203 protein-coding genes, 2 pseudogenes and 2 riboswitches (1 of these 207 cut by a window edge) are annotated in these 227,818 nt (G+C 71.8%); of the genes and pseudogenes, 87 read left to right on the plus strand and 118 right to left on the minus strand.

Translation table 11 applies throughout. The features are described 5' to 3' along the window. Positions 1 to 325: 325 nt before the first annotated feature. Complete coding sequence (locus ABH926_RS19375) at positions 326 to 1,969, minus strand: thiamine pyrophosphate-binding protein (RefSeq protein ID WP_370367078.1); 1,644 nt, start codon at positions 1,967 to 1,969, stop codon at positions 326 to 328. Between the two features lie 155 nt (positions 1,970 to 2,124). Further along, on the minus strand, positions 2,125 to 2,904 hold the full coding sequence (locus ABH926_RS19380) for a cyclase family protein (protein WP_370367079.1): 780 nt from the start codon (positions 2,902 to 2,904) through the stop codon (positions 2,125 to 2,127). A 94-nt stretch (positions 2,905 to 2,998) separates the two neighbouring features. Here ABH926_RS19380 and ABH926_RS19385 point away from each other — a divergent pair, with 94 nt between their 5' ends. The 4 genes from ABH926_RS19385 (at position 2,999) to ABH926_RS19400 (ending at position 7,089) form a co-directional block, all read left to right on the plus strand. After that, a complete protein-coding gene (locus ABH926_RS19385) occupies positions 2,999 to 3,970 on the plus strand; it encodes a hypothetical protein (RefSeq protein WP_370367080.1) in 972 nt (323 codons plus the stop codon). Further along, entirely contained in the window at positions 3,967 to 4,773 is an 807-nt protein-coding gene (locus tag ABH926_RS19390; protein ID WP_370367081.1) for a CHAD domain-containing protein, read from the plus strand. The genes ABH926_RS19385 and ABH926_RS19390 overlap by 4 nt, the downstream gene beginning before the upstream one ends. 180 nt (positions 4,774 to 4,953) lie before the next feature. After that, the gene (locus tag ABH926_RS19395) at positions 4,954 to 5,382 is read left to right on the plus strand and encodes a ribonuclease domain-containing protein (RefSeq protein WP_370367082.1); all 429 of its coding nucleotides are present in this window, start codon (positions 4,954 to 4,956) and stop codon (positions 5,380 to 5,382) included. Positions 5,383 to 5,493: 111 nt separating this feature from the next. Further along, a complete protein-coding gene (locus ABH926_RS19400; RefSeq protein ID WP_370367083.1) occupies positions 5,494 to 7,089 on the plus strand; it encodes a PQQ-binding-like beta-propeller repeat protein in 1,596 nt (531 codons plus the stop codon). Between the two features lie 31 nt (positions 7,090 to 7,120). On the opposite strand, the gene ABH926_RS19405 is transcribed toward ABH926_RS19400, so the two are convergent. Further along, positions 7,121 to 7,573: a flavodoxin family protein gene (locus ABH926_RS19405; RefSeq protein ID WP_370367084.1), complete on the minus strand. Its 453-nt coding sequence runs from the start codon at positions 7,571 to 7,573 to the stop codon at positions 7,121 to 7,123. A gap of 209 nt (positions 7,574 to 7,782) precedes the next feature. On the opposite strand from ABH926_RS19405, the gene ABH926_RS19410 reads away from it, so the two are divergent. Then, positions 7,783 to 9,249, plus strand: a complete 1,467-nt coding sequence (locus ABH926_RS19410) for a protein kinase (protein WP_370367085.1) — start codon at positions 7,783 to 7,785, stop codon at positions 9,247 to 9,249. Positions 9,250 to 9,768: 519 nt separating this feature from the next. Here the strand turns inward: ABH926_RS19410 and ABH926_RS19415 are convergent. After that, positions 9,769 to 10,392 (minus strand): hypothetical protein, encoded by a 624-nt coding sequence (locus ABH926_RS19415; protein WP_370367086.1) that lies wholly within the window; start codon positions 10,390 to 10,392, stop codon positions 9,769 to 9,771. 179 nt (positions 10,393 to 10,571) lie between these two features. Continuing rightward, entirely contained in the window at positions 10,572 to 11,051 is a 480-nt protein-coding gene (locus ABH926_RS19420) for a hypothetical protein (protein WP_370367087.1), read from the minus strand. Positions 11,052 to 11,186: 135 nt separating this feature from the next. Between ABH926_RS19420 and ABH926_RS19425 the strand changes: the two genes are divergently transcribed. Next, positions 11,187 to 11,582, plus strand: coding sequence for a response regulator (locus ABH926_RS19425; RefSeq protein ID WP_370367088.1), 396 nt, complete (start codon positions 11,187 to 11,189; stop codon positions 11,580 to 11,582). A 67-nt stretch (positions 11,583 to 11,649) separates the two neighbouring features. Here ABH926_RS19425 and ABH926_RS19430 read toward each other — a convergent pair whose 3' ends face one another. The 3 genes from ABH926_RS19430 to ABH926_RS19440 are packed head-to-tail and all read right to left on the minus strand — an operon-like array spanning position 11,650 to position 13,756. Continuing rightward, positions 11,650 to 12,822: a SigB/SigF/SigG family RNA polymerase sigma factor gene (locus ABH926_RS19430; protein ID WP_370367089.1), complete on the minus strand. Its 1,173-nt coding sequence runs from the start codon at positions 12,820 to 12,822 to the stop codon at positions 11,650 to 11,652. After that, positions 12,819 to 13,316, minus strand: a complete 498-nt coding sequence (locus tag ABH926_RS19435) for an ATP-binding protein (RefSeq protein ID WP_370367090.1) — start codon at positions 13,314 to 13,316, stop codon at positions 12,819 to 12,821. The genes ABH926_RS19430 and ABH926_RS19435 overlap by 4 nt, the downstream gene beginning before the upstream one ends. Then, positions 13,304 to 13,756, minus strand: coding sequence for an ATP-binding protein (locus ABH926_RS19440; RefSeq protein ID WP_370367091.1), 453 nt, complete (start codon positions 13,754 to 13,756; stop codon positions 13,304 to 13,306). Before ABH926_RS19440 ends, ABH926_RS19435 begins: the two co-directional genes overlap by 13 nt. An 87-nt stretch (positions 13,757 to 13,843) precedes the next feature. Here ABH926_RS19440 and ABH926_RS19445 point away from each other — a divergent pair, with 87 nt between their 5' ends. Continuing rightward, positions 13,844 to 14,239 (plus strand): STAS domain-containing protein, encoded by a 396-nt coding sequence (locus ABH926_RS19445; protein WP_370367092.1) that lies wholly within the window; start codon positions 13,844 to 13,846, stop codon positions 14,237 to 14,239. Between the two features lie 245 nt (positions 14,240 to 14,484). Here ABH926_RS19445 and ABH926_RS19450 read toward each other — a convergent pair whose 3' ends face one another. The 4 genes from ABH926_RS19450 to ABH926_RS19465 are packed head-to-tail and all read right to left on the minus strand — an operon-like array spanning position 14,485 to position 18,583. Then, a complete protein-coding gene (locus ABH926_RS19450) occupies positions 14,485 to 15,132 on the minus strand; it encodes a response regulator (protein WP_370367093.1) in 648 nt (215 codons plus the stop codon). Between the two features lie 10 nt (positions 15,133 to 15,142). Continuing rightward, entirely contained in the window at positions 15,143 to 16,363 is a 1,221-nt protein-coding gene (locus tag ABH926_RS19455; RefSeq protein ID WP_370367094.1) for a sensor domain-containing protein, read from the minus strand. Between the two features lie 35 nt (positions 16,364 to 16,398). Continuing rightward, positions 16,399 to 17,739: an FtsX-like permease family protein gene (locus tag ABH926_RS19460; RefSeq protein WP_370367095.1), complete on the minus strand. Its 1,341-nt coding sequence runs from the start codon at positions 17,737 to 17,739 to the stop codon at positions 16,399 to 16,401. Between the two features lie 10 nt (positions 17,740 to 17,749). Next, positions 17,750 to 18,583: an ABC transporter ATP-binding protein gene (locus ABH926_RS19465; protein WP_370367389.1), complete on the minus strand. Its 834-nt coding sequence runs from the start codon at positions 18,581 to 18,583 to the stop codon at positions 17,750 to 17,752. A 180-nt stretch (positions 18,584 to 18,763) separates the two neighbouring features. Between ABH926_RS19465 and ABH926_RS19470 the strand changes: the two genes are divergently transcribed. The 3 genes from ABH926_RS19470 (at position 18,764) to ABH926_RS19480 (ending at position 21,939) form a co-directional block, all read left to right on the plus strand. Beyond that, a complete protein-coding gene (locus ABH926_RS19470) occupies positions 18,764 to 19,186 on the plus strand; it encodes a DUF6542 domain-containing protein (RefSeq protein WP_370367096.1) in 423 nt (140 codons plus the stop codon). After that, a complete protein-coding gene (locus tag ABH926_RS19475; RefSeq protein ID WP_370367097.1) occupies positions 19,179 to 21,176 on the plus strand; it encodes an LCP family protein in 1,998 nt (665 codons plus the stop codon). Before ABH926_RS19470 ends, ABH926_RS19475 begins: the two co-directional genes overlap by 8 nt. A 76-nt stretch (positions 21,177 to 21,252) precedes the next feature. Then, positions 21,253 to 21,939 (plus strand): hypothetical protein, encoded by a 687-nt coding sequence (locus tag ABH926_RS19480; protein ID WP_370367098.1) that lies wholly within the window; start codon positions 21,253 to 21,255, stop codon positions 21,937 to 21,939. A gap of 52 nt (positions 21,940 to 21,991) precedes the next feature. Here the strand turns inward: ABH926_RS19480 and ABH926_RS19485 are convergent, their stop codons facing one another. Together ABH926_RS19485 and ABH926_RS19490 are read right to left on the minus strand one after the other, a co-directional pair. Continuing rightward, positions 21,992 to 24,532 carry an FtsX-like permease family protein gene (locus ABH926_RS19485; protein ID WP_370367099.1) on the minus strand — a complete coding sequence of 847 codons (2,541 nt, stop codon included), beginning with the start codon at positions 24,530 to 24,532 and terminating at the stop codon, positions 21,992 to 21,994. Continuing rightward, positions 24,532 to 25,305, minus strand: coding sequence for an ABC transporter ATP-binding protein (locus ABH926_RS19490; protein WP_370367100.1), 774 nt, complete (start codon positions 25,303 to 25,305; stop codon positions 24,532 to 24,534). Before ABH926_RS19490 ends, ABH926_RS19485 begins: the two co-directional genes overlap by 1 nt. A 115-nt stretch (positions 25,306 to 25,420) precedes the next feature. Between ABH926_RS19490 and ABH926_RS19495 the strand changes: the two genes are divergently transcribed. Continuing rightward, positions 25,421 to 25,621: a hypothetical protein gene (locus ABH926_RS19495; RefSeq protein WP_370367101.1), complete on the plus strand. Its 201-nt coding sequence runs from the start codon at positions 25,421 to 25,423 to the stop codon at positions 25,619 to 25,621. Positions 25,622 to 25,629: 8 nt separating this feature from the next. On the opposite strand, the gene ABH926_RS19500 is transcribed toward ABH926_RS19495, so the two are convergent. Next, the gene (locus ABH926_RS19500) at positions 25,630 to 26,988 is read right to left on the minus strand and encodes a recombinase family protein (protein WP_370367390.1); all 1,359 of its coding nucleotides are present in this window, start codon (positions 26,986 to 26,988) and stop codon (positions 25,630 to 25,632) included. A gap of 308 nt (positions 26,989 to 27,296) precedes the next feature. Continuing rightward, entirely contained in the window at positions 27,297 to 28,613 is a 1,317-nt protein-coding gene (locus ABH926_RS19505; protein ID WP_370367102.1) for a hypothetical protein, read from the minus strand. 168 nt (positions 28,614 to 28,781) lie between these two features. Between ABH926_RS19505 and ABH926_RS19510 the strand changes: the two genes are divergently transcribed. The 4 genes from ABH926_RS19510 to ABH926_RS19525 all read left to right on the plus strand — a co-directional run bounded on the left by ABH926_RS19510 (position 28,782) and on the right by ABH926_RS19525 (position 31,966). After that, positions 28,782 to 29,312, plus strand: coding sequence for a helix-turn-helix domain-containing protein (locus ABH926_RS19510; protein ID WP_370367103.1), 531 nt, complete (start codon positions 28,782 to 28,784; stop codon positions 29,310 to 29,312). Between the two features lie 172 nt (positions 29,313 to 29,484). Beyond that, the gene (locus tag ABH926_RS19515) at positions 29,485 to 30,687 is read left to right on the plus strand and encodes a cytochrome P450 (protein WP_370367104.1); all 1,203 of its coding nucleotides are present in this window, start codon (positions 29,485 to 29,487) and stop codon (positions 30,685 to 30,687) included. 20 nt (positions 30,688 to 30,707) lie between these two features. After that, positions 30,708 to 30,911, plus strand: a complete 204-nt coding sequence (locus tag ABH926_RS19520) for a ferredoxin (protein WP_370367105.1) — start codon at positions 30,708 to 30,710, stop codon at positions 30,909 to 30,911. A gap of 185 nt (positions 30,912 to 31,096) precedes the next feature. Continuing rightward, complete coding sequence (locus ABH926_RS19525; protein WP_370367106.1) at positions 31,097 to 31,966, plus strand: serine protease; 870 nt, start codon at positions 31,097 to 31,099, stop codon at positions 31,964 to 31,966. A 90-nt stretch (positions 31,967 to 32,056) separates the two neighbouring features. Here ABH926_RS19525 and ABH926_RS19530 read toward each other — a convergent pair whose 3' ends face one another. The 6 genes from ABH926_RS19530 to ABH926_RS19555 form a co-directional block, all read right to left on the minus strand. Then, entirely contained in the window at positions 32,057 to 32,392 is a 336-nt protein-coding gene (locus ABH926_RS19530; protein WP_370367107.1) for an RNA polymerase-binding protein RbpA, read from the minus strand. A gap of 153 nt (positions 32,393 to 32,545) precedes the next feature. Then, positions 32,546 to 32,749, minus strand: coding sequence for a cold-shock protein (locus ABH926_RS19535; RefSeq protein WP_012786113.1), 204 nt, complete (start codon positions 32,747 to 32,749; stop codon positions 32,546 to 32,548). Between the two features lie 162 nt (positions 32,750 to 32,911). Then, on the minus strand, positions 32,912 to 33,343 hold the full coding sequence (locus tag ABH926_RS19540; RefSeq protein ID WP_370367108.1) for a winged helix-turn-helix transcriptional regulator: 432 nt from the start codon (positions 33,341 to 33,343) through the stop codon (positions 32,912 to 32,914). Between the two features lie 10 nt (positions 33,344 to 33,353). After that, on the minus strand, positions 33,354 to 34,250 hold the full coding sequence (locus tag ABH926_RS19545; RefSeq protein WP_370367109.1) for an MBL fold metallo-hydrolase: 897 nt from the start codon (positions 34,248 to 34,250) through the stop codon (positions 33,354 to 33,356). An 84-nt stretch (positions 34,251 to 34,334) separates the two neighbouring features. Continuing rightward, positions 34,335 to 35,039, minus strand: coding sequence for an ABC transporter permease (locus tag ABH926_RS19550; RefSeq protein WP_370367110.1), 705 nt, complete (start codon positions 35,037 to 35,039; stop codon positions 34,335 to 34,337). Beyond that, positions 35,036 to 35,974: an ABC transporter ATP-binding protein gene (locus ABH926_RS19555; protein ID WP_370367111.1), complete on the minus strand. Its 939-nt coding sequence runs from the start codon at positions 35,972 to 35,974 to the stop codon at positions 35,036 to 35,038. The genes ABH926_RS19550 and ABH926_RS19555 overlap by 4 nt, the downstream gene beginning before the upstream one ends. 132 nt (positions 35,975 to 36,106) lie before the next feature. Between ABH926_RS19555 and ABH926_RS19560 the strand changes: the two genes are divergently transcribed. Together ABH926_RS19560 and ABH926_RS19565 are read left to right on the plus strand one after the other, a co-directional pair. Beyond that, positions 36,107 to 37,252, plus strand: coding sequence for a sensor histidine kinase (locus ABH926_RS19560; RefSeq protein WP_370367112.1), 1,146 nt, complete (start codon positions 36,107 to 36,109; stop codon positions 37,250 to 37,252). Beyond that, positions 37,249 to 37,851 carry a response regulator gene (locus ABH926_RS19565; RefSeq protein ID WP_370367113.1) on the plus strand — a complete coding sequence of 201 codons (603 nt, stop codon included), beginning with the start codon at positions 37,249 to 37,251 and terminating at the stop codon, positions 37,849 to 37,851. Before ABH926_RS19560 ends, ABH926_RS19565 begins: the two co-directional genes overlap by 4 nt. Before the next feature lie 48 nt (positions 37,852 to 37,899). Here the strand turns inward: ABH926_RS19565 and ABH926_RS19570 are convergent, their stop codons facing one another. Then, positions 37,900 to 40,509: a M4 family metallopeptidase gene (locus ABH926_RS19570; RefSeq protein WP_370367391.1), complete on the minus strand. Its 2,610-nt coding sequence runs from the start codon at positions 40,507 to 40,509 to the stop codon at positions 37,900 to 37,902. A 420-nt stretch (positions 40,510 to 40,929) separates the two neighbouring features. On the opposite strand from ABH926_RS19570, the gene ABH926_RS19575 reads away from it, so the two are divergent. Further along, positions 40,930 to 42,357: a S8 family serine peptidase gene (locus ABH926_RS19575; RefSeq protein ID WP_370367114.1), complete on the plus strand. Its 1,428-nt coding sequence runs from the start codon at positions 40,930 to 40,932 to the stop codon at positions 42,355 to 42,357. A gap of 145 nt (positions 42,358 to 42,502) precedes the next feature. Here ABH926_RS19575 and ABH926_RS19580 read toward each other — a convergent pair whose 3' ends face one another. Further along, a complete protein-coding gene (locus tag ABH926_RS19580) occupies positions 42,503 to 43,216 on the minus strand; it encodes a DsbA family oxidoreductase (RefSeq protein WP_370367115.1) in 714 nt (237 codons plus the stop codon). A 117-nt stretch (positions 43,217 to 43,333) separates the two neighbouring features. After that, entirely contained in the window at positions 43,334 to 46,261 is a 2,928-nt protein-coding gene (locus ABH926_RS19585; RefSeq protein WP_370367116.1) for an AAA family ATPase, read from the minus strand. Between the two features lie 263 nt (positions 46,262 to 46,524). After that, positions 46,525 to 46,676, plus strand: a riboswitch (cyclic di-AMP (ydaO/yuaA leader). Positions 46,677 to 46,687: 11 nt separating this feature from the next. Between ABH926_RS19585 and ABH926_RS19590 the strand changes: the two genes are divergently transcribed. Then, positions 46,688 to 47,653, plus strand: coding sequence for a transglycosylase SLT domain-containing protein (locus ABH926_RS19590; protein ID WP_370367117.1), 966 nt, complete (start codon positions 46,688 to 46,690; stop codon positions 47,651 to 47,653). A gap of 101 nt (positions 47,654 to 47,754) precedes the next feature. Here ABH926_RS19590 and ABH926_RS19595 read toward each other — a convergent pair whose 3' ends face one another. Beyond that, positions 47,755 to 48,225, minus strand: a complete 471-nt coding sequence (locus ABH926_RS19595; RefSeq protein WP_370367118.1) for a type II toxin-antitoxin system PemK/MazF family toxin — start codon at positions 48,223 to 48,225, stop codon at positions 47,755 to 47,757. A gap of 221 nt (positions 48,226 to 48,446) precedes the next feature. On the opposite strand from ABH926_RS19595, the gene ABH926_RS19600 reads away from it, so the two are divergent. Together ABH926_RS19600 and ABH926_RS19605 are read left to right on the plus strand one after the other, a co-directional pair. Then, positions 48,447 to 51,032, plus strand: coding sequence for an ABC transporter permease (locus ABH926_RS19600; protein ID WP_370367119.1), 2,586 nt, complete (start codon positions 48,447 to 48,449; stop codon positions 51,030 to 51,032). Next, a complete protein-coding gene (locus tag ABH926_RS19605; RefSeq protein ID WP_370367120.1) occupies positions 51,032 to 51,676 on the plus strand; it encodes a uridine kinase in 645 nt (214 codons plus the stop codon). The genes ABH926_RS19600 and ABH926_RS19605 overlap by 1 nt, the downstream gene beginning before the upstream one ends. A 61-nt stretch (positions 51,677 to 51,737) precedes the next feature. Here the strand turns inward: ABH926_RS19605 and ABH926_RS19610 are convergent, their stop codons facing one another. Both ABH926_RS19610 and ABH926_RS19615 read right to left on the minus strand, forming a co-directional pair. Next, complete coding sequence (locus ABH926_RS19610) at positions 51,738 to 52,163, minus strand: SHOCT domain-containing protein (RefSeq protein ID WP_370367121.1); 426 nt, start codon at positions 52,161 to 52,163, stop codon at positions 51,738 to 51,740. Between the two features lie 80 nt (positions 52,164 to 52,243). Then, entirely contained in the window at positions 52,244 to 53,428 is a 1,185-nt protein-coding gene (locus ABH926_RS19615) for a M48 family metallopeptidase (protein ID WP_370367122.1), read from the minus strand. Positions 53,429 to 53,463: 35 nt separating this feature from the next. Here ABH926_RS19615 and ABH926_RS19620 point away from each other — a divergent pair, with 35 nt between their 5' ends. The 3 genes from ABH926_RS19620 (at position 53,464) to ABH926_RS19630 (ending at position 56,494) form a co-directional block, all read left to right on the plus strand. Then, the gene (locus tag ABH926_RS19620; protein ID WP_370367123.1) at positions 53,464 to 54,390 is read left to right on the plus strand and encodes an ADP-ribosylglycohydrolase family protein; all 927 of its coding nucleotides are present in this window, start codon (positions 53,464 to 53,466) and stop codon (positions 54,388 to 54,390) included. 198 nt (positions 54,391 to 54,588) lie between these two features. Further along, complete coding sequence (locus ABH926_RS19625) at positions 54,589 to 55,788, plus strand: alpha/beta hydrolase family protein (RefSeq protein ID WP_370367124.1); 1,200 nt, start codon at positions 54,589 to 54,591, stop codon at positions 55,786 to 55,788. Positions 55,789 to 55,846: 58 nt separating this feature from the next. Next, positions 55,847 to 56,494, plus strand: a complete 648-nt coding sequence (locus tag ABH926_RS19630; RefSeq protein WP_370367125.1) for a DUF1707 domain-containing protein — start codon at positions 55,847 to 55,849, stop codon at positions 56,492 to 56,494. Here the strand turns inward: ABH926_RS19630 and ABH926_RS19635 are convergent. The 13 genes from ABH926_RS19635 to ABH926_RS19695 form a co-directional block, all read right to left on the minus strand. Continuing rightward, positions 56,484 to 57,113, minus strand: coding sequence for an NTP transferase domain-containing protein (locus ABH926_RS19635; RefSeq protein WP_370367126.1), 630 nt, complete (start codon positions 57,111 to 57,113; stop codon positions 56,484 to 56,486). The genes ABH926_RS19630 and ABH926_RS19635 overlap by 11 nt on opposite strands. Next, positions 57,110 to 58,228: an XdhC family protein gene (locus ABH926_RS19640; protein WP_370367127.1), complete on the minus strand. Its 1,119-nt coding sequence runs from the start codon at positions 58,226 to 58,228 to the stop codon at positions 57,110 to 57,112. The genes ABH926_RS19635 and ABH926_RS19640 overlap by 4 nt, the downstream gene beginning before the upstream one ends. A gap of 2 nt (positions 58,229 to 58,230) precedes the next feature. After that, a complete protein-coding gene (locus ABH926_RS19645; RefSeq protein ID WP_370367128.1) occupies positions 58,231 to 59,337 on the minus strand; it encodes a ring-opening amidohydrolase in 1,107 nt (368 codons plus the stop codon). Between the two features lie 3 nt (positions 59,338 to 59,340). Then, complete coding sequence (locus ABH926_RS19650) at positions 59,341 to 60,330, minus strand: carbamate kinase (protein WP_370367129.1); 990 nt, start codon at positions 60,328 to 60,330, stop codon at positions 59,341 to 59,343. A 4-nt stretch (positions 60,331 to 60,334) separates the two neighbouring features. Continuing rightward, on the minus strand, positions 60,335 to 62,176 hold the full coding sequence (locus ABH926_RS19655; protein WP_370367130.1) for a hydantoinase B/oxoprolinase family protein: 1,842 nt from the start codon (positions 62,174 to 62,176) through the stop codon (positions 60,335 to 60,337). Next, positions 62,170 to 64,254, minus strand: coding sequence for a hydantoinase/oxoprolinase family protein (locus ABH926_RS19660; protein WP_370367131.1), 2,085 nt, complete (start codon positions 64,252 to 64,254; stop codon positions 62,170 to 62,172). The genes ABH926_RS19655 and ABH926_RS19660 overlap by 7 nt, the downstream gene beginning before the upstream one ends. After that, complete coding sequence (locus ABH926_RS19665) at positions 64,251 to 65,147, minus strand: carbon-nitrogen hydrolase family protein (RefSeq protein ID WP_370367132.1); 897 nt, start codon at positions 65,145 to 65,147, stop codon at positions 64,251 to 64,253. The genes ABH926_RS19660 and ABH926_RS19665 overlap by 4 nt, the downstream gene beginning before the upstream one ends. Before the next feature lie 100 nt (positions 65,148 to 65,247). Then, on the minus strand, positions 65,248 to 65,934 hold the full coding sequence (locus ABH926_RS19670) for a carbon monoxide dehydrogenase subunit G (protein ID WP_370367133.1): 687 nt from the start codon (positions 65,932 to 65,934) through the stop codon (positions 65,248 to 65,250). Continuing rightward, positions 65,931 to 68,327, minus strand: a complete 2,397-nt coding sequence (gene cutA, locus ABH926_RS19675; protein WP_370367134.1) for an aerobic carbon-monoxide dehydrogenase large subunit — start codon at positions 68,325 to 68,327, stop codon at positions 65,931 to 65,933. The genes ABH926_RS19670 and cutA overlap by 4 nt, the downstream gene beginning before the upstream one ends. Then, a complete protein-coding gene (locus tag ABH926_RS19680; RefSeq protein WP_370367135.1) occupies positions 68,324 to 68,842 on the minus strand; it encodes a (2Fe-2S)-binding protein in 519 nt (172 codons plus the stop codon). Before ABH926_RS19680 ends, cutA begins: the two co-directional genes overlap by 4 nt. Beyond that, positions 68,839 to 69,687, minus strand: coding sequence for a xanthine dehydrogenase family protein subunit M (locus ABH926_RS19685; protein WP_370367136.1), 849 nt, complete (start codon positions 69,685 to 69,687; stop codon positions 68,839 to 68,841). Before ABH926_RS19685 ends, ABH926_RS19680 begins: the two co-directional genes overlap by 4 nt. Before the next feature lie 135 nt (positions 69,688 to 69,822). Beyond that, positions 69,823 to 71,262 (minus strand): uracil-xanthine permease family protein, encoded by a 1,440-nt coding sequence (locus ABH926_RS19690; RefSeq protein WP_370367137.1) that lies wholly within the window; start codon positions 71,260 to 71,262, stop codon positions 69,823 to 69,825. A gap of 72 nt (positions 71,263 to 71,334) precedes the next feature. Then, positions 71,335 to 73,374: a PucR family transcriptional regulator gene (locus ABH926_RS19695; RefSeq protein ID WP_370367138.1), complete on the minus strand. Its 2,040-nt coding sequence runs from the start codon at positions 73,372 to 73,374 to the stop codon at positions 71,335 to 71,337. Positions 73,375 to 73,522: 148 nt separating this feature from the next. Here ABH926_RS19695 and ABH926_RS19700 point away from each other — a divergent pair, with 148 nt between their 5' ends. The 5 genes from ABH926_RS19700 to ABH926_RS19720 all read left to right on the plus strand — a co-directional run bounded on the left by ABH926_RS19700 (position 73,523) and on the right by ABH926_RS19720 (position 80,019). Then, the gene (locus ABH926_RS19700; RefSeq protein WP_370367139.1) at positions 73,523 to 75,556 is read left to right on the plus strand and encodes a hypothetical protein; all 2,034 of its coding nucleotides are present in this window, start codon (positions 73,523 to 73,525) and stop codon (positions 75,554 to 75,556) included. Positions 75,557 to 75,580: 24 nt separating this feature from the next. Continuing rightward, the gene (locus ABH926_RS19705; protein WP_370367140.1) at positions 75,581 to 77,101 is read left to right on the plus strand and encodes a DUF1116 domain-containing protein; all 1,521 of its coding nucleotides are present in this window, start codon (positions 75,581 to 75,583) and stop codon (positions 77,099 to 77,101) included. 249 nt (positions 77,102 to 77,350) lie between these two features. Further along, positions 77,351 to 78,307 (plus strand): AEC family transporter, encoded by a 957-nt coding sequence (locus ABH926_RS19710; protein WP_370367141.1) that lies wholly within the window; start codon positions 77,351 to 77,353, stop codon positions 78,305 to 78,307. A 615-nt stretch (positions 78,308 to 78,922) separates the two neighbouring features. Further along, complete coding sequence (gene mihF, locus ABH926_RS19715; protein WP_370340771.1) at positions 78,923 to 79,237, plus strand: integration host factor, actinobacterial type; 315 nt, start codon at positions 78,923 to 78,925, stop codon at positions 79,235 to 79,237. 158 nt (positions 79,238 to 79,395) lie between these two features. Beyond that, the gene (locus ABH926_RS19720; RefSeq protein ID WP_370367142.1) at positions 79,396 to 80,019 is read left to right on the plus strand and encodes a DUF1707 domain-containing protein; all 624 of its coding nucleotides are present in this window, start codon (positions 79,396 to 79,398) and stop codon (positions 80,017 to 80,019) included. A 99-nt stretch (positions 80,020 to 80,118) separates the two neighbouring features. On the opposite strand, the gene ABH926_RS19725 is transcribed toward ABH926_RS19720, so the two are convergent. The 5 genes from ABH926_RS19725 to ABH926_RS19745 form a co-directional block, all read right to left on the minus strand. Beyond that, positions 80,119 to 81,831, minus strand: coding sequence for an endonuclease/exonuclease/phosphatase family protein (locus ABH926_RS19725; protein ID WP_370367143.1), 1,713 nt, complete (start codon positions 81,829 to 81,831; stop codon positions 80,119 to 80,121). A gap of 254 nt (positions 81,832 to 82,085) precedes the next feature. Next, positions 82,086 to 82,655, minus strand: a complete 570-nt coding sequence (locus ABH926_RS19730; RefSeq protein ID WP_370367144.1) for a hypothetical protein — start codon at positions 82,653 to 82,655, stop codon at positions 82,086 to 82,088. A 241-nt stretch (positions 82,656 to 82,896) separates the two neighbouring features. Beyond that, on the minus strand, positions 82,897 to 83,829 hold the full coding sequence (htpX, locus tag ABH926_RS19735) for a zinc metalloprotease HtpX (protein ID WP_370367145.1): 933 nt from the start codon (positions 83,827 to 83,829) through the stop codon (positions 82,897 to 82,899). A 229-nt stretch (positions 83,830 to 84,058) separates the two neighbouring features. After that, the gene (locus ABH926_RS19740; RefSeq protein ID WP_370367146.1) at positions 84,059 to 84,337 is read right to left on the minus strand and encodes a hypothetical protein; all 279 of its coding nucleotides are present in this window, start codon (positions 84,335 to 84,337) and stop codon (positions 84,059 to 84,061) included. Next, positions 84,334 to 85,140 (minus strand): PspA/IM30 family protein, encoded by an 807-nt coding sequence (locus ABH926_RS19745; RefSeq protein WP_370367147.1) that lies wholly within the window; start codon positions 85,138 to 85,140, stop codon positions 84,334 to 84,336. Before ABH926_RS19745 ends, ABH926_RS19740 begins: the two co-directional genes overlap by 4 nt. Positions 85,141 to 85,358: 218 nt before the next feature. Between ABH926_RS19745 and ABH926_RS19750 the strand changes: the two genes are divergently transcribed. Beyond that, entirely contained in the window at positions 85,359 to 85,910 is a 552-nt protein-coding gene (locus ABH926_RS19750) for a DUF3043 domain-containing protein (RefSeq protein ID WP_370367148.1), read from the plus strand. Here the strand turns inward: ABH926_RS19750 and ABH926_RS19755 are convergent. Together ABH926_RS19755 and ABH926_RS19760 are read right to left on the minus strand one after the other, a co-directional pair. After that, positions 85,840 to 86,592, minus strand: a complete 753-nt coding sequence (locus ABH926_RS19755; RefSeq protein ID WP_370367149.1) for an ABC transporter ATP-binding protein — start codon at positions 86,590 to 86,592, stop codon at positions 85,840 to 85,842. The genes ABH926_RS19750 and ABH926_RS19755 overlap by 71 nt on opposite strands. Further along, the gene (locus tag ABH926_RS19760) at positions 86,589 to 87,650 is read right to left on the minus strand and encodes an FtsX-like permease family protein (protein ID WP_370367150.1); all 1,062 of its coding nucleotides are present in this window, start codon (positions 87,648 to 87,650) and stop codon (positions 86,589 to 86,591) included. The genes ABH926_RS19755 and ABH926_RS19760 overlap by 4 nt, the downstream gene beginning before the upstream one ends. Positions 87,651 to 87,801: 151 nt before the next feature. Between ABH926_RS19760 and ABH926_RS19765 the strand changes: the two genes are divergently transcribed. The 7 genes from ABH926_RS19765 (at position 87,802) to ABH926_RS19795 (ending at position 96,579) form a co-directional block, all read left to right on the plus strand. Then, positions 87,802 to 89,082: a sensor histidine kinase gene (locus tag ABH926_RS19765; protein ID WP_370367151.1), complete on the plus strand. Its 1,281-nt coding sequence runs from the start codon at positions 87,802 to 87,804 to the stop codon at positions 89,080 to 89,082. Continuing rightward, the gene (locus ABH926_RS19770; protein WP_370367152.1) at positions 89,079 to 89,720 is read left to right on the plus strand and encodes a response regulator; all 642 of its coding nucleotides are present in this window, start codon (positions 89,079 to 89,081) and stop codon (positions 89,718 to 89,720) included. The genes ABH926_RS19765 and ABH926_RS19770 overlap by 4 nt, the downstream gene beginning before the upstream one ends. 52 nt (positions 89,721 to 89,772) lie before the next feature. After that, positions 89,773 to 90,774, plus strand: a complete 1,002-nt coding sequence (locus ABH926_RS19775; RefSeq protein WP_370367153.1) for an aldo/keto reductase family protein — start codon at positions 89,773 to 89,775, stop codon at positions 90,772 to 90,774. Between the two features lie 92 nt (positions 90,775 to 90,866). Next, entirely contained in the window at positions 90,867 to 92,225 is a 1,359-nt protein-coding gene (locus ABH926_RS19780; RefSeq protein WP_370367154.1) for a peptidase, read from the plus strand. An 85-nt stretch (positions 92,226 to 92,310) separates the two neighbouring features. Then, entirely contained in the window at positions 92,311 to 92,958 is a 648-nt protein-coding gene (locus tag ABH926_RS19785) for a 4'-phosphopantetheinyl transferase (protein WP_370367155.1), read from the plus strand. A 39-nt stretch (positions 92,959 to 92,997) separates the two neighbouring features. Then, positions 92,998 to 93,510 carry a pyridoxamine 5'-phosphate oxidase family protein gene (locus ABH926_RS19790; RefSeq protein ID WP_370367156.1) on the plus strand — a complete coding sequence of 171 codons (513 nt, stop codon included), beginning with the start codon at positions 92,998 to 93,000 and terminating at the stop codon, positions 93,508 to 93,510. Between the two features lie 132 nt (positions 93,511 to 93,642). Continuing rightward, positions 93,643 to 96,579: a hypothetical protein gene (locus tag ABH926_RS19795; protein WP_370367157.1), complete on the plus strand. Its 2,937-nt coding sequence runs from the start codon at positions 93,643 to 93,645 to the stop codon at positions 96,577 to 96,579. Positions 96,580 to 96,647: 68 nt separating this feature from the next. On the opposite strand, the gene ABH926_RS19800 is transcribed toward ABH926_RS19795, so the two are convergent. Continuing rightward, a complete protein-coding gene (locus tag ABH926_RS19800) occupies positions 96,648 to 97,316 on the minus strand; it encodes a rhomboid-like protein (protein ID WP_370367158.1) in 669 nt (222 codons plus the stop codon). Between the two features lie 86 nt (positions 97,317 to 97,402). On the opposite strand from ABH926_RS19800, the gene ABH926_RS19805 reads away from it, so the two are divergent. Next, positions 97,403 to 98,116, plus strand: a complete 714-nt coding sequence (locus ABH926_RS19805) for a M50 family metallopeptidase (RefSeq protein WP_370367392.1) — start codon at positions 97,403 to 97,405, stop codon at positions 98,114 to 98,116. 53 nt (positions 98,117 to 98,169) lie between these two features. Here the strand turns inward: ABH926_RS19805 and ABH926_RS19810 are convergent. Beyond that, positions 98,170 to 99,111: pseudogene (locus ABH926_RS19810) on the minus strand (hypothetical protein). A gap of 158 nt (positions 99,112 to 99,269) precedes the next feature. On the opposite strand from ABH926_RS19810, the gene ABH926_RS19815 reads away from it, so the two are divergent. Beyond that, entirely contained in the window at positions 99,270 to 100,898 is a 1,629-nt protein-coding gene (locus ABH926_RS19815) for a threonine/serine exporter ThrE family protein (RefSeq protein WP_370367159.1), read from the plus strand. 11 nt (positions 100,899 to 100,909) lie between these two features. Here ABH926_RS19815 and ABH926_RS19820 read toward each other — a convergent pair whose 3' ends face one another. Next, positions 100,910 to 101,599, minus strand: coding sequence for a hypothetical protein (locus tag ABH926_RS19820; protein WP_370367160.1), 690 nt, complete (start codon positions 101,597 to 101,599; stop codon positions 100,910 to 100,912). A 44-nt stretch (positions 101,600 to 101,643) separates the two neighbouring features. Between ABH926_RS19820 and ABH926_RS19825 the strand changes: the two genes are divergently transcribed. Together ABH926_RS19825 and ABH926_RS19830 are read left to right on the plus strand one after the other, a co-directional pair. Next, positions 101,644 to 101,775 carry a hypothetical protein gene (locus tag ABH926_RS19825; RefSeq protein WP_370367161.1) on the plus strand — a complete coding sequence of 44 codons (132 nt, stop codon included), beginning with the start codon at positions 101,644 to 101,646 and terminating at the stop codon, positions 101,773 to 101,775. Positions 101,776 to 101,804: 29 nt separating this feature from the next. Next, entirely contained in the window at positions 101,805 to 102,407 is a 603-nt protein-coding gene (locus tag ABH926_RS19830; RefSeq protein WP_370367162.1) for a rhomboid-like protein, read from the plus strand. A 59-nt stretch (positions 102,408 to 102,466) separates the two neighbouring features. On the opposite strand, the gene ABH926_RS19835 is transcribed toward ABH926_RS19830, so the two are convergent. Beyond that, entirely contained in the window at positions 102,467 to 102,748 is a 282-nt protein-coding gene (locus tag ABH926_RS19835) for a hypothetical protein (protein ID WP_370367163.1), read from the minus strand. Positions 102,749 to 102,879: 131 nt separating this feature from the next. On the opposite strand from ABH926_RS19835, the gene ABH926_RS19840 reads away from it, so the two are divergent. Next, positions 102,880 to 103,368 (plus strand): 8-oxo-dGTP diphosphatase, encoded by a 489-nt coding sequence (locus ABH926_RS19840; protein WP_370367164.1) that lies wholly within the window; start codon positions 102,880 to 102,882, stop codon positions 103,366 to 103,368. 2 nt (positions 103,369 to 103,370) lie between these two features. On the opposite strand, the gene ABH926_RS19845 is transcribed toward ABH926_RS19840, so the two are convergent. Next, on the minus strand, positions 103,371 to 103,580 hold the full coding sequence (locus ABH926_RS19845; protein WP_370367165.1) for a hypothetical protein: 210 nt from the start codon (positions 103,578 to 103,580) through the stop codon (positions 103,371 to 103,373). Positions 103,581 to 103,632: 52 nt separating this feature from the next. Here ABH926_RS19845 and ABH926_RS19850 point away from each other — a divergent pair, with 52 nt between their 5' ends. The 4 genes from ABH926_RS19850 (at position 103,633) to ABH926_RS19865 (ending at position 108,948) form a co-directional block, all read left to right on the plus strand. Continuing rightward, positions 103,633 to 104,160, plus strand: a complete 528-nt coding sequence (locus tag ABH926_RS19850; RefSeq protein ID WP_370367166.1) for a bifunctional adenosylcobinamide kinase/adenosylcobinamide-phosphate guanylyltransferase — start codon at positions 103,633 to 103,635, stop codon at positions 104,158 to 104,160. Between the two features lie 49 nt (positions 104,161 to 104,209). Then, complete coding sequence (locus ABH926_RS19855) at positions 104,210 to 105,484, plus strand: nicotinate-nucleotide--dimethylbenzimidazole phosphoribosyltransferase (protein ID WP_370367167.1); 1,275 nt, start codon at positions 104,210 to 104,212, stop codon at positions 105,482 to 105,484. 146 nt (positions 105,485 to 105,630) lie between these two features. Then, on the plus strand, positions 105,631 to 106,401 hold the full coding sequence (locus ABH926_RS19860) for an adenosylcobinamide-GDP ribazoletransferase (RefSeq protein WP_370367393.1): 771 nt from the start codon (positions 105,631 to 105,633) through the stop codon (positions 106,399 to 106,401). A 264-nt stretch (positions 106,402 to 106,665) separates the two neighbouring features. Further along, positions 106,666 to 108,948, plus strand: a complete 2,283-nt coding sequence (locus ABH926_RS19865; protein ID WP_370367168.1) for an Ig-like domain-containing protein — start codon at positions 106,666 to 106,668, stop codon at positions 108,946 to 108,948. Between the two features lie 118 nt (positions 108,949 to 109,066). Here ABH926_RS19865 and ABH926_RS19870 read toward each other — a convergent pair whose 3' ends face one another. The 3 genes from ABH926_RS19870 to gcvT form a co-directional block, all read right to left on the minus strand. After that, positions 109,067 to 109,972 carry an MBL fold metallo-hydrolase gene (locus ABH926_RS19870; protein ID WP_370367169.1) on the minus strand — a complete coding sequence of 302 codons (906 nt, stop codon included), beginning with the start codon at positions 109,970 to 109,972 and terminating at the stop codon, positions 109,067 to 109,069. Between the two features lie 4 nt (positions 109,973 to 109,976). Beyond that, positions 109,977 to 110,924: an aldose 1-epimerase family protein gene (locus ABH926_RS19875; protein WP_370367170.1), complete on the minus strand. Its 948-nt coding sequence runs from the start codon at positions 110,922 to 110,924 to the stop codon at positions 109,977 to 109,979. Between the two features lie 65 nt (positions 110,925 to 110,989). Next, positions 110,990 to 112,099: a glycine cleavage system aminomethyltransferase GcvT gene (gene gcvT, locus ABH926_RS19880; protein ID WP_370367171.1), complete on the minus strand. Its 1,110-nt coding sequence runs from the start codon at positions 112,097 to 112,099 to the stop codon at positions 110,990 to 110,992. A 258-nt stretch (positions 112,100 to 112,357) separates the two neighbouring features. On the opposite strand from gcvT, the gene ABH926_RS19885 reads away from it, so the two are divergent. From ABH926_RS19885 to ABH926_RS19895, 3 genes are all read left to right on the plus strand, one after another. Further along, entirely contained in the window at positions 112,358 to 113,878 is a 1,521-nt protein-coding gene (locus ABH926_RS19885) for a leucyl aminopeptidase (RefSeq protein ID WP_370367172.1), read from the plus strand. A gap of 80 nt (positions 113,879 to 113,958) precedes the next feature. After that, positions 113,959 to 114,687 carry a VIT family protein gene (locus tag ABH926_RS19890; RefSeq protein ID WP_370367173.1) on the plus strand — a complete coding sequence of 243 codons (729 nt, stop codon included), beginning with the start codon at positions 113,959 to 113,961 and terminating at the stop codon, positions 114,685 to 114,687. Positions 114,688 to 114,698: 11 nt separating this feature from the next. Further along, entirely contained in the window at positions 114,699 to 115,052 is a 354-nt protein-coding gene (locus tag ABH926_RS19895; protein ID WP_370367174.1) for a hypothetical protein, read from the plus strand. A gap of 16 nt (positions 115,053 to 115,068) precedes the next feature. Here the strand turns inward: ABH926_RS19895 and ABH926_RS19900 are convergent, their stop codons facing one another. Beyond that, a complete protein-coding gene (locus ABH926_RS19900; RefSeq protein ID WP_370367175.1) occupies positions 115,069 to 115,443 on the minus strand; it encodes a hypothetical protein in 375 nt (124 codons plus the stop codon). Positions 115,444 to 115,654: 211 nt separating this feature from the next. Between ABH926_RS19900 and lpdA the strand changes: the two genes are divergently transcribed. From lpdA to ABH926_RS19920, 4 genes are all read left to right on the plus strand, one after another. Beyond that, on the plus strand, positions 115,655 to 117,055 hold the full coding sequence (gene lpdA, locus ABH926_RS19905) for a dihydrolipoyl dehydrogenase (RefSeq protein ID WP_370367176.1): 1,401 nt from the start codon (positions 115,655 to 115,657) through the stop codon (positions 117,053 to 117,055). A gap of 91 nt (positions 117,056 to 117,146) precedes the next feature. Continuing rightward, entirely contained in the window at positions 117,147 to 119,036 is a 1,890-nt protein-coding gene (gene sucB / locus ABH926_RS19910) for a 2-oxoglutarate dehydrogenase, E2 component, dihydrolipoamide succinyltransferase (RefSeq protein WP_370367177.1), read from the plus strand. 258 nt (positions 119,037 to 119,294) lie between these two features. Then, on the plus strand, positions 119,295 to 120,197 hold the full coding sequence (locus tag ABH926_RS19915) for a TIGR01777 family oxidoreductase (RefSeq protein ID WP_370367178.1): 903 nt from the start codon (positions 119,295 to 119,297) through the stop codon (positions 120,195 to 120,197). Between the two features lie 220 nt (positions 120,198 to 120,417). Continuing rightward, entirely contained in the window at positions 120,418 to 121,719 is a 1,302-nt protein-coding gene (locus tag ABH926_RS19920; protein ID WP_370367179.1) for an NAD(P)/FAD-dependent oxidoreductase, read from the plus strand. 12 nt (positions 121,720 to 121,731) lie between these two features. Here the strand turns inward: ABH926_RS19920 and ABH926_RS19925 are convergent, their stop codons facing one another. Further along, positions 121,732 to 122,376, minus strand: a complete 645-nt coding sequence (locus ABH926_RS19925) for an NAD(P)-dependent oxidoreductase (RefSeq protein ID WP_370367180.1) — start codon at positions 122,374 to 122,376, stop codon at positions 121,732 to 121,734. Positions 122,377 to 122,453: 77 nt separating this feature from the next. On the opposite strand from ABH926_RS19925, the gene ABH926_RS19930 reads away from it, so the two are divergent. Next, complete coding sequence (locus ABH926_RS19930) at positions 122,454 to 122,798, plus strand: winged helix-turn-helix transcriptional regulator (protein WP_370367395.1); 345 nt, start codon at positions 122,454 to 122,456, stop codon at positions 122,796 to 122,798. A 32-nt stretch (positions 122,799 to 122,830) separates the two neighbouring features. Here the strand turns inward: ABH926_RS19930 and ABH926_RS19935 are convergent, their stop codons facing one another. Continuing rightward, positions 122,831 to 124,150, minus strand: a complete 1,320-nt coding sequence (locus tag ABH926_RS19935; protein WP_370367181.1) for an FAD-binding oxidoreductase — start codon at positions 124,148 to 124,150, stop codon at positions 122,831 to 122,833. Positions 124,151 to 124,225: 75 nt separating this feature from the next. Then, positions 124,226 to 125,134 carry an NAD-dependent epimerase/dehydratase family protein gene (locus ABH926_RS19940; protein ID WP_370367182.1) on the minus strand — a complete coding sequence of 303 codons (909 nt, stop codon included), beginning with the start codon at positions 125,132 to 125,134 and terminating at the stop codon, positions 124,226 to 124,228. Between the two features lie 140 nt (positions 125,135 to 125,274). Between ABH926_RS19940 and ABH926_RS19945 the strand changes: the two genes are divergently transcribed. The 5 genes from ABH926_RS19945 to ABH926_RS19965 all read left to right on the plus strand — a co-directional run bounded on the left by ABH926_RS19945 (position 125,275) and on the right by ABH926_RS19965 (position 128,793). Next, complete coding sequence (locus ABH926_RS19945) at positions 125,275 to 126,003, plus strand: TetR/AcrR family transcriptional regulator (protein WP_370367183.1); 729 nt, start codon at positions 125,275 to 125,277, stop codon at positions 126,001 to 126,003. A 23-nt stretch (positions 126,004 to 126,026) separates the two neighbouring features. After that, complete coding sequence (locus ABH926_RS19950) at positions 126,027 to 126,485, plus strand: MarR family winged helix-turn-helix transcriptional regulator (protein ID WP_370367184.1); 459 nt, start codon at positions 126,027 to 126,029, stop codon at positions 126,483 to 126,485. A gap of 113 nt (positions 126,486 to 126,598) precedes the next feature. Then, positions 126,599 to 127,240, plus strand: coding sequence for a GTP cyclohydrolase II (gene ribA / locus ABH926_RS19955; RefSeq protein ID WP_370367185.1), 642 nt, complete (start codon positions 126,599 to 126,601; stop codon positions 127,238 to 127,240). Between the two features lie 26 nt (positions 127,241 to 127,266). After that, positions 127,267 to 128,055 (plus strand): dioxygenase, encoded by a 789-nt coding sequence (locus tag ABH926_RS19960; RefSeq protein WP_370367186.1) that lies wholly within the window; start codon positions 127,267 to 127,269, stop codon positions 128,053 to 128,055. Positions 128,056 to 128,139: 84 nt separating this feature from the next. Beyond that, on the plus strand, positions 128,140 to 128,793 hold the full coding sequence (locus ABH926_RS19965; protein WP_370367187.1) for a maleylpyruvate isomerase family mycothiol-dependent enzyme: 654 nt from the start codon (positions 128,140 to 128,142) through the stop codon (positions 128,791 to 128,793). Positions 128,794 to 128,855: 62 nt separating this feature from the next. Here ABH926_RS19965 and ABH926_RS19970 read toward each other — a convergent pair whose 3' ends face one another. The 3 genes from ABH926_RS19970 to nrdR form a co-directional block, all read right to left on the minus strand. Continuing rightward, positions 128,856 to 129,869, minus strand: a complete 1,014-nt coding sequence (locus ABH926_RS19970; RefSeq protein ID WP_370367188.1) for a Fic family protein — start codon at positions 129,867 to 129,869, stop codon at positions 128,856 to 128,858. A 276-nt stretch (positions 129,870 to 130,145) separates the two neighbouring features. Beyond that, the gene (locus tag ABH926_RS19975; RefSeq protein ID WP_370367189.1) at positions 130,146 to 133,118 is read right to left on the minus strand and encodes a vitamin B12-dependent ribonucleotide reductase; all 2,973 of its coding nucleotides are present in this window, start codon (positions 133,116 to 133,118) and stop codon (positions 130,146 to 130,148) included. A gap of 152 nt (positions 133,119 to 133,270) precedes the next feature. Beyond that, a complete protein-coding gene (nrdR, locus tag ABH926_RS19980; protein ID WP_370340699.1) occupies positions 133,271 to 133,726 on the minus strand; it encodes a transcriptional regulator NrdR in 456 nt (151 codons plus the stop codon). Positions 133,727 to 134,242: 516 nt separating this feature from the next. Here nrdR and lexA point away from each other — a divergent pair. Both lexA and ABH926_RS19990 read left to right on the plus strand, forming a co-directional pair. After that, positions 134,243 to 134,932, plus strand: coding sequence for a transcriptional repressor LexA (gene lexA, locus ABH926_RS19985; protein WP_370367190.1), 690 nt, complete (start codon positions 134,243 to 134,245; stop codon positions 134,930 to 134,932). Between the two features lie 140 nt (positions 134,933 to 135,072). Then, positions 135,073 to 135,864, plus strand: a complete 792-nt coding sequence (locus tag ABH926_RS19990) for a hypothetical protein (protein ID WP_370367191.1) — start codon at positions 135,073 to 135,075, stop codon at positions 135,862 to 135,864. A 137-nt stretch (positions 135,865 to 136,001) separates the two neighbouring features. Here the strand turns inward: ABH926_RS19990 and ABH926_RS19995 are convergent, their stop codons facing one another. The 19 genes and pseudogenes from ABH926_RS19995 to ABH926_RS20085 all read right to left on the minus strand — a co-directional run bounded on the left by ABH926_RS19995 (position 136,002) and on the right by ABH926_RS20085 (position 157,942). Beyond that, on the minus strand, positions 136,002 to 138,143 hold the full coding sequence (locus ABH926_RS19995) for an ATP-dependent DNA helicase (protein ID WP_370367192.1): 2,142 nt from the start codon (positions 138,141 to 138,143) through the stop codon (positions 136,002 to 136,004). Positions 138,144 to 138,204: 61 nt separating this feature from the next. Continuing rightward, positions 138,205 to 139,230 (minus strand): hypothetical protein, encoded by a 1,026-nt coding sequence (locus ABH926_RS20000; protein ID WP_370367193.1) that lies wholly within the window; start codon positions 139,228 to 139,230, stop codon positions 138,205 to 138,207. A gap of 142 nt (positions 139,231 to 139,372) precedes the next feature. Beyond that, a complete protein-coding gene (locus tag ABH926_RS20005) occupies positions 139,373 to 141,172 on the minus strand; it encodes an IucA/IucC family siderophore biosynthesis protein (protein ID WP_370367194.1) in 1,800 nt (599 codons plus the stop codon). A 2-nt stretch (positions 141,173 to 141,174) separates the two neighbouring features. Then, positions 141,175 to 142,515: a lysine N(6)-hydroxylase/L-ornithine N(5)-oxygenase family protein gene (locus tag ABH926_RS20010; protein ID WP_370367195.1), complete on the minus strand. Its 1,341-nt coding sequence runs from the start codon at positions 142,513 to 142,515 to the stop codon at positions 141,175 to 141,177. Then, positions 142,515 to 143,099 carry a GNAT family N-acetyltransferase gene (locus ABH926_RS20015; RefSeq protein ID WP_370367196.1) on the minus strand — a complete coding sequence of 195 codons (585 nt, stop codon included), beginning with the start codon at positions 143,097 to 143,099 and terminating at the stop codon, positions 142,515 to 142,517. Before ABH926_RS20015 ends, ABH926_RS20010 begins: the two co-directional genes overlap by 1 nt. 2 nt (positions 143,100 to 143,101) lie before the next feature. Next, positions 143,102 to 144,907, minus strand: a complete 1,806-nt coding sequence (locus tag ABH926_RS20020) for an IucA/IucC family siderophore biosynthesis protein (protein WP_370367197.1) — start codon at positions 144,905 to 144,907, stop codon at positions 143,102 to 143,104. After that, positions 144,904 to 146,913 carry an aspartate aminotransferase family protein gene (locus tag ABH926_RS20025; RefSeq protein WP_370367198.1) on the minus strand — a complete coding sequence of 670 codons (2,010 nt, stop codon included), beginning with the start codon at positions 146,911 to 146,913 and terminating at the stop codon, positions 144,904 to 144,906. Before ABH926_RS20025 ends, ABH926_RS20020 begins: the two co-directional genes overlap by 4 nt. A 7-nt stretch (positions 146,914 to 146,920) precedes the next feature. Further along, positions 146,921 to 148,444 carry a diaminobutyrate--2-oxoglutarate transaminase family protein gene (locus ABH926_RS20030; protein WP_370367199.1) on the minus strand — a complete coding sequence of 508 codons (1,524 nt, stop codon included), beginning with the start codon at positions 148,442 to 148,444 and terminating at the stop codon, positions 146,921 to 146,923. 220 nt (positions 148,445 to 148,664) lie between these two features. Next, complete coding sequence (locus ABH926_RS20035; protein WP_370367200.1) at positions 148,665 to 149,030, minus strand: cell wall-binding repeat-containing protein; 366 nt, start codon at positions 149,028 to 149,030, stop codon at positions 148,665 to 148,667. Positions 149,031 to 149,116: 86 nt separating this feature from the next. Continuing rightward, a pseudogene (locus ABH926_RS20040) lies at positions 149,117 to 149,428 on the minus strand (cell wall-binding repeat-containing protein); the annotation flags it as partial. A gap of 153 nt (positions 149,429 to 149,581) precedes the next feature. Further along, positions 149,582 to 150,052 (minus strand): hypothetical protein, encoded by a 471-nt coding sequence (locus ABH926_RS20045; protein ID WP_370367201.1) that lies wholly within the window; start codon positions 150,050 to 150,052, stop codon positions 149,582 to 149,584. A 76-nt stretch (positions 150,053 to 150,128) separates the two neighbouring features. Then, positions 150,129 to 150,959 carry an ABC transporter permease gene (locus tag ABH926_RS20050; protein WP_370367202.1) on the minus strand — a complete coding sequence of 277 codons (831 nt, stop codon included), beginning with the start codon at positions 150,957 to 150,959 and terminating at the stop codon, positions 150,129 to 150,131. A gap of 13 nt (positions 150,960 to 150,972) precedes the next feature. Continuing rightward, positions 150,973 to 151,800, minus strand: a complete 828-nt coding sequence (locus tag ABH926_RS20055) for an ABC transporter permease (RefSeq protein WP_370367203.1) — start codon at positions 151,798 to 151,800, stop codon at positions 150,973 to 150,975. Next, entirely contained in the window at positions 151,800 to 152,825 is a 1,026-nt protein-coding gene (locus tag ABH926_RS20060) for an ABC transporter ATP-binding protein (RefSeq protein WP_370367204.1), read from the minus strand. Before ABH926_RS20060 ends, ABH926_RS20055 begins: the two co-directional genes overlap by 1 nt. An 84-nt stretch (positions 152,826 to 152,909) precedes the next feature. Then, positions 152,910 to 153,599 carry a DUF1707 domain-containing protein gene (locus ABH926_RS20065; protein ID WP_370367205.1) on the minus strand — a complete coding sequence of 230 codons (690 nt, stop codon included), beginning with the start codon at positions 153,597 to 153,599 and terminating at the stop codon, positions 152,910 to 152,912. A gap of 37 nt (positions 153,600 to 153,636) precedes the next feature. Further along, entirely contained in the window at positions 153,637 to 154,419 is a 783-nt protein-coding gene (locus tag ABH926_RS20070) for a 3-oxoacyl-ACP reductase (RefSeq protein WP_370367206.1), read from the minus strand. A gap of 45 nt (positions 154,420 to 154,464) precedes the next feature. Beyond that, positions 154,465 to 155,823, minus strand: a complete 1,359-nt coding sequence (locus ABH926_RS20075) for an aldehyde dehydrogenase (protein WP_370367207.1) — start codon at positions 155,821 to 155,823, stop codon at positions 154,465 to 154,467. Positions 155,824 to 155,826: 3 nt separating this feature from the next. Continuing rightward, positions 155,827 to 156,567, minus strand: a complete 741-nt coding sequence (locus ABH926_RS20080) for a gamma-glutamyl-gamma-aminobutyrate hydrolase family protein (protein WP_370367208.1) — start codon at positions 156,565 to 156,567, stop codon at positions 155,827 to 155,829. 7 nt (positions 156,568 to 156,574) lie between these two features. Further along, positions 156,575 to 157,942 (minus strand): glutamine synthetase family protein, encoded by a 1,368-nt coding sequence (locus tag ABH926_RS20085; RefSeq protein ID WP_370367209.1) that lies wholly within the window; start codon positions 157,940 to 157,942, stop codon positions 156,575 to 156,577. A 273-nt stretch (positions 157,943 to 158,215) separates the two neighbouring features. Here ABH926_RS20085 and ABH926_RS20090 point away from each other — a divergent pair, with 273 nt between their 5' ends. The 4 genes from ABH926_RS20090 (at position 158,216) to ABH926_RS20105 (ending at position 160,932) form a co-directional block, all read left to right on the plus strand. After that, positions 158,216 to 159,052, plus strand: a complete 837-nt coding sequence (locus ABH926_RS20090) for a phosphatase PAP2 family protein (protein WP_370367396.1) — start codon at positions 158,216 to 158,218, stop codon at positions 159,050 to 159,052. Next, the gene (locus ABH926_RS20095) at positions 159,052 to 159,291 is read left to right on the plus strand and encodes a heavy-metal-associated domain-containing protein (RefSeq protein WP_370359382.1); all 240 of its coding nucleotides are present in this window, start codon (positions 159,052 to 159,054) and stop codon (positions 159,289 to 159,291) included. The genes ABH926_RS20090 and ABH926_RS20095 overlap by 1 nt, the downstream gene beginning before the upstream one ends. A gap of 115 nt (positions 159,292 to 159,406) precedes the next feature. Further along, entirely contained in the window at positions 159,407 to 160,141 is a 735-nt protein-coding gene (locus ABH926_RS20100; protein ID WP_370367210.1) for an alanyl-tRNA editing protein, read from the plus strand. Positions 160,142 to 160,185: 44 nt separating this feature from the next. Next, positions 160,186 to 160,932: a DUF427 domain-containing protein gene (locus ABH926_RS20105; RefSeq protein WP_370367211.1), complete on the plus strand. Its 747-nt coding sequence runs from the start codon at positions 160,186 to 160,188 to the stop codon at positions 160,930 to 160,932. 36 nt (positions 160,933 to 160,968) lie between these two features. Here the strand turns inward: ABH926_RS20105 and ABH926_RS20110 are convergent, their stop codons facing one another. From ABH926_RS20110 to ABH926_RS20130, 5 genes are all read right to left on the minus strand, one after another. After that, positions 160,969 to 162,102, minus strand: a complete 1,134-nt coding sequence (locus ABH926_RS20110; RefSeq protein WP_370367212.1) for a winged helix DNA-binding domain-containing protein — start codon at positions 162,100 to 162,102, stop codon at positions 160,969 to 160,971. Between the two features lie 20 nt (positions 162,103 to 162,122). Further along, on the minus strand, positions 162,123 to 163,808 hold the full coding sequence (locus ABH926_RS20115; RefSeq protein WP_370367213.1) for an ArnT family glycosyltransferase: 1,686 nt from the start codon (positions 163,806 to 163,808) through the stop codon (positions 162,123 to 162,125). Positions 163,809 to 163,916: 108 nt separating this feature from the next. After that, positions 163,917 to 165,884, minus strand: a complete 1,968-nt coding sequence (gene dxs / locus ABH926_RS20120; RefSeq protein ID WP_370367214.1) for a 1-deoxy-D-xylulose-5-phosphate synthase — start codon at positions 165,882 to 165,884, stop codon at positions 163,917 to 163,919. 277 nt (positions 165,885 to 166,161) lie between these two features. Continuing rightward, a complete protein-coding gene (locus ABH926_RS20125; protein WP_370367215.1) occupies positions 166,162 to 167,490 on the minus strand; it encodes a DUF1501 domain-containing protein in 1,329 nt (442 codons plus the stop codon). Positions 167,491 to 167,517: 27 nt separating this feature from the next. Beyond that, a complete protein-coding gene (locus tag ABH926_RS20130) occupies positions 167,518 to 168,804 on the minus strand; it encodes a DUF1800 family protein (protein WP_370367216.1) in 1,287 nt (428 codons plus the stop codon). 47 nt (positions 168,805 to 168,851) lie between these two features. Here ABH926_RS20130 and ABH926_RS20135 point away from each other — a divergent pair, with 47 nt between their 5' ends. Next, positions 168,852 to 169,262, plus strand: a complete 411-nt coding sequence (locus ABH926_RS20135; protein ID WP_370367217.1) for a hypothetical protein — start codon at positions 168,852 to 168,854, stop codon at positions 169,260 to 169,262. Positions 169,263 to 169,334: 72 nt separating this feature from the next. On the opposite strand, the gene acnA is transcribed toward ABH926_RS20135, so the two are convergent. Then, positions 169,335 to 171,992: an aconitate hydratase AcnA gene (gene acnA, locus ABH926_RS20140; protein WP_370367397.1), complete on the minus strand. Its 2,658-nt coding sequence runs from the start codon at positions 171,990 to 171,992 to the stop codon at positions 169,335 to 169,337. A gap of 158 nt (positions 171,993 to 172,150) precedes the next feature. Between acnA and ABH926_RS20145 the strand changes: the two genes are divergently transcribed. The 3 genes from ABH926_RS20145 to ABH926_RS20155 all read left to right on the plus strand — a co-directional run bounded on the left by ABH926_RS20145 (position 172,151) and on the right by ABH926_RS20155 (position 174,823). After that, positions 172,151 to 172,918: a hypothetical protein gene (locus tag ABH926_RS20145; protein WP_370367218.1), complete on the plus strand. Its 768-nt coding sequence runs from the start codon at positions 172,151 to 172,153 to the stop codon at positions 172,916 to 172,918. A 265-nt stretch (positions 172,919 to 173,183) separates the two neighbouring features. Continuing rightward, complete coding sequence (locus ABH926_RS20150; RefSeq protein ID WP_370367219.1) at positions 173,184 to 173,723, plus strand: SigE family RNA polymerase sigma factor; 540 nt, start codon at positions 173,184 to 173,186, stop codon at positions 173,721 to 173,723. Beyond that, positions 173,723 to 174,823: a hypothetical protein gene (locus ABH926_RS20155; protein ID WP_370367220.1), complete on the plus strand. Its 1,101-nt coding sequence runs from the start codon at positions 173,723 to 173,725 to the stop codon at positions 174,821 to 174,823. The genes ABH926_RS20150 and ABH926_RS20155 overlap by 1 nt, the downstream gene beginning before the upstream one ends. Before the next feature lie 83 nt (positions 174,824 to 174,906). Here ABH926_RS20155 and ABH926_RS20160 read toward each other — a convergent pair whose 3' ends face one another. Continuing rightward, positions 174,907 to 175,587, minus strand: a complete 681-nt coding sequence (locus ABH926_RS20160; RefSeq protein WP_370367221.1) for a trimeric intracellular cation channel family protein — start codon at positions 175,585 to 175,587, stop codon at positions 174,907 to 174,909. Between the two features lie 202 nt (positions 175,588 to 175,789). Here ABH926_RS20160 and sepH point away from each other — a divergent pair, with 202 nt between their 5' ends. Both sepH and ABH926_RS20170 read left to right on the plus strand, forming a co-directional pair. Then, the gene (sepH, locus tag ABH926_RS20165) at positions 175,790 to 176,998 is read left to right on the plus strand and encodes a septation protein SepH (protein ID WP_370367222.1); all 1,209 of its coding nucleotides are present in this window, start codon (positions 175,790 to 175,792) and stop codon (positions 176,996 to 176,998) included. A gap of 120 nt (positions 176,999 to 177,118) precedes the next feature. Next, on the plus strand, positions 177,119 to 177,571 hold the full coding sequence (locus ABH926_RS20170) for a GNAT family N-acetyltransferase (protein WP_370367223.1): 453 nt from the start codon (positions 177,119 to 177,121) through the stop codon (positions 177,569 to 177,571). A 10-nt stretch (positions 177,572 to 177,581) separates the two neighbouring features. Here the strand turns inward: ABH926_RS20170 and ABH926_RS20175 are convergent, their stop codons facing one another. From ABH926_RS20175 to ABH926_RS20200, 6 genes are all read right to left on the minus strand, one after another. Next, the gene (locus ABH926_RS20175; RefSeq protein WP_370367224.1) at positions 177,582 to 178,814 is read right to left on the minus strand and encodes a GNAT family N-acetyltransferase; all 1,233 of its coding nucleotides are present in this window, start codon (positions 178,812 to 178,814) and stop codon (positions 177,582 to 177,584) included. A 61-nt stretch (positions 178,815 to 178,875) separates the two neighbouring features. Beyond that, positions 178,876 to 180,231: an iron uptake transporter deferrochelatase/peroxidase subunit gene (gene efeB / locus ABH926_RS20180; RefSeq protein ID WP_370367225.1), complete on the minus strand. Its 1,356-nt coding sequence runs from the start codon at positions 180,229 to 180,231 to the stop codon at positions 178,876 to 178,878. A gap of 54 nt (positions 180,232 to 180,285) precedes the next feature. Then, on the minus strand, positions 180,286 to 182,466 hold the full coding sequence (efeU, locus tag ABH926_RS20185; RefSeq protein ID WP_370367226.1) for an iron uptake transporter permease EfeU: 2,181 nt from the start codon (positions 182,464 to 182,466) through the stop codon (positions 180,286 to 180,288). A gap of 179 nt (positions 182,467 to 182,645) precedes the next feature. Then, complete coding sequence (locus ABH926_RS20190; protein WP_370367227.1) at positions 182,646 to 183,533, minus strand: sulfurtransferase; 888 nt, start codon at positions 183,531 to 183,533, stop codon at positions 182,646 to 182,648. A 33-nt stretch (positions 183,534 to 183,566) separates the two neighbouring features. Next, positions 183,567 to 184,757: an alkaline phosphatase family protein gene (locus ABH926_RS20195; RefSeq protein ID WP_370367228.1), complete on the minus strand. Its 1,191-nt coding sequence runs from the start codon at positions 184,755 to 184,757 to the stop codon at positions 183,567 to 183,569. A gap of 14 nt (positions 184,758 to 184,771) precedes the next feature. Continuing rightward, positions 184,772 to 185,413 (minus strand): DUF5998 family protein, encoded by a 642-nt coding sequence (locus tag ABH926_RS20200; protein WP_370367229.1) that lies wholly within the window; start codon positions 185,411 to 185,413, stop codon positions 184,772 to 184,774. 529 nt (positions 185,414 to 185,942) lie between these two features. Between ABH926_RS20200 and ABH926_RS20205 the strand changes: the two genes are divergently transcribed. Beyond that, positions 185,943 to 188,405 (plus strand): DNA topoisomerase (ATP-hydrolyzing) subunit A, encoded by a 2,463-nt coding sequence (locus tag ABH926_RS20205; RefSeq protein ID WP_370367230.1) that lies wholly within the window; start codon positions 185,943 to 185,945, stop codon positions 188,403 to 188,405. A 94-nt stretch (positions 188,406 to 188,499) separates the two neighbouring features. On the opposite strand, the gene ABH926_RS20210 is transcribed toward ABH926_RS20205, so the two are convergent. Continuing rightward, complete coding sequence (locus tag ABH926_RS20210) at positions 188,500 to 188,970, minus strand: nuclear transport factor 2 family protein (RefSeq protein ID WP_370367231.1); 471 nt, start codon at positions 188,968 to 188,970, stop codon at positions 188,500 to 188,502. Between the two features lie 89 nt (positions 188,971 to 189,059). On the opposite strand from ABH926_RS20210, the gene ABH926_RS20215 reads away from it, so the two are divergent. After that, positions 189,060 to 189,863 carry a LysR family transcriptional regulator gene (locus ABH926_RS20215; protein WP_370367232.1) on the plus strand — a complete coding sequence of 268 codons (804 nt, stop codon included), beginning with the start codon at positions 189,060 to 189,062 and terminating at the stop codon, positions 189,861 to 189,863. Between the two features lie 242 nt (positions 189,864 to 190,105). Here ABH926_RS20215 and ABH926_RS20220 read toward each other — a convergent pair whose 3' ends face one another. Genes ABH926_RS20220 through ABH926_RS20230 form a run of 3 tightly spaced genes read right to left on the minus strand, consistent with a single transcriptional unit; the run spans position 190,106 to position 192,513 of the window. Then, positions 190,106 to 190,846 (minus strand): ABC transporter ATP-binding protein, encoded by a 741-nt coding sequence (locus ABH926_RS20220; protein WP_370367233.1) that lies wholly within the window; start codon positions 190,844 to 190,846, stop codon positions 190,106 to 190,108. Positions 190,847 to 190,859: 13 nt separating this feature from the next. After that, positions 190,860 to 191,807, minus strand: a complete 948-nt coding sequence (locus ABH926_RS20225) for an ABC transporter ATP-binding protein (protein WP_370367234.1) — start codon at positions 191,805 to 191,807, stop codon at positions 190,860 to 190,862. After that, on the minus strand, positions 191,785 to 192,513 hold the full coding sequence (locus ABH926_RS20230; RefSeq protein WP_370367235.1) for a hypothetical protein: 729 nt from the start codon (positions 192,511 to 192,513) through the stop codon (positions 191,785 to 191,787). Before ABH926_RS20230 ends, ABH926_RS20225 begins: the two co-directional genes overlap by 23 nt. Before the next feature lie 118 nt (positions 192,514 to 192,631). On the opposite strand from ABH926_RS20230, the gene ABH926_RS20235 reads away from it, so the two are divergent. Together ABH926_RS20235 and ABH926_RS20240 are read left to right on the plus strand one after the other, a co-directional pair. Then, positions 192,632 to 193,615, plus strand: a complete 984-nt coding sequence (locus ABH926_RS20235; RefSeq protein ID WP_370367236.1) for a sucrase ferredoxin — start codon at positions 192,632 to 192,634, stop codon at positions 193,613 to 193,615. Position 193,616: 1 nt separating this feature from the next. After that, on the plus strand, positions 193,617 to 194,276 hold the full coding sequence (locus ABH926_RS20240; RefSeq protein ID WP_370367237.1) for a tyrosine-protein phosphatase: 660 nt from the start codon (positions 193,617 to 193,619) through the stop codon (positions 194,274 to 194,276). A gap of 107 nt (positions 194,277 to 194,383) precedes the next feature. Here ABH926_RS20240 and ABH926_RS20245 read toward each other — a convergent pair whose 3' ends face one another. Beyond that, positions 194,384 to 197,044, minus strand: coding sequence for a WD40 repeat domain-containing protein (locus ABH926_RS20245; RefSeq protein WP_370367238.1), 2,661 nt, complete (start codon positions 197,042 to 197,044; stop codon positions 194,384 to 194,386). A gap of 3 nt (positions 197,045 to 197,047) precedes the next feature. Beyond that, positions 197,048 to 199,153, minus strand: a complete 2,106-nt coding sequence (locus ABH926_RS20250) for a type IIA DNA topoisomerase subunit B (RefSeq protein WP_370367239.1) — start codon at positions 199,151 to 199,153, stop codon at positions 197,048 to 197,050. Between the two features lie 323 nt (positions 199,154 to 199,476). Between ABH926_RS20250 and ABH926_RS20255 the strand changes: the two genes are divergently transcribed. Then, positions 199,477 to 199,710, plus strand: coding sequence for a hypothetical protein (locus ABH926_RS20255; protein ID WP_370367240.1), 234 nt, complete (start codon positions 199,477 to 199,479; stop codon positions 199,708 to 199,710). Positions 199,711 to 199,876: 166 nt separating this feature from the next. Here the strand turns inward: ABH926_RS20255 and ABH926_RS20260 are convergent, their stop codons facing one another. The 3 genes from ABH926_RS20260 to ABH926_RS20270 form a co-directional block, all read right to left on the minus strand. Next, on the minus strand, positions 199,877 to 200,224 hold the full coding sequence (locus tag ABH926_RS20260; RefSeq protein ID WP_370367241.1) for a helix-turn-helix domain-containing protein: 348 nt from the start codon (positions 200,222 to 200,224) through the stop codon (positions 199,877 to 199,879). 427 nt (positions 200,225 to 200,651) lie between these two features. Next, a complete protein-coding gene (locus ABH926_RS20265; RefSeq protein ID WP_370367242.1) occupies positions 200,652 to 202,343 on the minus strand; it encodes an RNA polymerase sigma factor in 1,692 nt (563 codons plus the stop codon). Positions 202,344 to 202,681: 338 nt separating this feature from the next. Continuing rightward, on the minus strand, positions 202,682 to 203,536 hold the full coding sequence (locus ABH926_RS20270) for a FadR/GntR family transcriptional regulator (protein WP_370367243.1): 855 nt from the start codon (positions 203,534 to 203,536) through the stop codon (positions 202,682 to 202,684). Positions 203,537 to 203,777: 241 nt separating this feature from the next. Between ABH926_RS20270 and ABH926_RS20275 the strand changes: the two genes are divergently transcribed. The 5 genes from ABH926_RS20275 to ABH926_RS20295 all read left to right on the plus strand — a co-directional run bounded on the left by ABH926_RS20275 (position 203,778) and on the right by ABH926_RS20295 (position 207,742). Next, positions 203,778 to 204,911 carry an SPFH domain-containing protein gene (locus ABH926_RS20275; RefSeq protein ID WP_370367244.1) on the plus strand — a complete coding sequence of 378 codons (1,134 nt, stop codon included), beginning with the start codon at positions 203,778 to 203,780 and terminating at the stop codon, positions 204,909 to 204,911. Positions 204,912 to 204,914: 3 nt separating this feature from the next. Then, on the plus strand, positions 204,915 to 205,808 hold the full coding sequence (locus ABH926_RS20280; protein ID WP_370367245.1) for a hypothetical protein: 894 nt from the start codon (positions 204,915 to 204,917) through the stop codon (positions 205,806 to 205,808). Positions 205,809 to 205,896: 88 nt separating this feature from the next. Then, on the plus strand, positions 205,897 to 206,730 hold the full coding sequence (locus tag ABH926_RS20285) for an ATP-binding cassette domain-containing protein (protein WP_370367246.1): 834 nt from the start codon (positions 205,897 to 205,899) through the stop codon (positions 206,728 to 206,730). After that, complete coding sequence (locus ABH926_RS20290) at positions 206,730 to 207,389, plus strand: ABC transporter (protein WP_370367247.1); 660 nt, start codon at positions 206,730 to 206,732, stop codon at positions 207,387 to 207,389. The genes ABH926_RS20285 and ABH926_RS20290 overlap by 1 nt, the downstream gene beginning before the upstream one ends. A 26-nt stretch (positions 207,390 to 207,415) precedes the next feature. Then, entirely contained in the window at positions 207,416 to 207,742 is a 327-nt protein-coding gene (locus ABH926_RS20295) for an NIPSNAP family protein (RefSeq protein ID WP_370367248.1), read from the plus strand. On the opposite strand, the gene ABH926_RS20300 is transcribed toward ABH926_RS20295, so the two are convergent. The 3 genes from ABH926_RS20300 to ABH926_RS20310 are packed head-to-tail and all read right to left on the minus strand — an operon-like array spanning position 207,734 to position 209,919. Beyond that, positions 207,734 to 208,030, minus strand: a complete 297-nt coding sequence (locus ABH926_RS20300; RefSeq protein ID WP_370367249.1) for a VOC family protein — start codon at positions 208,028 to 208,030, stop codon at positions 207,734 to 207,736. The two genes, ABH926_RS20295 and ABH926_RS20300, sit on opposite strands and share 9 nt — an antisense overlap. Positions 208,031 to 208,051: 21 nt before the next feature. After that, positions 208,052 to 208,969 carry a carbohydrate kinase family protein gene (locus ABH926_RS20305; RefSeq protein ID WP_370367250.1) on the minus strand — a complete coding sequence of 306 codons (918 nt, stop codon included), beginning with the start codon at positions 208,967 to 208,969 and terminating at the stop codon, positions 208,052 to 208,054. Between the two features lie 8 nt (positions 208,970 to 208,977). Further along, a complete protein-coding gene (locus ABH926_RS20310) occupies positions 208,978 to 209,919 on the minus strand; it encodes a pseudouridine-5'-phosphate glycosidase (protein ID WP_370367251.1) in 942 nt (313 codons plus the stop codon). A 106-nt stretch (positions 209,920 to 210,025) separates the two neighbouring features. On the opposite strand from ABH926_RS20310, the gene ABH926_RS20315 reads away from it, so the two are divergent. Next, positions 210,026 to 210,316: a GNAT family N-acetyltransferase gene (locus tag ABH926_RS20315; protein ID WP_370367252.1), complete on the plus strand. Its 291-nt coding sequence runs from the start codon at positions 210,026 to 210,028 to the stop codon at positions 210,314 to 210,316. Positions 210,317 to 210,350: 34 nt separating this feature from the next. Here ABH926_RS20315 and ABH926_RS20320 read toward each other — a convergent pair whose 3' ends face one another. Further along, positions 210,351 to 212,003, minus strand: a complete 1,653-nt coding sequence (locus ABH926_RS20320; RefSeq protein WP_370367253.1) for an acyl-CoA dehydrogenase family protein — start codon at positions 212,001 to 212,003, stop codon at positions 210,351 to 210,353. 143 nt (positions 212,004 to 212,146) lie between these two features. On the opposite strand from ABH926_RS20320, the gene ABH926_RS20325 reads away from it, so the two are divergent. The 3 genes from ABH926_RS20325 (at position 212,147) to ABH926_RS20335 (ending at position 215,350) form a co-directional block, all read left to right on the plus strand. Further along, positions 212,147 to 213,205, plus strand: a complete 1,059-nt coding sequence (locus ABH926_RS20325; protein ID WP_370367254.1) for a YihY/virulence factor BrkB family protein — start codon at positions 212,147 to 212,149, stop codon at positions 213,203 to 213,205. A gap of 149 nt (positions 213,206 to 213,354) precedes the next feature. Beyond that, positions 213,355 to 213,696 carry a hypothetical protein gene (locus ABH926_RS20330; protein WP_370367255.1) on the plus strand — a complete coding sequence of 114 codons (342 nt, stop codon included), beginning with the start codon at positions 213,355 to 213,357 and terminating at the stop codon, positions 213,694 to 213,696. Positions 213,697 to 213,910: 214 nt separating this feature from the next. Next, complete coding sequence (locus tag ABH926_RS20335; protein ID WP_370367256.1) at positions 213,911 to 215,350, plus strand: globin domain-containing protein; 1,440 nt, start codon at positions 213,911 to 213,913, stop codon at positions 215,348 to 215,350. A 24-nt stretch (positions 215,351 to 215,374) separates the two neighbouring features. On the opposite strand, the gene ABH926_RS20340 is transcribed toward ABH926_RS20335, so the two are convergent. The 5 genes from ABH926_RS20340 to paaA are packed head-to-tail and all read right to left on the minus strand — an operon-like array spanning position 215,375 to position 219,081. Continuing rightward, positions 215,375 to 216,421, minus strand: a complete 1,047-nt coding sequence (locus ABH926_RS20340; RefSeq protein WP_370367398.1) for a 2Fe-2S iron-sulfur cluster-binding protein — start codon at positions 216,419 to 216,421, stop codon at positions 215,375 to 215,377. A gap of 40 nt (positions 216,422 to 216,461) precedes the next feature. Further along, positions 216,462 to 216,986: a 1,2-phenylacetyl-CoA epoxidase subunit PaaD gene (paaD, locus tag ABH926_RS20345; protein ID WP_370367399.1), complete on the minus strand. Its 525-nt coding sequence runs from the start codon at positions 216,984 to 216,986 to the stop codon at positions 216,462 to 216,464. Between the two features lie 48 nt (positions 216,987 to 217,034). Beyond that, positions 217,035 to 217,820 carry a 1,2-phenylacetyl-CoA epoxidase subunit PaaC gene (paaC, locus tag ABH926_RS20350; RefSeq protein WP_370367257.1) on the minus strand — a complete coding sequence of 262 codons (786 nt, stop codon included), beginning with the start codon at positions 217,818 to 217,820 and terminating at the stop codon, positions 217,035 to 217,037. Next, positions 217,817 to 218,101 carry a 1,2-phenylacetyl-CoA epoxidase subunit PaaB gene (gene paaB, locus ABH926_RS20355; protein WP_370340586.1) on the minus strand — a complete coding sequence of 95 codons (285 nt, stop codon included), beginning with the start codon at positions 218,099 to 218,101 and terminating at the stop codon, positions 217,817 to 217,819. Before paaB ends, paaC begins: the two co-directional genes overlap by 4 nt. Beyond that, positions 218,098 to 219,081 (minus strand): 1,2-phenylacetyl-CoA epoxidase subunit PaaA, encoded by a 984-nt coding sequence (gene paaA / locus ABH926_RS20360; protein WP_370367258.1) that lies wholly within the window; start codon positions 219,079 to 219,081, stop codon positions 218,098 to 218,100. Before paaA ends, paaB begins: the two co-directional genes overlap by 4 nt. Positions 219,082 to 219,235: 154 nt before the next feature. Between paaA and ABH926_RS20365 the strand changes: the two genes are divergently transcribed. Beyond that, positions 219,236 to 220,516 carry an alpha/beta hydrolase family protein gene (locus tag ABH926_RS20365; protein WP_370367259.1) on the plus strand — a complete coding sequence of 427 codons (1,281 nt, stop codon included), beginning with the start codon at positions 219,236 to 219,238 and terminating at the stop codon, positions 220,514 to 220,516. Between the two features lie 61 nt (positions 220,517 to 220,577). On the opposite strand, the gene map is transcribed toward ABH926_RS20365, so the two are convergent. Further along, positions 220,578 to 221,345 carry a type I methionyl aminopeptidase gene (map, locus tag ABH926_RS20370; RefSeq protein WP_370367260.1) on the minus strand — a complete coding sequence of 256 codons (768 nt, stop codon included), beginning with the start codon at positions 221,343 to 221,345 and terminating at the stop codon, positions 220,578 to 220,580. Next, the gene (locus ABH926_RS20375; protein ID WP_370367261.1) at positions 221,342 to 221,863 is read right to left on the minus strand and encodes a GNAT family N-acetyltransferase; all 522 of its coding nucleotides are present in this window, start codon (positions 221,861 to 221,863) and stop codon (positions 221,342 to 221,344) included. Before ABH926_RS20375 ends, map begins: the two co-directional genes overlap by 4 nt. Before the next feature lie 269 nt (positions 221,864 to 222,132). Continuing rightward, positions 222,133 to 222,301: riboswitch (M-box (ykoK) riboswitch) on the plus strand. Positions 222,302 to 222,660: 359 nt separating this feature from the next. On the opposite strand from ABH926_RS20375, the gene ABH926_RS20380 reads away from it, so the two are divergent. Next, positions 222,661 to 224,307 carry an NRAMP family divalent metal transporter gene (locus tag ABH926_RS20380; RefSeq protein ID WP_370367262.1) on the plus strand — a complete coding sequence of 549 codons (1,647 nt, stop codon included), beginning with the start codon at positions 222,661 to 222,663 and terminating at the stop codon, positions 224,305 to 224,307. A gap of 67 nt (positions 224,308 to 224,374) precedes the next feature. Here the strand turns inward: ABH926_RS20380 and ABH926_RS20385 are convergent, their stop codons facing one another. The 3 genes from ABH926_RS20385 to ABH926_RS20395 form a co-directional block, all read right to left on the minus strand. Then, complete coding sequence (locus tag ABH926_RS20385; RefSeq protein ID WP_370367263.1) at positions 224,375 to 225,985, minus strand: Na+/H+ antiporter; 1,611 nt, start codon at positions 225,983 to 225,985, stop codon at positions 224,375 to 224,377. Positions 225,986 to 226,037: 52 nt separating this feature from the next. After that, positions 226,038 to 226,706, minus strand: coding sequence for a hypothetical protein (locus tag ABH926_RS20390; RefSeq protein ID WP_370367264.1), 669 nt, complete (start codon positions 226,704 to 226,706; stop codon positions 226,038 to 226,040). A gap of 108 nt (positions 226,707 to 226,814) precedes the next feature. After that, positions 226,815 to 227,818: the 3' portion of a peptidoglycan-binding protein gene (locus ABH926_RS20395; RefSeq protein WP_370367265.1), read on the minus strand. 94 nt of this gene lie beyond the right edge of the window; the window shows 1,004 of its 1,098 coding nt (coding positions 95-1,098); its start codon lies beyond the right edge, outside the window; it ends in the stop codon at positions 226,815 to 226,817.

Below are 227,818 nucleotides of genomic sequence, written 5' to 3' on the forward strand. Positions count from 1 at the left end.
CACCACACAACCCGGGCAGCCGGGACACTGCACCCTGCCCCCGCGAACCATCATTTTCCGGCCAGGCCGCTCGCCGCGCAGGCGCCGCCGGAGGCGCTTTTGACCTTGACTGTGGCTTTTGACTGCGGCTTTTGACTGTCGCAGTAGACGAAACCACCTACCCACACCACCGCCACCCACACGACGCGACACACCACCGACCCGCGCCACCAACGAATCCCGCAAACCATGCGCGAAGCCGTAAAAAGCTTCTAAACCCACCACCCGACCGCATGCTCCCGCGAAACCCGCAGGTACCTCACAGGCAGCACCGAAACAAAGCAGGTCAGTGGCCGCGGAAAGCCTCCTCCAACCACCAGGAGGCCTCGTCCGCAGCCACTTTCGCGTCCAGCAGCAGCGGTCGGTCCCGCGGCCCGGCCAGCCACGGCGCGACCACCTTGAGGTCCTCCGGCGTGCGGACGGTGGCGGCCTCGCAGCCGAAGCCGCGCGCGATGGCGGCGATGTCGGTGTCCGGGAACGTGACCGTCGCCAGGTCGTCGCCGTGCGGCCCGAAGTGGTGCACCTCCGCGCCGTACGCCGCGTCGTTGTACACGACGATGAACAGGCCCAGCCGCTCCCGGACCGCCGTCTCCAACTCCGTGACCGACATCAGCGCGCCGCCGTCGCCCAGGGCCGCGACGGTCAGCCGGTCGGGACGGGCCAGCGCGGCGCCGATCGCGGTGGCCAGGCCCAGCCCGATGGACTGGTAGGCCTGGGTGAAGACCAGGCCCTCGGCGTCGGGGACGTCCAGGTACATGACCGGGTAGCCCATGAAGTTGCCGGAGTCGACGGCGACGGTGCGCTCGGCGGGAAGCAGGGTGTTGAGTTCGGCCGAGAGGGTGCGCGGGTCGATGCGGTCGGCGGTGGAGCGGTCGGCGAAGGGGATCTGCGGCCAGCGGCCCTCGGTCCGGACCAGGCCGGCGATCTCCCGGGAACGGTAGCCGTGCCTGGTGCGGATCCGGTCGGCGACCTGCCGCGCGGTGTCCGCGGCGTCGCCGACCACCCCGAGGTCCACCCGCCGGTGCCGGCCCAGCGCGTCCTGCTCGGTGTCGACCTGCGCCACCTTCGCGTCGGGCGCGATGAGCGTGCCGTGGCGCAGCGTCCACATGTTCAGGCCGCAGCCCCAGCCGACGATCAGGTCCGCGGCCCGGATCAGCTCGGCGGCCAGCGGCGTGGCGAACCCGCCGCTGACGTCGAGGTCGAACGGATCGCCGCGGAACAGCCCGCGCGCGGCGGCGGACGTGGCGAGCAGCGCGCCGGCCCGCTCGGCCAGCACAGCGATCGCCTCGCCGGCGTCGGCCAGCCGCGCGCCGCGCCCGGCGATGAAGACCGGACGCTCGGCCTCCTCCAGGAGCGCGGCCAGCGCGGAGATGTCGTCCTCGCGCGGGTGCACCGTCGAGCCGCCGGACAGCAGCCCGAAGCGGTTCCCGCCCTCGACCCGCTGCTGCTGCACGTCCAGCGGCAGGTTGAGGATGACGGTCCGGCGCTCGGACTGCGCGGTGGCCACGGCGGTCAGCGTGTCGGCGCGCGCCGACCTGGCGCTGTTGACCCGGCGTGGCAGGGCGCCGACGGCTCGGGCCAGGGCGTTCTGGTCCACCCAGAAGTTGGACAGCCGGGAGGTGGCCTCGGCGGCCAGGACGACCAGCGGCGTGCGGCTCTTGGCGGCCTCGGCGATGCCGGTCATGGCGTTGGTCAGGCCCGGGCCCTGGTGCACGGACAGCACCCCGAGCCCGCCGCTGGCCCGCGCGTAGGCGTCGGCCATGGTGGCCGCGCCGCCCTCGTGCCGCGCGGCGACGAACCGCGCCCCGGCGTCGACCAGGGCGTTGGTGACGTGGAAGTTGCCGCTGCCGACCACGCCGAAGACCACGTCGGCGCCGGCTTCGCGCAGGGTCTGGCCGACTTCGGAGGCGACGGTCTCTTGTGCGGGCATGGGTCCTCCGATCGCTCGGGACGCGGCGGCATTCACCTACCCGCCACTGTGTGCTTCACAACGCCGCCCCGGGGGCGCACGGAATTTCGCTCACTACGGGAGAACGCGTGCCGACCGGCAGGCCGAAGCCGGGAAAGGTGCCGCCGGCTGCGCCATCATCCCTCCCGCTCGACCAGCGCCAGCACCCGCGCCGGACTCCCCGATCCGCGCACGATCGGCAGCGGCGCGGCGATCAGCACCGCGCCGCGCGCCGGCAGCAGGTCCAGGTTGCGCAGCTGCGTCAGTCCGTACTTGCCGGCGCCGAGCATGAAGGAGTGGCAGGGGAAGGGCGGGTCGAAGCCGTGGGCGGCGCCGGCGTCGGTGCCGACCGTCTCCACCCCGATGCCGCGCAGCGCTGTCTCCTGCGCGAGCCATTTCGCGCATTCGACGGAGAAGCCGGGGCTGTGCGGCCCGGTCTCGTTCGCGTTCAGGAACGCGGCCTGGTCGCCGGCGCGGGCGTCCCAGCCGGTGCGGTACAGCAGCCAGCCGCCTTCCGGCAGCGGGCCGTGCTTGGCCTCCCACTCGCGGACGTCCTCGATCTGCAGCAGGTGGTCGGGGTCGTCCGCGGCGCGGTCGGAGGCGTCCAGGACCACCGCGGGGCCGATCAGCCGGCGCGGCGCGACCTGCGAGACGTCCTCGCCGTCGCGGCCGGTGATCCAGTGCACCGGGGCGTCGAAGTGGGTGCCGACGTGTTCGCCGGTGACGATGTCGTTCCAGTACCAGGCGGGGCCGCGCTCGTCGTAGTGGCTGATCTCGCGGAGCGAGAACTCGACCGTGTTGGTGAAGGGCTCGGGCAGGTGCAGGATCGGCGTCTCGTGCGACAGCGGCGCGGTGAGGTCGACCACCTCGATCGTCCCGGCGGCGACCGCCTCGGCCAGCTGGGCCAGCAGCGTCATATCTGGCACGGTACTCCCGGCACGACCGCTCGTCAGCCGCGCGGCGGCGCGCTCTTTCGCCGCCGGACGCGGATTCTGACGGATACTGAAGCGTATGAGTACAAGGCGGACGATTCTCCGGGGCGGCATCGCGGCGCTCGGCGCGGCGATGGTGACGGCGGCGTGCGACTCCTCGCACGGCAACGTCGGGGGCGCGGCGACGAGTTCGGCGACGACCGGGACGACGTCACCGGCGTCACCCACATCGCCGACTTCGCCGACCTCGCCGACCTCGCCGGCGACCGGGTCAGGCTCCGCATCCCCCGCACCGTCCCCGACCGGCACGTCGACCGCGCCGTCGCCGACGGTCACCCCGGGCGGCCCGTCGTCCCCGGCCGCGTCCCCGACCGTGCCGACGCCGGCCGCCCTGTGGACGCCGGGCCCCGGCGAGCTGAACCCCGACGTCAAGGCGGTGGCCGTCCAGCACATCGTGGCCGAGCTGAACCGCCCCGACCTCCTGGTGTACGACGCGCAGTACGGCGGCCTGCTCGACACCTCGGCCAGCGTCCTGGTGGTCACCAGCGTCGCCACCTACGACGTGCGGCTGGTGCAGGCCAGCCCGCGCTGGACGGTGACGCAGGTGAACCCCTCGCAGCCGGGACCGCCGACCACGACCCCCACCGCCGCCGCGAAGACCCTGCTCGCCAACCCCCGCGTGAGCCTGCCGCCGGCCGGGCTGGCCGACGTGCGCAGCGGCCAGGTGCACGACAGCGTCCTGACCGTGCTGCAGGAGCTGTCGCAGGAGCACGAGCTGATGGTGAGCGTGGTGCGCTCCGGCCACCCGATCTACGTCTTCGGCACCAACCGGCTCTCCGACCATCCGCGCGGCCGGGCGGTTGACGTCTGGCGGATTGACGGCCACGCTGTCGTGGACCCCGCGACGCCGACCGCCCTCGTTGACAACCTCATGCGCAGGGCCGCGGCGCTCGGCTCGTACAACGTCGGCGGGCCCCGGCAGCTGTCGGGCCCGCAGTTCTTCAGCGACCCGACCCATCACGACCACGTGCATATGGGATTCACCACATGAGCCTCCTGAAATCGCTGCGGGCCCAGTCCGCCAAGCTGGCCGACCTGGCACCGGACGTCCGCGAGGACAAGCACGACGCCGTTCACCAGATGCGGGTCGCGGCCCGGACGCTGCGCGCGAACCTGCGGACTTTCAAAGACGTGCTGCCCGGTGACGAGAAACGCGTGGCGCTGGTCGAGGAGCTGGGCTGGCTCGGCGACGCGCTCGGGCCCGCGCGCGAGGCCGAGGTGCTGGCCGGGCAGGTGCTGGACCTGCTGGAACGGACGCCGCCGGAGTACGTCCTGGGCCCGGTGCGCGAGCGGGTCGAGCGGGTCTTCGCGCTGGAGCGGGAATCAGCACTCGGACGCGTCACCGACGCCCTGGACTCGCCGCGCTATCGCAGACTTCTGAAGAACCTCGACACGTATTTCGCGTCGGCGAAGCCCGGCAAGGACGCCGACCTGTCGCGCCTGCACCGGCGCGTCCGCAAGCGGATGCGCGCGGCGCTGCCGATGGAACACGGCGCCGAACGGGACGTCGCGATGCACGACGCGCGCAAGGCCGCGCGCCGGGCCCGCTACGCCGCCGACGCGCTGGGGCTGCCGGACGCCAAGCCCATCAAGGCGCTGCAGGACGTGCTCGGCGAGGAGCACGACCGGGTGGTCGCCGCCTCGGCGCTCGTCGATCTAGCCGCCGGCGCGCACCAGGCCGGGGAGGACTCGTTCACGTACGGGGTGCTGCTCGGGCTGGTGCGGTGCGATTCGCGGGACTTCGACAAGCGGGTGCGCAAGGCCTGGAAGGCTGCGAAGCCGAGCCTGAAGTAGCGCTCTGTATCCGATCGAAGACCTCCGGCAAACACCGGGCTACGTGCATGGAACGTATCCGGTCCCTGATGGGTGAATCTTTGCATCAGGGCCCGATGTTCAGGGATTGCCCTGTAGCGAAGACCCTGGATCAGCGTCATGGTGACCGGTGACCACCTTCCCCCACGACCTGGAGGTTCCATGCCGACCCAGCGCCGTCTAGGCCTGTCCTGGACGAAACGCCTCGCCGTGGCCGTCGCCGCCACCGCGTCCGCCGTCACCGTCACCGTCATCGCCAGCCCCGCCGCCAACGCGACCGTGTACGGATCCTGCAACATCAGCGGCTGTGCCGCCGCGGCCTCGGCGAACTCGACCTGGCAGTCCATGAACTACCCGAGCTCGCGCGGCTGGTACGACTGGCCGGACGGCGAGTGCAACTACGCCGGCGGCACCTACTACAACGACGACGGCCAGCTGCCCGCCGGCGACAGCTTCCAGGAGTTCGACGTCAACCCGCGCGCGTGCGGCGCGCACCGCGACGCGGTACGGATCGTCGTGGACATGGACACCGGGGAGGTGTGGTACTCGCCGGACCACTACAGCGACTTCTACCAGCTGTCGGGCTCGTAGGGATCGCTCTTCAGGGCTGCGCCGCCGTCGGCCTCGACGGCGGCGCGGTCTACTCTGAGCTGCGTCAGCACTCGAAGGATCCGGGGGGACGTGCTCACTGTGGCAAAACAAGTGCGAGACGAGACATCGGACGGGGACCTCGCGACGCACCCCGCGGCGACGCGCTACCGCAGGAGGGCGGCCGGTGCCGCCCTCATCCTGGTTCTCGGCCTGACAGTCGGCTTCGCCGTGGCGATGAACATCCTCGGCTGGCATGCCGCGTTCTTCGGGCCGCACGTCGGCGCGTGCCACGCCGTGGGCGCGAAGTCCGGTTGCGCCGCGTCGCCGGGCTTCCCGTCGATCATCTTCCTGGCCGTCGGCCCGTTCTTCGTGATCGGCGGCCTCTGCTCGGCCGCCGTGAAGTGGTGGCCGACGAGCTTGCGCAAGAAGCTCCCGCGCGCGATCCTCGCCGTCGGTGTCATCATCGGCCTGTTCCCCGGTGTGTTCATCTATCACTGGCGGCGGACCAGCGAGGCCAGCCTTTCGATCGGCGGCCTGCACGTGCCGCAAGCCCGGTGGGTCGCCGCGACGGACCGGCCGTCGACGGTCCGCGAGGTGGGCTCCTGGGCTGACGGCTCGACGGTCGTGCGCGTGCGGACCGATGCGGTCATCGCCTATGCGGCCGGCGACGGGCATGTCGAATGGACCTTCCCGATCCCCGGCCAGGACACCGTCTGCACCGTCAGCCACACCGTGTCCGAGCACATCGGCCTGGTCGCCTATCGGGCCGACGGGCAGCCGTGCACGGAAGTCGGGGCCATTGATCTGCGGAGCGGGAAGCAGTTGTGGACCGTCGAGCGTGAAGCCTCGGCGCTCTCCGCCATCATCGAGACTTCCTCCTCCAACTCCGTAGCCGTCGGCGCGGACACCGCTCTCCTGAAGGAGGACGGCGGGATCCGGGCGGTCTCACTCCGCGACGGGACGCCGCGGTGGCGGAGCCAGGTCACGGATTCCTGTACCGAGGACGCGGTCGCGGGGGACGCGGGTCAGGTGCTGGCCATCGAAGGCTGCGGCTCCGGCGGGGAGACGGTCGCCCTCGACGCGAGTACCGGGGCCGTCCGCTGGAAGGCGAAGCTCCCGGTCCCGGGCTCCTTCGACGTGCGGCAGGTCCTGTCGGTCGATCCCGCCGTCGTGCACGTCTCCGAACAGGCGTCGCGGCCCGTGGACGTCGTCGTCTCCTACGACGCGCAGGGCCGCCAGCGCGCTGCGATCCCCACCGCCCAGCCGGACGAGGACATCGCGATCAGCGACCCCGTCGCCGATCTGCTTCAGGACGCACCGGTCCCGCACGCCGTGATCACGGACGACCTCCTGGTCTCCCCGGTGACGCTGCCCGACGGGACCGACCAGATGGCCGCGTTCTCGCTGGCCGACGGACACCGCCTCTGGCAGAACACGGCGGACAGTGATTCCGACTGGTGGACGTCCAACCGCACCGCCGCGCTGGACCTCCAGCCGGACGGACTATATGTCGCCACACCGGGCTGGAGCCGTCCGCGGATCGTGCGGCTCGACCCGGGCACCGGACGCGTGACGATGGCGTACGTCATCTCCGGCGACAAGAGGTTCGACTGGGACGGGGGCGAGCTGTTCGTCGTCGACGGTGGCTATGTGCGGGTCGCCGAAGACGGCACGGGAGACAACCGGCCCATTGCGATGTGGCGCTAGCGGCGTCGGCGATCTCGCCGGTCTCCCCCGCTCACTCCATAAGCCCCGCCGCCACCGTCGCCCCCAACTCCCAACACGCCTCCAGATCAGCCTTCGCAGCCTCCCCGGTCACCGTCACCGGCCGGAACACCCGCTCCCAGCCCATGCCGCCGGCGATCGACTCGATCGCCCGCAGCGCGCCGGCGGTGTCGTTGTTGCCGTGGACGTAGGCGGCGTACGGGAGCTTCTTCGTGGCGTCCAGGCAGGGGTAGTAGACCTGGTCGAAGAAGTGCTTCAGGGCGCCGGACATGTAACCGATGTTCGCCGGCGTCCCCACGATCACCGCGTCGGCGGCCAGAACGTCCACCGCCGTCGCGGCCAGGGCCGGGCGTCGCACCACCGTCACGCCCTCGATCTGGTCGTCGGTCGCGCCGGCGAGGACGGCCTCGAACATCGACTGCAGGGTCGGCGACGGCGTGTGGTGGACGATCAGCAGGGTGGGCATGTCGTGATCCTGCCATTCGCGGCCAGTCTCAACGACCGGCACCGGCCCGACGGTGCGCCGAACCGCCCGATCGGGTGGAGCGCCGGCGGTCGGGGGCTTTGTGCGCGCCCGGCGCTTCTGTTCACTGCGATGCTGGACTACTACTGGTAGAAACGACCGATCGGGGAGGTCCGCTAGTGGAACCGCTGAGAGCAGAGGATCCGCGTACTGTGGGCCCTTATGTGCTGATCGCGCGGCTGGGTACCGGGGGAATGGGGCAGGTGTTCCTGGGCCGGACGCGCGGTGGGCGGACCGTCGCGGTGAAGGTGGTCAAGGCCGAGTTGGCGCAGGACCGGGAGTTCCGGCGGCGGTTCCGGCAGGAGGTCGCGGCGGCGCGGCTGGTGTCGGGGCGGTTCACCGCTCCGGTCGTGGATGCCGATCCCGAGGCGGCGACGCCGTGGCTGGCCACCGCTTATGTGTCCGGGCTGACGCTGCGCGCCGTGGTGGGCGCCGGTTCGCTGCTGCCGGAGACCTCGCTGCGGGTGCTGGCCTACGGGCTGGCGCGGGCGCTGGCCGAGATCCACGCGGCCGGGGTGGTGCACCGGGACATGAAGCCGTCGAACGTGATGCTGGCCGTGGACGGCCCGCACGTCATCGACTTCGGCATCTCCCGGGTCATCGCCGCCGCGGATCTCACGCGCACCGACGTCGGCACCATCATCGGCTCCCCGGGGTTCATGTCGCCGGAGCAGACGCAGGGGCAGGAGCTCACCGGCGCCACCGACGTCTTCTCGCTCGGCACCGTCCTGGCCTACGCCGCCACCGGTCGCAACCCGTTCGGCGGCGGACCGGAGCACGCGCTCCTCTACCGCATCGCGCACGGCGACCCGGACCTGTCCGGCGTGCCGGACTCGCTGGCGCCGCTGATCGCCATGTGCCTGGCCAAGGAACCGGCCCACCGTCCCAGCACCGCGCAGATCATCGGGCGGATGGCCGACAGCGTGCCGGAGGGCGCGTGGCTGCCGGCGGACCTGACGGCGGCGATAGCGCAAAGCGCGGCCGAGATCCTGGACTACGAGGGGATCGCGGTCTTCCCGCAGCCCGACGACGATCCGCTCACCACCCCCGGCCCGGCGCCCGATCCGACGCTGGTCCTCCACGCGTCGGCGGACCGGCCCACGGCGCGGCTCGAGCCCGTCGGCGAACGGACGGCCGAACGCATCGGCCTCGGCGAGCCACCGCGGGGCGCGCGCAACGGAGGCGCGGGCGGTGCCGGGCTGGTGGCCGGACTGCTGTCGGTCGCGGTAATCGCGGCCTTGGCGACAGCGCTGGTGTTGGTGCTGCGCAACGGGAACCACAGCCCGGGCACACCCCCGGCGGCCTCGGTGGGAACGAGTACCAGCCAGTCGCCGCTGACCCGCTCGGTCGGGAGCACGACCACGTCGCAGACCTCGGCGACCACCCCGACCCCGACGACCAGCTCCCCGCCGATGCCGACGACCCCGGTCTCGACCTCGTCCACCACGAGCGTCCCGACCACGACCGCGAGCACCAGCGTGTCCACGACGCAGAGCACCTCGGCGCCGAGCACGCCGAGCAGCAGTTCGAGCTCGTCGGCGGCGCCGCCGTCGTCGAGCCCCTCGACGCCGCACACCTCGGCGGCGGCTACTACGGCGGCTAGTTCAAGCCACAGCTGAGCGTCCCGGCTACCGGACAGCACGTCATCGCCGGGTCGGCGGTCGGATCCCTCATGACCGCCGATCCGGGGCATCGTCGCAGACCCCGTACCTACCGCATCCCGCAGCGGACGGCGGCCCACCGGGCAAGCCGTCCCCAGTGCACCCGCATCCTCACGCCACGCCCACGTCTCCACCGGCGATCGCCGTCGCCGCCTCCGGCCAGTCCGTGCGAGACCGGAACCGGACTTCGAACGGACATGTCAAGCGCCATCCGCCGCCAACCCTCTCGAATCGACTGCGCGCCAGGCCGCGCCGCCTCCACACTTGGCGCAGCGGACCCGGGGCCGCACCCGCCTGCGGTCCCGGGTCCGCTCTGGTCCGGTCCGGCTGCCCGCCGGCCGGCCGTCCGGTGCGGCGTGCGCCTTCGCACGCCGCCGTCCTTGCGTGTGCCCGGCTCCCCGTCTGGCGCCGCACTACGCGCCAGCACCTCATCCCGGACGATCCGGCGGCCGACGGTCGGGCCGGCCGCCGGGGTCCTCACCCGGCCCGCGTCAGATCGATCGCGGGCAGGTCCTTCAGCTCCTCGCGGGTCAGGTCCACCTGGACGCCGAAGGTGGCGTCGACCACGTTGCGGATCGGGACCGCGACTTCCTTGCGGCTCCACAGATGTCCCTCGCTGAGCAGGATGTGTGTGACGTGGTGGTCCGGTGCCGCCATCAGGCCCTTGATGTGCCCGATGTCGCCGTCGGCGGCGTGCAGGCGCTCGTTGCGGCACAGCTGGACCTCGCCGGCCGGGACGCGGTCGTAGGTGACCATGTCCGGCTTGGACGGGGCCCGGTAGCCGCCGCCGAGCGCGCCCCCGCCGGTGACCGGTCCCCCGGACGGGGCCGCGGGCGCCACCATCTCGGTGGCCTCGGCGGGCTCCAGCAGGTCGAAGCCGGAGGCGGTACAGGTCAGGACGATCGAGCCGGTCCCGGCACTGGCCACCAGGGTGGCCGGCACCAGCCGGGCGGCATGGGCATCGCGCCCGACCACGAGATGGGTCAGAGCCCTGGTGGCCGGGTCCATGATGATCCGGTGCAGCCGGCCGCAGTCGCCGTCGGCGCAGGAGACGTCCGCGCCGATCGCGTACGGGCTTTCCTTTTCGGTCATGGTGCTCATAGCAGCCTCCTCACTGCTTACGCGGTTGAGTTCAGCGGCGCCGCGCCCCTGCCAGGTACCCGGTCACAGGTTTTGAAACGGTCGCAGTTTCCGAAACAGGCGCAGTTTTCGAAACATTCGATGCGCTCACGCGGAAAAGCGGCGCGGCTGCCGGGTACGGCGACGGCAGCCGCGCCGGCTCAGCGGGCGGCCTCCCGGTCCGACCACGTCTTGATGGCGAGCAGCCGCTGCCGCAGCGCCTCGGTGTCCTCGACGGCGGCCTCGTCCCCGGCGGCCTCGTCCCCGGCGGCGTCCGGCGCCTCGGGCAGCCCGTCGGTCGGGACGCCGTGCGCCATGAAGAAGCCCTCGGCGGTACTGCGCGCCAAGGTCACGGCGACTCGCGGATCACTCACGAAGGTGCTCTGCACATGCCTCCACACGCCGTCCAGGTAGGCGCGGTCCGCGTCGTTGAAGCGCGGTGCCTGGGGCATGGGGGCGGCGCCGCCGATCCGGCCGGCGCTGCGCGGGTCGGCGCGCCCGCTCTCGATGAACTTGCCGACACGCGTCGACAGCCCGCCGAAGGTGCCGGCGGCCGAGGTGCGCCAGCCGGCGGGACCGAGGAACAACAGCGCCGCCGCGGCGGCGAGGACGACCAGGACGATGATCACAGTGACGGCCACGACGACCCCTCCCGAGCCCGGCCCGTTGCCGGAACACCCGCCGTTACCCCGTTCCGCATCCACCAATCCGCGCTCCTCACGAGCAGGATTCGAATCAGAGTTCTCAAAAGGCTGGCGACAGCGGAGTATGGAGGGATGGCGCACCCTGCCGAACCGCGCTTCACCGGCGAGAAGATCCTGATCGTGGACGACGACCGGCGCGGCGCCTTCGCGCTCGGCAGCGCGCTCAGTGCCCGCGGCCTGACGATCGTGCAGGCCGCGAGCGGTACCGACGGCCTGCGGGCGGTCGAGCACGACCCGACGATCCGCGCGGTCCTGATGGACGTCGCGATGCCCGGCCTGGACGGCTACGCCACCGCCGCGCGGATGCGTGAGCTCGACCACGTCGCGGCCACCCCGATCATCGCGGTGACGTTCGAGGCCACGGCCGCCGACCAGGCCAAGGCGCGAGCCGCCGGGATGGACGCGCACGTGCCCAAGCCGGTGGACGTCACGCGGCTGCTGCGGGTGCTGGCGGAGCTGATGGACTAGCGGCCCGGGCCGGGGCGGGCTCGGCCAGGGCGAGCCGGGCCGGAGCGCCGGGCGGCGGCCCCGCCCCTCACTTCCTGCCCTCGGCCTTGCCGGGCTCCTCGTCGTCCTCGACGAACACCGCGTCGCGCAGTGTGCTGAGGATCCGCGTGAGGTAGCGCGAGACCTGCATCTGCGACACGCCGAGCTCGGTCCCGATCTGGCTCTGCGTCATGCCCCGGAAGAAGCGCATGAGCAGGATCCGCTTGTCCTTCTCCGGTAACGCGGCCAGCAACGGCTTGAGCGCTTCACGGTCGACGACCCACTCGTAGGCGTCGTCGTCCACGCCGAGCGTCTCGCCCAGGCTCGCGCCCTGTTCGTCGCCGGGCACCAGCGGCCGCTCCAGGGAGGTGGCGCTGTACGCGGCCGAGGCGTCGAAGGCCTCGACGATCTCCTCCGGCTGCGCGCCGAGGTGCTCGGCCAGCTCGGCGATCGTCGGGGAGCGGCCCAGACGGCGCTCCAGCTGCTCGGCCGGGGCGCCGTGCAGGGCCAGGCTCAGCTCCTGCATGCGGCGCGGGACGTGGACGTCCCAGGTGGAGTCGCGGAAGTAGCGCTTGATCTCGCCGGCCACCATCGGGGTGAGGTAGCCCAGGAACGCCGTGCCGCGCGCCGGGTCGAAGTTGTCGACCGCCTTGATCAGCGCCAGGTACGCGACCTGCTCCAGGTCCTCGGCGGTGTCGGCCGGGACGCTGAAGCGCGAGGCGACGTAGCGCGCGTAGTTCATGTGCTCGGCGATCAGCTCGTCGCGCTGGGTCCGATAGGCCGCGCTGTCGGGCTCGCACTCCGCCAGCAGCTCGAAACGGCGGTGGATCTCCGCGCGGTGCTCGGCGCGGTCCCGCGGCGCGCCGCCGAGCCGCGGGGAGGGGATGCTCGGCAGGGGGATGTCGGTGTCCTGGTCGGGCAGCCGGCGGTCGGCCCGGACCGCGCGCGGCGAGACCGGCGCGCTCGGGGTACTCGGCGCACTCTGGGCACTCGGCGCACCCTGGGCACTCGGCGCACTCGGCGCGCTCGGCGCGACCGGCGCGACCGGCACCGGCTGAGCCGCCGGGGCCGGAGCCGGAGCCGGGGCGGGAGCCGGGCTCGGGACGCCCTGCGCCGCCGGCCCCGACTCGGCCGCTGCCGCCGGGCGCACCGCATCGCCGTCGCGCCCGGGCCCGCCGCGGCCGGACGAAGCCGGACCGGGACCGTTCCCCCGAGTGCTCACCGCACCCCCGCCCGGGTCGTGCCGTCCCGTCCTGGTCCGTCGTTGCCCGCCGCCCGCTTGACGATGTCCACCCGCACGCGGCCCTCCTCCTCGGCCCACTGCAGGTCGTCGACCAGGGCCGCCAGCAGCGACCAGCCGAACCCGCCGACCTGCGGCTTGGAGCCGGGCCTGGCCTCGGCGGACACGGTGAGCGCCAGCCCGGCCGGGCCCAGCCGGAACACGCAGTCCAGCTCCTCGCCGATGGCGTCCACCTCGTCCGGGAGCAGCAGCAGGCCGCACGCCTCGTCCACGGCCAGCCGCCAGTCCCCCATCTCGGCCATCGAGAACCCGGCGCGCACGCCCAGGTGCCCGGCCGCCGAGCGGACCAGCACCACGTAGTCGCGTTCGGCGGGGATGCTCAGCGTCACCGGGACACGGCCGTCCGTGCCCGCTCGGCCGCCGTCGGCACCCGCGCCCACGCCGGCCTCACCACCCACACCGCTCACGCGCTCCATACGTCCTGCTCCCCTTTCCACAGCGACCCCTGCGAGCCCGCGCCGGCCGTCACCGCCGCTCGTGGCCCGAGTCGGCACCATACGGCCTTTCCCCCGCCGTCCTCGACCGCGACCCCCCAGGCCTGCGCCAATCGCACCACGATGGCCAGGCCCTGGCCGCCGAATCCGCGCTCGGCCGGCGGGATGAGCCGCGGCAGGCCCGGGCCGTGGTCGTGGACCCGGATGCTCAGCGTCCCGTCCTGCAGCTCCAGCCCCAGGCGCATCTCGGTCCCGGCGTGCCGGACCGCGTTCGTGACCAGCTCGCTGACCACCAGCGCGGCGTCGGTGACGAAGTCCTCGGCCCGCCAGCGCCGGCAGGTGTCGGTCAGGAAGGCCCGGGCGCGGGCCGGGGCCGAGGGTCCGGGGTCCAGGTGCGTGTGGGCCGTCCGACGCGAGGTCATCGCGCCAGATTCCCAGCCGTGAGCCGACCCGATATCGTCGGTAGCGATTCGGGATCACGCGGGCTGGGTGGGAAAACAGGAGGCATCATGGCGGTCGAGGGCTTCTCGGTCGAGGTCGACAACGACCCGGACCGGGGCGGAGCCGCCGCGGTGTCCGGGGACGGCAAGGACGGCGGCAAGGTCGGCGGGGCCGTCACGGTCACCGTGGCCGGCGACGTGGACCTGGCGGCGGCGGACACCCTGTGGAGCGTGCTGGACGAGTACGTGCGCCCCGGGGCGCAGGTCGTCGTGGACTGCTCGCGCGTGGCGTTCCTGGACTCCATGGGCCTGCGGACGCTGATCCGGGCCCAGCACAAGGCCGGCGCCTCGGACGCGCGGCTGACGCTGGCCGCGCCCTCGGAGGCGGTGCTGCGGGTGCTCCAGCTGGCCGGCGTCGCCGACCTGTTCGTGCTCGACATCAACGGGAGCGGCAGCGGACGCTGACCATCGGTCATCGCCACCCCTTCCTCGCGTCCGATCCGTCGGCCACCGCGAACACCGCTACCCGTTCCACCGGATCCAAACTCGATCTGCGGCGCCGGGCCCATTGTCATGCATTCGACGTGCCCAAACATAGCCCAGGGAGAGGAAGAACCCGCGGCCTGCCGACCGGCCGGGAGCACGGTGGCCGGTAAGAGTCCCGTTCCGCCTGCACATGAAGCTGCACGGGAAGCCCGCCAGCGGGGCCGTCAGGCCGTGTCGAGGAAGGCCAGCACGGCCAGCACCCGGCGGTTGCCGTCCAGATCCGGCAGCAGCCCGAGCTTGGCGAAAATGGTGTTGATGTGGTTGCTGACCGCCTTCTCGGTGATCACCAGCCGCGCCGCGATACCGGCGTTGGCGTGCCCTTCGGCCATGGCGGCGAGCACCTCGCGCTCGCGCGGGGTCAGCGCGCCGAGCCGCTCGTCCCGGGACCGGCGGGCCAGCATCTTGGCCACGACCTCGGGGTCCATGGTGGTACCGCCGCCGGCGACGGTGCGCACCGCCTCCAGGAACGAACGAACGTTCGAAACGCGGTCCTTCAGCAGATAGCCGATGGCGCCGGCGCTGTCGGACAGGAGCTCGCGCGCATACAGCGGCTCGACGTGCTGCGACAGGATCAACACCGGCAGGCCCGGCAGCCGGCGGCGGGCCTCCAGGGCGGCGGCCAGGCCCTCGTTCCGATACGTCGGCGGCAGGCGGATATCGGCGACCGCCACGTCCGGCCGCTCCGCGAGCAGAGCCTGGACCAGGTCCGGGCCGGTCTCCACGGCCGCGACGACCTCGAAGCCGTGCGCGGTCAGCAAGCGGACCAAGCCGTCCCGCAGGAGAGCCTGGTCCTCGGCCAGCACTACACGCATCGGGTTTCCCTCACTCGCACGGCACCTCCAGCGTCACCGTGGTCGGCCCGCCGACCGGGCTGTCCACAGTCAGGCTCCCGTCGAACGCCGCCAGGCGCCGCCGCACGCCGGCCAGCCCCTGCCCGCCGTCGACCTCCGCGCCTCCGGAGCCCTCGTCCCACACCTCGGCGACCACCCGGTCCTCGCGCCGGAACACCTCGATGCGGGCGCGCGCCGCACCGCTGTGCTTCAACACGTTCGCCAGCGCCTCGGCGATCCCGAAGTACAGTGCCGACTCGCGAGGGGCCGGCAGCCGCTGTGTCGGATACAGGTCGCTGCGCACCTCCACCGGGATCGGCGAGGCGTACGCCAGGGCCCGCAGCGCGTCCCCCAGGCCGCGCTCGGCCAGCACCGGAGGCAGGATCCCGCGGACCAGGGAGCGCAGCTCGGCCAGCGCGGCGCCGCTGTGCTCGCGGGCCTCGGCCAGCAGCGCGATCGCCTCGTCGGGGTTCTCGCGGATCAGGTCCTCGGCCATGCCCAGGCTGAGCCCGACCGCCGCCATGCGGGCCTGGGCCCCGTCGTGCAGGTCCCGCTCGATGCGGCGCATCTCGGCCTCGGCGTCGTCACTGACCCGCTCGCGAGTCACGGTCAGGGTGCTGATCCGCTCGCCGACGTCGGTCGGCGCCAGCAGCCGGCGGGCCCACAGCGCCTGCGCCCGGATCAGGGCCGGGCCGACGAACGGCGCCAGCACCAGGGCCGGCAGCCCGAACGCCAGGCCGAACCACCAGAACACGTCAGCGCTCAGCGCCAGCCCGGGGATCGAGCACAGGCCGACCACGCCCCAGCCGGCCAGCGTCAGCGGCAGCAGCCCGAGCGCCAGTCCGACCGGGATGTTCGTGGCCGTCCACAGCAGGTCCCGCCAGGTCGCCGGGTCGCCGAGCAGCCACCGCAGCCGGCCCCGGCCGGCCCGGGGCAGGTAGGGCGGCTCGATCTCGACGCCGCTCCAGCGCGCCCCGATCCCCCGCTGCCAGTTCGCCAGGCCCCGCACCGCGCGGATCACCGGCGGCACCAGCACGCCGCCGCCGATCGGCATCAGGCCCAGCGTCAGGGCGGCCGCCACCAGCAGGGGGATCCCCGCCAGCAGTGACACCAGGGCCAGCACCAGGCCCCGGCCGGCCGCCGGCGCGGTCGCGGAGGCACGCTCGCGCCACGCGTCGGCCCCACCTCCGACCACCTGTGACAGCCCGGCCATCCCACTCGTCCCTTCGTGCGTCGCCATTATCCTGACTACCCGCCGATCGCGGCCAGCGCGGGCACGCTCAGCGCCCGGCGCGCCGCGCCCAGGCACGCGGCCAGGGTCAGGGCCGTGACACCCGCCCCCACCGCGAAGAACACCCACAGGCTCTGCTGCGGCATCAGGTGGCCGGTCTTGGCGTAGCTGAACGGGACGACCCCGGCCAGCGCCGCCAGCGTGCCGAAGACCAGGCCGGCGATCAGGATCGCGCACGCCTCCCAGCCCAGCGAGCGCCGCACCTCGCCGGGCGTGTCGCCGATCAGCCGCCGCTGTCCGAACTCGCGGCGGCGGTGCAGCGTGGCGGCCACCGCGATGTTCGCCACGACCACCGCCGCGAACAGCGCGATCATGCCGACCACCAGGAAGCTGAGAGTCTGCACGCCCTTGTCGTCGGCGGACATGGCGAGGTGCTGCGCGCGGTTGGCGTCGTCCTGGATGAACTGCTGGTACAGCGCGCCGTTGGCCAGCGCGACGAACAGGATCACCGGCATCAGGATGCCGGCCGCCTGCCGGGAGTGCCGCCGCAGTTCGGCCTCGGCCAGGTAGCCGCCGCCGCGGCGCATCAGCGGGCCCAGGACCGCGACGGTGACCCGGATCAGCGCCGGGGCCAGCAGTGCCAGCCCGATGCCGGTGAGGATGCAGGCCTGGCCGGCGGTCGACATGGTGGCGTAGCCCTGGTTCTTCATCAGGGTCGCGCTCATCACCCCGGCGTCCAGACCGACCAGGATCAGCACGACCGCCGCGATCCCGCGCTTGCGCGACATCCCGGCGTCCTGGGTCGCGGCGGAGACCAGCGCGGTCGCGGTGCTCTGATTCGCCGCGCGGCGCCCGGCCACGATCGCGGCCACCAGGGCGGCCAGCGTGATGTCGCCGAGGCCGATCGCCAGCGTCGTAGCGCCGAATTTCAAGGCGACGCCGTTCGAGACCTGATGGGTGGACTTCAGCGTGGCCAGGACGGTGCGGCCCACGGCCATGCCGGCCGGCGTCGCCGGGATCGCCGCGGCCGCCAGCAGGGCCGCGGTCTCGATCATGATCATGCGGCGGATCTGCCCGGGCAGCGCGCCGGCCGCCTTCAGCAGCGCGATCTCCTTCTCCCGCTGCTGTACCGCCAGGCTCAGCGTGGCCGCGGTGCCGAAGGCGATGATCAGGGCGCCCCACCCGCCGATGACCAGGGCCATCGTCTGCAGCGCCGAGCGGTCGGCCTTGGCCAGGCCGGGCGTGCTGCCGGTCTCGTAGAGGGAGGCGAACCCGGTGAGGATCGCGCCGCCGAGGAACAGGTTCAGGAACGAGGCGAGGTAGGCCCCGCGGCGGTGCCGCAGGTTGCTCAGGCTCACGGTGCGCATGTCAGGCCGCCGATCCGGTGTAGCGGAGCGCGGAGCCCATGTCATGGCCCGCACCCTGCCCTGCGCTCTGCCCCGCGCTCTGCCCCGCTCCCCGGCCGGCGCCGGACGGACGGAACGCGGCCATCCGCGCCGCCACCCCGGCGGCCCGCGGTGCCCGCATCTCGTCCACGATCCGGCCGTCGGCCAGGAACAGGACGCGGTCGGCGTAGGCGGCGGCGACCGGGTCGTGCGTCACCATCACCACGGTCTGCCCGAACTCCCGCACCGACTCGCCGAGCAGCATCAGCACCTCGGCGGCCCGGGCCGAGTCCAGCGCGCCGGTGGGCTCGTCGGCGAACAGCAGCGCGGGCCGGTTCACGATGGCCCGGGCGATCGCGACCCGCTGCTGCTGGCCGCCGGACAGCTCGGCCGGGCGGTGGTTCAGCCGGTCGCCGAGGCCGACGCGCTCCAGCAGGACGCGGGCCCGTTCCTTGTCGGCCCTGCTCAACGGGGTCCCGGCGATCCGCGCCGGCAGCAGCACGTTCTGCCAGACCGTGAGCGTGGGCAGCAGGTTGAAGGCCTGGAACACGAAGCCGATGCGGCCGCGGCGGAAGCGCGTCGCGGCGGTCTCGTCGGAGGTGTCCAGCTCCTGGCCGCCGATCAGGATCCGGCCGGAGTCCGGGCGCTCCAGGCCCGAGGCGCAGTTCAGCAGGGTGCTCTTGCCCGAGCCGGAAGGCCCCATGACGGCGGTGAAGGTGCCATAGGGCAGGCTCAGGCTGACCTGGTCCAATGCGGCGACCACCAGCTGGCCGCCGAACGTCTTGCTCACCGATTCCAGACGCAGCGCGTCTTCCATGGCTGTCATGTGATCCAGGTTCGCGCGGCACGCCCGAGGAATCAGGGGTGCTATCACCTGTCTTCGCAGGGGACCTAAGTCGACCCCGGGGACCGATCAGCGCATCACCTGATAAGTGCGGCATCAGACACTTCTCGGTCTTATCCCGCCACCGCCGCCCAAGATGTGAGGATGTGCCACATGCCTCACAGCCCCGGCACCCGCAACACCCCCGGAACCGGCCACCGGGCGCCCGCCAGACGCGGCCGGCCGCAGCAGATCACGGCCGGTCGCGTCACGGCTCTGCTCGTGCTCGCGCCGGCCGTCGGGATGTTCTTCGGCGGCATGGTCTTCGCGGTCCTGTGCGCGGGGGGCGCCTCGCTGGCGGCGGTGCGGGTCCGGCCGGCCGGGCTGTGGTGGGTGCTGCCGCTGGCGCCGGTGGCGATCTGGACGGTGTGCGTGGGGCGCGAGCTCTTCGACGCGTCCGGATCGCGGAGCGGGCAGGCGGTCGCGGTGGCCCGCGGCATGATCGAGGCGTTCCCGGCGATGGCGGTGACGCTGGCGGCCACGGCGGCCGTCGCGCTGTTACGCCGGGTCGCCCGCCGGAGGTCGGCCCGTGCCTGATCGCACTCCGCCACGGCAGCCGCGACCGCAGCCACCGTACGACCTGTCCCCGCGCTCGGCGGGCCGGCGCACACAGGACGACCTGCGCTACTGTAGCCCGCGGCCGCAGCAGCCGCCGAAGCCGCCCGGCCCGCCGCGCCCCGAGCGTCCCGAACGGCGCCAGCCCCCCTCGCCGCGCCGGCGCCGCTTCACAGCCGCCGCCCGCGCCGCGGCCTGCACCGCCTCCGCCGCGATCGTCCTGGCCAGCGCCGCGACCTGGGCCGCGTACCACAATCTGACCTCCGGCCTGTACACCTCCGACGCGATCAACGAGATCCGCTCCGGCGAGAAGGGCTACGTCGCCCCGCACCTGGACGGCTCGGTCAACCTCCTGCTGATCGGCCTGGACTCGCGCAAGGACATGAACGGCAACGACCTGCCGACCGACTTCGTCGAGCAGGAACTGCACGCCGGCTCCTCCGACATCGGCGGCTACAACGCCAACGTCCTGATCTTCATGCACATCCCGGCGGACGGCGGCCGGGTCACCGCGTTCTCCATCGCCCGGGACGACTACGTCGAGGAGCCCGGCGGCTCCTCGGCCGTCGGCGACATCCCCGACTTGGGCATGCACAAGATCAAGGAGGCGTACGGCCGGGCCAAGGCGATCGCGGTGGACCGGCTGAAGGCCTCGGGCATGACCGACCAGGCGCAGATCGAGAAGGTCAGCCGCGAGGTGGGCCGGGAGTCCACCATCCGGGCCGTGCAGCTGCTCACCGGCGAGCACGTGGACCACCTGGCCGAGATCAACCTGCTGGGCTTCTACGACGTGGCCAAGGCCGTGGGCCCGATCGAGGTCTGCCTGAACCACCCGGTGGACGACCCGATCGAGGACGGCGCCGGCACCGGGCTGAAGCTGCCGGCCGGCCACTCGATGCTGGACGCGGCCACCGCGCTGCAGTTCGTGCGCCAGCGCTTCCACCTGCTGCGCGGCGACTTCGACCGCAACCGCCGGCAGCAGGCCTTCCTGGCCTCGGTGCTGTACAAGCTCAAGAACGACGGCGTGATCGGCGACCTGGGCAAGATGCGGGCGCTGTTCGACGTGGTGAAGAAGGACGTGGTCATCGACGACTCCTGGGACGTGCTGGACTTCGCCGACCGGGCGCAGAACCTGACCGGCGGCGACGCCGACTTCCGGGAGCTGCCGATCACCGGGCAGCCGGTGCTGCCGGACGACGGCTCGGTCAACACGGTGAACCCGTTGCAGATCCGGCAGATCGTGATGACCGGGTTCGGCGACGCCAAGCAGTTCGCCGACGAGTTGGCCCAGGACTACGAGAGCAGTGGGGACCCGGCCGCCGGGCTCGGGCCGCAGCCGCTCACCGATCCGAGCGCCGGGCTCGGGCTCGGGCCGGACCGCCCGGGGCTGCCGGAGCAGCAGGGCGGGGCGGACCAGCCGGCCGCGCCGGCCGCGCCGGCCGCCTCGGCCACCTCGGCCGCCCCACCGCAGCTCGCCGCCGGCGCCCCGGCCCTGCCCCCGCTGCCGGACGCCCGCAGCGCGGGGACCGGCATGCGCCCGGCCGCGATCGCGCCGACCGGCACCCACACCGTCGTCGACCTCTACAACGCCACCGCCAGGACCGGACTGGCCACCACGGTCGGGGACTGGCTGGCCGCCTCCGGCTGGGCGGTGGACAAGACCGGCAGCGCGGCCGCGCAGACCCACACCACGATCCTGTACGGCAAGGGCGCGGCGAAGGCCGCCGGACAACTCGCGGCCACCCTGGGCCTGCAGGCCGCACCGGTCCCCTCGGCCCGCGCCGCGGCCGGACATGTGCTGATCAGACTCGGGGCCGACTACACTCCGCCCGGTGGCCCCCAGCCTCCGGCGCCGAGCGGCCCGGCCGGATCGGGCCCGGCGGATCCTGCGAACCCTGATCCGGCCGGCACCCAGGATCCGGCGGATTCTCCCGGTATCGCGATGGACAACGGGATCACCTGCGTGAACTGACCCCGCTCGGCGGTGCGCGGCACCCGGCGGACGGTGCCGCCGCCATCGGGCACCGCTGAAGCCAGGGAGAGCCCCGATGAGCCCGACGAGCCCGACGAATCCGCTGGACCGCGCCAAACACCTGCACTACGAGCACATCCCGCACCCGCACATCACCGCGCGGCACGCGGTCGGCCCGGTGAAGGTCGCCGACCAGCACCGCACCGACAACCCGGTCACCCGGTTCAACACCAAGGCCGCGCTCATCATCACCAAGGTCGTGGGCTCGATGTGGTGCGCGTACGCGTTCGCCCTCTTCGACCTGATCAGCCTGCCGGACGCGATCCGCGGCGGCGCCTCGACGATCGTGGCGTGGGTCGCGCAGACCTTCCTGCAGCTGGTGCTGCTGTCGGTGATCATGGTGGGGCAGAACGTGCAGGCCGCGGCCGCCGACGCGCGCAGCGAGGCGACGTACCACGACGCCAGCGCCACGCTGCACGAGACCGCGCAGCTGCAGGAGCACCTGGCGGCGCAGGACGCGCTGCTGACGCGGATAGCCGCGCATCTCGGGCTGGACCCGGTGCCGGTGATCGACATGGGGGCGGAGGGGCACGGGTGCCCGGCGCCGACCGGCGGGACCGAGGGCGGCGCGGCCGGCGACACCGCGGCAGCGGGCACGGCGGGCGGCAGCACGATCGAGGGCGCGGCCGGCGACAGCGCAGCCCAGGACGCAGCCGGCGGCAGCACGGATCAGGACGCGGCCGGCGGCGACCCGCAGGCGTAGCCAACTGCGGCTATCAGTGGCCGGTTGCCAGTGGCCGGTGACCGGCGGCCGCTCATTCGGCCCGCAGCGCCCGCAGGACTCCGATCCGCACGGCGCGGCGGGCCGGCGCGACCGCCGCCAGCAGGCCGGTGGCGAACGTCGCCGGCACCACCACCGCGAGCAGCGGCACCGGGACCGAGGGCGGGCCCGGCAGGTGGCCGTCCATCACGGCCCGCGCCAGGATCCAGCCGATCGGCAGGCCGAGCACGACGCCGGTGGCCGTCCCGGTGGCGACGGTGGCCAAAGCCTCGCCGCGGATCAGGGTCCGGATATGCCCCGCCTCGGCCCCGACCGCGCGCAGCAGGCCGATCTCCCGGGTCCGTTCCAGAACGCTCAGAGCCAGGCTGGTGATGACGGCCAGGATGCCGATCAGCAGGCTCAGCGCGAGCAGCGCGGTCATGATGGTCGCCAGCAGCTGGAAGCCCTGCGCCGCGTGGACCGCGAAGCCCGCACGATCGTCGAGGGTGGCTTGCGGGTACGCGGCGAGCGCCGTCGCGACCGCCTGACGTGCTTGCGCGGTCCGGCCCGGATCCGTGCGGATCAGGATCTCCTCGAAGCCCTGATCCTGCGCCGGATACGCCTTGAGGTAATCGGATTCGGGGATCAGGAAGGCGCCCAGAACCTGCTCGTTGTCGTAGAGCGCTGCGATACGGACCGAGCGGGTCCCCCCGACCGGGAAGGTGATCGGGATGCTCTGCCCGAGGTGCCAGCCATCACGTTGAGCGGCGAGGGCGCTGACCGCCATGGTGCCGGGCGTGACGAGATCGGCGAGGCGGCCCGCGGTCACGCCGGGGTCCACGTCGGCGGGCAGGGTGGCGGCGTCGATGCCGCAGGCCTTCTCCGAATCGCCGGGCGTCTTGAAGATGCCGCAGGACAGGCCGGTCACGTGCGCCACTGCGGGCAGCGCCGCGATCCTGGCCGCCGCGCCCGGGTCGAGGGTGGCGCCGGAGCCGGCGGTGGTCGAGGCGACGAGGTCGGCGTGCAGCGAGCGGCGGACGTCGGCCTCGCTCTCGGAGACCAGGGACGCCGCCATCGCCGCGACGACGGAGACGGTGGCCACGGCGACGGCGAGGGTGCCGGCGGTTCCGGCCACACGGCGCGGCTCGCGCGTCATCTGCCGCCCGGCGAGACGGCCACAGAACCCTGATACCGCAGCGACGATGGCGCGGGGCACGGCGGTCAGCGGCTGCACCAGCGCCGGGCCGGCCAGCCCGACGCCGAGGAGAATCAGGATGCTGCCGAGCCCGGCCGGCGCGATGCCCTGCGCTCCCGCTCCGGCTTCCAGGGCGGCGCCGCCGAGGAACGCGGCCACCGCCGCCGCGCCTCGCCACCAGGACAGGCGCCCGGCGTGATCGGCAGAGGTCACGGCGCTGAGGGCGGCCAGGGGACGGGAGCGCGAAGCACGGCGTGCGGCTGACGCGGCGGCGAGGACCGAGATACCGGGGCCGACGACGAAGCACAGGATGACCGTGCGCGCCGCGACGACGGTCGGGCCGGCCGGCAGCGGCAGCCCGAAGTGGTCGAAGCCCCAGCGCAGGCCGGTGGTCACGGCGAGCCCCAGGGGCAGGCCGACGGCCGCGCCGGCCAGGCCGATCAGGGAGGCTTCGGCGAGCACGAGCCGTGCCAGTTGGCAGCGTCCGGCGCCGACGCAGCGCAGGAGGGCGAGTTCGCGGGTGCGCTGCGCGACGGTGACGGCGAAGATGTTCGCGATCAGCAGGGCCGCCACCACGACGGACACGACGGCGAAGACCTGGAGCACCGCACCGATCGTGGCGGTCACGGTCCCGACCTGGCTGACCAACTGCGCCGCCTGCTGCGCGCCGGTGCGCACGGTGTAGTCGCCGCCGACGGCCTTGGTGATGCGCGCTCGCAGCACCGCCGGATCGACGCCGGCGGCGCCGACCGCTTCGACCGCGGCGACGGTGTTCCCACTGCCGAGCAGCGCGGACGCGGCGGCCGGATCGAAGCCGACGACGCTGAGCCCGGCGACGTTCTGCGCGCCGCCGAAGCCGACGGTGCCGGCCACGGTGAAGGACCGGACGCCGCTGGACAGCGCGACGCGCAGGGTCGCGCCGGAGGCGACGTGCAGGCTGCCGGCGGTGTCGGCGTCGACGACGACCTCGTCAGGGCCCTGAGGCCAGCGGCCGGTCAGCAGCGTCACCAGGCGCAGGCGCGGATCGGCGGGAATCGACAGGCCGATACCGCCGAGCGAGGAGGTGGTGTGGCCTTCGCGGTCCAGGGGCATCGCGTAACCCTCGACGACGCCGTCGGCCGCCACGACACCGGGCACGGCGCGAACCCGGTCCACGAGCGACGCGGGCAGGGTCGGCGCGCCGGTCAGGACCGAGCCGCCGAAGCCGCGTGCGTCGGTGACGACCGCGGATACGCCGGCGGTCGCCGAATCAGCCTGCTGTTTCATGCCGGCGTCGATGGTGTCGGTGAGGATGTAGCTCGACGCGAGGAAGGCGGCGGCCGCCGCGACGGCTCCGGCGGTGGCCAGTCCGCGGGCCTTGCGGGCGGCGATTCCGCGGCCCAGGACGGTGAGGATGCGCATCAGCGGCTCGCTTCGGGCTCGGGGTGCACCTCAGTACCGTCCAGCTCATCCAGCTCATCCAGCTCATCCAGCCGGCGCAGGATCTCAGCCCCCGAAGGTTCTACGAGGTCGTCCACCATGCGTCCGTCGGCGAGCAGGAGCACCCGGTCGGTGCGCGCGGCGGCGGCCGGGTCGTGCGTCACCATCACCACCGTCTGGCCGAGGTCGCTCACGCTGCGGCGCAGCAGGTCCAGGAGTTCGCGGCCGGTGCGGCGGTCGAGGTTGCCGGTGGGCTCGTCGGCGAAGACCACGTCGGGGCGGGTGATCAGGGCGCGGGCCATCGCCACCCGCTGCGCCTGGCCGCCGGACAGTTCCGAGGGCCGGTGCGCCAGGCGGTCGGCCAGGCCCAGGAGCTCGACCACCGCGTCGAAGTGCCCTGATTCGGGGCGGCGGCCGGTGAGTTCCAGCGGCAGCACGATGTTCTCCCGCGCCGTCAGCGTCGGCAGCAGGTTGAAGGCCTGGAACACGAAGCCGACGCGCTCGCGGCGCAGCCGGGTCAGGGCGCGCTCCGACAGGGCCGTGATCTCGGCGGCACCGATGCGGACCGTGCCGGCGTCCACGGTGTCCAGGCCCGACAGGCAGTGCAGCAGCGTGGACTTGCCGGATCCCGAGGGCCCCATCACCGCGGTGAAGGTGCCCTGCGGGATCGCGACGTCCACACCGCGCAGCGCCGGGACGCGGTGGGGCTCGGAGCCGTAGCTCTTCGTGAGGCCGGCAGCGGCGATCATCGTCATACCTAGAAAGCCTAAGCTTTAGACTGTCTGGGTATCAACCCCCCGGCGCGCCAGGGCGAAGATGCGTGCCTGGTTCGCGACCTGCCCCGACTGCATCGCGACATCGAGCGCGAGCATGCCGACGGCCAGCCGCCAGACCGAGGACTCCGCCGAGCGTGCCGAGCAGCAGCACGGCCGCGGCGGCCAACACGCCGAGCAGACAACGGAGGTTCACCGCGTCCGGCCCCAACCGGTCGGTGGCGCCGCCGGCGAGCAGCAACTTGCGCGCCCGACCGCCGGCGATCAGCTCCCGGCGCCCATCAGCGCCCCGAGTTGACCACACCCCTACAGCGGATGCGGCACCAAAGCGATCCGCCCCGGATCGAAAACCCCCCGGCTCGTCGTCTTCGGCCCGACCCGGATCACCGTGTACAGGAACCGCAGCACCTCGGCCCGCCGTCGCAGCGGCACGCGGGGCCAGTCCTGGCCGGCATCCGGGCCGGTGACGATGCCGTCGATCGCGGAGGCCGAGCGCACCACCACGCCGCCGTGGATGTCGCCGAAGGCGGCGTGGTCCGGGTCGTGCGGGGAGCGCGGGTCCGGGCGGCGGTTGCCGACCATCGGCAGGGAGGCCACGCGGGCCACGTCCCACTCCTGGAGGATGCGGATCGCGTCCTGCTGGACGTGGCGTTCGAAGGAGGTCGCGCCGATCGAGCGGGCGCATTCCTCCGGCGGCTGGTTGCGGGTCGAGGCGCAGGCGTACATGCGGTAGCCGCCGACGACCGAGCCGACCATGCTGTGGCCGCAGGCCATGCACTCGACCAGGCCGGTGAGCAGGTAGCCCGAGCGGCCGCCGCCGGTGCGGCCGGGGTTGGGGCGGGGGGCCGCCTCGGCGCGCAGGGCGCGGACGCGTTCCCACTCCTCGATGCTGACGCAGGGCTGCCACGCGCCGAGCAGGTAGTCGCCGTCGTCGGTGCGGACCTGGCCGCGGAAGACGCGGATGCCGGCGTAGCGGGGTGCGTCCAGGATGCGGCCGACGCCGCCGACCGTCCAGGCCGAGCCCAGGGCGGTCGGCACGTTTCGATCGTTCAAGTCGAAGGCGATCGCGCGCAGCGTCTCCCCGTCGAGGAAGCGGGCGAACACCTCGCGGACCACCTTGGACTCGGCCGGGATCGGCTCGCCCATGCCCGCCTCGTAGCCGAAGGCGCGGCGGCCGCCGCCGTGCGGGCGGCCGGCGAGCGCGGCGCCGCGGTGCGCGGCGCGCGAGGCCCGGGACACCGCCTGCGCGGCGCGGCAGGCCACCGAGGCGCGGTCGCTGAGCGTGCGGCGCTGCGCCGGATCGGCCAGGTCCCACTCGTCGCCGACGCTGTGCAGCACGATCCCGTTGCGCTCGCTGGCGCTCAGCAGCCGCACCAGGTCCAGCGCGCGGTGGCGCAGCAGGGAGCCCGGCGCGTAGAGAATCAGATCGTTGATCTTCTTGCGCTCCACGGCGGCCAGCGTCGCCGCCCACCCCGGCTTGACGCCCTTGGTCTTCCACACCGTGCGCACGGCGTCGGCCTGGACCGCCGCGGGCGCCACCCGGAGCCGACGCGACCGCGCGTACTCACGGCACTTCAGCTCACGGACGTCGACAGTGCTCTGATCCTCGTCGTCAATGTGCGGTACGCAGCAGTAGATACCCGCCGCGAACAACGGCTCTCGCATGTCAGCCACATCGTGAATCTACTACGCTGAATAGGAGATGGGGAGAGTGCCTCGGAGAGAACCCAGGTCACAGCTTGTTAACGTGAACGATCCGGGCCCCGTCGGTCACATGGCGTGAGAGCCCGCGGACGCGCACGCGCACAGCCGCCCGGAGCCCCGTCTCCGAGGCCCTCGAACGAATTCCCTATAGGAACCGCCCTATCTCGCGCAGCACTTTACACCCGCGTGAGTAACTCGTATGCACCCCCTCACAGACACGTTTTCGACCAGCGGCGAGAATGCTTAAGAAATCGTGAAGCGGTCGAAAGTCAGCTTCTCCGCCCCCGCATTCCGGAGAAGATCCCCTTGCCGCGCGGGGCCTGGCCGCCGAGCCAGCGGACGAGGTCCTCGACGACCGCCGGGTCGACGTTCGCCGGGACCGCGTACTCGGCCGGCGTCGAGGGCCCGGTGCCCGGCGCGAACATGTGGTTGTCGGCGGCGTGCACGCGGATCTCCACGTCGGGGCGCTCACCGAGGCCCGCCCGCCACAGCGCGAGGTCGTCGGCCTCGGTGACCTGGTAGTCGCGGCCGCCCTGCAGGATCAGCATCGGCTGCGGCAGCGCGCGGGCGGTGGCGACGGGATCGTAGGCGCGCAGGTCGAGCCAGTACGCGCCGGAGTAGCCGAGCGGGAGGTCCTCGGTCGGGGTGGAGGACGACAGGTCGGGGCTGTCCACGTTCGCGGCCTGCCGCTCGATCACGGCCACCGTCTCGGCCGGGACCAGGCCCAGGGACGCCAGGTGGCGCACGGTGCGCACGACCGAGCGCTGCATCGGCACGGCATCGGCGGCGAGAAGCACGAGACCAGCGATACCCGGTTCCGCCGAAGCGATGCGCGGCGCCATCTTCGCACCCATGCTGTGCCCGACGATGTGGATGCGGTCGGGGGCGATATCAGGGTTCTGCCGGAGCTGCCGGAAGGCGTCGCGGGCGTAGGGCAGATACTCGTCGGCGGCCGTGAACTCGGGCATCTCGGCGAGGACCTCGGCGTGCACCGCGCCCACCTTGTCGAAGCGCAGGCTCGCCACCCCGCTGCCGGCCAGGCCCCAGGCCAGGTCCTTGAGCGGCTTGAGCGGCCCGGCGCTGCCGTCGCGGTCGAAGGGGCCGCCGCCGGACAGCAGGATCGCGGCCGGGAAGGGGCCGTCGCCGCGCGGCACGGTCAGGGTGCCGGGGACCGCGAGCGGACCCTGGCCCACGACGGCTTCGTGTTCCACGAACCGCTTCGGGGCGGCGTACGGCGGCGGCGTCCACTCGCCGGGCGCGGCCAGACGCAGACCGTGCAGGAGCCCGTCGCCGGCGGTGGCGATGACGACCACCAGGTCGCCCTTGGCGAAGCTCACCGGGACGCTCACCCGCGTCAGACCGCCGTCGATCGCCTCGAGCCGCGGGGCGCCGAGCCCGGCGAGCTCTCCGAGACGGCCGGTCTCGGAGGTCCATCCGGCCCGGACCGCGTCGGCGGACACCACCGCGCGCAGCCCCGGGGCGAAGAGTGCTTCGATGTCCGGCCACCGGCCCCGGTCGGCCAGCTCGACGAACCGCGCCGCCAGCGCGGCCGGGTCGGTGATCGCCGGGTCGGTGATCGCTTCCATGACTCCCCCTGTAGCTCTGTGCGGTCTGTAGCTCTGTGCGGTCTGTAACGCCGTGCGGTCTGTAACGCCGTGCGGTCTGTAACGCCGTGCGGCCTGTGTGCCTCAACGGTCTGCGCGACCTACCTTTCGCATCTTTGAGAAAGGTAGCATCCATGAGATCGTTGGTCCATGGACTCGCTGAAGCTGCTGGCTCACCCGGTCCGTCTGCGCATCATCCACGCGCTGCGCGGCGGCCGCGTGCTGACCGCCGGCGCGTTGGGCGACCGCGTCGGCGACGTCTCCAGGGCCACGGTGTACCGGCACCTGGACCTGCTGACCGAGGCCGGGGTGCTGGAGGTCGCCGAGGAGCGGCGGGTGCGCGGCGCGGCGGAGCGCCACTACCGCCTGCACAGCGGGCGCGCGGGCCTGGACCCCGAGCGGCTCGCCGCGCTGACCAAGGACGACCACCGGGTGGGCTTCGCCGCGGCGACCGCCGCGCTGCAGGCCGAGTTCGCGGCGTACCTCGAGGATCAGGACTCTGATCCGACGGCCGATCTGGTCGGCTACCGGCAGCACGCGGTCTGGCTCAGCCGCGAGGAGCTCCAGACGCTGATCGAGGCACTGCGCGCGGCGATCCTGCCGGTGCTGGAGAACGAGGCGACGGCGGAACGGGCTCAATACCTGTTGAGCCCCATTCTCTTCCCTATCGACCGGTCCTGATACTCACCGCGTCATTTGCCCTCGTCAAAGCACTGAGATTCACCTGTCCCCCGATTCACACCGGTTCAACCCTCGATCCGACCCTTTATTCATCACCATGCGTGAGTTAGGCTGACCGTCAGTTAGTTAGCGTACGAAAGCTAACTTGTGCCACCTGGAAAGGATCAGGCGTATGACTCTCGCGGACTCCTCGACCGAAGTCCTCGCCGTCCCCGCCGAACGCGGAGCCTGTCCGTTCGACCCGCCGCCCGCCTACGACCGAGCCCGCGAACACGACCCCGTCGCCCCGGTGAGGCTGTTCGACGGCACCACCGCGTGGATGCTCACCCGGCACCAGGACGTCCGGGCCGTGCTGCAGGACCGCCGGTTCAGCGCCGACGCCACCAAGGCCGGATTCCCGTTCCTGAGCCCGGGGCGCCGCGAGCTGGCCACCGGCAGCCCCACCTTCATCAGGATGGACGATCCCGAGCACGCCCGGCTGCGGCGCATGCTCACCTCGGACTTCATCATCAAACGGGTGGAGGAGATGCGGCCGCAGGTGCGGGCGATCGCGGTGGAGCTGCTGGACGCGATGACCCGCGGCCGCGACCACGCCGACCTGGTCACCGAGTTCGCGCTCCCGCTGCCCTCGTTGGTGATCTGCCTGCTGCTGGGCGTCCCGTACGAGGACCACGCCTACTTCCAGAAGTGCAGCAGCACCCTGCTGAACGCCAACTCCAGCGCCGACCAGGTCCACCAGGCCCGCGAGGACCTGAACGCGTACATCAAGCAGCTGGCCGAGTCCAAGCGGGCCGGCGGCGACGAGGACATCATCGGCCGCCTGATGCGCCGCGAGGACCTCTCCCCGGACGAGGTCGCGACGATGGGCACGCTGCTGCTGGTGGCCGGGCACGAGACGACCGCCAACATGACGTCCCTGTCGATCCTGACGCTGCTGCGCGACCCGGAGCAGATGGCGCGGCTGCGCGAGGACAACAGCCTGATCCGCGGCGCGGTCGAGGAACTCCTGCGCTACCTGTCGATCGTGCACACCGGACTGCCCCGGGTCGCGACCGAGGACGTCGAGGTGAACGGCCGCACCATCCGGGCCGGCGACGGCGTGCTGCTGATGATCAACACGGCCAACCGCGACTCCGAGGCGTTCCCCGGCGCCGACGCCCTGGACGTCGGCCGGGACGCCCGGCGGCACCTGGCCTTCGGCTTCGGCGTGCACCAGTGCCTGGGCCAGCCGCTGGCCCGGGCCGAACTGCAGATCGCGCTGGACGTGCTGCTCAACGGACTGCCGAACCTGCGGCTGGCCGTGCCCTTCGAGCAGATCCCCTTCCGCCACGACATGCTGATCTACGGCGTGCACCGCCTGCCGATCGCATGGTGAGCCCGGAAAGGAGCGTCACGATGCGGGTCCAGGCCGACCGGACCAAGTGCATGGGCGCCGGGATGTGCGCGCTGAACGCGCCGGAGGTGTTCGACCAGGACGAGGAAGAGGGCCTGGTCGTGGTGCTCGACGCCGAGCCGCCCGCGCAGCGGCGGTTCGCGGTGCGCGACGCGGCGCAGCTGTGCCCCGCCTCCGCGATCAGCCTGGTGGAAGACGAGGGCTGACAGGGCTGACAGGGCTGGCAGGACTGACATGACCGACGGCCGGAACGCCGCCGCGGCGGCGTTCCGGCCATGACGATCTCCTTGCGGCGTTTATATCAGGACCCGTTGACACTTGCCGGATTCGTTCCTAATCTCCGCGACGTGCCAATAGGCGCATGCCACCACCCTCGCCCCATGGAGATCCCATGCTCAAGCGAACCGCGGCGATGTTCGCCGCGGCGGCCGTGACCATCACGGCCGCCCTCACCCTGACCGCCGGTACGGCGTCCGCCGGCACGGCGACGGCCGGCCCGGCCACCGCGCCCCGCCCGGCGGCCGTCCACGTCACGCTGGCGAGCACCATCGCGCTGGACGACTGCTCGGCCTCGCTCGTGCGCTACCCGAACTCGCAGGCCGGCGACCAGGCCCTGATGCTCACCGCGGGGCACTGCTTCGAGGGCGGCATGCCGTCGGCCGGCCAGGTCCTGCAGAACGTGCCCAGCAGCCGCTCCGGCACGCTGCTCGACGGGTCCGGCGGCGAGCTCGGCACCGTGCAGGCCGACAAGCTGCTGTACGCGACGATGACCAACACCGACATCTCCGTGTACGAGCTCACCGACACGTTCGCCACGCTGCAGAGCGAGTACGGCGTCACGCCGCTCACCATCTCGGCGGGCCACCCGGTCAGCGGCGACACCATCGCCATACCCTCGGCCTACTGGGACCGGACGTGGAGCTGCACCCTGAACGGGTTCGCCGCCACGGTCGAGGAGGACCAGTGGACCTGGCACGACTCGCTGCGCTATGGCCGGACCGGGTGCGCCGTCATCGGCGGCAGCTCCGGCTCCCCGGACGTGGACACCAGCACCGGCCAGGTCGTCGGGGTGAACAACACCATCAACGAGAACGGCCAGAAGTGCACGCTGGACAACCCGTGCGAGGTCGGCGCCAACGGCACCATCACCTACCGGCGCGGGCAGGGCTACGGGCAGGAGACGTACTGGATCACCACCTGCCTGAACGCCTCGAGGGCGATCGACCTGACCGTGTCGGGGTGCCTGCTTCCGAGGCCGTGAGGCTTCGGTGAAAGAAGCAAGGGCCGAGCCCCTGTCGTCGAAGGCGACAGGGGCCCGGCCCACACCGAACGCGTGTCTGGCCGGAGCGCGTCAGCGCCCCTGCCGAAGCTTGGCCAGCGCCTCGGCGAGCAGCTTCTCGCCGTCGGCATCGCTGCGCCGCTCACGGACGTAGGCCAGATGGGTCTTGAACGGAGCCGCCGTCGCCGCCGGCGGCGGGTTCTCGCGGTCCAGCCCGGCGGGCTGGCCGCACGTCTGGCACTCCCAGGTCTCCGGCACGACCGCCTCGGCGGCGAACACTGCCGGGGTCGAGTGGCCGTCGGCGCACCAGAAGGTCACCACGACGCGCTCGACAGAATTACCACGATCGGACTCGCCCATCGGGCCCGCGCCGATCCTGCTTCCACGGATTCCACTGCTGCGGGACATAGCCAGCCTCCCCGGACTCGAAGCGTCCCGGCCGTCAGCTCGAACGGACTGCCGAGTGCGCCTGACCATCACACCAGAAGAACTCCCGAGCCCCGCCCCGTCGTTGGGAAATGGAGGGGGCAGGGCGGCGGGGTTCAAGCCGGCGTCAGCGCCTTACAGGCCGCGGACGTCCTCAGCCTGCGGGCCCTTGGGACCCTGGGTCACGTTGAACTCCACAGCCTGGTTCTCCTCCAGGTTGCGGTAGCCGCTGCCGCTGATCGCGGAGAAGTGGACGAAGACGTCCGGGCCTCCACCATCCTGCTCGATGAAGCCGAAGCCCTTCTCGCCGTTGAACCACTTGACTTTGCCGGTTGCCATGAATCTCCTCGATACCGCGGCCACACCCACCTTCTGGGGACGTGTGCGCCTGCCCACTATCGCACGACCACCCGCCCGTGACCTACCTCTAATCGTCCAGGTCGCAGCCGCGGCCCGGAAAGAGTGCCGTGAAGGGGGCGGCGATCCCGCGATACGGACGGACTAGGCCTGCTCGTCGTAGCGCAGCCGTGCGGCCTGAACGGCGTTGATGTGCAGCTCGGCCCAGTCGCGCACGGCGTCCAGCGGCGCCCGCAGCGTCCGCCCGAGCTCGGTGAGGCGGTACTCGACCTTCGGCGGCACCGTCGGATACACGGTCCGCTCGACCAGCCCGTCGCGCTCCAGACTGCGCAGCGTCTGGGTCAGCATCTTCTCGCTGACGCCGTCGATCGCCGCCCGCAGCTCGCTGTAGCGGCGCGAACCGTCCGCGAGCGCCACCACGATCAGGACCGTCCACTTGTCGGCGATGCGGTCCAGCGCGGCGCGCGAGGGACACGGGGCGCTGTAGACGTCGGCGGGCTTGCCGTCGGGCAGCCAGGACAACGGGGTCCGGCCCGGGGAACCGGGGCGGGGACGTCGGACTCGGGGGGCCGGCATGCGGGGAACGTTAGCCCAGAAGGCGTCCGTCCGCCCACAGCCGCCGCGCCGCCGGCGGCAGCACCCGCCCGAACACGTGGTCGGCGAAGTGGCCGCCGGCCAGCACGGTGTCGGGGTCCTGCAGCTCCTCGAGCACCTGCTCCCGCGTGCGCAGCGCCTGGTCGGGGTCGAAGTCCCAGACGAAGGACCACCGGCTCTCGGTGACCTGGACCTGGCAGTGCATGACGTCCCCGAGCACGATCAGCCGCCGCGGATCGGCACCCTCGGGGTCGGCGACCACCAGGCTGATGTGGCCGGGCGTGTGACCGGGCGTGGCCAGGACGCGGACGCCGGGCGCGATCTCGTCCCCGTCGCCGACGAACCCGATCCGCCCGGCAAGCGGCTCCAGCACGGCACGCCGGTCCGGACCGGGGAACACCCCCTTGTCGGCCCAGTACCGCCATTCGGCCTCCGCGACGAGGTGGCGCGCGTTCGGGAAGACCAGGCCGCCCACCGCGGCGCCTTCGGGGAACCCCGGATCGGGGGCGACGTCCGAGGTCCAGCCGACGTGGTCGTGGTGCAGGTGGGTGAACACGACGGTGTCGACGTCCCCGGGCGCCAGCCCCTCCCCCGCGAGGCTGTCCACCAGCCGGCCGGCCGTGAACGAGGCCACACCGGGCACCTCGTAGTCGACGACCCCGAGACCGAGGTCCACCAGGATCACCCGGCCCCCGGTGCGGATCAGGAAGGAGCCGATGCTGACCGGCATCCGGCCGGCCGCGTCGACGAAGGCCGCGTAGGGGGCCCAGCCGTCGGGGGCACTGGCCGGGAAGATCACCGAGGCGTCCATCCAGCCCTCGCCGTCGGGGAGGTAGGTGACGGTGGTGCCGCCGACGGTGGTTTGTGAGCGTTCTGCTGCGCGAGTCATGGGACTCACTATCGGAGAGCCACTCTTCAGCGGGAAGTACGCACTTGTAAGTGCGTACTTCGCTAAGTACGTACTCCGCAAGGTCTACCTCCGCGGCTCCCACCGGAAGAACGCCCGCGCCGCGAGCACCCCGACGACCGCCCACGCCAGCGTCGGCACCAGCAGCAGCGGCACCTTCGCCGACGAGCCGCCGTTCCACGCGGTCGCGACCAGCTCGGCCAGGGCGCCGCCGGGCAGGGCCCGCTTGACGGCGATCAGGCTGTCGGTGCCGGTGGCCTCGAACCAGACGGCCGCGACGGTCGCCGTCAGGAAGATCGGCATGGTCGTGTACTGCGCGTGTTCCGGGGAGGTGGAGAAGCCCGCGGTGGCCAGGGCCAGGCCGGTGAACATGGCCTCGGCGACGAGGACCGCGACGATCAGCAGGGCCGGGTTCGCGGGGGCGTCGGCGGAGGCCAGGGCGCCGAGCACGATGGCGAGCTGTACGGCGTTCACGGCGATCAGCGGGGACACGAGCCCCGCGATAATCGCCCGGTCGGAGACCGCCGCGCCGCGCATGCGCTTCAGGTACAGCGTCTGGCGGCGGGAAGCCAGGGTCGTCGTCGCCGTCACGTAGGTGCCCATCGCGACCATCACGACCAGCTGGACGCCGGCCACCGCGCCGCCGGCCTTGTGGGTGTCGCGGCTGAAGTAGAGGAAGCCGCCGAAGACCAGGGGGAACAGCAGCGCGCCGCCGGCCACGACGCGGTTGCGGGCGAGCATCTTGAGTTCGGCCGCGGCGATGGCGTTCACGGTGTGGTCCCCTCGGTGCCGATGGCGTGGAAGATGTCGTCGAGTCCTGATTCGCGGACGCTGAAGCGGGCCAGCTCGTGGCCGTGCTCGGCGGCCCACAGCATCAGGGTGGTCACGTCGCGCTGGACGGCGCGCGTCCGGATCACCGCCAGGCCGTTCTCCGTGCCGGTCACCGGGACCGGGATGTCGGCCACGGCGCCCGGCGGCACGAAGCGCACCGTCGTGGTGCCCTCGGCGGTCAGTTCGGCGACCGTCCCCTGGCGGCGCAGGGTGCCGCCGTGCATCAGGCCGACGTGGTCGGCGGCCTTCTCGGCCTCCTCGAGGTAGTGGGTGGTCAGCAGGAAGGTGGTGCCGGCCGCCTTGAGCTCGCCGACCACCGTCCACAGGGCCGCGCGGGACTCCGGGTCCAGCCCGGTCGTCGGCTCGTCGAGGAAGACCAGCTCCGGCGCGCCCCATATCGCCATCGCGAAGTCGACGCGGCGCTTCTCCCCGCCGGACAGCTGCGCGACCCGCGTCGACCGCTTGCCGGCCATGCCGACCCGGTCCAGGACCGCGTCGGCGTCGTCGCTCCGCCCCGAGATCGCGCCGGCCAGCACGACGCTGTCGCGCACGGTGAGCTCGGCGGCCAGGCCCGAGTCCTGGAGCATGATCCCCATGCGCGGCCGGACGCGCCGGCGGTCGGACGGATCGCCGCCCAGCACCCGGACCCGGCCCGACGTCGGGGACCGGTGCCCTTCCAGGACCTCCAGCGTGGTCGTCTTGCCCGCGCCGTTGGTGCCCAGCAGCGCGTACGTCTCGCCGCGCTGGACCGTGAGACCGAGGCCCTGGACGGCCACGTGCCCGCCTTCGGCGGAGCCGCGTTTCGCCTTGTTCGCCTTGTAGGTGTAGCCCACGTCCCATGCCTCGATGACCGTGTCTTCTGTCGCTTCCCTCATGGGTCCCACGATCCCGATCGGCGCCGGGGTCGATGTAGTGCCGGGACCGCATGACTCCGCGTGACATATGTCAGGCGCAGAGGTGATGCTTCGCGGATCCGCGCGGAACCCCGCGCGCATAGGCTGGCGCCCATGACGCCGGAGATCCACCAGACCTGGTCGCCCGCCGACGCCGGCGCGCCCGCGCTGGCCCGGATGCGCCGCTTCACGACCTGGATCATGGTCTTCGTGGTGGCCGGCTACGTGGGCCTGGTCGGCCTGGCGCAGGGCAAGTCGTCGACGGTCCTGGTGGTGGCTTCCCTGGCCGTCGGGGCCCTGGTCTGCTGGCAGTGCGTGCACTGGGAACACGGTGCGCGGCCGGCCCTCGCCGGGGCGGCGCTGCTGGCGTCCTACGGGTTGTCGTGGGCGATCGCGATCAACCACCACAGCCCGCAGGCCTCGGTCGCGTTCTCCCTGTCCGCCGCCCTGGTGGCGAACACGCCCCCCTTCCTGCGGTGGTGGTGGAGTCTGCTGGCCGTCGGGCTGGCGGTCCTGCCGGTGGCCGTCTTCGGCGACACGGCCGCCGTCGTGGGCGTGACGGCGATGACCTCCGCCGCGCTCGCCTTGTTCCGGGGCAATCGTTTCGGCTTCGGTCTCTACCTCGAGATCGACCAGGCCCGCCGGGCCACGGCGGATCTGGCGGTCATGCGCGAGCGGTACCGGTTCGCCGCCGACCTGCACGACATCCAGGGGCAGGCGCTGCACGTCAGCCGGCTGAAGCTGCAACTGGCCGACAAGCTGCTCGACCAGGACCCGGACCTGGCCCGGACGCACCTGCGCGAGGCGGAACAGCTCATCGCCGAGACGATCGCCGAGACCCGGAGCCTGGCCTACGGCGAGCGCGGCGTCACCCTGGCCGGAGAGCTCGCGAACTCCGAGTCGCTGGTCCGGGCGGCCGGGATCGCGCTGGACGTCCGCGGCCGGGCCCCGGTCGGGCACCGGCTCGAGGAGCTGTTCGCGCTGGTGGTGCGCGAGGCCACCACCAACCTGCTGCGGCACGCGCAGGCCGAGCACGTCCTGGTCGAGCTCGGGCCGGACTCGGTGCGGATCGTCAACGACGGCGCGACGGACGCCACGCAGGAGCTCAGCGGGCTGGCCCGGCTCGGGGAGCGCTTCGCGGCGCTCGGCGGGACGCTGGAGACCTCGCGGGCCGGGGCGACGTTCGTGACGGCCGCACGGGACGGCGCGGCGTTCACGGCGTCTGCGGCGACCGTGACGGCGCCGCGGGGGGCGTCGTGATCCGCGTCCTGATCGCCGACGACGAGACCCTGCTGCGCAGCGCGATCGCCAGCCTGCTGGACATGTCGGAGGAGCTGCGGGTCGTGGCCCAGGCCCGCGACGGCGCCGAAGCGGTGGCGCTGGCCGCCGACCTCGATCCGGACGTGGTGCTGCTGGACCTGGAGATGCCGCGGCTGGACGGGCTGGAGGCGGCCCGGCGCATCATCGGACGCCGGCCCGAGCAGGCCGTCGTCCTGCTCACCCGCCACGCCCGCGCCGGGGTGCTGCGCGCGGCGCTGGCCGCCGGGGTCCGCGGATTCCTGCCGAAGTCCGTCGATCCGGGGGAACTGGAGCGGGCCATCGTGCACGTACACGGCGGCCGGCGATGGATCGACGCCGACATCTCCGCCGCCGCGATGATGGACGACTGCCCGCTCACGGAGCGGGAACTCGATGTCCTGCGGCTGACGACGGAGGGGCTGAGCGTGCGGGAGATCAGCGATCGGGTGCATCTGGCTTCGGGGACGGTGCGGAACTATCTGTCCTCCGCGATGCAGAAGACCGGGGCGCCGTCGCGGCACGTCGCCGCGCGGATCGCGACCGAACGCGGGTGGTTGTGAGCGGCCGCCCGGCGATCCCCATCCGATCGCCGGGCGGCCGCCACGGGGTCAGTCGACGTTCAGTGCGGTGTCATCGACCACGAAGGACGTCTGCAGGGAGGAGTCCTCGGTGCCGGTGAACTTCAGGCTGATGGTCTGGCCGATGTAACTGGCCAGGTTGAAGGAATGCGACACGTACCCGGTGGCGGCGTTCAGGTTGCTGTACGTCGCCAGGGTGCCCAGCACGGTGCCGGAGGAGTTCAGGACCTGCACCGACAGTTTGTCGTACGCGGTGCTGCCGGTCTCCGCCGTGTCGATGTGGACGTAGAAGGAGAAGTTCGCCGTCGTGCAGGACGCCGGGATCGTCACCTGTTGCGCGAGCGTGTCGGTGTGGGTGGTGCCGTAGCCGTCCAGCCACGCCTTCCAGCTGCCCGAGTGAGCAGCTTCGGAGGAGCTGTTGTCGATGACGCCGGACGACGCGGTCCACGGTGCGGCGCTGCCGGTTTCGAAGCCGGCGTTGCCCAGGAGCTGCGTCGCCGTGCAGCCGCCGCCGGCCGGGTTCACCGTCCAGCTGAAGGTGGTGCTGCCGGAGGCGGTGCCCGAGGAGGCCGTCACCGTGACGCTGGAGCTGCCGGCGGTGGTCGGGGTGCCGGTGATGGCGCCGGAGCCGCTGATCGACAGGCCGGCCGGCAGGCCGGTGGCCGAGTAGGTCAGCGCCTTGCCCGCCGAGTCGGTCGCCGAGATCTGCAGGGTGCTGATCGCGGTGCCGGCGGTCGAGGTCTGATTGCCCGGGCTGGCGACCGAGACCGTCTCGGTGCCGGTGCCGTTGACCGTCAGGGTGAAGGTGGCGGTGTGCGTCGCCGAGGCGCCGGTTCCGGTGATGGTCACCGGGTAGCTGCCGGGCGCCGTACTCGCCGCCGTGCTCAGGGTCAGCGTCGAGGTCGAGCCGGAGGTGACCGACGAGGGGCTGAACGAGGCGGTGGCGCCGGCCGGCAGGCCGGAGGCGCTCAGCGCGACGGTCTGGGCCGAGCCGCTGGTCAGGGTGGTGGACACGGTCGCGGTCAGCGAACTGCCGGGGTTGACCGAGCCGGAGGTCGGGGACACCGCCATCGAGAAGTCGTTGGTGCCGGCGGTGCAGGTCGGCTCGCCGGACTGGGCCGGGACGCTGACCGCGGTCCAGGCCGCCTTCACCGTGTTGAACTCGGCGCAGGTCGGGTCCAGGGTCTTGGCCGCCTGCAGGGTCCAGACGCGGTACGTCAGGTACGAGGCTCCCGATGTCTTCAGCAGCATCGCGTTGTACATGATCTTCTCGGCGTTCTGGATGCCGACGCCGGTGACCGTGGAGTTGTTGCAGGTCGGGCTGACCGGCTGGCCGTTGGTCGGGTTGGTCCCCTCGGCCACCAGGTAGAACCAGTGGTTGCCGGGACCGGCCGCGGCGTGCACCTCGTCGCCGGGTATCGAGCTGGAGTAGCAGTTCGGGTCGCCGTTGATCAGCGAGGGGTTGTACATGTTGCGGATCGGCCCGGTGCCCTCGAGGTTGATCTGCTCGCCGACGGTGAAGTCCGGCACGTCGTACGGCGCCGGCTCGTTGGTGAACCACTCGGTGGCGGCGCCGAAGGTGTCGGCGACGAACTCCTGGGTGCCGTTGCCGGATATGCCGCCGGGGGTGTGGTCGTCGACGCCGTGGCCCATCTCGTGGGCTATGACGTCGATGGCGCCGATCCACTGGCCCTGCGAGTTGTAGCCGATCTGGACCTGGCTGCCGTCGTAGTAGGCGTTCTCCTCCTGGTCGCCGACCCGGATCGGCCAGGCGCCGCCGTTGCCGTCCATGCCGTTGCGCCCGTCCCACTGGGCGAGCATCTTGAACTCGGACTGCGCGCCGAACAGGGCGTCCACGCAGCCGGTCTCGCGGCTGGTCTTGTCGGTGCTGCCCCAGACGTCGGTGGACTTGGTGAAGGTGGTGTCGTTCGCCGCGTCCTGACAGGGCATGTTGGTGATGTTCGGGGTGTTCATCGAGTACGAGCTGCCCGAGCCCGAGGTGTCGATGTGGACCGGGTTGGGGCCGTTCCACGCGCTGGTGCCGCTGCCGTGCTCGACGTGCTCCTGCGTGTGCAGGACCGCGCCGGTCTTGGCGTCGACGTCCACACTCAGCCGGCTGACGCCGTCGTCGCCGATGCCGTCGACCGTGGTCTCCCAGGCCAGGGCGGCCGGGCCGGAGCCGAGCGCGAACACCACGAGCTGCGTGCCCTCGACCTTGGACACCGACTTCAGCTGTCCGGAGGCCACCGAGACGGCCTTGGCGCTGCTGAGGGTCGGGGTGGTGGACAGCGTGCCGATCGCGTGGTCCTGGGCGACCGACTGGAACACGACCTGGCCGGCGCTGTTGGTGGCGATGACGAAGTCGCCGCCGACCACCGGCAGGCCCGAGTACGTGCGCAGATACGGCACGTACTGGGCCCCGTTGGACGAGATGACCTGCTGGCGCACGAACTGGTCGTCCGCGCTGGCGTGCAGGAACGCGGGCCTGGCGGCGACGAGCGCGTCGGCGCTCCGCGCGGCCAGGGTCTGTGCGTTCGGAGCCTGGACGTTCGGGGTGCCTGCCGGTCCGGCGGCGGCTGCCGTCACCGGTCCGGCCGACAGCGCGGTGATGCCGGCCGCGACGGCGGTGCCGACGGCCAGGCCGGCGGCGAGCAGTCGCGGGCTACGGCCGCGCTTGGTGTGGGGGTGTTGCGATCTCACGGGCTTCCTTTCGCGGGGGTTTGCGAAGGGGGGCGGGGGGATCGCGCATGCGCCGATGCTTGGTGGCATGGGCCCAGCGCACAACGCCAAGGTTTTGTGCAGAGTTTGCTAAGAGTGTTCTAAGAACCCTGACGTTGGTTCGGAACGTAACCGGCCGTACGCCGAACGTCAACGATCGCGAGGGCACAGCAAGGGTGGACCCGCGCCGACGGATCGGATCCGCGCCTCCTAGGGCGAAACCCCGAAGCCGCATAACGATTCGATCAACCGCAGGCCAGCGCCATTGCGCACGCCCCGGCTTTTGGGTGTTGTGCACAGTGCACTGTTCCATCGGGGTGTGTTCCAGAGACTAGGAGTCACATGAGCACCCGCAAACGTGCCACCCGCGCCGGCGCGCTCACGCTCGCTATAGCGAGCGCGTTCACCCTGGCCGCTTCGACCGCCGCGTCCACCGTGACGTCCGCGGGCATCCAGGGCTCTGGCAAGAGCGTCCAGGTGCACCCCATGACCTGGGGAAGCCGGGAAGTGGCAGATCTGCCGACACCGCTGGCGACATCGGCGTGTCTGGCCCAGGTGGGCATCAACTGCTACAGCCCGCTGCAGTACCGCAGCGCGTACGACCTGAACCCGTTGTACCAGGCCGGGATCACCGGCAAGGGGAAGACGATCCTGATCGTCGACTCCTACGGCTCGCCCACGATCCAGGCCGACCTGGACGTCTTCGACAAGCAGTGGGGTCTGCCGGACACCAAGGTGGACATCCGGCAGTTCGGGACCATCCCGGCGTTCGACCCGACCGACTCCACCATGGTCGGGTGGGCCGAGGAGACCACGCTGGACGTGGAGTACGCGCACGCGATCGCCCCCGGGGCGAAGATCGTGCTGGCCGAGACCGCCGTCGCCGAAACCGAGGGCGTGACCGGCCTGCCGGAGATGATGAACGCTGAGAAGTCGCTCATCGACGCCGGCGTCCCGGACGTGATCTCGCAGAGCTTCGGCGCCACCGAGGACACCTTCCCCGGGTTCGCCCAGCACGACTACTCGTCGCTGACGGACCTGCGGTACGCGTTCAAGGACGCCGCGGCGCACCACGTCACGGTGCTGGCCTCGGCCGGCGACAACGGCGTGACCAGCCAGACCCTCGACGGCAACGGGTTCTTCCCGTACCCGGCGAACTCCTGGCCCTCCGCGGACCCGCTGGTCACCTCGATCGGCGGCACCTACCCGGCGATCGACGACAGCGGCAAGCGCACCGCGCCGGACGTCACCGGCAACGACAACAACCTGCTGGACCCGGGCGGCGTCGTCGGCGGCGGCGGCCAGTCGCACGTGTTCAAGCGCCCGGACTACCAGGACGGCGTGAAGAACGTCGTCGGCGCCCAGCGCGGCACACCGGACATCTCGTTCAGCGCGACCCTGTCGGGTGCGGCATGGGTGTACTTCAGCTTCACCCGCCCGGGCTGGCACCTGATCGCCGGCACCAGCGAGTCCTGCCCGATCATGTCCGGCGTCGTGGCCCTGGCCGACCAGGCCGCCGGCCACCGGCTGGGCACCATCAACCCGGCGCTGTACCAGCTGGGGCGCCTGTCGACGAACCCGCGGTTCGGCAAGTTCACGGGCATCCAGGACGTGACCGTCGGCAACATCAGCGACAACGGCGTGACCGGCCCGAGCGCGGGACCCGGCTACGACATGGCGACCGGCTGGGGGACCATCGACGGGGCGCACTTCGTTCCGGCGCTGGCTTTGGCCGCGTCGGCTGAGGGCGGGGACGGCCGGGGTCACTGAGGGCTGGCTTCGTCGAGTGCTGTGAAGGTCGCCGGCCGCACCTTGGGGTGCGGCCGGCGGTCTCTTCGCTGTTTTCGAGCTACACGACAGGGCTTTCCCCGGTCAGCGCGACGTCGCCGCATCGATCGGCGGCAGGCTTGAAGCCTTACGGGATCTCGCAGCCGTCCGGCCCGCACACCGCACCATCCGGTGCGGCCTCCCCGACGACCTTCAGCGCCGGCACCTGCGCGGCCCACGCCTCCTGCAGCGCCTGCGTGAACACCTCGGCCGGCTGGCCGCCGGACACGCCGAACTTGCGGTCCAGCACGAAGAACGGCACGCCGTTCGCGCCCAGCATCTGCGCCTCCTGCTCGTCGGCGCGGACCTCGGCGGCGTACGCCGTCTCGTCGGCGAGCACCGCGCGCGCCTCGTCCGCGTCCAGGCCGACCTGCACGGCGAGCTCGATCAGACGCTCGTCGTCGAACAGCGAGCGCTCGTCGGCGAAGTGGTTGTGGAACAGGGCAGCTACCAGTTCCTTCTGCTTGCCGCGCGCGTTCGCGAAGTGGATCAGGCGGTGCATGTCGAAGGTGTTGCCGACGTCGTGGGCGCCGAAGATGTATTCCAGGCCGCTGGCATGGGCGTTGGACGCGACGCGCTCCTCGGCGGCCTTCGCCTGCTCCAGGCTCATCCCGTACTTCTTCGCCAGCATCGGGATCACGTCGGACACCGCGCCCTTGGGGAGCGTCGGGTCCAGTTCGAAGGAGCGGAAGACCACCTCGACGTCGTCCTTGTGGGCGAAGGCCGACAGGCCCTGCTCGAAACGCGCCTTGCCGATGTAGCACCAGGGGCAGGCGACGTCACTCCAGATCTCGACGCGCACGGCGGTTCACTTCCTTATTACTAGGCACTGGGGGTGCGGGCCCGGAGGGGGTTGGGGCCCGCACGTGTTGTTCAACGGTGAACTACCTCACGGAATTCCGCGGGCCGGCGTGACCCGTCACACGTGTTCCACCCTCGCCACCGGTTCGGCGCCGGCCAGTTCCGCGCGGCTGCTCACGCCGAAGCGGCGGAACAGGCGGGTCAGGTTCCCTTCGACCGCCTTCACCGACACCTGGAGTGCGGCGGCTATCTGGCGGTTGGTGGCGCCGGAGCGGACCAGTTCCACGATCTGGCGCTCGGTCGCGCTCAGCGGTTCGGCCGGGGTGTCCAGGCGGGCCAGGCGGCCCTGGACGAAGCGCAGCCAGGGGCCGCAGCCGGCCGCCGCGTAGGCCGTGGCCGCCGATTCCCACGCGGTGCGGGCCGCGGCCCGGCGGCGTGCGCGGCGTTCCAGTTCGCCGAGGGTCACCTCGGCGCGGGCTATCTCCAGCGGGTAGGGGTGCTCGGCGGGGATGGCGGCGCGCAGACGGTCGGCGGCTTCGCGGGCGTCGGCGGCCAGGCCGTGGCGCAGCAGGCGGGCCCGGGTCAGGCCGAGCTTGACCACGTCGCGTTCCAGGCGGCGGGCGGCTTCCTGGGCCTCGTCGAGGATGCGGTCGGCCGCCGAGAACGAGCCGCAGCGGGCCAGGGTCTCGGCCAGGTCCGCGTCGACCAGGAAGGTCGCGGGGTCGACCATGCCCACGTTGCGCATCAGGGTCCTGCCGCGGGCCAGGTGGTGCGCGGCCTGGGAGGAGCGGTCCAGCAGAAGCTCGGCGCGGCCCAGGAAGGCGTGCGCGTAGCCGGTGAACTCCGAGTCGCCGGAGGCGGTGCCGGCCTCGATGGCGCGCTGGGCGACGTCCACGGCAGCCTCCGCACTGCCGTTGGACAACTCGGCCGCGGCCGACAGGATCAGCGCCTGCACGCTGGAGGAGCCGGTCTCGGCCCGCAGCCGGCTGCCCAGCAGCGCCGCCTCGTGCGCCTGGCGGCACAGGCCGGCCCGCTCGTTCACCGAGGCCACCAGGTGCAGCACGTCGCCGAGGTCGCGCAGGCGGCCGGCGCGCTCGACGTCGGCGCGCAGCCGGGCCGCGGTGGCCAGGGCGTCGGCGACGTCGCCGCGGCGCAGGAACCAGATGATCAGGGACTTGCGGACGGCGATGGACGGCAGCGTCAGGTCCCCGCCCAGCCCCAGCGCCTCGGCCTCCTCCAGCGATTCGATGGCCCGCTCGGGGTCGGTCTGGATCTCGGTCGGGACGCGCATCGCGATGGACTCCGCGCGCAGGCTCCGGTCGCCGGTGGTCAGGGCGTACTCCTCGGCGCGGGCCAGGGCGGACAGCGCCTCCTCGACCGAGCCGGAGCGGAAAGCGTGGTCGGCCCGCTGCAGGCTCACGCGCGCCCGCAGGTCCGGGCGCCCGGCGGCGTCGGCCTCGGCGGCTTCGAGCAGCAGGCCCTGCGCGGATATGTCGTCGTCGAGCTCGACCAGCAGCAGGCGCGCGCCGACGCGGCAGGCCGGGTCCGGTCCGGCCGCGACGGCCTCGGCGGCTTCGCGGGCCTGGCGCGGCAGGCCGGCGTCGAAGGCGGCGCGCGCGGCTTCGAGGCGGCGGCGGGAGGCCACGTCGGTGTCCGCCGGCGGCCCGCCGGCATTCGCCGGGCCGGCACCAGGGCCCGCGCCCGGGCCGGCGGCCGATCGCAGGGCACCGTCGACGGCGTCAACAGTGGCGTCAACAGTGGCGTCGGCGGTGTCGGCGGCGTCCACGGCGGCGGTCGCCGACAAGCTGTCGGTACCGTTCGCCAGGGTCACGCCGTTCGCCAGGGTCACGCCGTCCGCCGGCGTCCGGTCGGCGGCCATCCGGAACAGCTCGGCGGCGGTGCCCGGGGCGCCGCGGAACACCGCGATGCGGGCGGCCTCCTCCAGCTCGGCGGCCAGCTCCTCGGTGGCGTCCGACGTCGCCAGAGCGTGGTGCCGTGCGCGCTCCAGCGGGTCGTCGTGGGCCTGGGCGAGCTTCGCGTGGCACTCCTGGCGGGCCTCGATATCAGCGTCCGCATACACGATCTCGCGCAGCAGCGGGTGTGCGAAGCGCGGCTCCAGGTCCCGGCCGGAGACGATGATGCCGGAGGCCAGCGCCTGCGACAGGCCCCATTCGTGGCCGGCCAGCAGTTCGCGCGGCGGGCGCGCGGCGGTCGAGATCAGCAGCAGCGCGTCGCGGGCGGCCTTGGGCAGCGCGTGCAGCCGGTCGGCGAGCAGGCCGCGCAGGCGCTCGGGCACCAGCAGCGGGTCGCCGGGCTGGACCACGGTCCCCGATCGCAGTGCGGCGCGGCCCAACTCCAGCGCGTAAAAAGGGTTCCCGCCGCTGGCGTCCCGGATCCGCTGCGACAGCTTGTCGGTGGGACGCAGGCCCAGGCGGGTCCGCAGCAGTTCGGAGACCACCGGGCCGGGCAGGTTACCCAGGGCGATCTCGACGGCGTCCTCCGGCAGCAGCCCCCACCAGGTGGGCTCCTGGCCTTCCGAGAGCCGCTCGGCGGCGAGCACGCGCACGCGGCTGCCCTGGCGGCGGCGCACGGCGAAGGCCAGCACCTCGGCGGTGGCCGAGTCCAGGCAGTTGACGTCGTCCAGGATCAACAGCACCGGACGCTCCGCGGCCAGCGCACGCAGCGCCTCGACCACCGCGACGCGGATCGCCAGCTGGTCGGTGGCCGCACCGTCGGGGACCGAGCGCATCAGGACACCGTCGAAGGCCGGGCGCAGGTGATAAGGCACCACTTCTGGCCGGGAAGCGACGGCGTCGGAGAACAGGTCGTACAGGCCCAGATAGGGCAGCCAGGACTCGGCCGCCGCCGAGGCGGAGCGCAGCACCAGCTGCCCGGCCGCCGCGCACGCCGAGCCGATCGCGTCCAGCAGCGCTGATTTGCCGATTCCGGCTGGGCCGCTGACCAGGACCCCGCCGCCGGCGGCCAACGCCGCCATGCATTTCTCGAGCGTCTGCTGCCGGCCGAGTATCGCTGGTGCGTCCTTCACGCAAGGAAGTGTCCTCCCGTCTGCGGCCTATTGGCGAGTCCGAAGTACCGGCTCGTGCACAGAGCGTCTCTGACATACGGCGAAATACCTTATGTCCGATTCCTCCGCGTTTTCCGCATCGAAATCAATCACTGGATATAGAAGCCGCAGCTACCGAGCGCGTTGTTATCTTTTCGAGACCATCTCAGCGTGCATTTCCGCCGCTGGTCCCGCTACGGTCGCAGACCAGGCACGCCGGTCCTTAGACCCGGAAATCGGGACACCGGCTGCCTACGCCGAATCCCAAAAGCGTGCAAAGCGCCGGACGGGAACCGGGGACCCACGTCCCAATGGGGTGAATCCGCTTCCGAAGTGGTAGGGCAGCCTCTTTCGCCCGAACCCGTCAGCTAACCCGGTAGGCGGTCAAAGAGGAAGAACACAACGTAGATGCGCACTCCCCTGGTGCTCGGCCGCCGTTCCCGCGGCCTGACCCTGACCGCCGCCGCCCTCGGCGCGGTCGCCGTCCCGACCCTCGCCTCGGCGGCCCCCGCGTTCGCCGCGGCGCCGCACGCCGCCCCCGTGGCCGCCCCGGCCCTGGCTCCGGCTCCGGCCTCGGCCGTGGCCGCCGCCGTCGCCGCCGCCGCTCCGGCCCCGGCCGCCGCCCCGGTCGCCGCCGCCCCGAAGGCCGCCGCGCCCAAGACCGACGCCCCGGCCTCGGAGAGCTACACCGTCCGCTCCGGCGACACCCTGTCCGGCATCGCCCAGGCCAAGCTCGGCGACGGCAGCAAGTACCCGGAGATCTTCAAGCTCAACACCGGCAAGGCCCAGGCCGACGGCCGCAAGCTGTCGGACCCGAACCTGATCATCACCGGCTGGGTCCTGAACCTGCCGGGCGCCAACGGCACCGCGGCCCCGGCGTCGACCTCGTCCTCGACCTCGACCTCGACCTCGACCTCGAACCAGCCGGTCGTGGAGTCCGCGCCGGTGAAGTCGACCCAGTCGGCCAAGACCACCACCCAGACCACGACCCAGAGCGCCACCGCGGCCTCGGCGTCGACCGGCACCTACGCCAACAACCTGGACGGCTGGATCAAGCAGGCCATCTCGATCCTGAACGCGCACGGCTACTACGTCTCGTACAACGCGATCTACCAGACCGTGATGCACGAGTCGGCGGGCAACCCGAGCGCCACCAACGGCTGGGACTCCAACGCCGCCGCCGGCCACCCGTCGATCGGTCTGATGCAGACCATCCAGCCGACGTTCAACGCGTACGCGCTGCCGGGCTACGGCAACATCTACAACCCGGTGGCCAACATCATCGCCGGCGTCCGCTACGCGGCGGCCGTCTACGGCTCGCTGGACTCCGTCGTCGCGGCGCGCTGCGGCGGCTCCTGCTGGTACGGGTACTGATCCCGCACCGGTCCACCGGTTCCCCTGTGTTGACAACCGAAAGCCCCCGAACGGATCGTCGTTCGGGGGCTTCGGCCGTCCTGTATCAGGCCTAGAAGCGCCTAAAAACCCTCGCCGGTCCAGCCGTAGCGCTTGTGCAGGTGGCCTATGACGCTGTCGAAGTCGCCGCGGTCCAGCGCGTGCCCCTCGCGCCGTATGCCCTCAGGGTGCACCCGCACCACGCGGTCGATCACGGCCCAGGACTCGCGCGCGTCGCGGTCCCACTCGCCGGTGCCGATGCTGACCCAGTTCTCGGCGTCCGCGTGCCACTTGCTGGTCAGCTTGACCGCCAGGAAGTTCCCGGTCGCCTTGCCCCGCGCCACCAGCAGGACCGGCCGGTCCTTGCCGCGGCCGTCGTGCTCCTCGTAGGGCACCCAGGTCCAGACGATCTCACCGGGGTCCGGGTGGTGGTCCTCCTCCGGATCCCACTCGGTGTGCACCGCGCCGATCTTGTGCGGGTCGATCTCGATCGTGTCGAAGGGCGGGAACCGGCCGGGCGAGTTCCCCCACTGGTCGTGCTCATGCTCTGCCATGGCGCCGAACTATGCCAAAAGAGTGAGCGGGCCCGCCAACCACCCGCCGTCCCGGCTCACCGTGCCTCAGGCCCGGACAATCCGAGCTGGTGAGGCCAGCCGCGTCTACGACCGTGGTCGGACACCGGGCGCCGCGCCCCCTCCGACCGGACGATGCGCGCCCCGCGCCGGGCACGCCAGGATAGTTACGATGATCCGGTGAACCCACGGAGGATGTGCGCATGCCGAAGGTAGTGCTGGCCGGGCTGCGCGCCGACGCGGTGCGCCTGGCCCTGACCTGCCTGTCGATCGTGCTGGGCATCGCCTTCGTGACCGGGACGTTCCTGCTCTCGGGGTCCATCAACCAGGCGTTCGACTACGGCTACGCGCGCGCGGCGCAGAACATCGACGCCGCCGTGCAGCAGACCGGCTCGGCCGTCTACGCCAACACCACGGCGCCGCCGACGCCGCCCTCGCTGCTCACGCCTGCGGTCGTGGACCGGATCCAGGCCCGCGTCGGCTCCGACGCCGTGGTCAGCGGCCAGGTCAAGGGTCCGGCCCCGCTGCTGGACGCGAACGGCCAGCCGATGCGCACCGACGGCCTGACCGGCAACGCCGTCGCGTTCCCGGCCGACCCGGCGCTGTATCCGGGCAGCATCGTCGCCGGCACCGGGCCGAAGGGCCCCGGCGACGCGGTCGTCGACAAGGACACCGCCGCCGAGCACAAGCTGCAGGTTGGGCAGACGATCCGGGTCGTGGGCCACGACTCGGCGATCCGCACCTTCCGGCTGGCCGGCATCGCCGAGTACGGCGTGGACAACCGGGCCAACGGTTGGACCCTGGTCGGGCTGCTGCCGCAGCAGGTCCTGGACGTCACCGGCAAGACCAGCTACGACGAGATCGACCTGCACGCCACCGGCGGCGCCTCGCAGCAGCACCTGGCCTCCGAGGCCGGCGCCGCGCTCGGCGGGCAGCCGCAGTTCACGGTCCTGACCGGCACTCAGTACACCAAGGCCGTGCTGGAGCACCGCGCCTCGATCGCCGGGAACGTGCCGCAGATCCTGGAGGTCTTCGGGGCGGTGGCGCTGCTGGTCGCGGCGTTCGTCATCTACAACACGTTCACGATCCTGGTGGCCCAGCGGATCCGGCAGGTGGCGCTGCTGCGCTGCATCGGCGCCGGCAAGGCGCAGGTGTTCGGCGCCACGGTGGCCGAGGCGGCGCTGGTCGGGCTGGTCGGCTCGGCGCTGGGCGTGCTGGCCGGGATCGGGGTGGCCCAGGGCCTGCACGCGGTGGTCGCGGCGACCAGCTCCACCGCCCTGCCGCCCGGCGGGATCGTGGTGTCCGGCGGGGTGGTCGCGCTGGGCCTGGCGGTCGGGTTCGCCGTCACGATCGTCTCGGCGGTGCTGCCGGCGCGCGCCGCGACGAACGTGCCGCCGGTGGAGGCGCTGCGCACGCAGCAGGAGGTGAAGACCACGCACGGCCGGATCGGCCGGACCAGGATCGCGGTGGCGGCCGGGCTCGGCGCGGTCGGGATCGTGCTGGCCGCCCTGGGCACCGCGCAGCACGACCTGCTCGGCGGGGTGAAGCTGATCGGGGGCGGCGGCGCGCTGGTGTTCGCCGCGCTGATCGTCGCCGGCCCGCTGATCGTCGGGCCGATGATCTGGGCCCTGGGCTGGCTGCCGGGCCGGTACTTCGGCACCCCGACCAAGCTGGCCGGCTCCAACGCCCGCCGCAACCCCGGCCGGGTCGCGGCCACCACCGCCGCGCTGACCATCGGCGTGACGCTGATGTCGCTGTTCACGGTGACGCAGGACTCGGTGCAGGTGACGCAGGCGCAGTGGATCGACTCGCACAACCCGTACGACTACTCCGTGGACCCGCCGGGCTCCGGCCAGACGGTGCCGTTCCAGGTCGCCGACCAGCTGCGGGCCAAGCCGGAGCTGGGGCACGTGGCGGCGGTGGACGGCACGAAGGCCGATCTGTTCGGGACCTCGGTGGACGTCGGGGCGGTCGAGGCCTCGGCCTACGGCACGCTGTTCAAGCCGGTGGTGAAGTCCGGCTCGCTGGCCGACTTCGGGCCCGGCACGGTCGCGCTGTCGAACGAGATGGCCGACGCCCACCATGTGAAGGTCGGCGACACGATCACGGTGCAGACGCCGCAGTCCGGGCCGCTGACCGGCAAGGTCGCGGTGATCTACCAGGTCTTCACCGGCCACGGCATCGACTGGTACGACGTCCTGCTGCCGCGGGCGCAGTTCCTGACGACGTTCAAGCCGCTCGGCGACACGCAGGTGCGCGTCCTGGCCGCACCGGGGGTCCCCACCGTCGAGTCGCGCGCGGCGGTGGACTCGGTGGTGTCGCAGTACCCGTTCCTGCACACCGGGAGCCTGGCGGAGAAGAAGGACTCGCTGACCGGCAGCGCCGACGCGACGCTGAAGCTGTTCACCGCGATGCTGGGGCTGGCGGTGGTGATCGCGGTGCTGGGCATCGCCAACACGCTGTCGCTGTCGGTCGTGGAGCGCACGCGCGAGTCGGCGCTGCTGCGTGCGCTGGGGCTCTCGCGCGGGCAGATGCGGCGCATGCTGTCGGTGGAGGCGGTGCTGATGTCGGCGGTCGGGGCGCTGATGGGGGTCGCGCTGGGGGTCGGGATCGCCGGGGCGCTGGAGGCGCTGATCGGGCGGGTCGAGGGCGGCGCGGTGCTGTCGGTGCCGATGTTCACGCTGGCCGGGTACGTGCTGCTGGCGGCGGTGGCGGGGCTGGCGGCCTCGGTGCTGCCGGGGCGGCGGGCGGCGTCGGTGTCGATCGTCGCGGCGATCGCGGATTCGTGATGCGTGCGGAGCCCATTTCCCCGGAGCGGCTGGCCTCGCGGATCGCGAACCTGGTGGCCGCGCACGAGCCGGAGCGGCATCGGAACAAGGATGCCTGGACCCGGCTGGCGATCGACGGCGCGCCGGGGTCGGGCACGGCGGAGGTGGCGGCGGCGGTCGAGCGGGTGCTGGTCGGCGACGGCCGGCCGACGCTGCGGATCTCCACCGGTGACTTCCTGCGGCCGCGGTCGCTGCGGCTGGAGCACGGCCGCGAGGACCCGGACGTCTTCTATGCCGAGTGGCTGGACCTCAACGGTTTGAGGCGGGAGGTGTTCGGTCCGCTCGAGCCGGGCGGTTCCGGGCGGGTCCTCCCCACGCTGTGGAACGCCGAACGCGATCGGGCCAGCCGGGCCGAGTACGTCGAGCTGCCGCCGGGCGGGGTGCTGATCGTCGAGGGCACGTTCCTGATGGGGATCGGGCTGCCCTTCGACGTGGAGGTGCATCTATGGCTCTCGCGCGGGGCGCTGAAGCGGCGCACGCCCGAGGATCGGGCGTGGACGCTGCCCGCGTACGCGCGGTACGACGCCGAGGCCGATCCATCGCGTGCCGCGTCCCTGACGGCACGGATGGACGACCCTCGGCATCCGGCTCTGCTGTTCGTCTGACCGGGTTGTCACGACCTGTCGGACATCTCGTTCCCGCCGGATTCCCCGACTCCGCCGGCTCTCACTCCGGCGGAGTCTGCTGCTCCGGCGCTGCCGGCGGAGGTGCCGGCGGCGTCGGTGGTGCTGCCGGCGGTGCCGGCGGTGGTGCCGGTGCAGCTGGTGAAGCCGGTGGCGCGGCTTGCGCCGCCATCGGCCGGTCCCCTCGCAACACCCCGAGCCGAGCTCGGTACTCGTTCTCGTCGATCTGACCATGGGCGAACCGCTCTGCCAGGATCTGCTCGGCGGAGACCGTCCCCGTCCCGCCGTACGCCTGGGCCGGGCGCTGTGCCGTCATCGATCCGCGGTGCGTGAAGCTGCGCACCAACCACACGACCGCCATGATGACCAGCGCCCAGAGTGCGATCATGAACAGCACCCAGAGCAGCCACCCTCCCCATCCGAGGCCCTCGTGGAAATGGCGCCCGCCAACGTAGTAACGGGGATCCATGGGCCTCCACCTCCTTCAGCCTTCTGTAGATGTCACTCCGTGTCCCACTCTCAATTCTCGCCCCGATCCTTAGACCCCGCTTAGAGGGACTTAGGAATAGGCACCCCTGTTTCCGCAGCCCAGCGCCGTGCGTGGGCGATGCGGTCGGGGATCGGCGGGTGGGTGTAGCGCAGGAGGACCTCCCAGCGGCGGGGTTCCAGGTCGGCGATGTTCTGGACGACCAGGGCACGTTCCATGCGCACGATGGTGTCGGGATCGCGGAACAGGTCCAGGGCGTAGCCGTCGGCTCGGGCCTCGATGTAGCGGCTGTAGGCCAGTCCCCACGGCTCGCCGACCAGCCCGATCACCACCAGCACGGCCCGGACCAGGGCCTGCGAGCGCGGGTCGGCGGCGTGCGCCACCCCGGCGGCGTCCAGCAGCGGCGACCAGTGCAGCGCCGCGGCCAGGACCACGACGCCCAGCGCCGCCCCGACCGCCGCGAAGACGGTGCCGACCAGCACGTCGCGCCGGGCGGCGTGGCCGAGTTCGTGGGCGGCGATCGCGGCGACCTCGTCGGTGTCCAGGCTGTCGGTGGTGGTGTCCCAGACGACCAGACGGCGGGTCTTGCCGAAGCCGGAGACGTAGGCGTTGGCGGCCGTGGTGCGCTTGGAGCTGTCGCTGACCAGGATGTCCCTGACCGGCACGCCGGACTGCTCGACGAGCGCCATCAGCCGATCGCGTAGCGGGCCCTCGGGCAGCGGCTTGAACTTGTTGAACAACGGCTCGATCAGCACCGGCATGATGAAGGAGCCGAGCACCGCGAGCACCGCGGCGGCCAGCGCCGCCCAGACCCACCAGGCACCGCCGCCATTGCGCAGGAGCGCGTAGAACGCGATGACCGCAGCCGCGGTGAGGACCGCGCCGATGACGAACCCCTTGGCGGTGTCGGCGGCGAACAGGCCCCAGCCGCGCTTGGACAGGCCCCAGCGGCGGCTGACGGTCTCGCCCCACATACTCAGCGGGATGCGGATGACCAGCCCGAGCAGCGACAGCGCGACGCTGCCGAGCAGCGCCGTGGCCACCCACCCGCCGCCGCCGAGGTCGCCGGCCGCCTCGACCAGGCCCGCGCCGGCCGGCGTCAGGCCGAGGAGCAGCGGGACGGCCAGGCCGAGGAGGGTCGAGGCCAGGCGCAGGGGGCGGACGTCGTGCTTGTAGGCGCGGGCGCGCCCGATCTGCTCGGGGGTGAAGTCGTGCTCGGGGTTGAGGTCGTCGGCGGCGATATCCACGTGTCCAGTCTCCTCCGCACAAGTACCTTGAGCGCATGTCCGACGTCCACGACACAGGGGATCGCTCCGCCGCCTTCGCCAGCCTGCGCGGATTGGCACTCGGCGACAGCTTCGGGGAGCGCTGGTTCTTCCACCGGCGACAGAAGGCGATCGAGATGGTCCAGCACCGGACGACGCCCGAGGACAAGCCGTGGCAGTGGACGGACGACACGGCCATGGCGCTCGCGCTGGTCCGCGTGCTGACGGAACAGGGGACGATCGATCAGCAGGACCTCGCGGAGTCGTTCGCGGATATCTACGCAGAGGATCCCTACCGGAACTTCGGGAGCGGCATGCACCAGCTGCTGCCGAAGCTTCGCGAAGACCCGGGGAACTGGGCCACGTACGCGCGGACCCTTTTCGGCGGCGAGGGAAGCCTGGGAAACGGGGCGGCGATGCGCGCGGCCCCGCTGGGGGCGTGGTTCCGGCACGATCCGGAGCAGGCCGTCGCACAGGCGGTGCTGTCCGCCGAGGTCACCCATGCCCACCCCGAGGGGATCGCCGGCGGGGTGGCGGTCGCGGCAGCAGCGGCGCTGGCCGCGGGACCTTCGGACACTGACGAGGTCCCAGACCCGCACGCCTTCCTGGCGGCGACCGCGGACCTGACGCCGGCCGGCGTGATCCGCGACGGCCTGCTCCGGGCCGCCGACCTCGCGCCGGAGACCTCGGTGCCCGAAGCCGCCGCCATCCTCGGCAGCGGCAAGCGGATCCGCGCGAGCGACACGGTGCCCTTCGCCGTCTGGACCGCGGCGCACCACCTCGACGACCTGACCGACGCGCTGTGGACCACCGCCGCGGGCTTCGGCGACGTCGACACCACCTGCGCCATCACCGGCGGGATCGTCGCGGCGCGCACCGGGCTGCGCGGGGTGTCGGCGCGGTGGCTGGAGCTCGCGGAGGAACTGCCGGAGTGGGTGGAGTAGCGACCCGGGTCAGAGGTGGATGAGGCCGACCACGATGGCGATCGTGCCCACGAGCACGGCCATGACGTCAGCATAGGCTGCACCGTGAGGTGTCCGCCCGGCGGATGAGAGCCGCTCCGCCCCAAGGATGACAGGGTTCGAATATCTTCATCCGTGGGCTGATTCGCCGGCCACCGCCGCCGCCATAGCGTCGAGGACATGGCACTTCATCGTCGAATCAGCATCACCGCGGTCCTGGCTCTGGCCGCGACCATCGCCACGACCGGCGCCGCGGTGGCCGCCACCGCCACCCCGCTGCCCGCCGCCGCGCACGCGGCCGTCGCCGGCGCGGCGGGCACCGCCGCCAAGCCGGCCGCCGCCGCGTTCCAGGGCGCGCTGCCCGCCCCGACCGGGCGCTTCGCCGCGGGCGAGGACGTCATCCACCTCACCGACTTCAGCCGGCCCGACCCGTGGGTGCCCTCGGCCGGTCCGCGCCAGCTCACCGTGTCCATGTTCTATCCGGCGGTGGCCGGGACCGGGACGCAGGCCCCTTACATGACGCTCGCCGAGGCCGCCGGCTTCATCCAGTACCGGGTGCCGCCGAACACCGGCATCACCGCGCAGGAGCTGTCCGACGTCACCACGCACGCCTACACCGGCGCGCGGGCCGTGCACGGCAAGTACCCGCTCGTGGTGCTCTCCCCCGGCTTCGAGAATCCGCGCACGACGCTCACCTCGCTGGCCACCGAGCTGGCCGGCCACGGGTACGTCGTGGCGCTCGTCGGCCACACCTACGAGGACAGCGGTGAGACGCTCGCGAACGGCCAGACGCCGTCCTGCGCGATCTGCGACGGCAGCAGCCCGACCGCGCCGAGCCCGGACACCATCACCGCCAGCCGCCAGAAGGACGTCTCCTTCGTCATCGACCAGCTGACCCACCGCGGCGGCTGCGCGTGGCGCCTGAGCGACCTGATCGACAAGCACAGCATCGGCATGGCCGGGCACTCGATCGGCGGCGCGGCCACCGTGGACACGATGATCGCCGATCCCCGGGTGCTCGCCGGGGTGAACCTGGACGGCACCTTCTTCCCGGTGCCGGGGGCCGGCCAGATCAAGCGCCCGTATCTGATGATGAGCCACGGGACCGACGATCCGACATGGATCCAGACCTACGCGAACCTCGGCGGCTACAAGCGGTGGCTGGACGTCGTGGGCTCCAACCACGCCACGTTCACCGACATCCCAGTGCTCGCCCAGGAAGCCGGAATCACCCCGCCGACCAGTATCGATCCGCTGCGCGGCACCGTGATCACGCGGGAGTACGTCACCGCGTTCTTCGACCAGTCACTGAAGGGGATCCACCAGCCGCTGCTCGACGGCCCCACGCCGGGCAACCCCGACGTGCTCTTCCAGCAGTAGTCTCTTTCGCAGAAGGGTTGCGGGGCCTCACGGGGGCCGGTTCGGTTGGGGGATTTGCATGGTTGACGACCTCGAGAACCGCGCGAGCGGTGACAAGCGGCAGCGCATGCGCGTCTCGGACTCCGAGCGGCAGGCCGTCGTCGAGGTGCTGAAGCAGGCGCTGGACGACGGCCGGCTGAGGATGGACGAGTACGTCGAGCGCATGGAGAAGGCGTACGAGGCCGTCACCATCGGCGATCTGGAGCTGCTGCACGACGACCTGCCCGAGGGCGGCCGGCCCGCCCCGGTCGGCACGATCGGCACGGTCGGCACGTTCGGCACGGCGGCTCCGTCCTTCGCGCCGGCTCCGCCGCCCCCGCCGCCGCCCCCGCCGCCGCCCCCGGCCTACTCGCCGCCGGCCCCGCAGCCCGTGTACGTCGTGCCCACGCCCGCCCCGCCGCCGACCCCGCACCCGGGCATCCGGGGCGCGTACGTCGATCTGCCGGGCGGGCTGAAGGTGCTGTGGACGATCCTGTTCGCCGCGGTCGCCATCAACGTGGTGGTGTGGGTGCTGGTCGGCGTCACCACGGCGTCGTTCCCGTATCCGTGGCCGCTGTGGGTCGCCGGGCCCGCGGGCGCGGCGCTGTTCGGCATCTCGGCGCCGGTGCTGCAGTCGCGGCGGGCGCGCTGGGAGCGGCAGCGGCGCCAGCTGCCGCCTAGGGGCTGAGGCGCCGCAGCGCCTCGACGGTGTCGACGTCGTCGGGACGGCCGGTTCCGGTGCAGTCCACGGCGACGACGTCGTCGCGTTCGGCGAGGAACGCGCGCGCCCCGGCGTCGCCGGTCAGCGTGGGGAGCACGGCGGTGACGGCTTCGCGTCCGAACAGGACCGGGTGTGCGCGGCGGCCTTCATACGTCGCGACGGCGATCGGTGCGCCGCCGCGCCAGGCCTCGATGACACGCCGCACGGCCTCGGCGCCGATGAGCGGCTGGTCCACGAGCGTCACCACGACGGCCCCGGCATCGCGCGCCGCGGACAGCCCGGCGCGCAGCGAACTGCCCATGCCGGTGTCCCAGTCCGAGTTGAGGACGAGGATCGCGTGGTGCACGGCGCCGACGTCCAGCGCGCCGACCACCACCAGCACGCGATCGCAACCGCCGGCGGTGAGGGTCGCCACGGCCCGGTCCACCAGGCGCTCGCCCTGGAAGCGCGCGACGGCTTTGCCGCCGCCGAAGCGGGTCGCGGCGCCGGCGGCCAGGACCACGCCGACGACGGCGGACGGTCCGTACCGGCCGGGCAGCTGCCTGCGGGAATGAGGATGGGTGTTCACCGGTGGATCTGTACTCATCGATGAATCCTCCCGCTCGTCCGCCTCAGGGGTTCCCCGCTGCCCCGGCGCCGTGCCGCGATCAGTTCCGCGGCGATCGACACCGCGGTCTCCGCGGGCGTCGAGGCCCCGAGATCCAGCCCGATCGGGGCCGAGAGCCGGGCGATTTCGTGGTCTGCGACGCCCGCCTGCCGCAGCCGCTGCTCCCTGTCCTCACACGTGCGCCGCGAACCCATCGCGCCAACGTAGACCGCGGCCGATCGCAACGCCACTTCCAGCGCGGGGACGTCGAATTTCGGATCGTGTGTCAGGACGCAGATGGCGGTCCGCGGGTCGATCGACGTGGCCGCCAGGTACTGGTGCGGCCAGGCGACCACCACCTCGTGCGCGTCGGGGAAGCGCTCGGCCGTGGCGAACACCGGCCGCGCGTCGCAGACCGTGACCCGGTAGCCGAGGAAACGCCCGACGGTGGCCAGCGAGGCCGCGTAGTCCAGCGCGCCGAGAATGATCAGGCGGGGCTGCTTCGCCACCACGTTGAAGAACACTGTCACGCCTTCGGGCGCGTCCCATGTCCCGGCCCCCGACGCGGGTTCCGGACAGCCGTCCAGTCCGTACCCGCGCACCGCCGACTCCCCCATGTCGACCAGGGCGTCGGCGTCGCGGGCGACGGCGTCGGCCAGGGCCGCGTAGCCGTTCGCCCGCAGCACGTCGCCGTGGTGCAGCCCGATCAGCTCCGGCGGGCCGGCGACCACGGTCACCACCGCCGCGCCGGAGCCGTGCTCGACCGCGTCGCGGACCCGGTCCAGGCGCGCGGCCGCGGCGGCCCCCGGCTCGACGAACACCGCCAGGGTGCCGCCGCAGATCAGGCCGACCGCGTCGGCGTCGGCCAGGCCGTAGGTGACCAGCCGGGGCCGGTCCTGCTCCAGGACCTCGGCCGCGGTCTCGATCACCGCGGCCTCGACGCAGCCCCCCGACACGCTGCCGATCACCTCGTCCGGCACGCCGCCGGCCATCCGCACCGCCATCGCCGCGCCGATCTCGCGCGGGCCGCCGCCCTCGGCGGCGACCACCGTGGCCAGCACGAACGGCTCCCCGGCGGCGCGCCAGGCGAGCAGAGCGGGCAGCAGGTCGCGCACGGTCAGACTCCCGGGCCCACGTCCACGATCGCCGCGACCGGTCCGCCGCCGTCAGGGCCCTGATGCGCGGCCGAGACCGAGACGAAGACCGCCGGGTCGCCGGTCACCGAGGCCGCGACGCCGCCGACGCAGGCCTTGATCTGCCGGTGCCAGTGCACGTCGGAGTCGTCGAGCATGGCGTTGCGGCGACCCCGGACCATGCCGTCGGTGCTCGCCTCGCATTTGAGGAAGACGTTCACCAGCCGGCCGTCCAGGTCCGCCGAGCGCGGCCGCTCCGGCAGCTCCAGCCCGGCTGAGCGGATCGCGTCCCAGATGCCGTCGGCGTCCAGGGCGTCGGTCATCACCGAGTGCCCGATGCGGTAGCGCCCGCCGACCCCGGAGGCGTTGCCGACCACGACGACCTGCGCGCGGTCCAGCTCCACACCCGAGGAGCAGGAGGCGACGGAGGAATACAGGGCCCTGTCATGCAGCACCGCCTCGTCCGAGGGCATCTCGACCTCGCCGAGCGCGACCGCGATCCCCAGAGCGGTGCAGCCGTTGGACAGGTCCATCGACTCGTGGGTCTGCTCGGTCCACACCGACGCGCCGCGCTCCTTGGCCTCGCGGATGGTCTGGATCGTCAGCAGCGGGGTCTTGGTCTGCACGTAGTGCACGTCCGCGGGGTCCTCGATCCCGGCGCGCTTCATCGCCTCGTGGACCGCGTCGGCGACCTTCGTGATCATCGCCGAGCGGCCGATCTCCTCGGGCAGCAGCGGCTCGCTCATCGCGAACCCGACGGTCAGCCGCGGCTCGTCGCAGGGCTCGGCCTCGGTGGTCGCGAAGATGGTCGCGTGCGGCGACAGCACCCCGTCGGTACCGCCGGACCACACGATCGGCACCTGCGCGACCTCCTCCTGACTGCGCGTCCCGAGCCGCATCAGCGTCTCGCGGAACGCGCGGTCGGCGATGATGCGCGTGTAGTCGTTGACACCGCCGTTGCCCTCGGTCTTGCCGACGACCGCCACCACCCGGTCGGCCTCCACTACCCCGGCGGTGATCAGCTCGGCCAACCCCGACGCGTCGCTGACGTGTCGCAACGGCACCTTCCGGACCTCGATCGCCTCAGGCACTCCTCACTCCTTTTCCACTACGGTTCCGGCTTTCCCAAGAACGGCTTCACGAATGCATCCCAACGCGGCGACCACAGCCCGCCGGCCGCCGCCCTCCACGAACCGGCACGCCGCCTCCGCCTTCGGCGCCATGCTCCCGCCCCCGAACTCCCCGGCCGCCAGATGCGCACGCAGCTCCGCGGCGCCGATGCGGCTCAGGGCCCTGGCATCGGGCGCGCCGAAGCGGAGGAACATGTGGTCGACATCGGTGGCGATGACGAGCTGCTCGGCGGCCACGGCGCGGGCCAGCAGGACGGCTGAGAGGTCCTTGTCGATGACGGCTTCGACGCCGCGGAGGCCGAACGGGGGCGGCGCGGTCGGTGCGGCTGACCCGGCCGCCCCGGCCGGCGTCCCGGAAGCAGGCTCGCGCACCATCGGAATCCCGCCGCCCCCGCACGCCACGACCACGTACCCGGCGTCGAGCAGAGCCTTCGCGGCGGGCGCGTCCAGGATGTCGACCGGTTCCGGCGAGGCCACGATCCGGCGCCAGCCGCGCGCACCGCGGTCCTCCCAGGTCTGGCCGTGCGCCGCCATCGCGAGGGCCTGCTCCTTCGGCAGGTAGCGGCCGATCGGCTTGGTCGGGTGGGTGAAGCCGCGGTCGCCGGCGTCGACCAGGGTGCGGGTCACGACCGCCGCGACCGGTTTCGCGATGCCCCGGGCCGCCAGCGCCTGTTCCAGCGCGCTGACGATCACGAAGCCGAGCGTCCCCTGGGTCTGCGCGCCGCACCAGTCCAGCGGCACCGGCGGGACCACGTGCGCGGCCAGTTCGTTCTTCACCAGCAGGTTGCCGACCTGCGGGCCGTTGCCGTGCGTCAGCACCACCTCGACGCCGGCCGCGATCAGGTCCGCTACCGCCGCCATCGCCGTGCCGACCGCCGCGATCTGGTCCTCGGGGCGGGCACGGCCGTCCGGGGCGGTCATGGCGTTGCCGCCCAGCGCGATCAGAGTCCGCATGCCGTCACAGCCAATCGCACCAGGCCGACGTCGCGCCGCGGGCCAGGCGCGCGAAGCCGGGTCCGCGGTCGAAGAAGGCGACCGGCCCGCGCAGCATGAAGATCTCCTCGCGCATCGCCTCGCTCGCGGCCTCGTCGATCTCGTAGCCGTCGCCGCCCAGAGTCACGACCAGCCCGTAGTCCTGCCGCGCGCCCTCGATCGAGACCTTGCCCCATTTCAGGTCCCTGATGATGTCCTCGGTCGGCCGCTCCAGCGGGTCGCCCCAGCCGCCGCCGCCGGTGGTCCGGATCCGGATGACCTCCCCGGCCTTCACCGGCTCGGCATCCGCCAGCGCGTCCACCACGCGTTCGGCGGGCCCGCCGGGATCGATCACCACCTCGAACGGCCGCCCGGCCCGGCCGCCCTTCACGCCCCAGCACGCCAGGATCGAGCGGTCGGCGATGCTCATGAACTCCGCGTCCCGCAGCATCCTGATCTGCTTCTCGTAGCCGAGTCCGCCCCGGTAGCGGCCCGGACCGCCGGAGTCCACCGCCAGTCCCAGCTTCTCCACCCGGAACGGCCAGCGCGCCTCGGCGAACTCCACCGGGATGTTCCGCGAGTCCGGCACGACGTGGATGGTGTCCTCGCCGTCGGCGTAGTAGCGCCCGCCGGAGCCGCCGCCGAGCACTTCGCGCATCAGGTACGGCAGCCCGTCGGCGTCGGTGCCGTAGACGCCGGTGTAGCGGATGGTCTCCTGGTCGGCGGGCATGCGGCCGTCCACGGCCTTGGCCAGCGCGCCGGAGAGCACGCCGAGCAGCCGCAGGATCACGAAGGTGCGGGCGTTCGTCGGCGCGGGGAACACCGGGGTCAGCAGCGTTCCCGGCGGCGGGAAGCGCATCTCGATCAGCGGCACCACGCCCTCGTTCACGTCGAGCTCGGCCATCCGCTCCGGGCTGTCGGCGAGGTTGCGCAGCACCGGCGCCAGCCACTTCTTCAGGAAGTTGCCGTCCGCGTAGTCGCCGCAGTGGTTGATCGGCCCCTTGGCCTGCGGCCCGGTGCCGTCGAAGTCGATGATCAGCCGGCCGCCGTCCTCCGGCACCTTCGTCACGGTGATCCGCTGCCGGTGCAGCTTCGGCGGGTCGACGCCGTCGTGCTCGGCGTAGTCCTCCCAGGCGTATTCGCCGTCGGGGATCTTGGCCAGCACCTCGCGGCGGAAGGTCTCGGTGGTCAGGTCGATGATCGCGTCGAAGCACTCCTCGACGGCCCGCCGTCCGTAGCGCGCGAACACCTCGCCGAGCCGGCGCGCGCCCATCAGGCACGCCGAGCACTCCGCGTCCAGGTCGGCGGCCAGCGAGTCCGGCATCCGCGAGTTCCGCGTCATGATCTTCAGCGCGGCCTCGTTCGGCACCCCGGCGTCCCACAGCCGGATCGGCGGCACCATCAGGCCTTCCTCGAAGACGCTGCGCGCGCCGGAGGGCATCGATCCCGGGCAGGCGCCGCCGATGTCGTCGTGGTGTCCGAAGGCCTGGACGAAGGCGGCCACCGCGCCGTCGTGGAAGACCGGGACGGTGACGCACAAGTCCGGCAGGTGGCCGATGCCGCCTTCGGAGAGGTAGACGTCGTTGTGGAAGAAGACGTCGCCGGGCCGCATCGTGTCCGTCGGGTAGTCCCGGACCACCGGATGCACCAGCGCCGAGTAGGACCGGCCGGTGAGCTTGCGCAGGCGGGCGTCGTGGATGCCGACGCGGAAGTCGTGGGCGTCGCGGATCATCGGGGAGCGCGAGGTGCGGGCGATGGCGGTCTCGACCTCGCGCTCGACGGAGGCCAGGGTGCCCTCGACGATCTCCAGCAGCACCGGGTTCAGCACGGCGGGTCCTCCCGGTCCGGGCCGGCGGCCGGGGTGAGGAGCAGGTTGCCCCAGCGGTCCACGGCGCAGACGAATCCGGGATGCACCGGCACCGTCGAGCCGTACTCCTCGACGATCGCCGGGCCGTGGATCCGGTCGCCGTGCATCAGGGTGCTGCGGTGATAGATGGCGGCCTCCACAGGGGTCTCGTCGAACCAAACCGGTCGGGTGCCCGCGGGTTCGGCCCGCTGTCCGGCCTCGCGGACCGCCACCGCGGCGATCCGCGGCCGCCGGATCGGGCCGATGCCGGTGATCCGCAGGTTCACCCACTCCACTCCTTGACGGGCGTCGTCCCGGAAGGAATATCCGTACATGACCTCATGGGCGGTGTGGAAGGCGTCGACGACGCTGTCGGCGGCGAACTCGCCGTCGGGCACCGGCACGCGCACTTCGTAGGCCTGGCCGAAGTAGCGCAGGTCGGCGCTGCGTTTGAACACCTGCTCCGCGGCGGAGAACCCTTCGGTGTGCAGCGCTTCGGACGCGGCCCTTTCCAGGTCTCCGAAGATCTCGGACACCCGCTCGGCGTCGACGCGGTCGTGGCGCCGGACGTAGGTCTGCACGTAGTCGTTGCGCACGTCCACGGTGAGCAGCCCGAACGCCGAGACGTTGCCGGGGTCCGGCGGCACCAGGACGCCCCGCACGCCGAGGATGTCGACAAGACGACAAGCCAACAATGCGCCGGAGCCGCCGAACGCGGTCAGCTGGAAGTCGCGGACGTCCAGCCCGCGCTTCACCGTCACCTGCCGCAGGGCGTTGGCCTGGCTCCACGCCGAGATCTCCAGGATCCCGGCCGCGACCGCCTCCGGGCCCAGGCCGAGCGCGCCGCCGAGCCCGGCCAGGCCGGCGCGCGCGGCGTCCCGGTCCAGCGGCACCTCGCCGCCCAGCAGGCCGTCGGGGATGCGGCCCAGGACCAGGTGCGCGTCGGTGACCGTGACCTCGGTGCCGCCGCGGCCGTAGCAGACCGGGCCGGGGTCGGCGCCGGCCGAGCGGGGGCCGACCTTCAGCGTGCCCTCCGGCGCCAGCCAGGCGACCGAGCCGCCGCCGGCCCCGACCGTGACGACGTCGATCATCGGGATCTTCGACGGGTAGCCGCCGACGCCGCCCTCGGTGGTGACGGCCGGCTCGCCGTGCAGGACCACGGCGACGTCGGTCGAGGTGCCGCCGCCGTCCAGGGTCAGGATGCGCTCGAAGCCGGCGTGCGCGCAGATGAGCGCGGCGCCCAGGGCCCCGGCGGCCGGGCCGGACAGCACGGTCGTGACCGGCTGGCGGACCACCTCCTCGGCCGACAGCACGCCGCCGTTCGACTTCATGACGTAGAAGGGGACGCGGCCGCCGTCGCCCGTCAAGGCGTCCAGTCGTTCCCGGATCCGGCCGACGTAGCCGGCGACGGTCGGCTTCACCGCGGCGTCGACGAGCGTGGTCATCGAGCGCTCGTACTCGCGGTACTCGGGCAGGACGTCGGAGGATATCGACACGGCCGCCTCGGGGAACTCCGCTTCGAGGACCTCGCGCATGGCTTGTTCGTGTTCTGCGTTGGCGTAGGAGTGCAGGAAGGAGACGCCGATGGAGCGGACGCCCGCCGCCTTCAGGAAGCGCGCGGCCTCCTTGGCGTCCGCGGTGCTGAAGGCCCGCACTTCCCGGCCGTCGGCGTCCAGCCGTCCGCCGACGCCGCGGACCAGGTCGGCCGGGACGATGCGCGGCGGCTTGACCCAGAAGTAGCTGTTGCCATAGCCGTCGGGGACGGACTGGCGCGCGATCTCCAACATGTGCTCGAACCCCGCGGTGGTGACGAACGCGAGGCTTTCGACCTTGCCCTGCAGGAGCTGGTTGGTGGCCACGGTGGTGCCGTGGCTGACCACGGCGATGTCCTGCGGGGCGGCGTCCAGCAGTGTCAGGGCTTTGCGGACGGCGGCGATGAACCCGCGCGAAGGGTCGTCGGGCGTCGAGGGCACCTTGCCGGCGACCGCCCGGCCGCCGTCCTCCTCGATCGCCACGACGTCGGTGAACGTCCCGCCGGTGTCGATGCCGATCCGGATCACGAGCCGCCCCCGAGCCGGAACGGCGTCCGCGCCTGGCGGATCAGGTCCTTCTGGTGCTTGTCGAGCAGGCTCAGGTTGCGCTCGGCGAGGTGGTCGAAGGTCTGCGCCCGGTCGGAGCCGGGAGTCAGGGTCCGCATGGCGTCGGCGGGGTCGAGGCGGGCGGCGGCCCAGCCCTCGTGCGACGCGGCGCGGGCCACGACCTCGGCGGTCGGCGTGACGATGAGCGAGTTGCCGAAGTAGTGGACGCCGGCCGGGTCGGTGCCGGTGGCGTTGGCGCCGATGAGGTAGACGTGGTTGTCGTAGGCGCGGGCCCTGGTTGTCAGCTCCCAGATATCGGCGGAGCGCAGCAGCGCCGAGGGCCGGCAGATGATCTCGGCGCCGCGCACCGCCTGGATCCGGAACAGCTCGGGGAAGTCGCCGTCGAAGCACACGGACAGCCCGATCCGGCCCAGCTCGGTGTCGACGACGGTGACGGAGTCCCCGGGCGTGACCCACTCCCGCTCGCCGGGAAAGAGGTGCGTCTTGCGGTAGACGCCGAGGACCTCGCCGGCGGGATCGATGAGCACCGCCGAGTTGTAGACGACGCCGCGTTCCTCGCCACGTTCGTAGGTGCAGTGCACGACGTGGACGCCGAGGCGGCGCGCGGCCTGCTGCACCGGTTCGGTGGTGGGGCCGGGGACCGGGCTCATCAGGTCCCAGAGATCCTCCACCGGGATCCCGGGAGTGAAGCCCGTGGTGACGGCCTCCGGCAGGACGAGCAGGTCGGCGCCGGTCGCGCCGACGCAGCGCTCGATGAGCTCGACGGCCCGGTTGAGGTTCTCCGCGACGCTGTTGGCGGTCAGGGGGCCGGGATGGGGCGCGAGTTGGAGGGCGGCAGCGGTCAGGGAGCGCATGTGATACCTCGGTGGTTCAGCTGGTGCGACACAGAGTTGACGAGCGACGGCGTCCGGCCCGCGCCATCCATGTGAAGCGCTCCAGTCTCGCCGCAGGCGCTCATCGGGCCCCCCGGCGACCGCTCAGGCGCCCGAGCACATACCCGAGCACCACGCCGCTCAGCGCCGCGGCCGCTCCGGCGAGCGTCGCCCCGGCGTTCGACGAGCTCAGCTGCCCGGACGGGGCCGCGACCGGATATGCCGTGACCGGTCCGGCCGCCGAGCGCGCCACCGCGGCGGCCGGCACCGCTTCGGCCTGGCCGCCGGCCGCCTCGACCGCTCTGGCACCCTCAACCGCTCCGGCACCCTCGCGCGCGAGCAGCCCGTCCATCCCGCCGAAGAACTGTCCGGCCAGCTTCCGGGCCACCCCGCCGAGCATCCGCTGCCCGACGCCGCCGACCACGCCGCCGATCACCGCGTCGGCGTCGTACTCGACGCGGGTGCGCGCGACCGCCTCGTCGACCAGCAGCATGCGACACTCCGCCGAGACCGTCCCCGGCGCGCCGGCGCCGGAGGCGCGCAGCGTGAACGAGCGCGGCGCGGCCTGCTCGGCCAGTTCGACGCGGCCTTTGTACGTGCCCTTGATGGAGCCGACGCCGACGGTGACGACCATGTCGTACACGTCGGGGGCGACCATCTCCAGGCGCTCACAGCCGGGGATCGCCGCCGCCAGGGTCCGTGGGTCCGTCAGCGCTTCGTAGACCCGCCCCACGTCGGCGTTGAGAACCGCGCTCCCGGAGACCTTCACGCGCTCACCTGTTCCTTCCGCGACTTCCGCGTCTCGTGCAGCTTCCGCAGCTCGTACAGCTCGCTCGGCGAGATCGGCATGCGCCGGACGGCCAGCCCCTCGGCGTCCTCGATCGCCGAGGCGACCGCCGCCGAGGTGGGGATGACCCCGGCCTCGCCGGCGCCCTTCAACCCCAGGGGGTTCACTCCCGATGCCGTGACCATGTGGGCCGTCTGGATATGCGGCACCTCCGTGGCGAACGGGATCAGGAAGTCCATGTAGGAGGCGTTCACCAACTGCCCCGCGTCGTCGTAGACGATCCGCTCGTACAGTGCTCCCCCGACGCCCTGCGCGACGCCGCCGTGCACCTGGCCCTCGACGATGCGCGGGTTCACCACCACACCGCAGTCGTGCACGACGCAGTACCGCAGGATGCGGATATCGGCTGTCTCGGGGTCGGTCTCGACCACGACGCCGTGCGCCCCGGCCGCGAACGTCGAGCGCTCCGGCATGTAGTAGCCGGTCGCCTCCAGGCCCGGCTCGTCGCCGGTGCCGACGGCCGCGGCGAACTGCGTGGCCGCCTTGGCCGCCTCGTCGAAGGCGTAGCGCAGCGGGTTCGAGAGCACCGCGACCGTGCGCAGGTCGATCGACGCCGCGGGGTCGTCGCGGCGCCGCACCGTGCCGTCGACCAGTTCCAGGTCCTCGGGGGCGGTACCGCCGCCCAGCGCCGCCGCCGCGATCCGCTTCGCCTTCTCGGCGACCTTGCCGGCGGCGACCGCGACGGCGTTCCCGCTCGTCACGATCGCGCGCGAGGCGAACGTCCCGACCGCGTACTTGAACCGCCGGGTGTCGCCGGTGATGACGGTGACGTCGCCGACGCCGACCCCCAGCACGTCGGCGGCGATCTGCGCGAGCGACGTGTAGTGCCCCTGGCCCTGGGTGGTGAGCCCGGTGGAGACGACGATCTCCCCGGTCGTCTCCACCTTGACGTGCGCGCCCTCGTACGGCCCCATGCCCGTGCCCTCGACGTACGCCCCGATCCCGATCCCGATCCGGCGCCCCTCGGCGGCGGCCGCGGCGCGCTCGGCCTCGAAGCCGTCCCAGCCGACGAGCTCGCGGATCATCCGCAGCATCGTCGGGTAGTCGCCCGAGTCGTAGATGAGCGGGCGTCCGTCCTGGAAGACCAGGCCCTGGTCGTAGGGCATCTCCTCGGGCTGGATCAGGTTCGCCTCGCGCACCGCGAGCCGGTCCAGGCCCAGGTATTCGGCGATCGCGTCCATCGTCCGCTCCATCGCGAACACGCCTTGCGGACGTCCGGCGCCGCGGTAGGGCGTGACGATGACGGTGTTCGTGTACAGCGATGTGAACTCGACCCGGTACGCGCCGACCTTGTAGGGCCCCAGCAGCTGCGTGGACGTCACGATCGGCACGATGATCCCGTAGGGCACGTAGGCCCCGTTGTCGTGCCAGATCTCGACGCTCAGTCCGAGCAGCCGTCCGGAGCCGTCGAACCCGGCCTCGACGTGCTGCTGCTGGCCGCGCTCATGGGCGCTGGAGATGAAGTGCTCGCGCCGGTCCTCGACCCACTTCACGTCCCGGCCGAGCGTCATCGCCGCCCACGGCACCAGGATCTCCTCGGGCCAGGGATGCACGATCTTCACGCCGAACCCGCCGCCGACGTCGGGGGTGATCACCTCGACGCGGTCCGGCGGCAGCTCCAGCTTGGCCGCCACGGCCAGGCGGACGCTGGTCGAGGTCTGGGTCGAGGTGTGGACTCGCAGGGTCCTGTCATCGGCGTCCCAGTGCGCCAGGACGCCTTTGCCCTCCATCGGCATCGAGGCGCTGCGCTCGATCTGCAGGTCCAGCGACAGGCGGTGCGGGGCGGCGGCGATGGCACCGCGGGCGTCGCCCTTGCCGTTGGTCTGCACGCTGCGCGCGGCGATGTTGCCCGGGACCTCGTCGTGCACGAGTCGCTGCGCCGCCCTGGCCTGGTCGATGCCCACCACCGGCGGCAGGTCCTCGTAGGTGACCACGATCCGCTCGGCGGCGTCCTCGGCGAGGTAGCGATCGGTCGCGACCACCATGACCACGGCCTCGCCGACGTGGTTGACCTCGTCCTTGGCCAGGCAGTACGGGGTGCGGGGATGGCTGAGGTCGGGATGCGGGATCAGCAGCGGGAGCGGTTCGGCGACGCGGCCGGGCAGGTCCTCGTGGGTGTAGACGGCGACGAGGCCCTCGACGTCCAGCGCGTCGGTGACATCGATGTCTGCGATGCGCGCGTGCGCGACCGGGCTGCGGACGAAGGCCGCCGCGAGTGCGCCGCGGCCGAGGTCGTCGAGATAGCGGCCATCGCCTCGCAGAAGACGCGGATCCTCTTTGCGGACCAGCGGTTGGCCGACGAGCTTGTCACTCATGCGGCGCCTCCCGCTCCGGCTTGATCTGCATCCCTTTCCCTCAAGATCTCGGCCGCGCGAAGGACTGCGGCGACGATGTTCTGGTAGCCGGTGCAGCGGCACAGGTTCCCGCCGATGGCCTCGCGCGCCTCCTCCTCGGTCGGCTTGGGGTTCTCCTCCAGGTAGGCGGTGATCGTCGTGATGAAGCCGGGGGTGCAGAATCCGCATTGCAGGCCGTGGCATTCCTGGAAGGCTTGTTGCACGGGGCCGAGTTCGCCGCCGGAGTCGCAGCATCCTTCGACGGTGGTGATCGCGTGGCCGTCGGCGGAGACCGCGAAGATGAGGCAGGCGCGGACCGGGACGCCGTCCATCAACACCGTGCACGCACCGCAGACGCCGTGTTCGCAGCCGAGGTGCGTGCCGGTGAGACCGAGGTCCATGCGCAGGAAGTCGGCCAGCAGGCGTCGGGCCGGGGCATCGGCACGCCGGGCGACGCCGTTGACTGTGACAGTGATCTGATGCAGCTGCTCGGTCACGGTGCCACCGCCTCGTATGCCGCCTTCAGGGAGCGCGCGGTCAGGATGCGAGCCAGATGCCTGCGATACTCGGCGGTCGCGTGGATGTCGTCCTCGGGGTCGAGCTGGTCGGCCGCGTGTTCGGCGGCGGACTCCCAGTCGGCACCGGCGGCGGTGACGTCCACGACCCGCGGCACCGGCCCCATCCCGATGTACACCGCCTTCGCTGAGGTCACGGACCCGGACTCGTCGACACGGACCGAGGTCCCGACGCCGCACATCGCGTAGTCGCCGTTGCGGCGGGACAGTTCGCGCCAGTCGGTTCCGGTGCGGCCCTTCGGTTTCGGGAAGTAGGCCTCGACGGCCAATTCGTCCTCCTGACAGGACGATTCCATGGGCCCCACGAAGAAATCGGCCGCCTTGACGACCCGTTCGCCGCCGCGTTCCGAGCGCAGGAGCACCTCGCCGTCCAGGAGCGCCAGGACCGCCGGCATCTCGGCACACGGATCCGCGTGGACGAGGCTGCCCACGGTCGTGCCCCGGTTGCGGATCGTCGGATGCGCGACGGTCCGGACGGCCTGGCGTAAGAGGGGCACGGCTTCGAAGGCGTGCGTGGCGCGCTCGACGTCGGAGTGCCGGGCCAGCGCGCCGACCCGGACGCCTTCCAGGTCCGTGCGCACGTAGGCGAGCTCGTCCAGCCGGTTCACGTCGATCAGCCGGGCGGGCGCCGTCAGCCGCATGTTCAGCATCGGCACCAGGCTCTGGCCGCCGGCCAGCACTTTGGCGTGGGCACCGTGTTCGGCCAGCAACCGCACGGCCTCGTCGACCGTGTCCGGGCCGTGATACACCACCGGCGGGGGCTTCATGGAGGCATCCTCTTCTCACCGAAAGGGTCGCGGCGACGTCGACTTCTGCCGAACGCCGCCGCGATCGCTGGCTGAACTTGCCCATGGAATTCGCGTCCGGGGCATGTCGCCGGCGTCCTGCCTGCCTGTCGCTGTCTACTCCTGGCCTTGTACCCCGCCCGGGGGACCCGATACTTCGGTTGGGCCGTCCGCGCCGCCGGCCGCGCCCCCGCCGGAGGCCTTCAGGTACTGCGGGGCGATGAGCCGGGCCCCGTGGTAGAAGACGATGGTCACGATGGTGCCCAGCGCGATCCCGGACAGCGAGAAGTTGTCGGTGAACTTCAGGCTGGTGTCGCCGATGCCGATGATGACGCCGGCCGCGATCGGGACCAGGTTCAGCGGATTGCCGAAGTCCACCCGGTTCTCGGTCCAGATCTTCACGCCGAGCAGGCCGATCATGCCGTACAGGACCACGGTGATACCGCCCAGGACGCCGCCGGGGGTGGCCGCGACCAGGGCGCCGAACTTGGGCGAGAGGCCGAACAGGATGGCCACGAGCGCCGCGACGTAGTAGGCCGCCGTGGAGTAAACGCGGGTGGCGGCCATGACGCCGATGTTCTCCGCGTAGGTGGTGGTCGGGGAGCCGCCGAAGGTGCTGGCCACGACGGTGCCGAAACCGTCGGCGGCGATGGCGCGGCCCATGTACGGGTCCAGGTCGTCGCCGGTCATCTCGGCGACCGCCTTGACGTGCCCGGTGTTCTCGGCGACCAGCGCGATCACCGCCGGGAGCACCAGCAGGATGAAGGCCCACTTGAACTCCGGGAAGTCCCAGCCGGCGACCTGGTGCGCGCCCGTGCCGGTGGTCTTGTCCGGGAAGCCGATCCACCGGGCGGACTTCACCGCGTCGAAGTTGACGCGCCAGTGCGTGGTGTCGTGGCCGGCCCCGGAGTCGTAGGACGTGATCTTGCCGAAGATCCGGTCCGCGACCCAGGAGAGCACGTAACCGAACACCAGCGCGACGAAGATCGCTATCCGGCCGAGGAACCCGCGGGCGCCGACCATTATCCCGATCGCGAACACCATGGTGATCAGCGCGATCCACTGGTCCTGCGGCCAGTAGACGTCGGCCACCACCGGCGCCAGGTTGAAGCCGATCAGCAGCACCACGGCCCCGGTCACGACCGGGGGCAGGACGGCGTGGATGACCTGCGCGCCGAGGAAGTGGATCAGGACCCCGACGGCCAGCAGGACCAGGCCGGCGACCAGGATGGCGCCGGTGACCTGCTGGTCGTCGCCGCCCTGCGCGCGGATCGCGGCCACGCCGCCGACGAAGCTCGCCGAGGTGCCCAGGTAGCTGGGGATCTTGTTCTTGACGATCAGCAGGAAGCAGATCGTGGCGAACCCGCTCATCAGGATCGCCAGCTGCGGATTCAGACCCATGACCAGGGGGAAGACGAACGTGGCGCCGAACATCGCGACGACGTGCTGCGCGCCCAGGCCGACCGTGCGCGGCCAGGACAGGCGCTCGTCGGGGCGGACGACCGAGCCCGGTGGTGGAGTCTTGCCTTCGTATGCGACCCGCCAGCCCAATGTCATGGGGCGGACTGTAGCGACGCTGTGACGGGGGTCACAAGCACTGCACAGTTACCAATTTCGCAGATGACGCGGTCACAGCCCCCTCATGTGCAGGATACGGAGCGCGACCGACAGATCGAGGCGGAGATCGGGCCGCTCCATGAAGGGCCCGACCAGCCGTTCGATCTTGCCGATGCGGTATCGCAGGGTGTTGTAGTGGAAGTGCAGGCGGCGGGCGGCCTCGGCGACATTCAGGTTCGTGTCCAGCAGCACCTCCAGCGTGGTGCGCAGGTCCTCGGCGTCGGGATCGCCGTCGGCGGCCAGGCCCTTGAGCGTCTGGCGGGCGAAGTCGCGCAGCTCGTCGGGGTCGGGGACCAGGGAGAGCAGGCGGTAGACGCCGAGGGCGTCGAAGTGGGCGACCGAGCCGGGGCCGTTGAGGCGGCGTCCCATGCGGACCGCGCGGCGCGCCTCCTCGTAGGCGGCGGGCAGGTCGGCGACGGACGCGACGCGGCGCGAGACACCGGTGGAAAAGGTCCGGCGCCCGCCCCCGCCGGTGCCGGAGACCTCCGCGATCAGGCTCCTGACCAGGGGGTCGGGATCCTCGCCGGTCTTCAGGACGACGACCACCTCCTGGTTGAAGCCGGCCACCGGGTTGGTGCGGTCGCGCGCGGCGATGACGGTCTGCCAGGCGGCGGCGAAGCGTTCGCGGGCCGGGCGCAGGGCGTGCTGGGAGGCGGGGAGGACGGACTGGCCGGGGTCGAGTTCGGCGACGAGGACGACGAGGCGGCGGGGCTCTGCGGCCTCACCTGCCCGGGCGGAGGTGGACGCGTGGGCAGCGCCGGCCGTGCGGGCTGAGCCAGAGCCAGCCGTATAGGCCGCGCCTGCCGGAATGCGTCCCGGGCCGGCCGGGGCGCGTCCGGGGCCGATGTCCCAGCCGAGCGTCGCGGCGTGCGCGGCGGCCGACTGCGGATCGTCCAGCCGGCCGGTCAGCAGGTCCCTGAGGAAGTCGGCGCGGTACTTGTCCTCGACCGCGGCCACCGCGAGCTGCTTGACCACGGCCAGCGCGGCGACGGTGGCGGCCCGTTCGAGCGCGGCGACGTCGGCGGCGTCGAAGGCCCGGCGGCCGGCGAACGCGACGAGCCGGCCGTGGTCGACCCGCCCGGCGACGATCGGGACCAGCGCGTGCTGGGCCCCGTGGTGCGCGGTCAGGCCGGGCTGCTCGGCCTCGGTGCGCAGCCGGTGGTCCGCGTCGGCCGGGGCGGCGTCGAAGCAGGGCAGGTGGCACACGGTGTCGGCGCCGCACTCGGCCAGGACGCGGCCGTCCGGCGTGGTGACCAGCACCGGACCGCCGAGGATGTGCGCCAGCTCGGCGGTGAGCTCGGCCAGCCCGCCACCCTCCAGCGCGATCTGCGCCAGCGTGCGGTGGACGTGGTCGGCCCGCGCCAGAACCGCTGACTGGCGGTCGAGGATGTCGGAGAGCACGTCGGTGAGGATGTCGTCGAAGGCCACGCCCTCGGGCAGCTCGATGACCGGGAAGCCGAGGGCGTCGGCGGCGGCGAGCAGTTCGGGCGGGAGGTCGCCGAGGTAGCGGTGGGGCTTGATGGCGATGGCGGACAGGCCCGCGCGGTCCAGGTCGCCGATCAGCTCGGTGAGCGGCGAGGGCGAGTGCCGCAGGGGGTAGCCGGTGGTGAGCAGGAGCTCCTTGGGCTTGACCCAGGGCAGGATGTCCGGGACCTCCATCACGTTGACGCGCTCGACGACGCGGCCGTGGCCGGCGTGGCCGGCGACGATGCGGGCGCCGGCCAGGGCGGGCAGGGCCAGGGCCTGGGTGACGGTGAGGCCGATGGGGGTGGCGCCGAGCGGCGTTCCGCGGTCGGCGGGACGGGCGGGGGCCGGGCGGGGTCTCGGCTCTGCCGTCGCCTGCGCGATCGGCTCCGCGGTCTTGTCCGCCATCTCCGCGGTCTTCTCCGCGGTCTTCTCCCCGGCCGGTTCCGCAGTCTCCACGATCGGTTCCACCGCCGCCTCCACGATCGACTCCACCCCCGATTCCATCTCCGACTTGGACTCCAACTCCGACTCCGACTCCGCCATCAGGCTCGCCTCCGCCTCCGACTCCGACATCGGGTCCGTCATCCGCGTCCCCCGTTCGCCTCGGCCGCCTCGCTTGGCGATGTGGATATCTGCGAAGCTCTGGCGCCGTCCTTGTCAGGATTGCCCATGCCCGGACAGTAGCCCCGAGGTCTAGCGTCGCGACAGGCCCTCGCGGAAAGGATCGATGCCGGTGTCGGTGCCAGTGGGAGGCGGACCGCTCGAACACGTCGAAGTACGGCGCGGGGAGTACCACGACTCGGTGACCCTGATGCTCGCCGGCCGCGCAGTCGGCGGGGTGGCCGGCGTCGAGCGCGTGCTGGTGGCGATGGCGACGGAGCTGAACGTCGCGCTGCTGGCCGAGCTGGGCTACGCGGCGCGTCCCGAAGCCGGCCCCGGCGACCTGATCGTGGCGCTCACCTGCGCCGACGAGTCCTGCGAAGCGTCCGCACTGGACGCCTTGAGGCACGCCCTGACCCCGACCGCCGCATCGCCGGCCTCGTCCTCCGCCCAGCCCGGTGACTCCATCACAGCCCCCGGACACCCCCGCCCCGACCACCCCGCCCCCCGCACCACAGCCACCGCACTAGGCCGAACGAGTGCACCCATCACCCTGATCTCCACCCCCGGCCTTGCCTCCGTCGCCGAAGCCATGGAATCATTGGAATACGGCGCATCACCGATCATCTTCAGCGATAACATCCCAATTCACCACGAAGTGCGCCTCAAAGAAGAAGCCCGACGACGCGGCCTGCTGGTCATGGGCCCCGACTGCGGCACCGTCGTCCTCCACGGAACCGGCCTGGCCTTCGCGAACATCACGCGCCCAGGCCCGATCAGCCTCGTAGCAGCCTCCGGCACCGGCGCCCAAGAGCTCATGGCGCTCCTCGACGCCGCCGGCACGGGAATCCACCACTGCCTCGGCGTGGGCGGCCGCGACCTGACCGAGCAGGTGGCGGGCCGCTCCACCCTGGCGGCGCTCACAGCACTCGCGGAAGACCCGCGCACGGAACTCATCGCGGTGGTCTCCAAACCACCGCACCCCGCCATCGCCACCCGCATCGAAGAACACGCGGCAACCCTCGGCAAACCGGTCCACTTCGCCTTCGTGGGAGCGGAGCACCCGACCCTGACCGAGGCGGCGGAACAGATCCTGGCCGCCCTCGGCCACGAGGTGCCGGCGGCTTGGCCCCGGTGGGCCGCAGCCGGGGGCGCGGGTGCCGGTGCAGGCTCGGCGCCGGCGACCACGGGAACGGGCATCGGCATGGGCAGCCCTGCGACTAGGACCGAAGACTCAGGCACACCATCAGCGACGACACCGAGCGAGGAGGACACCACCGCGGCACCAGGGCACGCCGCAACACCAGGTCACGCCCCAACAACAGGGCACGCCGCGACACCAGGGCACGACGCGACACCGAACCGCGCCACATCACCAGGTCACGCCCCAACAACAGGCCGCACCGCGACACCAGGGCGCACCGCGACACCGGGCCGCGCCACATCACCAGGTCACGCTCCAACAACAGGCCGTGCCGCGACACCAGGGCGCACCGCGACACCAGGTCACGACGCAACACCAGAGCACGCCACATCAGCAGGGCACGACGCAACATCAGGACGCACCGCGACACCAGGGCACAACGCAACACCAGAGCGCGCCGCGACACCAGGCCGCGCCGCGACTATCCGCGGGCTGTTCAGCGGCGGCACGTTGCGTGCCGAGGCTGAGGTCGTGCTGACGCGTGCCGGTGGGCAGATGGTCGACAACGGAAAATCGGGTGGGCGGGGGGCGGGGGAAAGCAAAGAACCGCCAACCTCCACCGCCTTCACCTTCGACCTCACCGACTTCGGCGACGACGCCTACACCCGCGGCCGTCCGCACCCGATGATCGACAACACCCTGCGGCTGCGCGCGATGGCGGATGCCGCTGGGGATGCCGGGGTCGGCGTGTTGCTGCTCGATGTGGTGTTGGGCCGTGGCGCGCACGCCGATCCGGCGGGCGAGATCGCGGCAGCGATCGCCGCCGCGCGCGATCACCAACCCGGTGTGGCTGTGGTGGTCTCGTTGTGCGGGACGGCCGGGGATCCCCAGGGCTTGGTGCGGCAGGCCGAGCGTCTGGCCGGGGCGGGAGCTTGGGTCTTCTTGTCGAACGCCGAGGCTGCCGGGGCGGCTGCGCGGTTGGCCCTGGCCGGGCTGCCTGGCGGGACTGCCGGTCAGCACTGAATCACTACGACTGTCAGGACGTCGATGTCACTGCTCGAAGAATCCGGTTCCGCCATGCTGGAAGGCACCATCCCCTCGATGCTCGCGCTCGACCCCACGCACGTCGTCGCGGCGGGGGTCGCGGGGTTCGCCGACGATCTCGGCGCGCAGGGGGTCGCGGTGACGCGGGTCGACTGGCGGCCGCCGCCGGTCGGGACCGAGGGTGATCTCGCCGATGTCGCGGTGGATCGGCGGCGGGTCGCGGCGAATGCGCTGGCGGTGCGGCGGATGCTGGCGGCCGGGTGCGAGTTGGTGGACGTACGGCCGGCTCGGGAGGTGCTCGGGTTGGCGGCGGGGCAGTTCCTGCATGCCGGGCCGCCGATCGGGTGGGAACGGGCTTCGGGGCCGTTGCGGGGTGCGTTGATCGGGGCGGCGCTGTTCGAGGGGCTTGTCGAGACGCCGGAAGAGGCTGAGGCCTGGTTCGGCGGCGACACCGCCAAGAGCCACAGCATCGCCGCCACCAACAACACCGCCACCGCCACCGCCACCAAGCCGGCCCCCGAACTGACCCCCTGCCACCACCACGGCGGCGTCGGCCCGATGGCCGGTGTCGTCTCGCCCAGCATGTGGCTGTTCGAGGTCCGCGATCCGGTCGGCGGCGGCACCTCGTGGTGCAGCCTGAACGAGGGCCTCGGCAAGGTCCTGCGATACGGCGCGTTCGGGCCGGAGGTCGTCGAGCGGCTGCGCTGGATGGCCGGGGTGCTCGGGCCGATGCTGCAGCGTGCGGTGCGGCGGCGGGGGCCGGTGGACGTGAAGGCGATCGTCGCGCAGATGCTGCACATGGGCGATGAGGGGCACAACCGGAACCGGGCCGGGACGCTCATGCTGCTGCGGGAGCTGCTGCCGTCGTTGATCGAGGGCGGGGAGGACGGCCGGGAGCTGGCCGACGTGGTGCGGTTCGTCTCGGGAAACGACCACTTCTTCCTCAACCTCGTGATGCCCGCGTGCAAGCTCGCGGGGCAGGCGGCCTCGGGAATCGCCGGGAGCACCGTGGTGACCGTGATGGCGCGCAACGGGACCGACTTCGGGATTCAGACCTCGGGGACCGGCGATCGGTGGTTCACCGCCCCGGCGAACACGCCCGAGGGGCTCTTCCTCGCCGGGTACGGGCCCGACGACGCCAACCCGGACATCGGCGACTCGGCCATCACCGAGACGGCGGGGGTCGGCGGGTTCGCGATGGCGGCCGCACCGGCGATCGCGCGGCTGGTCGGCGGGACGGCGGCGACCGCGGTGGCGACCACGCGGCTGATGTACGAGATCACGCTGACCGAGAACCCCGCGTTCACGGTGCCGGCGCTCGACTTCCGCGGTACGCCGACCGGGATCGACGTGAGCCGGGTCGTGCGCACGGGAGTGCTGCCGCAGATCAACACCGGCATGGCCGGCCGGGTGGCGGGAACCGGACAAGTGGGCGCAGGGCTGGTGACGCCGCCGATGGAGTGCTTCACTCAGGCGCTCGGCGCGCTGGCAGAACTCGCACGAGCAGCGGATGAGGCTGCGTAACCAGACACAAACTGATGAGGCAGCACAACTAACCGCGCGGCACGGAGCACGAAGCGCGAAGCACGGAGCAGGGAGCACGAAGCAGGGAGCAGGGAGCAGGGAGCAGGGAGCAGGGAGCAAGGCAGACCACAGCAAAACCTGACAGCCCACCCGAAGCTGAATCACCGCAAAACGTAGCACCCGCATCCGCCTTGCGATCCGTACCACACCCCAGCTCACCCCACTCCCCCGGCTCGGTACGGTAGCGCCGTGCTCAGCGCCTTCATACCCATCTGGTTGCTCACCGCCCTCGGCTACCTCACCGCCCGGTTCAACCTCGTGGGGGCGGGGGCGGCGGATGTGGAGGCGGTGCTGGGCCGGTTCGTGTTCCGCGTGGCGATGCCGGCCTCGCTGTTCGGGATGCTGGCCAGGTCCGACCTACACGCGCTGGCCAACACCTCGATCGTGGCGTTCGGTGTCAGTTCGCTCGCGTGCTGTGGGCTGGGGCTGGCCCTGGGCACGCGGGTGTTCGGGCGCGACGTCTCGAACGGCGCCGTCGTCGGGATGGCATCCGGGTACGTCAACTCCGCGAATCTGGGCATCCCGGTGGCGATCCAGGTGCTGGGGAACGCCGTCTTCCTGTCGACCGTGATCCTGTTCAACACCGTGCTTGTGACGCCGATCGTGCTGACGCTCATGGGGTTGCGCGGCGAGGCTTCGCCCGGGGCGCGGCAGCGGTTGCGGAGCATAGCGTTGCTGCCGGTACACAATCCGATCATCATCGCCTCCGCCCTCGGGGCACTGGTCTCGGGGACCCACTTCCACGTGCCGGCGGACGTCAGCAGTGCGCTCAGCCTGCTCGGCGGGGCCGCGGTGCCGATCGCCCTGATCACGCTCGGTATGTCGCTGCGCGTCGACAAGGCCGCCGCTCCGGTGCTCGGGGAGGTGAGGTCCCGCAAGTCACTTCTCGCCGAAACCGGCATATCCATCGTCCTGAAGACCGCCCTGCAGCCGGTGCTCGCCTACCTCCTGGCGCACTACGTCCTCAACCTCCCCGCCCACGACGTCCTCGCCGTCACGCTCTGCGCCGCCCTCCCCACAGCGCAGAACGTGTTCATCTACGCGAGCGAATACGCCCTCGACACCGTCTTCGCCCGCAATGCCGTGATCTTCTCCACCGTCGCCTCCATGGCCGGCCTGTGGACGGTCGCCGCGGTCCTGAAGTAGGCCGCGGGTCACCGGTTCGGGTGAAAGCGACCAGAGCGGCCAATCGTCGTATTTACGCCACATGACCTCCCCCGGGACACTCTCCGCCCGGGCCGCCCCGCAGGCCCTTTCGGCCCCGTATCCGGCCTCCCACACCCGGGACGCGTCTCAGGCCCCTCAGCGAGCCCTCTGGAGCCTCGCAACGGCCCGCCGCGACGCGCTCGGACGGCCGGTCCGTCATGCGCCGCCGGGGCGCCGAGTGGGCGACCGGAATGCTTGATCTGCCCCTTTCGCAGGGCTCGGAGGCTTTCGCGCGCTTGGCGAGCCGTGCTCGCGGAGCGCTTGTCTCGCGGCTTCACAACGGCCCAGCGGGGCTCCGGCTACCCGCCGGGTGTCGGGCGTGTGCCTCGTTCGGGTCAATCGCGGCTGTGCCGCGGATCACCCGCGCGTTGGTCACCAATGAGACACTTTCGCCCGATTCGGGGGCCCCTCCGCCGGCCTCGAACGGCCTCACCTCGGCCGACATGGATCGGTTCCCCCACCCCTGAGCTGTGATCTGTCGCCGGGATCCGCCATTATGGGCCACGGCTCCGGCGCCGTCGCGGGCCGTGACCGTACTAGGCAAGGAGAAGTTCCATGGCTCTTCCGACACTGACCCCCGAGCAGCGCGCGGCCGCTCTGGCCAAGGCCGGCGAAGTGCGCCGTGCCCGTTCGGAGATGCTGGCCGACGTCAAGGCCGGGAAGCTGTCCCTGAAGGCGGTGCTCGACCGCGCGGCCAAGGGCGAGGAGATGGTCAAGAAGACGAAGGTGACCGCCCTCATCAAGTCGCTGCCGGGCTACGGCCCGGCCAAGGCGGCCAAGCTGATGGCGGACGCGGAGATCGACGAGAACCGCCGCATCGGCGGCCTGGGCGACCGGCAGCGCCAGGCGCTGCTCGCCGCCACCGCCTGATCCGGACTCCGATCCGGATCCGCATCCGGGCGATCTCCGCACGGCGCAGCCGGCCGTCCCTCGGGGCGGCCGGCAATGCCGGCCGGCGAACCGCCCGGATCAACCCCGCACGCCCGCTATGAGGCGCCCGACGGCGCTTGTGGGCTAGCGTGGGGAGCATGACGGAGCAGCCCGACCTGCGAGCCTCGCACGCGGACCGGGACCAGGTCGTGGAGTGGCTGCGGATCGCCGCCGGTGACGGTCGGCTGTCCGCCGAGGAGCTCGACGCCCGGCTGGAGTCCGCACTGACCGCGCGCACCCTCGGGGAGCTGGCGGAGCTGACCTCCGACCTGCCTGTGGACCCGGTCGCGGCCGGCAGCCCGGGCATCGGGGCGGCGCCGGCCAAGGACGTGCTCGTCATCGAGCAGAAGGGCGGGCAGTACGCCCGCACCGGGCCCTGGGTGGTCCCCGGCCGCATCGAGCTGCGGCCGAAGATGTGCGACGTCATCCTGGACTTCACCGATGCCGTCATCAACCACCGGACTCTGCGGATCGACGCGGACATGCGGCTCGGCAAGCTGATCATCGTCGCCGGGCCCGGCATCGAGCTGGACATCGACAACCTGACCCTGGCCTTCGCCAAGGTCCGGCTCCGTGGAGAACGCGGTGACCGCGGCGACCGCCGACGCCGGTACAGCGCCGATCCCTCCGATGTGCGGCCCCTGCGGATCGAGATCGTCGGCACCCTGAAATACGGCAAGCTCATCGAGCGGCGGGGGCGGCGACGGCGCTCAGCACGCTGATCAGCCAGGTCCGCGAAACCTCAGCTGCTCAAGGATTAGGAAACAACCCCTAGCGGCCGCCCGGCAGCGGCCCGGCAGCCGTCCCGCAGCCGCCCCCGCTCAGAACTTCAGGTCCGCCTCGATCGGCCGGTGCGCCTGCTTGGAGCCCACGGCCGGGAGCACGACGCTGGCCACCGGCTTGAGCCCGCGGGTCAGCACGTCGTCCAGCCGCACCACCGGGAACTTCGCGGGCCACGTGAACCCGAATCCGGACCCGGCCTTGGCCTGCGCCGACACCAGGCCGGTCGAGGAGCTCAGCAGCGGGCGGATGGCCCGGTCGGTCTGCGCCACGTCCAGGTCGCCGACCACGATCAGGTTCGGCGACGTCTCGGCCTGCACGTGGTCGACCAGCTGCTCCAGCGCGTCGCCCCGGGCGACGCCGAAGCCGTCGTGCGACAGCGAGGGCTGCGGCAGGTGCACGGCGTACACCGTGGCCTGCCGGTTCTGGCCCAGGTCCACGGTGAAGCGCAGCAGCCCGCCGAACTCGCCGGAGGAGCTGTTGACCGACGCCGAGCCGGTCTGCGCCTGGTCGGCCGGGCGGCCGGCCAGGTCCACCGGCTGGGTGGCGCCGATCGGGAAGCGCGACCAGACCGCGAACTCGTACATCGCGATGTGGTAGCCGTAGCGGGCCGGGACCGCCTGGTCGGCCAGCTGGACGTTCTTCGACAGGCCCTGCAGGACCACGACGTCGGCGCCGCGCTCCTCGGCCAGCTTGGCGATGCCGGACAGGTCGGGGGTGCCGGTGTCGGTGGCGGAGACGTTCTGGCTGAGGACCCTGATGTCCGCCGGCCCCGAGCCGCCGGTGCGCAGCAGCGTTGGGCCGAAGCTGCCGGCCCAGACGGCGCAGGTCAGCAGGGCGATGCCGATAGCCCACTTCTTCAGACTCAGCAGGGCCGCGGGCAGGGCCAGCAGCAGGGGCGCGGCGGTCCAGGGCAGGAAGGTGTCGATGAGCGAGCCGAAGCCCATCACGTCCGGCAGCCAGCGGTAGCCGATGAGCACCGCGAGGATCAGGAGGCAGACGATGATGGTCAGGAGGGCTATCTGGCGGCGGGCGCCGGGCCAGTGCGCGTCCTCGGCGTCAGTGTCGGCGACGGTGTCCGTGTCGGTGTCGGTGTCGGCGACAGGTGTGCCGGCCGCGGTGGCCTCGGCGATGGTGGCCTCGGCGACGGCCCGCTCGGTCTCGGCCTCGACGCTCGTTGTCGCAGAGAGCGGAGATCCGGCGGCGGAGACGACCGGGGTGATGGCGGTGGGGGCCTCGTCGACGGGCGCGGGCGACGCAGTCCTCGGCGACACCGGCGCGAACGCCGGAGCAGGCAAGGCGAGTGCGGGGGCATCGTCGAAAGCGGCACTCGAAGGCGCGGCACTCGAAGGCGCGGCACTCGAAGGCGCGGACACCGTGGCGCCGGAAGGCACAGGCGCGGCAGCAGTCGTGAAAGCAGCGGGAGCGGCAGGCGCGGCGGGCAGGCTGGGAGCTACAGGCGCAGCAGCTGTGGGAGCGGCGACCGTCCGGAACGGCGTCGCGGGACTCTCCCGCCGCTGGGTCGGCACCGCCGCCGGCTTCCAGGTGGCGCTGGCCTGATCGGCGGCCGAACGGAGGAGGTCGCTGATCGCGAACACCGGCGCCGCCACGGCCACCGCGGACACCGCAGAGCTCTGCGGAGCCGGGGAATTCGGCTCCGCGGCGGGCGGTGCGATCTCCCCGGATATCGGGGCGTCGGATATCGGAGCGCCGTCGGCCGGGCCCTGCCCGCCGCCGTCCTCCGAAGCCCCCACAGCCGCCCCCTGGCCCCTCGGCCCGTCGCCGTCCGCCGGGCCGGCACCCACGCCGGATCCGGCCGAACCGGCCTGAAGTTGATCGAAACGCAAGTCTTCTCGTCCGCTCGCCGTGACCAGACCCGACCGTTGCGTGCACGCTCGGCGCGTGCACGGGCAAAGGCTACTACCAACAGCGGGGTCGTTCGGTCACGGTCCGATGACTAGAGCAACAACCGTGTCACAACTTCCTGAGACAGCCAACCTCTTTACACCTACAGGCCGGGAGCGCCCCACACCGGGAACCAGCGGCTCAGGTCCTGCTCCAGACGCAGGTCGTTTCCCAGCAGGGCCTTGATCTGCAGTTCCAGCGCGCCGTCGCGCTGCTCGCCGGACTGCGGCGCGAAGGGGTAGAAGGTGCCGCGCTTGTACAGGTACACCAGGGCCAGGCGGCGGTCCCGGTCGTCGGTGAAGGAGACCAGGGAGCACAGCAGCTGCGGGCCGAAGCCGGTGTCCTGCAGCGAGCTGTTCACCGCGTGCAGGTCGGTCACCAGGCCGGCGGTGTCGTCCGGCTCGTGGTGCGAGACCAGCCAGGTGTAGCCGTAGGAGTCGTCGCGGGCCTCGACCTTGGGGCCGTTGCCGGCCGCCAGGAGCGTGGTGATGTCCGACTCGACGTCGTCGAAGGCCCGGCCCTCGGCGCGCTTGAAGCACACCGAGCCCAGACCCGTGGGACGGAAGTTGGTCGCCGCCTGCAGGGTCAGGGCCGCCGACGGCAGGCCGAAGAGCTGGTCGAGGTCCGGCTTGACCGGCTTGGTCCGACCGAGCAGCGTGTCCAGGAATCCCATGGCTACCAGCTTGCCTTGTCTCCGACGGTCCCCGCGGGAGGTCCCACGGTCCGTTCGCTTATCGTGATCGTCTTGTGCAGATCCCCGTGACTAACCGGGTTTCTTCCCGATGCGGGCACGCCCGACGCCTGTCGGACGCATTCGGCTCGCATAGTGGAAGCTTCAGGTCCGACAGGCGCGGGGTTCACAGGGGGCACGAGGCGAGGAAGGGCTCTGCGGTCGCCGCCGGTGCCGGACGGGCTCAGCGGCCGATCTCGACGGCCAGCTTCGCCAGCTTCTCCTGACGGACCTGCAGCGTCGGGTGGGTGGCGAACAGGTTCGACACGCTCGCGCCCTTGATCGCCGGGGTGAAGAAGAACGCGTTGAACGCCTGCTGCTTGCGCAGGTCCTGGGTCGGGATCATGGCCATGTCGCCGGTGATCCGGCCCAGCGCGTTGCTCATCGCCGACGGGTTGCCGGTGAGCAGCGCGCCGGAGCGGTCGGCGGCCAGTTCGCGGTACCGGGACAGGCCGCGGATCAGCAGGAAGGACAGCATGTAGGTCAGGCCGGAGACGATCATCACCGCGAACAGCACCGCCGCCGGGCTCTCCTCGTCGTCGCGGCCGCGGTCGGAGAAGCCGCCCCACAGCCCCATCTCGAAGGTGATGCGGGTGATCAGGCCGGACAGGATGCCCAGGAACGAGGCGATGGTCATCACCGCGACGTCCTTGTGCGCGACGTGCGAGAGCTCGTGCGCGAGCACGGCCTCCAGCTCGCGGTCGTCGGGCAGCTTGCGCATCAGGCCGGTGGTCGCGCAGACCACGGTGTTCTTCTGGCTGCGGCCGGCGGCGAAGGCGTTGGGGACGTCGGTGTCCACCAGGCCGACCCGCGGCTTGGGCATGTCGGCCAGCGCGCACAGCCGGTCCAGCACGGCGTGCAGCCGGTGCGCCTCGGCGGAGTCGTTCGGGCCGACGAGCTTGGCGTTCATCGAGAACAGCGCGATCTTGTCGGACAGGAACCACTGCGCGAAGAAGAATCCGCCGATGACGATGATGAGGATCGGCAGCAGGCCCTTGGGCGCGAGGGCCACCGCCACGCCGATCGCGGCGACGTAGACCAGGCCGAGCAGGAACATCACGATGACCATCCGCGATGTCAGCTGCCGGTCCGGCGCGAAACGGGTCCTTGCTGCCACTGTCGGTCTCTCCCTGGTCGGCTCGGCCGGCTGGGGGCGGCCGGGCGTCTATCGAGCTGTGGACCGATCGGTCGACCGGTCCGTCATCGGATGCAACGCGAAAGGGACTTGAGAGGTTCCCGAGGTCAGCCGCCCGCGCCGGGAAAGAGACCGCCGCCACACCGGAGCCGGATGCGGCGTCCGAGGCGGCGGCGGTCGGGACCAGCGGGGGTGCGTCCGTCCGGGTGACTCAGCCGGGGATGAGGCCTTCCTCGGACATCATCGCCTCGACCTCGTCCAGGGTGGAGTCGGCCATGGGGAGCACGAAGTCGCTCTCCACCAGCCGGTCCAGCGGGATCGGCGTGCCGACCTCGCGCACCCGGGCCAGCAGGGTGTCCAGCGCGGTGCGGAACGCGGCCTCGTCCTTGGCCTGGCAGGTCTCCAGCACCTTGGTGTCCAGCGCGTTCAGCTCGTCGATCTTGTCATCCGGGACCTCGAGCTGGCCCTCGGTGAGAATGCGGACGATCATCGCGCCTCTCCCTCCTGACGGACCTCCTCGGCGTCCGACACGCCGCTGTTGGAGGCGTTCCCGACGTTCTTGCCGGCCTCCAGCTGCTTGGCCGACGGGCCGCCGGACAGCTCGCGCTTCATCGCCTCGAGCTGGTTGTCGACGTCCGAACCGGAGGACAGGCGCTCCAGCTCGGTGGTGATGTCGTCCTTGGCCATGCCGGTCGGGTCGTTGAGCGCGCCGGAGGCCAGCAGCTCGTCGATGGCCGAACCGCGGGCCTGCAGCTGCAGGGTCTTGTCCTCGGCGCGCTGGATCGCCATGCCGACGTCGGACATCTCCTCGGAGATGCCGGAGAAGGCCTCGCCGATCCGGGTGGTCGCCTCGGCCGCGGTGTAGGTGGCCTTGATCGTCTCCTTCTTGGTGCGGAAGGCGTCGACCTTGGCCTGCAGCGACTGGGAGGCCCGGGTGAGCTTCTCCTCCTCGGTCTGCAGCTGCGCGTACTGCGTCTGCAGGTCCGCGATCTGCTGCTGGATGCCGCCGCGGCGGGACAGGGCCTCGCGGGCCAGGTCCTCGCGGCCGACCTCCAGCGCGCGGCGGGCCTGGGTCTCGTGCTTGTCCGACTGGTCCTGCAGCTGCTTCATCTGCAGCTCCAGGCGCTTGCGGGAGGTGGCCACGTCGGCGACGCCCCGGCGCACCTTCTGCAGCAGTTCCAGCTGCTTCTGGTACGAAAGGTCGAGCGTCTCGCGCGGGTCCTCGTACTTGTCCAGCGCCTTGTTGGCCTTGGCCTGGAAGATCAACTTCATGCGCTTCATGACGCCACTCATGGGCTCTGCCGCGCCCCCTTCACGTCTTCATGTGTCCGACGGGACCCGCCGATGCGAATCGCCCTGAATGTCGTCCAACGATGGTGTCCTGGTCAGGACTTACCATACGGCGCGCCACCCCTTCACGGCACCTACTGAAGGTCATGGCTTCGCGGTGCTGAACGTCATGGCCCCGACGTGGCTTCGTCGTCGCGGGGGCGTGGCCTTAGAGTCTTCACGTGTTCCGGAAGCAGAAATCCACCGATGAGGCCGAGCAGGCCACGTCCGAGCAGGAGAACATCTCCCCGCTCGACGAGGCGCAGGCCAAGAAGAACCGCCCGACGCCCACCCGGCGTGAGGCCGAGCTGGCGCGCAAGCAGCGGCTGTCCGGCGTCAACGCCAATCCCAAGCTGGCCAAGCGGGAGGCCCGCCAGGCCGACTTCGCCGCGGCCACCGAACGGCAGCACGGCGGGGCGGTGAAGGGTTTCGCGCGCGACTACGTCGACTCCCGGTTCCGGATCGCCGAATTCTTCATCATCTTCGCGGTCCTGCTGTTCGTCGTGGCCTCGGTGCCCTCGGTGGCACTGCTGTCGGTGGTGCTGTGGCTGGTGATGCTGGTGGCCATCGTGGTCGACTCGGTGCTGCTGGTACGCGGGGTGAAGAAGGAGGCGCGCAAGCGGTTCCCGGACGCCGACCTGGGACGCATCGGCTGGTACTCGATCATGCGGTCGATGCAGTTCCGCAAGTGGCGGATGCCCAAGCCCCGGTTGAAGCGCGGCGAGAAGTTCTAGCCGGTTCCGGCTCCTGCGTCAGTCTCCCGTCGTCCATCCGCAGCACGCGGTCGGCCCCGGCGAGCAGCGCGGTGTCGTGCGTGACCAGGACGGTGGCCGTGGCGTGGTCCCGGGTGACGGCCGCCAGCAGGTCCAGGACCTGCGCGCCGCGCTCGTGGTCCAGCGCCGAGGTGGGCTCGTCCACCAGGAGTACAGCCGGCTCCGCGTAGAGCGCGCGGGCGATGTTGACGCGCTGGCGCTCGCCCCCGGAGAGCTGGTGCGGGCGGCGCCGCTGCTTGGCGGCGTCGAGGCCGACGGCGGCCAGCAGCTCCCGGGCCCGTGCGCGGGCCGCGCCGGGCCGGTCGCCGCGCAGCCGTCCGACGGCTTCGAGCTGCTCGGACGCGGTGAGCGCGGGGATCAGGTTCGCCTGCTGGAACACGATGCCGATCCGGTCCAGGCGCAGGCGCGCCCGCTCGGCGCGGGACAGGGCCGCGGCGTCGCCGCCGGCGATGACGACCGTGCCGCTGTCCGGGGTGAGCAGGGTCGCGGCGACGGCCAGCAGCGTGGACTTGCCCGAACCGGACGGGCCGACGACGGCGGTGAACTCCGAGCGGGCCACGGTGAGCGTGACCCGGTCCAGGGCCGTGAGGCGGGTGTCGCCGTCGGGGTAGGTCAGGGTGACGTCGGTCAGGACGAGGGTCATCGGGCTGCTCCCAGAGCGGTCAGAGGGTCCACGGTCACGATCCGGCGGACGGCGAGCGCCGCCCCGGCCAGGCCGAGCCCGACCATCGCGGCCAGCGGGACGGCGACGGTGGCGGCGTCCAGGGCGAACGGGGTTCCCGAGCTGCGCAGCAGCACGCCGCCGACGGCGCCGGCCAGCGCGCCGAGCGCACCCCCGGCGAGCAGCAGGATCAGGGCCTGGCCGAGAGCGTCGCGGACCAGGGCGGCGCTGCTCGCGCCGATCGCCTTCAGCACGGCGATGTCGGCCTTGCGCTGGACCGTCCAGACGGTGAAGAAGGCCCCCGCGACCAGGGCGCTGATGGCGAACAGGAAGCCCTGGATCATGGTCAGGCTGCCCTGTTCGGCGGAGTAGCCGTCGATGCCGGCCTCGGCGGCGTCCAGGCCGACGGTCTTCGTGTGCTGCGCGGCGTCGAGTGCTCCGGTGTCGGCGGGGCCGGTGACGGTCATCGCGACCGGTTGGGCGGCGCCGGCGATGTGCTGCCAGGTGGGCTCGTCGGTCCAGACGGTCGGGGCGTGGCCCCAGGAGCGGTCCGGGGTGATGCCGGAGACGGTGAGCCGGACCGGGCCGACCGAGACCGGCGATCCGGCGCTCAGGTTGTACTGCGCGGCGAGCTTGGCGCCGACCGCGACCTGGCCGGGACCGGGTGCACTGCCGGACAGCGGGTGCGGGGTCAGGGCGGCATCGGTGCCGACCACGCTCACCGACTTCGCGGCTCCCCCGGCACCGTCGTTGTCCGTCGCGAGCCGGGTCACGGACACGCCGAACGGCTGCGCGTCGGCCGCCGCCTGCCATCCGGCCTGCTGGGCGGGGGTGACGGCGCTGTCGCTGAAGGACACCGCGGGACCGCCGAAGACCACGGCGCGGACCGGCAGTCCCTTCAGGGCGGACGTGGAGTCGGCGGCCAGGCCGCCGGTCAGGCCGTAGAGGAACAGGACGAGGCCGGTGAGCAGGGCCACAACGGCACCCATCAGAGTGAACCGGCCCTTGGCGAAGCGGATGTCGCGCAGGGCGACGAACACGGTGCTGCCTTCCGTCGGTGAATCAGGACGCCTTCCAGCCTCGCGGGCGCGGGCCCGCCTGCCATCGCGGAGAAGGTTGGCCGCGGATCAACCGAAGGATGGATGCCCGGCGGTCCGGAACCGGGCGTGACGGACCGTAAAATGGCGGCATATGAGCAGTTCAGAAGGCATATCCGAAGGCCCGCCCGAAGGCCCGCCGCACCGCTCCCGGATGCCGGCGCTGCGGGTGATGCTGCTGGGGCTGCACGGGCTCTTCTTCGCGCTGCTGCTGGTCGGCCTGGTCGGCTCGGGACGGCCGGTGGCGTGGCTGGTCGGCGCGGCGCTGGCGGCGGTGTACGCGCTCGGCGTCGCGGGCCACGCTGATACCCGGCGGTCGGCCTCGCTGGGGTGGCTGGCGGCGATCGTGGCGCTGTGGGTCGCGCTGGTGGTGATCGCGCCGTCCACCGCCTGGGTCGCGTTCCCGCTGTACTTCCTGGTGCTGCACCTGCTGCCGCGGCCGTGGTCGCTCCTGTCCGTCGCGGCGATCACCGCGACCGTGGTGGCCACGCAGGCCACGACGAGCGGCGGCCTGACCGCCGCGAAGGTGATCGGGCCGTGCGCGGGCGCGGTGGTGGCGGTGCTGACGGCGTACGGCTACGTCGGGATGTACCGCGAGAGCCGGCGCCGCCAGCTTCTGCTCGAGGAGCTGGTGCGGGCGCAGGCCGAGCTGGCGGCCTCGCAGCGGGAGGCAGGACGGCTGGCGGAGCGGCAGCGGCTGGCGCGGGAGATCCACGACACGCTGGCGCAGGGCCTGTCCAGCATCGTGCTGCTGGCGCGGGGCGCGGAGAACGGCCTGCCGGAGGAGGCCGCGGGGCGGGTCCGGGAGATCCGGGAGACGGCGAGCGCCAACCTCGCCGAGGCGCGGCGCTTCGTGGCCGGGCTGACGCCGCCGGCGCTGGACGGCTCGACGCTGGCGGAGGCGGTACGGCGGATCGCCGCCGGGCACGCGCGGGTGGAGTTCCGGCTCGACGGGGAGCCGTACGCGCTGCCGATGGAGGCCGAGGTCGCGCTGCTCCGGGCGGCGCAGGAGGCGCTGGCCAACGTGGAGCGGCATGCGGGGGCGGCGCACGCGGCGGTGACCCTGGCCTACCACGACGACCAGGTGACGCTGGACGTGTTCGACGACGGGTGCGGGTTCGACAGCGCCGCGGCGACCGGCGGACGCTTCGGGCTGCACGGGATGCGCGAGCGGATCTCGGAGTTCGGCGGGACGCTGACGATCGAGTCGGCGCGCGGCGAGGGGACGGCGGTCGCGGTGGCGCTGCCCGCGCAGCGGGGGGATGGTGCGGCGGTCGAGGTTCAGGCGGTCGAGACCCAGACGGTCGAGGTCCAGGCGGCCACAGTCCAGCCGACCGCGTTCGCGCCGCCACCCCGCCCCGAGGCCGTCCGGTGATCCGCGTCCTGCTCGTCGACGACCACCCGGTCGTCCGGCGCGGACTGTCCGCGGTCCTGGACGACCTCCCCGAGATCGAGCGGATCGGCGAGGCCGCCGACGGCGCCGAGGCCCTGCGCCTCCTGGACCGCGCCGAGGCCGAGGGCGCGCCGGCCCCCGACCTGGTCCTCATGGACCTGCAGATGGCCCCCGGCATGCACGGCATCGAGGCCACCCGCCGCATCCGGGCGCGCCCGAATCCGCCGGCCGTCCTGATCCTGACCACCTACAGCACCGACGCCGACATCCTGGCCGCGGTCGAGGCCGGGGCCACCGGCTACCTGCTGAAGGACGCGCCGCCGGAGGAGCTGGCCGCGGCCGTGCGGGCCGCCGCGCGCGGCGAGACTGTGCTGGCCCCGCCGGTGGCCGCGCGGCTGCTGGGCCGGGTGCGCGCCGACCGGCCGGCGCTGTCCCAGCGCGAGGCCGAGATCCTGGAGCTGGTGGCCGCCGGGCTGGGCAACCGGCAGATCTCGCGCAAGCTGTTCATCAGCGAGGCGACCGTCAAGACCCATCTGGTGCACGTCTTCGGCAAGCTCGGGGTGGACAGCCGGACCGCGGCCGTGGCCGCCGCCGTGCAGGCGGGCCTGATCCGCCTGTGACTCCCGCCTGGTCCGCCTGTAACTGCCGGGGGACCGGTCGTAGGGTTACCTCATGGAATTCCGTCATCTCGGCCGTTCCGGCCTGATCATCAGCGAGATCGCCTACGGCAACTGGATCACCCACGGCTCGCAGGTGGAGGAGGACGCCGCGCTGGCCTGCGTGCGCGCCGCCCTGGACGCGGGGATCACCACCTTCGACACGGCCGACGTGTACGCCGGCACCCGGGCCGAGGCCGTGATGGGCCGGGCGCTGACCGGCGAGCGGCGCGAGGGGCTGGAGATCTTCACCAAGGTCTTCTGGCCGACCGGCCCGGGGCGCAACGACCGCGGCCTGTCGCGCAAGCACATCATGGAGTCGATCAACGGCTCGCTGAAGCGGCTGCAGACCGACTACGTCGACCTGTACCAGGCGCACCGGTACGACTATTCGACGCCGCTGGAGGAGACGATGACGGCCTACGCCGACGTCGTGCGCTCCGGCAAGGCGCTCTACATCGGCGTGTCGGAGTGGAAGGCCTCGGAGATCCGCGCCGCCAAGGCCCTGGCCGACGAGTTGAAGATCCAGCTGATCTCCAACCAGCCGCAGTACTCGATGCTGTGGCGGGTCATCGAGGGCGAGGTGGTCCCGACCTGCGAGGAGCTGGGGGTGGGCCAGATCGTCTGGTCCCCGATCGCCCAGGGCATCCTGACCGGCAAGTACCTGCCCGGCGGCGAGCTGCCGGCCGGCTCGCGCGCCACCGACGAGAACTCCGGCGCCAACTTCATGCGCGACCTGGTCGCCAACCAGGGCCTGCTGGAGGCGGTGCAGCGGCTGAAGCCGATCGCGGAGTCGGTGGACCTGTCGATGGCGCAGCTGGCCGTGGCGTGGGTGCTGCAGAACCCGAACGTCTCGGCGGCGATCATCGGCGCCTCGCGTCCGGAGCAGGTGACCGAGAACGTCAAGGCGGCCGGCGTGAAGCTCCCGGCGGAGGTGCTGAAGCAGATCGACGACGTGCTCGGCGAGTACGTGGTGCGCGACCCCGCGCGGACCGTGTCGCCGGCCAAGCGGCCGTGACGGCGGCCCGCGGCGGCTGTCTATCAGAAGCCTGACAAGGAGGCTATGCTCCGGTGTGACCGCGATCACACGATCACACCAGGAGCTCTCCCATGAGGGGAAAAGCCGTCGTCGCGCGGTTCGGGGCGCTCGCCGCCGGACTGCTCGCCGCCGTCGTCGCGATACCGGACGGGGCCCAGGCCGGGACACCGGGACCGGCGCCCGCCCTGACCGCCCCGTCCGCCCGCACCGTCCTGACCGACGCCCAGGTCGCCGCGCTCAGCCCGGACGCGCAGGCCGCGCGGCTGGCCCCGCTGCGCGCCGTCGCCGACGCGGTGGGGGCCGCCGGGCGGGGCAGCGCCGCCGACGTGTACGGCAACCTGGCCATCGACGCGGGCCGGGACGTGGTGACCGTCTATCTCACCGACACCGCGCAGGCGGCGCGGGTACTGGCGGCGGCGCGCGCCGCCAACCCAGGGGTCGACAGTTCCCTGATCCGCTTCCAGAAGGCGGCCGCCACACACGCCGCGCTGGACGCCGCCGCGCAGCGCGTCGTGGCGCTGGCCGACGCCGGGAAGCTGCCGGTGCACGTCGACCTGGTCGGCCCGGCCGGCGACGCCTCCGGGCTCGAGCTCGACGTGGCGGACCCGGCCACGGCGCCGGCCGCGCTCCGGGCTCCGGTGCCGGCCGTGGGCGGCGCGGCGGCGGCCCCGAACCTGGCCGCGTCCCTCGGCGTGCCGCTGGTCTACCGGCAGGGGCACTCGCTGCAGGCCAAGTCGTGGGCGAACACGAAGTGGGAGGACAGCACGCCGTTCATCGGCGGCGACGCGATCACCGGCAGCGGCAGCGGACACGGCTGCACCGCGGGGCTACCGGCCGTCCGCAAGTCCGACAACCACCCGATCATGGTGACCGCGGCGCACTGCTTCGGCGTCGGCACGAAGGTGTACACCCGGGCCGGGACGCCGGGCGACTACAGCAACGGGCTGAAGGGCAACTACGTCGGCACCGTCACGGCGCGGGTCGAGGAATGGGACGCGGAGACCATCGACGGCGCGAACAACAACGCCGACGAGTCCGACACCACGGGTTGGATGCGGCTGACCAGCTTCGCCTATTCCTACAACGGGGACTATGTGTGCCACGACGGGCAACGGTCGTACTTCATGGGGCACCCGACGCCCTGCAACATCAAGGTGACCAACCAGGACATGTACTGCGGGCCGAGCACCGGGTGCCCGGGGCTGTCGTACACGGCCCGCGGTGTGTGGGGCGACGCGGTGAACAACGGCTGGGGCGCGGCCGGCGGGGACAGCGGCGCGACGATGTTCGCGGTCGAACCCGGCGGGGTACGCCAGGCGCGCGGGCTGTTGTCCGACGGGACTCCCGGTGACGGGACTCCCGGTGTCTTCTGGACAGAGGCGACCGACATCTTCGACTACTACGGGTTGACCTTGAATCCGCAGACCTGATCCCCTGGTCGTAGCTTGGAGAAGTCGTGGCTTGGAGAAGTCGTGGCTTGGAGAACCGGGCCGGTGCAGAACGGAGATGCGCGGCGTGCTGGCGAGTCTGCTCCCGCCGGAGGTGGCGGTCGAAGAGATCTTCGGCGATCCCGAGGACGCGGTGCTGTTCCCCGGTGAGGAGGCGGTCGTCGCGCGGGCCGTGGACAAGCGGCGGCTGGAGTACACCACGACGCGGCATCTGGCCCGGACCGCGCTGGCCCGGCTCGGGCTGCCGCCGGTCGCGATCGGGACCGGCGGCAACCGGGAGCCTTTGTGGCCGGCCGGGATCGTGGGGAGCATGACGCACTGCCGGGGGTACCGGGCGGTGGCGGTCGCGCGGGCCGGGGCCGGGGCGGCCGGGCTCGGGATCGACGCCGAGCCGCACGGGCCGCTGCCGGAGGGCGTCTTCGACACCATCGCGCGGCCGGACGAGATGCCGGCGCTGGAGGCGCTGGCGGCGGAGCGGCCGCGGGTGCGGTGGGACCGGCTGGTGTTCAGCGCGAAGGAGTCGGTGTACAAGGCGTGGTTCCCGGTGGCGCGGCGGTGGCTGGGCTTCGGGGAGGCGTCGGTGGGGTTCGTGCCGGTCGAGGAGATGTCCGGCACGTTCACCGCGCGGATCCTGCAGAGCGGCGCGCCGATCACCGAGATGTCCGGTCGTTGGACGATCGAATCAGGGCTCGTGCTCACCGCTGTCATGGTCTGAGACGGTTTGCCCGCGGGACGGGCCGGGCAGGTTCCGGCCGTGGCGCTCTCCGTGGGTTTCGAAGGCACCGACCAGCCCTCATCCGTCATCTCCTCCAGCGTCGAGGCGATCGCCGCCGGGACGATGGTCCTGTCGCTGGCCACCGCCGACCCCTCGGGCACCCCGCACGCGAACATGGCGTTCTTCGCGCTGGGGAGCGAGTTCGACGTCTTCTTCGTCAGCGAGCCGAGCACGCGGCACGGACAGAACTCCGCGGCGCGGACGGCGGCGTCCGCGGCGATCTGGCTGCCGCCGCCGGAGTTCGGCGAGGGGCTGCGCGGGATGCAGCTGAGCGGGGAGTGCGGGGCGGTCGTGGGGACGGAGGCCGAGGCGGCGTTCGAGGCGTACCGGGGGCGCTTCCCGTCGTTCGGGGGCGACGCGGCGGCGCGTGCCGCTTATCTCGACGGGACCGGCGCGGCGAGTCTGTACCGGTTGCGGGTGGACCGGCTGCGGCTGGTCGACGAGCCGCACCTCGGCCGGCGCAACTACATGGAGCTCAGGGTCCTGCGGTAAGGGGCGCCGATCCCGGTTTTTCTTTCCTCCGCGCCGCCGTCGCCGCGCGCGACGGCTCGCGGCGGGAGTCTGTGACGTGGCACTTCGGTCAGACGTTGTGGTTGCGGCCCGCAATCAGGTAAACAGGCCTGCGTGAGGAACGGGCTGGTCGAGGGCGTGTCGCTGCGCGCGGTGCTGCGGGAGTCAGGGGCGATGGCGCCGGAGGCCGCGGCCTCGGTGCTGGCCGGAATGCTGGTGACGTTGGCCGTGGCGCACGGCGACGTGCGCCCGGAGCACGTCAGCGTGGACGGCGCGGGAGGTATCGCGCTGACCGACTTCGGCGGCGCGGGGGCCCGCTTTGTGCCGAACGCCCCCTCGTACATGGCCCCCGAACGCCTCAAAGGCGGCCTGGCGAGCGAGACCGCGGACGTCTTCAGCGCCACCGCGGTCTTCTTCGAATGCCTCACCAACGAGAGCCCCTTCGTCGCCGCGACCCGCGACGACCTGACGGCACTGCACGAATACGCGGAGGTCATCGCCGAATTCGCGCCGCAGGACCTGCGCGCACTGACCCAGCACGGCCTGGCGCCGGACAAGGCACGCCGACCCGCCACCCCGCACGAGTTCCTCGAGGAGGTCACCGCCACCGCGAGCGCCGTGTACGGCACCGACTGGCAGCAGCGCGGCCGCGCACTGCTGGCCGGCTGGGCGGCGGCCGCCGCCGACGCGCAGGGGGCGGAGCTGGCGACGCCGGCGGGGCGGACGGAGGCGCCGCCGGTCGGGGAGCCGATCGATGAGGCGCTGCTGGGGGGCGGGGAGGCGGAGGCGACTGACGCCGCGCCCGACACTGCTGCCGACGCCGGGGCTGGCGCGGCGGTAGCGGAGGCCGCTGGCACGGCTGATGGTGGTGACACGGCTAATGGTGCTGACGCCGCGGAGGAGATGCCGCCGCCGATCGGGGAACCGATCGATGACGCGCTACTCGGCACAGAAGAGCCGGCACCGGCGGACCCCGAACCGGCCGCGAATCAGCCTGAGCACACCGCAGCCACCGACGACGAGGACTACGACTGGTTCAGCGGAGGCGCCAAGACGGAGCCCGAGCCAGTCGGCGCCGAGGCGGACGTTCTAGCGGCTTTCGATGGCGCACGCGCCGGACGAACCACCGAACCGGAGCCGACCCCTTACACGCCGAGCGGGTTCGACGTGTTCGCCGGCCGGTCGGGCGGCACGGCGGCGGAGGTCGAGGCTGAGGCCGAGTCCGAGCCGGTGAGCGGGATCTGGGACGAGCCGACGCCGGGTGCCGAGCCGGAGGACGAGGCCGTTGCCAGCGCGGGCGCGGGCGCAGGCGCCTGGGACGGCATTGGCGGCGAGCAGGATCCGGAAGCCGGGGACGAGGGACCGGAGGCTGCGGCGGTCGAGGATGGGCTCGGCGAGGTAGCCGGCGAGGCGGATTCGCCGGCGGAAGTGGCTGAGCCGATCGAAGACACGCTCGCCGAGGCGGATTCGCCGGCCGATGCGGCTGAGCCGGTCGAAGATGCGCTCGCCGAGGCGGATGGCGAGACAGATTCACTGGCCGGGGATGCTGAGCCGGTCGAGGCTGCGCTCGCCGAAGTGGCTGACGAGACAGATTCGCCGACCGATGCGGCCGAGCCGATCGAAGAAGCGCTCGCCGAGGCGGATGGCGAGACAGGTCCGCTGGCCGATGCGGCTGAATTCGCGGAGGCTGCGGCGAGCGATGATGCGCTCGCCGAGGCTATTGGCGAGACGGATTCGCTGGCCGAGGCCGCTGAGCCGGTCGAGGCTGCGGCGAGCACTGATGTGCTGGCCGATTCTGCCGAGCCGGTGGCGGCCGCGGCTGATGGTCTCGACTCGGAGGATGATTCCGAGTTCGAGCCGATGATCGAGGACAGCAGCGAGCTTCTTGCGGCGTTCGATGCTTTCGCCCCGTCGACGCCGGCCGCCGAGCCCGAGCCCGAACTCGAAACCGAGGCCGAGGCCCAGCCGGCGCCGAGCGCCGAGCCTGTGCCGAACCCCGACCCGTTCGCCGGCCTCCAGCTCACCGGACTCGCGGCCGCCGATCTCGCACTCTCCGTGCCGGAAGCCGCCGAGCCGGAAGCAGCCGAGCCCGAGCCCGAAGCCACCGAGCCCGAAGCCGCGCCCGAAACCGAACCCGCCGACACCGACACCGACACCACCACAGACTCCGACCTCGAAGACGACTGGGTCTTCCCCGCGAAGCCGAGCCCGAAGGTCCCGCGCTCGCTGTCCGCCTTCGCCTTGAGTCTGCCGAGCATGCCGCGGCCGCAGGAGGCCGAGGAGCCCAAGCCGGTGGTGCAGACCAGTGCGCCGGACGACTGGTTCCGGCCGGGGGTGGCCGAGCCGGTGGGCGAGGATGCCCATCACACGCAGGTGCTCAATCCGGATCGGGACAACACCATCGAGTCCGAGGCCACTCGGACGCTCGATGAGGTGCCCGCGGAAATGGCCGAGGGTAGCGGCAAGGTTGCGGCCGGTACGAAGGAAGTCGCGCGTGACGACGACGGCGACGACGAGGACGAGAACGAGGACGAGGACGACTTCGGCCCTCCCAGCGCCCCCGGCGGTCCCGGCGGACCGCGCCGGAAGACGCTCGTCGGGGCCGTGACCACCGCCGTGCTGCTCGTGGCGGGGGCCACCGCGGTGGTGCTCGGCGGGTCGGGGAAGGCTCCGCAGGGCACGGGTGCGACGCCCACCGAGACGGCCACGTCGAGTGCGCCCGCGGCCACCGCCGCGCCGACCGCGCCGACCGGGACCAACAACGGCTCCGACACCACGGCGTCCGCCACCGCCCCGAGCACGCACCACTCCTCGACGCACAGCCGCACCCGCGCGTCCTCCCCCAGCTCGACGACGCACTCGTCCAGCGACGAGACCCCGACGCACAGCTCTTCCAGCGAGACTTCCGCGAGCCAGTCGAGCTCTTCGTCGGCGCCGACCAGCAGCGCTCCGACGTCGACGACGAATTCCTGCATCCCGATCATCGTCCCGTGCGGGCCCACCACCAGCTCCACCGAAGGCGGCGGCAGCACCAAGACCCCCGGCAACTAGGCACGCCGACAGGCCCAGGCACCCGCCACTACTCCGAAAGCAGCCCGGCCGGCCCAGGCGCGCCGCCGCTACTCCAAAGGCAGCGCCGCCACCAACCCCCGCCACCGCCAGCCCCGCGCCATCACCGACACCCGGCCCCGCGTGATCGGGTAGCACCCCAGCCCGACCAGCGTGGCCGTGAAGTGCCCCACATCCGTGAAGGTCCTCCCCCGCAGCATCGCCACGCCGTAGAACACCAGCACCCCCGCCGCGTACACCCACCGCATCCAGCCGCGCGGCCACCAGTACGCCAGGACCGCGATCACGCCGGCCAGGGCGTAGCTCACGCCGTAGTCGAGCGTGTAGCGCTTGGACGCCGGGACCGTGCCCTCGTGGATCGCCCAGGCCAGCACGCCCTCGCTCACGTACGTGGCCAGCACGTGGCACACGAACGCCACCGTCAGCCAGCGCCAGGTGCCCAGCCAGCGTTCGGCCTGGGCGTGGAAGAGGGTGTACAGGAGCACGTAGAACAGCCAGCTGCCGCCGTCGATCCACAGGGCCGACTGGATCAGGACGCGCAGCGGGTCCTGGAGCAGGTAGTGGATGTTGGTGCTGCGGCGTTCCAGGATCCAGTGCTCCGCGCGGGGGCTGGCGCGCTTCAGGATGCCGGTCGTGATCAGCAGGATCAGCAGCCAGAGGTAGGTGCCGGGGGCGCTGCGGACGTAGTTCTCCACGCCGCGTGCCGCCCGGTTCAGCATGTCCCAAGCGTCACTGGCTCGTCACAGGCGTGTCCCGACGGGTACCGCCGAACGGGCGAATCGTGGGAGGCTGCGTGCCCGTGAGCATGAGCATCTCCAACCTGGACGACGTCTGGCACCGAGTGACCGGCACGCAGCCCGATCCGCCGCGGAACCTGATCCTCGCGGTGGGCGCGGCGGCGCTGGTGGCGGTGCTGTGGCGGCCGGTGTGGCGCATAGCCCGCAACACCGTGACGATCGCGCACGAGGGCGGGCACGCCGTCGTCGCGCTGCTGTGCGGGCGCCGGCTGTCCGGGGTGCGGTTGCACCACGACACCTCCGGCGTCACGGTCTCCTACGGCAAGCCGCGCGGTCTGGGCATGATCCTGACCGTCGCGGCCGGCTACACCGCGCCGAGCCTGATCGGGCTGGGCGGGGCGTGGCTGCTGGCGGCCCAGCACATCACGATGTTGCTGTGGGTGAGCGTGCTGTTGCTGGCGCTGCTGCTGATCGAGATCCGCAACTTCTACGGCGTGCTCACGGTGGTGCTCACCGGCGGCGCCGTGTTCGCCGCGTCGTGGACCAAGAACACCGATGTGCAGGCCGGGTTCGCGTACCTGATGGTGTGGTTCCTGCTGCTGGCCGGGGTGAAGCCGGTGCTGGAGCTGAGCCGGACCCGGACGCGCACCGGGGCCCGCGACTCCGACGCCGACCAACTGCACCGGCTGACCGGCTTCCCGGCCGGCGGCTGGCTGTTCGTGTTCGCGCTGGTGGCGCTGGGGTGCGCGGCGGCCGGGGGCCGGTGGCTGCTGCACCTCTAGGCGTCCGCGGACCAGGCGTCTGCGGACGTCGCCAGGTGTGCCGCTGGGCACAGCTAGGTGTGCAGCCCGATCAGGCCGACGAAGATCGGCCCGGTCAGCGGCAGCAGGAAGTTCGACAGCGTGTCCGTGATCGTGTACCCGATCATCGGCACGCTGCTCTGCGCGGTGTTGGTGATCGCGGTGATCGCCGGCGTCGAGCACTGCTGGCCGGCGATGGCGCCGATCAGGATGGGCTTGTCGATCTTCAGGAACCGGCGGCCGATCCACAGCCCGAGGAGCGCCGGGATCAGCACCATCGCGATCCCGGACAGCGGGAGCAGCAGCGGGTACTTCTTCAGCAGCGGGCCGGCGTCCGGGCCCGCGGACAGGCCGGTGACCGCGATGAACACCGCCAGGCCCAGGTCCTTCATGGTGGCCGCGGCCACCGGCGGGTAGGCACCGAAGGAGCGGTCCACCTTCGACTTCATGCCGACCACGTTCAGCGTGTCGCCAACGTGGATCTCGGTGGTGCCGGAGGCCGGCAGGTCGTTGCCGAGCCGGTTGATGCCGGTCAGGTACACGCCCTCGGTGGGGCCAGGGTGCTCCTACGCCGCGCCGCCGCGCATCTGCTCCCACAGCCTGCGGGAGGCCTCGGCCAGGTTGGTCTTCAGCAGCCGCGGGAAGACCTGGCTGGTCAGCAGCACGATCGAGATCAGGCCGAACAGGTAGCAGACCGAGTAGGCGGTGGCCACGTGCGCCGAGAGGGTCGTGGCCTGGCTCGGGGTGATGCCCGGCAGCTTGGTATCAGCGACAGCACGCCGAACCTCAGGCCCCTGGGGTTCAGGTTGGCCACGAATCCGGGCCCGGCGAAGTAGCCGAGGGAGAAGATGAACAGCGCGAAGGCGACGTCATCACGTCGTTGCTCCGCCCAGCGTGATCGGTCCGACCCGCAGCTTTCCGACGAGGTACCCCAGCGCCAGGCAGGCGAACAGGGCGAGGACGGCGTTCTCCTGCATGAGCTTCAACACACGAGCATCCGACCCCGCACGTACCCGCGCCGCGCCAGGGCCGCGCCCGAACGGGTGAGCCGGGCGTGATCGGTGATCCGGTAGCGTCGTTGGGCTTTGGTGCCCCGCCCGGCGGCGGCCGCGGTGTCAGACAGGGGAGGAACGCCGTGCCCTTCTTCAGGAAGCGCAGGGACGTGCGGGACGGTGGGAACGGTCCGGACGAAGACGATGGCGTCCCCGGTGGCTCCGGTGGCTCCGGCGGCCCCGGCAACCCCGGCGACCCCGGCGACCCCGGCACCGGCGGTGAAGGTGAAAGCGCCGCGACCGGCGCCGGCGACGAGGCCAGGCGCGTCCTGTGGGACCGCCGGCGCCACGCCTCCGGCACCCGCACCGGCAGCGCCTTCAGCGAGGCCGTGGCCGGGTCCATGGACTCCCTGGGCGGCGGCGTGGACCTCGCCTGGCAGGGCTTGAAGAACGTCGGCGCCATGTTCCGCGACCGCCGCCGAGTCGGCGTGCGGGCGGCCGACCAGCCGAGCGCGGACTGGCTGCGGCAGCTGGCCGCGCTGCTGAGCACGGTCGGCGCGGAGATCCTGCGTTCGGGGACGAACACCATCGAGGCCGAGACGCAGATCACGGACATCGCGGCCCGCTACGGCGTGTCGGCCCGCTGCTTCGCCCTGCCGACCGGGATCTTCGTGCGGGTCCAGACGGTGTCCGGCGATACCAACGAGCTGGACTTCGCGCCGGTCCCCGTCGGCGGGATGCAGCTCAACCAGGTCAACGCCCTGCAGTCGCTGGTCCAGCGGATGCTCGAGGAGGCGGTGTCCTTCGACGAGGTGCGCAAGGCGCTGCGGGAGGAGCAGAGCCTGCCGCGGCGGTTCAAGCCGGCCGCCGTGATCTCCGGCTACGCGATGCTGACCCTGGCGCTGGGGATGCTCCAGCACCCGACGTGGAACGCGGCCGCCGGCTATGTCGTGGCCGGCACGGCGGTCGGCGTGATGCAGTACCTGGTGGGGCGCTACCTGCCGAACCTGCTCACGCTGTTCCCGGTGGCGGCGGCGATCATGGTCACCGCGCTGGCGCTGCGCTTCGCCGGGCCGGTCCTGCACCAGGACCCGGGCTTCCTCTACATCCCGCCGCTGATCGGCTTCCTGCCCGGCGCGGCGCTCACCCTCAGCGCGATCGAGCTGGCCACCGACTCCCCGCTGTCCGGCGTGACCCGGCTGGCCGGGGCCGTCAACGTGCTGCTGATGCTGGCGCTGGGCATCCTGGTCGCCACCGACACCGTGCGCCCGCACCCGGTCGGCACGCCGGTCCCGGCCACGCTCGGCGCCTGGGTCGGCTGGGTCTCGGTGCTGCTGCTGGCGGTCGGCTTCACCCTCAACCACGACGCGCCGAACCGCTCGCTAGGCTGGCTGACCGTGGCCCTGCTGGTCACCCGCGTGGTGCAGACGGCCGGCACACTGGTCGGCGGCCAGGCGCTGGGCGCCTTCGTGGCCGGCATGGCGCTGCCGCCGACCGCGAACTGGATCGGCAAGCGCGCCACCATCCCGGACCAGGTGATCTTCCTGCCGGCGTTCTGGATGGTGGTGCCCGGCGCGCACGGGCTGTCGGGGGTGCAGCAGCTGCTGGTCGCGCACAGCTCGGCCGGGTGGCAGACGCTGCTGAACGTGATGATCACGGTCGGCGCGATCGCGTTGGGGGTGCTGGCCGGGGCTTCGCTGCGGCGGAAGACGCGGCTGGAGGTGCTGCCGGCGGAGGAGATGGCGGGGGCTGGGGCTGGGGCTGGAGGTTAGGGTCCTCAGCCTCAGCCCTCTTCGGCCTCCGACTTCCGCCGCTTCTTGACGACCCCCCGGAAACCGGTGTAGACCACGGCGAGCAGCGCGATCCACAGCAGCCCCGGCTGCCAGTGCTGCGCCGCGGGCGCCGCGAGTCCGGCCGCCGTGTAGGGGCCATCGGTCAGCTGCTCGCGGACGGTGCCGCAGGCCAGCGTCGAGCCGGTGGAGGAGCTGCGGGCGCAGGCCGTGGAGGTGAACTGGTCCGTGGGGGCGGCCGGCTTGGCGTCGCGGACGCGCGGGGCGAGGTGCTCGGACTCCTCGACGGTCCCGGCCATCACCTGGTCGGTGAAGACCGCGGTGTGGCCGGCCGGGACGCTCGCCGTCCAGCGCATCGTGCGGTCCTGCTGGGTGGCGGCGGGGCTGGAGTCGACGAGCTGGAAGCCGGCCGGGACCAGGTGGTAGACCTCGAGGTCCGGGTACGAGGTCGACGATTCGTTGTCCACGCGCACGGTGTAGTCGACCACGTCGCCAGAGTGGGCCGAACGGGTGTCGTCGCTGATGTCGACGCGCACGCCGTTGGCGGTCGCGCTGGCGCTGGCGTCCGTGGGCATCGTGGGCACGGCTCCGGCCCGGGCCGCGAGCGTGGACATGGTCCCCACTGTCATCGCGGCGGCGACCACCACACCGACGGCCGCCGCACTCCGCATCATGGTCCGCATACCCATGTTCTTCGGCAGAAGAGGGGGTCCAGCTTTAGAAGACGGTGCGGACGCTGACGGAGAACCGGCAGCGGCTCGACGCGCTGGCGGCGGCGCTGATGGAGCACGAGTCGCTGGACGAGGCGCATGCCTATCGGGTGGCGGGGGCGCCACGGCAGGTGTCCGACTCGGATTAGCCACGCCCGGGCTTGGCTATCGTGACAGTGTGCTGAGCCGTCTGCCCGCCGACGCGTGGGACTACGTCCGCGACGCGCCGGGGACCTATCTGTGGCTGGTCGCGCTGTTCGGCGTGTCGCTCTATGTCAGGCGGCTGCCGGCCGACCGCGCCGCGAAGCTGTTGGAGCAGAACTCCACGAACCTGGATCGGCTGCGGCACGCTCCGGTCAAGGTGATGATCACCAGTCTGTTCTTCACCGCGGGGACCAGTTGGTTGTTCTATGCGGTGACCTACAGCGTGTTCCACGCCCCGACAGAGCACTGGCTGGGGACATGGCGATGGCTGGTGGTGCTGCTGGTCGCCCACGTCGGGGCGACGCTGCTGAGCGAAGGGTGGGTCGCGCGGGAGATCCGTGCCGGACGGCTTCCGCAGTCGGAGCGGACCACGGCCGACTATGGCGTCAGCTATGCGCAGGCCGGGGCTTCGGCGGTGTTGGCGTACCGGATTCCGATGCCGTGGCTGGTGCCCTACGTCGTGGCGCTGATCGGCTTCTACGGATACGGATGGTTCAAGAACCGGCGGGACTTCACGGCTATCGGGCATCTGTGCGCGCTGGCCATCGGGTTCACGTTCTTTTGGATCGCTCCGTAATCCCTTTGGATCGCTCCGTGATCCGGTGCGGAACAGGCAGACTTGAGGGACTTGAGCATCTAAGCCTTGCCCTTGGTGTCCTTGCCCTCGTCCGGCGCCCGGACCTTGATCGCGACGTGCAGGCCCGCCTCCCACTCCAGGGCCGCCTTCTGCGCGGCGTGCCATGTGCACAGGGCCAGGAGGTTGCCCACGGAGTGATCGTCCTTCTTGCCGGCGTGGACGACCATGCTGGCCTCGCGGGAGCAGCCGACCTCGAAGTGGGCGTGCTTCCATTCGCAGCGCCGACCGCAGCGCCGCATGACTTTGCGTACCAGCCGGTTCCAGTTTCGCGGTAGCTTCACCAGATCCTGCGATCCACTCACATCTTCGGGTTCCCCTGAATATCCGATCGGTGTGCGGGGCGCAGGTATTGATCACCTCAATGAGTGATGCGGCGGGCGTTCGAGTGACAGCGGGTGGCTAAGCTCACGGGGTGCTGATCGTCACCTCCGCGCTGCTGCGGCGCACCGGACCCGATGGACGTCCCGAAGTGCTGGTCGGGCTGAAGAAGACCGGCTTCGGCGCCGGGCTGGTCAACTGCCCGGGCGGGAAACTCGAGCCCGGGGAGAGCCCGCAGGAGGCGGTCGTGCGCGAGTTCGCGGAGGAGACCGGCATGACGCTGGCGGTCGGCGACCTGAAACCGGCCGCGGAGCTGGTCTTCCGGTTCCCGGACGTGCCGGAGTGGGATGATCTGCGGCTGCATTACTTCACGGCGACGAAGTACGCCGGGGAGCCGCGGGAGAGCGCGGAGATCGCCGCGGACTGGATGGCCGAGGCGGATCTGCCCTACGGCCGGATGTGGGACGACTCACGCCTGTGGCTGCCACTGGTGCTGGCCGGCGAGCACGTCGTGATGGACGTCACCTACGCCGGCCGCAGCAAAGTGGCCTCTTATATCCGTGAGCCGTCGCCGGCCGGGTGAGACTATTGCTCCACCGGGTGCAGCGACATCGGGCCGTAGACGACTGAGGTGTCCTCCATCAGCGTGACCTGGTCGACCCCGGCCTCCAGCAGGTCCTTCCAGTTCTCTCCGATCCAGCTCTCGGCGTCGGACTGCGTGGAGAACTCCTCCGGTTTCGCACCGGTGTCCTTCTCGCCGCCGGCCGTGTCCTCATAACGCCACATGAAAGTCACAGTGTTGACCCCTTCAATCGCCCAGCCATCGCTGAATAACATAACGCGGACGTTGATCCTTGGCGGTGCGCGTTCGGGTAAGTCCTCCGAGGCCGAGCGTCGGCTCACCCTCCTGGCTGACGACGGCGTGTACGTCGCGACCGGCGGCCGGCGCGACGGCGACGCCGACTGGGCCGACCGGGTACGGCGGCACCGCGAGCGGCGGCCGGACTCGTGGGCGACGGTGGAGACGACCGACGTCGCCGGCGTGCTGCGCGACGCGACGCGGCCGGTGCTGGTGGACTGCCTGACCCTGTGGCTGACCGCGATGATGGACGAGGCCGGCGCCTGGGACGACGCGGCCTGGCACGGCGGCGGGGAGCAGAAGCTGGCGGCGCGGTTCGACGAGCTCGAGGACGCATGGCGTTCGGCGACGGTGCCGGTGCTGGCGGTGAGCAACGAGGTCGGGCTGGGGATCGTGCCGGAGGGCGCCGGGGTGCGGCGGTTCCGGGACGAGCAGGGGCGGCTGAACCAGCGGATCGCGGCGGCGTCGGAGACGGTGGTGCTGATGGTGGCCGGGATCGCGATGACGGTGAAGTAGGCGCGGGGCTTCCCCATGCCGAGTGCGCCGCCGCTAGGCTGTTCGCACCATGGACGCGCCCGAGAACCCCACCCCCGAGTCGGCCGAACTGCCCGAGCCCCGTGCGGCGGCGGCGATCGAGACCGAGACCGTCACCGAGGTTGTCGCCGAGGGCGGCGAGGCTGCCGCGGCCGGCGATGCTGTGAGCGAGCGCGGCGCCGACGCCGACGCTGAGGCCGATGCCGGCACTGGCGCGGACGACGACACCGAAACCGGCACCGACGCACCGGCCGGGCCCGAGCCGCTGAACCTCGACAAGCTCGCCGACCAGGCCGAGCGTCCCGACGAGGCGGCCCGCGACCAGATGCGCGCCCGGCTGGCCGAGCTGGCCGTCCCGGCCGCGGGCCTGGGGCGTTTGGAGGAGTTGGCGGTCTGGCTGGCCGGCGCCCGGGGCAGCGGTGAGGCGAAGGCGATCGAGCGGGCGCGGGTCGTGGTGTTCGCCGGCGACCACGGGGTGGCGGCGCTCGGCGTCTCGGCCACGGCCCCGGAGCAGGCGCAGGCCGTCACGGCCGCGCGTGTGAAGCAGATCGAGGACGGCGGCGGCGCGGTCGGCGTCCTGGCGCGCCTGCACGGCGCGACGGTGCGCGTGGTCGACGTGGCGGTCGGCAGCCCGTCCGGCCGGGTCGACAGGGAGGACGCGGCCACCCGCGAGCAGATCGAGGAGGCCTTCCGGCTGGGCATGGCCATCGCCGACGCCGAGGCCGACTCCGGCGCGGACGTGCTGATCCCGGCGATGGTCGGCGTGGGCGGCAGCACGGTGGCCTCGATCCTGTCCGGCGTCCTGACCGGCAAGGACGCGGCGGCGGTGACCGGCCGCGGCTCCGGCGTGGACGACACCGCCTGGATGCGCAAGTGCGCGGCCGTCCGCGACGCGATGCGCCGGGGCCGCCCGGTCCTCGGCGACCAGCTGGAACTGCTGACCAAGGTCGGCGGCCGCGACTTCGCGGCGCTGACCGGCTTCCTGCTCCAGGCGGTGATCCGGCGCGTGCCGGTCCTGCTCGACGGCGTCACCACCACCGCCTGCGCGATGCTGGTGCAGCGCATCGCCTACCGCTCCCCGCAGTGGCTGCTGGCCGGCGCGCTGTCCCCGGAGCCGGCGCACAAGGCGGCCCTGGACCGCCTCTCGCTCGAACCGCTGGTCGAGGGCTACGAGGTCCGCCAGGCCGAGGGCACCCTGGGCCTGCTCGCCCTGCCGATGGTGAAGGCCGCCGCCGCGCTGGCCGCGGAGCTGGCGACGTTCGCCGAAGCCGGGATCCCGGAGCCGGTGCTGCGGTCGCGGGTGTGAGGGCCGGCGGCCGGCGCGCTGATAGTTCGCGCGACGAAGCCGGTGCTGCGGCCGCAGACCTGAGCACCATCGACCGGCGCACTGATGATTCGCGCGCCGAAGCCGGTGCTGCGTCCCCCGGCCCGACCACCGCCGCCGAGCGCTGGCTGAACGGCCTCCGTCTCGCCTTCTCGACCCTCACCGCCCTCCCCGTCGGCCCGCCGCGCGAGGTCGACCGGTCGGTGGCTGGCCGCGCGATGACCTGCGCCCCGGCGGTCGGCGCGGTGCTCGGCGCGCTGGCCGCGGCGATCGGCGCGGGCTTCGGCTGGTGGACCTCCAGCCCCGTCGTCGCGGCGGTCGCCGGCGTGGCGACGCTCGCCGCGACCACCCGCGGCCTGCACCTCGACGGCCTCGCCGACACCGCCGACGGTCTCGGCTCGGCCAAGCCGGCGCCGGACGCGTTGCGCATCATGAAGGCCTCGGACATCGGCCCGTTCGGCGTCATCACCCTGGTTCTGGCCCTGCTCGGCCAGGTGCTGCTGCTCGCCGCCGCCTGGGGCCGGCACGGGGCCTGGTACGGCGCCTGCGCCCTGGCAGTGGCCTGCGTCGCCGGACGCCTCGCGGTGACGTGGGCCTGCCGGCCCGGCGTGCCCTCCGCACGGCCCGACGGCCTCGGCGCGTGGGTGGCGGGGAGCGTTTCGCGGGCGGCGGTCGGCGTGGCGTCGGCCGCCGCGGTGGCCGTGGCCGGTATCGCAGGGTTCTGGGCGAGCGACGGGGCGCGGTGGCTGCTGTGGCCGGCCGCCGTGGTGGTGGCCGTCGGCGCGGCGACCCTGGTGCTGCGCCACACGATCCGCCGCTTCGGCGGCATCACCGGCGATGTGCTGGGCGCACTCGTCGAGGTCGGGTTCACCGCCGCGCTGGTGGTTCTGGCCCGCTAGGGCGCACCGGCTCCGCGCTGGGCCGCCCATGGCTTGAAGGTGCCATGGAACCTTTGTGCCACCGGCTTTTTCTTTCAAAGCTCTGACCTGGGCGCGAGACTCTTACTCACCGGAAGGCGCCGACGGGCGTGCCGGATACGGCATCGGGATCTCCCGCCATGCCACACCCCCCATCTCGCCCACAGGAGTTCCGCCATGCCCGAAATCCCAAGATTCGCTGCCACACCACGCCGACTGCCGACGAAGACTGAGAAGAGAGCTGCGATGGACAAGTTCCGCCGCCGGTTGTCCGGCGCACTGATCGCGGGTTCCGTGGCCGCCACGATGTCCGCCGCGCTCATCGCCGGACCGGCTCACGCCGACGGCGCACCGGCGTGCACCGACACCTCCGCCAAGGGTGGTGCGATCTCGCCGTGCATGATGCTGGCCCGCGCCGACAACTGGATCGCCAACGGTGTCCCCTACGACCAGGGCGGTTGGTACGCCAGCCCGTCGGGAGACGGCACCTACCGTGAGGACTGCGCCGGCTTCGTCGCCATGGCCTGGCACATGACCTGGAGCCCGCCGGTCAGCTACGCCCCTCCGGGCCTGGACGACCCGTCGATCTCCAAGTACCTGGGCACCGTCAGCAGCCTGAAGGCCGCCGGCCAGTTGGCCACGATCCAGCCCGGGGACGCCCTGGTCCTCACCGGCGAGCACATCGTGCTGTTCGCCGGCTGGACGGACTCCTCGCACACGGCAGCGGTCATCGACTCCGAATCGCACACCGGTGTTCCCACCTCCCAGGCTTCGGGGCACGACGCCTGGGACACCGACTACTTGATCAACAAGGGATACAAGGTCTACCGCTACAACAACGACCAGCTGAACAACCCCGCGAGCCCGCCCACGACCACCGTCACCGGCACGACCGTGACCTCATCGGCGGTCACGCTGACCGGTACGGCGAGCCCGGCCGCAGACTCCTTCTACTACCACGTCCAGCAGAACGGGGCCGACAAGCTCGTCTCGCCGGCCGTGCCCGGCACGCCCGGGACGACCACGCACACCTGGCAGTTCGATCCCAAGCTCCTGCCGAACGGGACCTACCAGGTGGTCGCCACCGCGACGCTCAACGGGGTGATCGGCAGCTCCGCGCCCTCCCCGATCACCATCAACAACGGCCCGGTGGCACCGGCCGCCCCGACCGTCGCCGTGCCGTCCGGCCCGCTGTTCGGCACGATCGCGCTGACCGCCTCGGCCCCGGGCGCCAGCTCGGTGACGTACAAGCTCGACGGCACTGTGATCGGCACCTCGACCTCCGGCCCCGACTTCTCGCTCGAATGGGACACCGCGACGGCGACGCGCGGCGCGCACAGTCTGACGGCCGTCGCGAACAACTCCGGCGGTGCCTCGCCGGCCTCCTCGCCCCTGAGCATCACCGTGAGCTCGCACTCCAACCCGTCCCTGGCCGCGCTGCCGAACGGCGGCTTCCAGACCGCCTGGCACGGCGCCGACACCCAGAACCCGGCGGGCAGCCTGTGGTTCGCCTCCGGCACCGGGACGGCCATCGCCGGCAACCCCGCGGACCCTGATGTGCTGGGGGTCGCCCCGGGCACCTCGCCCTCGGTCATCACCGAGCCCGACGGCAGCTGGGTGACCGCCTGGCACGCCCCCGACACGGACAACCCGACCGGCAGCCTGTGGATCGCGACGGGCACCGGGACCACGGTCACCTCGATCGCCGAACCGGACAAGCTCAGCGTGGCCACGGACACCAGTCCGGCGCTGACCGCGCTTCCCGGCGGCGGCTGGGAGGTGGCCTGGCACGGCGCCGACACCCAGAACCCGAGCGGCAGCCTGTGGCTGGCCGCCGGCAGCGGCACCGTCATCGCCGGCAACCCGGCCGACCCGGACGTGCTCGGCATGGCCCCCGGGACGAGCCCGGCGCTGACCACCCTGTCCGACGGTTCGTGGGAGACCGCCTGGCACGGCGCCGCCGACACCGGCCCGGGCAGCCTGTGGCTGGCCAACGGCACCGGGACCACCATCAACGGCAACCCGGCCGACCCGGACGTGCTCGGCGTCGCCGAGGGGACCAGCCCGGCGCTCACCGCGCTGGCCGGCGGCAGCTGGGAAGTGGCGTGGCACGGCGCCGACTCCCAGAACCCGAGCGGCAGCCTGTGGCTGGCCAACGGCACCGGCACCGTCATCAACGGCAACCCGGCCGACCCCGACGTACTCGGCATGGCCCCCGGCACCAACCCCGCCATCGCCGCCTTGACCGACGGCACGTGGCAGGTCGCCTGGCACGGCGCCGCCACCAGCGGCCCGGGCAGCCTGTGGCTGGCCGACGGCACCGGGACCACCATCAACGGCAACCCGGCCGACCCGGACGTCCTGGGCGTGGCCGCCGGCACCAGCCCGTCGCTGATCGCCCTGCCGGGTGCGCAGTGGGAGGTGGCCTGGGTCGGCGCGGACACCAACGACAGCCTGTGGCTCGCGACCGGCACCGGCACGGTCATCTCGGGCAGCCCGGCCGACCCGGACGTGCTCGGCGTCGCGTGACAGAACCCTGTGTAACAGAACCCTACTTGACAGACACCTGTGTAACAGAACCCTGGTAGTACAAAGGCAGTGCCCCGCTGACCGCCCGGTCGGCGGGGCACTGGTGGTTCCGGCTCCCCTAACGCCGCAACACCCGGGCCCGCAGGGCACCCGCGAAGAACCTCCACTTCGCGAGCCCCGAAGGCTCGTAGAACACGATGAAGTCCTCGAACCTGTGCACCCCGCGCCGTCCGCCGACCCGTACCGCCGCGTCCCGCAACGCGGTCAGCTGCGCGACCGTCATCGGCAGCGCCCGCTCGCGCGGCTGATACGTCGCCCCGGCCGGGTAGTCGCGGTGGGGCCGGTCGGTCATCTCGACGTGGCAGCCCATCACCCATGTCACCTCGTGCGCGGCGCAGAACGCCACCAGGCGGTTCAGGGTGGCCACCAGTTCCGGGGGGTCCGCGACGTAGATCCGGCCCGGGTACACGGTGTCGCCGGTCAGCAGGAAGCCGGTCGCGGGGTCGAAGAACACCACCCCCGCCGCGTGGTGGCCGGGCGCGCCGATGGCGCGCAGGGCTCGGCCGCCGAGGTCGAATTCCACGTCCTGGTCCGGCCAGCGGGTGTCGTCGAACCCGAAGAACTCGCGCACCGCCTCCGGTTCCTTCGCGACGACGACCGTGTCCGGCCGTCCGGCGAACTGGGCGTCGGCCGCGACGTGGTCGCCGTGGCCGTGCGTGTGCGCGACCACCAGCTCGTAGCCGTCGCGCGGGTGCCGGCGCAGCCAGTCCGCGACCAGGGCGTCGATCGTCTCGCGCAGCGGGAAGACCGCGGGGTCCGCGGTCGCCCCGGTGTCGAGCAGCAGGGCCCGGTCCTGGCCGAAGAGCAGGTAGAGGAACGGCGCCTCGAAGCTCGTGCTCTTGCTCTGGCGCAGGATCACCGTGCGCTCGTCGTAGGACCGCACCTGGATCGGCGGCTCCGGGGCCGAGCGCGAGCCCCAGCGCGGGACGCCGTGGTTCCAACTCAGGTCGAGCGGGCTCGGCACGAGGTCAGACCGCCCCCACCACGATGCCCCAGGTGTGCGTCACCGACTGGCCGGGCTCCAGCACGATCAGGCCCTTGCCGCTGGCGAAGGCGTTCGGCGGGCAGCTCATCGGCTCGACCGCCAGGGCCGAGCGGCGGTACGGCGCGTCGAGGGGGTCGCCGGAGAACAGCTGCACCCACTCCAGGCCGGCGCCGAACCACATCGTCACGCCGTCCACGCCCTGGCCGAGGGTGACGCGGGCCTGGCCGTCGGCGTCGCGGACGATGTCCGTGTAGGCGGTGTCCAGGGTCACCGCGCGCAGCGAGCGGCGGTCGCGGAAGTCGTACGGGGTGCCGCCGACCGGGACCTCGCACTGCGGGATCATGCGCTCGTCGACCATCAGCCAGCGGCCGGCCGGGACCTGCGCCAGGCCCTGCGGGCCGTCCAGGCCGCCGTCCACCTTCAGGTAGGCGTGCGAGCCGATGCCGTAGGGCGCCTCCCAGTCGCCGGCGTTGCGCGCGCTCACCGAGACGGTCAGGCCCTCGTCCTCGTCCAGCGCGTACTCCGCCGCCAGCTCGAGCAGGAACGGGTAGCCGGGCTGCGGCTCCAGACGCAGGGTCAGGCGGACCGAGGAGTCGGTCTGGGCGTCGAGCTGCCAGTGCGCGTGGCGGGACAGGCCGTGGATCGCGTTGTTGCGCGCGGGTTCGGTGATCTCCAGCTCGCGCTCGACGCCGCGGAAGGTGTACTTGCCGTCGCGGATCCGGTTCGGCCACGGGATGAGCAGCTGACCGCTGCCGCCGACCGGGACGCCGTCCTCGGGGAACTCCATGATCAGTTCCCGGTTGTCCAGTCGCAGAGTCCTGAGAGCGGCCCCGACCTCGGTCACCGTGGCGGCGTACTGCCCCGCCTTGATCGTGTACTGCTGTCCGGTCGGCCGCTCGCCACCATTGCCCGTATGGGGGGTGCTGATCATGCGGCCATGCTCCCACGAAGGCGCCCCCGGCGCTCGGGCCGGGGGCGGATCACCTGAGCTCGGTCTCAGCCGCGGGTGCGCACGTCCACGAACGGAGGCTTCACCACGGTGAACGCCGCGGCCTTTCCGCGCACGTCCAGGTACACCGTGTCGCCCTCGGTGTACTCGCGGTCCAGCAGCGCCAGGCCGATGCCCTCGCGCAGGCTCGGCGAGAAAGTTCCAGAGGTGACCTCGCCGATCTGCTTGCCGTCGGCGTCGTTGACGACCATGTGCGCGCGCGGGATGGCGCGGTCCACGGCCTTGATGCCGCGCAGCAGGCGCTTCGCGCCCGCCTCGCGCTCGGCCAGCAGCGCCTCGCGGCCCCAGAACGCCGGCTTCTTCCAGCCCACGGCCCAGCCGGCGCGCGCCATGTTCGGCGTGATGTCCATCGACAGGTCCTGGCCGTGCAGCGGGTAGCCCATCTCGGTGCGCAGGGTGTCGCGCGCGCCGAGGCCGCAGGGGCGGATGCCGAACTCCTCGCCGGCGGCCAGCAGCGCGTCCCACAGCGCCTCGGTCTTGTCCCACGGCGCCACCAGCTCGTAGCCGTGCTCGCCGGTGTAGCCGGTGCGGCAGACGGTGAGCGGGGCGTCCTGGAACGAGGCGACGGCGAAGGACATGTAGTCGTGCTCGGTCGGCAGGCCGAGCGCGGCCAGCACCTCGGCCGACTTCGGGCCCTGAACCGCCAGCACCCCGAAGTCGCGGTGCCGGTTCTCGATGGCGACGCCCTCGGGGGCGGCGGCCTGCAGGCGGCGGACGACCTCGGCGGTGTTGGCCGCGTTGGGGATCAGGAAGACGTCCTCGGGGCCGTTGAGGTAGGCGATGAGGTCGTCGACCACGCCGCCGGTGGCGTCGTCGCAGCACAGCGTGTACTGCGCCTGGCCGGGCTCGATGCGCTGCAGGTCGTTGGCCAGCACGGAGTTCACGAACGCCGCCGCGCCCGGGCCGGTGACCGAGGCCTTCCCGAGGTGGCTGACGTCGAAGACGCCGACCTGCTCGCGGACCGCCGCGTGCTCCTTGAGCACGCCTCCGGTCTTGCTGTACTCGATCGGCATGTCCCAGCCGCCGAAATCGGACATCTTGGCGCCCAGGGCGACGTGCCGGGCATGCAGGGGCGAGGTCAACAGATCGCTGGTCACAGGCCGAGACGATACCCGAGAAGGGCACTCCGGCGAGCCACGGCCGAGGCGGTGCGCAGCGACGGGGGGATGGACTGCCCGGGAACGGGGAAGGTCATCCCGGCGCCTCGCCCGGCATGCCGCTACGGAATACAGTCGCCTAAAGTAACGATGACTCGGGTGACGGCCGCCTCGACCGCTGTGAAGGGCGACCCCTGCGAAGGGCGACCCCCTTCCCCGCCAGAATCTGCAGATGTCCTAGCGAGAACTGGATCAACGATGACCTCGATCTCCCTGTCCGCTACCGCGACCGGCAAGGCGGACGCCGTCGTAGTCGGCGTGTACGCCACCGAGACCGCCAAGGGGGTCAAGGGCGTGGCCCTGGCACCCGGCGCCGAGGCCGTGGACGCGGCCTACGGCGGAACCCTGGCCAAGGCGCTGGACCTGCTCGGCGCCGCCGGCAAGGACGGCGAGCTGACCCGGCTGCCGGGGCAGGGCGACGTCAAGTCGCCGCTGATCGTCGCCGTGGGCCTGGGCAAGAAGCCGGGCAAGGGCGCCACAGTGAGCACCGACACCCTGCGCAAGTCCGCGGCCGCCGCGGCGCGCTCGCTGGCCGGCAAGGCCAAGGCGGTCTTCGCGCTGCCGGCCGACGACGCCGGGCAGGCCGGCGCGATCGCCGAGGGCGTGCTGCTGGGCACCTACGCGTGGGAGGGCCTGAAGACCCCGCGCAAGGACGCGAAGGGCGCCCTGGGCGAGGTGGTGCTGGCCACCGCGGCGGCCAAGCAGGCCCCGGTCAAGAAGGCCGTGGAGCGCGCCGCCACCGTCGCCGGCGCCGTGAACCTGGCCCGCGACCTGATCAACACCCCGCCCTCGCACCTGTACCCGCAGACCTTCGCCGAGCGCGCGCAGGCCGAGGTGAAGGACGCCGGTCTGGCCACGCTCAGCATCGAGGTGCTGGACGAGAAGGCGCTGACCAAGGGCGGCTACGGCGGCATCATGGGCATCGGCAAGGGCTCGGCCAAGGCGCCGCGCCTGGTCCGCCTGACCTACCGCCACCCCAAGGCCAAGAAGCACCTGGCGCTGGTCGGCAAGGGCATCACCTTCGACACCGGCGGCATCTCGCTGAAGCCGGCGAACGCCATGGACACCATGAAGTCGGACATGAGCGGCGCCGCGGCGGTGTTCTCCGCGACACTGGCCGTGGCCCGGCAGGAGGTGCCGGTCAACGTCACCACGTACCTGTCGCTGGCCGAGAACATGCCCGGCGGCGGCGCGATCAAGGTCTCGGACGTCATCACCATGTACGGCGGCAAGACCGTCGAGATCATGAACACCGACGCCGAGGGCCGCGTGGTCATGGCCGACGCGCTGGCCCGGGCCAGCGAGGACGGCCCGGACCTGCTGCTGGACGTCGCGACCCTGACCGGCGCGCAGGTCCTGGCGCTGGACCGGTTCTCCGCGGTCATGGGCAACGACGACGACCTGCGCACCACCATCGTGGAGACCGCCAAGGCCGCCGGCGAGGACATGTGGCCGATGCCGCTGCCGGAGTACCTGCGCGAGACCATCGACACCCAGAGCGCCGACATCTCGAACATGGGGCAGCGCATGGGCGGCATGCTGGTCGCCGGCCTGTTCCTGCGCGAGTTCGTCGGCGAGGGCATCAAGTGGGCGCACCTGGACATCGCCGGCGCCTCCTTCAACGAGAAGGGCGCCTACGGCGACACCCCGAAGGGCGGCACCGGCGCCGCGGTGCGGACGCTGGTGAAGCTGGCCGAGGACCTGGGCGCCGGCAAGTAGGCACCCGATACTGATCCGAAGCGGTCATCTCCGGCGAGCGGGAGGTGACCGCTTCGGCGTTCGCGGGTATGCGTGTCGCCATGAGCGCCGCCGACGGCACCGAACCGGACGACCATCCGGCCCACGACCCGCACGAAGGGCTCGGGGCCCGGCTGAACTGGCTGCGGGCCGGGGTGCTGGGCGCCAACGACGGCATCGTCTCCACGGCCGGCCTGGTGGTCGGCGTGGCCGGGGCCACCAGTTCCCGGTCCGCGCTGCTGGCCTCGGGCATCGCCGGGCTGCTGGCCGGCTCGCTGTCGATGGCCTCGGGCGAGTACGTGTCGGTGTCCACGCAGCGCGACACCGAGAAGGCGGCGCTGGCGATGGAGCGCAAGGAACTCGCCGAGACGCCCGAGGCGGAGCTCGAGGAGTTGGTCGGCCTCTACCGCGACAAGGGGCTGACGGAGAGCACGGCGCGCCAGGTCTCCGAGGAGCTGACCGCGCACGACGCCCTCAGCGCCCACGCGCAGACCGAATTGGGTATCAACCCCGAAGAGCTGGCCGACCCCTGGCACGCGGCGCTCGCCAGCTTCGTGGCGTTCAGCGTCGGCGCGCTGCTGCCGCTGCTGGCGATCGTGCTGCCGCCGGACGGCTGGCGGGTGCCGGTCACCGTGGTCAGTGTGCTGATCGCGCTGGTCGCCACCGGCTGGGTCAGCGCCCGGCTGGGCCGCGCGGCGCCGGGGCGGGCGATCCTGCGCAACGTGATCGGCGGGGCGCTGGCGATGGGCATCACCTACCTCGTCGGGACCCTGATCGGGCGCGTCGATTAGCCTAGGGCGCCATGCTGCACTGGCACGAGAAACGGATCGACGAGTGGACGGCCGCCGCGGTGCACGGCGACACCGAGGCGATGCTGCGCCTCGCGCACGCGGCCAGGCACCACGACCCCGCCGAGGCGGAACGCTGGCTGCGGTCGGCGGCCGGCCTCGGCAGCCTGGAGGCGGTGCACAAGCTGGGCGTCATGCTGTGGCACCGCGGCGAGCACCAGGACGGGGAGGAACTGGTGCACCGCGCGGCCGTGAGCGGCTATCAGGACGCGATCGCCACGATGGGGCAGTTCTGCGAGCGGCGCGGCGACTTCGAGGGCGCCGACTCCTGGTTCTGCAAGGTCGCGGCGGACGACGACAGCTCCTGAGGCCGGGCGGGCCGTTTCAGACGCCGTCGAGCCGCCGCTTGTCCTCCTCGGCCCGTTTGCGCGTCCAGTCCCGCATGCGCTGTGGGTAGCCGACCACACCGGCGTCGTAGGCAGGAATACCTAATGCGCGGGCCAAAGCATGCGCCTGCTGCGGACTGCGCACCCGCCGCCGTGTCCATTCCCCGGACGCCGCGATGAAGACCACTGTGGTGTCGGTCACAGAGGTGCGCGGCTCTATGTACGCCTCGACTCCGGCGCGGCTGCGGGCGAACTCGCTCAGGTGCGCTTCGGCGGCGGCCAGTTCCTCAGTGGATCTCCTGCTGGGCGGCGGCGCGGTCGGTCCGGGAGCCGGAACGGGCATGGCGGGACGGCGTCGGCGGAACAGGGGCATAACCACTCCCGGAAGATCGTTGCTCCCTTCGGCCGGGCTGCGGGGCTCGGCAGAAGTCGGGTCCGCACGCGGACTAGACTGGCGTTCCGGTCGCGGATGCGCTACCCGCGACTCCGCGTCCGTCCGTTCGCTGACCCTTCCACAGCAGTGTGTCAGTGTGGGGCGGAACGGGACCGGCTAAAGCGAGAAGCAGGCAGTGAGAGGAACGCACGTGGCAGGCGACAACCAGTTCGACTTGGTCATCCTCGGCGGCGGCTCGGGCGGCTACGCCTGCGCTTTCCGGGCAGCGGACCTCGGCATGCGCGTGGCGCTGATCGAGAAGGCCGAGGTGGGCGGGACCTGTCTGCACCGCGGCTGCATCCCCACCAAGGCGCTGCTGCACGCCGGCGAGGTCGCGGACAACACCCGCGAGGCCGCGCAGTTCGGCGTCGCGGCCACTTTCCACGGCATCGACATGGCGGCCGTCAACTCCTACAAGGACGGCGTCGTCGGCCAGCTGTACAAGGGCCTGCAGGGCATTGTGAAGGCCCGCAAGATCGAGTTCATCGCCGGCGAGGGCAAGCTGGTCTCGTCCAACACCGTGCAGGTCAACGGTCAGAACGTGACCGGCACGAACGTGGTCCTGGCGACCGGCTCGACGCCGAAGTCGCTGCCGGGCCTGGAGATCGACGGCAACCGGATCATCTCCAGCGACCACGCCCTGAAGCTGGACTACGTCCCGGCCTCGGCGATAGTCCTCGGCGGCGGCGTCATCGGCTGCGAGTTCGCCTCGGTGTGGAAGTCCTTCGGCACCGACGTGACCATCATCGAGGGCCTGCCGCACCTGGTCCCGCTGGAGGACGAGAACTCCTCCAAGCTGCTGGAGCGCGCCTTCCGCCGCCGCGGCATCAAGTACGAACTGGGCAACTTCTTCTCCGGTGTGGAGTACACCGAGAACGGCGTGCGCGCCTCCATCGCCAACGGCAAGACCGTCGAGGCTGACCTGATGCTGGTGGCCGTCGGCCGCGGCCCGGTGTCCGCGGGTCTGGGCTACGAGGAGGCCGGGGTCGCCATGGACCGCGGCTACGTCAAGGTCGACCAGTACTGCCGCACCTCGGTCCCCGGCGTCTACGCGGTCGGCGACCTGATCCCGACCCTGCAGCTGGCGCACGTCGGCTTCGCCGAGGGCATCCTGGTCGCCGAGCACATCGCCGGTCTGGCTGGGCTTTATTCAGAGCCAGTGGCCCCGATCGACTACGACGGCGTGCCGCGCGTGACCTACTCGCACCCCGAGGTCGCCTCGATGGGCCTGACCGAGGCGCAGGCGAAGACCAAGTACGGCGACACGGCCGTGAAGACCTTCAACTACGACCTCGCCGGCAACGGCAAGAGCAAGATCCTCAAGACCTCGGGCCAGGTGAAGGTGGTCCAGCAGATCGACGGACCGGTGCTCGGCATCCACATGGTCGGCGACCGGATGGGTGAACTCGTCGGCGAGGCGCAGCTGATCTTCAACTGGGAGGCGCTGCCGCAGGAGGTCGCCCAGCTCGTGCACGCGCACCCGACCCAGACCGAGGCGATGGGCGAGGCCATGATGGCCCTGGCCGGCAAGCCGCTCCACGTCCACGACTGATAAGCCTGCTGTATGGACACCGCAGGACAGAGCCTGCGGAAGCCCTGAGAATTCTGCACGGAATGTTCTGCGAAGGAGATAGAGAGCGCTCATGTCGGTCTCAGTAGTTCTGCCCGCGATGGGTGAGTCGGTCACCGAGGCCACCATCACCCGCTGGCTGAAGAAGGAAGGCGACCGGGTCGAGGTCGACGAGCCGCTGCTCGAAGTCTCCACCGACAAGGTCGACACCGAGATCCCGTCCCCGGCGGCCGGGTTCCTGGTGTCGATCAAGGTCGGCGAGGACGAGACGGTCGAGGTCGGCGCGGAGCTGGCGGTCATCGGCGACACCGCGGACGCGGCTCCGGCGGCTCCGGCCGCCCCGGCTGCCGCCCCCGCGGCTGCTCCGGCCCCGGCTCCGGCCCCGGCTCCCGTTGCCGCTCCGGCCCCCGCGCCGGCCCCGCAGGCCGCCGCCCCGGCTCCGGCCCCGGCGCCCGCCGCTCCGGCGGCCCCGGCCGGCGGCGCTGCGTCCGGCACGCCGGTCACGCTGCCCGCGATGGGCGAGTCGGTCACCGAGGCGACCGTCACCCGCTGGCTGAAGGCCGTCGGCGACACCGTCGAGGTGGACGAGCCGCTGCTGGAGGTCTCCACGGACAAGGTCGACACCGAGGTGCCGTCGCCGGTGGCCGGTGTGCTGCTGGCGATCAACGTCGCCGAGGACGAGACCATCGACATCGGCGCGCAGCTGGCCGTGATCGGTGCCCCCGGCGCCGCTCCGGCCGCCGCGGCTCCGGCTCCGGCCGCTGCGCCGGCGCCCGCCGCCGCTCCGGCTCCGGCTCCGGCGCCCGCGCCGCAGGCCGCTCCGGCTCCGGCCCCGCTGCCGGCGACCCCGCCGGTCGCGGCTCCCGCGCCGGCCCCGCAGGCCCCGGCTCCGGCCGTGGCGGCGGCGCCGTCGTTCACCGCGACCGCTCCCGCCCCCGCGCCGGCCCCGGCCGGCGAGTACAAGCCCGGCACCCCGGCCGTCGTCGCGCAGGCCCAGACCGCCGCGCGCGTCGACTCCCCCGGCGCCGAGCCGGCCGCGGCCTACGTCACCCCGCTGGTCCGCAAGCTGGCCGCCGAGCACGGCGTGGACCTGGCCAGCGTCACCGGCACGGGCGTCGGCGGCCGCATCCGCAAGCAGGACGTGATCGACGCGGCCAAGGCCAAGCCGGCCCCGGCCGCCGCCCCGGCAGCGTCCTCGGCCTCCGCCCCGGCCGCCAAGGCCCCGGTGACCCCGAGCCCGCTGCGCGGCCGCACCGAGAAGCTGACCCGGATGCGCGCGCTGATCGCCAAGCGCATGCTCGAGTCGCTGCAGACCTCGGCGCAGCTGACCACCGTGGTCGAGGTGGACGTCACGAACATCGCCCGCCTGCGGACCCGCGCCAAGAGCGAGTTCGAGGCGCGCGAGGGCGTGAAGCTGTCGTTCATGCCGTTCTTCGCGCTGTCCGCGATCGAGGCGCTCAAGCAGCACCCGAACCTGAACGCGGTCATCGACACCGAGGCCGGCACGGTCACGTACCACGACTACGAGAACCTGGCCATCGCGGTGGACAGCGAGAAGGGCCTGATGACCCCGGTCATCAAGAATGCCGGCGACCTGAACCTGGGCGGCCTGGCCCGCGGCATCGCGGACCTGGCCGAGCGGACCCGCACCAACAAGGTCCTGCCCGACGAGCTGGCCGGCGGCACGTTCACGCTGACCAACACCGGCAGCCGCGGCGCGCTGTTCGACACCCCGATCCTGAACCAGCCGCAGGTCGGCATCCTGGGCACCGGCGCGGTCGTGAAGCGCCCGGCGGTCATCAACGACCCCGACCTCGGCGAGGTCATCGCGGTGCGCTCGATGGTGTACCTGGCGCTGACGTACGACCACCGCCTGGTGGACGGCGCCGACGCGGCCCGCTTCCTGGTCACCATGAAGGAGCGGCTGGAAGAGGGCAAGTTCGAGGCGGACCTCGGTCTGTAGCAACTGAGTGTGGCCCGGTCCTGGAGGACCGGGCCACTGTCCGCTTCGGCTCGCGGGCCAGCGTCACCGCGAGCTCGTCCCGGCGAACGTCCAGGTAGCACCACCGTGGCCAGCCGGGGCCCGCCGCGTGCTGGCCCGGGGGCAGGGGGCGGCGCGCCATGACGCGCTCGGCCTTGGCCGTCAGCGGCACTCCCGCCCGGCGCGACCTGCGCACCCCCGCTCCCCGGCCGGCCGGGATCACAGAGCTATGCTGCTGCTATGCGGATCGCCATCACCGGCTCCACGGGAATGATCGGCACGGCCTTGTCCGCCGCGCTCACCGAAGACGGCCACGAGATCGTCCGCCTGGTCCGCCACACACACCCGGACGAAGCCGCCGGCGAGCGCCACTGGTCGCCCTTCGGCGACCCGGACCCCAAGCCGTACGAAGGCTGCGACGTCGTGGTGCACCTGGCCGGCGCGGGCCTGGGCGACAAGCGCTGGTCCGCCGCCTACAAGCGGGAGATCAGCGAGAGCCGGATCCACGGCACCGACACCCTGGCGCGCTCGCTGGCCCTGCTGACCGAGCCGCCCAAGGCCCTGTTGTCGGCGTCGGCGATCGGCTTCTACGGCGACACCGGCACCACGCCGGTCACCGAGAAGTCGCCGGGTTCCGAGGACTTCCTGGGCGCGCTGTGCCGGGACTGGGAGATGGCGACGAAGCCCGCCGAGGACGCCGGGATCCCGGTCGCGCACCTGCGCAACGGGGTCGTGCTGGGCGGCTCCGGCGGCGCGCTGGCCCGGATGCTGCCGTTCTTCAAGGCCGGGATCGGCGGCCCGATCGGCAGCGGCCGGCAGTACTTCTCGTTCATCGGGATGGCCGACTACCTGGCCGCCGTCAGGCACATCATGGCCCTGACCGCGGACGGGACGCTGAGCGGGGCGGTGAACGTCACCGGCCCGCTGCCGGTCACGAACCGCGCCTTCACCAAGGCCCTGGGCCACGTGCTGCACCGGCCGACGGTCATGCCGGTGCCGGGGTTCGCGCTGCGGGTGCTGTTCGGGCAGATGGCGAACGAGCTCACCGGCAGCCAGCGGGTGCTGCCGGCGCGGCTGACCGAGTCCGGGTTCACCTTCACGACCCCTGATGCCCGCGCGGCGTTGGCCGCGGCGCTCGGCTGAAGCCGCCTGAATCAGCCCTCTTAAATGTGTGACGGTCCGGATACCCAGAGTTCTCAAATGCTGAGACAGCAGGCGTTTCGCGTGAGTACGCCACGGGCCCAGGGGTAGGCATCCCTGCACAAGCGCCGACGCTCGGCCGGCTTCGCCCTGCCCAGCGCGCGAACCGCGCGGGCCCACAAGGCGCGCCGGGAGGTCGGCTCTAGAGGGTGGAGGGGCTCACGTGACAGCACAAAGTCCGAGCCACCGGCATCACCTGGACGCCGACGTGATCGTCGTCGGTGCCGGGGTCGCCGGATTGCACGCCGCGGGGCGGCTGCACGAGGCGGGTTTGGACGTCCTGGTCATCGAGGCGTCGGACCGGGTGGGGGGCAGAGCCGGCACCGAGAGGGTCTCCGGGTTCCTGGTGGACAAGGGTTTCCACCTGGTGAACTCCGTCGAGCACGGTGAGAACACGAAATTGGAGCTGGGGTGCTTCGCCTCCGGCGTGGACCTGCAGCTGGACGGCAAGCGGATCCGCTACGGCGACTGCGTCGGCGGCGAGGGCGCGACGGGCGCGGGCACCGCCCTGCGCACCCCGCTCGGCTCCCCGGCCGAGCGCCGCCGGCAGTCGGGCTGGCTGCTGCGGGTGGCCCTGAGCCGCCCCGAGAGCATCCTGGCCCGCCCCGAGCGCACGGCCGCGGCGCTGGTCGCCGAGGTCGGCCTGTCGCGGCGGGTGGTGGACGGCTTCCTGCGGCCCTACCTGGAGGCCTTCGCCGCCGAGCCGGACCCGGCGCTGGCGGTGTCGGGCCGGGCGATGGAGCTGGCGCTGCGCCAGCTGGTGCGCGGGCGCTGGTGCCTGCCGGCGAGCGGCATCGCGGCGATCCCGCACCGGCTGGCCGAGCGGCTCCCGCCGGGCGCGATCCGGCTGGAGACCGAGGTCCTGATGGTCTACGCGAACGGCGTCATCACCGCCGACGAGGTGCTGCGCAGCTCCGCGGTGGTGGTGGCGACGGACCCGGCGACGGCGGTGGAGCTGCTGCCGGGACTGCACGAGCCGCAGCCGCGGGCGGTGACCACGTTCCACCACGCCACCGTGCTCCCGCCGCCGCGCACCGAACCGGCGGTCCTGGTCGACGCCGACCCGCACTCGCCGGTGGCGCGCACGGCGGCGGTCAGCCACGCGGTGCCCGGCCGCAGCCCCGACGGACGGACCCTGATCTCCACGAACGTGGTCGGCCACACCGGGACCCGCACCTCGGAGCTGGAGTCGGCGGTCCGGGCCCGGCTCGCGGAGCTGTACCCGGGCGGCGACGACCGCTGGGAGTGCGTGGCGGTGCACCACTTCCCGCACGCGGTGCCCGCGATGACCTCGCCGCACAACTTCCGGCGGCCGGTGCGCCTGATCCACGGGTTGTACGTGTGCGGCGATCATCGGGACACCGCCGGGATCGACGGGGCGATGGAGTCGGGACGGCGTGCAGCGCGGTCCGTGTTGGCCGATCTCGGGGTGTCTTTTCGCAGTGACGAGCTGGCCACCGCCTGAGGGGTAGGGGGCCTACACCGGTGCGGCCACGGCGGCCACGGCGGCCATCTCGCGGGAGCGGGTCGGCGCCGTGGCCTCGTCGACGAGCGCGAGGGCCAGGTCGGCGTAGGCGAAGGCGTCGGCCCCGGGGATGGCCTGCGTGCCGCCGAGCCGGTAGCCGCCGGTGCCGGGGCCCTCGTCGAGGAACACCAGCGGCGGGGCGAGGACCACCCAGTCCAGGTCCGAGGCGCGCAGGAGCGGAAGCTGCGCGGCGTGGCCGCGGGAGAAGGCACGCGCTTCCTCGGGAAGCCCGTCGCTGTCGTGCGCCGCGACGCCCGGAGCCACTTCGAGCGCGCCGCCGATGCCGACCGCGACGAGCCGGCGGACACCGGCCGCGCCGAGGCCCTCGACCAGGGCCCGGGCCGCGGCGACGAAGTGGCCCTCGTCCATGCCCGCGGCGGTGTTGACGGCGACGTCGTGCCCCTTCGCCAGGCGCGCGACGTCCGCGGCGTCGGTGACGTCGCCGGCGACGACGCTCACCCCCGCCGCCGCCCCGAGCTCCGGGTACTTGGCCGGATCGCGGACTACAGCCGTGACCGTGTGCCCGCGCCGAGCCGCCTCGGCCACCGTGGGCCGCCCGGCCCGACCACCTGCTCCGAAAACAATGATGTTCGCCATGTCCGCGACGGTAGGACCGCCCGCCCCAGTCACTGCAACGTAACTAGGCTCTACCTGTGGAATCGCTGAGCCCGGACATGTTCGACGCCGCCTGCCCCTCGGCCGAGTCGCCGTTCCGTATCGCCGACAAATGGGGCGGCCTGGTGCTGGTCTGCCTCGAAGGCGGCCCGCGCCGCTTCACCGAGCTGCGGGTGCCCCTGAGCCGAGTGGCCCCGAAGGTACTGACCGAGACGCTGCGCGCCCTGGAACGCAACGGATTCATCACTCGCACGGTCTTCGACGAGAACCCGCCGCACGTGGAGTACGAGCTCACGCCGCTGGGGCGGAGCCTGCTGCCGGCGATCGAGGCGTGCCGCGAGTGGGGTTTCGCGAACCTGGAGGCACTGCGCGCGGCGCGGGATGAGTACGACGGGGCGGCCTGACAGTCCGGCGCCGCCCCATCGCAGACTTCGGCCTACTCTCCCAGCGGGAAGTTCGCGACGAACCGCCCCTGCGGATCCCACTTCTTCTTCAGCCCGCGCAGCCGCTCGGCCTCGTCCAGCGTCATCGTGTCGGCCAGGGTGTCCGTCGGGCCGAGGAAGGTCGCCAGCTTCGCGCCGGTCACCGCGTCGCCCAGCGCCGCAGCCACCTCCGCCTGCTTCGCGGCCACGGCGGCGCCGGCTTCCGGCGTGGGCGCCAGGCCCAGCAGGTAGACCAGGTATTCCTCAGCCACCGGGCCACGGGGTCCGGGGCGGGCTCCGGTGAGGGCGCCGCCGAGGTGGCGGACCTGGAGGGCCAGGAGGGGGGCGATCGGTTCGGCCAGGAGGGTGGCGATGGTTCCGGCGTCGAAGCGGCCCAGGAGCTCCGTGCGCGAGACGCTCGGGCCGGGGTCGACCGGGTCGTTCGTGATCGTCGCGAGGTCTTCGAACGGCAGCGCCTTCCAGGCGCCGTTCAGGGTGCCGTCGATCGCCTCGAACGGCTTCAGCAGCGCGTGGCCGTCGGTCTCCGAGCCCAGATACGCCGCCGACACCGCCACCATCGCCGGGGCGCCGCCCGGGAACTGCACGCGCGACACCCACACGGTCAGCTCCCGCGGCGCCGAGGCGGTGACGTCGCGGAACGCCGCGAAGACCTCGGCGGCGCGGGCTTCCGGCCAGAACACGGTGCCGCCGAACAGCTCGCGCTCCTCGTGCAGGCGGACGGTCAGCGCCGTCACGATCGCGAAGTCGCCGCCGCCGCCGGCCAGGGCGTGGAACAGGTCGGGGTTCTCCTCCGCGTTCGCTTTGCGGAGCCCGCCGTCGGCGTCCACGACCTCGAACTCGATCACGTGGTCCGAGGACATCCCGTACTTGCGGGCGAAGAAGCCGACGCCGCCGCCGAGGGTGTATCCGGCCACGGACACGGTCGGCGAGCTGCCGGGCTTGCCGACCAGGCCGTGCGGGGCGGTCGCGGCGTTGACCGCGCCGGACTTCACGCCGGCGCCGATGCGCGCGGTGCGGGCCTCGGGGTCCACGCTCAGGTCGTCCAGGCGGCCGGTGCGCAGCAGGATGGCGCCGGCCGCCGTGCCCGAGGCCCCGTGGCCGGTGGGCTGGACCGCGATCGGGACGCCGGCCTGGTTCGCGTAGCGCACCAGCGCGGCCACGTCCTCGGCGTCGGCGGCCGTCACCACCGCGCGCACGTCCTGCGCGACCGCCAGGTTGTAGGGCCGGCGAGCGGCGTCGAAGCCCTCGTCGCCGGGGAGCAGGACCTCGCCGCGGACGGCTTCACGCAGGGGCAACAAAGACGGCTCGGTCATGGCACGGTCCCTCTCGATCGGGGTGAATCAGCATCGTTCGGATGATCGTGTTCCACGGTACTGATCACCACTGACTTAAGCGGGCACGGTCATCGTCCGCAGCACGTCGTCGATCGGGGTGGGAGCCAGGCCGAAGGTCTTCTCGGTCAGGGTGCTGTCGATCGTGAACGGCTTCGCGAACTGGTAGCGCGTGGTCCGCAGCTCCTTCGACATCTTGTCGAACAGGCCCGCACTCCAGAGCACCGCGTAGGGCAGCTGGGTCATCTTCGCCGGCGACAGGCCGCGCGCGGCCACGTAGCGGTCGGCCAGCTCCCTGACGGTCAGCGGCTCCGTGGTCGGCACCAGCCAGGCCTGGCCCCAGGCCCGCTCGTCGCCGGAGACCAGGGCCAGCGTGCGCGCCACGTCGGCGATGGAGGTCCAGCTGTGCTTCACGTTCAACGGGGTCGGGACGTAGGCGCGCTTGCCGTTGTCCAGCGGCTTGGCCAGCACGTAGGAGAAGATCGAGTTCGCCTCCAGGTAGTCGCTGGCCCGCACCTCGGTCATCCGGATCCGGCCGGCCTGGTGCAGCGCCAGCGCGTCGCGGTACATGTCAGCGCGCAGCTTCAGCTTGGGGTGGGTCGCGGCCAACGGGGTGTCCGGGGTGATCGTGCTGGTCACCGGCCCGTAGCCGTACAGGTTGTTGGCGACGGTGAGCACCGCTCCGCTGCGCTCGGCGGCCGCCAGCAGGGCGGCGGCCAGCGGCGGCCAGTCGGTGAGCCACTGGTGGTAGGCCGGGCTCGCGCAGTTGTAGAGCGCCGCGGCACCCTCAACCAGCGCGCTGAGCCTTTCGGCGTCGGTGGCGTCGGCGGCCACCCGCTCGATGGCCGGGTGCTCCGGCCCGGAACCGCTGCGCGTCACGACGCGCACCTGCTCGCCGCGCTCGGCCAGCACCTTCGCGGTGGCCGTCCCGACCGGTCCCGCACCCACGATGACGTGCAGCGCCATGATGACCCACTCCTCTTCGCCGGGGATCCGGCGTGCGATGCTTCCCTTTGAGAGCACTGCTCTCTGTTGACATCACTGTGCACCGGAGCGCCGCACACTGTCAAGAGCACTGCTCTCGCTTGTGTGCGATACTCACCGGTATGAATGCGGCAAAGTCTCCGGCACCGTCCATTCGAGCCCGCGTGCGCGCCGAGATGGTCGGCGAGATCAAGCGGGTGGCGCTGGAGCACCTGGCCCGCGACGGGGCGGCGCTGTCGCTGCGCGCGGTCGCGCGGGACATGGGGATGGTCTCGTCGGCGATCTACCGCTACTTCCCCAGCCGCGACGACCTGCTGACCGCCCTGATCATCGACGCGTACAACGACCTCGGCGAAGCGGTGGAGCAGGCGGACGGCGGCGTGGACCGCCGCGACGCCTACCTGTCACGCTGGTTCGCCGTCTGCCACACGATCCGGCGCTGGGCCATAGCCAGGCCGGCGGAGTACGCGCTCATCTACGGCAGCCCGATCCCCGGCTACCTGGCGCCCGACGAGACCGTCGAACCGGGGTCGTGGGCCATGATCGCGATGGTGCGGTGCGTCGCGGAAGCCGAGGCGGCCGGGAAGATCCACGCTCCTCAGGGAGCCGCGGTTTCTCCCCCCACAGAGAACCCCGCCTATGCGGAGGAACTCAGTACCGTCGCGGTCGGTATGGGGTTCGCTGAGGACTCGCATGTGATCGAGCGTGTCCTGAGCGCCGTAACGCATGTCTTCGGCGCGGTGAACTTCGAAGTCTTCGGACGGCTCAATCGGGTGTTCGACGAGCGGGGCGAATGGTTCGACCGGCAAGTGCGGGAGCTGGCGGTGGGGCTGGGGCTTACGCCACGCTGATTTCCGCTCGTTACAATCGCGGCATGGGCGAGGAACCGCGGTGGCTGTCCGCACAGGAGATGAAGGCCTGGACGGGCTTTCTGGCCGCGAGCGCTCTGGTGGAGCGGCGGATCGACCACCAGCTGCGCGAGGACGCCGGGTTGTCGCACACCCAGTACGAGATCCTCGTGCGGCTCTCCGCGGCGCCCGAGGGGTCGCTGCGGATGACCGAGCTCGCCGACGCCCTGCTGAACTCCAAGAGCGGGCTGACGTACCAGATGACGCAGCTGGAGAAGGCGGGGCTGACCGAGCGCCGGTCGTGCCCCACCGACGTGCGCGGGGTGTTCGCGGTACTCACCGAGGCCGGGCGCGAGAAGCTGGAGCAGGCGGCGCCCGGGCACGTCGCGGTGGTGCGCGAAGCGCTGATCGATGTGCTCACCCCCGAGCAGCTCGCGGTGCTGGCCGAAGGGCTCGGCGAGGTCTCCCGGCGGCTCCGCGAATAGCCCGGGAATAGCCCCGGGACGGATGGGGTTTGTTCAAATTCGAACGGCAGTCTAGGGTGAACCGAGCGCCGGTCGTTCGAATTGGAACAACTCGTCACGGAGGGACCCGTGCCATGAGCGAGACACCCGAGGCCACCATCCGCACCCGCGTGCGCGTGCCGCTGAGATTCGGAGACGGCTACAGCGTCGACGCCGAGCTCGTGACGTTCCACGGCCTGGTCGACGGCGGGGAGCACCTGGCCGTCGTGCTCGGCGAGCCCGGCGCCGTACCCGGCGTCCCGCCCCTGGTCCGGATGCACTCGGAGTGCCTGACCGGCGACGTGTTCGGCTCGGCCCGCTGCGACTGCGGCCCGCAGCTGCGCGAGTCGGTGGAGCGCATCGCCGAGGCCGGCGGCTACCTGCTCTACCTGCGGCAGGAGGGGCGCGGCATCGGGCTGTACAACAAGCTCGACGCCTATGCCCTGCAGGACTCCGGGCTGGACACCTACCAGGCCAACGTCGCCCTCGGCCTGCCGGAGGACGCGCGCGACTACACGGTCGCCGCGCAGATGCTGATGGCGCTCCGCGTGGACAGCGTGCACCTGTTGTCGAACAATCCGGACAAGGAGGCGCAGCTGGCGGGTCTGCACGTGACCGTCACCGAGCGCGTGCCGACCGGGGCCCACACCACCGCCCACAACCTGCGCTACCTGCGGGCCAAGGTCGAGCACACGCGGCACAGCATCGCGCTGGACGACGTGCTGTCCGTGGCCTGAGCCGCCGCACACCCCCGGGAGAAGCCATGACCGTAGAGACCGTGTCCCCCGAACGGATGCCCGCGCTGTATCTGAGCCACGGCGCTCCCCCGCTGGCCGACGACCCGATCTGGCCCGGCCAGCTGGCGGCGTGGTCGGCGGACCTGCCGAAGCCGAAGGCCGTGCTGATGGTCTCGGCGCACTGGGAGGAGGCGCCGCTGGCGCTCGGAGCGACCACGACGATCCCCCTTGTGTACGACTTCTGGGGCTTCCCGCAGCACTACTACGAGGTCCAGTACCGGGCCCCGGGTACGCCGGCGCTGGCCGAGTCGGTGCGCAAGCTGCTGCACTCGCCGGGGCTGGAGGTGCAGGACGAGCCGACGCGCGGGCTGGACCACGGGGCGTACGTGCCGCTGGTCGAGATGTACCCGGAAGCCGACGTCCCGGTGCTGCAGGTGTCGATGCCGACGCTGGAGCCGGAGCAGCTGATGGCGATCGGGCGGCGGCTGGCGCCGTTGCGGGACGAGGGCGTGCTGATCGTCGGCAGCGGCTTCTTCACGCACAACCTGCGGGCGCTGAGTCAGGAGGGCAAGGTGCACTCGGTGATGTCGGAGTTCGACGACTGGGGGCACCAGGCCCTGGACGCCGGCGACGTGGACGCGCTGCTGGACTTCGAGAACAAGGCGCCGGCCGGGAAGCTGGCGCATCCGCGGACGGAGCACTTCGCGCCGCTGTTCGTGACGCTGGGGGCGGCCGAGGCGGAGCTGGGGTCGCAGCGGTCGGTGATCGACGGGTTCTGGATGGGGCTGGCCAAGCGGTCGGTGCAGATCGGGTAGCGGGTGCAGATCGGGTCGCGCGACCAGTAGCGCGGCCACCGGCACGGTGGTTGGCTGGTGGCGGGGGTGTCGAAGGGATCCCTGATGAGCGCACCCGGCCCCTGGCCCGTCATCCACTCCGAGCGCCACGCACTGGCGGCGGATCTACAGCAGCTGACGCCGGAGCAGTGGAACACGCCGTCGCTGTGTGCAGGGCGCTCGGTCCGCGACGTCCTGGCTCACATGACGGCGACGGCGGAGATGACCCCGCCGAAGTTCCTCACAAAGCTGGCCAAGTCCCGCTTCAAGTTCGGCGCCATGACCGACGCGGACATCGCCCAGCGCACCTCGGGAACGCCCGCGGAGGGACTCGCAGCCTTCGAGGCCCAGGCCGACACCTCGACCCACCCGCCCGGCCCGGCCGACTCCTGGCTCGGCGAGACCATCGTGCACGCCGAGGATATCCGCCGCCCACTGGGCATCGCGCACGAGTACCCGACCGACGCGGTACTGCGCGTCGCAGACTTCTACAAGAAATCGAACCTACTGATCGGCGCCAAGAACCGCATCACCGGCCTGACCCTGCGCGCCACCGACGCCGACTGGGCGACCGGCACCGGCCCCGAGGTGCGCGGGCCGGCGCTGGCACTGGTGCTCGCCATGACGGGACGGCCCGCCGGGCTGGCCGGGCTGTCGGGGGACGGTGTGGGGATGCTGCAGTCGCGGATGCCGGTGGAGGCGGTTTGGTCGGTGGAGTGAAGCAGAACGCGGTCTCGGAGCCTGTGGCTCCGAGACCGCGTTCACAGCGTCAGCGCTGGATCTCACCTTTCCGAAAGCTGCGGTACGACTGGCCGTCGCTGATGCTTAGTGGCCTTGTAAGCATCGACCGCCTTACGGGAACTCCTCCAGACCCCGTCTGGCCCCTGGACGGCATCGAGTCGGCCTCGCTGGGCCGCCTGTCGTAGCGCGGCCAGGGTCGTCGTCGTGTCGACCAGCGCAGCCAGCGGCACCAGACGAGCAGGGCCGGCGACATTCGGCACGATGAAGCTGTTGAGACTGTCGACCATCGCTCGTGCGATCAGCTCCCCGAGCGAGCCGTAATCACCGGCATCAGCTCGCTGCATCGCCACGAGATAGGTCTCACGTTGCCGCTTGAAGATCACGACCGGCGGATACCCCAGCCTGACAAGGACCAGGTTCAACACCAGGCGTCCCGTCCGGCCATTTCCGTCGATGAACGGATGCACCTTCTCAAACTCGTTGTGCAAGCGCGCCAAGACCTCCGGAAGGGGCCGATCCGACGTCACTCCAGTGCCAGTGAGTTGTTCGCCGGTGAGGCACACCTCATCGACCCACTCCTGCATCCTCGCCGGCACCAACGTCCAGGCAGGCGGCGTCATGCCCGCTGAGAAGGGGAGGATGTCGTGCTCACGAAAGCTTCCCGGACCTTCGCTGCTCTTCGCATCATGGCGCGGGGCCACATCCCAGACGGGGGTCATCGCCGCGTAGTGCACCTGACGAACTTCCGCGATGGTGAGCAGCCGGCCATCATGCCAATCGCCAGGCTCCAGGGCCTGGCCGTAAACCCACTGCGCGGCATCAGCGTAGCCGCGCACCTCGTTGTACTCCTTGAGCGGTTTCGCCCCGACAGCCCGTCCCTGTTCCAGCAGCGTCTGCACCTCGCGCAGGACCAGGGTGTTGCCCTCCAGCGCCGTGGAATGGTGCGCTTCCAAATGCCAGATGTCTTGCCAAATCGACTGGGCTTCCTTGGGACTCGGCAGGCCGCCGAAACGCCCGTTGAGTTCCGCCAGCGCCCGATCGAGCCGGTCATACACACTGGCCCGGCTCGGACGACCTCTACCCACCACTGACGATGCTCCTACCTGCCACCACCTGGCTGGCCACCCTTTTGATACACCAACTCATTACTCAATTGAACTTATCAATTAAGCCGAGCAGGCGATGACGACACGCTCATGGTGGACGCTGGCGATCGGTGGCTGCGTCGCATCAGTCACAACGGACCGAAGCCAGAACGCGGTCTCGGAGCCACAGGCTCCGAGACCGCGTTCGCAGCGTCAGCGCTGCTTCTCAGTCACACCAGGGTGCGATCAGCTGCACCCGCTAGTCGACCCACACCCCTCGCACACATAGCAGCTCCCCGAAGGCCGCATCTTCGTCCCGCACGTCAAGCACAGCGGCGCGTCTGCGGCGTAGCCGAGCTTCGCCTCCAGCAGCTCCGTGGAGGAGCCGACGCTCTTCGGTGCGGGCAGCGGGGCCGAGTCGGTCTTCTTCGCCGGGGCGGCCGGTTCGGTCCGGTGCTCTATCGGGGCGGACTGGGCGAGGGTTTCGTGGTCGAGCTGCTCGTCCTCGTCGGGGAGGTAGCTGCCGGTCTCGAGCTGGCGCTGGCGCTCCTCGTTCGTGTAGATGCCGTAGGCGGCCCGGGTGTCGAAGTCCAGGTGGTCCAGGGCCAGGCGGCGGAAGATGTAGTCGATGATCGACTGGGCCATGCGGACGTCCGGGTCGTCGGTCATGCCGGCCGGCTCGAAGCGCATGTTCGTGAACTTCGCGACGTACGTCTCCAGCGGGACCCCGTACTGCAGGCCCACCGAGATGGCGATCGAGAAGGCGTCCATCATGCCGGCCAGGGTCGAGCCCTGCTTCGACATCTTCAGGAAGACCTCGCCGAGGTCGCCGTCCTCGTAGGAGTTCGCCGTCATGTAGCCCTCGGCGCCGCCCACGGAGAAGGAGCTGGTGATGCCGCGGCGGTTCTTGCCCAGGCGCTTGCGGACCGGCTGCGCGTACAGCGTCGCCGCGGCCGGGGCCGGGACGGCGGCAGTGGCGGCCGGAGCCGAAGCGGTCGCCGCGGCGGCCGCGGCGGCCTTCTGGCCCTTCGCGTCCTGCAGCGGCTGGCCGACCTTGCAGTTGTTGCGGTAGATCGCCAGCGCCTTCAGGCCCAGCTTCCAGCCCTGGAAGTAGATCTCCTCGACGTCCTCGACCGAGGCCTGCTCGGGCATGTTCACGGTCTTGGAGATGGCCCCGGACAGGAACGGCTGGATCGCCGCCATCATCCGCACGTGGCCCATCGGGGCGATGGAGCGCTCGCCCATCGCGCAGTCGAAGACCGAGTAGTGCTCCGGCTTCAGGCCCGGGGCGTCCACGACGTGGCCCTGCTCGCCGATGTACTCGACGACCGCCTCGATCTGCTCCTGCTGGTAGCCCAGGCGCTTCAGGGCGCGCGGGACGGTGTTGTTCACGATCTGCATCGAGCCGCCGCCGACCAGCTTCTTGAACTTCACCAGCGCCAGGTCCGGCTCCACGCCGGTGGTGTCGACGTCCATCATGAAGCCGATGGTGCCGGTCGGCGCCAGCAGCGAGGCCTGCGCGTTGCGCCAGCCGTTGACCGCACCGATCTCCAGGCCGCGCTTCCACTCGGTGCGCGAGAGCTCCAGGATGTCCTTGTCGAAGTCCTCGAACGGGGTGTAGGCGTCCGCCGCGTCCGAGTGCTTCTTCATCACGGCCGCGTGCGGCTTGGCGTTGCGGGCGAAGCCGTTGTACGGGCCCACCACGCCGGCCAGCTCGGCCGAGCGGCGGTAGGCGACGCCGGTCATCAGCGAGGTGATCGCCGCGGCGATGGCGCGGCCGCCCTCGGAGTCGTAGGCGTGGCCGGTGGCCATCAGCAGCGCGCCGAGGTTGGCGTAGCCGATGCCCAGCTGGCGGTAGTCGCGGGTGGTCTGGCCGATCTCCGGGGTCGGGAAGTCCGCGAAGGAGATGGAGATGTCCATCGCGGTGATGATCAGCTCGACCATCTTCACGAAGGTCTCGGTGTCGAAGGTGTCGTCCTCGCGCAGGAACTTCATCAGGTTCAGCGAGGCCAGGTTGCAGGACGAGTTGTCCAGCGACAGGTACTCCGAGCACGGGTTGGACGCGGTGATGCGGCCGGTCTCGGGGTTGGTGTGCCAGGCGTTGATGGTGTCGTCGTACTGCAGGCCCGGGTCGGCGCACTCCCAGGCGGCCTGGGCGATGTCGCGGAACAGCTTCTTGGCGTCCAGGGTCTCGATGACCTCGCCGGTCTGCCGGGCGCGCAGGCCGAAGCGCTCGCCGTTCTCCACCGCGGTCAGGAACTCGTCCGTGACGCGGACCGAGTTGTTCGCGTTCTGGTACTGGACGCTGGTGATGTCCTTGCCGCCCAGGTCCATGTCGAACCCGGCGTCGCGCAGCGCGCGGATCTTGTCCTCTTCGCGCGCCTTGGTCTGGACGAACTCCTCGATGTCCGGGTGGTCCACGTCCAGCACGACCATCTTGGCCGCGCGGCGGGTGGCGCCGCCGGACTTGATGGTGCCGGCCGAGGCGTCGGCGCCGCGCATGAAGGAGACCGGGCCGCTGGCGTTGCCGCCGGAGGACAAAAGCTCCTTGGAAGAGCGGATACGGGACAAGTTCAGGCCAGCTCCAGAGCCGCCCTTGAAGATCAGCCCCTCCTCGCGGTACCAGTTCAGGATCGAGTCCATCGAGTCGTCGACGGCCAGGATGAAGCACGCGGAGACCTGCTGCGGCGACTTGGTGCCGACGTTGAACCAGACCGGGGAGTTGAAGGCGAACATCTGGTGCAGCAGCGCGTGGGCGAGCTCGTGCTCGAAGATCTCCGCGTCGGCCGGGGTCGCGAAGTACCCGTGGTCCTCGCCGCCCTTGCGGTAGGTCTTCACGATCCGGTCGATGAGCTGCTTGAGCGACCACTCGCGGGCCGGGGTGCCGACGGCGCCGCGGAAGTACTTGGTGGTCACGATGTTCGCGGCGTTGACCGACCAGAACTCGGGGAACTCCACACCCTTCTGCTCGAAGTTGATCGAGCCGTCGCGCCAGTTGGTCATCACGACGTCGCGGCGCTCCCACACGACCTCGTCGTACGGGTGCACGCCGGCGGTGGTGTGGATCCGCTCGATCGTCATCCCCTTGCCGCTCTTGGCGGGAGCCTTCGCCTCATGGGAAACACCCGGGGCGGGCACGACCTGCCCGGGCTTCATGGGAGCCTTCCCGTTGCCGCGGGCCGACGCCGCGCCGCGCGGTCCGCTAGCCGTCTCCGTCATACTTCTTCCCTCTCCCGTCCTGGGAAACCATTCCGACACCCCGAGGCGGTTCGCCGCCTGCGGAATTGAACAAGCTCTGGATCGCCGGGCCCCAGGCGGGGCCCGCACGAAAGTTTTCATCATGTCCCCGCCGGCGATGGCGGGCTCAGGCCTCAGGCCCGTTCGCGCTCCGCCCGCAACATCAGGATCTCGGCCTCGAAGTCCTCCAGGGACTCGAAGGCCCGGTACACCGACGCGAAGCGGAGGTAGGCGACCTCGTCGAGCTCCCGGAGCGGGACGAGTATCGCCAGCCCGACCTCGTGGGCGGGGATCTCCGCGGAGCCGGCGGCCCGCAGCACGTCCTCCACCCGCTGGGCGAGCACGGCCAACTGGCCCTCGGTCACCGGCCGGCCCTGACACGCCTTGCGCACGCCGCCGACGACCTTGTCCCGGCTGAACGGCTCGGTCGCGCCGGAACGCTTGACCACCAAAAGCTGAGCGCTCTCCACCGTGGTGAAGCGGCGCCCGCACTCGGGGCACTGGCGGCGGCGGCGGATCGAGGTGCCGTCCTCGGAGCTGCGGGAGTCCACGACGCGGCTGTCGTCATGCTTGCAGAAGGGACAGTGCACGGTTTTCCGGCCTCCTTCTCACAGCGTGACATGGCGAGCGCGTGACGGGATGGCGTCACCCTCCGCTGTGGTCTACTAACCACAACCTATGGAGCGTTGACGCTATTCCAATCACAAGATGTAGGGGTACGTTAGCCACTCCGCCCCACCGCTCGCAACCCGGACCGGCGTGTCGCGTAAGGGGTGAACGTGGTCCGTGGGACTACTGTTCGCGATCGCCGCAGCTACAGGGGCAAGCCCGGGGCGCTGTTCGAATCCCTGAGATTCTCCCCGGTTTTCGCCCGACCGGACCAACGCCGCGCCGGGCGGCCGGGACCGGAGCGAACAGAGTTGTGGAAACAGGCCGTTACCTTCCAGCCGGTGCCGCGTTAGACATTCCGTACGCCCGCCCCCCCCTCACGGGTTGTCGAACAGCCGTTCGTCACTGTGGGGGTGGCACCCGCTACGGTTGATCCAAGCGAACAAAGTTTCCATCACCCGCCACCGCCCAGCTCACTGGCGAAGGAGCCGCAAGCCATGGCCGTCCGGAGTACTTCCCCGACCGACACCCGAGAGGCCGCGCACGACGGACACGTTCCGTCCCCGCGCTTGACCGAGCGCCAGACGGCGGTCCTGAACGTCATCCGCGACTCGGTGCGTCGCCGGGGCTACCCGCCGTCGATGCGCGAGATCGGCGAGGCCGTGGGCCTGCAGTCCACCTCCAGCGTGCGGCACCAGCTGGTGACCCTGGAGAGCAAGGGCTTCCTGCACCGCGACGCCAACCGCCCGCGCGCCTACATCGTGCGCGGCGCCGAGGGCGGCACGACGCGCACCGGCAACGGCTCCGAGCCCGAGCCCGCGTATGTGCCGCTGGTCGGCCGGATCGCCGCCGGCGGCCCGATCCTGGCCGAGGAGCGCGTCGAGGAGATGATCCCGATCCCCAAGCAGATGGTGGGCGAGGGCGAGTTCTTCGCGCTGAAGGTGGTCGGCGACTCGATGATCGAGGCCGCGATCTGCGACGGCGACGTGGTCGTCATCCGCCAGCAGAAGCAGGCCGAGAACGGCGAGTTCGTGGCCGCCATGATCGACGGCGAGGCGACCGTCAAGGAACTGAAGAAGGAGGCGAACGCGGTCTGGCTGATGCCGCGCAACGCCGCCTACGAGCCGATCCCGGGCAACGACGCGGTCATCCTGGGCCGGGTCGTGACGGTGCTGCGCCGTCTTTGATCGATCGCCGCCGGGCGGCGGCGGGCGGGTCCTGATCGGGCAGGACCCGCCCGCCGCCGCGCCGAGCCGCTGGTCGGAGAGTTTCCTCAACGCCTTAGGGTTGTCAGCAACCTGCTGTACCCGGTGCACGTCACCTAGGCATGAACCGACTGAACAGCATCGCTCTCCTGGCCGGCGGCGCTCTCGTGGCGGTCGCCGCGACCGGATGCGCGTCCAGCGCCAAGCCCGCCGCCGCGAGCCCGGCCGCCGGCTCCTCGACCACCGCAGCCGCGCCGAGCACCACCACCTCCGCTGCGCCGGGCAACGCCTCCTCCTCCGCCCCGGCGGGCGGCTCCAGCTCGTCCCCGGCGGGCGGCTCCTCCAGCGCCCCGGCCACCGGCGCCACCTCGAGCACGGGCTCCAACTCCGGTTCCTCCGGCGGGTCCAACGGCGGTTCCACCGGCGGGTCCAACGCCGCCGCGCCGGTCAGCCACCCGGCCTGCGACAACGCCAAGCTGAACGCCTCGCTCTTCCAGGACCAGGGACAGCCCCCGACGAACCCCATCATCGCCGTGAAGAACACGGGCCCCACCTGCATGATCAACGCGATCCCCTACCTGTGGATCGTGAAGAGCCCGACCGACGCCTCCGACGAGCTCCGGCCGCTGATCCCCGGCGGCGCCGCCGGTACCGCGCAGCCTTCGACCTTCCTGTCCGGCACGACGCTGTACGCGGCGGTCGACCTGGACCCGGGCTCCGCTTCGGGCAACTCCGCCGGTTACAGCTACCTGGAAGTGACGGCCAACCCCACGAAGGACTCCAGCGGCAAGGACGTCCAGGACCTCCAACTCCCGAACTCGATGAACGTCTCCGGCCCCAAGCTCGGCGTCTACGCGACCAACCCGAGCAACGCGCTCAACGCGCTGCAGTACTCCACGACGCCGGAGAGCTGACAGACGGCTGATGAGGCGGGCGGGCGACAGCCGCCCGCCTCAGCTCTGCCAAGCCGAGATCTCTTCTTCAGAGCCGAGATCTGTTCTTCAAAGCCGAGATCTTTCCGGCGCCGGCACAGCCTGCCGCCGAACCCGCCTCAGTCCTCCTCGGCGGCCTCCTCCTCGGCCTTCTCCTCCGCGTTCCCCGCCAGCTTCGCCATCGCGTCGATGGCCCGCAGCGACTTCAGCACCCGGTCGGTGTCGTCGGTCTGCCAGAAGGCCGGCATCGACGCCCGCAGAAAGCCGCCGTACGGCTTGGTCGCCAGCCGCGAGTCCAGTACCGCCACCACGCCCTTGTCGTCGATCGCCCGGATCAGGCGGCCGGCGCCCTGGGCCAGCAGCAGCGCGGCGTGCGAGGCGGAGACCGCCATGAAGCCGTTGCCGCCGCTGCGGCCCACCGCCTCGGTGCGGGCCGCGGAGACCGGGTCGTCGGGGCGCGGGAACGGGATGCGGTCGATCACCACCAGCTGGAGCGAGGGCCCCGGCACGTTCACGCCCTGCCACAGGGACAGGGTGCCGAACAGGCAGGTCTCGGGGTCGTCGGCGAACTTGCGGAGCAGTTCGGCCAGCGAGTCCTCGCCCTGGCACAGGATCGGCAGGTCGATCTTGGCGCGGAGCTTCTCCGCCGCGGTCTGGGCCGCGCGCATCGAGGAGAACAGGCCCAGCGTCCGGCCGCCGGCATTGTCCATCAGGTCGGCGAGCAGGTCCAGCTGGTCGTCGCGGATGCCGTCGCGGCCCGGCGGGTCCAGGTGCCGGGCGACGTACAGGATGCCCTGCTTCGGGTAGTCGAAGGGCGAGCCGACGTCCAGGGCGCGCCAGTGCTGCGGCAGGTTCTGGACCGTGTCCAGGAACTCCTCGCCGTCGCTGTCGCCGTCGCGCAGCAGCTTCACCGCCGCGTCGTAGATCTCCTCGGGCAGCTCCGGCTTGAAGTCCAGTTCCACGCGCTCGCTGCCGTAGAGCCCGACGCTGCCGGCCACGCCGGTGAAGTCGCCGCCGAGCTTGAGCGTCGCCGAGGTGAGGACCACCGGGGTGCGCGCGAACATCTTGAAGCGCAGCAGGTGTTCGATGCCGAGCGGGGCGATCTTGAGCGTGGAGTTCTTAACGCCCTTGAACTCGCTGCGCTCCAGCCAGACCACGTCCTGCTCGGCGCCCTCCAGTACGCGCTCGGCAACCTGGTGCACGGCTTCGGTCGCGGCCCGCGCCTGCTTGCGGGCGCCGTCCATATCCAGGTCGCCGCCCTTGTTCTTGGACAGCTCGGTGAGCGCCGAGCGGCTGGCGTCGCGCAGCGCGACCAGCGCCATGCCCAACTCCTCCGGCAGGCCGCGCTGGAAGCGGCCCTCGGGGGTGTTCTCCAGCGCCTCGGTGAGGTCCAGGGTGGCCACCGCCAGGTTCGCGCCGGTGGCCTCCTTCAGGAACTTGTCGGCCCGATGGTGCGCGCGCTCGACCGCGGTCTTGGTGAGCTCGCCGGTCGCCGCCGAGGTCACGCGGTTCACCAGCTCGTGTGCCTCGTCGACGATCACGGCGTCGTGCTCGGGCAGCACCTGCACGTCGGAGTCCATGGCCGCGATGGCCAGCAGCGCGTGGTTGGTGACGACCACGTCCGCGGACCGGGCCAGTTCCTTGGCCTGCTCGGCGAAGCAGTCCTCGAAGTACTGGCACTTCGAGCCCAGGCACTCCCGCGCCGAGACCGACACCTGCGCCCAGGCCCGGTCGGACACGCCCGGCGAGAGGTCGTCGCGGTCCCCGGACTCGGTCTCCTGCACCCACTCCCGGACCCGCAGCACCTCGGCCCCGAGCTTGCCCACGGCCAGCGGGTCGAAGAGCACGTCCTGGTTCTCGTCCTCGGCGGCGCCGCCCTCGACCTTGTTCAGGCACACGTAGTTGTTGCGGCCCTTGAGCAGCGCGAACGCCGGCTCCCGCTTGATCAGCGGGGTTATCGCCGTGGCCAGCCGCGGCAGGTCGTGCGCCACGAGCTGGCGCTGCAGCGCCAGCGTCGCGGTGGCCACGATCACGCGCTTGTGGTGCGCCAGCGCCGGGACCAGGTACGCCAGCGACTTGCCGGTCCCGGTGCCGGCCTGCACCAGCAGGTGCACCCGGTCGTCGAGGCTGGCCGCGACGGCCTGGGCCATCGCGATCTGGCCGGGGCGTGTCTGGCCGCCCAACGCCTCCACTGCCGCGTCGAGCAGGGGCGTCAGGTCGTCTGTGGAAGGTTCGGGGGTGGCCCCGCCAGAGTTCGGCATGGTCGCACCAGAGTACTTGGCGGCGCCGACAGCTCGGGACCGAATCCCCCGGCCCCGACGGTCACCGGCCGGGTCGGGGCAGCAGCGCCGCAGCTCGCGAACTGTGCTGGTAGAGCACCCGGTTCCGGTCGCGGACCCGGGTCACCAGGCCGGAGCGGTGCAGGATGCCCAGGTGGTACGACACGGTGCTGACGGCCAGGAAGTGCCGCTCGCCGAGCTCCACCGTCGTGCGCGCGATGTCCAGGTCGGCCAGCAGCCGGGCCCGGGTCGCGCCGAGCAGGTCCGGGGTCGCCGGATCCGGCGGCGCTACGGCGTCGGACGACCGGCTCGGCGGTCCCGGGGCCGCGGGATAGGCGAGCATCGGCGAGCGCGGATCGGGCGCCGGGACCGAGTCCGCGATGATCCGCAGCACACTGCCGAACACCGTCGGCACCAGGGTCAGCCCGCCGCCGGACGGGATCCGGCCCTTGAAGCGGCTCGCCACGCGCAGGTGGTCGTCGGCCGGCATGTCCAGGCTCGGGTGCAGACCGGGCCACATCGCGGCCAGCCCATGGCGGGCCATGACCTGGGCCCGTGCCGAGATGTCCGCCTCCAGCCGGGCCCGGAGCACCGGCCACGCCGGCGCGATCACCAGCCGCCAGACCTGGTCGAGCTCGGCCGCCAGCCGCTCGGCCGCCTCCCGCTCGCCGCGCTCCGCCAGATCGAGCAGGGCGGCCGGGGCCCGTCCGCCGGCGATGCCCGTGACGTTCTCGCAGGGCACCCCCTCGATCGTCACCCGCAGCTCGAAGGCCAGCCGCTCGGCCCCGGTCGTGGCGATCGCGTGCAACTCGTCGCCGAGCTCCGCCTCGGGCCCGAGGGGCTGCGGGGTGAGGAAGTCGGGGACGTAGTCGCCGGCGGCGCCGAACAAGGAGCCGACCGCCGCCAGGCGGTGGTCGCGGACGGCGGATCGCACGCGGTCGTGCCAGCCGCCGCCGAACGGCGCGGCCTTCGCGGACAGCAGCGACAGCGCGTGGACGGTGATGGCGACCGGCGAGATCGCGAACCGGGTGTTCGCCAGTGTCGGCCCGTCCAGATCGAACCGCAGCATCGGCGCCCCCACGCTTGACGAGACCTTCGAATCTGATCGAAACATGGTGGGGCCGCGCTGTCCAACGCGTTGTATTGAGACGGGCACACACAGCCGCCGCGTGCCACACGGGGGGCACGCGGCGGCCGGGACCGGATCGGCGTTACAGGCTCAGCGGGTTGGCGACCGTCCCGTGCGCCTCGACGTGCGGCCGCTCCGCGCGGTCCCGGTAGCCGTCCAGCAGCAGCCGGTTCCGGTTCAGGCACAGCCGGTCGATCCGCTGGGTGAACAGGTCGAAAGCCTCGAAGCGGTCGGCCAGCTCCGGGAACGTGGCCTGATAGTCCAGGATCCGGTCGGCCACCAGGCCCCAGAACAGCTTGGGGTCGACGCCCAGGTGCTGCTCGGCGATCCGCGACAGGTAGCGGAAGTGGCCGACGAACAGCCCCGCGTGGATGAACTGGCACAGGTAGTCCGGCATCTCGCGCAGGATGACGGCGGCGACCTCGGCGGGGAGCTCGGCGAGCTCGGGCAGGTCCTTGGCCGAGATGTTGACGTCGTCGACGAAGTCCTTCACCGCGAGCCGGGTCGGCCACTCCCGCTCGTCGTTGACCAGCACCGCGTTCTCCCCGTGCGGGGAGAAGACCACGCCGTACTTGTACAGGAAGTGCAGCAGCGGCGGCAGGACCGCGGCGAACATCTTGTCCAGCCAGTCCGCGCCGTCCAGCCCCGAGCGCCTGACCAGCTCGACCACGAGCGGGCGGCCCTCGCTGTCGAGGTGCAGCAGCGAGGCCATGGTGCGGGCCCGCTCCCCCGGCTCCAGGCGCGGCGGCAGCGGCTGGCGCCAGATGGCGCCGAGCAGCTCGCGGTACTGGTACGGCGCGTCGGGCATCCGGTCCAGCACGGGGTGGCGCACCGCCACCGAGGCCACCTCGCCGAGCAGGATCACGCGGCACTCGTCGTTCAGGAACGGGTCGGCGTCGGCGATGTCCAGCAGCCACGAGGTCACCGCCGGCGCCGCGACCGTGCGCTCGGTCGGCAGTCCGCGCCAGACCATGGTGTTCAGCACCGACAGCGGCAGCTTCACGTGGTGGCGCTGGGGGTGCGTGACGTTGGAGAACGTCCGGATCGACTGCTGCGGCAGGTATTCGTCGTCGGCGTAGCCCAGCGGGACGATCAGGCCGGCCGCCACCTCCGCGCCGAACAGCGGCTGGATCATCTCGTCCCACTGCCACGGGTGCACCGGCAGCCACCAGTAGCGCGCCGGGTTGAAGCCGTTCCGGACCAGCTCCGACCCGAAGCGGATGCGGGTGTTGGAGTCCAGCTCCGTGGTGTACAGGCGCTGGGAGGTCAGGTTCCGGACCGCGTTGAACTCCGCGAGGTCCTGGTCCACCGCGATCCACGGCAGGCGCATGTGGTGCCGGGCCTCGGGGGTGTAGCGCAGGGCGTCGGAGGCCGAGAAGCCGAACCGGCCCTTGTTGAACACGATCCAGGGGTGGCCGGTCATGTGCCCTTCGAGCTCGGCGTAGGACAGGTCGGCGAGCTCCGCGGCGGTCACCGCCGAGCGGGCCAGGCCCACGTCGGCGGCCAGCGTCGCGGCCAGCTCGCGCACCAGGTGCCCGGCGGTGTCGCCGGGCAGGTCCAGGCGGCCCTGGGCATCGCGGACGAACAGCAGCGGGTCGTGCGGGGTGCTGTCCGCGCCGCGCTCGGAGCGGCGCAGCGACTCGGGGTCGACGAACCAGGAGCCGTAGTCGCCGCGGTCGGCGCGGAACCGGTAGCAGACGCCCTGGTCCAGGTCCAGGCGGTAGTGGTCGGCGCCGGCGGCCTCCGGATCCGGATCGGGGTCGAGCAATCCCTCGTAGCAGAACTCGCCGACGCACTTCGCCAGCAGCGCGCGGGCCGCCTTGCGCCAGGACTCGGAAGCCGCGCCGGTCTCGGCACGGAGGTTGCGGGCCGAAGGGGACATTCTCAGGGCACCTCGATTCGAATTCCGGGATCACGCTCCGCGGCCGCCTCCGGGTCGAAGGCGGTGTGCGCGGCACGCCGGGGCAGGTCGTAGACGGTCCGGCCGGTGAGGGCGTTCAGGATGACGGCCGCCCGGTGGGCGCCCAGGCCCAGGTCCGGGGCGCCGACGCCGTGGGTGCGCTGCTCGGCGTTCTGCGCGTACACCCCTGGGGCGACCCGGTAGTCCAGGTCGGCGGGGCCGAGCAGCTGCGCCAGGTCGGCGTCCAGGAAGTCCGGGACCCGGTCGCGGTAGCCGGTGGCCAGGACGACGGCGTCGGTCAGGACGCTGAACTCGCGTTTCTGGCGGTCGTGCAGGCAGGTGAGCTCGACGGAGCCTAAACCGGAACCGGAACCGGAACCGGAACCAGAGGGCTGCCAGGCCGCGCCGGTCACCGAGACACCGGGGAGCAGCGTCGCGCCGGTATCGCCGGCCAGGCCGAGAGTCCCGCCGTAGAGGCTGTCGAAGGAGCGCATGTGCAGTTCGGCGTGCAGGTCGGCGATCGTCTCGAAGCTGATCGCCCTGTGCAGCCGGCCCTGGGCGCGCAGCAGATCGGCGCGCACGTCCTCGCGCAGGCCGTGGAAGAAACGGGTGTAGTCCGGGGTGAAGTGCTCCAGCCCCAGCTTCGAGTACTCCATCGGCTCGAAGGCCGCGCTGCGCGTGAGCCACCGGACCCGCTGGCCCGGCACGCCGGTCCGCAGCAGGTCCAGCACGACCTCGGCGCCGGACTGGCCGGAGCCGACCACGGTCACGTCGTCGAGGGTCCGCAGCCGTTCGCGGTGCAGGAGGTAGTCGGCGCTGTGCAGCGTCGCCCCGGGGAGGTCGAACGGTGTCACCGGCTCGGTCCCGATGCCCAGCACGACATTCGTCGCGGTGGCGATCGTCGGACCGCTCGGCGCCTGGTACTCGACCTCGAAGCCGGCCTCCGCGCGGCGGACCCGGGTCACCGTCGCGCCGAAGCGGCAGAACGGCAGCTGCGCGGCGACCCACTGGCAGTAGGCCTCGTACTCGCGGCGCTGCAGGAACAGGTTCTCGGCGAAGTAGAAGCTGTAGAGGCGGTCGGTCTCGCGCAGCCAGTTCAGCACCGAGAACCGGCTCGTCGGGTCGGTCAGCGAGACCAGATCGGCCAGGAAGGGCACCTGGAGCGTGGCACCGTCGAGCATCATGCCCCGGTGCCAGGCGAAGGCCGGGCGCTGCTCCAGGAACAGCGGCTGCAGGCTGTGGTTCTCCCGCAGCGGCTCGGCCAGCGCGGCCAGCGACAGGTTGAACGGGCCGATCCCGACCCCGACCACGTCATAGTGCTGCATCAGCCCGCCCTCCGCGTCTCGGGGATCAGGGTCCGGTCGTAGACCATGAGCATCGCCTGCTTGTCCGGCAGGTCCAGGACGCCGCGCGGCTCGAACCCGGCATTGGTGAAGGCCCTGATCGAGCGCTGGTTGCGCAGGTCAGGCTCGGCCAGCACGCGCGAGGATGCGGTCCGCGACAGGGCCCAGTCGGCGACGGCGCGGATCAGCGTGGAGCCGACGCCGCGCCCGCGGTAGGAGCCGGGACCGATCAGCACGTGGATGCCGACGTCCCCGCGCCGCGCCGAGTAGTACCCGGCCAGCGGGTCCTGGTCGGCCTGGTAGACCTCCCAGTAGCTCATCGGCTCGCCGTCCAGGCGGCCCAGGTAGGGCTCGGAGTGCGCCGCGGACAGCTGCCCGGCGATATGCCGGTCCAGCACCTCGCGCGGCCCGGCCAGCTCCCAGAACGCGGCCACCTCCGGGTCGTTCATCCAACGGTGCAGCACGGCCAGGTCCTTCAGCGGCCGCAGCTGCTCCATCTCGAACCGGCCGAACGGCGTGGGCAGCAGCCATCCGGTGCGGGTCTGCGGCATCTTCATGATCGCCATCGCTAGGGCACCGCCAGAGGGTTCGGGATCTGCACGTACACGCTCTGCGTCTCCAGCGGGCCGACCAGCTCGTCCAGGCCCGCGACCCGGGTCAGCAGGTTGGCCTTGCACGACAGCGTCGAGCTCTCCAGCAGCGACTCGGTGACCCGGTGCGCCCGGCCGGCGGCCTGGCGCGAGGCGGCGAAGCGGCCGAGCACCTCCCGGGCCCGGCGCAGCAGCCGGCGCTCGTCGACCAGCGCGGTGGCACCCAGCGCGCCGATCATGCCGATCAGGTTGTTGACGCCGACGTAGTAGGTCAGGCGCTCGTCCACGATCGCGTCGCCGACCACGGTGTCGCTGTCCTCGCCGGGGCGCGGCACGAAGTCCGCCAGATTCGGCACCCCGGACTCGCGGAAGTAGTAGCCCTGGTTGTCGCGGTAGCGGCCGCCCTCGGGCAGGCCGTTCGCGTCCAGCATGACCAGGGTGTTCTGCTGGTGCGCCTCCAGCGTGATCCCGTACGCCGAGTCCAGCCACAGGATCGGGACGACGACCGTTTCCAGGTAGCGCGTGAACCAGTCCAGCACCGCCTCGGCCGGCCGCAGGCCGGTGCGCTCGGCCGAGCCGACGATGATGTCGGCGAGCAGGTTCTCGCGCAGGTGGCCGTTGCGGGAGGGGCCGTAGCCGAGGTCGGCGAAGGCGGCGACGCAGTAGACGCGGTCCACCGGGCCGAAGGGGTTCTCGCGCAGCAGCACGTCCAGGCCCAGGCTCCCGGTCTCGGCGACGATCCACGCCGGGTCGCCGAGAATGCCGAAGCCGGGGTGCGCGGCGGTGATGGCCTTGGCCAGGCCGGCGTCCAGCATCCGCCGGACCTCGACGCCGCGCCGCAGCTCCTTGCGCAGGTTCTCGCGCTTGGAGTTGGTGATGCGCAGCGCCAGGGGCAGCTTGAGCATGTAGGGGGCGTCGGCGCGATAGACGGTGCGGATCGAGCTGGTCGCGTGCCACGGGCGGCCGTGCGGGCCCAGGTCGGCCAGCAGGCCCTGGTCGGTCAGGGCCTGGACCTCGGGGCGCCGGCGCAGGTCCTGCGACTGCCAGGGGTGCGTGGGGATCAGGATGCTGTTCGGGGTCGCGCCGCGCGGCAGATCGCCGCCGAGCAGCTTGTGCACCAGGGCCGGGGCGGTGTCGGGCTCGGCCGAGTCGTGGCCGGCGATCGCCGGGTCCACGGCCCACCAGTGCAGCTGGAAGGAGCCGTCGAGCTCCGGCGAGTAGCGGGCCGCCTCCTCCTCCGACCAGCCCTCGCGGGCCTTCGGCGCCGGGTGGAAGGGGTGTCCGGCGACCAGCGCCTTCTCCGCCCACAGGAAGCGGGTCTCGCCCTGGGAGGTGCCGTGCGACAGGTGCGCGGCGATCCGGCGGGAGGAGTCGACGACCCGGCCGACCAGCTCGGCCACCGCCGGGACCCCGCCGCCGGCCTCGCGGGCGATCAGCGCGGCCAGGGTGGCGGCGTCCAGCGGCGGCGGGGCGGCCGGCGGCAGCCAGGACTCGGCGGTCCAGGCGCTGTCCGGCACGATCTCCTCGCCCGCCGGCCGCCCGAAGACCTTGTTCTTGGGCGCGGCGGACTTGCGGTTGGCGTGCGGCAGCGCCAGCGGGTAGGCCGGGCCGAACCGGTGCCAGCCGACCGCCGACCAGGCGTCGACGTCCACCTCGACGGTGACGCCGGTGGCCGGGAAGGTCAGCCGCATCGGGCCGCCGGTCGGCACCGGGATCCGGGCCTCGCGGACCCAGCAGCGCAACAGGACTTCGGCCGACAGCTCGTCGGCGGCGAATGTGTTCATGACGGGCCCCTGACGAAGGCCGAGGATGCAGTGCCGCCGGCGGCGCGGACGGCGGCCAGCAAAGCTTCGATCTGCAACTCGGTGGTGTGCGGGTTGAGGAGGGTGAGCTTGAGGCGGACCCGGCCCGGTGGCGTACCCGGCCGCTCCCGCGCCAGCTCGGTGCGCCCGAGGACGGCACGGCCGGCCTCGAGCAGATGCCGCCGCAGGACCCCGTTGACGCGGTCGGCGTCGCGGGGGTCCGGCGGAAGGTAGCGGAACAGGACGGTGGTCAGCTGCGGCTCGGCGGTGAGCTCCAGGTCGGCGTGCTTCTTGACCACCTCGGCCGCGTAGCCCGCGAGCGCGCGGCAGCGGTCGGTGAGCTCCTGGAAGCCGCTCCGGCCGAGCGTCTGGAAGGCGGCGGCGAGCTTCACCGCGTCGGCCCGCCGCGTGGTGCGCAGCGAGCGGCCCAGCAGGCTGGGGTAGCCGGCCTGCTCGTCGTCGACGGAGTTCAGGTAGGCGACGCGCTTCTCCAGCGACCGCAGGGACGCGGCCTGCTTGACCAGGAAGCAGCCGGCCGGCACCGGCTGCCAGCCGAGCTTGTGCAGGTCCAGGGTGACGGAGTCGGCGGCGTGCAGGCCCTGCAGGCGCGCGTCCGCGACGGTGCCGAGCAGCAGGCCGCCGCCGTAGGCCGCGTCCACGTGGAACCAGGCCCCGTGCCGGGCCGCGACCTTGCCGATCGGCACCAGCGGATCGATGGCGCCCAGATCCGTGGTCCCGGCGGTGGCGACCACGGCGAGCGGGATCTCGTCCCGGTCGGCGACCGCCTCCATCGCCTCGGCCAGCGCATCGGACCGCATCCGGCCCTCGAAGTCGGAGGCGACGGGAATGACGCACCGCTCCCCGAGCCCGAGGATCGCGGCATTGCGCGCGACGGAGAAGTGAGCCTGGTCGGAGGCCAGGATCCGCAGACGCCCGGCGGCGAACGCCGGGACCCCGTCGAGCTCGGGATCGGCGTCGAAGCGCCGCCGCAGCACATCATCGCGCGCGAGCATCAGCCCCATGAGATTGGACTCGGTCCCGCCGGAGGTCAGCACGCCGGCACTGGCATCGGAGTAGCCGACGGCGCGGGTCAGGCTCCGGACGACCCGCTCCTCGATCTCCCCGGCGGCCGGCGACTGGTCCCACGAATCAAGGGACTGGTTGAGCGCGGCCACCGCGGTCTCGGCGGCGACACCGACCGCGAGCGGCGGGCAGTGCAGGTGCGCGGCGCAATGCGGATGCGCCGGATCGGCCGAGCCCCAGGCCAGAAGACGGCCGAGGCCGGCGAGCGCCTCGAAGGGGTCCTGGCCCTGGTCGGGCAGCGCACCGAAGCCGCTGGCGGCGACCGCCTCGCGCACGGCGGCCGGCCCGCCGGGCGGGAGCGGGCCGAGCCAGTCGGCGCGGCCGCGGTCGAGGCCGTCGAGGACGGTGGCGAGCAGGAGGGCGAGGGCGCCGGTGCCGGCCGGGCCGGAGGCCAGGGCGGTGGCGTCGATGGCGGGGCTCGGCGGGGGGAAGGCGGGCTGATCAGCTGCAGCTGGCGGCTCGGGCGCGGCGGGCGTGAGTGTCAGCGGCGCGAGGCAGTCGCCTGGCGAGACCGGCGCGGCGAGCGGCTCGGTGAGCGCGGGGTTCGGTGATGCGAAGGCGGCTGCTCCGGCGGCGGCATCGGCGGGCGCGAGGGTCAGGGACGCGAGGCAGTCTCCCGGCGACACCGGCACGGCAGCGGCGGCGAGATTGGCGACCTGGTTGGCGACCTGGTTCGCGGCCTGGTTCGCGACCTGGTTCGCGGCGATGCTCAGCGCCGGCCCCGTCGGGTGGTCTGTCGGGTGATCCGTCGGGTGATCCGTCGGCGCCAGCCGCCCCACCGGCTCGGCGCGCAGGACTCCTCGCAGGACGTCGGCCTCGACGCCGCTCATCTCGCCGATGTCGACCTTCGCGCCGGCCCGGACCGGCAGCTGGGTGCCCGGTTCCTCGTCAATGTGCTCAGACACCGTGTGCTCAGACACCAGCTGCCTCCAAGTCGCGGCGGATCGTGCGGTCGGATGCGGCGTCCAGGGCCTGGCCCAGGACGCTCATCAGGTGGTCGGCCTCGTCGTCGCCGAGGGTGAGCGGCGGCAGCAGCCTGAGGACGGCGCCGTGTCGGCCGCCGAGTTCGGCGATCACTCCGCGCGCCAGTAGTTCCGTGCGGAGGCGGCGGGCTGTCGCGGGCGCGGCGGGGAGGGCGCCGAGTGCGTCGGGCTCGGCGTCCGGGTCGACGATCTCCATGCCGAGCATCAGGCCGCGGCCCCGGACCTGGCCGAGGAGGGGGTGATGGGCCTGATATCTCGTCAGACGTCCCATGAGTCGTCCGCCGAGTTCCGCGGCCCGCGCGGCCAGGTCCTCGGCCAGGATGTGGCGGATCGTCGCCGCTCCGGCGGCCATGGCGAGCTGGTCGCCGCGGAACGTTCCGGTGTGCGCGCCCTCGGCCCAGCGGTCGAGGTCCGCGCGGTAGACCACCACCGCCAGCGGCAGGCCGCCGCCGATCGCCTTCGACAGGACCATGACGTCGGGCACCACGCCGGCGTGGTCCACCCCGAACAGCCTCCCGGTCCGCCCGAGGCCGGTCTGGACCTCGTCGGCGATCAGCGGGACGCCGTGCTCGGCCGTGACCGCGCGCAGGGCGCGCAGCCAGCCGTCCGGCGCCGGGACCACGCCGCCCTCGCCCTGGACCGGCTCGACCACGGCCGCCGCCGGAGCCGTCGCGCCCGAGTGCGGGTCGGACAGCAGGGTGCGCACATACGCCGCCGACGCCGACTCGCCGAGCGTGCCTCCCAGACCGAACGGGCAGCGGTACGGATGCGGGAACGGCAGCCTGGTCAGGAACGCGTCGCCGGCGACCGCCGGATCGCGCACCGCGTTGGCGCCGGTCAGCGCCAGCGCCCCGGCGGTCATGCCGTGGTAGGCGCCGGTGAAGGCGAACACGCCGCGCCGCCCGGTGGCGGTGCGGGCCAGTTTCACCGCGGCCTCGACCGCGTCGGCGCCGGTGGGGCCGGCGAAGTGGATGCGGCAGTCCGCGGCCAGCTCCGGCGGCAGCGCCGCCAGCAGCGCGGAGGTGAACTCGTCCTTCACCGGCGTGGCCAGGTCCAGGACGTGCAGCGGGGCGCCGCTGTCCAGCACCGCGCGCAGGGCCGCGACCACCACCGGGTGGTTGTGCCCCAGCGCCAGCGTCCCGGCCCCGGACAGGCAGTCCAGGTAGTCCCGGCCGTCCGCGCCGGTGATCCACGACCCCCGCGCCCGCACCGGCACGATCGGCAGATGCCGCGCGTACGTCCGCGCCGCCGACTCGCGCGCCGCCTGCCGCGCGAGGATCTTCGGTGCAGAGATCTTGGATGCGGAGTTCTTGGATGCGGAGTTCTTGGCGGCGGAGATCTTCGCGGCAGAGATCTTCGCGGCCGGATTCGGGCGGCCCGCGGACACCAGCCCGTCGCCTTGTGAGGCGGCCTGGGGATTCGAACGGTCGGCGGGCAGGGCGGGCGAGGGCATAGCGGTTCTCCATCCGTGGCAAGAGATCAGGTAAGGCTTACCTAACTCCCGTCACGGAAGTCAACCTGAATCACTACCGAAAGTGATTCTTGCGCGCGTGATCAGACACGCGGGTCTCCGACACGCCAAGCGCGGACGCAGCGGGGCGACCCGCGTACGACCTAACGAAGTGAGGGGCCCTCCGTAACCGGAAGACCCCTCACTCAGCGGCGGATCAGGACTAGAACGGCCCGACGATCGTCGCCAGGTGCCGGTTGTCGAAGACGTCGTACTTGCCCGCGCCGTACAACACGCCGCCGACCTGCTTGATCACGCTGTCCGGGACGGCGGACGTCCCGCCGAACACCGGAAGCGCGCCCATCGGCAGCCCGGAGGGCCCCGTCTTCGTCATCGGCGCGTTCTGCTTCAGCCAGCCCAGCTCGGACGCCGGCAGCGAAGCCCCGTCGGCCAGCAGGCCCGGCACCAGCGGACCGCCGTCGACCTGCGGGAACATGGAGCTGCCGGCGACCGCCGCGGCGGTGGCGTACCGGTCGCGGCCGGCCAGGTTCGTGACCTTGCCGCGCCAGCCCGGCTCGCCGGTGGCCACCGCGGTGACGCCCTGGCCGCCGACCGCGTAGACCTTGCTGACCGCGGGTTGATGCCCGCCAGGTAGTCCTTCGTCTCCTTCGGCAGGACACCATCGTCGGTGAGCAGGACGACGCCGGCACCCACCTGCGGCGAGGTCCGGTTGCCGTTGACGCCGGCGCCGGCGGTCAACGCGTCCGGGTAGTCGTTGCCGGTCGCGAGGGCGACGCTGTCAGGCGTCCCGCCGATCGCCTGGGCGATGTCCACCGAGGTCGCGTAGCGGTCGGTGCCGCCGATCCGGTCCGCCTTGAAGCCCAGAGCGGTCACGTCCGCCGCCACCTGCGGCGACAGCGCCTTCTCACCGCCGAGCAGGTAGATGGTGGCACCCGGCGGCAGGATCCGGTCGTCCCGGGACAGCACCGCGCTCTTCGCGACGACGTTCCCCTCCCCGGGCAGGAACCCGGTGCCCCGGTGTTGTAGCCCGACACCTTCACGGCCGTGTCGACCCGGTCGGTGCCGCCGAGACGGTCGATCGCCGGCCGCGTGAGCGCCGGCAGGAAGGGCGAGGGCGTGTTAGATCGAGATGTTGAACGTGTACGCGTTGCTGGCGATGGCGGCGACCAGGCCGCCGGGGCCGAAGACGAGCTGGCCCTTCAGGCCGCCGGGAGCGGTGTAGGGCTTCCGCCCGGTGCCGTCCGCGTTGACCTGGAAGTTCCCCCCGCCGTTGTTCCGGGCGAACACGACCGTCGAGTCGTCCATCCACTGCGGGAAGATGTCCGCCGCGTCGACGTGGTCGACGACCGGGCCGGTCGCCTTGTCCAGCAGCCGGGCCCCGGTGCCGTCGGCGTTCGAGATCCACAGGTCGCCGGTACGAGCTGGCCGTTGTGCGGCGCCGTGGAGTCGGCGTTCGCCGGCGCGGCGAGCCCCGCGGCGCCGGTGGCGGTCGCCGCGCCGAGCGCGGCGGCCAGGGTGAGGGCCCGGACGACCCTGGATTCGCGGTTCAAACTGATCTTCCTCCCCCGCCGCGGTCCGGGGCCGCAGCATACTGATACTGCGAAACGAGCGGCTCAGGCTAGCGCCCTGATTCGAGGTCCCGGATCCACAGAAATGCTGTGCACAGCTACGTCAGCAGCAGCCCCTCCAGCCGCCGCGCCGCGACCACCGCTCCGACCAGGCCCATCACCGCCAGGTACAGCACGTCCCACAGCAACCCGACGTGCACCTGCCCCAGCGTCAGGGCCCGCAGCAGATCGATCCCGTGGTACAGCGGCAGCGCCTCGATCAGGATCCGCACCCAGTGGCTGTACACCGACAGCGGATAGAACGCGCCGGAGAACAGGAACATCGGCATCAGCGCCAGCGTCACCAGATCGAAGTCCTGCCACGACCGCATGAACGACGTGCTCGCCATGCCGACCGCGGCGAAGGCGAAGCCGACCAGCACCGTCACCGGCAGCGCCAGCAGCGCCCACCAGCTGTGCACCAGGCCCATGACCAGCATGACCGCCAGGAACGCCGCCGAGTACATCAGCCCTCGAAGCTGGGCCCACATGATGTCGCCCAGGGCGATGTCGCCGACCCGCAGCGGGGTGGCCAGCATCGCGTCGTAGATCTTGCCGTACTTGATCTTGAAGAAGACGTTGAAGGTGGCGTCGAACACCGCGCCGTTCATCGCCGAGACCGCGAGCAGGCCGGGGGCGACGTAGTGCGCGTACGGGACCCCGTCGATCGCGCCGGTCAGCTTGCCCAGACCCACGCCGATCGACAGCAGGTAGAACACGGGCTCGAAGAACCCGGAGACCATGGTCAGCCACAGCCGGCGGTAGACCATCAGGTTGCGCTCGACCAGCACCCCGGCCTTGCCGCCGCCCATCGGGCCGAAGGCGCGCCGGCCCAGCAGCAGGCGGGTCAGCGGGGCTTGGGAGAACACGGACAGATCGGCAGTCGTCACGACCCGCTCCTTCCTAGAAGTTCAGCCGGCGGCGGAAGGTGCGCCTGCCGTACCAGAGCGAGGCGCCGATCACCGCGAACAGGTACGCCAGGTGCAGCAGCACCGCGCCCGCGGTCGCCGTCCCGAGCGCCAGGCCGCGGCACAGGTCCACGCCGTGCCACAGCGGGGTGGCGTACGCCAGGGGCCGGATCCCGACGGGCAGCTGCGACACCGGGAAGAAGGTCCCGGAGAACAGGAACAGCGGGATCATCACGAACCGGAACACCACCGAGAACCCGGTGTCGCGGTCCTGCGTCACCGCCCAGGCCACCACCGGCGCGGCGAAGGCCAGTCCGGTCAGCACCGCGGCCGGCAGGGACAGCACCGCGCCGAGCCCGCCGGGTCCGGCCGCCCGCACCGCGCCGAACAGGGCCATCACGACCAGGAAGATCGCGCAGTTCATCAGGACCCGCAGGCCGATGAACAGCAGCCGGCCCAGGAAGACGTCGAACGAGCCCAGCGGCGAGGCGATCGAGGCGTGGAACGTCCGCTGCCACTTCATCGACGACAGCACCGGGTACGTCGACTCCCCGATCGCGGTCTGCATCGCGGCGTTGGCCATCAGCGCCGGGGCCAGGAAGAGCAGGTAGCTCACCGGCTTGCCGTCGACCGTGCCGAAGGAGCGTGCGCCGGGCCCGGCGTCCACGATCTTGCCCAGCGACATGCCCAGGGCCACCAGGCTCATCAGCGGCCCGAGCACGCTGGAGATGATCGAGCCGCGCCAGGTGCGGCGGTAGTTCGTGAGCAGCCCGCGCAGTTCGCGGACCGCCATCGGCGGCGCGGCGGCCGCGGAGACAGTCATCAGTCCACCAGCGTCCGTCCGGTCAGATGCAGGAACACGTCCTCCAGCGACGAGCGCCGCACCAGCGAGGCGACCGGCACGATCCCGGCGGCGTGGACGGCGGCCATGCAGGCCTCGCCGTCGTCGCTGTAGAGCAGGATCCGGTCCGGCAGTTCCTCTATGCGGTCGATGGATCCGCGCTCGTTCGTGCCGACCAGCGCGGTCAGCGAGGCCGCGGCGGCCTTGCGGTCCGCGCCGTCCGGCGCGAAGCGGATCTCCAGCACCTCGCGCGTGGAGTAGCGCTCGATGAGCTCGCGCGGCGAGCCCTCGGCGGCGATCCGGCCGTGGTCCATCACCACCAGCCGGTCGCACAGCTGCTCGGCCTCGTCCATGTAGTGCGTGGTGAGGATGAGCGTGGTGCCGGTCTGCTTGAGCCGGAACAGCCGGTCCCAGACCACGTGCCGGGCCTGCGGGTCCAGCCCGGTGGTGGGCTCGTCGAGGATCAGGATCTCCGGGGCGTTGATCAGCGAGCGGGCGATGGTCAGGCGCCGCTTCATGCCGCCGGACAGCGGCTCGACCGGGGACTCGGCGCGGTCGGAGAGCTGCACGAACTCCAGGAGCTCGGTGGTCCGCGCGGCGATCTCGGCCCGTTTGAGCCCGAAGTAGCGGCCGTAGATCAGCAGGTTCTCGCGGACCCGGAGCTCCATGTCCAGCGAGTCCTCCTGCGGGACCACGCCGAGCCGGGCCTTGATCCGCGAGGAGTCGACCCGCGGGTCCATGCCCAGGATGGTCAGCTCGCCGCCGGTCATCGGCGAGACGCAGCCGATCATGCGCATGGTCGAGGACTTGCCGGCGCCGTTCGGGCCGAGGAACCCGAAGACCTCGCCACGGCGCAGCTCGAAGTCGATGCCGTCCACCGCGGTGAAGGGGGTGCCGCCGCGCTTGGTCGGCGGGAAGACCTTGCGCAGGCCCACCGCCTTGATCAGCGGGGCGTCGGAGGAGGAGGAGATGAGGGCAGGCGTGGGCGAGGTGGAGATGTCGACCATGCCCGCAACCTAGCGGGATTCAGGGACAATCCGTAAACGTTTTATGGCGTGGCGGCCGGTGCTCCCGGCCGCCGGCGGCGGATCTCAGCCTTCGAGCTCGCCGTGATGCTGGTGGCCGTGGTGGCCCTGGTGGCCGCCGCGCGGCTCGTCGTTCTTGGGCTCCCGAGGGCCTTTGCGCTTGACGTCCACGCCGCCCATGAACGCGAAGCCCTTGACGTGCACGGTCGGCGCGTCGGGGTCGATCGGGCCGACCGGGCTGCCGGAGTAGCCGCCCATGAAGCCGAAGCCGTGCACCTGGACGTTCAGGCCCTCGGGCACGAGGATCTCCACGCCGCCCATCCAGCAGGAGGCGCTGATCGTGACCTCCATGTCCTCGAACTCGGCCTCGCGCAGGTCCAGCACGATGCCGCCCATCCAGCAGAACGCCGTGTACCGCTTCGGCACCACCCAGGCGCCCCGGTTCTCCGAGCCGCCCATGACCACGAAGGTCTTGCGGCGGCCCGGGGTGCGGCCGACCCGCCAGCGGCCGCGGCCGGTGGCCGGAGCCGGCGCGGCGGCCGGGCGGGAGCCGGACGCCGGGAGGTCCCGGGTGATCGGCTCCAGCTCGGCGTAGGTCTTGGCGGTGTAGACCGCGGTGATGCGGTCCTCCAGCTCGTCCAGGGCGAGGCGGCCCTCCCCGGCCGCGACCCTCAGGCGTTCGGCGACCTGTTCGCGCTCGTTGTCGGAAACGCGCAGCTGCCGCGGGTCGATCGGCTCGGGGACGTTGCTCGTCATGGCGTAGACCTTACAAGAAGCCAGGAATCTGCGAGTGTCACAGGGCCGTGACGTAGGCCCCGCTGATCCCGCCGTCGACCAGGAAGTTCGAGGCGTTCACGAACGAGGCGTCGTCGCTGGCCAGGAAGGCCACCGCGGCGGCGATCTCCTCCGGCTCGGCGAAGCTGCCGCGCGGGACGTGCACCAGGCGCCGGGCGGCGCGCTCGGGGTCCTTGGCGAACAGCTCCTTGAGCAGCGGGGTGTTCACCGGCCCCGGGGACAGCGCGTTCACGCGGATGCCCTGCCGGGCGAACTGCACGCCGAGCTCGCGGGACATCGCCAGCACGCCGCCCTTGGAGGCGGTGTAGGAGATCTGCGAGGTGGCCGAGCCCAGCGTGGCCACGAACGAGGCGGTGTTGATGATCGACCCGCCGCGGCCGGTCTGCTCGAACTGCCGCAGCATGTGCGGCAGGACCGCCTTGCAGCACAGGTACACCGAGGTCAGGTTGACCTTCTGCACCCGGTCCCAGGCCTCGATGTCGGTGGCCAGGATCGAGTCGTCGTCCGGCGGGGAGATGCCGGCGTTGTTGAACGCGATGTCCACCGAACCGTAGGTGTCCACGGCGGCCTGGAACAGCGCCGCCACCCGCTCGGCGTCGGTGACGTCGGTCCGCACGAACAGACCGCCCACCTCCTCGGCCGCCGCCTTGCCGCTCGTCTCGTCGAGGTCGGCGAGCACCACGTGCGCGCCCTCGGCGGCGAACCGGCGCGCGGTCGCCAACCCGATCCCGCCGGTACCGCCGGTGATGACGGCCACGCGGCCGGCCAGACGCTCGGTCATTTCGCTCCTGTTCTGAGTTTGCCGAGTGTTCATGCTTCGCCGCGTTCAGATCGCGATGAAGACGTTCTTGGTCTCGGTGAACGCGGCCAGCGCGTCCGGTCCGAGTTCCCGGCCGAGGCCGGACTGCTTGTATCCGCCGAAGGGCGTGGAGTACCGCACCGAGGAGTTCGAGTTCACCGACAGGTTGCCGGCCTGGACGGCGCGCGAGACCCGCAGCGCGCGGGACAGATCGCGGGTCCAGATCGAGCCGGACAGCCCGTACTCGGTGAGGTTGGCCAGTTCGAGCGCCTGGGCCTCCGAGGAGAACGGGGTCACCGTGACCACCGGCCCGAAGACCTCCTCGCACTGGATCTCATCGCCCGGCGCGACCCCGGAGACCACGGTCGGCGGGAACCAGAACCCTCCGGTGTCCGGCACTTCGCCCTGGTACGCGAGGCGGTCGGCCGGGACCCGGTCGACGTAGCCGGACACCCGCGCCTTCTGCGCCGCGGAGATGAGCGGGCCCATCTCGGTCTTGTCGTCCAGCAGGTCGCCGATCACCACGCCGCGGCAGGCGGTCAGGAAGTGCTCCATGAACTCGTCGTACGCCGCGGCCTCGACGAAGATCCGGGACCGCGCACAGCAGTCCTGCCCCGCGTTGTCGAAGACGCCGTAGGGCGCGCCGGCCGCCGCCTTCTCGATGTCCGCGTCGGCGAAGACGATGTTCGGGCTCTTGCCGCCGAGTTCCAGCGTCACCCGCTTCACGTCCGCCGCGCACTTCGCCATGATCTCGCGGCCGACCTTCGAGGAGCCGGTGAACACGATCTTGCGGACGTGCGGGTGCTCGACCAGCCGCGCACCGGCCTCGGCGCCGAAGCCGGGGACGACTTGCAGCACGCCCTCGGGGATCCCCGCCTCCAGCGCCAGTTCGGCCAGCCGCAGCGCGGTCAGCGGCGTGGTCTCGGCGGGCTTGAGCACCACGGTGTTGCCGGCGGCCAGCGCCGGCGCGAAGCCCCACGCGGCGATCGGCATCGGGAAGTTCCACGGCACGATCACGCCGACCACGCCGAGCGGTTCGGAGATCGTCAGGTCCAGACCGCCGGCGACCGGGATCTGCCGGCCGAACAAGCGCTCCGGCGCGGCCGAGTAATACGTCAGGACGTCGCGGACGTTGCCGGCTTCCCAGCGCGCGTTGGAGATGGTGTGGCCGGCGTTCTCCACCTCGATCCGCGCGAGCTCCTCGGTGTGGGAGTCCACGAGCTCCGCGAAGCGCCGCAGCAGCCGGGCCCGGTCGGCCGGCGCGACGTCCCGCCACGCCGGGAAGGCGTCGCGCGCGCGCATCACAGCGGCGTCCACACCGTCGGCGGAGGTCATCTCGATACTGCGGAAACCGGCGCCGGTGGCCGGGTTGATCAGGTCGTACACGCGCTATCGTCCTTTGGCGTATCTGGTCGCGGCGTCGGTCAGCGAGCGGAAGAGCTCCGGCTTGCTGTCCTCCTCGGGGTGCCACTGCACCCCGACGACGTAGTCCTTCTCCGGCATCCACGCCGCTTCGATCAAGCCGTCCGGGGCGTTGCCCGAGGATTGCAGGCCCTCCCCCAACTTGTCGATGCCCTGATGGTGATGGCACCAGGCGATGATCTGGGTGCCCAGCGAGCGCCCGGGCGGCGCCGCCGGGTCCAGATCGATGCGGACCGCGGCGTACTGGCCGAGCTGCTTGCGGTGCGCGTCGCCGAACACCGCCTCGTCGGGCAGGTGCTGGCGCAGCGTCCCGCCGAGCGCGGCGTTCAGCAGCTGGAAACCGCGGCAGATGGCCAGCACCGGGAGGTCGCGCGCCAGCGCGGCGGCCAGCAGGGCGAACTCCCAGGCGTCGCGCCCTTTGCGCGGGCTGTCGGTGTCCAGGTGGCGCACGGCGTTGTAGCCGGCCGGGTCGATGTCCGGGCCCCCGGTGAGGATCAGGCCGTGCAGGACGCCGACCACCTCCTCGGCCTCGGCCTTGAGGTCCTCGGAGTCGGGTTCCAGGTGCTGCGGCAGCAACAGCGGGACCCCGCCGGCCCGGGTCACCGACTCGACGTACGCGTGCGGGAGCAGCGAGGCGGGCACGTTCTTCCACGCGCCCCACGAAGCGGTCTCCTGGTACATGCTCAGTCCGATGAGAGGGGCCGGCATCGCGGCCTCACATCCTTTCGAAGGAACGGAATCGCTCCCAGTCGGTCACGGTCGACTGGAAGGCCGCGAGTTCCACGCGGCCCATGGTGATGTAGTGCTCGACGACGTCGTTGCCGAGGGCCTCCCGGGCGGGCTCGCTCCAGGAGAAGTAGTCGACGGCCTCGCTAAGCATGTCCGGTACCCGGGGGATGTCGGCTTCGTAGGCGTTCCCCGTGAACTCCGGCGGCAGCTTCAGGCCGCGGTCGATCCCGGCGAGCCCGGCGGCGATCATCGCGGCGATCGCCAGGTAGGGGTTGACGTCCCCGCCGGGCACCCGGTTCTCCACCCGCAGCGACTCGCCGTGGCCCACGACCCGCATCGAGCAGGTGCGGTTGTCGCGGCCCCAGGCGATGCCGGTGGGGGCGAAGGAGCCGTTCGCGTAGCGCTTGTAGGAGTTGATGTTCGGCGCGTACATCAAGGTGAAGTCGCGCAGGAAGGCCAGCTGCCCGGCCAGGAAGTGCTCCATCATCTCCGAGAGGCCGTTGGGCCGCTCCGGATCGGCCATCACCGGGACGCCGCCGGGGCCGCGCAGGCTCAGGTGGATGTGGCAGGAGTTGCCCTCGCGGTGGTCGTACTTGGCCATGAAGGTGAGGGACTTGCCCTCCTGCAGGGCGATGGTCTTGGCGCCGTTCTTGTAGATCACGTGGTTGTCGCAGGTGGTCAGCGCGTCCCGGTAGCGGAAGGCGATCTCCTGCTGGCCCAGGTTGCACTCGCCCTTGGCGGACTCCACGTACATCCCGGCGCCGGCCATCCCGGTGCGTATGCGCTTGAGCAGCGGCTCGACCAGCGATCCGCCGAGCATCGAGTAGTCGCCGTTGTAGTGGACCGAGGGCTGCATGTCGCGGTAGCCCTTGCGCCAGGCGTCCTGGTAGGAGTCGTCGAAGACGATGAACTCCAGCTCGGTGCCGGCGTAGGCGGTCCAGCCGCGCTCGGCCAGGCGGTCCAGCTGCTTCTTCAGGATCTGGCGCGGGCTCTGCGCGACCGGCTCGCCGTGGTGGTCGACGACGTCGGCCAGCACCAGCGCGGAGCCCGGCTCCCACGGGACGTTGCGCAGGGTGCTCAGATCCGGCTTGAGGACGAAGTCCCCGTAGCCGGTGTCCCAGGAGGCGGTCTCATAGCCGTCGACGGTGTTCATGTCGACGTCCACACCGAGCAGATAGCTGCAGGCCTCGGTCTCGTGCGCGGCCACCTCGTCGAGGAAGTACTCCGCGGACAGCCGTTTTCCCTGCAGACGGCCCTGCATGTCGGTCATGGCCAACTGGACGGTGTCGACGCGGCCGACCGAGATGAGGTCGCGCAGCTGCTGGAGGGTGAGCATGCCGGAACGCGGGGGCATAGTGTGCCTACCTAAAGGTCAACGCAAGGCGGGCACGGAGACGGTGACCGCGGCCTTGTGACTTACAGAGGTTTGCGACGTGCTGGCTCATACCCTGGTGTACGGCGAAAGCTCCAGTCAAGATCCGCTGTGTTTGTGCGGGTACGGGCTGTTCCGAGCGCGTGCGCACTGGTTCGCCGGACGCCGCCGACACTCGGCGTACCACTGGAGTTAAGCTGAGCCGATCGCAGCTGATCACCGCTGAAGCCGCCCCTGGAGTCCCGCGTGCACTGGATGATGCCCTATCAGATGGCCTTCTGGCTGTGCGGGGTCCTCATCGTGCTGGCCGCTGCCATGTACCTCTCCGGCAAGCCGGTCCTGGTGAGGTACATGCCGTTCCCCCGGGAGCTGGGGACCGTCCTGGGCCTGTTCGGCCTGTGGCAGGTGGCGGGGCAGCTGTCGGTGATGAAGGTGGACGGCGCGATCAGCCGGGGCACCTGGATCTGGGACACCGAGCGCGACCTGTTCCTGCCCAGCGAGCACTGGATCCAGCACCTGTTCTTCCCGGCGCACCCGACCGTGGTGAAGTTCTTCAATCTCTACTACGCGTCGATGCACTTCACCTGCATGATCATTTTCTTGATCTGGCTGTTCGTCCGGCACCGCGAGCACTACGCCCGGGCCCGCACCACCATGGCCATGGCGACCGCCTTCGCCCTGGCGATCCAGCTGATCCCGGTGGCGCCGCCGCGGATGATCGCCAAGGCCCACCTGGTCGACACCGCGCTGTACTTCCACCAGTCGGTCTACGGCCCGATGGACGCCAACTCCCCCGACCAGCTCTCGGCGATGCCCTCGGTCCACGTGATCTGGGCGGTCCTGGTCGGCTGGACGGTCTGGCGAGTGTCCTCCAGCAAGTGGCGCTGGATCGGACCGCTGCACACCGTCCTGACGATCACCGTCGTGCTGGCCACCGCCAACCACTACTGGGCCGACGGCATCGTCGGCGTGGCGCTGCTCCTCCTTTCGGCGGGAATCCAGTCCGGGGTCCGGCGTGGCGTCGGACGGATCCGTACCCCCCGCGTAGCCTCGGCGGAGCCAACCGAACCCGAGCTTGCCAGGAGCACCTGATGACCGCCGTCGCCGAAACCGGGGCCAACACGGTCCCCACCACCGTCGCCTACGGCGTGCTGGGCATGAGCTGCGGGCACTGCAGCGCGGCCGTCACCGAGGCGCTGAGCGCGCTGCCGGGCGTGCACGCCGTCGAGATCGACCTGGCGGGCAAGCGCGCGGTGGTGACCAGCGACGGTCCGCTGGAGATCACCGCGGTGCGCGACGCCATCGAGGACGCCGGCTACCAGCTGGTCTGAGCGCCTCCCCCGGCAGGCCGGCCAGCGGCACCGGGCCACTCATCCGCGATTGGCCCGCGGCACGCGCCCGAAGCATCCCTCGGCGGCCCCGGCCGCCGGACTACTCTTCGGGAGCATGACGGCGACTCCGCATCTGCACACCCAGCGCCTCGAACTCGACGACCAGACCCTGCGCGAATGGGACGCGACCGTCCTGAAGTCCGACGGCGAGGGCCTGGTCCTGGACCGCTCCGCCTTCTACCCCGGCGGGGGCGGCCAGCCGCCGGACGAGGGCGTACTGGTGTGGGGCGGGGTCCGGACCCGGATCGTCGGGGTGCGCAAGGGCGACGACGTCGTCCTGATCCCGCACGACGAGGACCCGCTCCCGCCCGCGGGCACCGCCGTGCGCGGCGCGCTCGACGACGAGCGGCGCACCTGGCTCATGCGCACCCACTCCGGGCTGCACCTGCTCTCCGGCGTCGTGTTCCGCGACTTCGGGGCGCTGGTCACCGGCGGGAACATGGAGCCGGGGACCGCCCGCATGGACTTCAACCTCCCCGAGGTGCCGCCGGACTTCAAGGCGAGCATCGAGGCCGCGTGCAACGTCGAGGTGAGCCAGGACCGCCGGATCGACGTGAAGGTGCTCCCGCGCGAGGAGGCCTTCGCCATCCCCGACATCATCCGCACCGCAACCAACCTCGTGCCGCCGGAGCTGGCGGAAGTGCGGATCGTCGACATCGTCGGCCTGGACACTCAGGCGGATGGCGGAACCCATGTCGAATCGACGAGATGGATCGGCAAGATCGAGGTGTTGAAGGTGGAGAACAAAGGCAAGGGCTTCCGGCGCTTGCGCATCGCCATCCGTGACTGAGTGTGACTGATCTGAGTATGACCGATCCGAGAGGCGGCAGGATCATGGGGACAGACGCCCGCGGGCGCGTGAAAGTGGAGACCGGCGCCAAGCGCGTGCGGCTTTATCTGGACAACCGGCTGGTGGCGGACACGCTGCGGCCGCTGCTCGTCTGGGAGAAGCCGTTCTACCCGACCTACTACGTCCCGGCGAAGGACGTCCTGGCCGAGCTGAAGCCCACCGGCGAGTCCGAGCACTCGCCGAGCCGGGGCGACGCGCAGGTGCACGACGTCCTGGTCGGCGACGCGATCGCGGCCGGCAAGGCGCGCACGATCCCGGAGTCACCGCTGGAGGAGCTGCGGGACGCGGTCCGGTTCGACTTCGACGCCTTCGACTGGTTCGAGGAGGACGAGCCGGTCTACACCCACCCGCGCGACCCCTACAGCCGCATCGACGTGCTGGCCAGCACCCGCCACTTCCGTGCCGAGCTGGACGGCGTGGTGCTGGCCGACTCGCCGAGCAGCATGATCCTGTTCGAGACCGGTCTGCCGCCGCGCTACTACGTGCCGATCACCGCGCTGAACCAGGACATCCTGCGGCCATCGGAATCCGTCACGCACTGCCCCTACAAGGGCGCGGCGACGTACTGGTCGGTGCAGGTCGGCGACAAGGTCCACACCGACCTCATCTGGGGCTACCGGACGCCGTTCGCGGAGGTGCAGAAGATCGCCGGCCTGGCCGCGGTCTACAACGAGAAGGTCGACATCTACCTCGACGGTGTCCTTCAGGAGCGCCCGAAGCCCCGGTACTGAGAGTTCCCGATCACCGGTCTAGCCGGTCTAGCCGGTCTAGCCGGCGATCTCGACCGCGTACGAGGCGGAGTCCGGTGCCTGCAACCGCAGCACCCGCTCCGCCTCGGCCGTCAGCGCCTCGGTGTCGGCCTTCCCCAGCTTGTGGAACGGCTCCAGGGTCAGCGTCGCGAGCTTCTTCTTCGCCTCCACCGACCAGATCCCCGCGACGTGGCCGTCGATCAGGAACGACGGCAGGATCTGCAGGTTCTTGCCGCTGTAGACCCGCTCCCAGTACTCGCGCGAGATGATCCGCTGCCGGTGCTTCGCGTTGTACGCGAGCAGGATGCTGTCGAAGCGCGGCAGCAGACGCGGCGGGGCCGACACGGCGGCGTCGGTGATCTCGCCGTCCGGGATGTCATAGAGTGTGCGGCCGGCCTCGTCGGCGTAGGCGGCCAGGTCGTCGAAGCCGTCGAGGATGGCGCGTGCGCGCGTGACCTTCAGCCCGAGCCACGCCGCCACGTCGTCGGCGGCGGCCGGACCGAACGCCGCGAGGTGCCGGCGGACCAGCGCGGCGATCGCCGCGTCCGGGTCGGCGGCGCGTTCCGGCGAGTACAGGTACGTCTTGGGGCCGGTCGCCGGGGCCCAGTTCCCGTCCGCGGGGAAGCGGATCAGGGCATTGCTGCGATAGATCGGGCGCCAGTTGCGGGACTCGTTGTACTCCAGATTGGCCGCCGACATGCGCCCCGGATGATCCGCCGCCCACTTCGCGGCGAAGTCTGCGAACTCCGCGGCGCTGCGCGGCTTGTCGGCGGCGAACTTCAGAACGGCCGCGCGCAGTTCGTGCAGGCCGGGGTCCTTGGCCTCGGCCTTGGCCGTGAGCACGTCGGCGTTGGTGGCCTCCGACACGGCCGCGTACAGCGGGTGCTCAGCGCGGCTGACGGCGTGCACAGTGCCGCGGATCGAGGAGCCGACGACCAGTTCGCGCCGTTCGAAGGCGTCGTAGACCGATTCCAGGGTGGCGCCGTCGTTGCGGGTGAACAGCGAGACCGCGACGGCCGGCCAGTACTGGGCCTGGATCGCGCCGATCGCCTCGACCGTCTCGGCCAGCGAGCCGCTGTGCGGCGTCAGCAGATGCTGTCGGGCGAGCAGGGTGCGGTTCAGCGTGTCCCGGGTGAGTGTGGTCGGCGCCATACCGTCGATTATCGCCCCGCTCAGTTGTCCGTCGGCGGATTGAGGAAGTCCCACTGGTTCTTGTCCCAGACGTCCTGCATCCCGTTGTCGACTATCGTCTGGGCCCACACCCGCAGGCCCTCCGGGTTCTTGAGCTGCCAGATGAAGGTGTGGTCCACGCCCTTTTTGAACGTGTAGTAGTTGTTGACCAGGTCCGAGATGACGCCGATGTCCTTGGGCTGGTACGGCTTGCCCCAGGAGTCGTCGACGAACAACTCCGGTTCCTGGCCCTTCTTCTGCAGGTTCAGGATGTCCTGGGCCATGCCCACGATCGGGCTGTTCGGGGTGTAGACGATGGGCGCGACCTTCTCCTGGTCGCCGCCGCCGGCGAAGCCGGACAGGAAGCCGGCGGTGATGAACCGGCTGGCCGGGATCTGGCCGGACATGAAGTAGATCGACGGGTCCATGCCCCAGACGATGATCGGCTCCGAGTGGCCCTGGCCGGCGATCTTCTGCACCTCCTGGGCCACCTCCCAGTCGTGCTCCATGTCGGTGCGCGGCCAGGTGAAGGCCAGGGTGAGGAACAGCGTCGCGGTGGTCGCGGTGACCCCGAGCATGGTCCAGCGCAGCCGTGAGCCGTTGCGGTGCAGGGCCCCGGTGGCCAGGATCACGATCGGCGGCAGCATCTGCAGGAAGTAGTGGCCGAAGAAGTGGAATCCGCTGGAGACCCCGATCGCCGAGCCGGCCAGCCACAGCCACAGGTCGGCGTCGGCCTTGAAGATGCCGTTGCGGGCCGTCATGTACATGATCGCCAGGAAGGCCGCGGCCGAGGCGCCGGCGAAGATCCCGAAGTTGCCCCAGAACCTCGCCATGATCGTGGAGAACGAGCCCAGCGAGGTCAGGTAGCCGCTGTTGCCGGTGAACACCCAGAAGAAGAAGTCGCCGAAGCCGACCCACAGGGCCACCCCCACGATCGGCAGGACGAAGGCCGGGATGATCGTGACCAGGCCCTTCCAGCGCTGGTCCTTCCAGGCCCGCCAGGCCACCGGGAGCATCGTGACGCCCGCGGTCTGCTTGGTGAGCGTGGCCAGCGCCACCGCGACGCCGGAGCCACCCAGCAGCGGGATGGCCCGCCGCGGATGCCGGCGGGCGCTGTCGGCGAGCAGGAACGCCGCGCAGGTCCACGGGAGCATGAAGACCTCGAACGAGGCCGCCTGGGAGTCCTCCGGCGCCAGGCCGGCCGAGCCGAGCAGGTACAGCAGCCCGGCCCAGACGCCGTGCCGGCCGAAGCGGCGCTTGGCGATCTGGGTGATCAGGATCGCGGTGACCACGTGGACGCAGATCGCCAGCGCCCGGATCACCACCAGCGTGGACAGGCCGTGGTCGCCGACGAGCCGGAACACCCAGGCGTAGACGTACGGCAGCAGGGGCGGCTTGCGGTCGACGATGATCTGGTAGAACTGCCCGTTCTCGGTGTTCAGCGCCCGGGCCTGGGTGGCCAGGAAGCCCTCGTCGGGGTTCCAGAAGGTGCGGCTGAAGGCCGGAAGGTGGGTGATGGTGGCGACTGCGAAGAACAGAAGGACGACACGCGTCCACGAGGCCTGCGGGGTGTTCCAGAGCCGTTGGAACCGGGCGGAACACCAGAGTCTGCGAAAGCCCGAGGGCTCCGGATCCGGTGGCCCGTTCAGGCCCGGTCCGGATTGGGTGTGAGCGTCTGTCGCGACCATCGCCGTGCTACGCCTCGCCGCCCATGGAAGAGAGGTTACCTCCCACGCGCCGGTGGGCGGGGAGGTAACCCCCGGAGATCTTTCAGACTGGTACAGATCAGCAGTCTGCTACCGAGTCGTGACTTTGGGTGCCGAACCGTTGGACGAGGCGGCACCGTTCGACGCGGCGGCGCCGTCGGCCGCAGCCTTGCTGCCGAGCCCGGCGACCAGACCGACGACCTCGTGCGCGACGCGCTGCCCGGTCAGGCCGATCTGCTCCAGCACCTCGCCGCGGTTGGCGTGGTCCAGGAACTCCGCCGGGACGCCGAAGTCGCGCAGCGGCGTGTGCACGCCGGCGTCCCGCAGCGCCTGGGCGACCACGCAGCCGACGCCGCCGACCCGCACGTTGTCCTCGACCGTGACCACCAGCCGGTGCTCGGCGGCCAGCGTCACCACCGCCGGGTCCACCGGCTTGACCCAGCGCGGGTCCACCACGGTGGCCCCGATGCCCTGGTCGGCCAGCCGCTCGGCGACGTCGAGGCAGACCTGGGCCATCGCCCCGACGCTGACGATCAGCACGTCCGGGTCCTGCTCGGTCCCCGCGGTGGTCCGCAGCACGTCCATCGAGCCGGCCCTGGCCACGGCCGGGATGTCCTGGCAGACCGCGCCCTTGGAGAAGCGGATCATGGTCGGCGCGTCGCCGACGTCCACCGCCTCGCGCAGCTGGGCCCGCAGCTGGGCGCCGTCGCGCGGGGCGGCGATGCGCAGCCGGGGCACCACCTGGAAGATCGACATGTCCCACATGCCGTTGTGGCTGGCGCCGTCGTTGCCGGTGACGCCGGCCCGGTCGGCGACGAAGGTGACGCCCGCGTTGTGCAGCGCGGCGTCCATCAGGACCTGGTCGAAGGCCCGGTTGAGGAAGGTCGCGTAGATCGCCACCACCGGGTGCAGGCCGGCGTAGGCCATGCCGGCCGCGGAGGTGACCGCGTGCTGCTCGGCGATGCCGACGTCGAAGATGCGGTCCGGGAAGCGCTCGGCGAACTTGGCCAGGCCCACCGGGTGCAGCATGGCGGCGGTGATGCCGACCACGTCCTCGCGCTCGGCGCCGATCGCGGCCATCTCGTCGGAGAACACCGAGGTCCAGGACTTCCCGGCCGGGACCAGCGGCTGGCCGGTCTCCGGGTCGCTGTCCACGGCGACCTGGTGCAGCTGGTCGTTGACGTTGTTGCGGGCGGCCGGGTAGCCCTCGCCCTTGCGGGTGATCGCGTGCACGATCACCGGGCCGTGGTAGTTCCGGGCCCGGCGCAGCGCGGCCTCCATGCCGGCGATGTCGTGGCCGTCGACCGGGCCGACGTACTTCAGGCCCAGGTCCTCGAACATCCCCTGCGGGGCGACGACGTCCTTCAGGCCCTTCTTGACGCCGTGCAGCGCCTCGTACAGCGGGGCGCCGATCACCGGGGTGCGGCCGAGCATGCCCCGGCCCCACTCCAGGAAGCGCTCGTAGCCCTGGGTGGTCCGCAGGGTCGCCAGGTGGTCGGCCAGCCCGCCGATGGTCGGCGAGTAGGAGCGCTCGTTGTCGTTGACCACGATGATCACCGGGCGGTCCTTGGCCGCGGCGATGTTGTTCAGCGCCTCCCAGGCCATGCCGCCGGTCAGGGCGCCGTCCCCGATCACCGCCACCACCTGGCGGTCGGCGACGCCGCGCACCTGGTGCGCCTTGGCGATGCCGTCGGCGTAGGCCAGGGCGGTGGAGGCGTGCGAGTTCTCGATCACGTCGTGCTCGGACTCCGCGCGGGCCGGGTAGCCCGAGAGCCCGCCGGCGTGCCGCAGCGCGGAGAAGTCCTGGCGGCCGGTGAGGAGCTTGTGCACGTAGGCCTGGTGGCCGACGTCCCACAGGATGGTGTCCTTGGGCGAGTCGAAGACCCGGTGCAAAGCGATGGTGAGCTCCACCACACCCAGGTTCGGGCCGATGTGCCCGCTCGTCTTCGCCACGGTCGGGATCAGATAAGCGCGGATCTCCGAGGCGAGCTCAGCGAGCTGCTCGGAGCTGAGCTTGTCCAGATCGCGCGGACCCTGGATCGCCTCCAGCAGTGCCACCCGATCCTCCTTCAGTTGATACAACGCTCCTGGCTTCCAGTTATACGGCAGAGAGTCTAAGCCTGGCCTGAGCGCCGCCCTGGCGCTTCCGGCCTCCTTCTACATGATCTTCACATGGCCCCCGCAGGGTGTTCACCCGGTCGCACACCCGCGCCGAGCCGCAGGCGAACACGGGTTCGGCGCCGCCCCGGGTACGGCGGGGCGGCGCCGAGGTGCTGTGCGCGGCGGCGCGTGAGGCGGTAATGGCGGCGCGTGAAGCGGTGGCGGCGCGCTACCGCTACAGGAAGGCGATCCGGGGCTGGTCCTGTCCGAGGATCTGCGCCGGGTCGGCGCCGAGCACCTTGTCCAGCAGCGTGGCATAGACGCTGCGGAAGTCGGTGCTGAACTTCAGATCGCCGTCGTCCAGGTCGGTCAGCGAGGGCTGCGCGCCGTAGAAGCCGCCGTTCACCGGCTCGCCGAGGACCAGGACCGGGCCGGCGGTGCCGTGGTCGGTGCCCTCGTTGGCGTTGGCGTGCACGCGGCGGCCGAACTCGGTGTACAGCACCGTGACCACGTTCTTGCCATGCGGGCCGGCGGCGATGGCGTTCTGGAAGTCCGTGACCGCCTTGTCGACCTCGCCCCACAGCGTCGACTGCGTGCCCTTCTCGGCACTGTGCGTATCGAAGCCGCCCAGGCTGACGCTGTAGACCCGGGTCGGGACCGAGGCGTTGATGCACTCGGCGACGATGTCCAGCTGTTGAGCGAGCGCTGAGCTTTTCGCGGCCTTGGCGGCGCCCTTCGCGGCGCCCTTGGCCGCCTTGGCACCCTTCGCGCCCTTCGCGCCCGCGGCGCCGGCCGCCGACGCGAGCGCCGGGGTGAAGGTCTTGGCGACGGTGAACAGGTCGGCGACGTCGCGAGCGGCGTACGCCGCCACCGGCGAGTCCTGCGCCGACGGCTGCCCCAGACCGGTGAACCCGGCATCCAGCGGCCCGGACCCGGGCAGCCGGAACTGGCCGATCGGCAGCGAACTGCCCGCGGTCTTGGTGCCGCCGAGAAGCGGGGGCAGCGTCCCGCCCACAGAGATCGCCTTGAGCGCCCTGATCTGGTCGTCGGGCTGGGCGTCCAGCCAGCGGCCCAGCCAGCCCGAGCCGGTCGGCTCGCCCGGTGAGGCGGTCTGCCAGATGTCCATGGAGACGAAGTGGCTGTGGTTCGGCTGCGGATACCCGACGCCGCGCACGACCGCGCACAGCTTGCGCTGCCACATCTCGTGCAGGCCGGTCATCGCCGGGTTGAAGCCCAGGCCGTCGCCGAGGTCGAGGACCTGGCTCGCGCTGTAGGCCAGGTCGGGGCGGGAGGAGCTGTAGGCCGGGTCGGCGTACGGGATCACGGTGTTGAGGCCGTCGTTGCCGCCGTACAGCGTCACCAGCACCAGGACGCCCTGGCCGGCGGCCAGCGGCGCGTGCTGCGCGGCCGCGCCGAGCTGCGCGCCGGAGGTCTGTGGGCCGCCCGGCGTCAGCGCGGGGGCGCCGACCGGGTGGCCGTGCGAGCTGGAGCAGGCCGCCGCGAACGCGCCGGTGGACATGACGCCGGACAGCTCCAGGAAGCGGCGGCGGGTGACGGTGTCCATGATCGAGTCCTTAGTTTCCGTCGGGCGTCAGTTCGCGAGGTACTCCGGCGCGACGAGCGCCAGGGTGACCAGCTGCCGGGGGTCGGCGACCACCTCGGTGAGGGCGGCGGTGCTCCGGTCGCTGAAGGCGTCGACGCCGAGCAGGTGCGCGACGGCGTCGATGCGCTGCGACGGGCTGCTGTTCTGGACCTGCGACAGGTCGCCCTTGGTCACGGCCCACTCCGCGAAGACGAAGCGGGTCTGGGCCGCGGCCGTGGTCAGCCAGGCCGTGCCCTCGGGCCAGCCGCCGACGTTCGGCGGGTAGAAGGGCATCTGGCCCAGGCCGTTGAGGGCGGCGCGCAAGACCTGCGTGTCCGCGGAATTCGCGCTCGCGTCCACCTTTATATTCAGAGCCCTGAGAACGCCGACGATGTACTCGGTCGGCTGCTTCACCAAGGCGTAGCGCGCCTGCGGTCCGCGGAATACCGGGTCCAGGAACAGGGCCCGCAGGAGCGCGGTGACGTCGCGGTTCGGGCCGTAGGCGGCCAGCAGGCGGCCGGAGACGTCCGGCGGGATCGGGCCGGGCATGCCGAAGCGGTCCCAGAAGCGGCCGGTGACGAACTTCGGCGAGGCCGGCTGCTGCAGGATCCAGTCGACGAACGAGGCGTCGTCGAAGTCGGCGGTCTTCCCCAGGATGGTCTTGGGGGTGTCGTCGTGGAGCCTGGGGACGAGGGTCGCCTTGCCGTCGGCGTCCAGCCGCCAGCCGGTGAGGGCGCGGGCCCCGGCGCGGACGTCGTCCTCGGTGTAGGTGCCGACGCCGAGCGTGAACAGCTCCATCAGCTCGCGCGCCAGGTTCTCGTTCGGCGCCTTCAGGGTGTTGCCGGCGCTGTCCAGCCACAGCATCATCGCCGGGTCCCGCACCATCGCGTGGGCCAGCGCGCCGAAGTCGCCGCCGCCGAGCGTCCGCATGGTCTGGTTCTGCTGGAGCATGAAGCCGGGGCTCTTCACCTTCTGCACGGAGGTGGCGAAGTGCCCGTGCAGGAAGAAGGTGCGCTTCTCCACCAGCGGCTGGGTGACCGCGGCCATCCGCGCCAGCCACCACCCCACCATCCGGTAGTCGTCCGGCGCACTGCCCTGCTTGGGCACCTTCATCGCCGGGAAGTCCGGAATCGGCGTGGCGGCGGCGCCGGGATCGGCACCGGCCGGCGCCAGCAGCGCGGCCACGGTCGCCTCGTACCCGGCCTTGGCGGCGGCGTCGATCTCCGCCCCGCTCGCGCCGAACCCGGCCCGCCGCAGGAGATGCGCGACGGCGGATCTGTTCTGGTCGATGCTCACCCTGTCAGAATCGGGGCACGGGGCTAAACGGAGGGTAAGAAGACGGCATGTCCTCGGATGACGAGCCGAAGGAACCGGAGGAACCCTTCATACCGCTGGGTTCCGAACAACCACCCGACGAGCCCGCGACCGACGAGAACCTCGACGCCCACGCCGCGATAGCACGCTCACTGTCCCCGGCCGTTCCCGGCGCCCTGCGCAAGGAGGCCCGCGCCTTCTTCGACGGGGCGATGTACGCCTACACCGAAGGCGACCTCGCCGGCGCACGGCTGTCGTTCCTCGCGGTGGCCGCCGTCGGCGACCCCGACACCGCGCCGGCGGCGATGGTGTTCCTCGGCGTCATCGCCTTCCGGCGGCGCGACGCCGCTGAGGCTCGGATGTGGTTCGCGCGCGCGGCTTCGGGGGCTGATGCGCATTGGGCCCTGGTCGCCACGCAGGAGTTGCGGCGGTTGGGGTAGCGCACAAAGCAAAAAAGCAGCCCCCGACCCGACCGGGCCGAGGGCTGCTTTTTCAGAGCTCTGCTTCTCCTACTACTTCAGCAGGTTCCGCAGCACGTACTGCATGATCCCGCCGTTGCGGTAGTAGTCCGCCTCGCCGGGGGTGTCGATGCGCACGACCGCGTCGAACTCAATGTCCTGTCCCCCGGACGTAGCGGCCTTCACCTTCACCGTGCGCGGAGTGGTGCCACTGTTCAGCTCCTCCAGGCCGGTGATCTCGAAGGTCTCCTCACCGGTCAGGCCCAGCGACGCGGCGCTCTGGCCGGCCGGAAACTGCAGCGGGACGACGCCCATGCCGATCAGGTTGGAGCGGTGGATGCGCTCGTAGCTCTCGGCGACGACCGCCTTGACGCCCAGCAGCGCGGTGCCCTTGGCGGCCCAGTCGCGGGAGGAGCCCGAGCCGTACTCCTTGCCGGCCAGGACCACCAGCGGGATGCCCGCCTCCTGGTACGCCTGGGAGGCGTCGTAGATGGTGGTCTGCTCGCCGGTCAGCAGGTTCTTCGTGAAGCCGCCCTCGACGCCGTCCAGGAGCTGGTTGCGCAGGCGGATGTTCGCGAAGGTGCCGCGGATCATGACCTCGTGGTTGCCGCGGCGGGAGCCGTAGCTGTTGAAGTCGCGGGGGCCCACGCCGTGCTCGGCCAGGTACTTGCCGGCCGGGCTGTCGGCCTTGATGGAGCCGGCCGGGCTGATGTGGTCGGTGGTCACCGAGTCGCCGAGCTTGGCCAGGACGCGCGCGCCGTGGATGTCCGCCACCGGCGACGGCTCGGCGGCCATGCCCTCGAAGTACGGGGGCTTGCGGACGTAGGTGGAGTCCGCGTCCCACTCGAAGACGTTGCCGGTCGGGGTGGGCAGCGAGCGCCAGCGCTCGTCGCCGTGGAAGACGTCGGAGTAGTCCTTGGCGAACATCTCGGCGGTGATGGCGCCTTCGATGACGGTCTGGATCTCCTGCGTCGAGGGCCAGATGTCCTTCAGGAACACCGGGTTCTCGTCGCCGTCGTAGCCCAGGGGCTCGCTCTCGAAGTCGAAGTCCATGGTGCCCGCGATGGCGTAGGCGACGACCAGCGGCGGGGACGCGAGGTAGTTCATCTTCACGTCCGGGTTGATGCGGCCCTCGAAGTTGCGGTTGCCGGAGAGCACCGACACCACCGCGAGGTCCGCCTCGTTGACCGCCTTGCTGACCGGCTCCGGCAGCGGGCCGGAGTTGCCGATGCAGGTGACGCAGCCGTAGCCGACGAGGTTGAAGCCCAGCTTGTCCAGGTACGGGGTCAGGCCGGCGCGCTCGTAGTAGTCGGAGACGACCTTCGAGCCGGGCGCCAGGGTGGTCTTGACCCAGGGCTTGGCGTGCAGGCCCTTCTCCACCGCGTTCTTCGCCAGCAGCGCCGCGCCGATCATCACCTGCGGGTTCGAGGTGTTGGTGCAGGAGGTGATCGAGGCGATCACGACCGCGCCGTTGTCGATGGCGAACTGGGTGCCGTCCTCCATCGTCACCGAGGTGGGCTTGGTGCCCTGCGCGGCGTAGGTCGGCAGCACCTCGGCGAACTTGTCCTTGGCCTGGGACAGCGCCACCCGGTCCTGCGGGCGCTTGGGGCCGGCGATCGAGGGCACCACGGTGGCCAGGTCCAGCTCCAGGTACTCGGAGTAGGACGGCTCGCGGTCCGCGTCGTGCCACAGACCCTGGGCCTTGGCGTAGGCCTCCACCAGCGCCAGCTGCTCCGCGGAGCGGCCGGTGAGCTTCAGGTAGCTGATGGTCTCGTCGTCGATCGGGAAGATCGCACAGGTGGAGCCGAACTCCGGCGACATGTTGCCGATGGTCGCGCGGTTGGCCAGCGGGACGGCCGCGACGCCGGCGCCGTAGAACTCCACGAACTTGCCGACCACACCGTGCTTGCGGAGCATCTCGGTGATGGTGAGCACCAGGTCGGTGGCGGTGGCGCCGGGGGGCAGCTCGCCGTGCAGCTTGAATCCGACCACGCGCGGGATGAGCATGCTGACCGGCTGGCCGAGCATCGCGGCCTCGGCCTCGATGCCGCCCACGCCCCAGCCCAGCACGCCCAGGCCGTTGACCATGGTGGTGTGGCTGTCGGTGCCGACCAGGGTGTCGGGGTAGGCCTGGCCGTTGCGGTCGAACACGACCCGGGCCAGGTGCTCGATGTTCACCTGGTGCACGATGCCGGTGCCGGGCGGGACCACCTTGAACTCGTCGAAGGCGGTCTGGCCCCAGCGCAGGAACTGGTAGCGCTCGCGGTTGCGGCCGTACTCGATCTCGACGTTGCGCTCGAAGGCGTCCGGGCGGCCGAAGACGTCGGCGATCACCGAGTGGTCGATCACCAGCTCGGCCGGGGCCAGCGGGTTGATCTTCGCCGGGTCGCCGCCGAGCTCGGCCACGGCCTCGCGCATGGTGGCCAGGTCCACGACGCACGGCACGCCGGTGAAGTCCTGCATGATCACGCGCGCCGGCGTGAACTGGATCTCGGTGTCCGGCTCGGCGTTCGGGTCCCACTGGCCCAGCGCCTGGATCTGGGAAGCGGTGACGTTGGCCCCGTCCTCGGTGCGCAGGAGGTTCTCCAGCAGCACCTTCAGGCTGAAGGGGAGGCGCTCGGAGCCCTCGACGGCCCCGATGCGGAAGATCTCGTACGACTGCGCGCCCACCGCGAGGGTGTCGCGGGCGCCGAAGCTGTTCTTGGAGGTCATTGCCATGGCCCAGCTCTCGCTTGCGGAAAGTATCTCGACATCAAGAGACTCTAGTGGGTGCCGCCGTGCTTCACCAACCCGGGGGGGCGCTCCCGTGTGAGCACGCTCACCCGGGTGGCCGCTGGCTGGAACGAGCGGCCCCGGTGACAATCGTCCCAATGGACGACATCACCAGCACCCCGACAGCCGCCTCGAAGGTCCTGCGCACCACGTTCCCGGCCGCCGTCCCGGCGACCGGTTTCGTGCGCGCCACCCGCGAGCTGCTCGCGCCGCACGGCTTCCATGCCGCCAACACCCTCCCGCTGATCGCAACCTGCCGCGACGAGCTCGCGGTCACCATCACCGCCCGGCTGCAGGACGCCTGGGGCGCCGGCTTCAACATGGCCGGGCTGGCCGGGATGATCGTCCTGGGCCGCACCGGCGTGCTGGCCGCCTCGGGCCACGCCCCGGTCGAGGACGGCGTCCGCCGCTTCGTGCTGGTGGCGCTGCCGCACATAGGGATCGACTCCCAGGGCGTGATCGGCAACGTGGAGCGCCCCGGCGTCCCCGGCGTCTCGCACACCTGCGGCGCCCTGATGGCCCTGCACGACGAGCTGCGCGGCGACAACGCCCCGACCGGCGACTACCCCTTCCTGGACGTCGCCGACCCGGAGCAGGGCATGCTCCGCGACCGGATCCCGCCGTTCCTGCCCGAGGGCGAGCTGCCGGACCTGGCCGGGCTCACCCGGATCGTGCGCGACGTCATCACCGCCGACACGCACAAGGTGATCGGCGTGCTGCGGGAGGGATCGGCGCAGCCGGCGCACGTGGCGGTGTTCACCGGGATCCACATCAACGGCCCCGGCGGGACCGAGTACGTGGAGCCCGGGGAGTGCTACCTGGACCTGGGAGCCGACCAACCGCAGATCGACCTGGTCATCGACTGACCGAACGCAGTGACGCGGCACCGCGACGACGCCGTGGAGCAGGAGCGGGCGGCCCACTGATCACCGAATTCACCTGATCACCGAATTCACCAGTGGCCCGCCCGCGACGGCGGCGGCCGGGGGTCCGTGGCCGCCGCACCGTATCTACTACTACCGCACCCCGTAGGCCGAGGTCACGGCCAGGTGCGGCTTCCGTGTGCAACCCCCCGCGCGTCCGAGCGCATCAGGTGACTGTCCGGACACCTGATTACGGAGGGGGAAGCCTATGGCGAAGCCTGACCGCGACGCCGAGTTCACCGAGTACGTCAGCGCGCGCCAAGCCTGGCTGCGCCGGGTCGCCTTCCTGCTGTGCGGGGACTGGCACCGGGCCGACGACCTGGTCCAGAGCGCGATCACCAAGCTCTACGCGTACTGGCACAAGGCCCGCCGCGCCGACAACCTCGACGGCTACGCACGCCGCACCCTGGTCAACACCTACCTGGCCGAGCAGCGGTCCGGCTGGGCGAAGTGGACGATCCTGCACCGCTTCGGCGGCGGCGAGACCGCCCCCGACGCCGACCCCGACCGGGCCGCCCTCACCGGCGACCTGGACCTGGGGCTGGACCTCAAGACCGCGCTGGCCAAACTCCCGCCGCGCCAGCGCGCGACGGTGGTGCTGCGCTTCTACTGCGACATGTCGGTCGAGCAGACCGCCCAGGTCATGGGCTGCTCGACGGGCAACGTGAAGAGCCAGTCCTCCCGGGGCCTGGCGAACCTGCGCTCCCTCCTCGATCCGAACCTGATCCCCGTCATGGAGGCGAACTGATGACGCACGACCTGAAGACCTCGCTCGACGACCTCGCGGAGGCCGAGTACGCCGGCGCCCCGCTCAGCACCGTCGACATCGGCCGGGCCCGCGCCGAAGGCCGGCGCCGGATGCGCACCGCGCGGCTGGCGCCGGTCGGCGGCGGCGTCGCGGTGGTCGCGGCCTGCGCGCTGGTGGTGAACGGGCTGGGCGGCGCCTCGCCGGCGAAGCCGAACGCCCCGCAGACCCGCCCGGCGGCCGAACGGGCGTTCACCGGCACGGACCCGCTGCCGGCGATCGCGAAGTTCGGCTGGCTCCCCGACGGCTTCCAGACCACAGGCCGCTCGGCCGGGGCCGACTACGGCGACAGCGTGACCGCGAGCACCAAGCCGCTCCCGGCCTCCGGCGACATGCCCGCGGGGGTGCCGATGCTGGCGCTGACCAAGTCAGCCACGGAACCGACACCGATCGCGACCGAGACCAAGGCGCCGGCGAGTGTCACCGGGAGCCCGAAGGCCTTCTTCATCATCACTCCCGGCGACAGTTCCGCGATTCCGCCGGAGGTGAGGCTGGCGTGGCAGACCGCGTCCGGGTCCTGGTTCATCCTCAGTGGCGACTACCAGGCCCACGGGGACGAGCTGAAGGCACAGCTGCTGAAAGTCGCGGACTCCACGACCGCCGAGGACTCCGAGGTGGCCCTGCCGATCCACGTCGAGGGCCTGCCGGCGGGTGTCACCCTCGGCGAGGCCATGTTGAACGACCCGGTGACCGTCGGCACCGACGGTTTCACCATGGGCTTGTCCTACCACTCCGGGAACGCCGGCCCCGGGACCGGCCACTACTTCACCATCTCGGTCACGCCGACCGGCCAGCAGAACCCGAAGCTGAGCCAGGGGCCCGACCCCGACGCCGTGGCCAAGGCCGGGATCAAGGTGGTTCAGGCGGTCCCGACCCCCGACAGCTGCAAGGACTCCGAGGGGCTGCACATCTGCGTACAGGACGACCCGAAGCAGTCCGGCCCGGATCCCCTGGCGTCCGTCGGCGGCGCGCAGGGGCTGCTGAACCGGATCACCTCGCTCGGCACGAACCCGGCGAACTGGACGACTCATGTCGTGAACTGAGACGCCAAAGTGATCGTCAGCTGAGATTCACCCTATGAGAAATCCCACGTAGGAAACATGTATCAGGGCGCTTCGCCCCGGCTCTATGCGACAGCGCCGGGGCGGGGCGCATGCCAGTCCCGCCACACGGCCACCAAGCGGATCGCCGCGGTGATCACCACCGACCCGGCCGCGGCGAGGTACACCTGCACGGTGACTCCGTGCCCCTCCAGCAAGCCGAACAGCTGCGCCCCGACGAACGCCGGCACCGCGTACAGCTCCCGCTGCAAAACCATCGGCACCTCGTTCACCAGCACATCCCGGACCACTCCGCCGCCGACCGCGGTCAGCGTGCCGAGCAGCGCGGCCTGGAAGACCGGCAGATGGTAATCCAATGCTTTGAGAGTTCCGGAGACTGCGAACAAGCCGAGGGTCAACGCATCGGCGACCACTGCGACGCGGTCATAGCGGACGCCCCTTGCGCGCACTTCCTCCATTGCCGATTTCAGTTTCGAATCACTCATTCGGCGGCTGGTCACCAGGAGCACCACGGCCGTCGCTCCGAGTGCCGTGGCGAAATAGCGCCAGTTGGCGATCGCGGCCACCGGGGTGGCCCCGATCAGGGCATCCCGGATCATCCCTCCTCCGAGTGATGACGCGACCGCGATGACGAGGATGCCTACCAGATCAAGGCCCTTGCGCAGACCCGCGAAAGCCCCCGCGACGGCCGCGGCGAAGACCCCGAGGAGGTCGAGAAGAACCGGAAGATGAGGATTGGCGACCATGATGTCTGGGAATGTACCCGGTTCAAGGCGGGACGGTTGCTCCTGCGGGGGATCACAGAACCGACATCCCACAACTGGACGGCGTACGACAAATGACCGACAACCCTTGCTGTCCGGGCGACCTCATCCGTTTCCCGTACCCGATCGGCGTGTCGATGCAGTACGGTCTAGCTGGCAGCACTCGTCGAAGGGAGGTCCGCTCGTGACTGAGCTCCGCGTCATGGCCGTCACCAGCGACGGTCAGCGACTTGTGCTGCGCTCTAACGACGGTCAGGAATTCCATCTGACCATCGACGAGCGTCTTCGGGCCGCGGTGCGCGGCGATCGGGCCCGGCTGGGCCAGATCGAGATAGAGGCAGAGGGGCAGCTGCGCCCGCGGGACATCCAGGCCCGCATCCGCGCCGGCGCCACCGCGCAGGAGGTCGCCGACGCCTGCGGCATCTCCGTGGAGCGCATCCGCCGGTTCGAGGGACCGATCCTCGCCGAGCGCGCCTTCATGGCGGAAAAGGCTCAGAACACGCAGGTACGCCGCCAGGGCGAGAACCACGGGCAGAAGCTCGGGGAGATCGTCGGCGAGCGGCTGGCCAAGCGCGGCGCCGAGGACCCGGCCGCCGTGCGCTGGGACTCCTGGCGGCGCGACGAAGGCACGTGGACCGTCCAGGCCGTCTACAAGATCTCCGGGGAGACCTACGAGGCGCTGTGGGCCTTCGACCCGCCGCGCCGGCTGGTGACGCCCGAGGACGACGAGGCGCGCCTGCTGTCCTCCGACGCCGCCGCGCTCGCCGACTCCCAGCCGATGTTCCCCTTCGTCGCCGCCTCGGTGCTCTCCGGCGGGACCGTGGTGCCGGGCCCGGCGCCCAGCAGCAACGGCTCCTCGGCCGGCGGCTCGCTGGTGCACCTGGAGGCCCGCCGGCGCCCGGCGGAGAGCTCCTCGAACGGCTCCGGCTCGGCGATGGAGCGCGAACGGGAGCGGGAACGCGAGCGCGAGCGCACGGCCGCCGAGCGGACCGCGTCGGTGGAACGGCACCCGTCTTCGATGCCCGCGTCGGCTTCGGCGTCCGCCGCGGCCTCGGGGGCCGTGTCGGCCCAGGCCGCCGCCAACGGCACCGCGGGCGTGCAGGGCATCCCGGGCCCGGCCTCCGCCCCCGACGAGGACTTCGACTTCCTGGACGCCTCCGACAGCCGGGCCCCGGCGCCGATCGCCGCGGTGGCCGGGCAGTCGGCGGGCTCAGCCTTCGACGACGCGATCTTCGGCCCGCGCACCATCTCCCCGCACCGGGAGCGGATGGTCGGCACCACCGACCGCCAGGCCGAGGCCGACGGCGTGCGGCCGGGCCGGCGGGCCACGGTGCCGTCGTGGGACGAGATCGTCTTCGGCTCGCGCCGCGGCAAGCAGAAGGGCCGCGACTGAGGGGTTCGCCCCTCGGCACTGGATCTTCAACCGGTGGCCCGGTCTCGCCCGTCGAGACCGGGCCACTTTCCGGTCTTTGGCTTTTGGCCGGCCGCCGTCCGGTGTGATCGACTTTCCATCATGGAAGTGACGCGCGAGGACGGTCTGTTCATCAGCGACGACCCGGCCCTGGTCGACGCCGGCAAGGTCTACCGCTGGATCTCCGAGGAGTCCTGGTGGGGCGTGGGGCGCCCGCGCGAGGCCGTCGAACGCTCGCTGGCGGGCTCGCACGTCTACGGGGTCTACGCCGACCGGGAGACCATGGTCGGCCTCACGCGGGTGGTCACCGACCACGCGACCTTCGCATACTTCTGCGACGTCTACGTCGACGAGGCCTACCGGGGCAAGGGCGTCGGGCCGTGGCTGTCGCGGGAGATCGTGGCGGACCTGAAGGCGATCGGGATCAACCGGTTCCTGCTGGCGACCAAGGACAAGCACTCGACGTACGCCAAGGCCGGATTCGTGCCCGTGGCCCGCCCGCAGTCGTGGATGGAGATCGACGAGCGGGCCACGAAGCCGGGGCCGACGGACTAGCGCCGAAGGATCAGAACCAGGTCGCGCAGTGGGGCGGGACCGCGGTCTTGAACATCCGGTCGGCGAGCGCCAGCGCACCGGCCTTCTCCTCGGTGACCTCGCCGACGCGGCCCAGCGCGGTCGCCGCGTGGTGGCCGAAGTAGAGCGCGCCGAGGGTCTGGACCGGCAGGGTCAGGTCCGGGCTCTCAGTGGTGCGCTTCACCGAGGCACCGCTCGGACCGCCTTCGAGGGCGTACACGCCTTCGGCGTGGCCCGCGGGGTCGGTTACGGCCAGGACCAGCCGGCCCTCGCTCTCGTAGGTGCGCGCCTGCAGCGCCGCCACGACGTCGATCACGCGGGCCCACAGGACGTCGTAGCGCTCCGTCTCGCGTGCCATCCGCGGGTTGGCCATCAGGTGGCGCCAGCTGTCGTCGGCCGGGAACCTGCGGACCTCGAACGTGGTGATCCAGTCCTGCTCCCACAGGAACTGGAGCAGCCGGACGCGGGCCACCGGGTCCTCGGCGACGAAGTACGCCGTTGCCTGGTCGTCGGCGACGAAGCCCGACCAGTCGCCTCCCTTGACCGAGTAGCAGGCGGTGCCGCGCACCGTCCCGGACTCGTCCCGGTACAGCGCGAAAAGCTGATCCTTATCGGTCGGCTTGCCGTCGGGGGTCAGCAGCCCCGCTTCGCGCTCCCACCACTGGTTGCGGCGCTCGACCGCGCCGGGCGTCGCGACCCGCAGACGGTCGTAGACGGCCGGGGCCTCCTGGAGCCACTCGGTGGCCGAGGCGTAGTCCACTGTGCCCGGCAGCGGCCGCTCCAGGGCGCAGCGCCGGCTGTCGAAGCGGTAGCAGACCTCGTCGGTGGCGTGGCCGTAGCCGAAGCGGCCGTAGATCGGCCACTCGGCGGGGATCAGGATCGACAGCGGCTCGCCGGCGTCCGCGGACTGCCGCAGGGACGCGGCCATCATCGAGGACAGGATGCCGCGCCGGCGGTGCGACTGCGCGACGCTGACCGAGGAGACCGCCGTGGCCGGGATCGCGGCGCCGCCGGGGACCGTCACGGTGTTCTCGTAGTTCGCGAACGTACCGACGACGCGGTCGCCGTCGTAGGCCGCGATCATCCGGCCGGCGGCGATGTCGGCGGCGAACAGCTGGCGGCGGTAGGCGCCGCGGCCCCGGTCGCCGGGGCGGCTGAAGGCGACGTCGACGGCGTCGCTGAAGGCATCGCTGTAGCCGTCGCCGACCTTGATCTTGATGGGCATGGGGGCAGGCTACGCACAGGCCGCGCGAGCCTGCCACCGAATATGCGCTCAGGATACGCGCTCAGGCGAGCAGGCCGCTCCCGAAGTGGTCGGAGGCGTCCTTCACGCCCGGCAGCACGAAGAAGTAGCCGCCGCCGACCGGCGAGATGTAGTCCACCAGCGGCTCGTCGATCAGCTTGGTCTGCACGAACTCGAACTGCCGCTGGATGTCCTGCTGGTAGGCGACGAAGGCCAGGCCCATGTCGAGGTCGCCGACGTTGTCGAAGCCGCGGTCGTAGTTGTAGCCGCGCCGCAGGATCCGGTTCCGGTCGGTCTCCGGCGTGCGCGGGTTGGCCAGCCGGATATGCGCGTCCAGCGGGATGTTGGCGCCCTTGGGGTCCTTCGCGTACTGCGGGATGTCGGTCTGCGCGCCGCCGTCCAGCGGGGCTCCGGTGTCCCGGCGGCGGCCGATCATCTTCTCCTGCTCCAGCAGCGAGACCCGGTCCCAGAACTCGACGAGCATCCGGATCCGGCGCACCACCTGGTAGCTGCCGCCGGCGGTCCAGGCCGGCTCCGGGCCGCCGGGCCGCACCCAGACCAGGTAGTCGAACTCGTGCTCGGTGGCCGGGTTGGCGATGCCGTCGTGGAAGCCGAGCAGGTTGCGCTGCGCGCCGGTGGGGCGCGGGTCGTTGGCCCAGCCGTCGATGCGGTACTTCAGCTGCATGCCGGCGCGGGTGTGCTTGGCGATGTCCCGGATGGCGTGGACGACGGTGTCCTGGCTGTCGGCGCAGATCTGCAGCGACAGGTCGCCGTGGCACTCGGCCGGGTTCAGGTTGTCGTTCGGGAACGTCTTCATCGGCGTGAGCCGCGCCGGCTTCTTGTCCGCGAGGCCGTAGCGGCCGTCGAACAGCGAGGCGCCGACCGCGAGGGTGAAGGTGAGGCCGTCGGAGGGCACCGTCGGCCCGAGGATGCCGCTGTCCGACGGCGGCGCACCGACCCCGAGGTCCGGCGGGTTGCCGCCGGCGGTGAGGAAGCGGGCCCGCTCGGTGAGGGTCTGGAACAGGGCGGTGAGCTCACCCTTGTCGGCGGCGATGACGTCGAACACGGCGAGCGTCATGTGCTTCTGCGCCGGCGTGGTGACGCCCTGCTGGTGCGCGCCGTGGAAGGGCAGCGCGCGGCCGGAGCCGGTGCCGGACGCGGCGGCCGGGGCGGCGTCGGCGGCGGCCTTGTTCATCGCGAAGCCGGTGGCGCCGACCACGGCCGCGCCCGCGACACCCGCCGCCGCGCCCTTGAGCATCGCGCGGCGGGCGAAGGCGGTGTGGTCGAAGGGGCAGGTGGCGGGCTGCGCCGGGGTGGCGGCGGTGGCTGCGGCGGCCGGGGCGGCGGCAACCGGCTGCGGCTCGGCGGCGGCGTCAGGCGTCTGGTTCTGCTCGGTCATCTCAAAGCTCTCGTCTACAGAAATCAGCGGCGGGCGGCGGGGGCCAGGCTCCGCTCACGTCGCCTTCCGGATCTCCAGCAGGTCCGGCACCACCGACAGCTGCTCCAGCAGCTCCCCCAGCGTCCCGTTCAGCTTCTGGCGCGCGGCCGGGTCCAGCTGCGCCACCGGGGTCCAGGTGCCGTCCGGCTGCTTGGCGGCGTCCACCGCGGTGCCGAAGCGGTCCAGCCAGGCGTCGATCTGCGTCAGTCCCTGCGGGTCGCGGGCCTGGACCAGGGGCCTGATCACGGTCAGGACCTCGCGGGTGCCGGCCAGGTTCGCGTCGGCGGTGGCCAGGGTGGTGCCGCTGCCGTAGTCGGCGTCGCCGGTGAGCTGGAACTGCAGGGTGTTCTCGAGGATCTCGTGCGCGCGCAGCGGCAGGTCGCTGGGGTCGAAGTCCTGCTTAGGCCAGTCGCCGATGAGGCCGTGGACGTCGCTGTCCAACTGGTCGGCGACCGGGGCCAGGCTCGCCGCCGCCTCGCCGTGCCACAGGCCGTACTCCAGGCGGTGGAAGCCGGTGAAGTCCTTGTCCTGGGTCTTGTCGGGCAGGCCGTCGGCGCGGCCGTCGATCTTGGCGTCCCAGTCCTGGAAGGTGCCGTACGCGGCGCCGAGGCGGTTGTACGCCAGGTGCGCGGTGAGCCAGTCCTGCTTGGCCTTGGCCAGGTCGCCGGAGTCCACGTCCTGCTTCAGCGTGTCGGTGTAGCCGGCCAGCTCGTTCAGGTGGTCGGTGACGTAGGCGCGGTACTGCTGCAGCGGGGCGTCCAGGTCCTTGTCGGTGATCGGCACGACCGCGGTGCCGGAGCCGCCGCTGCCGGTGGCGCGCTTGGCCGCGGAGGTGACCGCGTCCTTGCCGTTCGGGACGCAGCGCCAGGCGTACGTGCCGGTGCCGATGGTCGCGGTCAGCGGCCGGGTGGTGCCCGGCGCCAGGCCCTCGATCTCGCCGTAGACGGCGCTGGTCGAGGGGTCCAGCAGGTACACCTCGGCGGCCACGTCGCCGGTGTTCTTCATCTGGAACGTGTGCTCGCCGGTGGTCAGGCCGTCGAAGCCCTTGCCGCAGGACGCCGCCGAGACCTCGATGGTCTGCGCGCCCTTGGTGCCCGAGCCCGGTCCGACGGCGACGATCACCGCGACCGCCGCCACCGCCGGGACGGCGATCACCGCGGTGCCCAGCACCCAGCGTGGGGCCGGCTTGCGGGCCTGGGCCGGGGCCGGAGCCGAGGCGGGAGCAGGGGCCGGGGCCGCGGCCGAAGCAGAGGCCGGAGCCGAGGCGGCCGGGGTGGCAGCCGGTTCAGCGGCTTCAGGGGTCTGAGCCGGCGCGGCCGCCTCGGCGGTCTTGGGAGCGGTGTCGGGAGCGGTCTGAGGAACGCTCGTGGGAGCCGGGCGGACCGCCACAGTCGCCGGCCGCAGGTAGAAGAACATCACCGGCGCCAGGTACGCCACGTACCCGACCACCGCCAGCCACGTCATCTTCGGCGTCAGGTTCAGCGTCCCGGCGACCAGCTGCGCGTACCACGCGTTCGGGTCCAGGTGCACGGTCAGGTCCCAGGCGTAGGACGTGAACCCGCCGACCACGCCGCTCTCCTGCAGGTCGGTCAGCCCGTAGGCGAGCACGCCGGCCGCGATGACCACCAGCACGAACCCGGTGACCTTGAAGAACCGCGCCAGGTTCAGCTTCAGCGCCCGGTGGTACAGGCCCCAGCACAGCAGCGCGGCGACCGCGATGCCGGCGACCGCGCCGACCGCCGGACCGCTCTTGTCGTGCGCGGTCTGGGCCGTGGTCCACAGGAACAGCGCGGTCTCCAAGCCCTCGCGCGCCACCGCGGCGAACGCCGTGAAGACCAGCATCCCGGCGCTGGCCCCGAGCGCGGCGGCCAGCTTGGCCTTCAGGTCGCCCGACATCGAGGCGCTGGCCCGGCGCATCCAGAACACCATCGTGGTGACGAACGCGACCGCCAGCAGCGCCATCGCGCCGCCGAACACGTCCTGCGCCTTGGGCGGCAGGTGCGCGGAGGTGAAGGTGAGCACGGCGGCGAACGACAGGCTCAGCGCGGCCGCCGCGGCCACGCCCAGCCACACCGAGCCGGCCCGGTCCTTGCGGCCGGCCTTGGCCAGCGACGCCAGCAGGATGGAAACGACGAGCCCGGCTTCCAATCCCTCTCGGAGTCCGATCAGGAAACTCGGGAAGGCATCCGACAGCACCGCGCCCCGCCCCTTCTGGGCCCGCCGGGAAGACCGGGTCCACTAAGAAATTAGGTTCGCCTTAGTGAAGTAAGGCATGCCTAAATTAGCAGCGGGGCGCCGGGGTCGGTCAACACCACCGGTCCGATGAGCTGGTGAGCTGTGTCTCACACCGGAAGATCAGAACCGCGAGGGGCGTCTCAGAGCCCGCCGGTGGCCACGGGCCGTGACGGGTCGGACGACCAGCCGCTCCATGAGCCCTCGTACAACGCCACCGTCTCCGGGTCGATCCCGGCCACGGCCATCGCCAGGATCTCGTGCGTCGCGGTGACCCCGGAGCCGCAATAGACCGCGACCTCTCCGGCGTGCTCCGGGGTGACGCCCAGCCCGGCGAACCGCTCGGCCAGCGCCCCGGGCGCCAGGAACCGGCCGTCGGCGGCCACGTTCTCGGCGGTCGGCGCCGAGGCCGCGCCCGGGACGTGCCCCGCGGCCGGGTCGATCGGCTCGGTCTGGCCGCGGTAGCGCGCGCCGGCGCGGGCGTCGAGCAGGGTCCCGTGCGCGGCCACCGCGGCGGCGCCGTCGTGGTCCAGGACGGTGAACACCCCGGCCCCGGACGCCCGGAAATCGCCCTCGGCGGCCCGGGTCTGCGGCTCGCCCTCCTCGACCGCGCGGCCGGCCGCGCGCCAGGCGGCGAAGCCGCCGTCGAGCACCCGGACGTCCGGGTGGCCGTGGTGGCGCAGCAGCCACCAGGCGCGGGCGGCCTGGGTGCTGTCGCCGTCGTCGTACACGACGACCGGCAGGTCGGCCCGCACGCCGGCGGCCCGCATCGCGGCGGCGAAGCGCTCCGGGTCCGGCAGCGGGTGCCGGCCCCGGGGCCCGACCGGCGCCTCGGGGTGCTCGGCCAGGTCCTGGTCGAGACTGACGTAGCGCGCGCCGGGGATGTGCCCCGCCAGATACACCCCGTGCCCGTACTCGCTCGGCTCGCCGAGCTTCCAGCGGATGTCGATCAGGATCGGCGCGGTGCCGCAGGCGAGGTCCGCGGCGAGCTGATCGGCGTCGATCAGCGGGGAGGAGGGGGCTTGGCGCATGGGCGACATCCTGGCACTGTTCCGGGCCCGGATCTACAAGCCGGAAGCCCCGTCCGGTCCGAACACGAGCAGCGGGATCTCCTGCTCGGCCGCGGACAGCGAGCCGTGCATGCCCAGCAGCCGGGACTCCAGCTTCTCCCGGCGCGTGGCGACCACGGCCCAGTCCTCCAGCAGCGCCGCGACCACGTCGCCGATGCGCGGCGCGAGCCGGTCGTCCACGCTCTCCGGCGGGCCGAACCAGCCCTCGTAGACGGCCTCCTGGCGGGAGCGCACCACCGCCACGTCCTCCAGCGCCTCGCGCCAGATCTGGAGCACGTCGCGCGCCGCGCCGGGCTTGGCGTAGACGTGCCGGGCCCGGCCCTCGCCGCCCAGCAGCCGGACGCCGACCTGGAGCTCGGGGTCCTCGTCCACGTCGACGCGCCGGTCGGCGGGGACGTCGACCATGCCGTGGTCGGCGGTGACGTAGAGCGCGGTGCCGGCCGGGAGCCGGTCGACGAGCTCGCGGACCGTGGCGTCGACCACGGCCAGCTGCTGCCGCCAGCTCTCGGAGTCCACGCCGTTGAGGTGGCCGGCCGCGTCGAGGTCGGCGTAGTAGAGGTACACCAGCGCCCGGGCGTCGCGGTCGGCGGCGTCCCGGAGCGCGTCCAGCGCGCCGGCCACCCGGTTGGGCAGCGACTCGGCGCCGGTGAAGGCGCCGCCGCGCAGCACCGAGCGGGTCAGCCCGGATTCCTGGAAGCGGGCCGCGGTGACCTGGGTGACCTCGATGCCCTCGCGCTCGGCACGCTCGAAGACGGTCTCGTGCGGCTGCCATTCGACCGGGTCCACCGGCACGTCCCAGCGCAGCAGGTTGATCATCTGCGAGGTGCCCGGGACCAGCACCCGGTAGCCGAGCATGCCACTGGCCCCGGAGGGCAGGCCGGTGCCCAGCGAGCCGATGCTGGCCGCGGTGGTGGAGGGGAAGCCGGCGGTCAGGTCGCGGCCGGCCCGCAGGGCCCGGGCCAGGAACGGCGCGACCTCGGCGTTGCGCTCGATGAGCCGGGCGCCCATGCCGTCCACCAGGAAGACGCAGGCGCGGCGGGTCGGGGCCAGGCCCAGCGGGTTCGGCGAGCCCGGCACCCCGAGCGCGGCCAGGACCGCCGGGAGCAGGTCGGACAGGGCGCCGCGGCCGTAGGCGGGCAGGACGATCTCGGAGCCGGCGGGGCCGGAGGCGGCGGGCAGGATCACGCGGCTCGGCGCCTCTAGCGCCCGGTCCGGGCGCCGGCCTCGGTGACCACGTCGGTCAGCGCGCGGGCGAAGGAGAGCGTCTCGGCGACCGCGTCGGCGCCGTCGGCCTCGGCCGAGACCCGGATCATCACGTCGTCGGCGGTGGCGGTGCCGGTGTAGCCGTGGTCGGCGTCGCAGTGCGGGTCGCCGCAGTTGGCCGGCTCCAGGTCCAGCCGGCTCACCACGCCCCAGCCGATGGTCAGGACCACCTCGCGCGGCGGGGTGCCGGGCTTGTGGTTGGCCGGGTCCTCCACGACCCGGCTGACCACCACCGAGGAGATGCGGTGCAGCGGCACGGTCTCGGTGGAGGTGGTGGCGTAGGCCTTGGCCCCGGCCGCGGACTCCGGCGAGCCGGGCGGCACCGGCGCCATCGGGTCGTCCGAGCCGTACTCGTCGGTGTGCCCGGCGATCAGCCGCGTCGGGGTCACGGCCAGCACGGTGACGTGCCGGCGCACCTCGTCGGCGTCGAAGGTGGTCTCCTGGTGCACGAGGTGGCCGAGCACCACCTCGGAGCCGACCGCGTCCTCCACCGCTTCGGCCACCAGCGCGGGGTAGTAGCCGCTGCGCTCGATGGCGGCGATGAGGTTCGACGAGGAAGGCGGCTTCGCGTTGGGCATAAGTCCATCCTGACACTTGCGGGCCCGGCTGCGGGCCTCATGCCCCACGGAAGCGTGACGGGCGGGGGCGTTATCTCCCGATTACGCGGGCCGATCGCTGTGAGCGGACACCGTCTCAGCGTCTCAGCTTCCCGGGGACAGTACCGCGTCCCAGCCGACCCGGGGGTCCTTGCCGTAGTCGGCCAGAAAACCGGTCCGCAGGCCGGAATACGTGCCGGAGGCGCCGAGCAGCTTCATGTCCTGCTGGTCGAGCGCCGTCGCCGCGCCGTGGTTGTTCGCGGCGAAGCCCGGGAAGTTCCAGCCCCCGACGTGCTAGAACACCCCGCGAGCGCCACGCCCGCCAGTGCCAGCCCGGCCACCGCCTTGATCCTCATCGGTCCTCCCCGGCGTTCGGCATATCCGTGATCTCGGACGTGCGACCGGCCATGAGGTTGCTTCCCGTACGCCCTCCTGCACCGAGGTGTCGGAGTGACGCGCAACAATAGGGCGTCACCCGCATCGCCGCGCGAGAAGCAGGAGCCGCACGAAGATGGCACGCCGCAGCACCACCCCCGAGCCCGACGAGGATTTCGAAGAGCGCATCATCGACGTCGACGTCGCCGACGAGCTCTCCGACTCGTACCGGGAGTACGCGTACTCGGTCATCTACTCGCGCGCCCTGCCCGACGCGCGCGACGGACTCAAGCCGGTCCACCGCCGCATCCTGTTCCAGATGAACGACATGGGCCTGCGGCCGGACCGCGGGTACGTCAAGAGCGCACGCGTCGTCGGCGACGTGATGGGCAAGCTGCACCCGCACTCGGACACCGCGATCTACGACTCGCTGGTGCGCATGGCGCAGTCCTGGGCGATGCGCATCCCGCTGGTCGACGGTCACGGCAACTTCGGCTCGCTCGGCGGCGACGACCCGCCGGCCGCCATGCGGTACACCGAGGCCCGGCTGTCGCCCGCGGCGATGATAATGACCGACTCCATCGACGAGGACACGGTCGAGTTCACGCCGAACTACGACGGCCAGGAGCTGGAGCCCCAGGTCCTGCCCTCGGCGTTCCCGAACCTGCTGGTGAACGGCGCGGCCGGGATCGCGGTCGGCATGGCCACCAACATGGCGCCGCACAACCTCGGCGAGGTGGTGGCCGCCGCCCGGCACCTGATCAAGCACCCGGACGCCACCCTGGCCGACCTGATGCGCTTCGTCCCAGGCCCGGACCTGCCCACCGGCGGCCAGATCATCGGCGAGCAGGGCATCCGGGACGCCTACGAGACCGGCCGCGGCGTGTTCAAGATGCGCGCCACCGCCAAGATCGAGAAGGTCACCGCGCGCCGCGAGGGCATCGTGGTCACCGAGCTGCCCTTCAACACCGGCCCGGAGAAGGTGATCGCCAAGGTCAAGGAGCTGGTGCAGGCCAAGAAGATCCAGGGCATCACCGACCTGAAGGACCTCTCGGACCGGTTCAACGGCCTGAAGCTGGTCATCGAGATCAAGGCCGGGTTCAACCCCGAGGCGGTCCTGGAGCAGCTGTACAAGCTCACGCCGCTGGAGGAGTCCTTCGGCATCAACAACGTGGCGCTGGTCGACGGCCAGCCGCTGACGCTGGGCCTGAAGGAGCTGCTGGAGGTCTACCTGGACCACCGCTTCGAGGTGGTCCGGCGGCGCACCGAGTTCCGCCGCACCAAGCGGATGGACCGGCTGCACCTGGTCGAAGGCCTGCTGATCGCGCTTATCGACATCGACCGGGTGATCCGCATCATCCGCGAGAGCGACGACGCGGCGGCGGCCAAGGAAAACCTGATGGCCGCGTTCGCGCTGTCGGACAAGCAGGCCACGTACATCCTGGACACCCCGCTGCGCCGCCTGACCCGCTTCGACTCCCTGGAGCTGGAGTCCGAGCGGGACAAGCTGACCGGCGAGATCAGGGACCTGACGGCGATCCTGGAGTCCGACACCCTGTTGCGCAAGGTGGTCTCCGACGAGCTGGCCGCCATCTCCAAGCAGTTCGCCACCCCGCGCCGCAGCGTGCTGGTCGAGGGCGCGCTGCCGGTGTTCGAGGCCCGGCCGCTGGAGATCAGCGACGACCCGGTGGTGGTCCTGCTGTCGGCCACCGGCCTGCTGGCCCGCACCGCCTCCGGCGCGACGAAGATCGGCACCGGCGGCGAGCGCGGCAAGAACGACGCCGTCGCCTCGCTCGTGACCTCGACGATAAGGGGCGAGGTCGGCGCGGTGACCACGGCCGGCCGGCTGATCCGGTTCCCGGTGATCGACCTGCCGGTGCTGCCGGAGGCGGCCGCGAAGGCGGCGCCGAGCCTGGCCGGCGGCGCCCCGGTGTCGGAGTTCGTCCGGCTGGACGAGGACGAGCGCGTGCTGTGCCTGTGCTCGCTGAACGCCGAGTCCCCCGGCCTGGCGCTGGGCACGCTCCAGGGCGTGGTCAAGCGGGTGGTCCCGGACTATCCGAGGAACCGCGACACCTTCGAGGTGATCACGCTCAAGGACGGCGACACCCTGATCGGCGCCACCGAGCTGCGCACCGGCGAGGAGGAGCTGGTCTTCATCACCGACGACGCGCAGCTCCTGAAGTACTCGGCCGCGCTGGTCCGCCCGCAGGGCTGCCCGGCCGGCGGCATGGCCGGCATCACGCTGGGCGACGACGCCTCGGTGATCTTCTTCGGCGCGGTCGACCCCGGCCACGACGGCCTGGTGGTCACCATGGCCGGCTCGGACGACGCCCTGGTCGACACCGCGACCACGATCAAGGCCACGCCGTACGACCTGTACCCGACCAAGGGCCGGGCCACCGGCGGCGTGCGCTGCCAGCGCTTCCTCAAGGGCGAGCACCGGCTGGTGGCCGCGTGGGCGGTGAACGCGCCGGTCTACGCGTGCACGGAGAACGGGACGCCGACCCCGCTGCCCGGGCTGGACCCGCGGCGCGACGGGTCGGGGACGCCGGTGGAGGTGCCGATCGCGTTCGTGACGAGCCCGGCGGCTGCGGGGTAGCGCCGAAGGCTGTGCGAACGGCTGTGGCCGCCACATCGTGTGGCGGCCACAGCCGTTTTTGCCTTTCGGGGCGGGCCGTCAGCCCGCGGCGCTGTCAGCCCCCGAAGATCGCCAACGGATCGCCGGTGAACCAGGTGTTCTCGATGCGCATCCGGCGGATCAGCCAGCGGGATCCGTCGCGCACCAGCTCGACGTGGTACGGGTTCTTCAGCAGGGCGTGGGTGCCGTGGTCGGCCGTCAGCAGGTGCTGGGCCTCGACCAGCGCCGTGGCGTGCGCGGTGTCGCCGTCGATCTCCGCGCGCACGTTCGTCACCTGGTGCGTGGTGTCCACGCGGCCGGCGAAGCCGGTCAGGATCGTGGTGACGATCGTGTCCCGGCCGACCATGACCGGCGGGGTGCCGCCCCACGCGGCCGCCGCCGGGCGGAAGTCGAGTTCGGCGTCCTCGGTCCAGGCGGAGGCGAACAGCTCCGCGTCCTGCGTGTCCTGGCCCTGGCCGAAACGGTAGAGCGCGTCGGCGATCTCCAGCCGGTCGAGGAGTTCGTTGATCCTGGTGTCGATGTCCATGCCTTCATGGTCGGCCGCCGGGCCGGACCGACCAATGGCCCGTTGTGTCATGATCGGTAAGTCACGCTTAACGATCGGATCCGACGGCCATGCTGGAACGCCACGAGCTCGACACCTTCCTCACGCTGGCCGAGCAGCTGCACTTCGGCCGCACCGCCGAGCTGCTGCACGTCTCCCCGGCCCGCGTCAGCCAGACCATCGCGAAGCTGGAGCGCCGCCTCGGCGTGACACTGTTCCGCCGGACGAGCCGCCGGGTGGAGCTGACCGCCGCGGGCGGGGCGCTGTACGCCGAGGTGCGCCCGGCCTGGACGGCGATCATCGAGGCCGTCACGCGGACGATGGAGGCCGGGCGGGGCACCACCGGAACGCTGCGGGTGGCGTTCGTCGGGGCCGCGGCCGGGCAGCTGCTGGCCGGGGCGGCGGAGGCGTTCGGCAAGCGGCATCCGGAGTGCGAGGTCGTGCTCCGCGAGGCGCAGTTCGGCGATGTGGAGCCCTGGCTCGCCGCCGACGAGGCCGACCTGGTTCTGAGCATCCGGACACCGGGACTGGCTCAGGGCCCGACATTGGTGAGCGAGATGCGGATGCTCGCGGTGGCGCTGGGGCATCCGTACGCGCGGCGCGAGACGGTCTCGCTCGCGGATGTGGCGCGGACGACGTTCGTCGAGCCGCGGGCGACGCTTCAGGAGACGCTGACGCTCGTCGGAGCGGGTCGCGGAGTCGCCGAGGTCGGTGCGCAGACCCGACGCTACCATCCGAGGCCTGATGTGATCTACATACCGATCAGCGGCGCGCCGCCGGTCGAATGGTGCCTGTTGTGGCACGAGGACCGGGATACCGCGCGAGTGCGGGCCTTCAGCCAGGTCGCCGACGAACTCGTTCACTCATCAGACTGACGGAGAAGGGCGGAAGCACCGCCGTCCTGCGGCCTGAGGCACGCGGCGGGAGGTCGTCTCCCCGGCCCCTGTGTGGCTGGGCCGGAGTCCCCGCGGACGGCGGTGCTTCCTCATCGGCGGTGACACGGAAGGCCTGCCACAGCCGGACCGGACCGCGCCTCGGGGTCCGCCGAGGGGTCCGGGGTCTGCGTTCTCATCTGCAAACCGGGGGTTGCGTTGTGGACTCAGTGAGTCTGCCGGGGTCAGGCCCCCACGCCCGCGGCCCCGACGCCCGCGACCCCGACGCCCGCGCTCTCGGCGTCGGAGTCCGCGAGCAGCCTGCCGTCGCCGACGGTGATGACCCGGTCGGCGAGCTCCATCATCAGCGGGTCGTGGGTGGCCACCAGCGCGGTCACGTTCTCCGCGGCGACCACCGCGCGCAGCAGCCGCATCACCGCGCGGCCGGTCTCGGAGTCCAGCTGGCCGGTGGGCTCGTCGGCGATCAGCACCCGCGGCGAGTTGGCCAGCGCCCGGGCCAGCGCCACGCGCTGCTGCTGGCCGCCGGACATCTCCCCGGGGCGCTGCTTGGTGTGCCCGCCGAGGCCGACCATGTTCAGCAGCAGCTCCACGCGCTGCTCCCGCTCGGCCACCGGGGTCCGGCGCAGGCGCAGCGGGATGCCGACGTTCTCGGCCGCCGACAGGATCGGGATCAGGGCGAAGGACTGGAACACGAAGCCGAACAGGTCCCGCCGCAGCGCCGCCAGCTCCTTCTCCCCCAGGTTGCGCCCCGGGCCGGCGAGCTGCCTGCCGTCCACCGCGATCCGGCCGGCGTCCGGCTTGTCCAGGCCGCCGATCAGGTTCAGCAGCGTCGTCTTGCCCGAGCCGGAGCGGCCGACGATCGCGCACAGCTGCCCCTCGGGCACCGTGAACGACACGTCCTCGACCGCGTGCACGGCGTTCTCCCCGGAACCGAACGTCCGGCGCAGCCCCTCGACCTCGATCATGTCCCCCACCGGACTACGCCCTCTCGTCCACGGAACCGGCAGCACCCTCAGAACCCTGCGCCAGGTCCGGCCAGACCCCGATGTGATCAGGGTTCTTCGCCAGCCGCACCCGGTCCTTCATGCGGAGGTCATCAACGTACTCCTTCGGCAGCTGCACCCGGCCGGCACGGTCCAGGACCGCGAACTGCTCGGCCGGCGCCGCGCCGTCGCCGCGCCGCAGGACCTCGGTGGAGGTGCGGCCGTCGCGGATCTCCACGGTGCGCTGCACCTGGTCGGTCACCTCGTGGTCGTGTGTGACCACCACGATGCTGACCCCCAGCTCCTCGTTCGCGGTGCGCAGCGCGTCGAACACCTGCTGGCTGGTCCCGGAGTCCAGCTCGCCGGTCGGCTCGTCGGCGAACACCACCTCGGGGTCGTTGGCCAGCGCCACCGCGATCGACACCCGCTGCTGCTCGCCGCCGGACATCTGCCCCGGGCGCCGGCCGGCGCAGTAGCCGACGCCCAGCAGGTCCAGCAGCTCGGCGGAGCGGCGCCGGGCGTACTTGCGCTTCTTGCCGGCGAAGCCCATCGGGAGCGCGACGTTGTCGGCGGCATTCAGGTAGGGCAGCAGGTTTCGCGCCGTCTGCTGCCAGATGAAGCCGACCGTCTCGCGCCGGTAGCGCAGGCGGTCGCGGCCCTTCATGGTGAGCAGGTCGTACCCGCCGACCCTGGCGACGCCGGCGGTGGGGGTGTCGAGCCCGGACAGGATGTTCAGCAGCGTGGACTTGCCGCTGCCGGAGGCCCCGACGATCGCGACCAGTTCCCCGGCCCGCACCAGGAGGTCCAGGCCCTGCAGGGCCTGGACCTCGATGCCGTCGGTCTTGTAGATCCGGACCAGGTTGTCGCAGACGATCTTGGCGTCCTCGCCGTAGACCGATTTCGGCTGCGCCGCCGCGAGCTCAAGCTCCTGAAGGGTGCTCATGCGCGTTAGGACGAGCCGGCTCGCTGCCTCCGTTGCGGTCGTTATGGAACGGTGACCATCCGGCCGGATGCGCGCCGACGGTGTCCGGCATCCAGCCGGGCTCGCCGAGCAGGCCCTTGTGGAGCGTGCCGCGGATCTGGTGCCGCGAGGGCCCCTCGGAGCCGCGCAGCCAGCCGCGCATGATGTGGACGTCCGGCACCTCGCGCTTGCACCAGGCGACGATCGAGTCCAGCACCGCGTTGCGCTCGCCGCTGACCCGCATCATGCGCGGGAAGGAGACCGGGAAGGTGACCGTGTTCTTCAGGTCGGTGACCGCGCCGTGCGCCAGGTTGGACGCGGTGCGGGCGCGGTCGTGGTTCGGCGGCCACGGCGCACCGAGCTTGAGGCCCTCGGTCTCGGGCTCGCCGAGCAGCACCACGTCCACGGTCCGGCCGTCGGCGCCGCCGAAGCTGATCCGGCCCGCGCGGGCCCAGACGTACAGCCGGCTCAACGGCAGGTCGCGGACCAGCGCGCCGGAGCCCTCGCGCCATCGGAGCAGCTGCATCCGTCCCGGTGCGGAGGACTCCCAGTCCTCGCGCGCGACGGTGCGCAGCGCGACCACTTCGTGGTCGTGGACGGCGGGGAAGCCGTACCGGCGGGCCTCGGGGCCGGCGGCCTGGGAAGCCTCGTCGTTCTCAGCCGCTGCGAGCTTGGGACTCTCGGACATGGTGCGCACCTCGCTGTTCGAAGCACCCCCCGATCTGTCTCGCCATCACCATCGTGAACCCGGCTCCGCACAAAAGCGAGCGGTGTGGGGGTGCGCGATGGGCGTTATGGTCGGGGGCATGCGCGACGATCAACTTCCTGCTCCCCAGCCCCACGCGTGTTCGGTGCTGTCCCGCGAGCTGGACGAGCCGCTGGCCGGGACCGGTGCCGAGGCCACGGCGTGGCTGCTGGTGGAGCAGCCGGGACCCTGGGGGCGGGCCGCCGTCACCGAGAGCCGCCTGGACCCGGCGCTGGGCGCCGAACTGGAGGGCCGCGCGGCCGGGACCGGGGTCCGACCGGCCCTGATCCGCCGAGTCGAGGACCACCACGACGCCGCGCCGCGCCACCGCCGCTGGTTCGCCGCCTCGACCCACCCGAAGCGCACCTGGCTGGCCACCGGGATGGTCGAGTACCCCACCGACCTGCTGAAGATCGACTTCGCCGCGCTGGGCGCCGGCGACCGGCGCGCGGTGGCGGCGCTGGACGCCGGATTCCCTGGCACACCGCTGCTCGGGGTCTGCACCAACGGCAAGCGCGACGCCTGCTGCGCGACCCGCGGCCGTCAGGTGGCGGTCGCGGCCGAGGCGCTGGACTCGGCCTCGGGGCCGGGGGCGGACGCCGCGTTCCCGGCGGTGTGGGAGATCACGCACCTGGGCGGACACCGGTTCGCACCGACGGCGGTGGTGCTGCCGTCCGGATACTCCTACGGCCGGCTGGACGCGGTCTCGGCGACCGGGGTGCTGGCCGAGGCGCGCCGCGGCCGGATGGCGGTGGCGGGCTGCCGGGGGCGGTCGACCTGGCCGCGGGCCGGGCAGGTCGCGGAGCTGGCGGTGCGGTCGGCGCTCGAGGAGACGGCTGAGGGCGCGCTGGACGTGGTGTCGGTGACGCGGACGGCCCCGGATCCGGCGCCGGCCTGGACGGCGGTGGTCGAGCACGAGGACGGCCGGGCGTTCGCGGTGTCGGTCACCGGCTCGTTGGCCGCCGTTCCGCGTCCGGAAAGCTGCGGGAAGGCCGACGGCACACCGCTTGAGCTGCGGGTGGAGGCCGTCGATAAGATCCGGTGACATGAGCGACTTGCCGCTGAGCGGGATCAAGAACGCACGCGACCTCGGGGGGATACCGACCGGTTCGGGGGCGGTGGTGCAGCCGCTGCGGCTGCTGCGCACCGCCCGCCTGAACCGGCCGACCGGCGCCGACCTCGCCTGGCTGGCCTCGATCGGCCTGCGGACGGTGGTGGACCTGCGGCAGCCGTTCGAGATCGCGGCGTGGCCGGACGACCTCGGCGAGCTGGCGGTGGAGCGGGTGAACGTGGCGCCGAGCCTGGACAACGAGGGCGCGGGAACGTTCTTCGAGCTGTACCTGGAGTGGCTGGACCACAGCGGCGAGGCGTTCGCCGGCGCGGTGCACGCGCTGGCACGTCCCGGCGCGCTGCCGGCGCTGGTGCACTGCACAGCGGGCAAGGACCGGACCGGGGTGCTGGTGGCGCTGGTGCTGGACGTGCTCGGGGTCGGGGAGAAGGAGATCGTCGCGGACTATCTGCTCTCGCACGCGCGGCTGTCGGCGGACCCGGGGGATGTGATCTACCAGCATGTGATCACCGAGGAGCTGATCACCGGGTCGCTGGCGCATGTGCGCGAGCGGTTCGGGAGCGCCGAGGGGTACTTGCTGGCGCACGGGGTGAGCGCGGAGGAGATCGCGGCGCTGCGGGAGGGGTTGCTGGGGTAGGGGTTCGGCTCAGGGCCCGAGCTGCGCCTCGGGCCCCGACCGCCGCGCCCCAGGCCCCGGCCTGCGCCTCAGTCCCGACCGCGGCGCCTCAGGTCCCGACCTGCGCCTCAGTCCTCGAAGAAGTCCCCGAGGTGCAGGTCGATCGCGATGAGCCCGTCGTCGCCGGCGGCGATGAGCAGCCCGTCGCCGGCCAGGGCCAGGGCCTTCGGCGCCCAGCCGAGCGGTATCGGCCGGCCGGTGCGCGCCTCGGCGAGGTCCCACACCGTCACGCAGCCGTCGGCCCAGGCCACCGCGGCGACCGGGCCGACCTCCGTGAGCGCGGCCGTGACCGCCGTGACCGGCACGCCGCGGTCCTCCACCGGCAGCAGGCCGGCGTCGGCGGGCACGGCCCAGAGCCGGAACGTCCCGTCCTGGCCGCCGGAGAGCGCGAACAGCACGTCCATGTCGGGCATCCAGATGGCCGACACCGCGGTCACCACCCCGGAGTGCTGGTCCTCGGGATCGGCGATGAGCTCCTCGGTGTCGACGTCCCAGACATGCACGCGGCCGTCGCCGGCCCCGAACACCAACGCGTCCCGCGCGACCGCCACCGCGGTCACGGCGGTGTCCGGCAGCACATCGCGCACGGCGGCCACGGCCTTGCGCGGCGCGGTCGGCCCCAGCGCGGCCAGCCGCCGGCTGGAGTCGGTGAGCACCAGGCTCGGCGAGGCGTCCACCACGGCGGCGGCCCGGGCCTTCACCATCACCGGCGACGCCGGCCGCCCGACGATGCGCCCGCTACGGGGATCGAGGCGGTAGGCGCGGGCCAGGTCGTCTATGGCGACCAGCACCTCCGGCGGCGTGGGCTCCGGATCGGGGAGCCAGGCGCCGGCCGGGGAGGCCGCGACGGGAGTGAGGAGGATGCCGGGGCCGGCGTGGGCCGGCTCGGCGGCCTCGGCGACGGGGGCCGCGGCGGGGGCGGGCACGGTGACGGTCGGGCCGTGGGCACCCGCCGAAGGAGCAGAACCGGCGGCGGGCGAACCGGCGGCCGAAGCGACAGCCGAACCGGCGGCATTGTGCGGAGCGGCGACTTGCGAGCCGGCATCCGGACCGCCGACGGCAGCCAAACCGGCGACCAGCGGACCGGGGACCTGCGAGCCGGCGCCCGGACCGCCGGCGGCGGCCAGACCGGCGATGGTCGGCGTTGCCTGCGCCACCCCCGCCGCCGCCACCGCCAGTGCCGCCACCGGCCCCGGCCAGGGCGTGGGCCGCGGCGTGTCCGGCGGCAGCGGGCGCCAGCCGGCCCAGCGGGTCAGCCAGGGGATCGGGTCGCCGACCGGGGCGCCGTCGGAGGGCCGGGTGCCGCGAGTGTAGGGCGCCACCGCCTCGGCCAGCGCGTGGTCGCCGACGGCCAGGGCGGCGCCGTGCAGGATGGCCGCGCGCTCCGGGACCGTGGTCGAGTTCGTGAGGGCCTGGCCCGCGACCCGCCAGGCCGCGCGGGTGCCGGGGGCCACCGCGCTGCCGAGGGCGTCGATGGCGGTGGACAGGGCCGGCTGCTGGACCAGGACCAGGTTGGCCGGTTCCAGGACGATCTGGTCGGCGATGCCCTCGCGGAAGGCGACGTCGAAGGGGACCGCCGCCAGTTTCCAGGGCCGCTCGTCGCTGGCGGCGAGCAGGCCGGCGTGCCGTTTGGAGGCCAGGCTCAGGATCTCGCGGGCCTTGGTGGGGTTCGGATACGCCTGCGGGGCCGCGGCGCCGCCGGAGGGGACCAGGTCGTCCAGCCAGGCCGCGAACTCGGCGCGGTCGGTCCAGCGGTGCTCGCCCAGGTCTATGACGGTCGCCGAGCTGTCGGCGCGGGCCGCGACGTCCACCACGTCCGCGTGCGCCGACTCCACGATCAGCCGCACGCCCGGCACCGCCAGCAGCGGCGCGATCAGCTGCGCGAGCACCGCCTCACGGGCCGAGCCGTCGCGCAGGTGTCCGGCGAGATCGAGTTCGGAGATCAGGATCGTGACTCGCGACCAGCGGCCGGCCTCGTGGAGCGGTTCCGCGACGCCGGCCGACAGGTCCCACGTCGCCGACCGGCTTCCCGGCACGCGGGAACGCGCACTGGCACCGGCACCGGCACCGGCACCGGCACCGGCACTGGCACTGGCACTGGCACTGGCACCAGGGTGGCCGTCCGCGGCCGATCCGTCGGCAACCGATCCACCGGCAGCTGATCCACCGGCGGCGGCATCGGCCTCGGCCCCGGCATCGGCGTCGGCATCCCGGCCGGCCGGCCGGCCGCCGGCAGCACCGCCGCCCGCCGCGCCACTCAGCCCACCAGCAGCACCAGTGCTCAGCCCGTCAGCCGCGACCCCGTCCGCGATCCCCGGCCCGAACCCCGACCCGCCGGACTTCCCGGAGTCCTCGCCGGTCTCCGAGCCGCTGCCCCGCAGCCGCGCCGCGAGCGCCGGCGCCAGCGCCGCGGTGTCCGCCACGGCCACGCCGAGCTGCCCGGCCAGCTGCCAGGCCAGCACCCGCGGCGTCAGCCCGCGCGCCGAGACCCACGCGAAGCGCTCGTCGTCGGCGGCCTCGGCCAGCACCGCCAGCTCCGAGGACGCCCAGGCCAGCGTGAACGTCTTGCCCGCGCCGCGCGGCCCGGTCACCAGCAGCAGCCGCGGCACCCGGGCGGCGTCGCGCTCGGCGGCCGGCTCGGTCAGCCAGCCCACCACCGCGCGGCACACGCCGCCCCGCCCGGCGGGCAGCACCGTGCTCGGCGCCGCCGGCCCCCCGCCCGCCGCCATCGCTTAGGCGTCGATCCGGGATCGGTCCAGGACCGCGGCCGAGTTGATGATGAACTCGCGGCGGGGCGCCACGTCGTTGCCCATCAGCAGGTCGAAGGCCTTGTCGGCGGATTCGCCGTCGGCCACGGTGATGCGGCGCAGGGTCCGGTGGCGCGGGTCCATCGTGGTCTCGGCCAGCTGGTCGGCGTCCATCTCGCCCAGGCCCTTGTAGCGCTGGATCGGCTCCTTGATCCGCTTGCCCTTCTTCAGCAGCTCGGCGACCGTGCGGCGCATCTCGCTGTCCGAGTACGTGTAGATGTACTCGTTCTTCGCCCGGCCCGCGCCGATCACCTCGATGCGGTGCAGCGGCGGGACGGCGGCGTAGACGCGGCCGGCCTCCAGCATGGGCCGCATGTACCGGTGGAACAGCGTCAGCAGCAGGCAGCGGATGTGCGAGCCGTCGACGTCGGCGTCGGCCATCAGGATCACCTTGCCGTAGCGCGCCTGGTCGATGTCGAACGACCGGCCCGAGCCCGCGCCGACGACCTGGATGATGGACGCGCACTCGGCGTTCTTCAGCATGTCGGCGATCGAGGACTTCTGGACGTTCAGGATCTTGCCGCGGATCGGCAGCAGCGCCTGGAACTCGGAGTTGCGCGCGGCCTTGGCCGAGCCCATCGCCGAGTCACCCTCGATGATGAACATCTCGGAGCGGTCGACGTCGTCGGAGCGGCAGTCGGCCAGCTTGGCCGGCAGCGCCGAGGTCTCCAGCGCGTTCTTGCGGCGCTGGGCCTCCTTGTGCTGGCGCGCGGTGATCCGGGTCCGGGCGGCGTTGGCGATCTTCTCCAGCACGCCCCGGGCCATCGGCTTGTCGTTGCGCTTGGCCGAGGTCAGGAACTCCTTGAAGGAGTTCTCCACGACGCGGGCCACGATCCGCCTGGCCGCCGGGGTGCCCAGGACCTCCTTGGTCTGGCCCTCGAACTGCGGCTCGGCCAGCCGGACGGTGACCACCGTGGTCAGGCCCTCGAAGACGTCGTCGCGGATCACGTCGTCGTCGTTGACCTTCAGCAGTTTGGCCGCCCGCAGCTGCTCGTTGGCCGCCTTCAGCAGACCGCGGCCGAAGCCGTCGAGGTGGGTGCCGCCCTTGGGGGTGGCGATGATGTTCACGAAGGAGCGGACCACGGTGTCGTACTCGGTGCCCCAGCGCAGCGCCACGTCCACGAACAGCTCGCGCTCGATGTCCGCCGGGGTCATGTGGCCCTGGTCGTCCAGCATCGGGACGGTCTCGGTGAACTTGCCCGAGCCGGTGAAGCGCAGCGTGTCGGTGATCGGGCGGTCCGGCGCCAGGAACTCCACGAACTCCGAGATGCCGCCGGCGTAGGAGAAGACCTCCTCGTTGTGACCGCCGTCACGCTCGTCGACCACCTTGATGGTCAGGCCCGGCACCAGGAACGCGGTCTGCCGCGCGCGGGAGTACAGCTCGTCCAGGACGAACTCGGCGTCCTTCAGGAAGATCTGCCGGTCCGGCCAGAAGCGGGTGCGGGTGCCGGTGGGCGCGGCGCCCTTGGCGCGCGAGACCTTGCCGACCTTGCGCAGCCCCGACTCGGGCTTGAACTTCGCCTCGGGGCCGTCCCCGTCGAACACGCCGGGGATCCCGCGCTGGAAGGAGATCGCGTGCACGCTGCCGGCCCGGTCGACCTCCATGTCCACCCGCGAGCTGAGCGCGTTGACCACGGAGGCGCCGACGCCGTGCAGGCCGCCGGAGGCGGCGTAGGAGCCGCCGCCGAACTTGCCGCCGGCGTGCAGCTTGGTCATCACGACCTCGACGCCGGACAGGCCGGTCTTGGGCTCCACGTCCACCGGGATGCCTCGGCCCTGGTCCCGGACCTCGGCCGAGCCGTCCTTGTGCAGGACGATCTCGATCTTGTCCCCGAACCCGGCCAGCGCCTCGTCGACCGAGTTGTCGATGATCTCCCACAGGCAGTGCATGAGACCCCGGCCGTCGTTCGAGCCGATGTACATGCCCGGCCGCTTGCGGACCGCGTCGAGTCCCTCGAGGACAAGGAGGTGCCGCGCGGTGTAGGAGCCATCCTTGTCGGCGGACGGCGCGGGCCTGCCTTGCGCACTCACTTGCGGACCTTCCTCTCCCTCGTCGATTCATGATCGACTCTCGTCACTCGAACACAGTTTCGCATCAATGGTAGCGACGGCAGGGCCAGCGTACCGGGAGCTTCCCCCCGGCGAGTCCATGTGACCGGCACAACACTCTGAGGCACGAAGGCTCACCCTCCGTGCCGGCGGTGACACCGAACGTTGAGTTTCCTCACGGTTCGCCCCCTTTCCCCGTACGCTCTCAGCGAACGTGACGCTTTCGACGCCGAATCACTAGCGCGGGAACACCGAACGCCTGCTTTGATGTTGTTCCGGGTACCACACAGAAAGCAGGTGCGACCGTGACCACTGCAGTCCTGACCCCGACTGAGCCGCTCAAGGCCTCCGACCGCTGCGACCGCTGCGGAGCCGCTGCTTACGTGCGCGTCGTCCTGGGTGGCGGCGAGCTTCTCTTCTGCGCCCACCACGGCAAGAAGTACAACGAGAGCCTGGCTAAGGTCGCTATCGAGATACACGACTTCTCCGACCAGCTGACCGCAGAATCCAAGACCGCCGCCGCCGAGGAAGAGCGCTGACCTGAAGCGCAGCACGACCCGGCCTGATTGCGTAGACCTGTAACGGACGATCCGATAACGGCTACTGCTCTTGCGGAAGGCCCCGACTCCGGATGACGGAGTCGGGGCCTTCGCTGTGAGCTGAGTCACACATGATCGCAAAGAGTGTTTCCTTCATCACTTTTGGTCATGCGGCGGTCATGTCGCCCGGTTCAGAGAAGACCAAACGCTGGTCACCGAAGTCAGCGACGATCTCCAGGCGACCGCCCAGCGCCTCGACGTACGCGGCCAGCGTGCGCAGCTCGGTAGCTCCGTCCTTGGCGTGCTCGATCGCGGAGACGCGCCCCTGGCTGATCCCCATCCGGTCCGCCACCTCGACCTGGGTCAACCCCATCCGCCGCCGCATCTCGGCGAGGCGGAAGGCGCGCTGCTCCGCTCGCAACCGCTCCACGCCGGCGGCGATCTCAACCTGGTCCTGGGCTTCAGGGAAGAACTCGTCGAGGAACCCCTGCCGGTCATAGCTGTGGGTGCTCATCGCCCCTCTTGCTCCTTCAGATACGCGGCGTAGCGAGCCTCCGCCAACGGTACGGCGACGCGATACCAAGCATTCCACTGCCCCGTTTTGTCTCCTGCGACCAGGAGCACCGCCCGGCGCCACGCACCATGGATGCGGTCCGCCAAGGGTCCAGCCCGGCTTCCAGCACCATCGAAACGGCTTGCCCCACAAGCAGCGCCGTCGATCGATCGGTCCTGCGCAACTCATGCAGCCAAGCCCGGACCTCAGGAACCATCTCCAAGCTGTAGCTCACGCACGTTTACCTTTCTCCAGATATTACGCTTGCATAATATTCGCGGCAAACGGGCAGGCCCTGGCCTCGTGCACAAGCTCATCCAGACGAGTGAGCACAACGAAGTGCGGCCGCCCCTTCCGGGACGGCCGCACTTTTTCGAACCACGGACTCCTAGTCCAGGTAGTCCCGCAGAACCTGCGAGCGCGACGGGTGCCGCAGCTTGGACATCGTCTTGGACTCGATCTGCCGGATCCGCTCGCGCGTCACCCCGTAGACCTTGCCGATCTCGTCCAGCGTCTTGGGCTGGCCGTCGGTCAGCCCGAAGCGCATGGACACCACGCCGGCCTCGCGCTCGCTGAGCGTGTCCAGGACCGAGTGCAGCTGTTCCTGCAGCAGCGTGAACGACACCGCGTCGGCCGGGACGACCGCCTCGGAGTCCTCGATGAGGTCGCCGAACTCGCTGTCGCCGTCCTCGCCCAGCGGGGTGTGCAGGGAGATCGGCTCGCGGCCGTACTTCTGGACCTCGACGACCTTCTCGGGCGTCATGTCCAGCTCCTTGGCCAGCTCCTCCGGGGTGGGCTCGCGCCCGAGGTCCTGGAGCATCTGGCGCTGCACGCGGGCCAGCTTGTTGATGACCTCGACCATGTGGACCGGGATGCGGATGGTGCGCGCCTGGTCGGCCATGGCGCGGGTGATGGCCTGACGGATCCACCACGTCGCGTAGGTCGAGAACTTGTAGCCCTTGGTGTAGTCGAACTTCTCCACCGCGCGGATCAGGCCCAGGTTGCCCTCCTGGATCAGGTCCAGGAACAGCATGCCGCGGCCGGTGTAGCGCTTGGCCAGGGAGACCACCAGGCGGAGGTTCGCCTCCAGCAGGTGGTTCTTGGCCCGGCGGCCGTCCTCGGCGATGATGTCCAGCTCGCGCCGGAACTCCGGGGTCAGCGGCTCGCCGTCGTTCAGCTTCTCCTCGGCGAACAGGCCGGCCTCGATGCGCTTGGCGAGCTCGACCTCCTGCTCGGCGTTGAGCAGCGGGACCTTGCCGATCTGCTTGAGGTAGTCCTTCACCGGGTCGGCGGTGGCGCCGGCGGAGGCGACCTGCTGGGCCGGGGCGTCGTCCTCGTCGTCGGACAGGACGAAACCCTCCTCCTTGTCCTCGCCGGGGGTGGCCCCGTCGGTCTCGGAGGTCTCCTCGCCTTCCTCGTCGGTCGTGGCGGCCTCCATGTCGGGGCCGTCCTCGTCGTCGAGTTCGATCTCCAGGTCGACTTCTTCCTCGAGTTCGACGTCCTCGCCGTCCTCGCCGTCGCCCTTCTTGCCGGCGGTCTTCTTGGCCGGCACGGCCTTCTTGGCCGCCGCCTTCTTGGCCGGGCCGGAGCCCGACTCGCCGTCGGTGCCGTCGGCCTTGGCCGCGGCGGTCTTCTTGGCCGCGGTCTTCTTGACCGCGGCGGTCTTCTTGGCCGAGGCCGCGCCGGCCTCGGTCTCTGCATCGCCGGAGGCGCCGTTGGCGGCCGCGACAGCCGGGGCGGCGGTCTTGGCGGCGGCCTTCTTGACCGTCGTCGCCTTGGCCGCCGTGGCCGTGGTCGTCTTCTTGGCCGCGGTCTTGCTCGCCGCGGCGACGCGCTTGCGCGCGACCCCGGCGCTCTGCATGGCGTTGACCGTCAGGTCGACGCCCTCCTCGTGCAGCACGGTGGTCAAAGCCCGCATGACGCTCTTGGCCTTGGCCATCGGGATGTCCGCCTCTTCAAAGGCTTGCCGTACCTCGTCTGCGGCAATGTGTCCCTGCGCCCTGCCCCGCTCGATGAGCGCCACGAGGTGGGCGGACTCGGCGATCTCGGCGGGCAGTGGACGGGAAGTGCTGGCCGACACGAAAACCCTCTCGCTACTGGATGGCAACCACCCGCTTCCGACGTGAGCCGGGATACGGCCCGAGCGCGGTTCACGCGCGGCGGCCCGTCTTGCTCTGTGTCGGGTTCGTGTGGAAGATTCCGATCGCGCCGCGGATCCGGCCGGTCGCACCCGGTCGTTCCGCATTGCACGCGACATAGCATTGTGGCACGCCGATGTATTCCCCCGGCACCGGTTAGCCGGTAATCGGCGGGCACCGCCTTCAGAACGCCTCTCGGCGTCCCCCGACACGGCGGTGCCCCGCACCACTGATCACGATCCGGTGTCACGCCACCGGATCGGCTCGATCACCGGCTGTGTCACTGCCCGCGCTGCCCCGGCAGGCCGTAGGCCGGAGCCTGCTCCTCCAGCTGCGCCGCCAGCATGGCGCGCATCACGCTGGCCGCCGCCGCGCCGTCGCCGGCCGCGATCTCGTCGGCCAGCCGCTGGTGCGCCGCCGCGCCGCCGTCGCTCATCGGCCCGCAGGAGCGGCGCCGCATGCCCGCGCTCTCCGCGGCCCCGGTCACCACCCGCGCCAGGTGCTCCACCATCCGGTTCGGGCACTCGGCGACCAGCAGCGCGTGGAACTCGCCGTCGATCTTGGCGTAGCCGGGCTGGTCGCCGTTGGCGGCGGCCTGCTTCATCAGCACGGCCAGCTCCGAGAGCCGGGCCGCGGCGGGCTCCGAGAGCCTCCCGGAGGCCAGCTGCGCGGCCAGCGGCTCGAACGCGCAGCGCAGCTCGGCCAGCTCGCGGCACTGGTCCAGGCCCGCCACGCCGGCCGCGCGCCACTCGATCACGTCCGGGTCCAGCAGGTTCCACTCCGGGACCGGGCGGATCCGGGTCCCGACGTTGGGCCGGGCGGTCACCATGCCCTTGGCCTCCAGCACCCGCAGCGACTCCCGGACCACGGTGCGCGAGACCTCGAAGCGGCGGCCGATCTCCTCGGGCACCAGCGGCCGGTCCGCGCCGAGCTCGCCGGCCACGATCATCCGGCCGAGCTGCTGGACCAGCTGGCCGTGCAGGCCGCGGGCCTGGGTGCCGGCGCGCAGGGACAGGTAGGAGTCGCCGATGGAGCCGCCGGCGGCCGCGGCCAGGGTGTTGGCGACGGGGTTCGGGGCGGCGGGAAGGGTGTCGACGGGCGCGACGGTCCCGGTCATGTGTGTAGGAATGCTCATGTTGTTGTCGTCGGCCGCACCGCGGGCGGACTTGAGGATTCTTAGCCGATAGTCGGCCCGATGTCACCCGTCGGAATGATCACCCGCAGGTCGGAGCGTCGCGCGGGCCTGTGGGTCGAGTATGCGGACATTGCGACGTCCAGTATATTTCGTCAACTTGACGATAAGACTGGCGAGGGGCTAGCGTCGCAGCATCGTTGCACGCTGCGAGTACTCGCGCTTTCGACTTCTTGGGGGAGAGATGGCGGACATCACCAGGCGGCTGTTCTGGAGCCACTTCCGGGGCAGCCCGACCAACCACGTGGTGCACCTGCGGCGCGGCAAGGTCGCGCACGAGGGCACCGGCCAGGCGTTCTGGTTCCGGCCGCTGACCGCGGTGCTGGCCGAGGTGCCGGTGGACGACCGCGAGCTGCCGATGCTGTTCCACGCGCGCACCAAGGACTTCCAGGACGTCACCGTCCAAGCCTCGATGACCTACCGCTTCGTCGACCCGACGGTGGCCACCCGCCGCCTGGACTTCGCCGTCGACCCGGTCTCCGGCCAGTGGCGCACCACCCCGCTGGAGCAGGTCGCCACCCTTCTGACGGAACTGGCGCAGCAGCACGCGCTGACCCTGGTCGCCACCCTGGAGCTGGCCCAGACCCTGGCCTCGGGCACCGCGGCGGTCCAGGAGCGGGTCACCGCCGGCCTGGCCGCCGACGAGCGCCTGGCCGAGACCGGCATCGGCGTGCTCGGCGTCCGCGTGGTCGCGGTGAAGCCGGAGGCCGACGTGGAGCGGGCCCTGCGCACCCCGACCCGGGAGCTGATCCAGCAGGAGGCGGACCGCGCCGGGTTCGAGCGCCGGGCGCTGGCGGTGGAGCGCGAGCGCGCGATCACCGAGAACGAGCTGCAGAGCAAGATCGAGCTGGCCACGCGCGAGGAGCAGCTGGTCGCGCAGGAGGGCGCCAACGCGCGGCGCCGGGCCACCGAGCAGGCGGCCGCGGCGCGGATCGCCGCCGAGGGCGACTCGGACCGGGCCCGCATCGCGGCCGAGGGCGAGGCCGAGCGCGCGCGGATCGCCACCGCGGCCAACGCCGAGCGGGCCCGGATCGTCGCCGAGGCGGACGCCGACGCGCTGCGCACCCGCTCCTCGGCGAACGTCGAGGACCTGCGGGCGGTCGGCGCGGCCCAGGCCGAGAACGAGGCGGCGAAGCTGGCGGCGTACGCCGGGCTGGACCGGAACGTGCTGTTCGCGCTGGCGCTGCGCGAGTTCGCCGGCCAGCTGCCAGAGATCGGGACGGTGAACCTGACCCCGGACGTGGTGACCGGTCTGCTGTCCAAGCTCGCGAACGGTTCGGGCAGCGCTTCGGGCGCGGCTCAGGGCATGGGGTCCTGAGCCGTGTCCGTGGCACCGCGGGTGGTCGTCGTGCACCGGCACAGCGAGCGGGACGAGATCGTCGCCGAGCAGGGCACGTGGGGACAGGCGGAGTTCGTCCAGAAGCGCCGCGGGGTCTCGCTGTCCTCGGTGAAGAAGCGGCACGACATGCTGAGCGGTGCGGTCCAGGCGGTCTCCGCAGCCATCCCCAGGGAGTGGCGCCGCGGAACGGTCGAGCGCGCCGACCTCCCGCGGTTCCTGTTCGAACCGGAGGACGTCGTGGTGGTGGTCGGCCAGGACGGCCTGGTCGCCAACACCGCGAAGTACCTGGACGGCCAGCCGGTGATCGGGATCGACCCCGACCCGGGGCGCAACATGGGGGTCCTGGTCCGCCACTCCCCCAAGGACTTCGAGTCCCTGCTCGCGGGGATCGGCGCCGGCCGGGCCCGCGTCGAGGCCCGCACCATGGTCTCGGCCGCCACCGACGACGGGGAGTCGCTACTGGCGCTGAACGAGGTCTACCTGGGCCACTCCGGGCACCAGTCCGCGCGGTACCTGCTGAGCACGCCCGGGGGCGAGGAGGAGCACCACTCGTCCTCGGGGCTGCTGGTGGGCTCCGGGACCGGCGCCACCGGCTGGCTGCTGTCCATCGCCCGGCAGCGGGCCCGGCAGATCACGCTGCCGGGGCCGACGGATCCGGAGCTGGGGTGGTTCGTACGGGAGGCGTGGCCGTCCCCCACCACCGGGGCCTCCCTGACGGAGGGGATGCTTCCGGGCGGACAGGAGCTGACGGTCCGGATCGAGGGCGAGTCGCTGGTGGTGTTCGGCGACGGGATCGAGGCCGACCGGCTGGCCCTGGGCTGGGGGCAGACGGTGCGCATCCGGGCCGCGGAACGGCACCTGCGGCTGGTGGTGTAGCGGAACGGGCTCGCCGGTGTTCGCCGCGGGCGCCTTGGCAGGACTCTGCGAGCGCCATAGCGGCCGGCGATGCGGGCACACTGGTTCCGTGCTTCTCGACGGGATCGGCAAGCGGTACCGGGTCGGCGGGCCATGGGTGCTTCGTGATGTGCGGCTGGAGCTGCGGCCGGGGACGGTCGTGCGGATCCACGGCCACAACGGCAGCGGGAAGTCGACGCTGCTGCGGGTGATCGCGGGGATCGCGGAGCCGTCCCGCGGCACGGTGAGCGCACGGCCGTCCACCGGATACGTGCCGGAACGGTTCCCCTCCGCGCTGCCGTTCACCGCGGAGCAGTACCTGCGGCACCACGCGCGGATGCGCGGCGTCCCGGCGTCGCAGGGCATGCGATGGCTGGAGCGGTTCGGGGCGGGGCAGTTCGCCGGGACCGCGATGAAGGAGCTGTCGAAGGGGACCTCGCAGAAGATCGCGGTGACGCAGGCGCTGCTCGGCGATCCGGAGCTGCTGGTGCTCGACGAGGCGTGGACCGGGCTCGACACCGACGCGCGCGAGGAGCTGGCGGCGGTGGTGCGGGAGCGGGCCGGGGACGGGGCCTGCGTGGTGTTCGTGGACCACGATCCGGCGCGGCTGGCCGACGCCACGGACGAGCGCTGGCTGGTGCGGGACGGCGCCCTGCTCGCCTCGCACCAAGTGGTGGCCACACCGGCCGGCCGGATGGTCGTCGAGGTGACCGGTGTCCCGGACACGGTCTCGCTGGCCGAGGTACTCCCGGAGGCCGAGGTCAGCGCCGACGGGCACCGGATCGTGGCCGACGCGGCGCTCTCGGACGATGTCCTGAGGCGCCTGCTGGCCCTCGGCCCGGAGGTCCACATCGTCGCTGTATCCCAGGCCTCCGCCCAGATCCGCGCGACCGAGGAGTCCTGATGCCCGCGCTGATCCGCTACTACGTGGCGCTGCTGATGCGTTCCGGACGCTGGCTCCCCGCGACGATCTTCTACGCGGCCATCGTGAGCATCGGGACGCAGGGTTCGGCGAAAGTCGGCGAAGCCCTCGGCTATGCCGGCGCTGGGCTGGTCCCGGCCGTGGCCTGGCTGACGCGCGCCACCCTGACCGCCGAACCCGAGGCGGCACGGCACTGCGTGGCCGGCGCCGTGGGCCCGCGCCGCCCGCACCTCGCGGCGCTGGCCGCGGCGGCGATCGGCGGCCTGGTCCTGGCCGCGGGCGGCGCGGCGGCGATGGTGGCCGCGGTCGGCACGGTCCACCCCGCGACCGCCCTGGCCGCGGGCCTGCTGACGATGGCGCTGTGCGCCCTGGCCGGCAGCGCGGTCGGCGCCCTGTGCAACCCGCCGATCCTGGTGCGCGCCTCCTGGGCCATCCCGATCGCCGGCATCCTGGCGATCACCGTCCTGGTCACCACCGGCTCCCCGGTGAACGCCGCCATCCGCGGCATCACGCCCGGCGACCAGGGCGCGCGGCTGCCGCTGCTGCCGGCGGTGCTGGTGGTCGCGGCGACGGCGGCGTGCTGGGCGGTGTCGACTTTCGTGGCGGCCCGCAAGGAGTTCCACGTCGGCGAGTCGGACTGACGCCAGACCGTGGCTACGCTGAAGACATGATCACCTGTGTAGTCGAGTACGTCATCGATCCGCAGAAGACCGACGCCTTCGAGAAGTTCGCCACCCGCTGGATGGAGCTCGTCGACGCCCACGGTGGAACGCACCACGGGTACTTCCTGCCCGCCGAGGGCGCGAGCGACAAGGCCCTGGCTTTGTTCAGCTTCCCGAGCCTCGCGGCGTACGAGGAGTACCGGAAACTGTTCGGCCACCATCCCGACTTCATCGCCGCGGACAAGATCAGGGACGAGAGCGGCTGCGTGCTCCGCTACGAACGCAGCTTCATGAGGCCGTTGCTGCCCTCAACCACAACCACATCAACCTGACGCCGGGCCGAGCAGATCCCAGCGATTGCCGGCGATGTCGCGGAAGACGACGACCCGACCGGCGTACTGCTCGCCGATCGCAGCGGTCTGCCGCTCCCCGTCTGCGCGCGCGAGCAGCAAACCGGTCTGGCCGCCCGGCGGACGGACGACGACCCAGCGCTTGGGGCGGCCGTCATCGGTCGTCGACGGCGAGTCCTCGGCGAGCTCGAAGCCCAGAGCGCGGGTGAAGAAGTCGATCGCCTCGTCGTAGTCGTCGACGATGATCGCGGTCAGCTGGAGGAAGGACACCGGCCAAAGGATGCCAGCCCCCTAAGGCCGCCCGCCCACCTTCCGGATCACCCGCGCCGCCAGCCGGCACCCGGCCGCCAGCGCCTCCTCCGGGTCCTCGTCGCGCATCCACGCGGCCAGGTATCCCGCCGCGAACGCGTCGCCGGCGCCGGTCGTGTCGATCAGCTGCCCCGGCGGCAGGCGCTCGGCGGGGACCCGGATCGTGCGGTCGAACAGGGCGTCGTGGCGGACCACGCCGTCGGCGCCGAGTTTGACCACCACCTGGTCGCACAGCTCCGTCAGGGCCATGGTGGCGGCCACCGGGTCGTCGTCGATGCCGGTCAGGACGGCGGCCTCGTCGCGGTTGGCGATCAGCATGAAGGGGTCGCCGATCCAGTCCAGGAAGCGGTCCGGGCCGACCGCGGCCAGCGGGCCCGCCGAGGCCACGTCCACCGAGGTGGTCATGCCGCGGTGGCGGGCCAGGTCCAGGGCCGCGACGCCGGCGGCGCGGCTGGCCGGGTTCAGGATCGTGTAGCCGGACAGGTGCAGATGGCGGCCCGGGACGAACTCGTCCTTCGGCAGGTCCATCGGGGTCAGGGCGCAGTTGGCGCCGGGGTCGGGGACCATCGTGCGCTCGCCGGTCGGGTCGACCAGGACCACCACCGTGCCGGTGGGGCGGGAGGGGTCCACCTTCAGCACGGTGCGGACCCCGGCCGTGTGCAGCGCTTCAGCGGCCTCGCGGCCGGGCAGGTCGTCGCCGACGCAGCCCACGAACAGCGCCTCGGCCCCGGTGGCGGCCAGCCAGCAGGCGGTGTTGGCCGCCGAGCCGCCGCCGCGCATCGCGATGCGCCCGGGGCTGTCCGAGGCCGCCACCAGCGGCCCGTCCAGGCGCGCCACGACGTCCACCATCAGGTCGCCGACCACCAGGATCGGCGCCGCCGCGCCGGACGTGGGCACCACGGCGTCCGCTACTGGTTCGGCGCGGCGTTGATGATCTCCGCCGCGATCCGGGTGGCCAGCTCGGCGTTGCGCTTGACCAGCAGGACGTTCGCGCGCAGCGACTCCCCGCCGGTCTCGCGGTGGAAGAACTCCAGCAGGAACGGCGTGACGTCCTTGCCGGCGACCCCCTGCTTCTCGGCCGCGGCCAGCGCGTCGTTCAGGATCCGGTCGTGCAGGGCCGGGTCCAGCTGGTCCTCGACCGGGATCGGGTTGGCGATCAGCACCCCGCTGGACACCGCCGGCCAGGCCAGCTGCCAGTGCTGCAGCACCGCCTCGGCCACCTCCTCGGCGAAGTCGAAGCTCCACTCCAGCGCGTGGCCGGAGTCGGCGAGGTAGAAGCCGGGGAACTGGGTGGTGCGGTAGCCGAAGACCGGGACGTTCAGGGTCTCCAGCCGCTCCAGCGTCGCCGGCACGTCCAGGATCGACTTCACCCCGGCGCACACCACGGCCATCGGGATCCGGGACAGCGCGGTCAGGTCCGCGGACTCGTCCCAGGTGTCGCGCGCCTGCCGGTGCACCCCGCCCAGGCCCCCGGTGGCGAAGACGTCGATGTCGGCCTGCGCGGCCAGCGAGGCGGTGGCCGCCACGGTCGTCGCGCCGTGCAGCCGCTTGGCCGCGGCCACGCCCAGGTCGCGCACCCCGAGCTTGACGACGTCGTCGGACTCGGCGATCAGCCGCAGCTCCTCGGCGTACAGCCCGATGCACGGCTTGCCCTCGACCACCGCGATGGTGGCCGGCACCCCGCCGTTGTCGCGCACGGTCTGCTCGATCTCGCGCGCCACCCGCAGGTTGTCCGGACGCGGCAGCCCGTGGCTGATGATCGTCGACTCCAGCGCCACGACCGGGGTGTCCGACTCCAGCGCCTCGATCACTTCGGGGTGGATCCGGAGCCCCACGCCGTCCACTGTCACTTCTGCCTCCTGCAGCCCGACGGGCACGAAAGACGGGCATAGACGCCGTCCCGGTTACGCTCATGCGAACACTACTGAAGATCGTAGAGGGAACCGGAGGCGGGTTGTGAGCGACGAGGTCACGGTGGTCGACAACAAGGACCGCAAGCGTTACGAGGCGCGGATAGGCGGGGCGCTCGCGGGGGTCCTGGCGTACACCGTGCAGGACGGCGTGGCCGTCATGCCGCACACCGTCGTGGAGCCGCAGTTCGAGGGCCGGGGCATCGGCGGGAAGCTGGCGAAGGCCGCGCTGGACGACGCGCGGGAACGCGGTCTCAAGGTCGCGCCCCGGTGTTGGTTCGTCGCCGCGTACATAGAGAAGCACCCCGAGTACGCGGATCTGGTGGCGGCCCGCTGATCCCCTTCAGGCCGCCGACGTCCGACGAAGGCGGTCAGACCGCCAGCGCGCGCCCGACGATCTTCTCGATCTCCAGGCCGCCCGGCAGTGTCCCGAAGCTGCGGCCCCAGTCGCCGGCGAGCCGCGAGGCCACGAAGGCGTCCGCGTTCTCGGCCGGCGCGTAGCGCAGCATCAAAGAGCCCTGCAGCAGCAGCGCCATCCGCTCCACGAACCGGCGCGCCCCCGCCTCGTCCACCGCGGCCACCTCGTCCTTGAGCTCCTTGAACGCCGCATCGAAGCGCGCGTCCGCGCCGCGCGCCGTGCCGACCTCGGCGCAGAACGCGTCCCACACCCCGGCCTCCCGGCCCAGGGCGCGCAGCACGTCCAGCGCGTTGACGTTCCCGGAGCCCTCCCAGATGGAGTTCAGCGGTGCCTCCCGGTACAGGCGGGGCATGCCGGATTCCTCGACGTAGCCGTTCCCGCCGAGGCATTCCAGCGCCTCGGCCGCGAAGGGCGCGCAGCGCTTGGTGACCCAGAACTTCGCCACCGCCAGGCCGATCCGGCGGAACTTGCGCGCGGCCTCGTCGGAGCCGGCGTCCGTGGCCGCGGCCAGGTGCAGCGAGGTCAGGGTCGCCGCCTCGGACTCCAGCGCCAGGTCGGCCAGCACGTTGCGCATCAGCGGCTGGTCGGCGAGCAGCCGGCCGAAGGCCATGCGGTGCCTGGTGTGGTGCACGGCCTCGGCGAGCGCCGCGCGCATCAGCGAGGCGGAGCCGGTGACGCAGTCCAGCCGGGTCATGGCGACCATCTCGATGATGGTGGCCACGCCGCGGCCCTCGTCGCCCAGCCGCCAGGCGCGGGTGTTGTGGAACTCGACCTCCGAGGAGGCGTTCGCGCGGTTGCCCAGCTTGTCCTTCAGGCGCTGCAGGCGGAAGGAGTTGCGGGTGCCGTCGGGCAGCACGCGCGGGATCACGAAGCAGGTCAGGCCGCCGGGGGCCTGGGCCAGCACCAGGAACACGTCGCACATCGGCGCGGAGGTGAACCACTTGTGGCCGATCAGCGTGTACTCGCGGTCAGAGCCGGCGACCGGCGTCGCCCTGGTGGTGTTGGCGCGGACGTCGGAGCCGCCCTGCTTCTCGGTCATGCCCATGCCGGCCAGGCAGCCGGCCTTGGTGGCGGGGTCGCGCAGGCCGAAGTCATAGCTCTTGGACGCCAGCCGGGGCGTCCACTCCGCGGCCAGCATCGGGTCGGCGGCCAGTGCCGGGACCGCCGCGTAGGTCATCGAGACCGGACACAGGTGGCCGCCCTCGGTCTGGCCCCAAACCAGCATCTTGGCGGCGCGGGCGGTGTGCCGCATGGTGCCGGCGTCCTCCAGCCACGGCGCGGCGGCGATGCCGTGGCTGACGGCCACGGTCATCAGGCTGTGCCAGGCCGGGTGGAACTCGACCTCGTCGATGCGCGCGCCGTAGCGGTCGTGGGTCCGCAGCACCGGGTGGTTCGCCTCGGCGAGCCGGCCCCACTCGCGGGCCTCGAGGGACCCGGCGAGCGCGCCGAGCCCGATCAGCTCGGTGTCGGTGGCCGAACCGGTGCCGAACAGCCGCGAGACGGCCGCCGCCAGGGACGGGTCGGCGGTGTAGGCGTTGTACCCGGCCAGCGGCGGAACCTGGTTCTGGGGCTCGTCGGCGGGGCCGACGAGGGTGCCTTCGGGCATGGGCCGGTCATCTCCGTTTCGGCGTGATGCTGGTACTGCGTCGTGCTGCCGTTAACGTAGTACCCGATCCTTCTGTTCGCTACCAGTAAGTAACAACGACCCGGTCGCCCGTGAACCCACCCGTCGGACCCGAGGACCCGCGTATGCGCCCAGTGCTGGACCTGCCCGCAGGCTCCGGCTCCGAAGCCGACACCGTCGTCCCGGAGCAGCCGGACCAGGCCGAGCAGCAGCATCGGCCCGCACTGCGCGAGCGATTCCGCGCGCAGGCACGCAACTGGTGGTCCGTCACCAGGATCACCTTCGCGATCTGCATGCGCTACCGGATCACCGGGTTGGCGGCCGAGGCGGCCTTCTTCGCGCTGCTCTCGCTGCCGCCGCTGGCGATCGGGCTGGCCGGCACGCTGGGCTATCTGAACGGCTGGATCGGCGCGGGGCGGATCAACGAGATCAAGCACCACATCGACGGCGCCGCCAGCACGATGCTGTCCGGACCCGGGGTGCAGAAGCTCGACGGGCTGCTGACGAACCTGACCTCCAACGGGCACCCGGAGCTGATCTCCATCGGGTTCCTGCTGGCGCTGTGGGCCGGGTCGCGCGCCATGAACGTGTACGTCGACACGATCACGATCGCCTACGGGCTGTCGGGCCGCCGCGGCATAGTGCGGACCCGCCTGCTGGCGTTCGGCATGTACATGCTGGGCCTGATCCTGGGCTCGGTGGCGCTCCCGCTGCTGGTGATCGGGCCGGACCTGCTGGTCAGCGCGTTCCCGCCGATCACCGACCTGATCCACGCGGTGTACTGGCCGCTGATGCTCACGGTGCTGGCGGCATTCCTGAACACGCTGTACCACCTGGCCGTGCCGGTGCGCACGCCGTGGTCGCAGGACCTGCCGGGCACCGTCCTGGCGCTACTGCTGTGGCTCGGCGGATCGGCGCTGCTGCGGGACTACGTCTCCAACACCTTCTCGGACACGAACTCGACCAACTCGCTGTACGGAGGACTCGCCGCGGCCGTGGCGATCCTGGTCTGGCTGTACGTCACGGCGCTGGCCGTACTCCTGGGCGCGGCGCTGAACGCGGCCGTGGAACAAGTGTGGCCCTCGCGGCGGTTGTGGCTGGCGAGGCTCGCACTGCGCCAGCGCGTCGCGGCTCAACGGGATGCCACACCCGCAGCTCCGGAAGGGTTTCCTACGGAGGACTGAGCTGGCAGGAAAACCTCACGACAATGAGTCGGAGGCGTACGTACCATGAAGCGATCTTCCGGGATTTCGGTAGATACCGGGACAGGCGATGGACCTGAACCCCCGGTCGATAGGAACCGGACAGAACAGTGAAAGCTGGGACAGCATACGTGTCAACCGCAGCTCCGATGGGCTCACAGCGGCTCCGGGCGCTGGGCTGGACGGAGGGCCACCAGAAGGCCTTCGCGATCCTGCAGGAAGCCGCCGGCGCCGACCTCATACCGGCGTTGGTCACGGAAGCCGGCGAAGGCGGGTGTACGACCGAGACCGGCAACGGCACCCTCAGAGCCACCTACGGCTCCAACCTGCTGCTCTCGATGGCAGCCGACCCCCTCCGACGACCCCTCACCGACGACTGGATCGCCGTCCGCCGCTGGCCGGACGGACGCGCCACCGCGGAGGCCATCCTGAGCCGCCGCGTCACCCTGATGCGCCAGGAACCCTCCCGCTAGCGCCGCGGCTTCACCGCGAGCCCCGGACTCCCGGCGGACTTCCAGGACTTTTCCCCGCGCCATAGCGGACAATCCCTCCCTTATCAGACCGGACTTCCACCGGACTTCAACATTCCGCGACGCCGCCGAAGCCTAAGGTAACTGCTTGCGCTGGGTATGCACTCCGTGACGCAGGGGTCACGGAGCCCGGCGGAAGGCTTTGGGGGCGCTAGAGATGGTGCGGCAGGAAACAGCAAGCGGCACCGACCTGGATCCGGCGCGCGTGCCGGCGCTGATCCGGGAGAGCTTCGCATTGGTCGCCGACGACTCCGACAAGGTCGTCTCCCACTTCTACGCGCTGGTCTTCACCGAATGCCCGGCGGCGCGGGACATGTTCCCGCCGATGATGGAAGCCCAGCGCGACCGCCTGTTCCAGGCCCTGGTGCACATAGTCGGCAACGCCGAGCACCCGGACAACCTGGTCGGGTATCTCAGGGAGTTGGGCCGCGACCACCGCAAGTACGGCGCACAGCCGGAACACTACGACGTGGTCTGGCGGTGCCTCATATCAGCGTTGAAACGCTATGCGGGCACCGCCTGGACCCCCGCTATGGACGCCGCCTGGCTGGCGGCGTACCAGCTCATCGCCGGGACGATGATCGAGGCGGCGGAGGAGGACGCGCAGCAGTCTCCCGCGTGGTGGACCGCGCGGGTGGTCCGGCACGAGCTGCGCGCTCCGGACATCGCCGTACTGACACTGGAGCCGGACGCTCCTTATGCGTTCCGCGCAGGGCAGTACCTGTCGCTGGAGACGCAGCGCTGGCCCAGAGTGTGGCGGCGCTTCTCGATCGCCAACGCGCCCCGGTCCGACAACACTCTGACGTTGCATGTGCGCGCGATCCCCGCGGGCTGGGTGTCGACGGCACTGGTGAACCACACGAGGGTCGGGGACACCGTCCGCTTAGGGCCGCCCTCGGGCACGATGCTGTGCAGCACGACCTCTATGCGGGATTTGCTATGCATCGCCGGCGGCACGGGACTCGCGCCGATCAAGGCGATGGTCGAGGACATGGCGAAGTGGAACACCACCCGGCAGGTGCGGCTGTTCTACGGGGCGCGTCACGACGACGAGCTCTACGATCTGGCGGTCCTCGAACAGCTGGCGTACCGGCGCCGATGGCTGTCGGTGGTCTCGGCGGTGTCGCACGATCCGCGGTACCCCGGGGAGCGCGGGATGCTGCCGGACGTGGTGGCGCGCCATGGGGAGTTCTTCGAGCACTGGGCCGGGCACGACGTGTACGTGTCCGGGTCCGTGCCGATGGTCCGGGCGACGATCGCCCGGCTGCAGGAGCTGAACGTCCCGTTGGCGAGCATCAGGTTCGACGCGTACGGCGGCATGGACGGGCTGTGGCAGCCGGGGGCGGGGCAGGGCGTGCCGGTGCCCCCGCCGGGGCCGGCGGGGCCGGGGACGGCCGTCCCGGAGGCGCCTGACGCCGCCGGCGGGCGGCGGGGCACGCCGACAGCCGGGGCCGCCGGAGCGGCCGGAGCGGCCGGTTCCTGGGCCGCCTCCCGCGGCGGGGGCTGGCGGAACGACAACGGATGGCGGGACGAGGCCGTCGGCCGGGTGCAGACCGCGCAGACTCTCGACGAGTGGCTGGTCTCGCAGGCCAACTAGCACGCCCGCTCAGGCGGCGCCCGCTCAGGCGTCGAAGTCCAGCTCCACGGCCGGGGTGAGGGGGCGGGACTGGCAGGCCAGGACGAAGCCCTCGGCCTTCTCCTCCGGCTCCAGGGCGTAGTCGTGGGCCATCGCGACCTCGCCCTGGACGATCTTCGCGCGGCACGTGCCGCACACGCCGCCGGTGCAGGAGTAGGGGGTGTCGGGACGGGCCTTGAGGACGGCGGCCAGGACCGAGTCGTCGTCCTTGGACATGGCCAGCTCGGTCCGGCGCCCGCCCAGGGTGACGGTGACCTCGACATCGCCCTCGGCCAGCACCTTGGCGGTCTCGGCGTAGGCGGCCGGCGGCGGCGCGTCCTCGGCGTGGAAGAGCTCGAAGTGCACGTGCCCGCGGCCCACGCCGCGCTCGGCCAGCACCTGCTTCGCGGTGTCGACCATCGCCATCGGCCCGCAGAGGTAGTAGTGCGCGTCCGGCCCCGGCGCCGCGGCGGCGAGCAGCTCCGGCAGCCGCTCGGCGTCGATCCGCCCGGTCAGCAGCGGCGCCTCGCGCGGCTCGCGCGAGAGCACGTGCAGCACCATCAGCCGTTCGGCGTAGCGGTCCTTGAGGTCGGCCAGCTCTTCCAGGAACATGACGGAGGCGGCGGTCCGATTGCCGTAGATCAGCGTGAAGCGATCCCCGCGGGCCAACGCGACCTCGGCCATGGCCAGGACCGGCGTCACCCCGCTCCCGGCGACGATGCCGACGTGCTCGGGCCCCTCCTGCAGGACGAACCGCCCGGCCGGCACCAGCACGTCGACGAGGTCCCCGACGCCCAGCTTGCGCGCCGCGACCTCCCCGAACCCGCCCGGCCCGAGCTCCTTGACCGCGATGCTCAGCCGCGCCTCGCCCTCGCCGTACGGCGCGGCGCACAGCGAATAGGCCCGCCGGGCCTCGACCCCGTCGAGCTCCAGCCGCACCGTCACATGCTGCCCCGGCGCGAAGCGGTACGCCTCCCGCTCCCCGGACGGCACGCCGAACACGACACGCACGGCGTCATCAGTGAGCCGGTCCAACCCGACGACAGGAAGCATGGTCACAGCACTCTCACAAGGGACTCGAGAAGGGACTCGATCAAAGGGACTTCATCGCCCCGAAGGGCTCCCCGCACGCCCGGCAGGCGCGCAGGGACTGACACGGCGTGCTGCCGAACGCGCTGAGCTCGCGCGTCTCGGTGCTGCCGCAGCGGGGGCAGCTCCGCACCGCGGGCGCCCGGCCGATGGTCACCGCGACCGGACCGGTGTGCCGGGCCTGACCGGTCGGCGGGGCGATGCCGTGCTCGGCGAGCTTGCGGCGGCCGTCCGCGCTGATCCAGTCGGTGGTCCAGGGGGGCGACATGACCGTGCGGGTACGCACTTCGGCATCCGGCACGCGGGCCCCGACGGCCGCGCGCACGTCCGCGGCGATGGCCTCGGTCGCGGGACAGCCGACGAAGGTCGGGGTGAGGCTGACTTCGACGGCACCGTCGTCGGCCAGCGCCACGCCCCGGACGATGCCCAGGTCGCCGAGGGTCACCACCGGCAGCTCCGGGTCCGGGACCGCGGACGCGGCGGCTTCCAGCTCCGCCAGGTCGAGCGCCACGTGCTCCTCGACCGCCATCGTCACCACCTCCGCCTCGCTCCTGTCGCCGTCTGCTGCTCTGTGCTGCTACCAGCTCGCCCCGGGATACTGCCGGTGCAGCGCCTGCATCTCTCCCAGCAGCAACCCGAACCCCTCGCTGTGCCGCCCCTCGCGCCCGCCGCGCGGCTGCCAGCCGTCGGCCGGCATCGCCAGCGTCGCGGCCTCGACCACGCCGGCCACCGCCGCCTCCCAGGCGGGCCGCAGCGTCCGCGGGTCCACCGCGACACCGCTCTCCGCCAGGGCCGCCACCACCGGGTCCGGCGCGAACAGCTCCGCCGTGTACGGCCACAGCAGCTCCAGCGCCGCCTGCATGCGGCGGTGGCTCTCCTCGGTGCCGTCCCCGAGGCGCAGCGTCCACTGCACCGCGTGGTCCCGGTGGTACGCGACCTCCTTCACCGCCTTCGCGGCGAGCGCGGCCAGCTCCGGGTCCGTGGAGTCGCACAGCGCCGTGTACAGCTCGCTCTGGTACGTCGCGAAGTACAGCTGCCGTGCGATCGTCACTGCGAAGTCCCCGTTGGGCTGCTCCACCAGCAGCACGTTGCGGAACTCCCGCTCCGTGCGCAGGAACGCCAGGTCGTCCTCGGAGCGTCCGGCACCCTCCAGCGAACCGGCGTACGTCAGCAGCGTTCGCGCCTGGCCCAGCAGGTCCAGGGCGAGGTTCGCCAGCGCGACGTCCTCCTCCAGCTCCGGCGAGTGCGAGCACCACTCCGACAGCCGGTGCGACAGGATCAGCGCGTCGTCGCCCAACTGGAGCGCGTACTGCGCGACCAGCGGAGTGGATTCCGCAGTAGTGGATCCCGTAGTGGCGGTCACAGGTTCTTCACACCTTCCGGGATCCGGTAGAACGTCGGATGCCGGTACACCTTGTCCGCGGCCGGGTCGAAGAACGGCTCCTTCTCATCCGGGGAGGACGCGGAGACCGCGGCGGCCGGGACGACCCAGATGGAGACGCCTTCGCCGCGCCGCGTATAGAGATCCCGCGCATTGCGCAGCGCCATCTCCGCGTCCGAGGCGTGCACGCTCCCGACGTGCTGATGCGACAGCCCACGCCGCCCGCGGATGAAGACCTCCCACAGAGGCAGACCGCTACTCATGCCGCCGCCACATCCCTCTCGCCGTCACTGTGCTTGGCCGCGTATGCCAACGCCGCCTGCCGTACCCATTCGCCGTCCTCGTGCGCCTGCACCCGCGTCGCGACGCGCTGCCGGTTGCACGGTCCGTTGCCGGCGAGGATCTCCTGGAACTCCGTCCAGTCGATCACGCCGAAGTCGTGGTGCCCGCGCTCCTCGTTCCACCGCAGGTCCGGGTCCGGGATGGTCAGGCCCAGGGCCTCGGCCTGCGGGACGCTGATGTCGACGAAGCGCTGGCGCAGCTCGTCGTTGGAGTGCCGCTTGATGCGCCAGGCCATGGACTGCGCGGAGTGCGAGGACTCGGCGTCCGGCGGGCCGAACATCATCAGCGACGGCCACCACCAGCGGTCCAGCGCGTCCTGGGCCATCGCGTGCTGCTCGGGCGTGCCGTGCGCGAGGTCGTACAGGAGTTCGAAGCCCTGGCGCTGGTGGAAGGACTCCTCCTTGCAGATGCGCACCATGGCCCGCGCGTAGGGGCCGTAGGAGCAGCGCTGGAGCGGGATCTGGTTGATGATCGCCGCGCCGTCCACCAGCCAGCCGATGGCGCCGATGTCGGCCCAGGTCAGGGTGGGGTAGTTGAAGATCGAGGAGTACTTCTGGCGGCCGTTGTGCAGCGCGTCGAGCAGGTCGGCGCGGTCCACGCCGAGGGTCTCGGCGGCCGCGTAGAGGTAGAGGCCGTGCCCGGCCTCGTCCTGCACCTTCGCCAGCAGGATCGCCTTGCGCCGCAGCGAGGGGGCCCGGGTGATCCAGTTGCCCTCCGGCTGCATCCCGATGATCTCGGAGTGCGCGTGCTGCGCGATCTGGCGCACGAGCGTCTTGCGGTACGCCTCGGGCATCCAGTCCCGCGGCTCGATCCGCTCATCGGCGGCGATCAGCCCGTCGAAGCGCTCCTGCAGCTCCGGGGCGGCTGCCGCCGCTTCCCGCGTCCTGGCCTCGGCCGTCACGGCACCCACCTCTCAACCGACCGAACGTTCGGTTTCCATCGTCCCGCCGAGGTGGGGGCGGTGTCAACAGGCGAGACGGACCGACGGCCGCGCCCGAGCCCGCCATCTGGTACATCAGAGTTCTGTGATATCGGCGATTCGGATGGGAGAACCCATGTCCGTACACCGCACCACCGAGCTCTCCACCTCGCAACCCGGCTTCGCTCCAGGACGGCGCGCCACCCTGGCCGGCCTGGCCGCGCTCGGACTCGGCGCCGCCGTACCGACGCTGACCGCCGCACCGGCGCGCGCCGCCACCGCTGCCGCGACGTCCACCACGTCCGCGGCGTCCTCCGGCCCGGTCCAGCTGACACTGCCCGCACCGACCGGCCCGCACCGGGTCGGGAACGTCTCCCTGCACCTGATCGACCGTTCGCGCCGCGATCCGTGGGTGCCCACGCATCCGTTCCGCGAGCTGATGATCGGCATCTGGTACCCGGCCCGCGACGTCGACGGCCACGCGCTGATGCCCTGGCTGCCGGCCAACGCGTGGGCCCTGTATCTCCAGGACAGCGCGATCCCGCCAGGCATCCTGGCCGTCCCCTGGACGCACGGCCACGACGGCGCGCGCGCCGACCTCCGGGGCGGACCGCGTCCGGTGCTGCTGTTCTCCCCGGGCTCCGGCGGGGACCGCGACGCCTGCACCACGCTCACCGAGGAGCTGGTCAGCCACGGCTATGTGGTCGTCACCATCGACCACACGCACGACAGCTCGGAGGTGGAGTTCCCCGACGGCCACGTCGAACCGCGCACGATCCCGGCGGACGAGACCCCGCAGATCGCCACCGAAGCGGTCTCCGTGCGCGCCGCCGACACCGGATTCGTCCTGGACCAGCTGCGCGCGATCGCCGCCGGCCGCAACCCGGACGTGGAGCACCGCCCGCTGCCGCACGGCCTGGCCGAAGTCCTCGACCTGTCCCGGATCGGGATGTTCGGGCACTCCATGGGCGGCGCCACCACCGCGTGGGCGATGCTCGACGACCGCCGGATCCGCGCCGGGATCAACCTCGACGGCTCCCTGTACGGCCCGGTGCTCGGCGCGGGGCTGGACCGGCCGTTCCTGTTCATGTGCTCGCAGCTGCACGACTTCACCGACGACCCCAGCTGGGTGCAGACGTGGTCGCACCTGCGCGGCTGGCACAAGCTCCTCCGGCTCGCCGACGCCGCGCACAACTCCTACACCGACCTGCAGTCCCTGGTGCCCGAGGCCGCCGCCGCGGTCGGCTTCCCGCCGAGCCAGGTGGAGCTGCTGATCGGCACGATCGACCCGGCCCGCTCGGTGCTGGCCGCGCGGACCTACGTGCGCGCGTACTTCGACCGCTTCATCCGGGGGCACGACGAGCACCTGCTCGACCGGCCTTCGCCGGCCTTCCCCGAGGTCGAGTTCTTGGCTTGACTCGCGCGAGCGGCGCCGGTCAAACCGGCGCCGCTCTGGAGACCCCCGCTGCCGCGGCTGGTTAGTCCACCCGCGTCAGCACCCGCGGGCCCTCCTCCGTGACGGCGATCGTGTGCTCCGAGTGGGAGCCGCGCGAGCCGTCCTGGAAGCGCAGCGTCCAGCCGTCGGGGTCGGTGTAGATCTCGCTGGAGGTGGCCGACCACCACGGCTCCAACGCCAGCGTCAGCCCCGGGCGCAGCACCAGGCCGCGGCCGGCACGGCCGGCGTTGGCCACGTGCGGGTCCTCGTGCATGGTGTGGCCCAGGCCGTGGCCGCCGAACTGCATGTTGACCGGGTAGCCGTACTCGGTCGCGACCGCGTGGATGGCCGCGCTGATGTCGCCGAGCTTGTTGCCCGGCTGCGCGGCGGCGATGGCGGCCTCCAGGGCGACGCCGGTGGACTCGACCAGGCGGGCGTCCTCCGGGCTCGCGGTGCCGACGACCACCGTGCGGGCCGCGTCGGCGACCCAGCCGTCGATCGACACCGCGAAGTCCAGGGTCAGGACATCGCCGTCGCGCAGCGTGTACTTGTGCGGCAGGCCGTGCAGGACCGCGTCGTTCACGGACAGGCAGATGACGTTGCGGAACGGGCCGCGGCCGAAGGACGGCGCGTAGTCCCAGTAGCACGACACCGCGCCGCGCTCCTTGATCCGCCGCCGGGCGCGCTGCTCCAGGTCCATCAGGTTCACGCCGGGCTTGGCCAGCTCCGCGAGCTCGGCCAGGGTCTCGCCCACGAACCGGCCGGTGACCGCCATCTTGTCGATCTCCTGCGGCGTCTTCAGTTCGATCACCGGGTCTTCTCCGTCCGTTCCGATTCCTCGTCCAGCATCTGTCCCGGCGTGCCCTGCGCGCGCCAGATCTGCTCGCCCTCGTCGTCGAGCTCGCCGGTCGGCGCCAGGCCGATCCGCTCGGCCACCCGCGCCGAGGCCGCGTGCGCGGGGTGGATGTTCGCGCGGATCTCCGTCACGCCGCGCTCCCGCAGCCACCCGACCAGCGCCGACGCCGCCTCGACGGCGTATCCGCGGCCCTGCCACGACGCGCTGATCACCCACGCCACGTCGGCGCGTCGGCCGCCGTCCACGACCGTCGCCTGCACGGTGCCGACCGCGGCGTCGTCCGCCACGCGGCGGGCGATCCAGTTCACCCATTCTTGCGAACCGTCTGGCGAACGCCCTAATGCCAGCCGCGCATAGCGGGCCCGCAGACCCTCGACCGTCGGCGGTTCTCCTCCGATGAACGTATAGAGCTCAGGGGCAGCAAGCACCCCCGCCATCTCGTCGGCGTCGGACTCCGCTAAGGGTTTCAGCACCAGGCGCGCTGTAGTGATCGGCTCTCTAAACACCCTTGCATGCTATGTGCGGCGTCTTGTGGCACCGCATCGGCGCCGCTCCCGGGGTTTGTAATAAATCCGAGCCCCCGGCCCCGCGGACGGACCGCACCAGCACACAACAGGTAAACACTGATACCCGCAAACGCCTGGCATCCCCCATTAAGTTGCCGCCGTTACCATATCGTTACCCACCTGTGACGAGGCGAGTTGACACGCCCCGCGTCCCGAGAGGATCCTTTGTTTCCGTTAGGACACCTCGTTCGGTGAGGCGTCTTCACGGACAAAGGCCACTGATCCCATCGGTCGAGAGACCCTCCGGATCAGGACAGATCTCCTCGGCTTAAGGGGTGATCCCAAGTGGCTGCGCAGCTGACGCTACGCCGTGAAGTGCCGAAGCTCTGACGAGAGAGGTGGCCGGGACTTCGTCTTGGCGTTGCCGTGGAATGGCGGCCGACGCGGACCCTCCCGGGTGAGCCTCCCCGAGGTGTCGAGTAGGACCGGTCCGCCGCGAAGCGCGGATCCGGGCAGACACAGGCGCCGCGGCGCCACGGCGGGCCGGGAGGTGGTAGCGATGAAATCCGGTAGTAGGTCGGGCCACAGTCGGCCCCTCATCGCGCACGACCCAGCCCACCGTCCTTTCCTCGGCGCGCGTTAACCGCACCAGACCTCTGCCACCACCCGGCCGTACCGGGGCCCGACCAGGCCCCACCGCTGCCGGCGGGGTAGACGCGTGCCACCCGACCAGCCGCTCCTACTCGGCAGCAGGGGGTGTTCCCATGACCACGGCCACGCTGAACAGCGAAGTCCGCGAGATCCACCACGGCGCGGTGCTCGACGACGCACACGTCGGCGACATCAAAGGCGCGTTCGGCACCATCAAGCTCGGCGACCACGACGCGCGCACCGGTCTGTCGGCCAAGCTCAAGACCCTGCTGGCGATCGTCGGCCCGGGGCTGATCGTGATGGTCGGCGACAACGACGCCGGCGCCTTCGCGACCTACGGGCAGGCCGGGCACGACTACGGCACCAAGCTGCTGTGGACGCTGCTGCTCCTGGTCCCGGTCCTGTACGTGAACCAGGAGATGGTGCTGCGCCTGGGTGCCGTCACCGGCGTCGGGCACGCCCGGCTCATCTTCGAGCGCTTCGGGAAGTTCTGGGGCGCGTTCAGCGTCATCGACCTCTTCATCCTCAATGCCCTGACACTCGTCACCGAGTTCATCGGCATCACGCTGGCGACCGGCTACCTCGGACTGCCCAAGGTGCCGTCGGTCATCATGGCCGCGCTGGTCATCGTGGCGGCCGCGATGAGCGGGTCGTTCCAGCGCTTCGAGCGGATCGCGCTGACGCTGTGCGTGGGGTCGCTGCTGCTGATCCCGATCTCGATCATGGCGCACCCGGGCGCCGGCACCATGGCGCACGGCTTCGTCACCCCGGTCCTGCCCGGCGGCTCGGGCCAGATGGCCACCGTGATGCTGGTCGTGATCGGCATCGTCGGCACCACGGTCGCGCCCTGGCAGCTGTTCTTCCAGCAGAGCTACGTCATCGACAAGCGCATCACCCCGCGCTTCATGAAGTACGAGAAGGCCGACCTGGGCATCGGCATCGTGGTGGTCGTGGTCGGCGCGGCGGCGACGATCGGCCTGGGCGCGGTGGCCGCCGCGCACCTGGCCGGGTCCTTCACCGACGCCGCCGACGTGGCGCGCGGCCTGACCGTCTACGGCGGCCGGGTGCTGGGCGACATGTTCGCGGTGGCCCTGCTGGACGCCTCGATCATCGGCGCCTTCGCGGTCTCGCTGTCCACCGCCTACGCGATGGGCGACTGCCTGAAGATCAACCACTCCCTGCACCGCGGGGTGAAGCAGGCCAAGGGCTTCTACGCCGTCTACGCCGGGATCATCGCCTTCGCCGCGGTGATCGTGCTGGTCGCCAGCGACCACGTGCAGGGCGTGCTGACCGTCGGGGTGCAGGCCCTGGCCGGCGTGCTGCTGCCCTCGGCCTCGGTGTACCTGCTGCTGCTGTGCGTGGACAAGGAAGTCCTCGGGCCCTGGGTCAACAGCCGCAAGACCACCGTGTTCACCGGTGCCGTGATCGCGGTCCTGGTGGCGCTGTCGCTGGTGCTGACCGGCTCGGTGCTGGACCAGAACATCACCGCCGGGCAGATCGAGGCGATCCTGGCCGGCTGCCTGCTGGTCGCGCTGGCCCTCGGCGGCTGGATGGCCGTCAAGGCCCTGCGGGCCGGCCGGGCGGCCGAGGCCGTCGACCGCTCTGGGCGCGACGACTGGCGGACGCCGCCGCTGAAGGAACTCGGGCAGGTGCGGTTCTCGACCGGGACGCGCGTCGGGCTGGCCGTCCTGCGGACCTACCTGGCCGTGGCCACGGTGCTGGTGGCGGTCAAGCTGGTCTCGATGATGCTCGGGCACTGAGACGACGATCAGCGACGAAGGGCCGCGCGGCGAACGCCCGGCCCTTCGTCGTTCCAGCAGACTGGAGCTACCGCCGCTCCATGTAGGCCTCTTCGAGGTCCAACTGGTGCAGCACCCGCCGGTACACGTCGTCGTTGATCTCCCGCGTGTCCCGCAGGTGCTCGATCGCCGCACGCTCGGCGTCCAGCATCGAGCGCCGCGCGTCGTCGACCGCCGCCGCGCCGGCGCTCGGGCTGCCGGAGGCCACCTGCATCGCGTACTTCTTCGCCCGCTCGCCGCGCCACTGCGCCTGGCCGCGCATCCGGTCCACGGCCGGATCGGGCAGCGTGGCCTCCAACTCGTCCAGGCGCGCCAGGCCCGCGTTGGCGGCGGTTCCCATCGCGCTGCAGTAGGCGAACGCGTCCTCGCGCTCCTCGTCCTTCGCCTCGACGCCGAGCCGGCGGATCAGCGGCGGCAGGGTCAGGCCCTGGACGATGAGGGTCGCCAGCACCACGAACAGTGTCAGGAACTGGACGAGTTCGCGGTCCGGCAGCGGTGCGCCGTGGTTGTCGGTCAGCGGGATGGCCGCCGCGGCTGCCAGCGAGACCACGCCGCGCATCCCGGCCCAGCCGACCACGAGCAGGATCCTCGGCCGCTGCGTCTGGGCCGGCGGTGGCTCGAGCGCTCCGCCGCGGCGCATGTGGTGCAGCAGGAAACGGCCGATGTAGCCGAACGTGAAGACCCCGCCGAACCGCGCCACCACGACGATCGCGAAGGCCGCCAGTCCGTAGCCGATCAGCTGTCCGGCGCTCCAGTGGCCGACGTCCCGCAGGATCGGGATCAGCTGCAGGCCGATCAGCGCGAAGACCGTGGACTCCAGGATCTCCACGATCACGTCCCACAGCGCGGTGTCCAGCATGCGCGTGGCGTAGCCGGCCCGGACCCGGCGATGGCCGAGGTAGAGCCCGAGGATGACGACGCCCATCACGCCGGACACGTGCACCGCCTCGGCGGTGATGTAGACGACGAACGGCAGTATCAGCGAGATGGCGCTCTCGGCGCGCGGATCGCGCATCCGGAACCGGATCGGGTCCCAGACCATCGCCACCACCGCGCCGATCACGATGCCGCCGGCCGCCGACAGCACGAACCGGCCGATCGCGTCGAAGACGGTGACGGTCTCCCCCACCGCGGCGGCCAGCGCGATCCGGAACGCGGTCAGCGCGGTGGCGTCGTTGAACAGCCCCTCGCCGACCAGCACGTCGACGGTCCGGCGCGGCAGTCCGAGGCGTTTGGCGATGGAGATCGCCGCGACCGTGTCCGGCGGTCCGAGCACCGCGCCCAGAACAAAAGCCACCGGCAGCGGCAGATCCGGGATCAGCCAATGCATCGCGAAACCGGTCAGGATCGTGGTGACCAGCACCATCGCCACCGACAGGATCAGCACCGCCGACCAGTTCTCGCGCAGCGAGGGCACCGAGGTCTCCACCGCCGCCTGGTACAGCAGCGGCGGCAGCAGGATCATCAGCACGAACTCGGGCTCGAGGGTGTAGTCGGGGATGAACGGCGCGATGGAAACGAGCAGCCCGACAGCCACCAGCACCAGCGGGCCGTTGAGGTCGAACCGCCGGGCGATCGCGGACACCACGACGGAAAAGAACGGGACGCCCAAAAGGAACAGAAGGTGTTGCGCCGTCATGACACCTGATCATCCCATGACAGACGGGTCGAACTGCGTGGCCGGGCACGGATCACCCCCGCGCCGGGCGCCACACCTCCTGCGGGAACGTCTCGGCGAGCGTCACCAGCATATTGAGACTGGTCTGCACCCAGTGCGGCTTAACGGTCCCCTTGCCCCAGGTCAGAAGCCTGTCTCTCTCGATGCGCCAGCAGAAGTCCGGCCAGGAGGCGATCAGCCGCAGCACCTTGGGGTCCAGCAGATCGGCGGCGAACTCGGGGCTCGCGGTGGTGACCAGATACCGCTGGTCGAAGGCCGGATCGCCACGGACGAACTGCGGCGCGCCGGACAGCAGGCCGGGGCCGCCGATCTGGTTCTTCCGCCCCGTACGCGGCACGACTTCCAGGGCGGGCAGCGGCGCCGGAAGGTCGTCGACGCAGGCGGCCCAGTAGTGGTGCGTGTCGTCGCCGTCGCTGCCGGGGGTCTTGTACTCGTAGTCGATCACGAGGATGGCGCGGCCGTTGTGGTGGCCGCGCAACACTATGCGCGCGACGCGGCCGTGCCCCTCGGTGAACGGCGGGCCGCCGAAGCTCTCCGGCAGCTGACGGTCGTTCTTGACCAGGTCCCAGCGGTTGACGGCGGCCATCGCGAACAGCGCCCGCCGGCGCCGGACGTTGGCGACGATCCCGGCGACGGCGAGGGCCACCAGGAAACCCACGAAGATCAGAACAGGCACGGCCACAGGGCCATGCCTACCATCGCGGCGCGGGTGCCGTCACCGTCCCCCCGGCGCCGCGCCTGCTTGGTACTCAGTGCTCAATGCCCAGTGCTCAGTGCTCAGGCCCAGTGCTCAGCGGGTGCCGTTGCAGTAGTACGCGGTCCCGTTGAAGTACTGGTTGTCCCAGAAGTACAGGTCCGCCCACGTCTGCGGGCCGGCGTCGCCGTCCACGGCCAGCTTCGGATACGGCGGGGTGCCGCCGGGCGAGTGCACCGTCGGGGAGTTGTTGCAGCCCTGGAAGGCGGTCAGCGCCGACTGCGTGTCCGAGCCCCAGGAGCCGTCGATCGCCAGCGGCTTGATGCCCAGCTCGGACTTCTTGAGCAGGCACTGGAGCTGCTTGACCGCGTTGGTGTTGGTCGTGCCCTGCTTGATGTCCGGCATCTGCGAGGCCGGCAGGTCCAGGTACGTGCAGTCGCTGGAGGGCTTGGCGGCCGTGGTGGTCGTCTTCGGCGGCGGCGGCGCGGTGGTCACCGGCGTGATCGGCTTGGGCGCGCTGGTGGCCGGGTTCGACGGCGCCGGGGCGCCGGAGTGCGAGGTCGCCGGGCTGCCGGGGTGCGTGGAGGTGCCGCCGCCGGAGGCCGAGGTCGAACCGCCGCCGTTCGTGGACTGACCCTGCTGGCCGCCGGTGGTGGCGCCGCCGGTCGAGGTCGAGGCCGGGTTGCCCGGCATGGCGTCGCCCTGGGCGCCGTTGGTCGAACCGGCCGCGATGTCATCGCCGTCGGGCTTGCCGTTGCCGTTCGCGACGACCCCGGAGCCGTTGCCGGCGTTGCTGCCGGACTCGGAGGCGCCGGCGCCGGCCAGCGAGGCGGCGTCGGGCTTCTTGTGGGGCGATCCGCCGCTCATGAAGGCGACCGCGCCGCCGATGCCGACCACGGCCACCACGGCCAGGGCCGAGGCGATGAGGGTCCTGCGCCGGCGGAGGTCGCCGGGGCCCTGGTCGCCGGGACCGAAACCGCCGGGTCCCTCGGGACCGCCGCCGTTGAGCGGCATCCCGTAGGGCGACATCATCGGCGGCGGGGCCGGGCTGCCGGGCGGGGCCATCGGCGGCGGCGCAGGCTGCCCGGGGTCCTGCGGCG

Origin of the sequence: Catenulispora sp. GP43, from assembly GCF_041260665.1 — a bacterium.
GTDB lineage: Bacteria > Actinomycetota > Actinomycetes > Streptomycetales > Catenulisporaceae > Catenulispora.

Excerpts from the sequence above, each read along its gene's own strand:
- ABH926_RS20155 (WP_370367220.1), top strand. The coding sequence starts at position 173,723 with ATGACGCACGACCTGAAGACCTCGCTCGACGACCTCGCGGAGGCCGAG.
- ABH926_RS19415 (WP_370367086.1), bottom strand. The coding sequence starts at position 10,392 with ATGAGCACCATGACCGAAAAGGAAAGCCCGTACGCGATCGGCGCGGAC.
- ABH926_RS20190 (WP_370367227.1), bottom strand. The coding sequence starts at position 183,533 with ATGCGCCAAGCCCCCTCCTCCCCGCTGATCGACGCCGATCAGCTCGCC.
- ABH926_RS20220 (WP_370367233.1), bottom strand. The coding sequence starts at position 190,846 with ATGATCGAGGTCGAGGGGCTGCGCCGGACGTTCGGTTCCGGGGAGAAC.
- ABH926_RS19595 (WP_370367118.1), bottom strand. The coding sequence starts at position 48,225 with ATGGCAGAGCATGAGCACGACCAGTGGGGGAACTCGCCCGGCCGGTTC.
- ABH926_RS19775 (WP_370367153.1), top strand. The coding sequence starts at position 89,773 with ATGGAATTCCGTCATCTCGGCCGTTCCGGCCTGATCATCAGCGAGATC.
- ABH926_RS19885 (WP_370367172.1), top strand. The coding sequence starts at position 112,358 with ATGACCTCGATCTCCCTGTCCGCTACCGCGACCGGCAAGGCGGACGCC.
- ABH926_RS19485 (WP_370367099.1), bottom strand. The coding sequence starts at position 24,532 with ATGCGCATCCTCACCGTCCTGGGCCGCGGAATCGCCGCCCGCAAGGCC.
- ABH926_RS19765 (WP_370367151.1), top strand. The coding sequence starts at position 87,802 with ATGAGCAGTTCAGAAGGCATATCCGAAGGCCCGCCCGAAGGCCCGCCG.
- ABH926_RS19650 (WP_370367129.1), bottom strand. The coding sequence starts at position 60,330 with ATGCGGACTCTGATCGCGCTGGGCGGCAACGCCATGACCGCCCCGGAC.
- ABH926_RS19800 (WP_370367158.1), bottom strand. The coding sequence starts at position 97,316 with ATGCTGAACCGGGCGGCACGCGGCGTGGAGAACTACGTCCGCAGCGCC.
- ABH926_RS19940 (WP_370367182.1), bottom strand. The coding sequence starts at position 125,134 with ATGGCGCTGCACGTCATCGTGGGTGCGGGACCGGTCGGGACGGCCACC.
- paaB (WP_370340586.1), bottom strand. The coding sequence starts at position 218,101 with ATGAGTAGCGGTCTGCCTCTGTGGGAGGTCTTCATCCGCGGGCGGCGT.
- ABH926_RS20245 (WP_370367238.1), bottom strand. The coding sequence starts at position 197,044 with ATGGCGGCGGGCGGGGGGCCGGCGGCGCCGAGCACGGTGCTGCCCGCC.
- ABH926_RS19925 (WP_370367180.1), bottom strand. The coding sequence starts at position 122,376 with ATGGCGAACATCATTGTTTTCGGAGCAGGTGGTCGGGCCGGGCGGCCC.
- ABH926_RS19575 (WP_370367114.1), top strand. The coding sequence starts at position 40,930 with ATGAGCACCCGCAAACGTGCCACCCGCGCCGGCGCGCTCACGCTCGCT.
- ABH926_RS19435 (WP_370367090.1), bottom strand. The coding sequence starts at position 13,316 with ATGGAGCGCGTGAGCGGTGTGGGTGGTGAGGCCGGCGTGGGCGCGGGT.
- ABH926_RS19380 (WP_370367079.1), bottom strand. The coding sequence starts at position 2,904 with ATGACGCTGCTGGCCCAGCTGGCCGAGGCGGTCGCCGCCGGGACGATC.
- ABH926_RS19540 (WP_370367108.1), bottom strand. The coding sequence starts at position 33,343 with ATGCCGGCCCCCCGAGTCCGACGTCCCCGCCCCGGTTCCCCGGGCCGG.
- ABH926_RS19855 (WP_370367167.1), top strand. The coding sequence starts at position 104,210 with ATGGACGCGCCCGAGAACCCCACCCCCGAGTCGGCCGAACTGCCCGAG.
- ABH926_RS19470 (WP_370367096.1), top strand. The coding sequence starts at position 18,764 with ATGCCTCACAGCCCCGGCACCCGCAACACCCCCGGAACCGGCCACCGG.
- ABH926_RS20365 (WP_370367259.1), top strand. The coding sequence starts at position 219,236 with ATGTCCGTACACCGCACCACCGAGCTCTCCACCTCGCAACCCGGCTTC.
- acnA (WP_370367397.1), bottom strand. The coding sequence starts at position 171,992 with ATGACCTCCAAGAACAGCTTCGGCGCCCGCGACACCCTCGCGGTGGGC.
- ABH926_RS19495 (WP_370367101.1), top strand. The coding sequence starts at position 25,421 with ATGCCGACGGCCAGCCGCCAGACCGAGGACTCCGCCGAGCGTGCCGAG.
- ABH926_RS19535 (WP_012786113.1), bottom strand. The coding sequence starts at position 32,749 with ATGGCAACCGGCAAAGTCAAGTGGTTCAACGGCGAGAAGGGCTTCGGC.
- ABH926_RS19665 (WP_370367132.1), bottom strand. The coding sequence starts at position 65,147 with ATGCGCTCCCTGACCGCTGCCGCCCTCCAACTCGCGCCCCATCCCGGC.
- ABH926_RS19805 (WP_370367392.1), top strand. The coding sequence starts at position 97,403 with ATGAGCATCTCCAACCTGGACGACGTCTGGCACCGAGTGACCGGCACG.
- ABH926_RS19820 (WP_370367160.1), bottom strand. The coding sequence starts at position 101,599 with ATGCGGACCATGATGCGGAGTGCGGCGGCCGTCGGTGTGGTGGTCGCC.
- ABH926_RS20170 (WP_370367223.1), top strand. The coding sequence starts at position 177,119 with ATGGAAGTGACGCGCGAGGACGGTCTGTTCATCAGCGACGACCCGGCC.
- ABH926_RS19745 (WP_370367147.1), bottom strand. The coding sequence starts at position 85,140 with ATGAGTGGCGTCATGAAGCGCATGAAGTTGATCTTCCAGGCCAAGGCC.
- ABH926_RS20100 (WP_370367210.1), top strand. The coding sequence starts at position 159,407 with ATGACGGCGACTCCGCATCTGCACACCCAGCGCCTCGAACTCGACGAC.
- ABH926_RS20060 (WP_370367204.1), bottom strand. The coding sequence starts at position 152,825 with ATGGTCGACATCTCCACCTCGCCCACGCCTGCCCTCATCTCCTCCTCC.
- ABH926_RS20000 (WP_370367193.1), bottom strand. The coding sequence starts at position 139,230 with ATGCTGCGGTTCGATCTGGACGGGCCGACACTGGCGAACACCCGGTTC.
- ABH926_RS19620 (WP_370367123.1), top strand. The coding sequence starts at position 53,464 with ATGTCCGACGTCCACGACACAGGGGATCGCTCCGCCGCCTTCGCCAGC.
- ABH926_RS19375 (WP_370367078.1), bottom strand. The coding sequence starts at position 1,969 with ATGCCCGCACAAGAGACCGTCGCCTCCGAAGTCGGCCAGACCCTGCGC.
- ABH926_RS20295 (WP_370367248.1), top strand. The coding sequence starts at position 207,416 with ATGATCACCTGTGTAGTCGAGTACGTCATCGATCCGCAGAAGACCGAC.
- ABH926_RS19630 (WP_370367125.1), top strand. The coding sequence starts at position 55,847 with ATGGTTGACGACCTCGAGAACCGCGCGAGCGGTGACAAGCGGCAGCGC.
- ABH926_RS19690 (WP_370367137.1), bottom strand. The coding sequence starts at position 71,262 with ATGACATTGGGCTGGCGGGTCGCATACGAAGGCAAGACTCCACCACCG.
- ABH926_RS20210 (WP_370367231.1), bottom strand. The coding sequence starts at position 188,970 with ATGGACATCGACACCAGGATCAACGAACTCCTCGACCGGCTGGAGATC.
- ABH926_RS19505 (WP_370367102.1), bottom strand. The coding sequence starts at position 28,613 with ATGGAAGCGATCACCGACCCGGCGATCACCGACCCGGCCGCGCTGGCG.
- ABH926_RS19500 (WP_370367390.1), bottom strand. The coding sequence starts at position 26,988 with ATGCGAGAGCCGTTGTTCGCGGCGGGTATCTACTGCTGCGTACCGCAC.
- ABH926_RS19525 (WP_370367106.1), top strand. The coding sequence starts at position 31,097 with ATGCTCAAGCGAACCGCGGCGATGTTCGCCGCGGCGGCCGTGACCATC.
- ABH926_RS20090 (WP_370367396.1), top strand. The coding sequence starts at position 158,216 with ATGATGCCCTATCAGATGGCCTTCTGGCTGTGCGGGGTCCTCATCGTG.
- ABH926_RS19945 (WP_370367183.1), top strand. The coding sequence starts at position 125,275 with ATGAATGCGGCAAAGTCTCCGGCACCGTCCATTCGAGCCCGCGTGCGC.
- ABH926_RS19455 (WP_370367094.1), bottom strand. The coding sequence starts at position 16,363 with ATGGCCGGGCTGTCACAGGTGGTCGGAGGTGGGGCCGACGCGTGGCGC.
- ABH926_RS19555 (WP_370367111.1), bottom strand. The coding sequence starts at position 35,974 with ATGAGGGAAGCGACAGAAGACACGGTCATCGAGGCATGGGACGTGGGC.
- ABH926_RS19720 (WP_370367142.1), top strand. The coding sequence starts at position 79,396 with ATGACGGAGCAGCCCGACCTGCGAGCCTCGCACGCGGACCGGGACCAG.
- ABH926_RS19610 (WP_370367121.1), bottom strand. The coding sequence starts at position 52,163 with ATGGATCCCCGTTACTACGTTGGCGGGCGCCATTTCCACGAGGGCCTC.
- ABH926_RS19950 (WP_370367184.1), top strand. The coding sequence starts at position 126,027 with ATGGGCGAGGAACCGCGGTGGCTGTCCGCACAGGAGATGAAGGCCTGG.
- ABH926_RS19865 (WP_370367168.1), top strand. The coding sequence starts at position 106,666 with ATGGACAAGTTCCGCCGCCGGTTGTCCGGCGCACTGATCGCGGGTTCC.
- ABH926_RS19385 (WP_370367080.1), top strand. The coding sequence starts at position 2,999 with ATGAGTACAAGGCGGACGATTCTCCGGGGCGGCATCGCGGCGCTCGGC.
- ABH926_RS20045 (WP_370367201.1), bottom strand. The coding sequence starts at position 150,052 with ATGCTGCGGCCCCGGACCGCGGCGGGGGAGGAAGATCAGTTTGAACCG.
- ABH926_RS20080 (WP_370367208.1), bottom strand. The coding sequence starts at position 156,567 with ATGCCGGCCCCTCTCATCGGACTGAGCATGTACCAGGAGACCGCTTCG.
- ABH926_RS20320 (WP_370367253.1), bottom strand. The coding sequence starts at position 212,003 with ATGCCCGAAGGCACCCTCGTCGGCCCCGCCGACGAGCCCCAGAACCAG.
- ABH926_RS20175 (WP_370367224.1), bottom strand. The coding sequence starts at position 178,814 with ATGCCCATCAAGATCAAGGTCGGCGACGGCTACAGCGATGCCTTCAGC.
- ABH926_RS19510 (WP_370367103.1), top strand. The coding sequence starts at position 28,782 with ATGGACTCGCTGAAGCTGCTGGCTCACCCGGTCCGTCTGCGCATCATC.
- ABH926_RS19930 (WP_370367395.1), top strand. The coding sequence starts at position 122,454 with ATGTTCGACGCCGCCTGCCCCTCGGCCGAGTCGCCGTTCCGTATCGCC.
- cutA (WP_370367134.1), bottom strand. The coding sequence starts at position 68,327 with ATGAGTGACAAGCTCGTCGGCCAACCGCTGGTCCGCAAAGAGGATCCG.
- ABH926_RS20015 (WP_370367196.1), bottom strand. The coding sequence starts at position 143,099 with ATGGCGATCATGAAGATGCCGCAGACCCGCACCGGATGGCTGCTGCCC.
- ABH926_RS19635 (WP_370367126.1), bottom strand. The coding sequence starts at position 57,113 with ATGAGTACAGATCCACCGGTGAACACCCATCCTCATTCCCGCAGGCAG.
- ABH926_RS20290 (WP_370367247.1), top strand. The coding sequence starts at position 206,730 with ATGCCCGCGCTGATCCGCTACTACGTGGCGCTGCTGATGCGTTCCGGA.
- ABH926_RS19560 (WP_370367112.1), top strand. The coding sequence starts at position 36,107 with ATGACGCCGGAGATCCACCAGACCTGGTCGCCCGCCGACGCCGGCGCG.
- ABH926_RS20260 (WP_370367241.1), bottom strand. The coding sequence starts at position 200,224 with ATGAGCACCCACAGCTATGACCGGCAGGGGTTCCTCGACGAGTTCTTC.
- ABH926_RS20160 (WP_370367221.1), bottom strand. The coding sequence starts at position 175,587 with ATGGTCGCCAATCCTCATCTTCCGGTTCTTCTCGACCTCCTCGGGGTC.
- ABH926_RS20055 (WP_370367203.1), bottom strand. The coding sequence starts at position 151,800 with ATGACTGTCTCCGCGGCCGCCGCGCCGCCGATGGCGGTCCGCGAACTG.
- ABH926_RS19695 (WP_370367138.1), bottom strand. The coding sequence starts at position 73,374 with ATGACGGACCCGATGTCGGAGTCGGAGGCGGAGGCGAGCCTGATGGCG.
- ABH926_RS20005 (WP_370367194.1), bottom strand. The coding sequence starts at position 141,172 with ATGTCCCCTTCGGCCCGCAACCTCCGTGCCGAGACCGGCGCGGCTTCC.
- ABH926_RS19625 (WP_370367124.1), top strand. The coding sequence starts at position 54,589 with ATGGCACTTCATCGTCGAATCAGCATCACCGCGGTCCTGGCTCTGGCC.
- ABH926_RS19915 (WP_370367178.1), top strand. The coding sequence starts at position 119,295 with ATGCGGATCGCCATCACCGGCTCCACGGGAATGATCGGCACGGCCTTG.
- ABH926_RS19900 (WP_370367175.1), bottom strand. The coding sequence starts at position 115,443 with ATGCCCCTGTTCCGCCGACGCCGTCCCGCCATGCCCGTTCCGGCTCCC.
- ABH926_RS20010 (WP_370367195.1), bottom strand. The coding sequence starts at position 142,515 with ATGCAGCACTATGACGTGGTCGGGGTCGGGATCGGCCCGTTCAACCTG.
- ABH926_RS20105 (WP_370367211.1), top strand. The coding sequence starts at position 160,186 with ATGGGGACAGACGCCCGCGGGCGCGTGAAAGTGGAGACCGGCGCCAAG.
- ribA (WP_370367185.1), top strand. The coding sequence starts at position 126,599 with ATGAGCGAGACACCCGAGGCCACCATCCGCACCCGCGTGCGCGTGCCG.
- ABH926_RS19480 (WP_370367098.1), top strand. The coding sequence starts at position 21,253 with ATGAGCCCGACGAGCCCGACGAATCCGCTGGACCGCGCCAAACACCTG.
- ABH926_RS20030 (WP_370367199.1), bottom strand. The coding sequence starts at position 148,444 with ATGCCCTCGCCCGCCCTGCCCGCCGACCGTTCGAATCCCCAGGCCGCC.
- ABH926_RS19755 (WP_370367149.1), bottom strand. The coding sequence starts at position 86,592 with ATGACCCTCGTCCTGACCGACGTCACCCTGACCTACCCCGACGGCGAC.
- ABH926_RS20200 (WP_370367229.1), bottom strand. The coding sequence starts at position 185,413 with ATGCCCAACGCGAAGCCGCCTTCCTCGTCGAACCTCATCGCCGCCATC.
- ABH926_RS20230 (WP_370367235.1), bottom strand. The coding sequence starts at position 192,513 with ATGTCCGAGAGTCCCAAGCTCGCAGCGGCTGAGAACGACGAGGCTTCC.
- ABH926_RS20275 (WP_370367244.1), top strand. The coding sequence starts at position 203,778 with ATGGCGGACATCACCAGGCGGCTGTTCTGGAGCCACTTCCGGGGCAGC.
- ABH926_RS20150 (WP_370367219.1), top strand. The coding sequence starts at position 173,184 with ATGGCGAAGCCTGACCGCGACGCCGAGTTCACCGAGTACGTCAGCGCG.
- ABH926_RS20335 (WP_370367256.1), top strand. The coding sequence starts at position 213,911 with ATGGTGCGGCAGGAAACAGCAAGCGGCACCGACCTGGATCCGGCGCGC.
- ABH926_RS19450 (WP_370367093.1), bottom strand. The coding sequence starts at position 15,132 with ATGCGTGTAGTGCTGGCCGAGGACCAGGCTCTCCTGCGGGACGGCTTG.
- ABH926_RS19440 (WP_370367091.1), bottom strand. The coding sequence starts at position 13,756 with ATGACCTCGCGTCGGACGGCCCACACGCACCTGGACCCCGGACCCTCG.
- ABH926_RS20225 (WP_370367234.1), bottom strand. The coding sequence starts at position 191,807 with ATGAGCACCCTTCAGGAGCTTGAGCTCGCGGCGGCGCAGCCGAAATCG.
- ABH926_RS20240 (WP_370367237.1), top strand. The coding sequence starts at position 193,617 with ATGAGCGACTTGCCGCTGAGCGGGATCAAGAACGCACGCGACCTCGGG.
- ABH926_RS19405 (WP_370367084.1), bottom strand. The coding sequence starts at position 7,573 with ATGCCCACCCTGCTGATCGTCCACCACACGCCGTCGCCGACCCTGCAG.
- ABH926_RS19490 (WP_370367100.1), bottom strand. The coding sequence starts at position 25,305 with ATGACGATGATCGCCGCTGCCGGCCTCACGAAGAGCTACGGCTCCGAG.
- ABH926_RS19685 (WP_370367136.1), bottom strand. The coding sequence starts at position 69,687 with ATGAAGCCCCCGCCGGTGGTGTATCACGGCCCGGACACGGTCGACGAG.
- ABH926_RS19390 (WP_370367081.1), top strand. The coding sequence starts at position 3,967 with ATGAGCCTCCTGAAATCGCTGCGGGCCCAGTCCGCCAAGCTGGCCGAC.
- ABH926_RS19705 (WP_370367140.1), top strand. The coding sequence starts at position 75,581 with ATGTCACTGCTCGAAGAATCCGGTTCCGCCATGCTGGAAGGCACCATC.
- lexA (WP_370367190.1), top strand. The coding sequence starts at position 134,243 with ATGGCCGTCCGGAGTACTTCCCCGACCGACACCCGAGAGGCCGCGCAC.
- ABH926_RS19960 (WP_370367186.1), top strand. The coding sequence starts at position 127,267 with ATGACCGTAGAGACCGTGTCCCCCGAACGGATGCCCGCGCTGTATCTG.
- ABH926_RS19740 (WP_370367146.1), bottom strand. The coding sequence starts at position 84,337 with ATGATCGTCCGCATTCTCACCGAGGGCCAGCTCGAGGTCCCGGATGAC.
- ABH926_RS19605 (WP_370367120.1), top strand. The coding sequence starts at position 51,032 with ATGCGTGCGGAGCCCATTTCCCCGGAGCGGCTGGCCTCGCGGATCGCG.
- ABH926_RS19395 (WP_370367082.1), top strand. The coding sequence starts at position 4,954 with ATGCCGACCCAGCGCCGTCTAGGCCTGTCCTGGACGAAACGCCTCGCC.
- ABH926_RS20325 (WP_370367254.1), top strand. The coding sequence starts at position 212,147 with ATGCGCCCAGTGCTGGACCTGCCCGCAGGCTCCGGCTCCGAAGCCGAC.
- ABH926_RS20065 (WP_370367205.1), bottom strand. The coding sequence starts at position 153,599 with ATGACGAGCAACGTCCCCGAGCCGATCGACCCGCGGCAGCTGCGCGTT.
- ABH926_RS19590 (WP_370367117.1), top strand. The coding sequence starts at position 46,688 with ATGCGCACTCCCCTGGTGCTCGGCCGCCGTTCCCGCGGCCTGACCCTG.
- ABH926_RS20340 (WP_370367398.1), bottom strand. The coding sequence starts at position 216,421 with ATGCTTCCTGTCGTCGGGTTGGACCGGCTCACTGATGACGCCGTGCGT.
- ABH926_RS20115 (WP_370367213.1), bottom strand. The coding sequence starts at position 163,808 with ATGGTCGCGACAGACGCTCACACCCAATCCGGACCGGGCCTGAACGGG.
- ABH926_RS20125 (WP_370367215.1), bottom strand. The coding sequence starts at position 167,490 with ATGGACACCGTCACCCGCCGCCGCTTCCTGGAGCTGTCCGGCGTCATG.
- ABH926_RS19990 (WP_370367191.1), top strand. The coding sequence starts at position 135,073 with ATGAACCGACTGAACAGCATCGCTCTCCTGGCCGGCGGCGCTCTCGTG.
- ABH926_RS19890 (WP_370367173.1), top strand. The coding sequence starts at position 113,959 with ATGAGCGCCGCCGACGGCACCGAACCGGACGACCATCCGGCCCACGAC.
- ABH926_RS19600 (WP_370367119.1), top strand. The coding sequence starts at position 48,447 with ATGCCGAAGGTAGTGCTGGCCGGGCTGCGCGCCGACGCGGTGCGCCTG.
- sucB (WP_370367177.1), top strand. The coding sequence starts at position 117,147 with ATGTCGGTCTCAGTAGTTCTGCCCGCGATGGGTGAGTCGGTCACCGAG.
- ABH926_RS20020 (WP_370367197.1), bottom strand. The coding sequence starts at position 144,907 with ATGAACACATTCGCCGCCGACGAGCTGTCGGCCGAAGTCCTGTTGCGC.
- ABH926_RS20135 (WP_370367217.1), top strand. The coding sequence starts at position 168,852 with ATGTCCTCGGATGACGAGCCGAAGGAACCGGAGGAACCCTTCATACCG.
- ABH926_RS20270 (WP_370367243.1), bottom strand. The coding sequence starts at position 203,536 with ATGAGCATTCCTACACACATGACCGGGACCGTCGCGCCCGTCGACACC.
- ABH926_RS20380 (WP_370367262.1), top strand. The coding sequence starts at position 222,661 with ATGACCACGGCCACGCTGAACAGCGAAGTCCGCGAGATCCACCACGGC.
- ABH926_RS20095 (WP_370359382.1), top strand. The coding sequence starts at position 159,052 with ATGACCGCCGTCGCCGAAACCGGGGCCAACACGGTCCCCACCACCGTC.
- efeB (WP_370367225.1), bottom strand. The coding sequence starts at position 180,231 with ATGACCGAGCAGAACCAGACGCCTGACGCCGCCGCCGAGCCGCAGCCG.
- ABH926_RS19730 (WP_370367144.1), bottom strand. The coding sequence starts at position 82,655 with ATGGGATTCCTGGACACGCTGCTCGGTCGGACCAAGCCGGTCAAGCCG.
- ABH926_RS19520 (WP_370367105.1), top strand. The coding sequence starts at position 30,708 with ATGCGGGTCCAGGCCGACCGGACCAAGTGCATGGGCGCCGGGATGTGC.
- ABH926_RS20110 (WP_370367212.1), bottom strand. The coding sequence starts at position 162,102 with ATGGCGCCGACCACACTCACCCGGGACACGCTGAACCGCACCCTGCTC.
- paaD (WP_370367399.1), bottom strand. The coding sequence starts at position 216,986 with ATGGCGGTCGAGGAGCACGTGGCGCTCGACCTGGCGGAGCTGGAAGCC.
- ABH926_RS19875 (WP_370367170.1), bottom strand. The coding sequence starts at position 110,924 with ATGATCAGCACCCCCCATACGGGCAATGGTGGCGAGCGGCCGACCGGA.
- ABH926_RS20215 (WP_370367232.1), top strand. The coding sequence starts at position 189,060 with ATGCTGGAACGCCACGAGCTCGACACCTTCCTCACGCTGGCCGAGCAG.
- ABH926_RS20235 (WP_370367236.1), top strand. The coding sequence starts at position 192,632 with ATGCGCGACGATCAACTTCCTGCTCCCCAGCCCCACGCGTGTTCGGTG.
- ABH926_RS19995 (WP_370367192.1), bottom strand. The coding sequence starts at position 138,143 with ATGCCGAACTCTGGCGGGGCCACCCCCGAACCTTCCACAGACGACCTG.
- ABH926_RS20070 (WP_370367206.1), bottom strand. The coding sequence starts at position 154,419 with ATGACCGAGCGTCTGGCCGGCCGCGTGGCCGTCATCACCGGCGGTACC.
- ABH926_RS19530 (WP_370367107.1), bottom strand. The coding sequence starts at position 32,392 with ATGTCCCGCAGCAGTGGAATCCGTGGAAGCAGGATCGGCGCGGGCCCG.
- ABH926_RS20085 (WP_370367209.1), bottom strand. The coding sequence starts at position 157,942 with ATGCCCCCGCGTTCCGGCATGCTCACCCTCCAGCAGCTGCGCGACCTC.
- ABH926_RS19545 (WP_370367109.1), bottom strand. The coding sequence starts at position 34,250 with ATGACTCGCGCAGCAGAACGCTCACAAACCACCGTCGGCGGCACCACC.
- ABH926_RS19780 (WP_370367154.1), top strand. The coding sequence starts at position 90,867 with ATGAGGGGAAAAGCCGTCGTCGCGCGGTTCGGGGCGCTCGCCGCCGGA.
- ABH926_RS19895 (WP_370367174.1), top strand. The coding sequence starts at position 114,699 with ATGCTGCACTGGCACGAGAAACGGATCGACGAGTGGACGGCCGCCGCG.
- ABH926_RS19935 (WP_370367181.1), bottom strand. The coding sequence starts at position 124,150 with ATGACCGAGCCGTCTTTGTTGCCCCTGCGTGAAGCCGTCCGCGGCGAG.
- ABH926_RS19975 (WP_370367189.1), bottom strand. The coding sequence starts at position 133,118 with ATGACGGAGACGGCTAGCGGACCGCGCGGCGCGGCGTCGGCCCGCGGC.
- ABH926_RS19445 (WP_370367092.1), top strand. The coding sequence starts at position 13,844 with ATGGCGGTCGAGGGCTTCTCGGTCGAGGTCGACAACGACCCGGACCGG.
- ABH926_RS19515 (WP_370367104.1), top strand. The coding sequence starts at position 29,485 with ATGACTCTCGCGGACTCCTCGACCGAAGTCCTCGCCGTCCCCGCCGAA.
- ABH926_RS20205 (WP_370367230.1), top strand. The coding sequence starts at position 185,943 with ATGGCACGCCGCAGCACCACCCCCGAGCCCGACGAGGATTTCGAAGAG.
- ABH926_RS19465 (WP_370367389.1), bottom strand. The coding sequence starts at position 18,583 with ATGGAAGACGCGCTGCGTCTGGAATCGGTGAGCAAGACGTTCGGCGGC.
- mihF (WP_370340771.1), top strand. The coding sequence starts at position 78,923 with ATGGCTCTTCCGACACTGACCCCCGAGCAGCGCGCGGCCGCTCTGGCC.
- ABH926_RS19425 (WP_370367088.1), top strand. The coding sequence starts at position 11,187 with ATGGCGCACCCTGCCGAACCGCGCTTCACCGGCGAGAAGATCCTGATC.
- ABH926_RS20385 (WP_370367263.1), bottom strand. The coding sequence starts at position 225,985 with ATGACGGCGCAACACCTTCTGTTCCTTTTGGGCGTCCCGTTCTTTTCC.
- ABH926_RS19965 (WP_370367187.1), top strand. The coding sequence starts at position 128,140 with ATGAGCGCACCCGGCCCCTGGCCCGTCATCCACTCCGAGCGCCACGCA.
- ABH926_RS20145 (WP_370367218.1), top strand. The coding sequence starts at position 172,151 with ATGGACGACATCACCAGCACCCCGACAGCCGCCTCGAAGGTCCTGCGC.